The 230,686-nt window shown below is 56.4% G+C and carries 193 protein-coding genes, 8 pseudogenes and 1 riboswitch (1 of these 202 only partly in view); of the genes and pseudogenes, 98 read left to right on the top strand and 103 right to left on the bottom strand.

Annotated elements, in window-relative coordinates; genetic code table 11:
* Together ACP86_RS21065 and ACP86_RS23050 are read right to left on the bottom strand one after the other, a co-directional pair.
* A protein-coding gene (locus tag ACP86_RS21065) for a DMT family transporter (RefSeq protein WP_053115334.1) crosses the window boundary here: on the bottom strand, positions 1-720 show its 5' portion. It extends 159 nt beyond the left edge of the window; only the first 720 of its 879 coding nucleotides appear in the window; the start codon lies at positions 718-720; its stop codon lies beyond the left edge, outside the window.
* 38 nt (positions 721-758) lie between these two features.
* Positions 759-902: a hypothetical protein gene (locus ACP86_RS23050; RefSeq protein ID WP_167450411.1), complete on the bottom strand. Its 144-nt coding sequence runs from the start codon at positions 900-902 to the stop codon at positions 759-761.
* A gap of 188 nt (positions 903-1,090) precedes the next feature.
* Between ACP86_RS23050 and ACP86_RS21060 the strand changes: the two genes are divergently transcribed.
* Positions 1,091-1,882 (top strand): enoyl-CoA hydratase, encoded by a 792-nt coding sequence (locus tag ACP86_RS21060; RefSeq protein WP_053115333.1) that lies wholly within the window; start codon positions 1,091-1,093, stop codon positions 1,880-1,882.
* 25 nt (positions 1,883-1,907) lie between these two features.
* Here the strand turns inward: ACP86_RS21060 and ACP86_RS21055 are convergent, their stop codons facing one another.
* From ACP86_RS21055 to ACP86_RS21045, 3 genes are read right to left on the bottom strand one after another with little or no spacing between them, the layout of a single operon-like run.
* Complete coding sequence (locus tag ACP86_RS21055; protein ID WP_227507779.1) at positions 1,908-2,459, bottom strand: DUF192 domain-containing protein; 552 nt, start codon at positions 2,457-2,459, stop codon at positions 1,908-1,910.
* Positions 2,423-3,184: an ABC transporter permease gene (locus tag ACP86_RS21050; protein ID WP_053115331.1), complete on the bottom strand. Its 762-nt coding sequence runs from the start codon at positions 3,182-3,184 to the stop codon at positions 2,423-2,425. Before ACP86_RS21050 ends, ACP86_RS21055 begins: the two co-directional genes overlap by 37 nt.
* 25 nt (positions 3,185-3,209) lie before the next feature.
* On the bottom strand, positions 3,210-4,130 hold the full coding sequence (locus ACP86_RS21045) for an ABC transporter ATP-binding protein (protein ID WP_053115330.1): 921 nt from the start codon (positions 4,128-4,130) through the stop codon (positions 3,210-3,212).
* Positions 4,131-4,262: 132 nt separating this feature from the next.
* Between ACP86_RS21045 and ACP86_RS21040 the strand changes: the two genes are divergently transcribed.
* Positions 4,263-4,730 (top strand): hypothetical protein, encoded by a 468-nt coding sequence (locus tag ACP86_RS21040; RefSeq protein ID WP_075267822.1) that lies wholly within the window; start codon positions 4,263-4,265, stop codon positions 4,728-4,730.
* Positions 4,731-4,853: 123 nt separating this feature from the next.
* Positions 4,854-5,165, top strand: a complete 312-nt coding sequence (locus ACP86_RS21035) for a hypothetical protein (protein WP_053115586.1) — start codon at positions 4,854-4,856, stop codon at positions 5,163-5,165.
* Here ACP86_RS21035 and ACP86_RS21030 read toward each other — a convergent pair.
* The 4 genes from ACP86_RS21030 to ACP86_RS21015 all read right to left on the bottom strand — a co-directional run bounded on the left by ACP86_RS21030 (position 5,158) and on the right by ACP86_RS21015 (position 9,050).
* Complete coding sequence (locus ACP86_RS21030; RefSeq protein ID WP_053115329.1) at positions 5,158-5,760, bottom strand: hypothetical protein; 603 nt, start codon at positions 5,758-5,760, stop codon at positions 5,158-5,160. The two genes, ACP86_RS21035 and ACP86_RS21030, sit on opposite strands and share 8 nt — an antisense overlap.
* Before the next feature lie 152 nt (positions 5,761-5,912).
* Positions 5,913-7,379, bottom strand: coding sequence for a PhnE/PtxC family ABC transporter permease (locus ACP86_RS21025; RefSeq protein ID WP_053115328.1), 1,467 nt, complete (start codon positions 7,377-7,379; stop codon positions 5,913-5,915).
* A 13-nt stretch (positions 7,380-7,392) separates the two neighbouring features.
* Positions 7,393-8,043, bottom strand: coding sequence for an ATP-binding cassette domain-containing protein (locus tag ACP86_RS21020; protein WP_053115327.1), 651 nt, complete (start codon positions 8,041-8,043; stop codon positions 7,393-7,395).
* Positions 8,043-9,050 carry a putative selenate ABC transporter substrate-binding protein gene (locus ACP86_RS21015; RefSeq protein WP_227507777.1) on the bottom strand — a complete coding sequence of 336 codons (1,008 nt, stop codon included), beginning with the start codon at positions 9,048-9,050 and terminating at the stop codon, positions 8,043-8,045. The genes ACP86_RS21020 and ACP86_RS21015 overlap by 1 nt, the downstream gene beginning before the upstream one ends.
* Positions 9,051-9,080: 30 nt before the next feature.
* On the opposite strand from ACP86_RS21015, the gene senB reads away from it, so the two are divergent.
* Complete coding sequence (senB, locus tag ACP86_RS21010; protein ID WP_053115325.1) at positions 9,081-10,067, top strand: selenoneine biosynthesis selenosugar synthase SenB; 987 nt, start codon at positions 9,081-9,083, stop codon at positions 10,065-10,067.
* Here the strand turns inward: senB and selD are convergent.
* The 4 genes from selD to ACP86_RS20990 all read right to left on the bottom strand — a co-directional run bounded on the left by selD (position 10,064) and on the right by ACP86_RS20990 (position 15,140).
* The gene (gene selD / locus ACP86_RS21005) at positions 10,064-12,340 is read right to left on the bottom strand and encodes a selenide, water dikinase SelD (protein WP_053115324.1); all 2,277 of its coding nucleotides are present in this window, start codon (positions 12,338-12,340) and stop codon (positions 10,064-10,066) included. The genes senB and selD overlap by 4 nt on opposite strands.
* Positions 12,340-13,008 (bottom strand): helix-hairpin-helix domain-containing protein, encoded by a 669-nt coding sequence (locus tag ACP86_RS21000; protein ID WP_053115323.1) that lies wholly within the window; start codon positions 13,006-13,008, stop codon positions 12,340-12,342. Before ACP86_RS21000 ends, selD begins: the two co-directional genes overlap by 1 nt.
* 40 nt (positions 13,009-13,048) lie before the next feature.
* Positions 13,049-13,447, bottom strand: a complete 399-nt coding sequence (locus tag ACP86_RS20995; RefSeq protein WP_008171578.1) for a hypothetical protein — start codon at positions 13,445-13,447, stop codon at positions 13,049-13,051.
* A 172-nt stretch (positions 13,448-13,619) separates the two neighbouring features.
* Positions 13,620-15,140, bottom strand: a complete 1,521-nt coding sequence (locus ACP86_RS20990) for a carbon-nitrogen hydrolase family protein (protein ID WP_053115322.1) — start codon at positions 15,138-15,140, stop codon at positions 13,620-13,622.
* A gap of 148 nt (positions 15,141-15,288) precedes the next feature.
* On the opposite strand from ACP86_RS20990, the gene ACP86_RS20985 reads away from it, so the two are divergent.
* A complete protein-coding gene (locus ACP86_RS20985; protein WP_053115321.1) occupies positions 15,289-17,175 on the top strand; it encodes a methyl-accepting chemotaxis protein in 1,887 nt (628 codons plus the stop codon).
* Positions 17,176-17,189: 14 nt separating this feature from the next.
* Here ACP86_RS20985 and ACP86_RS20980 read toward each other — a convergent pair whose 3' ends face one another.
* Positions 17,190-18,143 carry a hypothetical protein gene (locus ACP86_RS20980; protein ID WP_053115320.1) on the bottom strand — a complete coding sequence of 318 codons (954 nt, stop codon included), beginning with the start codon at positions 18,141-18,143 and terminating at the stop codon, positions 17,190-17,192.
* Here ACP86_RS20980 and ACP86_RS22920 point away from each other — a divergent pair.
* Complete coding sequence (locus ACP86_RS22920) at positions 18,074-18,346, top strand: hypothetical protein (protein WP_162490509.1); 273 nt, start codon at positions 18,074-18,076, stop codon at positions 18,344-18,346. The genes ACP86_RS20980 and ACP86_RS22920 overlap by 70 nt on opposite strands.
* Positions 18,330-18,884 (top strand): YiiD C-terminal domain-containing protein, encoded by a 555-nt coding sequence (locus ACP86_RS20975; protein ID WP_041645218.1) that lies wholly within the window; start codon positions 18,330-18,332, stop codon positions 18,882-18,884. The genes ACP86_RS22920 and ACP86_RS20975 overlap by 17 nt, the downstream gene beginning before the upstream one ends.
* A gap of 5 nt (positions 18,885-18,889) precedes the next feature.
* On the opposite strand, the gene recQ is transcribed toward ACP86_RS20975, so the two are convergent.
* Positions 18,890-20,758 carry a DNA helicase RecQ gene (gene recQ / locus ACP86_RS20970; RefSeq protein ID WP_014577099.1) on the bottom strand — a complete coding sequence of 623 codons (1,869 nt, stop codon included), beginning with the start codon at positions 20,756-20,758 and terminating at the stop codon, positions 18,890-18,892.
* A 217-nt stretch (positions 20,759-20,975) separates the two neighbouring features.
* Between recQ and ACP86_RS20965 the strand changes: the two genes are divergently transcribed.
* Both ACP86_RS20965 and ACP86_RS20960 read left to right on the top strand, forming a co-directional pair.
* Complete coding sequence (locus ACP86_RS20965) at positions 20,976-22,172, top strand: lysophospholipid acyltransferase family protein (RefSeq protein ID WP_008169692.1); 1,197 nt, start codon at positions 20,976-20,978, stop codon at positions 22,170-22,172.
* A 33-nt stretch (positions 22,173-22,205) separates the two neighbouring features.
* Entirely contained in the window at positions 22,206-22,865 is a 660-nt protein-coding gene (locus ACP86_RS20960) for an alpha/beta hydrolase (RefSeq protein ID WP_053115319.1), read from the top strand.
* Positions 22,866-22,884: 19 nt separating this feature from the next.
* Here ACP86_RS20960 and glgP (ACP86_RS20955) read toward each other — a convergent pair whose 3' ends face one another.
* Genes glgP (ACP86_RS20955) through glgB form a run of 3 tightly spaced genes read right to left on the bottom strand, consistent with a single transcriptional unit; the run spans position 22,885 to position 28,816 of the window.
* Positions 22,885-25,437, bottom strand: coding sequence for an alpha-glucan family phosphorylase (glgP, locus tag ACP86_RS20955; protein WP_176443018.1), 2,553 nt, complete (start codon positions 25,435-25,437; stop codon positions 22,885-22,887).
* Positions 25,438-25,469: 32 nt separating this feature from the next.
* The gene (gene glgA / locus ACP86_RS20950; RefSeq protein WP_053115317.1) at positions 25,470-26,933 is read right to left on the bottom strand and encodes a glycogen synthase GlgA; all 1,464 of its coding nucleotides are present in this window, start codon (positions 26,931-26,933) and stop codon (positions 25,470-25,472) included.
* The gene (glgB, locus tag ACP86_RS20945; RefSeq protein ID WP_053115315.1) at positions 26,930-28,816 is read right to left on the bottom strand and encodes a 1,4-alpha-glucan branching protein GlgB; all 1,887 of its coding nucleotides are present in this window, start codon (positions 28,814-28,816) and stop codon (positions 26,930-26,932) included. Before glgB ends, glgA begins: the two co-directional genes overlap by 4 nt.
* Before the next feature lie 203 nt (positions 28,817-29,019).
* Between glgB and glgC the strand changes: the two genes are divergently transcribed.
* From glgC to glgP (ACP86_RS20915), 6 genes are all read left to right on the top strand, one after another.
* Entirely contained in the window at positions 29,020-30,285 is a 1,266-nt protein-coding gene (glgC, locus tag ACP86_RS20940) for a glucose-1-phosphate adenylyltransferase (RefSeq protein ID WP_008169701.1), read from the top strand.
* Positions 30,275-32,002 (top strand): glycoside hydrolase family 57 protein, encoded by a 1,728-nt coding sequence (locus ACP86_RS20935; RefSeq protein ID WP_053115314.1) that lies wholly within the window; start codon positions 30,275-30,277, stop codon positions 32,000-32,002. The genes glgC and ACP86_RS20935 overlap by 11 nt, the downstream gene beginning before the upstream one ends.
* Complete coding sequence (gene malQ / locus ACP86_RS20930) at positions 31,999-33,492, top strand: 4-alpha-glucanotransferase (protein WP_053115313.1); 1,494 nt, start codon at positions 31,999-32,001, stop codon at positions 33,490-33,492. Before ACP86_RS20935 ends, malQ begins: the two co-directional genes overlap by 4 nt.
* 100 nt (positions 33,493-33,592) lie before the next feature.
* On the top strand, positions 33,593-33,952 hold the full coding sequence (locus ACP86_RS20925; RefSeq protein ID WP_049784470.1) for a PilZ domain-containing protein: 360 nt from the start codon (positions 33,593-33,595) through the stop codon (positions 33,950-33,952).
* A 27-nt stretch (positions 33,953-33,979) separates the two neighbouring features.
* A complete protein-coding gene (locus tag ACP86_RS20920) occupies positions 33,980-34,750 on the top strand; it encodes an SDR family NAD(P)-dependent oxidoreductase (RefSeq protein ID WP_053115312.1) in 771 nt (256 codons plus the stop codon).
* 30 nt (positions 34,751-34,780) lie between these two features.
* On the top strand, positions 34,781-37,315 hold the full coding sequence (glgP, locus tag ACP86_RS20915; RefSeq protein WP_053115311.1) for an alpha-glucan family phosphorylase: 2,535 nt from the start codon (positions 34,781-34,783) through the stop codon (positions 37,313-37,315).
* A gap of 3 nt (positions 37,316-37,318) precedes the next feature.
* Here the strand turns inward: glgP (ACP86_RS20915) and ACP86_RS20910 are convergent, their stop codons facing one another.
* A complete protein-coding gene (locus ACP86_RS20910; RefSeq protein WP_169702211.1) occupies positions 37,319-38,731 on the bottom strand; it encodes a TrkH family potassium uptake protein in 1,413 nt (470 codons plus the stop codon).
* Positions 38,732-38,981: 250 nt separating this feature from the next.
* Here ACP86_RS20910 and ACP86_RS20905 point away from each other — a divergent pair, with 250 nt between their 5' ends.
* The 3 genes from ACP86_RS20905 to ACP86_RS20895 are packed head-to-tail and all read left to right on the top strand — an operon-like array spanning position 38,982 to position 40,749.
* Entirely contained in the window at positions 38,982-39,524 is a 543-nt protein-coding gene (locus tag ACP86_RS20905) for a porin family protein (RefSeq protein WP_053115310.1), read from the top strand.
* A gap of 23 nt (positions 39,525-39,547) precedes the next feature.
* Positions 39,548-40,123, top strand: coding sequence for an ACP phosphodiesterase (locus ACP86_RS20900; RefSeq protein ID WP_053115309.1), 576 nt, complete (start codon positions 39,548-39,550; stop codon positions 40,121-40,123).
* A complete protein-coding gene (locus ACP86_RS20895; protein ID WP_053115308.1) occupies positions 40,120-40,749 on the top strand; it encodes an ATP-dependent zinc protease in 630 nt (209 codons plus the stop codon). The genes ACP86_RS20900 and ACP86_RS20895 overlap by 4 nt, the downstream gene beginning before the upstream one ends.
* 625 nt (positions 40,750-41,374) lie before the next feature.
* Here the strand turns inward: ACP86_RS20895 and ACP86_RS20890 are convergent.
* The 13 genes and pseudogenes from ACP86_RS20890 to ACP86_RS22830 form a co-directional block, all read right to left on the bottom strand.
* Positions 41,375-41,833 carry a hypothetical protein gene (locus ACP86_RS20890; protein WP_008172243.1) on the bottom strand — a complete coding sequence of 153 codons (459 nt, stop codon included), beginning with the start codon at positions 41,831-41,833 and terminating at the stop codon, positions 41,375-41,377.
* A gap of 207 nt (positions 41,834-42,040) precedes the next feature.
* Positions 42,041-44,563: a heavy metal translocating P-type ATPase gene (locus ACP86_RS20885; RefSeq protein WP_053115307.1), complete on the bottom strand. Its 2,523-nt coding sequence runs from the start codon at positions 44,561-44,563 to the stop codon at positions 42,041-42,043.
* The gene (locus ACP86_RS20880; protein ID WP_008172241.1) at positions 44,547-44,774 is read right to left on the bottom strand and encodes a hypothetical protein; all 228 of its coding nucleotides are present in this window, start codon (positions 44,772-44,774) and stop codon (positions 44,547-44,549) included. The genes ACP86_RS20885 and ACP86_RS20880 overlap by 17 nt, the downstream gene beginning before the upstream one ends.
* A gap of 27 nt (positions 44,775-44,801) precedes the next feature.
* Positions 44,802-46,156 (bottom strand): annotated as a pseudogene (locus tag ACP86_RS20875) (APC family permease).
* Between the two features lie 23 nt (positions 46,157-46,179).
* A pseudogene (locus ACP86_RS23770) lies at positions 46,180-46,464 on the bottom strand (hypothetical protein); the annotation flags it as partial.
* Between the two features lie 165 nt (positions 46,465-46,629).
* On the bottom strand, positions 46,630-47,733 hold the full coding sequence (locus ACP86_RS20870; protein WP_008172526.1) for an ABC transporter permease: 1,104 nt from the start codon (positions 47,731-47,733) through the stop codon (positions 46,630-46,632).
* Entirely contained in the window at positions 47,733-48,827 is a 1,095-nt protein-coding gene (locus ACP86_RS20865) for an ABC transporter permease (RefSeq protein WP_008172528.1), read from the bottom strand. Before ACP86_RS20865 ends, ACP86_RS20870 begins: the two co-directional genes overlap by 1 nt.
* Positions 48,824-50,554, bottom strand: a complete 1,731-nt coding sequence (locus ACP86_RS20860; protein ID WP_008172530.1) for an ATP-binding cassette domain-containing protein — start codon at positions 50,552-50,554, stop codon at positions 48,824-48,826. Before ACP86_RS20860 ends, ACP86_RS20865 begins: the two co-directional genes overlap by 4 nt.
* A gap of 6 nt (positions 50,555-50,560) precedes the next feature.
* Positions 50,561-51,523, bottom strand: coding sequence for an HlyD family secretion protein (locus ACP86_RS20855; RefSeq protein WP_008172531.1), 963 nt, complete (start codon positions 51,521-51,523; stop codon positions 50,561-50,563).
* Positions 51,524-51,698: 175 nt separating this feature from the next.
* Positions 51,699-53,054: an MBL fold metallo-hydrolase RNA specificity domain-containing protein gene (locus ACP86_RS20850; protein ID WP_008171124.1), complete on the bottom strand. Its 1,356-nt coding sequence runs from the start codon at positions 53,052-53,054 to the stop codon at positions 51,699-51,701.
* A 188-nt stretch (positions 53,055-53,242) separates the two neighbouring features.
* Positions 53,243-53,483, bottom strand: a pseudogene (locus ACP86_RS23630) (MarR family transcriptional regulator); the annotation flags it as partial.
* Positions 53,484-53,889: 406 nt separating this feature from the next.
* On the bottom strand, positions 53,890-54,522 hold the full coding sequence (locus ACP86_RS20840) for a protein tyrosine phosphatase-like domain-containing protein (RefSeq protein ID WP_008171127.1): 633 nt from the start codon (positions 54,520-54,522) through the stop codon (positions 53,890-53,892).
* A gap of 47 nt (positions 54,523-54,569) precedes the next feature.
* Entirely contained in the window at positions 54,570-54,725 is a 156-nt protein-coding gene (locus tag ACP86_RS22830; RefSeq protein WP_008171128.1) for a hypothetical protein, read from the bottom strand.
* A 197-nt stretch (positions 54,726-54,922) separates the two neighbouring features.
* Between ACP86_RS22830 and ACP86_RS22825 the strand changes: the two genes are divergently transcribed.
* On the top strand, positions 54,923-55,516 hold the full coding sequence (locus ACP86_RS22825; protein WP_139043662.1) for a Spy/CpxP family protein refolding chaperone: 594 nt from the start codon (positions 54,923-54,925) through the stop codon (positions 55,514-55,516).
* Positions 55,517-55,921: 405 nt separating this feature from the next.
* On the opposite strand, the gene ACP86_RS20830 is transcribed toward ACP86_RS22825, so the two are convergent.
* The 3 genes from ACP86_RS20830 to ACP86_RS20820 form a co-directional block, all read right to left on the bottom strand.
* Positions 55,922-56,332, bottom strand: a complete 411-nt coding sequence (locus ACP86_RS20830; protein WP_008171134.1) for an ACT domain-containing protein — start codon at positions 56,330-56,332, stop codon at positions 55,922-55,924.
* Between the two features lie 196 nt (positions 56,333-56,528).
* On the bottom strand, positions 56,529-58,265 hold the full coding sequence (locus tag ACP86_RS20825) for an isocitrate/isopropylmalate family dehydrogenase (protein ID WP_008171135.1): 1,737 nt from the start codon (positions 58,263-58,265) through the stop codon (positions 56,529-56,531).
* A 29-nt stretch (positions 58,266-58,294) separates the two neighbouring features.
* Entirely contained in the window at positions 58,295-59,764 is a 1,470-nt protein-coding gene (locus tag ACP86_RS20820) for a malate:quinone oxidoreductase (RefSeq protein WP_008171136.1), read from the bottom strand.
* A 277-nt stretch (positions 59,765-60,041) separates the two neighbouring features.
* On the opposite strand from ACP86_RS20820, the gene ACP86_RS20815 reads away from it, so the two are divergent.
* The 7 genes from ACP86_RS20815 (at position 60,042) to ACP86_RS20785 (ending at position 70,037) form a co-directional block, all read left to right on the top strand.
* Positions 60,042-61,226 carry a thiamine pyrophosphate-dependent dehydrogenase E1 component subunit alpha gene (locus ACP86_RS20815; RefSeq protein ID WP_008171137.1) on the top strand — a complete coding sequence of 395 codons (1,185 nt, stop codon included), beginning with the start codon at positions 60,042-60,044 and terminating at the stop codon, positions 61,224-61,226.
* Between the two features lies 1 nt (position 61,227).
* Complete coding sequence (locus ACP86_RS20810) at positions 61,228-62,205, top strand: alpha-ketoacid dehydrogenase subunit beta (protein WP_008171138.1); 978 nt, start codon at positions 61,228-61,230, stop codon at positions 62,203-62,205.
* A gap of 26 nt (positions 62,206-62,231) precedes the next feature.
* Positions 62,232-63,818: a dihydrolipoyllysine-residue acetyltransferase gene (locus tag ACP86_RS20805; protein ID WP_053115306.1), complete on the top strand. Its 1,587-nt coding sequence runs from the start codon at positions 62,232-62,234 to the stop codon at positions 63,816-63,818.
* Between the two features lie 9 nt (positions 63,819-63,827).
* Positions 63,828-65,666: a protein kinase domain-containing protein gene (locus ACP86_RS20800; RefSeq protein WP_053115305.1), complete on the top strand. Its 1,839-nt coding sequence runs from the start codon at positions 63,828-63,830 to the stop codon at positions 65,664-65,666.
* Between the two features lie 288 nt (positions 65,667-65,954).
* Entirely contained in the window at positions 65,955-66,920 is a 966-nt protein-coding gene (locus ACP86_RS20795; protein WP_008171143.1) for an ABC transporter substrate-binding protein, read from the top strand.
* A 256-nt stretch (positions 66,921-67,176) separates the two neighbouring features.
* Positions 67,177-69,042: a methyl-accepting chemotaxis protein gene (locus ACP86_RS20790; protein WP_227507773.1), complete on the top strand. Its 1,866-nt coding sequence runs from the start codon at positions 67,177-67,179 to the stop codon at positions 69,040-69,042.
* A 116-nt stretch (positions 69,043-69,158) separates the two neighbouring features.
* On the top strand, positions 69,159-70,037 hold the full coding sequence (locus ACP86_RS20785) for a peptidoglycan-binding protein (RefSeq protein WP_227507772.1): 879 nt from the start codon (positions 69,159-69,161) through the stop codon (positions 70,035-70,037).
* A 3-nt stretch (positions 70,038-70,040) separates the two neighbouring features.
* Here ACP86_RS20785 and ACP86_RS20780 read toward each other — a convergent pair whose 3' ends face one another.
* The 3 genes from ACP86_RS20780 to ACP86_RS20775 all read right to left on the bottom strand — a co-directional run bounded on the left by ACP86_RS20780 (position 70,041) and on the right by ACP86_RS20775 (position 71,102).
* The gene (locus tag ACP86_RS20780) at positions 70,041-70,292 is read right to left on the bottom strand and encodes a hypothetical protein (RefSeq protein ID WP_008171147.1); all 252 of its coding nucleotides are present in this window, start codon (positions 70,290-70,292) and stop codon (positions 70,041-70,043) included.
* Positions 70,293-70,526: 234 nt separating this feature from the next.
* Positions 70,527-70,679: a hypothetical protein gene (locus tag ACP86_RS23040; protein ID WP_008171150.1), complete on the bottom strand. Its 153-nt coding sequence runs from the start codon at positions 70,677-70,679 to the stop codon at positions 70,527-70,529.
* 171 nt (positions 70,680-70,850) lie between these two features.
* Positions 70,851-71,102, bottom strand: coding sequence for a YdcH family protein (locus ACP86_RS20775; RefSeq protein WP_008171152.1), 252 nt, complete (start codon positions 71,100-71,102; stop codon positions 70,851-70,853).
* 167 nt (positions 71,103-71,269) lie between these two features.
* Between ACP86_RS20775 and ACP86_RS20770 the strand changes: the two genes are divergently transcribed.
* A complete protein-coding gene (locus ACP86_RS20770; protein WP_053115302.1) occupies positions 71,270-72,238 on the top strand; it encodes a beta-ketoacyl-ACP synthase III in 969 nt (322 codons plus the stop codon).
* 147 nt (positions 72,239-72,385) lie between these two features.
* Positions 72,386-72,658, top strand: coding sequence for a YebG family protein (locus tag ACP86_RS20765; protein WP_008171158.1), 273 nt, complete (start codon positions 72,386-72,388; stop codon positions 72,656-72,658).
* Between the two features lie 30 nt (positions 72,659-72,688).
* Here ACP86_RS20765 and ACP86_RS20760 read toward each other — a convergent pair whose 3' ends face one another.
* Both ACP86_RS20760 and ACP86_RS20755 read right to left on the bottom strand, forming a co-directional pair.
* Positions 72,689-75,145 (bottom strand): YbcC family protein, encoded by a 2,457-nt coding sequence (locus ACP86_RS20760; protein WP_008171160.1) that lies wholly within the window; start codon positions 75,143-75,145, stop codon positions 72,689-72,691.
* Positions 75,142-76,761 carry an NADH-quinone oxidoreductase subunit L gene (locus ACP86_RS20755; RefSeq protein ID WP_008171162.1) on the bottom strand — a complete coding sequence of 540 codons (1,620 nt, stop codon included), beginning with the start codon at positions 76,759-76,761 and terminating at the stop codon, positions 75,142-75,144. Before ACP86_RS20755 ends, ACP86_RS20760 begins: the two co-directional genes overlap by 4 nt.
* A gap of 100 nt (positions 76,762-76,861) precedes the next feature.
* On the opposite strand from ACP86_RS20755, the gene ACP86_RS20750 reads away from it, so the two are divergent.
* From ACP86_RS20750 to ACP86_RS20735, 4 genes are all read left to right on the top strand, one after another.
* On the top strand, positions 76,862-77,773 hold the full coding sequence (locus ACP86_RS20750; protein WP_014577006.1) for a LysR family transcriptional regulator: 912 nt from the start codon (positions 76,862-76,864) through the stop codon (positions 77,771-77,773).
* Between the two features lie 84 nt (positions 77,774-77,857).
* Positions 77,858-79,354 carry a flavin-containing monooxygenase gene (locus ACP86_RS20745; protein WP_008171165.1) on the top strand — a complete coding sequence of 499 codons (1,497 nt, stop codon included), beginning with the start codon at positions 77,858-77,860 and terminating at the stop codon, positions 79,352-79,354.
* Positions 79,355-79,433: 79 nt separating this feature from the next.
* On the top strand, positions 79,434-80,111 hold the full coding sequence (locus ACP86_RS20740; protein WP_008171167.1) for a FadR/GntR family transcriptional regulator: 678 nt from the start codon (positions 79,434-79,436) through the stop codon (positions 80,109-80,111).
* 3 nt (positions 80,112-80,114) lie between these two features.
* Positions 80,115-81,110 carry a bile acid:sodium symporter family protein gene (locus tag ACP86_RS20735; RefSeq protein WP_053115301.1) on the top strand — a complete coding sequence of 332 codons (996 nt, stop codon included), beginning with the start codon at positions 80,115-80,117 and terminating at the stop codon, positions 81,108-81,110.
* 14 nt (positions 81,111-81,124) lie between these two features.
* On the opposite strand, the gene ACP86_RS20730 is transcribed toward ACP86_RS20735, so the two are convergent.
* Together ACP86_RS20730 and ACP86_RS20725 are read right to left on the bottom strand one after the other, a co-directional pair.
* The gene (locus ACP86_RS20730) at positions 81,125-81,769 is read right to left on the bottom strand and encodes a hypothetical protein (RefSeq protein ID WP_008171171.1); all 645 of its coding nucleotides are present in this window, start codon (positions 81,767-81,769) and stop codon (positions 81,125-81,127) included.
* A 179-nt stretch (positions 81,770-81,948) separates the two neighbouring features.
* Entirely contained in the window at positions 81,949-83,307 is a 1,359-nt protein-coding gene (locus ACP86_RS20725) for an IS1182 family transposase (protein WP_053113251.1), read from the bottom strand.
* 187 nt (positions 83,308-83,494) lie between these two features.
* Between ACP86_RS20725 and ACP86_RS20720 the strand changes: the two genes are divergently transcribed.
* The 3 genes from ACP86_RS20720 (at position 83,495) to ACP86_RS20710 (ending at position 88,591) form a co-directional block, all read left to right on the top strand.
* Positions 83,495-85,645: a TonB-dependent receptor plug domain-containing protein gene (locus tag ACP86_RS20720; protein WP_039881866.1), complete on the top strand. Its 2,151-nt coding sequence runs from the start codon at positions 83,495-83,497 to the stop codon at positions 85,643-85,645.
* Between the two features lie 104 nt (positions 85,646-85,749).
* Positions 85,750-86,655: a hypothetical protein gene (locus ACP86_RS20715; RefSeq protein WP_227507771.1), complete on the top strand. Its 906-nt coding sequence runs from the start codon at positions 85,750-85,752 to the stop codon at positions 86,653-86,655.
* Complete coding sequence (locus ACP86_RS20710; RefSeq protein ID WP_008171178.1) at positions 86,648-88,591, top strand: ATP-binding protein; 1,944 nt, start codon at positions 86,648-86,650, stop codon at positions 88,589-88,591. Before ACP86_RS20715 ends, ACP86_RS20710 begins: the two co-directional genes overlap by 8 nt.
* A 38-nt stretch (positions 88,592-88,629) precedes the next feature.
* On the opposite strand, the gene gorA is transcribed toward ACP86_RS20710, so the two are convergent.
* From gorA to gspE, 11 genes are all read right to left on the bottom strand, one after another.
* Positions 88,630-89,991, bottom strand: a complete 1,362-nt coding sequence (gorA, locus tag ACP86_RS20705) for a glutathione-disulfide reductase (RefSeq protein WP_008171181.1) — start codon at positions 89,989-89,991, stop codon at positions 88,630-88,632.
* Between the two features lie 26 nt (positions 89,992-90,017).
* Entirely contained in the window at positions 90,018-90,689 is a 672-nt protein-coding gene (locus ACP86_RS20700; protein WP_008171182.1) for a GNAT family N-acetyltransferase, read from the bottom strand.
* A 56-nt stretch (positions 90,690-90,745) separates the two neighbouring features.
* Positions 90,746-91,276, bottom strand: a complete 531-nt coding sequence (gene gspM / locus ACP86_RS20695) for a type II secretion system protein GspM (RefSeq protein ID WP_008171183.1) — start codon at positions 91,274-91,276, stop codon at positions 90,746-90,748.
* A 3-nt stretch (positions 91,277-91,279) separates the two neighbouring features.
* Positions 91,280-92,584 carry a type II secretion system protein GspL gene (gene gspL, locus ACP86_RS20690; RefSeq protein ID WP_008171184.1) on the bottom strand — a complete coding sequence of 435 codons (1,305 nt, stop codon included), beginning with the start codon at positions 92,582-92,584 and terminating at the stop codon, positions 91,280-91,282.
* 2 nt (positions 92,585-92,586) lie between these two features.
* Positions 92,587-93,591, bottom strand: a complete 1,005-nt coding sequence (gene gspK / locus ACP86_RS20685; RefSeq protein WP_008171185.1) for a type II secretion system minor pseudopilin GspK — start codon at positions 93,589-93,591, stop codon at positions 92,587-92,589.
* 6 nt (positions 93,592-93,597) lie between these two features.
* Complete coding sequence (gspJ, locus tag ACP86_RS20680; protein ID WP_008171186.1) at positions 93,598-94,377, bottom strand: type II secretion system minor pseudopilin GspJ; 780 nt, start codon at positions 94,375-94,377, stop codon at positions 93,598-93,600.
* Positions 94,374-94,748 carry a type II secretion system minor pseudopilin GspI gene (gene gspI, locus ACP86_RS20675; RefSeq protein WP_008171187.1) on the bottom strand — a complete coding sequence of 125 codons (375 nt, stop codon included), beginning with the start codon at positions 94,746-94,748 and terminating at the stop codon, positions 94,374-94,376. The genes gspJ and gspI overlap by 4 nt, the downstream gene beginning before the upstream one ends.
* Positions 94,745-95,275 (bottom strand): type II secretion system minor pseudopilin GspH, encoded by a 531-nt coding sequence (gspH, locus tag ACP86_RS20670; protein ID WP_053115299.1) that lies wholly within the window; start codon positions 95,273-95,275, stop codon positions 94,745-94,747. The genes gspI and gspH overlap by 4 nt, the downstream gene beginning before the upstream one ends.
* A gap of 6 nt (positions 95,276-95,281) precedes the next feature.
* A complete protein-coding gene (gene gspG / locus ACP86_RS20665; RefSeq protein WP_008171190.1) occupies positions 95,282-95,734 on the bottom strand; it encodes a type II secretion system major pseudopilin GspG in 453 nt (150 codons plus the stop codon).
* Between the two features lie 67 nt (positions 95,735-95,801).
* Entirely contained in the window at positions 95,802-97,013 is a 1,212-nt protein-coding gene (gspF, locus tag ACP86_RS20660) for a type II secretion system inner membrane protein GspF (RefSeq protein WP_014576990.1), read from the bottom strand.
* Between the two features lie 3 nt (positions 97,014-97,016).
* On the bottom strand, positions 97,017-98,525 hold the full coding sequence (gene gspE, locus ACP86_RS20655; protein WP_053115298.1) for a type II secretion system ATPase GspE: 1,509 nt from the start codon (positions 98,523-98,525) through the stop codon (positions 97,017-97,019).
* A gap of 166 nt (positions 98,526-98,691) precedes the next feature.
* Here gspE and ACP86_RS20650 point away from each other — a divergent pair, with 166 nt between their 5' ends.
* The 5 genes from ACP86_RS20650 to ACP86_RS20630 all read left to right on the top strand — a co-directional run bounded on the left by ACP86_RS20650 (position 98,692) and on the right by ACP86_RS20630 (position 104,915).
* Positions 98,692-99,342, top strand: coding sequence for a type II secretion system protein N (locus tag ACP86_RS20650; protein WP_053115297.1), 651 nt, complete (start codon positions 98,692-98,694; stop codon positions 99,340-99,342).
* Between the two features lie 8 nt (positions 99,343-99,350).
* Positions 99,351-100,013 carry a transglutaminase-like cysteine peptidase gene (locus ACP86_RS20645; RefSeq protein WP_008171198.1) on the top strand — a complete coding sequence of 221 codons (663 nt, stop codon included), beginning with the start codon at positions 99,351-99,353 and terminating at the stop codon, positions 100,011-100,013.
* Positions 100,014-100,136: 123 nt separating this feature from the next.
* A complete protein-coding gene (locus tag ACP86_RS20640; RefSeq protein ID WP_053115296.1) occupies positions 100,137-101,741 on the top strand; it encodes an FAD-binding oxidoreductase in 1,605 nt (534 codons plus the stop codon).
* 26 nt (positions 101,742-101,767) lie between these two features.
* Positions 101,768-103,366: a glycerol-3-phosphate dehydrogenase/oxidase gene (locus ACP86_RS20635; protein ID WP_053115295.1), complete on the top strand. Its 1,599-nt coding sequence runs from the start codon at positions 101,768-101,770 to the stop codon at positions 103,364-103,366.
* The gene (locus tag ACP86_RS20630) at positions 103,356-104,915 is read left to right on the top strand and encodes an FGGY-family carbohydrate kinase (protein ID WP_053115294.1); all 1,560 of its coding nucleotides are present in this window, start codon (positions 103,356-103,358) and stop codon (positions 104,913-104,915) included. The genes ACP86_RS20635 and ACP86_RS20630 overlap by 11 nt, the downstream gene beginning before the upstream one ends.
* Here ACP86_RS20630 and ACP86_RS20625 read toward each other — a convergent pair.
* Complete coding sequence (locus tag ACP86_RS20625) at positions 104,896-106,116, bottom strand: D-amino acid dehydrogenase (protein ID WP_008171203.1); 1,221 nt, start codon at positions 106,114-106,116, stop codon at positions 104,896-104,898. The two genes, ACP86_RS20630 and ACP86_RS20625, sit on opposite strands and share 20 nt — an antisense overlap.
* A gap of 163 nt (positions 106,117-106,279) precedes the next feature.
* Positions 106,280-106,372, bottom strand: a riboswitch (glycine riboswitch).
* 105 nt (positions 106,373-106,477) lie between these two features.
* Here ACP86_RS20625 and ACP86_RS20620 point away from each other — a divergent pair.
* Positions 106,478-107,569, top strand: a complete 1,092-nt coding sequence (locus ACP86_RS20620) for a DUF3336 domain-containing protein (protein ID WP_053115293.1) — start codon at positions 106,478-106,480, stop codon at positions 107,567-107,569.
* Between the two features lie 124 nt (positions 107,570-107,693).
* Positions 107,694-109,400, top strand: a complete 1,707-nt coding sequence (locus tag ACP86_RS20615) for a putative bifunctional diguanylate cyclase/phosphodiesterase (protein ID WP_053115292.1) — start codon at positions 107,694-107,696, stop codon at positions 109,398-109,400.
* An 11-nt stretch (positions 109,401-109,411) separates the two neighbouring features.
* Here the strand turns inward: ACP86_RS20615 and ACP86_RS20610 are convergent, their stop codons facing one another.
* From ACP86_RS20610 to ACP86_RS20595, 4 genes are read right to left on the bottom strand one after another with little or no spacing between them, the layout of a single operon-like run.
* Positions 109,412-109,981 carry a condensin complex protein MksE gene (locus tag ACP86_RS20610; RefSeq protein ID WP_053115291.1) on the bottom strand — a complete coding sequence of 190 codons (570 nt, stop codon included), beginning with the start codon at positions 109,979-109,981 and terminating at the stop codon, positions 109,412-109,414.
* Entirely contained in the window at positions 109,974-111,374 is a 1,401-nt protein-coding gene (locus tag ACP86_RS20605; RefSeq protein ID WP_053115290.1) for a hypothetical protein, read from the bottom strand. The genes ACP86_RS20610 and ACP86_RS20605 overlap by 8 nt, the downstream gene beginning before the upstream one ends.
* Positions 111,367-114,306, bottom strand: a complete 2,940-nt coding sequence (locus tag ACP86_RS20600) for a hypothetical protein (protein WP_053115289.1) — start codon at positions 114,304-114,306, stop codon at positions 111,367-111,369. The genes ACP86_RS20605 and ACP86_RS20600 overlap by 8 nt, the downstream gene beginning before the upstream one ends.
* Positions 114,299-115,081: a hypothetical protein gene (locus tag ACP86_RS20595; RefSeq protein ID WP_053115585.1), complete on the bottom strand. Its 783-nt coding sequence runs from the start codon at positions 115,079-115,081 to the stop codon at positions 114,299-114,301. Before ACP86_RS20595 ends, ACP86_RS20600 begins: the two co-directional genes overlap by 8 nt.
* A 112-nt stretch (positions 115,082-115,193) precedes the next feature.
* Here ACP86_RS20595 and ACP86_RS20590 point away from each other — a divergent pair, with 112 nt between their 5' ends.
* From ACP86_RS20590 to ACP86_RS20565, 6 genes are all read left to right on the top strand, one after another.
* Positions 115,194-115,418, top strand: a complete 225-nt coding sequence (locus ACP86_RS20590) for an addiction module protein (RefSeq protein ID WP_008171217.1) — start codon at positions 115,194-115,196, stop codon at positions 115,416-115,418.
* The gene (locus tag ACP86_RS20585; RefSeq protein WP_008171220.1) at positions 115,418-115,708 is read left to right on the top strand and encodes a type II toxin-antitoxin system RelE/ParE family toxin; all 291 of its coding nucleotides are present in this window, start codon (positions 115,418-115,420) and stop codon (positions 115,706-115,708) included. The genes ACP86_RS20590 and ACP86_RS20585 overlap by 1 nt, the downstream gene beginning before the upstream one ends.
* A gap of 85 nt (positions 115,709-115,793) precedes the next feature.
* Complete coding sequence (locus ACP86_RS22820) at positions 115,794-116,054, top strand: hypothetical protein (RefSeq protein ID WP_199185513.1); 261 nt, start codon at positions 115,794-115,796, stop codon at positions 116,052-116,054.
* A gap of 79 nt (positions 116,055-116,133) precedes the next feature.
* Positions 116,134-116,670 carry a CIA30 family protein gene (locus ACP86_RS20575; protein WP_008171223.1) on the top strand — a complete coding sequence of 179 codons (537 nt, stop codon included), beginning with the start codon at positions 116,134-116,136 and terminating at the stop codon, positions 116,668-116,670.
* Positions 116,667-117,485 (top strand): SDR family NAD(P)-dependent oxidoreductase, encoded by an 819-nt coding sequence (locus ACP86_RS20570; RefSeq protein WP_053115288.1) that lies wholly within the window; start codon positions 116,667-116,669, stop codon positions 117,483-117,485. Before ACP86_RS20575 ends, ACP86_RS20570 begins: the two co-directional genes overlap by 4 nt.
* A gap of 44 nt (positions 117,486-117,529) precedes the next feature.
* Positions 117,530-118,576 (top strand): Gfo/Idh/MocA family protein, encoded by a 1,047-nt coding sequence (locus ACP86_RS20565; protein ID WP_053115287.1) that lies wholly within the window; start codon positions 117,530-117,532, stop codon positions 118,574-118,576.
* Positions 118,577-118,582: 6 nt separating this feature from the next.
* Here ACP86_RS20565 and ACP86_RS22905 read toward each other — a convergent pair whose 3' ends face one another.
* Positions 118,583-118,723: a hypothetical protein gene (locus ACP86_RS22905; RefSeq protein ID WP_158499475.1), complete on the bottom strand. Its 141-nt coding sequence runs from the start codon at positions 118,721-118,723 to the stop codon at positions 118,583-118,585.
* Between the two features lie 171 nt (positions 118,724-118,894).
* Here ACP86_RS22905 and ACP86_RS20560 point away from each other — a divergent pair, with 171 nt between their 5' ends.
* On the top strand, positions 118,895-119,152 hold the full coding sequence (locus tag ACP86_RS20560) for a YdcH family protein (protein ID WP_053115286.1): 258 nt from the start codon (positions 118,895-118,897) through the stop codon (positions 119,150-119,152).
* A gap of 79 nt (positions 119,153-119,231) precedes the next feature.
* On the opposite strand, the gene ACP86_RS20555 is transcribed toward ACP86_RS20560, so the two are convergent.
* Complete coding sequence (locus ACP86_RS20555) at positions 119,232-120,329, bottom strand: flavin monoamine oxidase family protein (RefSeq protein WP_053115285.1); 1,098 nt, start codon at positions 120,327-120,329, stop codon at positions 119,232-119,234.
* A 55-nt stretch (positions 120,330-120,384) separates the two neighbouring features.
* Positions 120,385-121,011, bottom strand: a complete 627-nt coding sequence (locus ACP86_RS20550) for an SOUL family heme-binding protein (RefSeq protein WP_053115284.1) — start codon at positions 121,009-121,011, stop codon at positions 120,385-120,387.
* Between the two features lie 472 nt (positions 121,012-121,483).
* Here ACP86_RS20550 and ACP86_RS20545 point away from each other — a divergent pair, with 472 nt between their 5' ends.
* Positions 121,484-122,131, top strand: a complete 648-nt coding sequence (locus ACP86_RS20545; protein WP_053115283.1) for a DUF642 domain-containing protein — start codon at positions 121,484-121,486, stop codon at positions 122,129-122,131.
* Positions 122,132-122,421: 290 nt separating this feature from the next.
* Here ACP86_RS20545 and ACP86_RS20535 read toward each other — a convergent pair whose 3' ends face one another.
* The 6 genes from ACP86_RS20535 to ACP86_RS20510 form a co-directional block, all read right to left on the bottom strand.
* Entirely contained in the window at positions 122,422-124,104 is a 1,683-nt protein-coding gene (locus tag ACP86_RS20535; RefSeq protein WP_053115584.1) for a class I SAM-dependent methyltransferase, read from the bottom strand.
* Entirely contained in the window at positions 124,101-127,229 is a 3,129-nt protein-coding gene (locus ACP86_RS20530; RefSeq protein WP_053115281.1) for a DEAD/DEAH box helicase, read from the bottom strand. Before ACP86_RS20530 ends, ACP86_RS20535 begins: the two co-directional genes overlap by 4 nt.
* Positions 127,230-127,546: 317 nt before the next feature.
* Positions 127,547-130,189, bottom strand: a complete 2,643-nt coding sequence (locus ACP86_RS20525) for an AAA family ATPase (protein ID WP_053115280.1) — start codon at positions 130,187-130,189, stop codon at positions 127,547-127,549.
* Positions 130,186-131,307 carry a metallophosphoesterase family protein gene (locus tag ACP86_RS20520; RefSeq protein WP_053115279.1) on the bottom strand — a complete coding sequence of 374 codons (1,122 nt, stop codon included), beginning with the start codon at positions 131,305-131,307 and terminating at the stop codon, positions 130,186-130,188. The genes ACP86_RS20525 and ACP86_RS20520 overlap by 4 nt, the downstream gene beginning before the upstream one ends.
* Positions 131,308-131,422: 115 nt before the next feature.
* Positions 131,423-134,293 (bottom strand): formate dehydrogenase subunit alpha, encoded by a 2,871-nt coding sequence (gene fdhF, locus ACP86_RS20515; protein WP_053115278.1) that lies wholly within the window; start codon positions 134,291-134,293, stop codon positions 131,423-131,425.
* 10 nt (positions 134,294-134,303) lie between these two features.
* Positions 134,304-136,019 carry an NADH-ubiquinone oxidoreductase-F iron-sulfur binding region domain-containing protein gene (locus ACP86_RS20510; protein ID WP_053115277.1) on the bottom strand — a complete coding sequence of 572 codons (1,716 nt, stop codon included), beginning with the start codon at positions 136,017-136,019 and terminating at the stop codon, positions 134,304-134,306.
* A gap of 212 nt (positions 136,020-136,231) precedes the next feature.
* On the opposite strand from ACP86_RS20510, the gene ACP86_RS20505 reads away from it, so the two are divergent.
* On the top strand, positions 136,232-137,215 hold the full coding sequence (locus ACP86_RS20505; RefSeq protein ID WP_053115276.1) for a ribose-phosphate diphosphokinase: 984 nt from the start codon (positions 136,232-136,234) through the stop codon (positions 137,213-137,215).
* Between the two features lie 64 nt (positions 137,216-137,279).
* Here the strand turns inward: ACP86_RS20505 and ACP86_RS20500 are convergent, their stop codons facing one another.
* A complete protein-coding gene (locus ACP86_RS20500) occupies positions 137,280-137,816 on the bottom strand; it encodes a hypothetical protein (RefSeq protein WP_141201898.1) in 537 nt (178 codons plus the stop codon).
* Between the two features lie 54 nt (positions 137,817-137,870).
* Here ACP86_RS20500 and ACP86_RS20495 point away from each other — a divergent pair, with 54 nt between their 5' ends.
* The 7 genes from ACP86_RS20495 to ACP86_RS20465 all read left to right on the top strand — a co-directional run bounded on the left by ACP86_RS20495 (position 137,871) and on the right by ACP86_RS20465 (position 147,140).
* Positions 137,871-139,229, top strand: coding sequence for an IS1182 family transposase (locus ACP86_RS20495; protein ID WP_053113251.1), 1,359 nt, complete (start codon positions 137,871-137,873; stop codon positions 139,227-139,229).
* 396 nt (positions 139,230-139,625) lie between these two features.
* A complete protein-coding gene (locus ACP86_RS20490; RefSeq protein WP_053115275.1) occupies positions 139,626-141,122 on the top strand; it encodes a DUF3375 domain-containing protein in 1,497 nt (498 codons plus the stop codon).
* 6 nt (positions 141,123-141,128) lie between these two features.
* The gene (locus ACP86_RS20485) at positions 141,129-141,872 is read left to right on the top strand and encodes a DUF4194 domain-containing protein (RefSeq protein ID WP_008174489.1); all 744 of its coding nucleotides are present in this window, start codon (positions 141,129-141,131) and stop codon (positions 141,870-141,872) included.
* Positions 141,869-145,192: an ATP-binding protein gene (locus tag ACP86_RS20480; protein ID WP_053115274.1), complete on the top strand. Its 3,324-nt coding sequence runs from the start codon at positions 141,869-141,871 to the stop codon at positions 145,190-145,192. The genes ACP86_RS20485 and ACP86_RS20480 overlap by 4 nt, the downstream gene beginning before the upstream one ends.
* Entirely contained in the window at positions 145,176-146,330 is a 1,155-nt protein-coding gene (locus ACP86_RS20475) for a Wadjet anti-phage system protein JetD domain-containing protein (protein WP_053115273.1), read from the top strand. Before ACP86_RS20480 ends, ACP86_RS20475 begins: the two co-directional genes overlap by 17 nt.
* Before the next feature lie 139 nt (positions 146,331-146,469).
* The gene (locus ACP86_RS20470) at positions 146,470-146,706 is read left to right on the top strand and encodes a type II toxin-antitoxin system Phd/YefM family antitoxin (RefSeq protein ID WP_053115272.1); all 237 of its coding nucleotides are present in this window, start codon (positions 146,470-146,472) and stop codon (positions 146,704-146,706) included.
* The gene (locus ACP86_RS20465; protein WP_053115271.1) at positions 146,706-147,140 is read left to right on the top strand and encodes a type II toxin-antitoxin system VapC family toxin; all 435 of its coding nucleotides are present in this window, start codon (positions 146,706-146,708) and stop codon (positions 147,138-147,140) included. The genes ACP86_RS20470 and ACP86_RS20465 overlap by 1 nt, the downstream gene beginning before the upstream one ends.
* Before the next feature lie 301 nt (positions 147,141-147,441).
* On the opposite strand, the pseudogene ACP86_RS20460 reads toward ACP86_RS20465, so the two are convergent.
* Both ACP86_RS20460 and ACP86_RS20455 read right to left on the bottom strand, forming a co-directional pair.
* Positions 147,442-147,738: pseudogene (locus ACP86_RS20460) on the bottom strand (integrase core domain-containing protein); the annotation flags it as partial.
* 16 nt (positions 147,739-147,754) lie between these two features.
* Positions 147,755-148,273, bottom strand: a pseudogene (locus tag ACP86_RS20455) (transposase); the annotation flags it as partial.
* 105 nt (positions 148,274-148,378) lie between these two features.
* On the opposite strand from ACP86_RS20455, the gene ACP86_RS20450 reads away from it, so the two are divergent.
* Positions 148,379-149,680 (top strand): IS1380 family transposase, encoded by a 1,302-nt coding sequence (locus ACP86_RS20450; protein WP_041336316.1) that lies wholly within the window; start codon positions 148,379-148,381, stop codon positions 149,678-149,680.
* A 166-nt stretch (positions 149,681-149,846) separates the two neighbouring features.
* On the opposite strand, the pseudogene ACP86_RS20445 reads toward ACP86_RS20450, so the two are convergent.
* Positions 149,847-150,407 (bottom strand): annotated as a pseudogene (locus ACP86_RS20445) (IS110 family transposase); the annotation flags it as partial.
* 266 nt (positions 150,408-150,673) lie between these two features.
* Positions 150,674-151,548: pseudogene (locus ACP86_RS20440) on the bottom strand (IS3 family transposase); the annotation flags it as partial.
* A 145-nt stretch (positions 151,549-151,693) separates the two neighbouring features.
* Here ACP86_RS20440 and ACP86_RS20430 point away from each other — a divergent pair.
* Entirely contained in the window at positions 151,694-152,164 is a 471-nt protein-coding gene (locus tag ACP86_RS20430; RefSeq protein ID WP_141201860.1) for an Rrf2 family transcriptional regulator, read from the top strand.
* Between the two features lie 425 nt (positions 152,165-152,589).
* Here the strand turns inward: ACP86_RS20430 and ACP86_RS20425 are convergent, their stop codons facing one another.
* The 6 genes from ACP86_RS20425 to ACP86_RS20400 form a co-directional block, all read right to left on the bottom strand.
* The gene (locus ACP86_RS20425) at positions 152,590-152,985 is read right to left on the bottom strand and encodes an ectoine synthase (protein WP_041336241.1); all 396 of its coding nucleotides are present in this window, start codon (positions 152,983-152,985) and stop codon (positions 152,590-152,592) included.
* A gap of 393 nt (positions 152,986-153,378) precedes the next feature.
* Positions 153,379-154,500, bottom strand: a complete 1,122-nt coding sequence (locus ACP86_RS20420) for an ABC transporter permease (protein ID WP_053115267.1) — start codon at positions 154,498-154,500, stop codon at positions 153,379-153,381.
* Positions 154,501-154,503: 3 nt separating this feature from the next.
* Positions 154,504-157,281: a ribosome-associated ATPase/putative transporter RbbA gene (gene rbbA / locus ACP86_RS20415; RefSeq protein ID WP_053115266.1), complete on the bottom strand. Its 2,778-nt coding sequence runs from the start codon at positions 157,279-157,281 to the stop codon at positions 154,504-154,506.
* Positions 157,278-158,348, bottom strand: coding sequence for an HlyD family secretion protein (locus tag ACP86_RS20410; RefSeq protein WP_374815209.1), 1,071 nt, complete (start codon positions 158,346-158,348; stop codon positions 157,278-157,280). Before ACP86_RS20410 ends, rbbA begins: the two co-directional genes overlap by 4 nt.
* Before the next feature lie 461 nt (positions 158,349-158,809).
* Positions 158,810-159,970, bottom strand: coding sequence for an NAD(P)/FAD-dependent oxidoreductase (locus ACP86_RS20405; RefSeq protein WP_053115264.1), 1,161 nt, complete (start codon positions 159,968-159,970; stop codon positions 158,810-158,812).
* Positions 159,971-160,002: 32 nt separating this feature from the next.
* The gene (locus ACP86_RS20400; protein ID WP_053115263.1) at positions 160,003-162,621 is read right to left on the bottom strand and encodes a helix-turn-helix transcriptional regulator; all 2,619 of its coding nucleotides are present in this window, start codon (positions 162,619-162,621) and stop codon (positions 160,003-160,005) included.
* Positions 162,622-162,843: 222 nt separating this feature from the next.
* Between ACP86_RS20400 and ACP86_RS20395 the strand changes: the two genes are divergently transcribed.
* From ACP86_RS20395 to istB, 7 genes are all read left to right on the top strand, one after another.
* On the top strand, positions 162,844-164,067 hold the full coding sequence (locus tag ACP86_RS20395; protein WP_199185490.1) for an alkane 1-monooxygenase: 1,224 nt from the start codon (positions 162,844-162,846) through the stop codon (positions 164,065-164,067).
* A gap of 137 nt (positions 164,068-164,204) precedes the next feature.
* Complete coding sequence (locus tag ACP86_RS23765; RefSeq protein ID WP_011783984.1) at positions 164,205-164,723, top strand: rubredoxin; 519 nt, start codon at positions 164,205-164,207, stop codon at positions 164,721-164,723.
* A 51-nt stretch (positions 164,724-164,774) separates the two neighbouring features.
* Complete coding sequence (locus ACP86_RS20385) at positions 164,775-166,229, top strand: aldehyde dehydrogenase family protein (protein WP_053115262.1); 1,455 nt, start codon at positions 164,775-164,777, stop codon at positions 166,227-166,229.
* A gap of 27 nt (positions 166,230-166,256) precedes the next feature.
* Positions 166,257-167,855, top strand: coding sequence for a GMC family oxidoreductase (locus ACP86_RS20380; protein ID WP_053115261.1), 1,599 nt, complete (start codon positions 166,257-166,259; stop codon positions 167,853-167,855).
* An 88-nt stretch (positions 167,856-167,943) separates the two neighbouring features.
* Entirely contained in the window at positions 167,944-168,087 is a 144-nt protein-coding gene (locus tag ACP86_RS22900) for a hypothetical protein (RefSeq protein ID WP_158499474.1), read from the top strand.
* Between the two features lie 70 nt (positions 168,088-168,157).
* Positions 168,158-169,699 carry an IS21-like element ISSpu5 family transposase gene (gene istA, locus ACP86_RS20375; protein WP_053114397.1) on the top strand — a complete coding sequence of 514 codons (1,542 nt, stop codon included), beginning with the start codon at positions 168,158-168,160 and terminating at the stop codon, positions 169,697-169,699.
* 11 nt (positions 169,700-169,710) lie between these two features.
* Positions 169,711-170,466: an IS21-like element ISSpu5 family helper ATPase IstB gene (gene istB / locus ACP86_RS20370; protein ID WP_008170042.1), complete on the top strand. Its 756-nt coding sequence runs from the start codon at positions 169,711-169,713 to the stop codon at positions 170,464-170,466.
* Positions 170,467-170,845: 379 nt separating this feature from the next.
* On the opposite strand, the gene ACP86_RS20365 is transcribed toward istB, so the two are convergent.
* Positions 170,846-171,933 (bottom strand): IS3 family transposase gene (locus ACP86_RS20365; RefSeq protein WP_094182521.1). Its coding sequence is split into 2 segments (ribosomal slippage): positions 170,846-171,681 and positions 171,681-171,933, totalling 1,089 coding nucleotides; the frame shifts between segments, so codons are not numbered across the junction.
* Here ACP86_RS20365 and ACP86_RS20355 point away from each other — a divergent pair.
* From ACP86_RS20355 to ACP86_RS20340, 4 genes are all read left to right on the top strand, one after another.
* Positions 171,932-173,050 carry an AMP-binding protein gene (locus ACP86_RS20355; protein WP_318256816.1) on the top strand — a complete coding sequence of 373 codons (1,119 nt, stop codon included), beginning with the start codon at positions 171,932-171,934 and terminating at the stop codon, positions 173,048-173,050. The genes ACP86_RS20365 and ACP86_RS20355 overlap by 2 nt on opposite strands.
* 66 nt (positions 173,051-173,116) lie before the next feature.
* A complete protein-coding gene (locus tag ACP86_RS20350; RefSeq protein WP_075267727.1) occupies positions 173,117-174,079 on the top strand; it encodes an IS30 family transposase in 963 nt (320 codons plus the stop codon).
* Between the two features lie 19 nt (positions 174,080-174,098).
* Complete coding sequence (locus ACP86_RS20345; RefSeq protein WP_318256776.1) at positions 174,099-174,485, top strand: AMP-binding enzyme; 387 nt, start codon at positions 174,099-174,101, stop codon at positions 174,483-174,485.
* 85 nt (positions 174,486-174,570) lie between these two features.
* The gene (locus ACP86_RS20340; protein ID WP_041336253.1) at positions 174,571-175,242 is read left to right on the top strand and encodes an OmpW/AlkL family protein; all 672 of its coding nucleotides are present in this window, start codon (positions 174,571-174,573) and stop codon (positions 175,240-175,242) included.
* Between the two features lie 51 nt (positions 175,243-175,293).
* On the opposite strand, the gene ACP86_RS20335 is transcribed toward ACP86_RS20340, so the two are convergent.
* Positions 175,294-175,908 (bottom strand): TetR/AcrR family transcriptional regulator, encoded by a 615-nt coding sequence (locus ACP86_RS20335; RefSeq protein WP_041336251.1) that lies wholly within the window; start codon positions 175,906-175,908, stop codon positions 175,294-175,296.
* Between the two features lie 258 nt (positions 175,909-176,166).
* Here ACP86_RS20335 and ACP86_RS20330 point away from each other — a divergent pair, with 258 nt between their 5' ends.
* Genes ACP86_RS20330 through ACP86_RS20310 form a run of 5 tightly spaced genes read left to right on the top strand, consistent with a single transcriptional unit; the run spans position 176,167 to position 182,157 of the window.
* Positions 176,167-176,652: a PaaI family thioesterase gene (locus tag ACP86_RS20330; RefSeq protein WP_053115259.1), complete on the top strand. Its 486-nt coding sequence runs from the start codon at positions 176,167-176,169 to the stop codon at positions 176,650-176,652.
* Positions 176,649-177,140 (top strand): PaaI family thioesterase, encoded by a 492-nt coding sequence (locus ACP86_RS20325; RefSeq protein WP_008170315.1) that lies wholly within the window; start codon positions 176,649-176,651, stop codon positions 177,138-177,140. Before ACP86_RS20330 ends, ACP86_RS20325 begins: the two co-directional genes overlap by 4 nt.
* Complete coding sequence (locus tag ACP86_RS20320) at positions 177,130-178,032, top strand: alpha/beta fold hydrolase (RefSeq protein WP_053115258.1); 903 nt, start codon at positions 177,130-177,132, stop codon at positions 178,030-178,032. Before ACP86_RS20325 ends, ACP86_RS20320 begins: the two co-directional genes overlap by 11 nt.
* Positions 178,033-178,069: 37 nt before the next feature.
* Complete coding sequence (locus ACP86_RS20315; protein ID WP_053115257.1) at positions 178,070-179,122, top strand: efflux RND transporter periplasmic adaptor subunit; 1,053 nt, start codon at positions 178,070-178,072, stop codon at positions 179,120-179,122.
* On the top strand, positions 179,119-182,157 hold the full coding sequence (locus ACP86_RS20310; protein ID WP_053115256.1) for an efflux RND transporter permease subunit: 3,039 nt from the start codon (positions 179,119-179,121) through the stop codon (positions 182,155-182,157). The genes ACP86_RS20315 and ACP86_RS20310 overlap by 4 nt, the downstream gene beginning before the upstream one ends.
* Before the next feature lie 246 nt (positions 182,158-182,403).
* Here ACP86_RS20310 and ACP86_RS20305 read toward each other — a convergent pair whose 3' ends face one another.
* Positions 182,404-183,180: an enoyl-CoA hydratase gene (locus tag ACP86_RS20305; protein ID WP_053115255.1), complete on the bottom strand. Its 777-nt coding sequence runs from the start codon at positions 183,178-183,180 to the stop codon at positions 182,404-182,406.
* A gap of 210 nt (positions 183,181-183,390) precedes the next feature.
* Here ACP86_RS20305 and ACP86_RS20300 point away from each other — a divergent pair, with 210 nt between their 5' ends.
* The 5 genes from ACP86_RS20300 (at position 183,391) to ACP86_RS20280 (ending at position 188,451) form a co-directional block, all read left to right on the top strand.
* The gene (locus tag ACP86_RS20300; protein ID WP_053115254.1) at positions 183,391-185,055 is read left to right on the top strand and encodes an AMP-binding protein; all 1,665 of its coding nucleotides are present in this window, start codon (positions 183,391-183,393) and stop codon (positions 185,053-185,055) included.
* A gap of 36 nt (positions 185,056-185,091) precedes the next feature.
* Positions 185,092-185,859, top strand: a complete 768-nt coding sequence (locus ACP86_RS20295) for an SDR family NAD(P)-dependent oxidoreductase (protein WP_053115253.1) — start codon at positions 185,092-185,094, stop codon at positions 185,857-185,859.
* Between the two features lie 32 nt (positions 185,860-185,891).
* Positions 185,892-186,674, top strand: coding sequence for an enoyl-CoA hydratase-related protein (locus ACP86_RS20290; protein WP_053115252.1), 783 nt, complete (start codon positions 185,892-185,894; stop codon positions 186,672-186,674).
* Positions 186,675-186,730: 56 nt separating this feature from the next.
* The gene (gene aliB, locus ACP86_RS20285; protein ID WP_053115251.1) at positions 186,731-187,870 is read left to right on the top strand and encodes a cyclohexanecarboxyl-CoA dehydrogenase; all 1,140 of its coding nucleotides are present in this window, start codon (positions 186,731-186,733) and stop codon (positions 187,868-187,870) included.
* An 83-nt stretch (positions 187,871-187,953) separates the two neighbouring features.
* Entirely contained in the window at positions 187,954-188,451 is a 498-nt protein-coding gene (locus ACP86_RS20280; RefSeq protein ID WP_053115250.1) for a MarR family winged helix-turn-helix transcriptional regulator, read from the top strand.
* A gap of 262 nt (positions 188,452-188,713) precedes the next feature.
* On the opposite strand, the gene ACP86_RS23760 is transcribed toward ACP86_RS20280, so the two are convergent.
* Positions 188,714-189,025, bottom strand: coding sequence for a GGDEF domain-containing protein (locus ACP86_RS23760; protein WP_158499473.1), 312 nt, complete (start codon positions 189,023-189,025; stop codon positions 188,714-188,716).
* Positions 189,026-189,187: 162 nt separating this feature from the next.
* Between ACP86_RS23760 and ACP86_RS22890 the strand changes: the two genes are divergently transcribed.
* The 4 genes from ACP86_RS22890 to ACP86_RS20265 all read left to right on the top strand — a co-directional run bounded on the left by ACP86_RS22890 (position 189,188) and on the right by ACP86_RS20265 (position 192,069).
* The gene (locus ACP86_RS22890) at positions 189,188-189,469 is read left to right on the top strand and encodes a carboxypeptidase-like regulatory domain-containing protein (protein WP_041336255.1); all 282 of its coding nucleotides are present in this window, start codon (positions 189,188-189,190) and stop codon (positions 189,467-189,469) included.
* 9 nt (positions 189,470-189,478) lie between these two features.
* Positions 189,479-189,826, top strand: a complete 348-nt coding sequence (locus ACP86_RS22810; protein WP_075195142.1) for a carboxypeptidase-like regulatory domain-containing protein — start codon at positions 189,479-189,481, stop codon at positions 189,824-189,826.
* A gap of 324 nt (positions 189,827-190,150) precedes the next feature.
* Complete coding sequence (locus ACP86_RS22350) at positions 190,151-190,384, top strand: acetyl-CoA hydrolase/transferase C-terminal domain-containing protein (RefSeq protein WP_225316959.1); 234 nt, start codon at positions 190,151-190,153, stop codon at positions 190,382-190,384.
* Positions 190,385-190,491: 107 nt separating this feature from the next.
* Positions 190,492-192,069, top strand: a complete 1,578-nt coding sequence (locus ACP86_RS20265) for a hypothetical protein (RefSeq protein WP_053115248.1) — start codon at positions 190,492-190,494, stop codon at positions 192,067-192,069.
* Positions 192,070-192,119: 50 nt separating this feature from the next.
* On the opposite strand, the gene ACP86_RS20260 is transcribed toward ACP86_RS20265, so the two are convergent.
* Together ACP86_RS20260 and ACP86_RS20255 are read right to left on the bottom strand one after the other, a co-directional pair.
* Positions 192,120-192,590 carry a hypothetical protein gene (locus ACP86_RS20260; RefSeq protein ID WP_141201864.1) on the bottom strand — a complete coding sequence of 157 codons (471 nt, stop codon included), beginning with the start codon at positions 192,588-192,590 and terminating at the stop codon, positions 192,120-192,122.
* Between the two features lie 245 nt (positions 192,591-192,835).
* Entirely contained in the window at positions 192,836-193,075 is a 240-nt protein-coding gene (locus tag ACP86_RS20255) for a hypothetical protein (protein ID WP_041336913.1), read from the bottom strand.
* Positions 193,076-193,417: 342 nt separating this feature from the next.
* Here ACP86_RS20255 and gmtY point away from each other — a divergent pair, with 342 nt between their 5' ends.
* From gmtY to ACP86_RS20230, 5 genes are read left to right on the top strand one after another with little or no spacing between them, the layout of a single operon-like run.
* On the top strand, positions 193,418-194,797 hold the full coding sequence (gmtY, locus tag ACP86_RS20250) for a gamma-mobile-trio recombinase GmtY (RefSeq protein ID WP_053115247.1): 1,380 nt from the start codon (positions 193,418-193,420) through the stop codon (positions 194,795-194,797).
* Complete coding sequence (locus ACP86_RS20245; RefSeq protein WP_053115246.1) at positions 194,787-198,431, top strand: VPA1269 family protein; 3,645 nt, start codon at positions 194,787-194,789, stop codon at positions 198,429-198,431. Before gmtY ends, ACP86_RS20245 begins: the two co-directional genes overlap by 11 nt.
* Complete coding sequence (gmtX, locus tag ACP86_RS20240) at positions 198,424-199,059, top strand: gamma-mobile-trio protein GmtX (RefSeq protein WP_053115245.1); 636 nt, start codon at positions 198,424-198,426, stop codon at positions 199,057-199,059. The genes ACP86_RS20245 and gmtX overlap by 8 nt, the downstream gene beginning before the upstream one ends.
* On the top strand, positions 199,052-199,396 hold the full coding sequence (locus tag ACP86_RS23350) for a hypothetical protein (RefSeq protein WP_227507931.1): 345 nt from the start codon (positions 199,052-199,054) through the stop codon (positions 199,394-199,396). Before gmtX ends, ACP86_RS23350 begins: the two co-directional genes overlap by 8 nt.
* On the top strand, positions 199,336-199,959 hold the full coding sequence (locus ACP86_RS20230; RefSeq protein ID WP_082220601.1) for an AraC family transcriptional regulator: 624 nt from the start codon (positions 199,336-199,338) through the stop codon (positions 199,957-199,959). Before ACP86_RS23350 ends, ACP86_RS20230 begins: the two co-directional genes overlap by 61 nt.
* An 89-nt stretch (positions 199,960-200,048) precedes the next feature.
* On the opposite strand, the gene ACP86_RS20225 is transcribed toward ACP86_RS20230, so the two are convergent.
* Positions 200,049-201,089 carry a zinc-binding alcohol dehydrogenase family protein gene (locus ACP86_RS20225; protein ID WP_008172298.1) on the bottom strand — a complete coding sequence of 347 codons (1,041 nt, stop codon included), beginning with the start codon at positions 201,087-201,089 and terminating at the stop codon, positions 200,049-200,051.
* Positions 201,090-201,191: 102 nt separating this feature from the next.
* Here ACP86_RS20225 and ACP86_RS20220 point away from each other — a divergent pair, with 102 nt between their 5' ends.
* Positions 201,192-202,145 (top strand): LysR family transcriptional regulator, encoded by a 954-nt coding sequence (locus ACP86_RS20220; protein WP_053115244.1) that lies wholly within the window; start codon positions 201,192-201,194, stop codon positions 202,143-202,145.
* Positions 202,146-202,160: 15 nt separating this feature from the next.
* On the opposite strand, the gene ACP86_RS20215 is transcribed toward ACP86_RS20220, so the two are convergent.
* The 4 genes from ACP86_RS20215 to ACP86_RS20200 form a co-directional block, all read right to left on the bottom strand.
* Positions 202,161-205,211 carry an efflux RND transporter permease subunit gene (locus ACP86_RS20215; RefSeq protein WP_053115243.1) on the bottom strand — a complete coding sequence of 1,017 codons (3,051 nt, stop codon included), beginning with the start codon at positions 205,209-205,211 and terminating at the stop codon, positions 202,161-202,163.
* Position 205,212: 1 nt separating this feature from the next.
* Complete coding sequence (locus ACP86_RS20210) at positions 205,213-206,367, bottom strand: efflux RND transporter periplasmic adaptor subunit (RefSeq protein ID WP_008172291.1); 1,155 nt, start codon at positions 206,365-206,367, stop codon at positions 205,213-205,215.
* 82 nt (positions 206,368-206,449) lie between these two features.
* The gene (locus ACP86_RS20205) at positions 206,450-207,727 is read right to left on the bottom strand and encodes an ISL3 family transposase (RefSeq protein ID WP_022960607.1); all 1,278 of its coding nucleotides are present in this window, start codon (positions 207,725-207,727) and stop codon (positions 206,450-206,452) included.
* 12 nt (positions 207,728-207,739) lie between these two features.
* Entirely contained in the window at positions 207,740-208,774 is a 1,035-nt protein-coding gene (locus tag ACP86_RS20200; protein ID WP_000098298.1) for a permease, read from the bottom strand.
* Between the two features lie 111 nt (positions 208,775-208,885).
* Between ACP86_RS20200 and ACP86_RS20195 the strand changes: the two genes are divergently transcribed.
* Positions 208,886-209,200: an ArsR/SmtB family transcription factor gene (locus tag ACP86_RS20195; RefSeq protein ID WP_000349485.1), complete on the top strand. Its 315-nt coding sequence runs from the start codon at positions 208,886-208,888 to the stop codon at positions 209,198-209,200.
* 183 nt (positions 209,201-209,383) lie between these two features.
* On the opposite strand, the gene ACP86_RS23345 is transcribed toward ACP86_RS20195, so the two are convergent.
* Positions 209,384-209,758, bottom strand: coding sequence for a hypothetical protein (locus ACP86_RS23345; protein WP_227507912.1), 375 nt, complete (start codon positions 209,756-209,758; stop codon positions 209,384-209,386).
* Between the two features lie 15 nt (positions 209,759-209,773).
* On the bottom strand, positions 209,774-209,920 hold the full coding sequence (locus tag ACP86_RS23340) for a TetR/AcrR family transcriptional regulator (RefSeq protein ID WP_264752498.1): 147 nt from the start codon (positions 209,918-209,920) through the stop codon (positions 209,774-209,776).
* 454 nt (positions 209,921-210,374) lie between these two features.
* Here ACP86_RS23340 and ACP86_RS20185 point away from each other — a divergent pair, with 454 nt between their 5' ends.
* Positions 210,375-211,457 (top strand): alkene reductase, encoded by a 1,083-nt coding sequence (locus ACP86_RS20185; protein ID WP_053115242.1) that lies wholly within the window; start codon positions 210,375-210,377, stop codon positions 211,455-211,457.
* A gap of 144 nt (positions 211,458-211,601) precedes the next feature.
* Here ACP86_RS20185 and ACP86_RS20180 read toward each other — a convergent pair whose 3' ends face one another.
* From ACP86_RS20180 to ACP86_RS20150, 7 genes are all read right to left on the bottom strand, one after another.
* A complete protein-coding gene (locus tag ACP86_RS20180; RefSeq protein ID WP_053115241.1) occupies positions 211,602-213,005 on the bottom strand; it encodes a TolC family protein in 1,404 nt (467 codons plus the stop codon).
* Complete coding sequence (locus tag ACP86_RS20175; protein ID WP_053115240.1) at positions 212,998-216,189, bottom strand: efflux RND transporter permease subunit; 3,192 nt, start codon at positions 216,187-216,189, stop codon at positions 212,998-213,000. The genes ACP86_RS20180 and ACP86_RS20175 overlap by 8 nt, the downstream gene beginning before the upstream one ends.
* A gap of 10 nt (positions 216,190-216,199) precedes the next feature.
* The gene (locus ACP86_RS20170) at positions 216,200-217,375 is read right to left on the bottom strand and encodes an efflux RND transporter periplasmic adaptor subunit (RefSeq protein WP_053115239.1); all 1,176 of its coding nucleotides are present in this window, start codon (positions 217,373-217,375) and stop codon (positions 216,200-216,202) included.
* A 276-nt stretch (positions 217,376-217,651) separates the two neighbouring features.
* Entirely contained in the window at positions 217,652-217,984 is a 333-nt protein-coding gene (locus ACP86_RS20165; RefSeq protein WP_008172270.1) for a tRNA-binding protein, read from the bottom strand.
* Positions 217,985-218,000: 16 nt separating this feature from the next.
* On the bottom strand, positions 218,001-218,900 hold the full coding sequence (locus ACP86_RS20160) for a DMT family transporter (protein ID WP_008172268.1): 900 nt from the start codon (positions 218,898-218,900) through the stop codon (positions 218,001-218,003).
* 88 nt (positions 218,901-218,988) lie between these two features.
* Positions 218,989-219,627 carry a helix-turn-helix domain-containing protein gene (locus tag ACP86_RS20155; protein ID WP_227507768.1) on the bottom strand — a complete coding sequence of 213 codons (639 nt, stop codon included), beginning with the start codon at positions 219,625-219,627 and terminating at the stop codon, positions 218,989-218,991.
* A 157-nt stretch (positions 219,628-219,784) separates the two neighbouring features.
* Positions 219,785-220,948, bottom strand: a complete 1,164-nt coding sequence (locus tag ACP86_RS20150; RefSeq protein ID WP_053115237.1) for an iron-containing alcohol dehydrogenase — start codon at positions 220,946-220,948, stop codon at positions 219,785-219,787.
* 166 nt (positions 220,949-221,114) lie between these two features.
* Between ACP86_RS20150 and ACP86_RS20145 the strand changes: the two genes are divergently transcribed.
* Positions 221,115-222,002 carry an AraC family transcriptional regulator gene (locus tag ACP86_RS20145; protein ID WP_053115236.1) on the top strand — a complete coding sequence of 296 codons (888 nt, stop codon included), beginning with the start codon at positions 221,115-221,117 and terminating at the stop codon, positions 222,000-222,002.
* 14 nt (positions 222,003-222,016) lie between these two features.
* Here the strand turns inward: ACP86_RS20145 and ACP86_RS20140 are convergent, their stop codons facing one another.
* The 3 genes from ACP86_RS20140 to ACP86_RS20130 form a co-directional block, all read right to left on the bottom strand.
* Positions 222,017-222,967, bottom strand: a complete 951-nt coding sequence (locus ACP86_RS20140) for a LysR family transcriptional regulator (protein WP_053115235.1) — start codon at positions 222,965-222,967, stop codon at positions 222,017-222,019.
* Positions 222,968-223,101: 134 nt separating this feature from the next.
* A complete protein-coding gene (gene trxA, locus ACP86_RS20135) occupies positions 223,102-223,425 on the bottom strand; it encodes a thioredoxin (RefSeq protein ID WP_008172259.1) in 324 nt (107 codons plus the stop codon).
* A 118-nt stretch (positions 223,426-223,543) separates the two neighbouring features.
* Positions 223,544-224,569 (bottom strand): lipid A deacylase LpxR family protein, encoded by a 1,026-nt coding sequence (locus ACP86_RS20130; RefSeq protein WP_053115234.1) that lies wholly within the window; start codon positions 224,567-224,569, stop codon positions 223,544-223,546.
* Between the two features lie 292 nt (positions 224,570-224,861).
* Here ACP86_RS20130 and ACP86_RS20125 point away from each other — a divergent pair, with 292 nt between their 5' ends.
* Positions 224,862-225,113 carry a hypothetical protein gene (locus ACP86_RS20125; RefSeq protein ID WP_008172254.1) on the top strand — a complete coding sequence of 84 codons (252 nt, stop codon included), beginning with the start codon at positions 224,862-224,864 and terminating at the stop codon, positions 225,111-225,113.
* 88 nt (positions 225,114-225,201) lie between these two features.
* Here the strand turns inward: ACP86_RS20125 and ACP86_RS20120 are convergent, their stop codons facing one another.
* Positions 225,202-226,311 (bottom strand): alcohol dehydrogenase family protein, encoded by a 1,110-nt coding sequence (locus ACP86_RS20120; protein ID WP_008172251.1) that lies wholly within the window; start codon positions 226,309-226,311, stop codon positions 225,202-225,204.
* A 160-nt stretch (positions 226,312-226,471) separates the two neighbouring features.
* Here ACP86_RS20120 and ACP86_RS20115 point away from each other — a divergent pair, with 160 nt between their 5' ends.
* The gene (locus ACP86_RS20115) at positions 226,472-227,338 is read left to right on the top strand and encodes a LysR family transcriptional regulator (protein WP_008172249.1); all 867 of its coding nucleotides are present in this window, start codon (positions 226,472-226,474) and stop codon (positions 227,336-227,338) included.
* 665 nt (positions 227,339-228,003) lie between these two features.
* On the opposite strand, the gene ACP86_RS20105 is transcribed toward ACP86_RS20115, so the two are convergent.
* Positions 228,004-228,492, bottom strand: coding sequence for a DUF6560 family protein (locus tag ACP86_RS20105; protein ID WP_008172247.1), 489 nt, complete (start codon positions 228,490-228,492; stop codon positions 228,004-228,006).
* Between the two features lie 164 nt (positions 228,493-228,656).
* On the opposite strand from ACP86_RS20105, the gene ACP86_RS20095 reads away from it, so the two are divergent.
* Positions 228,657-229,819 (top strand): IS3 family transposase gene (locus tag ACP86_RS20095; RefSeq protein ID WP_085986438.1). Its coding sequence is split into 2 segments (ribosomal slippage): positions 228,657-228,912 and positions 228,912-229,819, totalling 1,164 coding nucleotides; the frame shifts between segments, so codons are not numbered across the junction.
* 16 nt (positions 229,820-229,835) lie between these two features.
* Positions 229,836-230,045: pseudogene (locus tag ACP86_RS22340) on the top strand (IS110 family transposase); the annotation flags it as partial.
* Positions 230,046-230,686: the final 641 nt, after the last annotated feature.

Below are 230,686 nucleotides of genomic sequence, written 5' to 3'. Positions count from 1 at the left end.
AAGCAACATCAGGCTGACTTCCGCCGCCGGAATATAGCGGGGGCCAATCTGGATCAGGATGCACGCAGTGGGCAGGAACACCAGACAGAGCAGGGCGATAAAGAAGAAATCACGGGCCGAGGGCATCTGCGCACCACCAAGCAATGCCGCCACACCTGCCAGCACCAGAGCGCCGAACATGAGCATCACGCTCATATCGCTGTCGGGTTTGGAGCGCGCGACGTTGAGGTTGGAGGCCAGGGCAGTGGCGGCAACCACGGCCATCAGCAGGCCCAGAGGGTCGCCCTTGCCAAATTCGCCCACGGCCATGAAGGTGGCGCCGGTGACGCACACCAAAATGACTACCCAGGTGCGAAGAGGCAGCGTTTCTTTCCAGACCGCCCAGGCAATCACGGCCGCGATGACCGGCGCGGTGTTCAGGATGACCAGCACATTGCCGGCGGCTGTGTTCTTCATGCCAACCACGAACCCGAGGGTACTGATGGCAAAGGCACCGGCACAGAACAGGCCTTTACGGCCGCATTTTCGAATTTCAGGCACCAGTCGGGAACGGTATCGCGCCCAGCTGATCACAAAAAAACTGATCGCCAGTAACAGGCCGCGCCAGAACAGAAAGACCACAGGATCCACGGAGGTGATTTTCACCAGCAATGCATCGGGCACGATAAACAGCACGCCCAGAGCTGCGATGGTCAGTCCTTTGATTCTGGTCGTCTGCAACGTGGCTTCGCCTGTTCCGGTGTGGTGGTTCGGTTAATTTATGGGTTGTCCTGTTCCGGCAGCGGCTGGATGCTGTTGATGTCGCCGGTTGGTGTTGCTGGCTCGTCTTTTACGATTATGAAGACTGCTCCGCCGATAACCGCGATGGCGAAGATCGCTTTGAGGATCATCGATTTTGACATGTGTTATTCCTCTCTGCAGTTTTGGCTTCTTACAACACCCTATGGGCAGCAGAGGTCTATAACAACCGCAACGCATTGAAAACTGAGCATCCTACAAAAGTCGCTTCGACAGTATAGACGCAGTCAGCAATACTCTGGGTAAGATTCCAGAATGCCCGGTGCAGCAACGATTCAAATGGAGTGTCCACATGACTGAACAAACACAAGAGCTGGTGCACAAGTACAGCGAAAATGGCATTACCACGCTTACACTGAGCCAGCCGGAGAAGAAAAACAGCCTTTCCATGGCTATGCTCGAGGCCTTGTCTAAAGAGCTGGAGATCATCGCCTCCGATTCGGAAACGCGGGTTGTCGTGCTTGCGGCTCATGGCAACGTGTTTTGTGCCGGTCATGACCTCCGGGAAGTGCGTGAGCAGTTTGATAGCCATGAATTCCAGCTGGCCCTGTTTAACCAGTGCAGCAAGGTGATGCAGCAGATCGTGAACCTGCCCCGGCCAGTCATTGCGCGGGTGGCGGGTGTTGCGACCGCCGCCGGCTGCCAGCTGGTGGCCAGCTGCGACCTGGCCGTGGCGGCCGATACCGCCCGGTTTGCGACGCCTGGCGTCAATATAGGGCTGTTCTGTTCCACGCCGATGGTGGCGCTGTCCCGGAATGTGTCACGCAAGCACGCCATGGAAATGCTGCTGACCGGTGAGATGATTGGTGCCGTAAAAGCTGAACGCATCGGACTGGTCAATCAGATTGTTGATGAGCAGCACCTGGACGAAATGGTTTACAAGCTGGCGCGTACCATCGCAGACAAGTCCGGCCATACCCTGAAGATTGGTAAGGAAGCCTTCTACCGGCAACTGGAAATGCCGCTGGAGGACGCTTATGAGTACACCTCAAAGGTGATGGCAGACAACATGATGGCGAACGATGCCCAGGAAGGTATCTGCGCATTTCTGGAGAAGCGCAAGCCAGAGTGGCAGGACAGCTGAACCGGTTGCTGAGACATTGCCCGGCCTAATTTGCCGGGCAATTGTCCTTTCCGATGGCAAGCCGGTCGCCCGTTCCGATTCCATGTTCCAGGAAAAAGCCGGCGTTCATCTCCACGGCCTCGATGAATGGCACACCGGCCGGGTAGGTGGGGCAACCGGAGCCGCTGGCCGAGGGGCAGGGCACCATCTTGCGAATGCTGCCAATCTTGCCATCCTCGTTCAGGTAGGCGATGTCGAGGGGAATCAGGGTCTTGTACATCCAGAATCCGTGGCTGGCTGATCTCGGCTCGCGGTATTTAAACAGCATCCCGGCATCGGGAGCCATGGACGTACGGCCCATCAGTCCTTTCTGGCGTTGCTCGGAAGTGCTGGCAATCTCGAGTTGCACTGGCACCACGCCCGACGCAGACACAAAGCAGGCCTCGACAACCGGCAGGCCGTCCTGAGGCGCTGCAATGCCCGAGGAGCAGCCGTAGAGCAATAAGCTGGCTGCAAGGAGGGCCCAGACTTCCGCCCCCCGAACCGGGCTTGATGCGCAGGTCACGAGCGCAACCGGTAGCCGGTCTTGAAAATCCACCAGATGCCGACCATGCAGGCCGTGAGGAATACGAGGGTCATTCCCACACTGATGGCAATATGAACGTCAGACACGCCGTAAAACGCCCAACGGAAACCGCTGATCAGGTAAACCACCGGATTGAACAGGCTCACGGTCTGCCAGATCTCCGGCAGCATGTCGATTGAATAGAAGGTGCCGCCAAGGAATACCAGCGGCGTGACGATCATCATGGGTACAATCTGGAGCTTTTCGAAACCGTCCGCCCAGATACCGATGATGAAACCGAACAGGCTGAAGGTCACCGACGTTAGCACCAGGAAGGACAACATCCAGAAGGGATGCAGCACGTCGTAATCCACAAAGAATTTCGCCGTGGCAAGGATGATCAGCCCCAGGATGACGGACTTGGTGGCCGCCGCGCCGACGTAACCGAGCACCACTTCCACGTAGGACACCGGCGCTGAGAGCACTTCATAGATAGTGCCGGAGAACTTAGGCATATAGATGCCGAAAGAGGCGTTGGAAATGCTCTGCATCAGCAGGGAGAGCATCACCAGCCCCGGGATGATGTAGGCGCCGTAGGCGATGTTGTCGATATCGCCCATGCGGGAGCCGATGGCGGAGCCGAAGACCACGAAATACAGGCAGGTGGAAATCACCGGCGACAGTACGCTCTGCATCACCGTGCGTCGCATGCGGGCCATTTCAAAATTGTAGATTGCGCGGATACCGTATAGGTTCATGCCTTTCTCCAATGAGCCGGCTGGCTTATTCGTGTACCAGGCCGACAAAAATCTCTTCGAGGGAACTCTCCCGGGTTTGCAGGTCCCGGTACTCGATACCCAGATCGCCAAGAGTGCGCAGCAGGCGGGCGACGCCGGCCTGCTCCTGCTGGGCGTCGAAGGTGTATATCAGCTCGTAGCCATCATCGGACAGTTCCAGGGGTTCCAGGGTGAGCTCACCCGGTATCCGGTCCAGCTTTTGCTGCAGGTGGAGCCGCAACTCTTTCCGGCCCAGCTTGGTCATTAACTGGACCTTGTCCTCGACCAGGATAATCTCGCCGTTCCGGATTACCCCGATCCGGTCCGCCATTTCCTCGGCTTCTTCGATGTAGTGGGTCGTCAGGATGATGGTCACTCCGCTTTCACGGAGCTTGCGCACCATTTCCCACATGTCCCGGCGAAGTTCCACGTCAACGCCGGCCGTGGGCTCATCAAGGAACAGGATCTGCGGCTCATGGGAGAGTGCCTTGGCAATCATCAGGCGACGCTTCATCCCGCCGGAGAGCGACATGATTCGGTTGTTGCGCTTGTCCCAGAGCGACAGGTCCTTCAGCACTTTTTCGATGTGCGCGGGCTTGGGTGGCTTGCCGAACAATCCGCGACTGAAGGAGACCGCATTCCACACGGTCTCGAAGGAATCGGTGTTCAGTTCCTGGGGCACCAGGCCGATGGTCTCGCGGGCCTTGCGGTAGTCTTTGACAATGTCGTAGCCATCGGCCTTTACCTCGCCGGAGGAGAGGTTAACGATGCCGCAGATGATACTGATCAGCGTGGTCTTGCCGGCACCATTGGGGCCGAGCAGGGCGAAGATTTCGCCACGCTGGATCTCCAGGTTGATGTCTTTCAGGGCCTGAAAACCGTCGCCATATACCTTGCTCAGGTGCTTTACGGAAATATCCGGCTGCACGGGCGTGTCCTGTGGTCAGAATGGGTCTAATTGAAGGCGCAGTATTTTCTCATGACTGGCGCCAGTTTAGAAACCTTTGCCTGGGAGGAAGAAAACTCCATAATGCCGGCCAGGTTTGTTCGGGGTGCCGTTATGTTACGCGCTATTGCAGCGACAGGATTGATTGTGGGGCTTGTTGCCCTGGTTGTTTTCGGCTGGTTCATGCCTGGGGACGCCGGCAACGACCAGAATACCCAGGATGCCGCGGCCCGGTGTGATCTGCTGGCAGAGGGGCCATGCAGCTGGTCGAACAGTTCCGGGGAGTGGGAAGCCACCCTCAGCAAACTGGGCGAGGGCGAACAGGGCATGGAGTATCAACTCACGGTTGTAACCCCCGAACGCCCGGAGCGGTTCCTCGCTGTGCTGCGGGGCGAATCCATGTATATGGGCGAATACCCTGTACCCTTGGGCAACCGAACGGGAAATGAATACTCCGCACGCTTCACGGCACCCTTCTGCACTGTGGACGCCACCATGACCTGGCGGATAGATCTGCAGCAGGGCCAGCAGCCCATCGGGAATATCCCGGTAAAGCTGGTTTTTCAGGCCGAACCACACTGAGCCCGGTGAACCATCTGGTAAACCGGAAGCCAGTCGGCTGACAACCGTCCGGGATTGTGTAAAATCAATGAACGTTCGGGTTCCCACCTCGAAAACACCAACGCCATTAGCAGGGACAACGTGATGGATTACGGAGATAGCGTTCAAAAGGTACTGTTGAGAAAGATCCGCAAAGCCGAGCAGGATCTTATCCAGCTGAAGCTGGACTACTGCCGGTTTGTTTTCGGGTTGACTCACCGTGCGAAAGTGCTGGCCGGCGGGGTTACCTACGTGGTGCGTTCGGTGGATGTGGACACCATGGCCAATACCGACGATGGCGGTTTTACCCAGCCCGAAATTACCGGTACCCGGGCAGACGAGCAGGATCACGCCGAGCCGGTGGCTCTGGGTACCGACTGGGTGCTCGAAACCGCGGCGAAGCAGGCCGCTAAATGAACGCGTTGTCGGTTATTGCCTCGTAGAGGCTTGATGTCGGCGGTACGTAATGGTTGTACTGCCAGAATTCCGCACCTTCCAGTCCCGCCCTGAAGCAGGCCAGGTGAGTCTTGTCGGCCGTCAATGTGCTTATCGTCTGAAGGGCTTCCGGCTGCCGGATTCCGGTTTTACGGCTGGTAATCTGGGCAACGATAACGGCCAGCGTCTCGGAATGCCGCAAGGTTTTATCGCTCAGGGCACACCCGGCACCATAGAGCCAGGCGGCAGTATATGCCTTCACGGCCTCGGGCGCGGTGGTAAGGTCCAGGCCGTTTACCCGGCAATCCCGTTCCTGGAGCCCAATAAGGATATGCAGCCGGGTAATGATCTGGGCGCGGTCCGATGGGGTCTCGACAACGGGTTTGCGCACCGCAACGGGCCATTCCGAGGTGCCGGAAGAAAGATCATGGCCGGTGGCCTGACCCTTTCCTGACCAGAATTCCTGATGCCCTGCGGCCATTGGCTCTGAACGCACCAGCGTAACCATCCGCAAGGCCAGCAGAACAAGCAGCGCCAGCAGCCCCACCTGAATAAGAAGTACCAAACCGTTAACCATCGTCACCAAAACTCTGAATGTTGCAGTAGGTTATCCGAGTGTAACCAAATGTATCCCATCGATACCGCCAACCCGTCGCCAATAACGAGCGGAGGGTTGACCGAAATGACGGAACTGTGACGGGGATCGCAACGGGCCCGGAGCGTTACTGCTTAACAGGTGGGCATGGTTTGAAGGGCGAGCTTGCGGCGGATGTAGCGGCCAAGAATGTCCACGCCGATATTGAGCATGGCCGTTATCAGGATCAGAACCATGGCCTGGTCGAAGCGGATACTCTGGATGGCACTATCGACATAAAAGCCCAGGGTATAGATGCCGAGAATGCCCAGAATGGCGGTTTCCCGCATGATGATTTCCCAGCGGTAAAACAGAAACGCGAGAAACGACCGGTAGACCCGGGGCACGAGTTCCCAGCCATAGCGATTAAGCCCCTTGGGCGCATCGGATCTCAAACGGATGGTATTGGTTTGCCGGCCGATCAGGTGGCCGATGATGCCGCCATTATGAAGGGCCAGTGCAACCACAGCCGGGAGCATGGAAGGCCCCCAGAGTTGCAGGAGTATGTAGGCCAGGATGTATTCAGGCGTTGATCGGGCAATCACCAGAAAAACATGACCGGAGGTCCGACGTATCGGGCCACCAAAGTGATTTGAAATCAGCGGGAACAGGAGCAGCGTGAGGATACCCGTGGCCACCAGTGCAATCTGGGTGAGAATGACGGTGTTCCAGATGCCAGGCAATGCCTGTTCGACCATCAGTTCATTCAGCCACGGCAACAGGCCGGCCAGGCCCTCACCATCCCTCAGTGGGCTGGGGACAATATCCTCGGTGAAGAACCGCTCAACATTACCCCAGACGATGGGCAGGCCATCGCCGAGGAAAAAGGGAGCACCCACGATGTACACCGGCAACAACTTGGGTCTTACCCAAAGGGGAATGGTGGCGATGAGCACGTAAAAGAGTATCAACATCGCGCCGGCGTCGGAATACATGCCCTGGGAAAAAGACGTTTCCAGATAGAACCCCAGAGTCGGCAGGCCAACAAATCCGAGTATGGCGCTTGAACGCAGACCGCATTCCAGGCGATAGGCGGTGTAGGTTCTCAGCTGGACCCAGCAATCAGGAATCTTGGTATACAGGAACGCCGCGATGGTTCCTGTCCCCGGCGGCAGGAGCCTGCCTGGTTCCGGGTCGGCTTCCTCGAGAATCTCGGAGTAAACCTTGGCGAAAATGCCGGAGTAGGGTATCGCGATTGCCAGCACGCCCGTCAGGGGGTGGAAACCGAAAAACTGCAGAAAAATCAGAGCCCAGAATAGCTCGTGAATTGCCCTGATGAAGGCGCAAAAAATCCGCACCGGGAGGAACCGGTACACCAGAGCCAGAAAAAATCCGCAAACACCGCCAACGGTCACCCCAACAAACGCAAAGGCCACCGTTCGCAATAAGGCGGTAAGAAGGCCTTCGCTGCTGAAAAAGTTCGGAGTGAGTACACCCAGGAAAAAGTTGCCCAGGTCCCGCCAGGGATTGTTTGCGGTGATCGCAATATCGGCAAACAAGAGCCCCACAAGCGCAATAGCAAGAAAGATCAGGCTGGTGCGAACAGTTGGGTAGGAGAGCATCGCTCGACAGATCCTAATACAGCGACATGATGTCTGCGGCCGCCAATTGGTCAGTAGGCTCATCAAGGGCAACCTGCCCATTCTGTATGCCAACAATCCGGTTACAGTACTTCATCGCCATTTCCACATCGTGAAGAGCGATAACACTGGTTTTGAAGCGATCTCGCAGCAATTGCATAACGTGATGCGCCATGGGGCCGTCCAGTGCGGAGATGGGTTCATCTGCCAATAAGACCGGGGCGTTGCGATAAAGGGCTCTGGCAATGGCCACCCTTTGACGCTGCCCGCCCGAGAGCGAAGCTGTGGGAATCCAGAGTTTTTCAGACATTCTCAATGCGTCCAGAAGCTCCAGGACCTGTTTTCTGTCCTGTTTGAATGGCCGCACAAGGGTAACGGTGTTGTACCAGGTGGCATGCTTGTCGAGCTGGCCCATGAAAACGTTGTGAAACACCGGAAGGGCGTTTACCAGACCAAGCTCCTGAGGGACAAGGGATGACTGGCCATCCACTCGCTGGTGAATAAGCCGGATAAGAGTGGATTTACCTGCACCACTCTTACCGACCAGGGCAACCTGATCTCCTTCTTTTACCTTGAGGGCGAGAGGCCCGATTACCCGCTCACCCCCAAAAGAGGCCGTCAGGCCTGAGAGATCAAAGCCTGCCATCAATCAATGATTCCGATTTCTTTCGCTACTTTGCGAATCGGCTCATAATCGTCGTTTGAAGCTGGAATAAAATCAGAACGCGGGAAGCTCTCAAGCAACTCGGGATCATCAAGCGATAGCAGGGCTTCGCGAACCCGATCGGTAAAGCCTTCGCCGTAGTTTTCATCCACGTCGCCACGGATGCTCCATTGGTAATTCGGGAACCCGGGTGTTTTCCAGATGACCTTCACGGCGTCGGTATCAATGTTTCCGTTTTCCAGTTCTTTTTCCCAGACCGCGAAGTTCATCGCGCCCACTTCGTAGGTGCCGGACTCGACCAGACGGAGGGTGCGAGTGTGGTTGCCGCTGTAGCCGACCCGAGAAAAGACATCTTCAGGTGCTTCGCCAAACGTTTCGCGGATGTGGTACTCCGGAATCAATCGTCCCGACGTTGAGCCCTTTGATCCGAAGGTAAAGGTCTTACCACGTACGTCTTCTGGCAGGCTATCCTGCCGATTCAGGCCGGTGCTCTCATGAGCAATAAAATAGACGTAGAAGGCCTGGTCTTCAGTGCCCTGTGCGATTGCCTGCGAACCGGGTACAAGTGATCTCGCCTGAACACCCGACAGACCGCCAAACCACGCCAGCTGCACCTGGTTATTCCGGAAGGCGGAAACGGCAGCCGCATAGGATTTCACGGGGATGTACTTCACATCGGCATCCAGTTCCTCGGAAAGGTAGTCCGCAATGCCGCGAAAACGCTCGACGAGCTTGGTTTCATCTTCGTCCGGTATTGCCGTAAAAATGAATGTCTGCGCGGTCACGGCGGCTGAAAAAAGAGAACAGAGACCAATAATCAGCAATTTCCGTATAAGATTGTGGGTCATGGTTTTTCCTTTTTGGAATGGATATTTACAGTGCAGAGATGAAGCGAACGACTCCTGCTTCAGAAGGATACCTTGATTTGGGTTAACTCTGAACAGCTGTACGGTTTGCGGGTTTAATTGGCTCAGGGCCGAACACTCCATTTTTCAGTAAGCTGGGTTCAATCAAAGACAATGCATCTGATAATGATCACGCCGGCGCAGCCGGGTTCGAAAGCAGGAAACCGGGCAACGGCGGAACGGTGGGAGACCTTGCTGCAAAGTGCCGGGCACTCGGTCGACGTGGTTACTGAATACCACGGGGAACCCTGCGATGCGTTTATAGCCCTGCATGCCTGGCGTAGTGTCGATGCCATACGGCATTTCCGCGAAATCTGGCCTGAAAAGCCGCTCATCGTGGCTCTCACCGGCACGGATATCTATTACCACCAGCACGAATACCCGGAAGACACCCGGTATTCCATGGGCGCGGCCGATGCGCTTATTGGTCTGCACGACTTGGTAGCGCACGACATACCCGCCGGCCTTGCCAGCAAATTGGTCACGCTATACCAATCGGCTGAGGGGCCGGAGGCCTTTCCGGCGCGGCAAGCGGATCTCACGAAGGAGAGTTTTGGCGCTTGTGTGATTGGTCATCTTCGGGACGAAAAGGATTCTCTGCGGGCGGCCTATGCCGCGCGATTGCTTCCGAAGGATTCGAAGGTACAGGTTTTTTGCGCCGGCAAGGCCCACAACGACGCATGGCACAACAAAGCAGAGCGGGAAATGGCTGAAAACCCACGCTTCCAATGGCTCGGCGAGCTGGATAAAACCCGCACCCGGCAGTTGATGGCGAACAGCCAGTTAATGGTGATCAGCTCGGTAATGGAGGGTGGCGCAAACGTGGTCTCCGAAGCCTGCCGGGCTGGCTTGCCGGTGTTGGCATCCGACATTCCGGGCAATGTTGGTTTGCTGGGGCGTGACTATGCCGGATATTTCCCCGTTGGCGACGAACAGGCGCTGGCCGGATTGCTGCAACACGCAGAGACCGAACCTGCGTTTCTCGAAAGCCTCAAAGCGCAGGTTGGTAATCTGGCCAAGCGTTTCCTGCCCGAAAAAGAACAGGCATCCCTGGAGCAGGCGCTACGCCTTGCAATGCATCGCTGCTCACAGGGACGTTAATCCCGCAGGGAAATAGGCTCGATGGGCCCCGATTCATCTTGGGCGGTAATCCGGCCGATGATCGCGGTATGCGGGTAACCCAACGACTTCAGCTCCCGGACGCATTCTTCGGCTTTGTCTGCCGCAACGCTTGCCAGCAGACCACCCGCCGTTTGAGGGTCAAAAATCAGGGGATATCGGGCATGATTTACCCATTTTTCCTGATCCCGGATACCCCGGCGCAAGCGGATGTTTGCAGGTTGCAGGGAACTAAGGATCCCTGCTGCCGCTGTTTCCTCCGCGCCCGGAAGGATCGGGATGGCAGAAAGATCCAGTTCGGCATCCACACCCGAGGGCTTGGTCATTTCAACCAGATGCCCGAGGAGGCCGAAGCCAGTAACGTCGGTACAGGCTTTTGATCCAAATTTCCTGAGACAGTCTGCTGCCGCCTTATTGGACTGGATCATGGAGGCGAGGGCGGAATCGATCCACCGACCTTTGGCCGCCAGCTTTGCGTGAGCGGCAAACAGGGTGCCTGTACCGATGGGCTTGGTGAGAATCAGGGCATCGCCCGCTTTCAGGCCACCTTTGCTCATGACTTCTTCCGGGTCGATCAGGCCGTTGACTGCAAAGCCCAGGGCCAGTTCCTTGCCCTCGCCGGTGTGGCCGCCAACCAGCGCGCATCCTGCCTCGTTCAGCACTTCAACAGCACCAGACATCATCTGATAGACGACATCCTCAACCTTGGATTCAATACCGTAAGGCACCGTGGCAACGGCCGTGGCACTCTGGGCTTCGGCGCCCATGGCAAAGACGTCACCGAGGCTATGATTGGCCGCCACCTTGCCAAAGATGTAGGGGTCGTCAATGAACGCACGGAAGAAATCCACGGTGTGAACCACGGCTTTGCCGGGCGGTACTGTCAACACGGCGGCGTCGTCCGGGGCGTGAAGCCCGATCAGGATATCGTCCCGCTCAATGGGTTTCAGCTCTCCCAGGGCACGCGAAAGAACGGTGCTGCCCACCTTGGCGCCACAACCACCACAACGCATGGCAACCGCCGAAATGGCCTGGGAGGCTTCCTCGGCATTCTGTGCGGCAGCCGTATCCGGCAGTTTGGATTCTTCCTCCATTGGAGGCAGATCGTTGAACTTCTTCATAAAGCGGCGATCGATCCAGTCTTTCCAGCGCCAGACCCAGGCGCCGTCGAACTGCAAATCTCCCCGGGAGGCCACAGCGTACTTGTCCCCGGTGCTGATTAGCGCTAACCACTTCTTCTGCGGATGAAAATCCTTCGGATCCTTGCCGGTTGCAAGCCGCTTGAGGTTGTCGGCGAGGGGAGGGCCCTGTCTTACCGCAAATACCCCCGCTTTTTCTCGGGGGTGATTCAAGACGTTGGCAATATCGCCAGCAGCAAAAATGCTGTCGTCATTCTCCACTTGCAGGGTATCGCGTACTCTCAGGAACAGACCATCGTCCAGCGCCAGGCCTGTGTCCTTGAGCCATTCCGGGCCACCAGCCCGGGTTACCCAGAGCACTTCGTCCGTTTGCAGGGTTTCGCCGGATTCGGTAATCAATAACCCTTCCTGAACCTTGCTGACTGGCGATCCCAGATGGACCTTCACACCACGATTCGACAAGGTTTTTCGGAAAACCTCACGCACCTTGGGGTTGTGGGTCGGTAGAATTTGGTCGGCGGCGTCGAAGAGGTGGAAATGCAGCTGACCGGGATCTTTACCACGCTGTTTCAGTTCATTCTTCAGTCGAAACTGCATGGCGAGGGTCAGCTCAACGCCACCGGCACCAGCGCCAACCACGGCAACCGCCAGCGGCCCGTCGTGATTCTCGATACGGGAAAGCAGTGCAAGCCAGCGGTTGTTGAAGCCGGTGATCGGCTTCACCGGAACGGCGTGGTCGGAAGCGCCTTCCACTTCATTGACCCGCGGAGACGAGCCAATATTGATTGACAGTATGTCGTAGGGCACATCCGGGCGACCGCGGCAGATAACCCGCTTCTGATCCCGGTCGATGCCCATGGCTTCGGCCCGGTAAAAGCGCGCGCCAGCGTATTCCGCCAGGCGGCTCAGATCGATGTGGACATCGTCGTAGCTATAGTGGCCTGCCACGTAGCCCGGCAGCATGCCGGAATAGGGGGTGTGGGTGTCGCGGCAGATCAGGGTCAGGCGCACGCCGGGAACAGGGTTCATCGCGAACCGCTTGAGTACCCCGACGTGGCTGTGCCCGCCGCCAATCAGGACAATGTCCCGTAAAACAGGCTGGTCAGGCGTTCGCATCAGCTGATTTTCTTGGCTTCAGCGCTGAATTGGCTGTATCCCTTGACGTTTGAGAAGGCCTTCAGCTTTTCCTGATCTTCGGCAGACGGATTGGCGATCTGGTCGATGGAGGTAATGCCAGCATCCTTCATCTTCTTCGCGGTGGCCGGGCCGATACCTTTAACCAGTGTCAGGTCACTCTTGTCGACCGGCTTTGCAGCCTTGGCAGCTGGTGCTTTCTTGGCTGAAGGCTTCTTCGCAGCCGGCTTTTTCGCCGCAGGCTTGCTGGTCGCGCCTTTGGCTTTGGAAGCTGTTTTGGCGGTTTTCTTAGGCGCTGATTTCTTGGCTGCCGTGCTGGCCTCTTTACTCACTTCATCTGTGAGCTTCTTGACCTCTTCACCCGCTTCCTTGGAAGCCACGCCAAGCCGCTCGAGAATGCTGCTCTGCAGTTCATGGAACTCTTCCAGGCGACGCTCAAACTCTTCGTGGAAACGCTTCATCTCGCGGTCGCGAAGCTCGTCGATTTCCTTGAGCAGCTTGCGAACAGGCTCCTGAACCTGGTTCTGCAGGCTGTCGAACTGCTTCAGCGCATCGTTCACCAGGCCTTCGATCTGGGATGAAGTCTTTTCGAACTCCTTGTTGACCTTTTTCACGATTTTATCAACGTTCTGTTTGGCTTTCTTCGCCATGGAATGTCTCCTTACGGGCAGGTTTCAACGAAAATCAATATCAGGCCATCTGCCGGAAACCGGACATGGAGCCTGGGGAACGACGTGATTTGAGCGACTGTTTCTTGGATAGCACTTCCCGGATTCTGCGGAGCTTTTCCGCCAGCGACGAGCTGCCGTTGGAGTCGAGCTCTACAAAATCGATTGAATAGAAGAAATTGCTGCAGTGTTTTCTGCGTTCGGTCACCAGGCCGGCGAGTCCTTCTGCGCGGATCTTGTCGAACGGCATGTCCATCACGAGATCGAGCACCACGGTATCACCGGGGTTGAACACTTTGTCGGTTTTCATAACACAACCGTAGCCGTCCAGCTCATAAAGGGCGGCTTCGACAAGTTCCTTCCGAAAAAGGCCCTGTCTGACTCGGAATCGTGCGACAAGGTCCGGCAATGCTTCGTTCATGAATCGGGTTCTCTGGTGATTTCCGTATCCACAGCAACCTGTCTCATTGGGAGACAGGCTGGATATTGGTTAAACAATAGACACTGAATTCTAGTTTTGCAACGCCATCAGTGCCATACGATCGACCGCTAACGCAGTTATTTAACAATTTCACCTGGCTGATCGGGCCAGTTTACCTGGTCTTCAATTCATACATATCAACGCGACGATCTTTCAGGTTAGTGACAGACCCCTCGTTACGCACCAGTTTCAGCTTTTCCAGGTCCATATCGGAGAACATGATCATCTCCGTATTCGGCGTGGTTTCCGCCATAACTGCATCGTGCGGGAAGGCAAAATCCGAAGGTGAGAATACGGCAGACTGGGCGTACTGGACGTCCAGGTTCTCGACTTTCGGCAGGTTGCCAACGCTACCAGTGACGACCACATAGCATTCGTTTTCGATGGCGCGGGCCTGGGCGCACTGACGAACCCTGAGGTAGCCGTTTTTGGTGTCGGTCCAGAACGGCACCATGATGATATCAACCTCCTGGCTGGCAGCAATACGGCCCAGTTCAGGGAATTCGATGTCATAGCAGATCATGATGGCGACACGGCCGGCATCGGTCTCGAAGACCTCAAACTGGTTGCCGCCCTCGATAACCCAGTCGCGGCGTTCGTGGGGCGTGATGTGAATCTTGCGTTGCTCATCAACACGCCCGTCCCGGTGGCAGAGATAGGACACGTTATACACCCGATCGTTTTCGATCAGTGGCATGGAGCCGGTGATAATGTTGATGTTGTAGCTCACCGCCATTTCAGACATCTCTTCCCGGAACTGCTGGGTAAATCCGGCGAGGAAACGGATGGCCCGGGTCTGGTCCATCTGATCGGTCAGTCCCATCAGCGGCGCGTTGAAAAACTCCGGGAAGATGGCGAAATCACTTTTGTAGTCAGACAAGGCATCCACGAAGTACTCGACCTGCTCGAGCACCTCTTCAACCGAGGTGAACTCACGCATCTGCCACTGCACAGCGCCCAGCCTTATCTGAGTTTTCTTGACGCTCAGAACCGGGGAAGGTGGGGTGTAGAGAATGTTCCGCCATTCCAGCAACGTGGCGTAGCCCTGGGATTTCTCATCCTCGGGCAGGTATTTGTGCATCAACCGCGTAACCTGGAAATCGTTTGAGAGCTGGAAACTCAGAATCGGATCGTAGATTTCCTTCCGATCGACCCGTTGAATGTACTCCTCGGGTGAATACTGTTCGGCGTATTTGAAGTAGCTCGGTATGCGCCCGCCCGCCAGGATGGCACGCAGGTTCATGGAGCGGCAGAGTTCTTTTCGCGCTTCGTAGAGTCGACGACCCAGTCGGTAGCCCCGGTAGTCGGGGTGGATAAAGACATCCAGCCCATAGAGGGAGTCACCATTGGCGTTGTGCCAGATCTTCTCGTTACGGAGGATCAGATCGTCGTAGGTATGCGGGTTGCTGAAACGCTCGTACTTAACGCAAACCGTCAGCGCAACCGCAATAAGCTGCCCACTTTCCTCAATGCAGATCTGGCCGTCGGGGAACTGCTCCACCAATGCCTTGATGGTGTCCTTCGGCCAGGAGCCTCCGATGTCGTCGTATACCCGATCCATAAGCTTCTGAAGCTGATCGTAGTCATCAAGCCTCAGGTTCCGGAGGTTGAGGTGCAGTTCTTCATGGGCCATTCAGTTCGGCTCCCGTTCGTTATGGAATGAGGACAATCTCAGCGTCTGCGTCAATAATTGGAAAGTTTAACAGAAGCCGCTAAAGACTTCGCATCATGGGCCGAAACACACATTAACGAATATCAATTTTATTGCTGAGGATTCGACGGTGCAGCTGACATTCGGGCAAAAGCTCCTGACTGCTTTCGGCATTCTGTTGCTGTTGGTTATGGGGGCTTTTACGCTCTCTGGCGATTTACGATTACAAAGCACCACAGAAACCTATGTGAACGCGCTGATCGACGACACCGTGCAGCAGAGCACGTCGAGCATCGCAGAGTGGCTCAATACCAGGCTGGTGATGACTGAAGCCACCGCCAAAGCCCTGGAAAATGCCGAGAACGACGAAGAGGCGCGGGTTATTCTTCAGGCCATTACCACCGGCGGCGGGTTCCGGGATGTCTATGTCGGGCGTACCGACGGCTACATGCTGATGAAATCGCCGGAGGCGAATGCCACGCTGCCAGCGGATTACGATCCCCGCCAGCGCCCCTGGTACAAGAAGGCCATGAGCCTTGGAAGCGCCTCGTTCACCGAGCCGTATCAGGATGCCAGCACCAACGACATGATCATCTCCACACTTGCGCCCGTGAAGCGCGGTGAATACGCGGGCGTGGCCGGTGCTGATATCGGCCTGGGCGCGATAGCAAAAACCCTGAGCACAGTCACCCTTGCGGACACCGGTTACGCCACTTTGATCAATGAGCGGGGTACCATACTGTTCCACCCACGGCAAAACCTTGTCGGCAAGAACATCAGTGAGCTCATTGGCGGCAAGCCGGATCTTGGCGGGGACGCTCACGAATACAGTAATGATGACGGCAACTGGGAGGCCAGCTTCTATCCGATCAGTGAAGCGCGTGGCGTGCAATGGTATCTGGGGACCTTTGTCAACGCGGACAAGATCAACGCACCGGTCCAGAGCGCCAGAATGACTGGATTGATCATGGCCGTGATCGGCCTGATCGTTTCTCTGGTGATCCTGCATCTGGGCATCAAGGTTCTGATGGCGCCGGTTCGCCGCTTGAACAAGGCCATGGCGGACATTGGCAGTGGTGATGCTGACCTGACCCAGCGTCTGGACGACAGTGCAAAAGATGAATTCGGTGAGTTGGCCCGGAGCTTTAACCAGTTTGTCGAGAATATCCAGACGGTTGTTCGGGATGTCCAGAAGGGTAGCGCCGAACTCGGGGATAATGTCAGCTCGCTGAGAGATACCGCCAGTACCAGTCGTTCAAGCGTTGAGAGCCAGCAGGCCGAGATCGATATGGTGGCGACCGCGATCAACGAGATGTCGGCCGCTGCCGGCGAGATCGCCCAGAACGCACAGCAAACCGCAGATGCCGCCAACACCGCGGATGCGGACAGCCGGGCTTCGCTGGAGACCGTCGCTGCCTCCCGGGACGCCGTGCAGAAGCTCTCGAAGGAGATTAATGCGGCTGCAGAGGTCATCCACACCCTTGGCAAGGACGTTACGTCCATCACGACGGTGCTTGAAGTGATTCAGGGTATTGCAGAGCAAACCAACCTGCTGGCATTGAATGCCGCGATTGAAGCGGCTCGGGCCGGTGAAGCAGGGCGGGGCTTCGCAGTTGTGGCAGACGAGGTACGTAACCTTGCCCAGCGCACCCAGTCCAGCACGGAGGAAATCAACGACATGATTGAGCGTCTGCAGAAGGGCGCAAATGATGCGGTCGATGTCATGAATGCCTCAACGGCGGTATCCAATGTCAGCATGGAAAAAGCGCAGGACGCCATGGATGCCCTCAACCGGATTGCCGAGGCAATCACGTCCATCAGCCAGATGACGTCGCAGATTGCCACGGCATCCGAAGAACAGACGTCGGTTACCGAGGAGTTGAACTCGTCGATTACCCGGATTGCGGATCAGGGCCAGGAAGCGGCGGCCGCGGCCACAGAAAACGATGTTTACAGCGGGCAGATTGAACGCATCGGCACCGCACTGAACCAGAACGTGTCGAGGTTCCGGGTGTAAGCGCAGGGCGCCCGCTAGCGGCTTAGGACTTCTAGCCGACGGCGCAGGTTCTCGAAGGTTTTGCGACCAACGTAACGGGATTCTTCGCTCAGGTAAGGGTTTTCGAGGGTAATGACCGTACGCTCGTCGAGATCAAGCTCTTTCACAGCGCGGGCGTAGTAGTCCCTGAGGAAATCATTGAAGCTGCCATCGTGGATGGCGCGTTCGATTCCCAGCTGAAGCCGATGGGCGGTTTCCTGGTCTTCGGGACCGACAAAGAGATAGGACGGCATCGGGTAGGCGATCAACAGATCAGGCTCAATTACCAGATTAGGATCGTGCTCCAATTCCAGGTCGTAAAGCACTTCGCTTACGCCCCTGGCAAAACACTCGAAGCGTTCATTACGCAACATTCCGAACAGTATTTCGTATCGGGAGTGAGCGACCACCGGAATACCGTTGGCTTCAAGTACCGGTGTGTCTGGCCAGTGGGCGCCCTGGCCAATCCGAATCTGACTGTCTCTCAAGTCATCCAGAGTCTTGATTCCCGCAAACCGGGGCAAGAATTCCGGCATGACCACGCAAACCCGAAAACCGAGCAACCCGCCATCGACCGGAAACGGTATGGCGGTCAGGGACTTCTCCCGTTCTGCGGAGGTAGCGACATTGGCGATGTCGACTAATCGTGACTGGCCGTCTGTCAGTTCCCTCAGTACGCGGCCCTGGCTCAGCTCTTCACTTCTGATTATCTGAAATTCTCCGTACTCTGGCGTCTTCTTCAGAGCAAGCTCCACCAGGGCCCGGATGGCAGGGCTGTCGTAATTCCGGTACCAGAGTACGTAACCGCGCACGGCTGCCTGCGACGCAGTGGTCGATGACGTTGTGGCTGAGAGTGGTCCTGCCGCAAGGCAGAAAGCCAATGGCATCAGGCAAAGAACCAGTTTTCGGAACCGGTGGGAGACCAGGGAAGCGGGCAGAGAATATTCCAAATCAGAGATCCTTTCTTACTACTGGAAAAACCGGCTATCAAGCAGTCATGATTCAGGCACGCATCCTCACTTTAGAACAGAAACTCAAAAATAAATCAGACAACATCCAAAAAAATTGTAAAACCTTCTTGCGAGCACTGAAGTCCGTTGTAATCATCAGTTCCCCATCAATTTCGGAGCTTGGCAATGGCAATTATCGATAATCTCATCGGAGCGACCGGTCAATGGGTGGCCAGTACCGACCCCAAGGCTACACTGGCCAGCCCTCTGGCCTGGCTGAAGAAAACGGGCGGGTACGCAGCGGTGAACAAGATCATCGGTCTGTCGATTCCTTTTGCACCACGGAACAACTTCAGCGTTGAGGAGGTCAGGCCAGGATATGTAAGAGCGAAAATCCGCTTGAAAGGCAACAAAAACCACTTCGGCAGCCTTTATGCGGGCGCGTACTTCCTGGTAGCCGAAATTCCCGGTGGCGTGCTGACCCTATTTGATCTGGGGCCTTCGTACACGCCGATTCTCAAGGAAATGACGTTGCAGTTTCTCCAGCCAGCCAACAGCGATGTCACTGTAGAATTCACCCTGGATCCCGAAACCGTGGCAGCCATTCTTGCTGACGCTGATGAGACCGGGCGGGCGAAATTCTCCCTGGAAGGCAAACTGGTGGACGAAGAGGGCAACCATGTAGCAACCTCCATCGCCCATTACCGCGTGCGGAAAAAAGGGTTTAAAGCAGAGGCCTGAATAATTCAGGCCTGTTCGAGGCCAGCGATGGTTTGCAGGAAAATCTCGCCGTATTTCTCTAGCTTGGCGGCGCCCACGCCGCTGACTTCCGCCAGCTCATCCAGGGTGCGCGGTTTGCGTTCCAGCATTCCAAACAGGGTAGTGTCATGGAAAATGACGTAAGGCGGCACGCCCTGTTTGTCGGCCAGCTCCTTGCGGCAGGCTCGAAGCGCCTCCCAGCCGGCCTTGTCGGTAATCTGTTCTGAGACCGGCGAACCCGACCGGCCGCCGTTTGCCCGGCCGGTTGTCTTCTTGATTTCCGGATCCTTGCGCAGCTCAATGGTCTGACGTCCTTTCAGCAGTGGCCGACACTGTTCGGTCAACTGGAGCGCACCATAGCCCTCCGGATCTGCACGGAGGTAACCATTGGCCACCAGTTGCCGGTATACCGATTTCCACTCGTTGGCACTCAGTTCCGTTCCAATGCCGTAGGTTGACACCTGGTGGTGCCCGGATTGGAGAATCCGCTCGTTTTCCGAGCCTCGCAGAACATCAATCAGATAGGTAACGCCGAAACGCTGGCCCGTTCGGAAAACGCAGGAAAGGGCTTTCTGGACGGCGACGGTTCCATCCCAGGTGTCCGGTGGATTCAGGCAGGTGTCGCAATTGCCACAGGGTTGCTCAAGCTCGTCCCCGAAATAGCGCAACAGCACCTGACGGCGGCAACTGGTGACCTCACAAAGGCCCAGCATCGCATCCAGCTTCTGCCGTTCCACGCGCTTGAAATGATCGTTACCCTGTGAGCTTTCCAGCATCTGGCGCAGTTTGATGACATCCTGCAGGCCATAAACCATCCAGGCCGTAGACGGCTTGCCGTCACGCCCGGCCCGACCGGTTTCCTGATAGTAGGCTTCAAGGCTCTTCGGCAGATCTAGGTGTGCGACAAAGCGCACGTCCGGTTTATCGATACCCATGCCGAAGGCGATGGTGGCAACAATAATCACCCCGTCTTCACGCAGGAACCGCTCCTGGTGATGGGCACGCTGTTCCGAGGACAGGCCTGCATGATAGGGCAGAGCGGTATAGCCTTTCTGGGCCAGGGTTTTCGCGGTGGCGTCGACCTTGTTCCGGGACAGGCAGTAAACGATGCCGCAGTCGCCCTCATGTTCGGCTTTAATAAAATCCAGTAACTGTTTGTTCGCGTTTATTTTTGGCGCTATACGGTACTGAATGTTGGGGCGATCGAAGCCACTGACGAAGTGTCTTGCCTCTGTCAGTGACAGTCGTTCTGCAATTTCCTTTCGGGTTCGCTCATCCGCGGTTGCGGTCAACGCGATGCGGGGTACGCCGGGAAACTGTTCTGCCAGCATGCTGAGCTGAAGGTAATCGGATCGGAAATCGTGACCCCATTGGGACACACAATGGGCCTCGTCGATAGCGAACAGCGAGATGGAGGCGTCATGAAGCAATTCGATGGTGCGCGGCTGTATCAGTCTTTCAGGGGCGCAGTACAGAAGGTCAAGCTCACCGGTCATGAGCGCGTATTCGGTCGCCCGGGCCTGCTCGAAATCCATGGTTGAATTCAGGAACGCAGCCCGGACCCCTAGCTCTTTCAATGCCGCTACCTGGTCCTGCATCAGGGCAATCAGAGGTGAAATTACGATCGCAGTGCCCGAGCGAACCAGCGCCGGCACCTGATAGCAAAGAGATTTACCGCCGCCCGTCGGCATGAGCACAAGTGCATCGCGGCCTTCCGATACTTCCCGGATGATGTCACCCTGAAGCGGACGGAAGGATTCATAACCAAAGACTTCGTGCAGCACCTGTTCCGGATCACGGCCCGAGGTGGTTGGGCGCTCGGTGGAAAGCTGTTCGAAATCCTGATCAAGATACATAGAATAACCGGTTGCTCGGCTTGGAGCCGCTGTATTGATTCGGGTGGAGTGCCGGGTTCGGCGCAGTGGCGAATGATACCAGATTAACCCTGAGGATTGGCCAGCAAACCCGCGTGCCGGGTGGAGGCAAACTAATCTAAGAAACGCTACAATACCGCGTTTTTGAACCACCGTTTCACGCCATACTGTGACAGACACTGATAACAACAGGGCTTCCATGCAGGAATTTGATGCCATCCGTCCCTATTCGGACGAAGAAACCGGCGCTGCTATCAACCGCCTGGTCAACGATCAGGAATTTCTGGATATGGTCGGTCGCTTCAAGTCACCGACTCTCGCCCGCTGGGCGCCGGCCATGTTGCGTGTGTTTACCCGTCGCTGGTTAAACAGCCATTTTGGTCACTACACACGAGTCGATGATCTCCAGGCCGGGCTTTCCAGCTACGTGGGTGAGCTGGTTGAGAGCACAACCACGCGAGTAACGACCAGCGGGCTGGAGAACCTCGACAAGCGCGGCGCCTATCTGTTTATTTCAAACCATCGGGACATTGTTTTCGACCCCATGGTGGTGAACTACCAGCTGTTCCAGAATGGTTTCCATACCACCCGAATTGCCATTGGCGACAACCTGCTTGCCAACCGCGTGTTCGCTGAAATGATGCGACTGAACAAGAGCTTTGTAGTGCGACGCAGCATGACAAGCCCCCGCGAGATGCGTGATGCCTACATCACACTCTCCGGCTTTATCAACCACAGCATCGATACCAATCACAGCATATGGATTGCCCAACGTGAGGGCCGGGCGAAGGACGGGCTGGATTTTACCGACCCCGCCATCATCAAGATGTTCTATATGAGCCGCAAGAAAAGCGGGCTCGGTTTTGACGAAGCCATGAATCGGCTGCATGTGGTGCCAGTTTCCATTGCCTACGAGTACGATCCGTGCGATGCCGACAAAGCCCAGGAGCTGGAAACCCGGGCCCGGACCGGCCAGTACATCAAGCGAGAGGGTGAAGATACCGAACAGATCATGAAGGGACTGACCGGTTTCAAAGGGCACGTGCATGTGCACTTTGGTGCGCCCATCCATGATTCACCGGATAACCCGAAAGATTTGGCCGCCCGTATAGATCGGGAGATGCATGCGAACTATCACCTGCATGCCTCAAACCTGGTGGCTTATCAGCAGCGTGGTCTTCATCCCCAGGCCCACGATACGCCGGATACCGTCAGCGATTCAGTGGTCACTGCCGAAACCTGGTCACCGGCGGAAATGGAAGCTGCTGAAGCCGAGATGGAGCGGAGACTGGAAGCCTGCGATCCGGCCATCCGGCCTTATCTGCTGGATATGTATGCCAACCCAGTGGTCACCGCGCTTGAGGCCAATGCCGAGAAATCCGGCCATTCCGAATAAACCGGTACATAATTTTCAGACATGAGGTAAACCGTGCAGGATCTTCAGTACATTCAGATTGAAACCGGGGAAAGCCCGACCGCAGCCGTCATCTGGCTTCATGGCCTTGGTGCGAGCGGCCACGACTTCGAGCCCGTAGTGCCGGAACTGGGCCTGCCGGAAGATACAGCGGTACGCTTCATCTTTCCCCATGCGCCCAATCTGCCTGTCACCATCAACGGTGGCATGTCCATGCCCGCCTGGTACGACATCAAGGCCATGGATATCGACCGTGTGGTGGATACGGAACAGTTGCGGGCGTCTGCCGATGCGGTCGCCAAACTGGTCGAGCAGCAAAAACACAAAGGCATCCCGCCGGAGCGTATTATCATCGCCGGATTCTCCCAGGGAGGCGCCGTTGCCTATGAACTGGGGCTCAGCTACCCGGAACGTTTTGGCGGTGTTCTGGCGCTTTCAACTTACTTCGCCACCGCGGACACGGTTGAGCGCTCTGAGGCCAATGCTGATGTGCCGATCAGCGTGTATCACGGAACCTTCGATCCGATGGTGCCGGAATCACTGGGTGTGCGCAGTGTCGAAACCCTGAAGGAGATGGGCTACGACCCTTCGTATCAGACGTTCCCCATGGAACACAGTGTGTGCCTTGAGGAAATACAGGACATTGGCCGATTCATTCGCCGGCACCTGCTTTGAGGCACCGCCATGCCCTGGGTCAGACCCAGAGCATGGCGCCCATCTCCAACGGATGCGTCAGTGATTCGTGATAGGGGTACATCCTGAGCCTGAGAGTCTGCAAGCCGGGATAGGGGGGTTGCACGCGTGTAGAGAACACGGTTCGCCCCTCCGCTTCGCTTTCCTTATCCAGCAAGAAACTGTCGGGCCCCGGGCTGTTATGGGTGCCGGTGCATTCTGGGCTGACCAGGCACTCCACCCGCACATCCTCCGCTGACAGGCCATTGAGCCTTGCCTCGACTCTGAGTTCTACGCCGCCATCATGGGGGCAGGCAGCTTCGACGCAGCCAACCACGTTTAATTGCACTCCCGGCCAGGCATGCCTGACCCGTGCCTTCCAGTCTGCAAGTTCTTTGGCAACCTCGCCGTTGTCGGCCATCAGCAAAGCACCCTGGGTTGACGCCGGCTGGTAATAGTTATTGACGTAATCCATCACCATACGCCGGGCGTTAAACCTTGGTGTGATCGACTTCATCGAAGCCTTGGATCGCTGGACCCAGCCTTTCGAAAAGCCCTGGGAGGCGCGCTCGTAGTAGAGGGGAACCACTTCGAATTCGAGCAGATCGATCAGGTCCCGGGCCTCTTCCTCATTCCGGAATTCAGGGTCCAGTTCGGTATCCCTGGGAGGGATGCCCCAGCCATTTTTGCCGTTATAGCCTTCGCCCCACCAGCCGTCGAGCACGCTGAGATTAAGAGCGCCATTGAGGGCTGCTTTCTCTCCGGAGGTGCCACTGGCCTCTTTCGGGTATTCCGGTGTGTTCAGCCACACATCGACGCCACTGAGCAGCCTGCGGGCCATGGCCTGGTCATAGTCCTCCAGGAGAATCAGGTGCCCCATCAACGAAGGGTGCATGGAAAGGTCGTGGATTACCTTGATCAGTTGCTGACCGGGTTTGTCCTTGGGATGGGCCTTGCCGGCAAATACCAGCACCACCGGGCGGTCCGGATCGGTAAGGATGCTTTCGAGGCGTTCCAGGTCCGAGAAGATCAGCGTCGCGCGTTTGTAGGTGGCGAACCGCCTTGCAAACCCGATAACCAGCGTGTCTTTTTCCGAGGAAACAAGCTGCCGGGTCATCCTGTCAGTGACGGAATGGCCGGTGCCGTTGCGTTTATGCTGGCGCTTGAGCCGCTGGACAATGTATTCGCCCATTTGCTGTTTCAGGGCCTTGTGAACGCTCCAGTAGTGATAGTCCGGGATCTGGTCGATAAACTTCCAGAATTCCGGGTTCCGGAGTTCACTTTTCCACGTGGGCGCCTGTATATCGAACAGGCTGGACCATTCCGGCGCCAGAAACGTCGGTACGTGCACACCGTTGGTAATGTACCCGATAGGGTTTTCTGCCGACGGCACCTGGGGCCAGATATCGCCCTCCATCAACGAGGCGACACAACCGTGAATCCGGCTCACCCCGTTGTGGAAACGAGAGCCGCGCAGGCCCAGACTGGTCATGTTGAAACTGTCCCCACCGTCCTTCGAGCCCAGGGCAAACACCTGATCAAAATCCAGGGCAGATTCCTCGATATATCGCCCCAGGGCATGATGAACGAGGGAGCGGGGGAAGATGTCGTGGCCAGCCGGTACCGGCGTATGCGTTGTGAACAGCGTTGCGCCGGCAACGGCTTCAAGCGCGGCCTCGAAACTCAACCCGGAAACCATGGTGTGCCTGCAGCGTTCCAGAATCTGGAATGCGGCATGGCCCTCGTTGATATGCCAGACGGTCGGCTTTAGGTTCAGCGCCTCCACAACCCGGGTTCCACCAATGCCAAGCAGCATTTCCTGGCTGATCCGCGTGGACTCGTCGCCACCGTAAAGCTGGAGCGTCAGATCCCGGTCTTCCGGGCCGTTTTCTTCGGTATTGCTGTCCAGCAGGTATAAGCGGATATGGCCTACGCGGGCTTCCCACACACGCGCCACAACATCACGCCCGGGGAAGGGGACGGAGACCTTGAGCCACTTGCCGTCTATCTCCACCGGTGAAATAGGCAATTCATCGCTGGAATGGGACTGATAGCGCGCAATCTGCTGACCGTGGGCGTCGATACTCTGGATAAAGTAACCCTGCCGATACAACAGACCCACAGCGACAAAGGGCAGGGCCAGGTCACTGGCGGCCTTGCAATGGTCGCCGGCAAGGATGCCCAAGCCGCCGGAATAGATCGGAAAACTTTCGTGGAAGCCGAATTCGGCACAGAAGTAAGCCACCAGGGCCTGTTCCGGATCGAGCTTCTCCGTCACTTCCGGGCCGGGGCCAGCCTCAAGATAGGCATCGTAGCTACTCAGAACCCGACGATACTCGGCCAGAAACGCCCGGTCTTCAGACGCTTCATCGAGTCGATCCTGGGCAACCCGCCGCAGGAAAAGCTTTGGGTTGTGCTCGACTTTCTGCCATAGCGGTAGGTCAATACGGACAAACAGGCTTCGAACCCCGTGGTCCCAGCTGTAGAACAGGTCATTGGCAAGCTCTTCCAATCGCTCCAGGGGTTCGGGAAGCAGGGGATGAGCTTCAAGTCGGAATTCCGTTGCTTTATGCATGTTGGTTGCCTCCAGGCGGGCAAACGCTCGCACTAATCCAGCTGTTGTTGGTCACGTTCTTTGAGAATACGTTGATACAGATCGCCATAGGTGCGAGCCCGCTGCTTCCAGGAATAATCGATCGCCATGCCGTTATCCTGCAACCGCCGCCATTGCTTACGTTTTTCAAAAACCTGTAGCGCGCGGTTTACGGCAGCCAGTAACGAATCGGCATTGGCGCCGGTAAAAACGAATCCGGTGGCCTTGTCGATGCCAACCTCCTGAGGGTCCTGGACCGTGTCTGCCAGCCCGCCAACACCGTGCACCACCGGAATCGTGCCGTACCTGAGGCTGTACATCTGGTTGAGCCCACAGGGCTCGAATCTCGATGGCATCAGGAACAGGTCACATCCGGCTGTGATGCGATGGGAAAGCCCCTCGTTGTAGCCCAACGTGAGAGACATTTGCCCCGGCCATTGCCGGGCAAGGCGTTTCAGGGGCTCCTCGTAACTGGCTTCACCGGAGCCAAGAACGACAAACTGGCAACCCTGTTCCAGCAAGTGCGGCATCACCGAAACCAGCCAGTCCACGCCTTTCTGTTCAACCAGTCGCCCGATGAAGCCCAGTAGTGGACCGCCGTTTACCTCCAGCCCGAGCTCTTGCTGCAGGCCGGCCTGGCACTGTGTCTTGTTCTTCAAGTGATCCCGGCCATAGTGAAAGGACAGTTCAGGGTCCTCCTCGGGATTCCAGACCCGGTTATCGATGCCGTTGAGAATGCCGGTGAGCGCGTCCTGGCGGTGTCGAAGCAAACCATCAAGTCCATTACCGAATTCCGGGGTCTGGATCTCGAGCGCATAGGTCGGGCTGACGGTGGTGATTCGGTCACTGAAAACGAGGCCGCCCTTGATGAACGAAAGCTGCCCGTAGAATTCAAGCTGCTCGAGGTTCCAGAGCGAATCAGGCAGACCCAGGGCACGGAAAGTCTCATGGGAGAAGAGTCCCTGGTAGGCGAGGTTATGGATGGTAAACACAGTGCCGGGCCTGTCGTGGTAGGCCTCGAGAAATACCGGTATCAGCCCGGTTTGCCAGTCGTTGCAGTGCACCAGATCCGGTCTCCAGGACAGGCCTGCCTCTCCCATGGCGATCATGGCGCCGACCTTTCCGAACAGCTCAAAGCGATGGGCATTGTCCCACCAGTCTTTGCCTTCCTCGTTCTTATAGGGGTTGCCAGGGCGATCAAACAATGGCGGACAGTCCACTAGCCATAGCGTGACAGCGGTGCCGGGCAGTCGGGTCCGCCAGAGGCTCACATTGTATTGCCCCAGCTGAAACCGCGCCTTTCTTCGAGAGCCTGCCTTTCTTGCCGCTTTCAAAGCATCGGGATAGCCCGGTAGAAGTATCTGTACGTCGTATTCCAGGCGGCAGAGCGCTTCCGGCAAACTTGCTGAAACGTCGGCAAGACCGCCGGTTTTCATCAAGGGATAAACCTCACTGGTTGCAAACAGCACCCGGATCATAAAGCCGGCCTCAGAATGATCGCGCCCAGTGGTGGCAGGGTTAGTTCCACGGACCACTCACGGTTCATCCAGGGCTGGGCATCCGCAGGCATGGGGTAGGGATTTCCCAGATTACTCCCACCGTAATACTCTGAATCGGAATTAAAAATTTCCCGCCAGTTGCCACCTTCAGGCAGGCCGATCCGATAGTGGTGTCTGGGCATCGGTGTGAAATTAACGACAATCACCGAGGTTTCGCCCTTGGCGGTGCGCAGGAAACTGATCACTGACTGGGGGGAATCATGGCAGTCGATCCATTCGAAACCATCCGGCTTGAAGCAGGCGCCGTGTAACGAGACCTCCCGTCGGTAGATACCGTTCAGGTCCTGGACCAGCTTTTTAATACCCTGATGCTCCGGGTAGGCCAGTAGAGACCAGTCCAGTTCCCGGGATTCACTCCATTCGCGTCGCTGCCCGAGTTCACAGCCCATAAAAAGAAGTTTGGCGCCCGGGTAACTGAACATGTAGGTAAAAAGCACCCTCAAGGTAGCCCTCTGTTGCCATTCGTCGCCGGTCATTTTGTTGATCAGGCTGCCTTTGCCATGAACCACTTCGTCGTGGGAAAGCGGGAGCAGGAAATTCTCCGAGAAGGCGTAGAGCAGCCCAAAGGTCAGCTTGTCGTGATGATACTGACGATACACCGGATCCTGTGCCAGATAGTCCAGGGTGTCGTGCATCCAGCCCATGTTCCATTTCAGGTTGAACCCGAGTCCGCCAATTTCCGGTGGCCGGGTTACACGTGGCCAGGAGGTCGATTCTTCCGCACAGACCAGCGTTCCGGGGAAGCGGCTCTGGCAGACCTGGTTCAATTCCCGCAGGAACTCAATGGCTTCGAGGTTTTCATGGCCTCCATGCACGTTGGGCTCCCATTCGCCTTCCTTGCGGGAGTAGTTGAGGTACAGCATGGAAGCCACCGCATCCACCCTGAGCCCGTCGATATGAAAGGCGTCCAGCCAGAACAAGGCACTGCCGATCAGGAAGTTCCGCACCTCATGCCGGCCATAGTTGTAGATGAGTGTGCCCCAGTCCTGATGGCGCCCTTTGCGGGGATCTTCATGTTCGTAAAGCGCGCTGCCATCAAAGCGGGCAAGGGCGTGTTCATCGGTCGGGAAATGTCCCGGTACCCAGTCCAGAATCACGCCGATTTTGTGCCGGTGGCATTGGTCCACCAGATAACGAAGATCGTCCGGCGTGCCGAACCGACTGGTGGGCGCGTAGTATCCGGTCGTCTGGTATCCCCAGGATTCATCCAGGGGGTGTTCCGTGACCGGCAACAGTTCAATGTGGGTGAAGCCCAGTTCGAGCACATAGGGAATGAGTTGGTCGGCCAGTTCCCGATAGGTCAGCCATCGACCCGAACCGTGGTGGCGCCAGGAGGCGGCATGAACCTCGTAGATGGAGATGGGCGAATCCTGCCAGTTCCAGCGACCCCGCCGGGCCAGCCAGTCGCCATCGCCCCAGCCAAAGTGGCCGCGCTCGGTGACTACAGCAGCGGTGGAGGGCCTGAGCTCGAAAGCCTGTCCATAGGGATCGGTTTTCAGGATCTGCCGGCCTTTGTCCGTTGTGATGGCGAATTTATAGAGAGCGCCGTTACCGATGCCCGGGATAAAGCAGGACCAAACCCCCGTGCCTTCATGCAACGACATGGGATGGATGCCCGCGTTCCATTCGTTAAAGTCACCGGCAACACTGACGGCGCTGGCGTGCGGCGCCCAGACTGCAAACCGGACACCTTCCACACTTCGGTTCCTGCAGACATGGGCACCGAGCACGTTGTAAATGTGCCAGTGGCGACCCTCGGCAAAAAGGTGGAGGTCGAATTCGCTGAGCGTTGGACTGTCCATAGACCGTGCTGTTCCTGACCAGATGAGGCGCTTTGAGCGTCCCTTCATTGGACGCGAAAGGGCCTGTTTAAAAAATGACCCAAAACAAGTTTACGTCATAATTCCGTGCTAGTGTTCTACTATAGTTTAGGGCGTCAAAAACGTGGCAAACCCTTGCGGTTAAACGACCGGTTACAGGGAAGGTTTTCTTCAGGGAAGCAGCTATGCAAACGGCCAAGCGTTTCGTCAGTCGTCTCACTCGTCAGACTCTTGCTCTGGTACTTGCCGGAGGGCGGGGATCCCGCCTCCACGATCTCACCAAATGGCGGGCCAAACCGGCGGTGCCCTTTGGCGGCAAGTTCCGGATTATCGATTTTCCACTCTCGAACTGCATCAACTCCGGCATCGGGCAGGTTGGTGTGATCACCCAGTACAAATCCCATTCCCTAATCCGCCATATCCAGCGGGGTTGGGGGTTTCTCCGGGGAGAACTGGATGAGTTCGTAGAGCTCTTACCTGCGCAACAACGGATCGAGACTTCCTGGTATGAGGGAACGGCAGACGCTGTGCTTCAAAACCTCGACATCATTCGCAGCCACCAGCCAGAGTATGTGCTGATTCTTGCGGGTGATCACGTGTACAAGATGGACTACGGCACTATGCTGGCCCATCACGTGGAGAATGATGCCGATATTACCGTGGGCTGTATTGAAGTACCTATCGATGAAGCCTCGGCATTCGGGGTGATGTCGGTAGATGACGAGTTGAGGGTCACCGAGTTCGTCGAGAAGCCCGAACAGCCAAAGCCAATGCCGGGCCAGCCCGGAAAGGCGCTGGCATCCATGGGCATCTATGTGTTCAGTACCCAGGTGCTCTTCGACGAACTCATGCGCGACCAGCAGATGGATGGCGAATCGTCTCACGATTTCGGCAAGGACATTATTCCCTCCGTCATCAAGCGTCTGCGGGTGGTCGCATTCCCGTTCCGTAATCCGGTTGAGAACAAGCCGGCCTATTGGCGCGATGTGGGCACCGTTGACGCACTCTGGCAGGCAAACCTGGAGCTGATCGGAATCAGCCCGGAGCTCAATCTCTATGATTCCCACTGGCCGATATGGACCTATCAGGAACAGCTGCCACCGGCAAAGTTTGTTTTTGATGATGACAATCGACGAGGCATGGCTGTGGACTCCATGGTGGCCGGCGGCTGTATTGTCTCTGGCGCTCTGGTGAAGCATTCCTTGTTGTTTTCGCAAGTTAAGATTCATTCTTATAGTGAAATCTCGGATTCGGTCATCTACCCGGATGTCGAGATTGGCCGTCACTGCCACATCCGCAATGCCTTGATTGATCGTGGCTGCCGCATCCCCGAAGGGACGAGGATAGGTTTCGACGAGGCCGATGACCGGAAGCGGTTTCATGTATCGCCCAAAGGTATTGTGCTGATCACGCCCGAGATGCTCGGGCAGGATTATCCCCATGGCCTCTGACACCAAAACACCGGTTGTACTCTGCTGGCACATGCACCAGCCGTCTTATCAGGATATGCGCACTGATCAGTTCCTGTTTCCCTGGGTGTACCTTCATACCATCAAGGATTACAGCGACATGGCGGCGCATCTGGAAGCAAATCCGGACGCCAGGGCGGTAGTCAATTTTGCCCCGGTTCTGCTTGAGCAGATCGAGACCTACCTTATCCAGATTGAAAAATGGCGCCATGGCGCTGGCGAGATCGGCGATCCTTTGCTCGCAGCTCTGGTTGCGGAACAGTTGCCGGAAACCGGAACGCCTGCGTTTCTGGGATTGATCGAAAAGTCTCTGCGGGCCAACCGGGAACGGATCATCAATCGGTATCCGGCCTACGCGCAGTTGGCGGAGCTTGCAGAGGTTTACCGCAAAAAGCCCGAGCTGCAGAGATACATTTCAAGTCGGTTTCTTTCCGACTTGCTGGTTTGGTACCACCTTGGCTGGATGGGAGAAACCATCCGCAGAAGCAGCCATTGCATCCAGAGCCTTCAGGAGAAGGGCCACAATTTTTCGATGGATGACCGGAAGGCTCTTCTCGACGTGATTTTTGATGTGTTATCCGGCATCGGCCCAAGGTACCGGCATCTTGCGCAAAAAGGGCAGGTGGAGCTGTCTGTCAGCCCCTACACCCATGCAATGCTCCCTCTGTTGATCGACCTGGGTGCTGCCCGCGAGGCCATGCCGGATATCGCTTTGCCAGCACACAGCCATTATCCGGAGGGTGAAGCGCGCGCCGCTTGGCAGCTCCAACAGGCAAGGACCGTTTTTCAGCGTTTCTTCGGTGTTGATCCCTCCGGCTGCTGGGCTTCCGAGGGTGGCCTCAGCCAGGCCACACTGGGCCTGCTGGATCAACATCAATTCCGATGGACTGCCAGCGGAGATTCTGTGGCGCACAACAGCCTCAATCTGGCCCGGCAGGACAACCCGGATTTGCCCGATGCCGGGATTCACCAGCCCTATACGTTTGGCGAATCGGATACCGCCGTCTTCTTCCGTGACGACGGTCTGTCGGATCTGATCGGTTTTACTTACGCAGACTGGCACGCCAGGGATGCCGTTGGCGACCTGGTGCATCACATGGAAAACATTGCGGGGCAGGCCAAGGGCAAGACGAAGCCGGTGATTTCCGTGATCATGGATGGCGAAAATGCCTGGGAGTATTACCCCGAGAACGGTTTTCACTTCCTCGACGAACTTTATCGGGTACTGGCAAACCACCCCCGGCTCAGATTGACCACTTATGCCGATCTGGTGGCGAACCCCGTAGCCGCGCCGGTTCATTTGCCGCGTCTTGTGGCCGGCAGCTGGATTTACGGTACGTTCTCCACCTGGATCGGTGACCCGGACAAGAACCGGGCCTGGGATCTGCTCTGTGAAGCCAAAACCCACTTCGACCGGGTGATGGACAATGGCAGTCTCAATTCGGAGCAGAAAGCAGCCGCCATGCAGCAACTGGCTATCTGCGAAGGGTCCGACTGGTTCTGGTGGTTTGGTGACTATAACCCGGCCCAGATCGTCAGCGACTTTGAGCATCTGTATCGCCGCCACCTCGTCAATCTCTATGAAATGATCGGCTACCCGGCGCCGCCATCCGTGTTCCAGAAGCTCAGCCAAGGCAGTGGAGAACCGGCTCGCGGCGGTACCATGCGGCCGGGCCATGAGGCGGATCATCCTGCATGACTTCAGCAAACGACAAGGATCTGTTCAGTGCCCGAAGGGCAGGTGTGCTGCTTCACCCGACCTGCCTGCCCGGAAGCCTCGGTGTTCTGGGCGCCGGCGCCCGCCGGTTCGTCGATTTTCTGGCCGACAGTGGCATTACCGTCTGGCAGACACTGCCTATTGGACCAACCCACCAGGATCTTTCACCGTACCAATCCCTGAGTGCCCACGCGGGCAACCAGGATTTTATTGACCTCGCTGAACTGCTGCAGACCGGACTGCTGGCCGATGCTGAACTGGCCCAGCCCATCGCCGAATCCCGCCAGCAGCTGCTGGCTATCGCCGCCCAACGGTTTTACGAGGGCCATGCCACAGGCCGGAAGGGCTTTGATCTGGCCGGATTTGAAGCTTTCCGGGCAAGAAATGATTACTGGCTGGATGATTTCTGTCTGTTCTGCGCAATCCGGGAGGTTCAGGAGTCGCCAGGCTGGCTCCAGTGGCCAGAGCACTTGAGGGATCGGGAGCCGGCTGCCTTGCAGGCCTTTGTCGACCAAAACCAGGCCAGGCTGGCTCGCATCAGGTTTGAGCAGTTCCTGTTCAACCACCAGTGGCAGGCACTCAGGGACTATGCACGAAGCCGCAATGTTTTGCTGTTTGGTGATATCCCCATTTTTGTCGCTCAAGACAGCGCCGATGTTTGGGCCAACCGACAGTTCTTCAAACTGGACGCCCGGGGCGAACCCACTGTGGTTGCCGGTGTGCCGCCGGACTATTTTTCCGAGGAGGGCCAGCACTGGGGTAATCCACTCTACAACTGGCAGGTCATGGCGGAAGATGGCTACCAGTGGTGGCTTCAACGGCTCGAAAGCCAGCGCCATCTGTTCGATCTGATCCGGATAGACCATTTTCGGGGGCTTCAGGCCTATTGGGAGATCCCGGCTGAGGCCCCTCAGCCACGAAACGGCTATTGGGTTCCCGGCCCCTCTGACCATTTTCTACAGGCCTGCTTCGACCGGTTCCCGGATTTACCCCTGGTAGCCGAAAACCTCGGCATCATCAGCGACGATGTGGAAGAACTTCGTCATCGCTTCCGGCTGCCGGGGATGACTGTGATGCAGTTTGGCTTCGACGGCAGCCCAAACAATCCGCATCTGCTTCACAACCACCAGCCCCGGGATCTTGTCTACACCGGCACCCACGATAACGACACAACACTGGGGTGGTACCGGAGCCTGGATGACCGTACCCGGCACTATGTAAATGATTATCTGGCCACCAGTGGTGATGGGATGCCATGGCCGGTAATTGAAGCGGCGTTCCGTTCGGTCTGCTCACTGGCCGTGGTGCCGATGCAGGATTTCCTCGGTCTTGGAACCGAGGCAAGGTTCAATACGCCGGGCACCATTACAAATAACTGGACATGGCAACTGGACTGGAATTTTCCCGAGAAAGACTTGTCGAAAATAATCGCTGAATCGGTAAAACGACATGGGCGCCTCCCTCCGGTCTGAGCATTTTTTGATCAGCATCAACGAGGCGGGCCCCAACCTTCGATATAACACACAAGCAGTATCAACAATTGGCGTTCAAGATGAGTCACGAGGGGGGAACATGGAACACAGACTCAGTAAACGCGTACAGGGAAAGCTTGGGCTGTTGGTATACAAGCGCGGGATGCCGGTTGCGACCGGTCAGATTCGCGATGCCTCCAAACGTGGTCTGTTCATTGCCACGGACTACACTGACGTTCAGTTAAACCAGACGGTGGAACTGGAGTTCCGTTTTCCGGATACCCAGGAAAAGCGGTTCCGTCGGCTGAAGGCCCATGTTGTGCGGAAGTCAGACCGCGGCCTTGGTGTCGATTTTGAAGGCGTCGAGAACGACAGTTTTACAATTTCTTCACTGATCAACTGGCTTAAAAACCACCACATGCCAGTCAACTATTTTCCTGCCCGCAGGAAACAAGCCTGAAGAACACCCAAGGGAGAGGATCTGTTCATGGAACGACTTAAAGGTAAAGTGGCCGTGATCACCGGTGGCTCCGTTGGCATCGGAGCCGCAACAGCGCTCCGAATGGCAGAGGAGGGCGCTGCTGTCGCCATTCTTGACTGCCAGGATTCCGAGGGAGAGGCCCTGGCTAAACAACTTGAAGGCCGCGGTCTGAAGGCGGGTTACTGGCACTGTGACGTAAGCAAGGAACAAGAGGTCAAACAGGTTCTGGACGCCGTTGCCAATACCTTCGGTAGCCCGACTGTACTGGTGAACAACGCCGGCATTGCCGGGGCGAACAAGCCGACCCATGAACTCACGGAAGAAGAGTGGGACCATGTTCAGGATGTGAACGTCAAGGGCGTGTTTTTCTGCACCAAGCACGCCATTCCCCACATGAAAAAAGCGGGCGTTGGCAGCATTATCAACCTGTCATCCATTTATGGGCTGGTGAGTGCGCCGGATATTCCGCCTTATCATGCCTCCAAGGGCGCCGTGCGTTTGATGTCCAAAACCGACGCCCTGTTGTATGCCACTGAAAACATTCGCTGCAATTCCATTCACCCCGGGTTTATATGGACCCCGCTGGTTGAGGCCCACCTCAAAACGACCGGACAGGACCCGGAGGAAGCTAAAAAGGCCACGGCGGCAATGCATCCTGTCGGTCACATGGGCGAGCCGGATGATATTGCCTGGGGCGCTGTCTATCTAGCCTCCGACGAATCGAAGTTTGTGACCGGGAGTGAACTGGTGATTGATGGCGGTTATACCGCTCGATGATGTCCCGACCAACCTGAGCGGAGTTCAAATTTGACCCTGGCAGCCTATACCCCGCGGTCCTTGCCGGAATCCCTGAGCGGATTGTTCCAGTTGGCGCTGGACCTTCGGTGGACCTGGCATCACGGTACCGATGAGCTCTGGCGCGCTCTTGATTCGGACATCTGGGACACCACCCGGAACGCGTGGCTGGTTTTGAACAGCGTGTCCGGGGAGCGGCTGGAAGAACTGGCCGCAGACCCCGACTTTCAGCAGCGCTACCGTGAGCAGATTCATGCTCACCAGGCTTTTACAGAGGCTGACACCTGGTATTCGACCGATTGTCGGGGCGATCTGGGCGAGGGCGTTGCCTATTTCTGCATGGAATATGGTCTGAGCGAATCGCTGCCGCTGTACAGCGGTGGTCTGGGCGTACTGGCCGGCGATTTTCTGAAGGCGTCCAGCGATCTGGGTGCACCAGTCATGGCGGTGGGTCTGCTGTACCAGCAGGGCTACTTTCGCCAGGCCATCAGCACCGATGGCGAACAGCTGGAGTTCTATCCTTACAACGACCCCACCATGCTGCCCGTCTCGCCCCTGCGGGACGCTGACGACCAGTGGGTGAGGGTGATTGTGCCTTTCCCGGGAAGACACGTGCGCCTTCGGGCCTGGAAGGCCCAGGTGGGCCGCTGCGAGCTGTTGCTGCTCGATAGCAACGACCCCCGAAACGAACCGGGCGACCGGGGTATCACCAGCGAACTCTATACCGGTGACCCGGAAAAGCGCCTGCAACAGGAAATGGTATTGGGCATCGGTGGCTGGCGTCTGCTGGAACAACTGGGGAGATCGCCGTCACTCTGCCATCTGAATGAGGGCCACTGTGCCCTGGCGCTCATAGAGAGGGCCTTCAGCTGGCAGGACGACCATGAAAGTGATTTCCAGACAGCTCGAACCGCAACCAGGGCGACCAATCTGTTTACCACGCACACCTCGGTGGCGTCCGGCTTTGATCATTTCTCCCGATCGCTATTGCGACTGTATCTGACACCCTGGCTCGAAGGCCGCGACCTGAATGTCGATCAATTGCTGGCATTGGGAAGCCAGCCCTCCAGCCCAGACAATCAGTCGACTGACCTTAAACTCAATATGGCCTTGCTGGCCCTCAATATGAGTGGTCGGTTCAACGGTGTCAGCCGCATCCACCAGAAGGTCACCCAGACCATTTTCCAGCCTTTCTTCCCGCGCTGGCCGGCCGAAGACATTCCGGCGGACTATGTGACCAATGGCATCCACACGCCGAGCTGGGATTCTCCGGAATCCGACGCCATCTGGACCCGGGCCTGTGGCAAGGATCGCTGGCGCAGGCCTCTCCAGAGCACCTGCCCGATGACTGACATCGCCGACGAAGAATTATGGGAAATGAGGCGCCTGGAGCGCGCAAGGCTGATTACCTACCTCCGGCGAAGGCTTGCGAGCCAGCATTGCGAACAAAACCCCGGAAACAACCATGAAGCCGCGTGTGGCCTTTTGTTGGACCATGAAACCCTCACGTTGGGCTTTGCCCGCCGGTTTACGGAATACAAGCGACCAGATCTCCTGCTCAAGGATCAGGAGCGCCTGCTCAAACTGCTTGCCAGCCGTGATCGCCCGATTCAGATTGTGCTTGCAGGCAAGGCCCACCCCTACGATCTCCCGGGGAAAGACATCATCCGGCGATGGAAAGCCTTCTCCCGGCGACCGGATGTCGAGGGCAAGGTGGTGTTTATTGAAGACTACGATCTTGGCGTGGCCAACCAGCTTATCCAGGGCGTGGATGTGTGGCTCAATTGTCCGAGACACCCTTGGGAAGCCTGCGGCACCAGTGGCATGAAGGTACTCGTGAACGGGGGACTGAACCTGTCACAGTACGATGGCTGGTGGGCTGAGGCCTGGAACCCGGATGTGGGCTGGGCTATTCGACCTGGCGCTACCTTTGACGAGCTAAGCGGGTCAAACAATCACGACCACGATCTCTCAGACATGGAACAGCTGTTTGATCTGTTGGAGAACGAGGTAATTCCCGGGTTCTATGACGTCGACAGCGAAGGTATTCCCCGGAACTGGGTTGGACGTATGCGCGCAAGCATGGATCAACTGACGGCGGCCTATTCCGCCAACCGGATGGTGAGGGAATACGTCGAACAGTTCTATCTACCCATGGCAGAAATGGGAAGCCGGCGCAGCTCCGAGACTGCATGGGAGCTACTTGGTGAATACCGAGAAATCTCCAGGCACTGGTCCCGGTTGCGTTTCAACAGCTTCAATACAGGCGAAGATTCGGGTAGCCAGACTTTCACCGTGGAAGTCTACCTGGATGGAATTGACGAGCAGCGGATTGCAGTAGAGCTTGTTGCAGAGGATTCCGAGCATGGCCCAAGAACCATTACGGCCATGCAGATGAAGCATCCGCTGGGTGGTTCCCCTCATACCTATCTTTATGAATGCACAGTGCCTTCACGCCCCGAAGGACACTACACGCCGCGCCTGCGAGTGCGGGATGAACGCCTGAACCTTCCCCTGGAAAACCCCGCCATACTCTGGCTCAGGTAGGCCTCAGCTGCGCCAGAACGCCGGCGATAGAACGATCACCACGCTCAGTATCTCCAGACGCCCCATCAGCATACCCACAGACAGTACCCATTTTGCGGCATCGGGAAGCGGCCCGAAATTACCCGCAGGGCCAATGATGTCCCCAAGGCCGGGGCCGACATTGGTCAGCGAGGTGAGGGCGCCAGACAGTGCCGTCACAAAGTCCAGCTGCATGGCGGCCAGGGCAACCGTGATCAGCAAAAGACAGAGCAGGAAGATAAACGTGTAGGCGATCATCGACGAGATAATCTCATCGCTCACGGCCCGGCCGTTGTAGTTACGGGTAAGAACCGCACGAGGGTGCAGCAGGCGCATCAACTGCTCACGCAGGATGATCAGGGAAAGCTGGAACCGGAAGATTTTCATGCCGCCGGCCGTGGAACCAGAGCAGCCGCCCACGAACATCAGGAAAAAGAACAGCACGAACGCCAGAGGGCCCCAGGCGGAATAATCTTCAGAAGCATAGCCCGTGGTGGTTACCACAGAAGTGACATTAAACAGGGTAGAGGCGTAGTTATGGATGGGATCGAAGGGGACCGGTGACACCATCCAGCGGTAAAGAGTTAGAAGCAGCGGTACGAAAAACAGGATCGCGAGAAACAATCGCACCTGCTGATCCCGGAACAGAACGCCATGTTGGCCATGCATTTCACGCACGAAAAGGAAGAAGGGCAAGCTGCCGATAATCATGAAAAATGTGGCTTCCATGAGGATCAGATCATTGAACTTGCCCATGGAAAGATCCGAGGTGGAAAAGCCACCGGTGGCGATGCTGGTAAGACCATGGTTGAAGGCATCGAAGAGCGTCATGCCAGAAAACCAGTAGGTAACCACCGCAATGATCGAAAACGCCAGATAAACCACCAGCAAGCCACGGCTGAGTGTTTTCATTCTTGGCAGAGCCTTGTCGGTCCATTCCGAAGACTCGGTGGCGAACAGCCGCATGCCGCCGACCCGCAGAAACGGGAGTACGGCAACGAACATACCGATAATCCCGATACCACCGATCCATTGCAGGATGGACCGCCAGATCAAGAGATCCCTGTCCATATCATCGAGGCCGCTGAGCACGGTTGCTCCGGTGGTGGTAATCCCCGAGGTGCCCTCGAAAAAGGCGTCTGCGGCAGAAATGCCCAGGTCACTCAGATAGAAAGGAAGGGATGAAAACAGGGCAATAATGAACCAAGAAGATACCGTGAGTACGAACATGTACCTGGGCTTCAGATCTCTCGGTTTGCGGTAGGTGGCGGCCATTCCCAGTATACCGAGGCCCCAGACAATGGCGGCCGATTCTGCAAACGCCATGGCGTTCGGCGCTTCAGAGCCCGCAAGCAGGATGACAGGCAATGTCATGAAAATGCTCAAAAGCACGAACATGACGCTGACAATGAAAATGACGGGGTAGAGATTTCTCAATGGATGCTCGAGCCAGCTGATACCGGGAGACGGCGTCAGAATACCTGTGGGGTCGGCCTTCCGCAAGGTAACACCGCGCGGATGCTGAAATTACCGGCGAATTAAATCGGTGTAAATAACGCGTAAATGCGGATCTTTCTGATGGCAAAACGCGTCAGTCTGGTGCAAGTTCAGCGATGTACACCGAACAATTCGGTTAAGGAGATAAAAAATGAAACACGTACGTTCAATTGCCGTTATCTTTGCCACCGGTATGGCTGCTGCAGGAGCCGCATCCGCCCAGGATATGTACAAGTCTGGCGTTGGCGGGCTCTACACAGGCCTGAACTACACTTTCATGAACCTTGAGAGCGGTAACGCGGATGCCGACGTAGGCACGCTGTCTGCCAAAGTTGGCGTGATGGCGACGCCGTATCTGGGCATCGAAGCGCGGGGCGGTTTTGGCGTAGATGACGACCGCATCGGCGGAGTCGATTATTCACTGGATAACTTCTTCGGCGGCTACGCCACGTTCAATCTGGCCAACGAATCACCCATTACGCCGTACGCTATCCTCGGTTTCACCCGGGTCGAAATCGAAGCCTCTTCGTTTCTGGGCACAGCCACCGAGGATGAAACGGACGTGTCCTACGGCATCGGCATGAATATGGACTTTGCGCCGAACCTGTCCGGCAACCTTGAATACATGCGTTATTATGAAGACAGTAATGCCGAAGTCGATGGTCTGGGCGTCGGTATTCAATTCAACTTCTGAATCCAGGCCACCGGGGAGACTGTTTGAACCATCTGGCTCATGTATTTCTCGCGCCGGACTCACCTGAAGCTCGTGTGGGGAGCATCCTCGGTGACTTTACCCGGGGCGTCGATCTCTCGACGCTGCCGGACCCGGTGAAGCAGGGCGTCCGCCATCATCGGGCGGTCGACAGCTTCACCGACCAGCACCCCGACGTACTTGCCAGCAAACAGGTGTTCTCCCGCCAACGTCGTCGATTTGCCGGCGTTGCGCTCGATATTCTCTATGACCATTTTCTTCTCAAACACTGGGACCGGTTCAGTGAAATTGAGCAAGAGGCGTTTATTCGCCGTATATACAACGAGTTGCAGCAGAAAGAACATCTAATGCCGGACAAAATGGCCAGAGTTACCCGAATGATGGTGTGGAACGACTGGTTCGGAGCCTATCAGGATCTTGAAAACATCGGGAAGGCACTGGACCGCGTTGCAGGGCGCATACGGTTCAGAAATGATTTCGCCGGCATGATCACCGAAATCCGCGCAAACCAGGAAGAACTGGAGCAAAAGTTTTTATCATTTTTCCCGGATTTACAGGTATTTGCAGGAGGTATTGAATGAGGTTTGTTATTAGGGCGTTGTTGGCTGTGACATTGGTTTTTCCATCAGCGATGGCGGTTTCTGCGGAGGCCGATGCCAACAATAGCCAGCAGCGACCGCCGGAAACCCTTGGCTATGTTGAATGGGTAGTCATGAAAGATACCAACCTGAGGCTGAAGGCGCGACTCGATACAGGCGCCAAAACGTCGTCTCTGCACGCGGTAAACATCGAGGGCTTTGAGCGCGACGGCGAGGAGTGGGTCAGTTTCCAGATTCCACTGGGTGACCACGAGGACCAGCCGACCGAGGGCGAACTGGACCATGACGACGTCATTCTGGAGTTCGAACGGCCGGTTGAGCGAACTGTCCTGATCAAACGAAAAGGCGCGCCATCCCAGAAGCGCTATGTTGTCATGATGGACTTCTGCATTGCCGGAACCACCCATACCACGCAGTTTTCACTGACAGACCGCGGCAAGTTTTCCTATCCGGCTCTGCTGGGTCGCCGATTCATGCGCGACGACAATATTCTTATCGATTCCGCAGACTCGTTTATGGCCGAAAAAGAGTGTGAATATATAACGCTCGAAGAGCTGGCAAAGAGGCATGCCGAGAATGTGGTAGAGGAAACCGATAGCGATTCCTGAACGCGGGGGCTGGGATTCCTCATCCCAGCCCAGTTTTATTGAAGACCCGAGAGCCGGACAGGCGAGTTGCGTATTGGAGGTCGAGCATTTTTATAAGTTTCTCACTCCGTACTTCTACACTATATTTAACATAATATACATTATGCGCAGTGCGGTATGGAATCACAGTTCGGTTCCCGGCTGTTGGTGGCCGACCACACAAAGCACTAAACTTCTCCACACAAAAGGCTAAATTTGGCGTATTCGTGCTATTGGTGTTGTTTGCTCATAAATCCGTTAAAATAACATTATTACGGATTTTATCTTTACTCTCCTCTAACATCCGAGCGGCTTACCAAGAGCTTATCCGATGAGCAAAACCGGCCAGGCACGCGTGCTCACCTCACACGCCCGAACAGTTCGCCTACCTCTTGAGCGTTATTAAGGAGCATCGCTTACCGGGAAAATCCCCGGTCCAATACAGTGGGACTTTCATTGCCCCATGTACTGGTATGATTAATGAAACCTACCATAATTCAAGGGTTCGGTTCCTGAGGTCGGGGTGCTCGTCTCCGAACCTTGCTCCTGCAGATTCAGTGTTAACAAGTGGTACTGAGCTGCGCACTGTCGCAGATATCAAACACAGTCAGAAATCATCCATACGGCCAATCTGGCGGGCCAGGCGCTTGGTTTCATTCTCTCCCAAGGTCAGGAGCGACTGGAGCAGCTCCCGTGCTTCGGGAATTTCGGCTTTTTCGACAAGGGTCTGATAGAGATCAAGAATTTGCTCGTGGACGTCGAACACTTCACGGCAGATGCCAGCAATATCAAGCCTCACGTATGGCTCGTCGCAGGTCCGATGGGTTTTTATGGGATCATGAGATAGATAATCGTAAACGCGACTCTCCAATGCCTTCGCATCTCCCTGGCGCTCAAACTCCCTCACAATGCGCTCGATTTCAGATTCATGGGTGGCCAGATAGTCCAACAGGGCCCTTGCCTGCTTGTCTTCGTGCTTTGTTTCACAATGGGACAGACACCGCGCCAAGTGCGAGTGGAGCTTGCTCGTCCAGTCAATTAGCTCTCCGAGTGTTTTGATATCCATACGGGCTCATCCCTCGCGGAAGGTATACTTTAAAAAATACACTTAAACGCTGTTTCCGAACAGGGGCCTTTACTCGACTCCAATGCACTCCACCGGGCATAGCGAACGCAATGACCCCCGCACCCAGGCCGATGCAGCCAATGGCAAATTGTTCGCTCATCACCGCGCTTTGCACTGCGTCCGGCCCAGCAGCAGAGCTCATCCGGCCTACCGGTGATCCTTCTCGTAACGCCGACGCAGTAACATTGAGTTACCAATGACCGAGAGCGAGCTGACAGTCATCGCCACTACACCAATCATCGGATGCAGCAGCCCCGCCGCAGCTATAGGAATAGCCGCAGCGTTGTATCCACTGGCCCATAGGAGGTTCTCAACGATCTTTTTGAAGGTCGCACGTGACAGCACCATGGCGTCAACAACACCAGATAATTCGCCACGGACCAGGGTAACGTCAGCAGCTTCGATAGCCACATCCGCACCAGCGCCTATGGCAATGCCTACGTTAGCCTGTTTGAGTGCCGGGGCGTCGTTAATGCCATCACCCACCATGGCAACATGATTGCCGTACTTTTCCTGCAGTTCCCGAATGGCATCCACCTTACCTTCCGGCAACACCCCGGCGCGAACCTCGTCGATGCCTACTTCGCGGGCAACCGCGTTGGCTGCACGCTCGTTGTCACCGGTAATCATCACAACATACAGTCCTTGCTCGTGCATGGCCCGAATGGCGGCCACCGATTCGTCCTTGAGCGTGTCGGCTACCGCGACAATGCCGTAGGCCTTGCCGTCACGGGCAACAATAACGGCAGTTCTGCCCTGATCCTCAAGGTCGGAAAGACTCTTGTCCAGGGCCTCCAGTCCATTAACGCCCTGCTCTTCCAGCAAGAGGCGGTTACCAATCAGCACGGTGCTCTCACCGACCCTTCCCGAAACACCTCTGGCGCCGGTGGAGCGGAAATCAACAACGTTCCCGGGTTTGATTCCACGTTCCCGGGCACCGTCCACAATGGCACGGGCGATGGGATGCTCAGAAGCATTTTCTACCGCGGTGGCAAGCTCCAGCAGTTCGGTCTCCGAAACGCCGTCGGCGGGTACTACATCGGTAAGCTTCGGCTCACCCCTGGTAATGGTGCCCGTTTTATCGAGGACCATTACCTTGACGTCCTTGAAGGTCTGAATGGCCTCTCCAGAACGAATCAGGATGCCCCGCTCGGCGCCGACGCCCGAACCCACCATCAGCGCAGTCGGCGTTGCCAACCCCAATGCACAGGGGCAGGCAATTACCAGCACAGCAATAGCCGCCAGGATAGCCAGCACCGGCGTGGCCGCCGTCGGGTCTACCCACGGCAGGAAAGCGGCGCCCCATTCAAGGATTGGTCGGAGTGTATCGCCTGCAAACAGCCAGACCACAAGACTGCCCAGGGCAATAACAAGAACCAGCGGCACGAAGCGACCGGTCATGCGGTCAGCAAACTCCTGGATTGGCACCCTGGAGCCCTGAGCCTCGTCGATCAGTTTCACCACCTGGGCCAGAAAGGTATCACCACCAACACGGGTAGCCTTGACTCTCAGGCGACCTTCCTTGTTGATGGTGGCACCAATAACCGTGTCTCCCGTGCTTTTGTATACCGGGACAGACTCGCCAGTGGCAATGGATTCATCCAGATGACTCTCACCATCCACCACTTCACCATCAGTGGGCACCTTGTCACCGGGCCGGACAATCATGATGTCGCCTGGAGCCAAATCCTTCACGGGAATTTCGACCTCTTCCCCTTCCCGTTCCACGCGGGCGGTCTTAGCGCCGAGGGTGAGCAATTTCCGGATGGCCTCCGAGGCCTTGCCCTTGGCTTTTGCTTCCAGGTACCGACCAAGCATATGGAAGGTCATGATGGTAACGGCCATTTCGATGAAAGAGGTCATCGGATAGACAAAGCCCACCAGACCAATCAGGTAGGGGGGAAGGCTGCCCATGGAAATGAGCACATCCATGTTGAAGGTGCCATTCTTCAGTGAACGCCAGGAAGCCTTGTGGGTAGCGGCACCGCCATAAAAAAACACTACCGGGAAGCCGAGCACTGCAATAATAGCCAGATACCCCGGAATGGGCTGCCAGAACATATGAAACATCATCAACACCATGATCAGTGTTGTCGGTACCGCAGCGATCCAGAACCTGCGTAATGCAAGCTTCAGATAGGCCTCTTCAACGGCCGAGTCCTCCTCCTGACTGGCATCTCCCTCAAGAGCGACAGCAGCAACATCATATCCGGCGCCCTCTATCAGCTCTTTCAGCTCATTTTCTGTCGGCCCATCCGAGCCGACTACCACGCTCACTGTGTGATTGGCTATGTTGGTTGACGTCGTCTGCACGCCGTCGTGTCGCGCAAGCGTACTCTTGATAATACCCGCACAATGGTCGGACCCCATTCCGGGTACCGTGACCCTGAAAGTCCTGCCACCCACTTCCCTCACGGAGGCCACATCGTAACCGGCACCCTCCACAGCGTGTTTTAAGGCTTCCCCGTCAGGCCCCGACGCAAGGGAGCGAACACTCACCTTATGTTTGGCAATGTTAGTCTCTATCTGGTCGATTCCGTCCAAGCGGCCAATCGTTTTGTTGATAATGCCGGCGCAGTGGTCTGACCCCATTCCCGGCACAATCAGCTCAAGTCCCTTTGCCTTTGCGGTGCCTGTGTTTTCGTACTGTTCATCAAGATCTCCCGTCATTGTTTCTGTTGCTTGGCCAGTCACTGAACGCTATGAAATAAAGTAATACGAGATTGACGATGGGAATCAGTATCAGGAAGCCCATCCAGCCCGGATACCCGGTACGCTGGCAAATACGCCAGGCCGGAATCACAACTACAATGGCAATCACCAGCATCCACAGCCAGTGCCCTGCCCACATGGTGTTGCCAAACATATTATCTTCCATCATAGCACTGCCCTCCACGTCGAATGCCGGTTAATGGTGATCATGAGCATGAGATTCCTCATCTCCCGATTGCCGGGAATTCTCGGACTTTTTCAAAAAAATCTGCTCTGCCACTGCAATAACGATCATGGTGGCCACCGCAACACCGATGACAAACGGGTCCGTATTCAGCTTGACCCACACAAAGCCCCCAAGAACGAGCAAATCCAGCAAAATGGCCATGACTGGCACCCAGGCGCTGGCCTTCACGTCTTCGCGTAGATAACGAAGAACACCCCAGTGAATCGCAACATCCATTACCAGGTAGAACACGATACCCAGCGCAGCAATCCGGGAGAGGTCAAAAAAGGCCGTCAGGACCAGCCCCAGGACCACTGTATAAACCAGGGTGTGCTTCTGAATACTGCCTGGCATGCCGAAATGCCGGTGGGGGACCAGTTTCATTTCCGTCAGCATCGCCAGCATCCGGGACACCGCAAAATGCTGGCCAGAATGCCTCCGGCAGTAGCCATCATGGCAATGGCAACGGTGAACCACACGGCGTACTCCCCCAGTGCCGGGCGGGCGGCGGCGGCAAGGGAGTAGTCCTGTGTCTCGATAATCTCGGCCAGGGACAAGTTGCTGGCAACAGCAAAACCAACCAACGTATAGATCACCACGCAGGCTGCAATGGAAATAATGATCGCCCGTCCTACGTTCCGCTTGGGGTCTATTACTTCGGAGCCGCTGTTGGTAATGGTGGTGAAGCCCTTGAAAGCTAGAATTCCGAGCGCGGTTGCTCCAAGGAAGTTGCCCACAGTTCCGGCCTCTCCGGGATTCGAGAAGTCAACCGATATGGAGTCGGCGACCCATACCCCCACCAACCCGAAAATCAGTATGCCGCCGATTTTCAGGACGCCGATAAAGGAAGCCACACCCTGAATCATCCGGTTACCCAGCAGATTTATGAGAAACGCTGCCAGGATCAGTGACACCCCGAGAATGGGCACCATTCGCCCGCTTTCGTCGCCACCGAAGAGCTGCATGGTGTAGGAGCCGAACGTGCGGGCCAGAAAACTCTGGGCGATCACCATGGAAAAGTACATCAGCAAGGCGTTAAATGCGGTCGGCAGCCGGTTTCCGTAGGCCTTGTGTAAGTACATGCCGATACCGCCCGCAGACGGGTACGCATCGGAAATTTTGATGTAGGAATAAGCACTGAAGCTGACGATCACGGCGGCCGTCAGAAACGCCAGGGGGAACAGAACGCCCGTCATCTGTGCCATCTGTCCGGTCAACGCAAAAATACCAGCGCCTATCATGACGCCGGTACCCAGCATGACGGTTCCTGGCAGGGTGAGACTGCCTTCCTGATAGCGAGTGGTTCTGTCTTGCTCCCTGCTCATTCAACCTCCGGTTATTGTCGTTTCTATTTACGCTTCATAGGTGGGATTTTGGAACAGCAAAACGGATCATGTTTTGCGTTGGCCCGAACATTGTCGTCTGTAAACCGATACCACGCCAGTTTCCGCTGGGTCCACCACCCGGCCTGCAACCCGCCTCCGTGGGTCTTGATCAGTTCCATTAACTCGTCAAGAGACCAATGGGTTCCATCGTAGACGACATGCAGCTGGTTGTTCGGTTTGCGCTCGGCAAAATCAACACAGGGATGATGGTTGAGTTCATGGATGAAATCGCCCCACTGACTCTCGCCAAATCACTCACCATTTTGGCACGTAGATGCCGGTGAGGTGAGGAGGAGTCCATCCCATTGATTCAGGTTACTGATGAAAATGAATAATCACGGTAATCCTGATGCCTATGCGCCGTATCCTCTTGGCCGTGTAGCGACAAACGTCAGGCACTCACCCAACCGATCTCATTGTACCCGGCGTCGAAAGACCCAAAGGGAGAAAATAAACAGCGTGACACCGATTACCAGCAAGGCGAGAGCCTCATCCCAGAGAACCGCCAGGCCGGCGCCTTTGAGGAAAATACCGACGATGATATCCATGTAATAACGCAGTGGACTCAGCAGGGAGAGGCTTTGCAGGAAAGGCGGCATGGCTTCTACCGGCGTCAAACTGCCCGACAGGAACATCAGCGGGAAAAGTCCGAAAAAGGAGAGCAGCAACGCCTGCTGAAGGGTCCGGCTGTAGGCGGCAATCAGTACGCCCAGCGCAATCGCACTGAGCAAAAAGATGGCGGTCAGCACCAGAAATAAAAGCAGACTGCCCTGAAGGGGCACATCAAAGACTCTGACAATCACCAAACTCGGAAAGATGGACAGTACGCCCATGATCAGCGTGGGTGTGACCTTGGCCAGGAACAGTTCCAGGGTGGAAATGGGCGTCACCAGCAGCTGCTCGATAGTGCCTCGCTCCTTTTCCCGGACAATAGAGGCGGCCGGGTGAATAACGCCCACCATCATACCGGCCAGAGCAATCATCGATAACACGATAAAACCCGATGTTGTCAGATCGGGGTTATACCAGATACGGATCAGGGGTACCGCGACCCCCTTCTTCCCGGCAGCAGGGAGCGCTTCGCGCTCCTGGCGCTGGACGATCTGCAGAGCATCATTGACGGCATTGGCGGCAATGTTGGAATTGGTGCCGTCCTGGAGCAACTGGAGCTGAGCACTCTTGCCAGCGAGAAGAGCACCTTCGAACCCGGCGGGAACGACCAACACCATGGTGGCATCGCCTTTCTCCAGGAGGTCAGTGGCGGTTGCCACACGGGTTTCCTGAAATTTCAGGTCGAAGGTTTCGCTCACCGCAAATTTCTGGATCAACGAGCGACTCAAGGCGCTGCGATCCTCGTCCACCACCGCCAGGGGCAGGTGGCTTACATCAAAACTGAGCGCAACGGCACAAATGACGACTTCAATGGTGTAAAGCCAAAGTATCAGGGTCAGTATCAACCGGTCACGAAAGAACTGCACGAGCTCCTTGCGCAACAAACCAAATAAGGCAATTCCCATCAGGCCACCTTCTGCTTCATTCGCCAGGCCGCGAAGACAAATACCAGGACCGTATAGACGATCAACATCATCAGATTTGGCAGAACGGCTTCAAGGCCGGCTGATTTCAGTACGATGCCCCGGGAGATTTCCATAAAATAACCGGCAGGGAAAAGCCAGCTATACAGTTGCAGGGCAAGAGGCATGGTGAACAGAGGGAACAGAAAACCGGAAAACAAAAACGACGGCATCAAGGTGACAATCAGCGTTATCAACATGGCCGCCAACTGGGTACGGACCAGGGATGAGACCAACAGGCCGATACCCACCGTGGTCAGCACATAAACGAAAGCGGACGTCAGCAGCAGTATCGGGCTGCCGGCAATGGGGACCTGAAACCAGGCAAACCCCACCACCATGACCATAAGAATCTCCAGGAAAGCCACCAGACCGTAGGGCACCAGCTTGCCGACAACAAACTCGGTTGAGGTGACCGGCGATGCATAGATCTGCTCAATCGTACCGGTCTCTTTCTCACGCACGATCGCCAGGGCGGTCAGCAGGGGTGGGAACGCCATCAGGATCACGGCAAATAACCCGGGGATGACGAAATTGACGCTGCGCAGGGAGGGATTGAACCAGACCCTGGCCTGGACCCGGACGGCGCTCTGACGCGGGGCGGGGAAATTTGCGATTACCGCCTCGGCATAGGCCGATGCCAATCGACCCAGAACAGGATAGCCGCCGTCCACGATCACCTGGACAGGCGCCTCGTCGCCTCTGAGCAGTTGCCGGGCCAAGCCGGCTGGAATCACCACGCCCATGCTGATGGTCGAGCTTTGCAGTGCCGACTCCAGATCGCGGAGATCGGTCGTTTTCTGCTCTAATTGAAAATACCGCGAGCTGTCGAAACGGGCTGACAGGTCGCGGCTTGCCGGCGTGTTGTCCAGATCGTAAATGCCCACGGCAACCTGTTCCACATCCAGATTGACCGCATAGCCGAACAGAAAAAGCATGATCAGCGGCATGATCACGGCCAACGCAATGGTAACCGGGTCGCGAATCAGCTCGCGACTTTCCTTGACGATGAGGGCTCCAAGCCGATGAGCCTTCATGGTCCCAACGCCCGGGAATTGGCCGTTCCCGCCTGTTCTATGGCCGCCGTGAAGAGCATCTCCACCGTGGCGTCGGCTTCGAGGCCGAGCGAATGATTCAGCGATGATCGGCTACCGTGTGCAAGCAGCCGCCCGTCCAGCATTAACGCCAAACGATCACAATAGGCCGCTTCCTCCAGGTAGTGGGTAGTGACCAGCACGGTCATACCGCTGGCGGCCAGCTCACGGATAACCCGCCAGAAACGGTACCGGGCGACGGGATCGACACCCGAGGTGGGCTCATCAAGGAACAAGACCCGGGGCCGGTGAAGCAGGCTGCAGGCCAGCGCCAGACGCTGGCGCAAGGCACTTGAAAGATCACCGGTGAGCTTGTCGGGAATATCTGTCAGCCCCGTTACTTCCCTGGCCCAGTCGATCGCAGCCCGCGCCGCGCCTCCGGCCAGGCCGTAGGCATTGGCAAAGAAGCGGAGATTCTCCCAGGGGGTCAGTTCCAGATAGAGTGAAAACCGTTGTGACATATAACCAATTTGCCGGCGCAATGCGGTGCTACCCCCGCCGGAGCTCACCCCGGCCACCCGGGCGTTGCCCTCATCGATGGCCACCAGCCCGCACAAGGCCCTGATCAGGGTTGTCTTGCCCGCCCCGTTGGGCCCCAGCAACGCAAGCAGTTCGCCAGATGGCGCCTCGAAACTCACCCGGTCAACGGCCTTGAAATGTCCGAAGCGGACGCTCAGGCCGGTGGCCACCAGCCCTTCCTCTTTTCCCCTGTCTTGCCGGGCCAATTCCGGAAACTGCTGCTCGCCGGCCCTCCTGTCCGTCCGCAGCACAAACAGATCCTCGAGCCGGGGCTCGGCCGCCGCCAGGTGGGTTCCCTCGGGCAATAACTCGGCGAGCTGGTTTTCAGCGATGTCCGCGTTCATCACCAGTCGCAGGTGATCCGGCAACCACTGCACTGAATGGACGCTGTCAATTTGAGCCAGGATGCCGGACAACTCCCGCAAGCCTCGTCCGGTATCTCCAGCATTTACAGTGAACACCCTTCCGGCGGCGGGCCTCAGCAGCTCTTCCAGCGACCCATCCGCAAGAACGCGGCCCTGTTCCAGCAGCAGTATCCTGTCGCAGCGCTCCGCCTCGTCCATGTAGGAGGTAGCCACAACCATGGTCAGGCCCTGCGACCGGAAGCGGTCGAGCATGGTCCAGAGATGGCGCCGGGACAGGGGGTCGACGCCGAGCCCCGGTTCGTCAAGGATCAGCAGCTCCGGTTCATGGACCAGATTGGTACATAGCGACAACTTTTTCCGCATGCCACCGGACAGTTTGGCGGCGGGCCTGTCAGTAAAGCGGCCAAGCCCCGACATGGATAGCAACCTTTCTGAACGCTCCCGATAGAGTTCGTCGGGCACATCCCGGATGCGAGCGGCAAAGCTCAGGTTTTCCTTGACGCTGAGTCGATCGTAAAGCGTAAATCCCTGGGACATATAGCCAATCCGGGCAGCAACCTGCTTGGCCTCACGACGGGTATCGAAGCCCAGGACCCGGCATTCCCCCACAGTGGGGTCCAGGATGCCAGCCAACATCTGTAACAGCGTCGTCTTGCCAGCGCCATCAGCACCGACAATGCCCACTCGTTGGCCGCGATCAACGGAAACATCCAGTGGCTCGATGACAACATTGTCTCCGAATTGGCGGCCAAGGCCTTTGGCGACGATGGGTTCCGGGGAAGACATGACGGCTCAGCGCGCCGGAACCGAGAGGGTCGCTGGCCACTCGGCGTCCGGATCCCAGCGAATCCAGGCATCTGCCGGCATACCCGGTTTCAGAGCATCGGCCGGATTATCCAGCACCAGGGTAACGCCATAGACCATCCGAACTCTCTCGTCGGGCATGTGGACATCGCGGGGGGTGAACTGGGCGAAATCGTCAATCCTGCCGACTTTGGCGGAAAAGTCCCCGGGCAAACCGTCCACGCGGATTCTGGCGGGATCCCCCAAGCTGATCCGGTTGAGGATATCACCGGGGACATAGACCTTGAGTTCGAGCTGCTGCAGATTCACCATCGTGGCCAGCGGCTGGCCGGTATCGACAACCTCTCCCGTCTCCACCGCCCGGATCAGGATGGTTCCGGAGAGCGGCGCGGCAACCTCCGCTTTGTCCAGTTGCGATTCAGCCAGTGCCACCTGCGCCGCCCTTGCAGCCACCTGTTCTTCGGCGGCATCCTTCTGCCGCTGGAGAGACTCAAGTCGGCCCCGGGCCTCACTGACGGCATTTTCCGCCTGATCCAGATCACTCGAGCTGGCCAGATTGCGGGACCGCAAGTCCCGGATCCGCTGCCGTTGTTTCTCGGCATTCTTGAGATGATGACGCCAGGTGGTGATTTGGCTGTCGAAGCCGTCACGGACTTCCCGCGCCGAGGCCAGCTCGGCCTGTGCCGAGCGCAGGCGGTCTCTGGCATCGGCGGGGTCGATCACGGCTACCGTGTCGCCAGCCGAAACCTTGCTGCCTTCCGCGAGATGGTGCTCGATGACCCGACCGGCCACTTCGGCCGCGATCCGCACTTCCCGCCCCTCGATATGGCCATTGCCATAGACGATTCCCTGCGGCAAGGGCTCTTCCCCAAACAGAACAAAAACCCCATAAGAACCGCCGGCGAGCACCAACACCGCTATCAGAGACCAGAGCCAGGATTGGGATTTCACCAAACACTCCTTATGACATTACTGTTCAGGTTGGAGCCGGGATCAGGGCCACTGCCTCTCACTCCAGCCAATGAGATCGCCCACTCTAGCACTCGGCAGCCGCCGCGACCAAGGTCGTTGCCGGATCTTAAGCGGCTCATTCAGGTCGCCCTCGAAGATGGCCGTCAGGGCATCGTCAAAGACGCAAAATGGATTGGTAGCCTGCCACATCCACCTCAAACCGGGTGTTCTGACGCAAGTGATCCCTCAGCGCCTCCAGCGCCTCCGGATCACCGTGGATCAGGTTGATCGGCGTTTCGGGGGCCAGGTCACTCTGAGCAAGCCACTGTTCAATCTCTGCGAAATCCCCGTGCCCGGAAAGCCCACTCAACACTTCCAATCTGGCTTTGACAGGAAACCAGTCACCGTGGATCTTGATCCTTTCCGCTCCGCCAATCATCTTGGCCCCTCGTGTTCCCCCGGCCTGATAGCCGGCGAAAATAACAGTTGTGCGGTGCTGGCCCAGGAGGCGCTTGAAATGATGAAGTATGCGTCCACCTGTTGCCATGCCACTGCCGGCAATAATTACGTGGGGGTATGCCTGGCCAGCCAGCGCCTTGGAGTCCTGAACACTGCGACTGTAATGAACGGTGCTACACATTTCGTGGCACTCGGAACTGCTCAATCGGTGCTGATCCTCGTAGCGGCAGTAAATCTCGGAAACATCGATTGCCATGGGACTATCGAGGTAAATTGGAAGCACTGGAATTCGCCCCGCCTTCATCAGGGTAGTGAACATATGCTGTAAAACCTGCGCCCTGCCCACAGCAAAGGCCGGAATCAATATATTGCCCCCTTTGTCGACGGTTTCATTAACGATGTCTGCCAACTGCGACAACGGGTCCGCATCGTCGTGGCGACGATTGCCATACGTTGACTCCAGCATCAGCATGTCCAGAGCTGGCAGAGGCGCAGGTGGCCTCATGAAAATATCGTTGAGGCGCCCAACATCGCCGGAAAAACCGATGCGTTTACCTTCCGTCTCAATAATGATGCAGGCAGCACCGAGAATGTGCCCAACCGGCCGAAGATGGAAGCGTATATCACCGAGCTGGACTTCTTCGTAAAAGTCTACCGGCTGAAACAACTCCATACAGGCGTCCGCATCATCCTGGTCATACAGAGGCTCCGGAGTTTCATGTTTACTCAGTTTATGGCGGCCGAGGTAATGCGCCTCCTCTTCCTGGAGATGGCCGCTATCAGCCAGCAGTATTTCACTCAAATCACGGGTAGCGTGGTGGGTATAAACCGCCCCTCGAAACCCCTGCTTGTACAACACAGGTATATAGCCCGAGTGATCCAGGTGGGCGTGGGTCAGAAGCACTGCGTCCAGTGATTCTATATCCAGCGGCAATGGCTGCCGGTTGCGCTTTCTCAGCCACTTGTAACCCTGGAACAAACCACAATCAACCAGAACCCGCGTCTCCCCCGCTTCAATCAGGAACTTGGATCCGGTAACCGTCTCTGCGCCACCAAGGAATGTAATATTCATCGACTCTTACTCCTGTCCTGATTGAGAAAATGCCTGATCGGTGGCGCCAGCAACTCACTGACATCAATACCGTTGGTACTGTGTGGAATGGTGTTGGTGGTCACCAGAGACTGTAAACCCGCAGCCAAAAGATACTGATCCGAAGCCTCGGCAAAGATGCCGTGCACCGCAGCACAGAGAATAGCCTCCATACCCTGCTCCTCGAGGCTGTCAAGCAGGCGGACCAATGTCGGATTCTCGATGGTCATCAAATGGGCTAACTCCCGCTGGGTCAATCCTCCACCACCACGCTGCAGGCAGACCATGGTGAACCATCGAGCCTGGGTAACCCCAAGGTCTTTCAAGCGCTCATCCAGTAAACTTGCGCCAGCGCCTTGCCACCCGAGCACTGGTGAAAGGAAACTGATCTCGAGGGATTTGTGGGTCCATATCGCTGTCCTGCTATTGCTGACTCAGTAACAGTAAATCGTAAGCTAATCATTGAGGCCAACATAAGTCACACATTGATCTGGGATCAGGCTTGCGCCAGATCAATATGCAACATCACGCGGATTCCGAGGCCAGCTAAGGAACTTCTCCTTCCAGTGAGACAGGTAACTCCTCACTTTTTCAGAGACAGGAGGCCTTCAGCGTATTGTCGCCCTGGTAGACACCCTTGCACCGTGACCGGCAACCGGCTTAAAAAAGCTGGCGCCGAGCGCTCCACAACGCTGTAGCATCTTCACTCGAAACCAGCCCGGTCTTCGGCACGACGTCTTCCAGGCAATCCGCATCCGCTAAGGTCAGTCCCCAGTCGGGTAGAGTATGCGGGGTCGACAACAAGGCCAAGTTCCGCTTATCGGCCAGAATGGCATGTACTCGGGAGGTTGGGTGACCAAAAAATCAGTAGTTCAATAGGTTGAGAGTGTTTTTGCGCTATTTTTCGCGTTTGTCTGCCAGCCCTCATATAGAGATACATCTGTACGGCAAAGACGAGGTAGATGGATAAGAACGGCAGAAAAAACCACAACGGCTCGTTGAGATAGTGCTGCATCAAGCGCCAGACTATCATGTTTTCCAGCGCCATACCCATGGGATAAAGCACGATGAAGCCGCTGTAGCGTGCCCAGGCCAGCAAAGGGTTCGCTTTCTCAAGGTAATACAGATACCTCAAGGTATCCGCGCCGACCCAGGCCACGCCCAAAATCACAATCATCCACTGTGGGCCGAGAGGCAGGAATAAAAATAAGAGAACAGATACTGCGATCCGCGCACCGACCTGGATGAGGCTTGGGACAAACGTTGACCCGGTGTTGCCTCTGGCAGCCGACCACACCTCAATCACAGCCAACCCTTGCGACAGGCCGATCGCGGTCACCAAAGCGGAAACGTTAACCGTGCCGGTGACTGATAAGATCAAAACCAGCGAGATCAGTCCCTGCAAACAGAGCTGAACGATGTTGTAGCAATTCATTGCGCTTGGCTGCATGAGATAACCCAGGAACCCTTCCCTCTAATCCAACATAAGATATTCGGCTACCGCCTGGTGTATACATCACCTGTCGGACAGTTGCTGATCCAAATGCACTTGTCCGCAAACTCTGGAACGATGGAGGAGACCAGCGCATTGTCGTCCAGCTTTCCTTCAGCCACGAGTATATCGGTAAGCAGGCCCGTCATCGACTTGGTCATAGACATAGCTCCGTGATTGCCGGCCTCGTCGAGGTATTGACGGGTGCAGACTCGCAGTAAACGATACTGCGCCCAATACGTTTTTACAAAACGACGGCGCGAGACACATCAGCCAATCCTGGAATCAACTCGTATGAACTAGACTCGGGATATGGAATGGGTCCCTCAGTTCATTCACAAAACAGCGAGAACAAAAAATGAAATTCCAGAAAACTTCGCGCAATTGGCTTGCCCTGGCTCTCTCTCTGGGTCTTTCTGCCACCGCTTTTACGGCGCACGCCCACGAAGGCCCGGCTCCGTCTTCATCGGGCCCTGACACTAGCCAACCGAATGGAGGCACCGCGCAGGGAATGCAGCACCACTACTCTCATAAAAATGGTTATCAAGGACACCATGGCAACAGCGCTCACTCGCGCCATCATGGCATGCACAATCAAGGTGGGATGCATCATGGTATGAACGGCTATCAGGGCACGCCTCGTGGCCCTTCGATGGAGCTTGATCTTGACGATGGCCAACTTGAAGAGATTGCTGGGATTGAAAAGGAGCTGCGATCAGATCTTCAGGAACTGAAGGTCCAAAGGTACGAGGAATCGCTCAAGTTACAGGAGCTTTACGCCGAAGATGAGCTCGATGCGGGCGATATCAATGATCAACAGCAAAAGGTTTTCGACGTCATCAAGGAAATAACGGAATTACAGGTTGAAGCCCAACAGGACATTCGCGACCTGTTGACCTCCGAGCAGAGAACTCAGCTTCAGCGTTCAGGTGGCTGGCTCATGTTGAATTGATCTCACTTTTTCAAGCAGAACACTCAGATAATCAACCCGGGGCAGCGTCGCGGGTTGAGAAGTTTCTAACGTCGTCTACGGGTATTTGCATACGTGCAGTAATGGTTTCTGCATACGTCCGTGAAAGCCTCTTTCAAGTACACTAATCATTAGCTTGAACACAATGCATCGACAAACGATGTTTGCCCGCTGCAACTGATCGATGGGAGAAGCCTCTGCAAAACGGAAGCAGGATCCATCGAAAAACCATTGGAGGTTTTCAAACTTATGAACGTCATCCCTGTGATCACCCTATTTGGCGGCTTGGCTGCATTTTTCGCTCTGGCCGTAACACTGAGATACGCCGCCTGCAAAACTCAGGTGGTTGATAAGCAGAACGACAACCAACTCGCTGGCTCATAAAAGCTAGCCACCCGGATTACTGGCAAGCTCTTTAAGCGCTCTCATCGCCTCATCAATGCGATCGCTAGGCACAAACATGTGATCGTGATAGAACCCTGCTATCACGTTAGTGGTAATGCCCCGTTCAGCCAATAGGCTTGTGACGACAGATGTGAGCCCGAGAGCTTCAAGGCTGGAGTGGCCCTCCAGAGTGATGCGACGGAATACTCTGTAGTAGTCCAGGCCTTCGGTCTTGGCCTCATCTAGAGGAATGACCAGGGTAAGGCCTTCCAGTTCGGCAATGCTGACAATGGGCTTGAGGTGTTCCAGTTCACCGTACTTTGCCTTTGGCACCGTGCAGTAGACATAAGTTGTCGAATCCAGTGTTGGCGAGAGCTGCTTGATCAATTCCTGAAGAAATTCGCTTCGCATCATGTTTACTATCCTTTATCGAAAGGTCATGGTCATGGTCATAACAAAAACTTAGCACTTTCTGCAGGCTACCAAAGCAGAATACTCGTTTTTCCTCCCCATTAACTTTTTCAGGGCACCGTTAAGCTTGGCGGCATGCTGATTCAGGGCAATATCGTCAAATACGGTTGGAAAGCCGGCGCTCCGATGATTCAGACGCTCACTGGAGCGCTTTTTCCACCGCCTCCAGAAAGCCAATCATATCCACCACTTGTTCAGACTCCGGATCAACGGTTTTTCCTTTCAGATCGGCAGTAACGATGCCGCTGTCCACCGTGTCGGTTAATGCCGCTTTCAATTGAACGGCGTATTGGCTCAAAGGCTCGTTGCCTTCCCGCTCACCCAGGGTTTCCAGAGCGTTGCCCAGCGCAAAAATCAGGGCCGACGGGTTGAAATGAGCTACCTTACCGTCGCTCTCGAGATACTTCAGGTAAAGATCATGGGCGGTGCCATGGGGTGCCTCGAACAGCATGGTTCCGTCTTTGCTCTCGATGATTGAACTGGCCGTCGCCAGGCTTCCCCCGAGAGCGGCGGAAATGTCCGAGAAGATATCGCCGTCGAGGTTCTGGGAGGGATAAAGCGCATTTCTCGGTGGATCCGTGATCATCTTTTTAAGCTGGCTGGACGGCCGCATGATCATGAACGAGGGCGGCGGTGTATGCTCGCTGGCCAGTTCCCTGCGCACTTCGGTAATGACCTCGCTGTAGACTTCGTCGTACTCCATGTACTCGCGCTTGAGACCAAAATACACCTCTTTGTCCTTGCGGGAGGCATCCCGGAAGACTTGCAGAACCCAGTCCTTGATGGCTTCCCGGTCATTGGACATGAGCAGCATCGGGTCGCCTTTCCTGACCCGGCGGGCATGCTTCTCGTCACCGTCGACGATCACCTTGAGAATGCCATCCTCCTTGGCCGCCATGTTGAAGCTACCATACTGGTCGCCGCCCCCAGCGCTCATCCGTGAGATGGACACATGAGCCCCGCGGCCTGGAATGCCGAATTCCTTGAGTTGGTTCACCAGCTTGAGCAGCTTTCGCCCGGTGGTATTATCCGGCACACCCCAGAGCGCACGCTCCGGCGGATTGGAAACAATGCGGGCTGCCTGGGCATCAATCAGTTCGTAGTAGTAATTCAGCCCCAGGTCTTCAATCTGCTTCTTGTAGTCACTGTGATAGATGTCCTCGATCACCGAGCGCATGGCCCCATCGTAGCCGGGGATCACCGTATCCTTGAGGCCGAGGTATACGTCTCGTTTTTCTGCGATTGCACGCTGGAAAAAGCGATGCGCCCAGGCTTTCACATCCTCGATGTCATTCGTCGCAAGCAGCCACGGATCGCCTTTGCGAATCTCTCGCCGATGAAGCTCTACCGGGTCGCCGCTGCTGCCCACAAACATCAGCTTGACCACGCCGGTTGCCAGGGAAAGCTGGTTAAAGCTGTCCTTGATGCCGCCGAATTCCATGGTATCCACCTCAATGTCACGCCCGACCCACTGGGGGCGGCGGATGTTGAGGTTGCGGAACTGGATATCCTCGCGGGTAATATTGCCACTGATGCCCTTGCGGATCGCACCATTGGGGGACTTGGTCGCCAGCGGGTGCAGATTTTCGCCATCCACATCCGGGTGTTTCCTGAGCAAGTCCTCCAACTGCTGGCGGTTTACCGTCATGCCAGCGTTCTTTACACCCACTCCGTGGCGTTGGAGCGAATCGATGGCATCAATAACCACCTGGCCATTGGTCAGCAGCCGGTTTTCCGCAGACAGATCGATTTCCTCAAGCTGAATATCAAGCCGTGAGCTCACAAACTTCTTGAGAATGTGTTCAAACGCAACCTGAGCCATCTCGTCGCCGTGAAGGATTACAAGGGGCGAGGTCACACTGATTCTACTGTCCATGAAAATCTCCCTGCTGTTTGTTGGCCTGGTCAGTCCTGCTGCGATGCCGACTGCTTGATCCCTAGCCGTTCATTGACGGCATCCCGGATCTCCCGGTAACGCTCGGGATTTTTCGCCAGGAAATCCAGATTGTCCTCGGGGAATATCTCTTTTTTCTTTTTGCCGGCTTCCTCACTGGTAAAAATAGACGGCAAAAGCTGTTCAAGGCAACGTAGCATGACTTCCGGCGATACCGACGCACCAGGCGATGCACCCAGGAGCGTGCCGTAGGTCTTGTCTTTCGAGACGAGGATCTCTGTACCCATTTGCAGATCTCCATCGCGGATGATCTGAACCCGCTGCCCGGCCTCAACCGCTTTCCAGTTGAACTTCTTGCTCATGCCCGGTGCGAAACTGTCCAGCTCCTCGAACATGCTCTTTTCACCCTTGAAGGTCTCTGAAACCAGATATTTGACCAACGGGAAGTGCTCAATGGCGACATTCAGCAAGCTCGGGATATCGTGGAGGCGCATGGATCGGAGGTAGTCCAGGAACCCCCGGCCCCTCTCCAGCACCGGTTTAAACGAGGCAAAAGGACCAAACAGAAGATAATACCTATCATCCGAAACCCGCAGGTCCAGATGGGGAACGGACATCGGAGGCGCACCCACTTTCGCCTTTCCGTAAGTTTTCGCTCTGTACTGCTCGGCCTGTTCGGCGGTGATCTCGGCCTGCAGGAACCGTCCGCCGACGGGAAAACCGGTGAAGCGGCGCGCGAAAGGCAAGTGACTCTTTTTCAGGATCGGGAAGGCACCGCCGCCGGCACCGACGAAAAGAACGTCGGCCTTGTAGCGGCGATCAACGCCCCTGCTCTGGGTTTCCACAAGCCAGCTTCCGGCGGGGCTGCGATGCACTCGCTTGACGTGCGTCCCGTATTCAATTTTCACCCCAAGATCGTCAACAGCATGCTTGGCCATTTGCTCTGTGAGGGCGCCAAAGTTGACGTCCGTGCCCGTCTCGATAACGGTCGCCGCCATTTTCTCGTGTCTGGGCCGCTCCTCCATGGTGTATGGAATCCAGCTCTTGATCTCGTCGAAATCCTCGGAGTAACGCATCTGTTCGAAGAAATGGTGGGACGACATCTCATTGAACCGGAGCTTCAGTTCCTGAATAGACGGCTCGGAGACGATGGTGCAGTGCTTGGTCTGGTTGATAAACGATTTGGGGTCTTTGATGGCCCCTTTCTGGATCAGGTACGCCCAGAACTGCTTGGCCACATTGAACTGAGCGTGAATCTTCACCGCCTTTTCGACTGAAATAACCTCTTCGTCCACCGGCGTATAGTTCAGCTCACAATTCGCCTCGTGCCCGGTTCCGGCGTTATTGAACACCCAGGAGTTGCCTGCCCCGGGGCCGTCCAGTCTTTCGAGAATGGTGATATCCAGTTCCGGTGCCAGTTCTTTCGCGAGGGTCGCGAAAGTTGTGCCCATGATCCCTGCGCCAATGATGATTACGTTCATTAAAACCTACCCACGTGAGTCGAATGTCTGAACAAGGTTGGAAAAGTGTGTGTATTGACGGTAGCACGCTTCGGCAGACACGGAAAACGCGTGCCGAGCGTTCATTAACAAAGGAAATTTCTGAACAGAAGGGTCTACCCCTGTTTCGCAGTTTACGTTAAGGTAAACATGAACTGGCGGGAATCACACCAGATTTCGCCAGGCTGTCTACAATGACATTAACTACACTCCCACAAGGAGTGTTTGTTCCTCAGGCCACTACCCCAGGAAGAGGATTATGACAACAACAAAGTCCAAAGTTGTGTATTCCCCAGTGTTTACCGACGGTGCGGAGTTCCGGATTCCCACCTTCAAGCTCCTGAAACAGGACGGCAAGCTCTACAAGAGCGCCAAAGCTCCTGATCTCGACAAAGACAAGGCCCTCCGTATATACCGGGCCATGGTCACTACCCGAATTCTTGACGAGCGAATGCTTGCTGCCCAACGGCAGGGCCGCTTGAGCTTTTACATGCAGTGCACGGGCGAAGAAGCTGCCGTGATCGGCAGTGCCGCAGCACTGGATGATGGCGACATGATCATGGCGCAGTACCGGGAGCAAGGTGCCCTGGCCTACCGCGGCTTTACCATTGATGAATTCATGAACCAGTTGTTCGGCAACGAGATGGACTATGGCAAGGGCCGCCAGATGCCGGTCCACTATGGCTCGAAGAAGCTGAACTACATGACCATTTCCTCGCCGCTGGCCACCCAGATTCCCCAGGCCGCAGGCTATGCCTATGGTCAGAAACTGCGAGGCGAAGGCCTCTGCACGGTTACCTATTTTGGTGAAGGCGCCGCCTCCGAAGGCGACTTTCATGCTGCCCTGAACATGGCTGCGGTTCATCGGGTACCGGTGATCTTCCTGTGCCGCAACAACGGGTATGCCATTTCTACGCCGGCCGCCGAACAGTTTGCTGCCGACGGCGTTGCACCCCGGGCCTACGGCTACAAGATGGACGTGATCCGGGTGGATGGGAACGACATTCTTGCGATGTATCAGGCCACGCAGGAGGCCCGAAAGCTCGCCGTGGAACACAACCGCCCCGTATTGATTGAGGCCATGAGTTATCGCCTGGCTGCCCACTCCTCCTCCGACGATCCATCCGGCTACCGGAGCAAGGATGAAGAAGCCGTGTGGCGCGAGAAAGATCCGATTCTGCGTATGCGCCTCTGGCTGGAAAGCAAGAAATGGTGGAGCGAGGACGACGAAAAGCAGCTCCAGGAAAACATGCGCCGGGAAGTGCTCGAAACCATGAAGCGAGCCCAGAAACGGCCACCACCGCCGCTTGAATCATTGGTGAGCGATGTCTACGACGAGGTGCCACCTGCCCTGGCTGAGCAGTTCGACAAACTAAAGGCGCATATCCGCCGGTACCCGGACGAATACCCGAAGAGTGCCGAACACGCCAAGGGAGGGGCCTGAGATGACCAAGATGAATATGCTCCAGGCCATCAACAATGCCCTCGACACCGCAATGGCGGAAAACGAGCGAGTGCTGTGTTTCGGTGAGGATGTCGGCGTCTTTGGCGGTGTTTTCCGTGCCACCAGCAACCTGCAACAGAAATACGGCAAGGCCCGCTGCTTCAACACGCCTCTAGTAGAGCAAGGCATCATCGGGTTTGCCAACGGCCTTGCGGCCCAAGGGTCGGTGCCGGTGGCCGAGATCCAGTTTGCCGACTATATCTTCCCGGCATTCGATCAGATCGTGAACGAATCCGCCAAGTTCCGCTATCGTTCAGGCAACCTGTTCGACGTGGGTGGGCTGACCATTCGCGCGCCTTACGGCGGCGGCATTGCCGGCGGCCTGTATCACTCACAATCACCGGAAGCCTACTTTGCCCACACCCCGGGTTTGAAAATCGTGGTGCCGCGCAACCCGCATCAGGCCAAAGGGCTGTTGCTCGCAGCTATCCACGATCCCAACCCTACCCTGTTCTTCGAGCCCAAGCGCCTGTACCGGGCCTCGGTGGGTGAGGTGCCAGATGAAGACTACCGCCTGCCTCTGGGCGAGGCCGAAGTCACCAAGGAAGGCACGGATGTAACGATTCTGGGCTGGGGCGCCCAGATGGAAGTGATTGATCAGGCCGTGGAACGGGCCGAGAAAGATGGCATTTCCTGCGAAGTCATCGACCTCAGGACGATTCTGCCCTGGGATGTGGAAACCGTGGCCAACTCCGTGTTCAAGACCGGACGGCTGGTGGTCACCCACGAAGCTCCCCTGACCGGCGGATTCGCCGGTGAAATCGCCGCCACCATTCAGGAGCGCTGCTTCCTGTATCTGGAGTCTCCGATCGCACGGGTAACCGGGATGGACACCCCCTTCCCGCTGGTGCTGGAAAAAGAGCACCTGCCCAACCACCTGAAGGTCTATGAGGCCATCAGGGCGAGCGTTGAATTCTAGGCTGATATCAGGACAGGAGAGTGACTATGAGTGATTTTATACTGCCCGATATCGGCGAAGGTATCGTGGAATGTGAACTGGTCAAATGGCTGGTTAGCGAAGGCGATGTGATTGAAGAAGATCAACCGGTCGCCGAGGTAATGACGGACAAGGCCCTGGTGGAGATTCCGGCACCCTACAAAGGCCGCGTGACACGCCTCTACTACAAGGAAGGCGACATCGCCAAAGTCCATGCCCCGCTGTTCGAGCTGGTGGATGAAAGCGAAAGCAGTGGCCAGGCGCCGGCGGCCAGTCCTCCGGAACCTGGCGAAGCAAAGCCGGCCTCCGGCGCCGAATCGGACGATAACGCCACCGAAGACTTTATCCTGCCGGATATCGGCGAAGGTATCGTTGAGTGCGAGGTGGTGGAGTGGCGCGTTGCCGAAGGTGACGAAATCGAGGAAGACCAGCCTGTTGTGGACGTTATGACCGACAAGGCGATGGTCGAAATTACCGCACCCAAAGCCGGGCGCGTGACCAAGCTTTACCATCAACAGCAGGCTATGGCCAAAGTTCATGCCCCGCTGTTTGCGTTCATTCCCCGGGATCGTGAAGAGCCGGAGGAAGCTAAAGCCAAACCGGAGCCCGCGGCTCAACTCTCAACCGCGACAGCCTCGCCTGTCGCTACGGCCAGCCGACAGCGTATTCCGGCCAGCCCTGCCGTTCGCCGCCTGGTTCGGGAGCATGAACTTAACCTCGTGGATATCCAGGGATCGGGCAAGGACGGCCGCGTACTGAAAGCCGATGTACTGGCGCATATCGAGGAAGGCCCGAAACAGGCCCACGTCCAGGCCCAGAACCAGGCTCCCGCCGACGATGCGCAAACGGCCACCGCTGGCAGTGCCCGCAGGGCGCCTGCCGCCGATCAGGAAGCGCGAGTCGAACCCATCCGCGGAATAAAAGCTGCGATGGCGAAAAGCATGGTCAAATCGGCCACCACCATTCCTCACTTTATCTACAGCGAGGATATTGATGTCACCGATCTGCTCAAGCTGCGGGAACAACTGAAACCGGAGGCAGAAGCGCGGGGCTCAAGACTGACGCTCATGCCCTTCTTCATGAAGGCCATGGCCCTGGCGGTTCAGGAATTCCCGGTACTCAACAGCCAGCTCAACGATGACGTCACGGAGATTCACTACCTGCCCCAGTGCAATATCGGTATGGCGGTGGATGGCAAAGCCGGCCTGACGGTGCCGAACATCAAAGGCGTGGAAAGCCTCTCGTTGTTGGGCATTGCCGACGAGGTTGCGCGCCTGACCGAGGCAGCCCGATCTGGCCGCGTCAGCCAGGAAGACCTCAAGGGCGGCACCATTACGATCTCCAACATTGGCGCATTGGGCGGAACTTACACCGCGCCAATTATCAACGCGCCGGAAGTGGCCATCGTTGCCCTTGGGCGCACCCAGAAACTGCCCCGGTTTGACGCCAACGGCCAGGTGGTGGAGCGCGCCATCATGACCGTGAGCTGGGCCGGCGACCATCGCATTATCGACGGCGGCACCATCGCCCGGTTCTGCAACCGCTGGAAGGGCTACCTCGAATCGCCCCAAACCATGCTCCTGCATATGGGCTGACGTTTCATCATGGCGCAGAAGACGCAACTGCAGCAGTTCTACATACCCGAAGAGCAGTCGATCTACCTGCTCAGCCATGATGATGCCAAAAAGCTCAAAGACTGGGTGGCGCTCTGCGCCGCCCAGCTCCGCCAACTCGGCTACCAGAACATAGAGCTGATTGGCAAGGGTGCTTACGGCTTTGTATTCTCAGGCCGTCTGCCCGGCACCGCAGCCGGGGGCCCGGAACATGTTTTCAAATTCACCCGCATCAACCTGCCTCGGCATCTTCAGGACCGGCTTGAAGATGAAGCCTACATTCTGGAGCAGGTCCGCCATCCCAGGGTGCCACGGCTGATTTCCTACCAAAGAGCCAATAACCAGCCGATTCTGGTGATGGAGCGTGCTGCCGGATTAAATCTGGAAGAGGTTTCCCTGCGTGATGGTCGTCTGAAACCACGGCTCATCATGCGCATCGCGGACCAGCTGGCCGACACCCTGCGAAACCTTCGCCGTGAAAATGGACCGGCCGGCAGGCCAATCGTTCATGGCGATATCAAACCTTCCAATCTGGTCTTCGACGCCAGCACCGAAAACATTGCCCTGATTGACTGGGGCTCCTCCGTGTTTGCCCAGCTGGACGCCAACCAGCAGTTCATCACCGCCAACGTGATGGAGCTGATGTCTGACAACCTCCAGCAAACAAACGCACGGCTCGGGGATGTCTATTTTATTGGCGAGGAACAGCTCAACGGCGGGCTGTCGTCTCCCCGTTTCGATGAACAGGGGGCAGCCGGCACGCTCTATGCCCTGGCGTCAGCCCAATCCTGCCGCTTTGGCCATCGGGCCATCCCGGCCACCTCACTGGGCCTGCCCATGGAATTCGCGCGCATGCTGGATGGCATGCTGTCACCGGATCCGGACACTCGCCGCAAGGCCGGCGATTACTATCTGACAGAGATGCCGCGTATGGCCCGCACGGTGATGATTGATCTGCCGGAAACCCCGGTCGCGGCCCAGGTACCCGTGTGGGTGCGTGCCTCTGACCAGGAAATTGACACCGTGGTTTACAGCTCGCGTAAATCCTTTCTCAGGGAGGAAGGCGCACCGGAAACCCTCAACGACGTCAATGACGTACAGCTGGACCGCTACTACAAGAATTTCATGCAGGGCATGGGCGAAACCGAAAAGGCGTTTCTGGCAGCCGTGAGCCGGCTCGGGCGCTACCCGGTGGAAGGTGGACTGGCCGTGCGCTGGGAAACCGATGGCATCTACATCGACACTTCCCTGAATCTGCACGATCCTGCCTTGAAGTCGGCGTTTGTGCAGGCCGTCAACAATATGGTTTTCCTGGCCCAGGCCATTTACCGCAAGGGGATTTTCAAAAGCTGTCTGTTCAACGCCCGCAATACCTTGCACGTTGATCGCGATGAACCAACCCACCCCTTTGTTGTATCACCCGATATGAAATTGCACTACGAGGTAAGCCCCGCGCCTGAGGTTGAAGACGAAAGCCGGGTCCACTCTTACTTCGAGGACGGCCCGGACCCGGAGGAATTCCTGGTGTTACCCGACACCATTATTCACGCCCTCGAAGAACTCAACGCTATTCACCACACTGGCATGATCATCTTCGAAGCCCTGCCCCGCCATCTTAAAATCCACAGCCACTATCGGCTACTTGATCCGGACCGGGAACAGGAGTTCCGCCGATTGTTGGACGTAATCCTGTCATCGGTGGAGCAGATTACCGGCCTGGGCGTTTCCGGGTTCATGAAGATGCCCTACAAGGACACCCGCTTCTTCCCTCACATCGAACGCCTCCCTGAGCGGTATTACCCACGCAATCCAAGGACCGAGATCGCGTAAACCTCGGCCCAGACTCGCTTTTCCATGTCCGATTTTTCGGACGCAATTGTCCGGCAAATCAAACACATTCAGCCCAGCACGCCGCCAACTGTCCAGTACACCGGACACTTCACGCTAAAAACGGGAAAGCAAACCCTCCATATCATTAAAAAACTCTTATTTTCAGTGAGTTGGCTAACTGGCACGGTTTCTGTATTCAAGCCGGTCACAATTATAAAAACTGCCTGAAGAACAAATCGTTAAGTATTCGGTTTTTCAACCTTGCTCGGACAATAATAAGGAACAACTATGCGTTTACTCTTCCTGGCTCTTTTGCTGGTCAGTCCCCTGTGTTTTGGCAAAACCGTCGTCGTCATCCAGAGTTACCACCTCGAGTACAAATGGGACGCGGACTATATCGACGCGGTCCGGTCCGTGCTCGGGCAGGATCACGACCTTCACGTGTTCGAACTCGACACCAAGCGCCTGTCGAAACCGGAATGGCCACAGAAAGTGGCTGAAATCCAGAGCAAAATTGCAAACGTTAATCCCGACGTTGCCATTCTGGGTGATGACAACGCCTTTACGTTGATGGCTGACCACCTGGTCGCCCAAAAGATTCCCGTGGTCTTTCTTGGTGTGAATGGTGGCCCCGTTCAGCACCCTACCCTTGAACACCCGCTGGTCACTGGCATCCTCGAACGCCCGTTCTTCTCCGAGAGTATCCGTCACCTGAGAAAGATACTCCGGCAGAAAGAGCGTTTCCTGGTTCTGATGGATGACTCACCTACCATGCGTAATGCGGTGAACGAATACTTTGGTGACAAGCGCCAGGCCACGATCTACGGTTCCGAACTGGACATCGTTCTGACCAACGACAGGGACACCTGGTTGGACACGGTCGTAAATGCCCACGAACGTTATGATGCTGTTGTGTTGGGCACCCACCACACCATCCGTGACAAAGATGGCGAGTACGTCATACCCTACGATCTGCTGAAGGAAGCATTTTATCGGGCTCAGCTCCCACTGTTTTCATTCTGGGATATCTTTGTTGGCGAAGAACAAAGCATCGGCGGATTCACTATCTCGGCCAAACAAGAGGGGCTCACCGCAGCCAGGCTGGCCTCGTTGATCCTCAATGGCATGAGACCCGATCAGATACCGCAGCTTAAATCCCTAAGTGGGCATTACGTGTACAGTGCGAGCGGCCTTGAACACTGGAATCTTGATCTCTCCCCCATGATTGCGAGCCAGGCCAACTTTGTCGAGTAACCGGGGCGCCGCTCAACCAGAGACGGCTGCGCCCAAATGAAACACCGGCCTTAAGGCTTCAGGTTTCAGTAGCGCTGCCGATAATCACTAAAACAACTTACTGAAGGATGACGTTTTGGCTTCCTCTGTCCTCTCATCTATAGAGCGTAAATTGGGTGTCCCAGGGAAACTGTTGATTGCGCCGGTATTCATTCTTTTGCTCTTTGCCTCGGTAACTTTTTTCAGTGTTTATGAATTCCAGGAACTAGACCGTCGAATGAACACCGTCGCCAGGGACTTGGCACCGGACACCTCTATTGGGACCGAATCGGTCATCAGCGTCTATCGGATGCGCCTGCGTGTTTTCGACTATTTCACCACTGGCGATGAAGAAACCCTTGCCCACTTCGGCGAGCTAGAAGCCGAGTTCAATGAGGTGATGGCGAGAGCGCAGGAGAACATCCAGGACCCTGGTGCGGCCAAACTGGTGGATCGGATCAAGACCACCACCGATGAATACATCAAGGCATTCCGGAACGAGCTGGTTCCGGCCAAACGCCAGGTCCTGAAAATTATCAAGGATGAGCTGGACGTATACGGTCCAAATGCCACCAAGGCATTGCGGATGGCCCTTAACGGGGTTGCCAACAGGGAACCCGAAAGCGATTTGAGGGCCGGCCTCGAGCAACTGCTGAACGATGCCATGGTCATGCAATTGACCGCCCAACGCTACCTGACCAACGGCGATGAGGATTCCCGCAAGGCTCTCGGTTGGGCCATCGAAGACCTGACCGATGCACTGGAGCTGCTGCAACCTGAAAATGGCCCGGACTTTGTGCAGGTGTACATGCAAACCGTTGTCGAAGAGCTGGCAAACTATCAGGCTGCAGTTCAGAGAATGGTGGAACAGCAGAATATCGTCGTCAGCGTCAAGGCAGACCGACTCGATGTACTCGGGCCCGAAATCGCCCGCATGGCGCGCGAGTTGGAGGCCAGTATTTTCGCGTCTCTCGAGATGGAAGCGGATGAGGCAACGGCTGCCACTGATCTTGCACTCAAATTCACGCTCATCGCATTTGTGGCTTCTGCGGTTCTCGGATTGATCGTTGCGGTATTGATGAGTCGCTTGATGGGCTCAAGCGTGAAGCGTGCGAAAACAGAAATTCTGGGCTACCTCGACGACATCGCCAACAATAACGGCGACTTGTCCACCAGGCTGACCCCGGGTCGCCCAGACGAAATCGGTGACTTCATCGACGCAGTCAACACCTTCCTGCAAACGCTCGAGGAAACGATTTCCCGAATTGTGACGGCGTCTCGCCAACTGACAGGCGAGTCCGAATCACTCTCCGGCATCACAGAGCGTACAACTGCCAATTCGGAGCAACAGCGCGACCAGATCACGCAGGTGTCTGCCGCCATGCAGGAAATGGTCTCCACCTCCGAAGAGATCGCCTCGAACACCAGCGAAACTGACGAATCGGCCCGCAAGGCCTCATCGCTTGCGGATTCGGGACAAGAAACCGTTGGCTCTGCCATTCGGGCGGTTACCAACCTGGCCAATCAGGTTGAAAAGGGGTCTAACCGGATCCAACAACTGGAGAACGAATCGGCCGAAATCGGCAATGTGCTGGCTGTTATCCAGAGCATTGCTGAGCAAACGAACCTTCTGGCGCTCAATGCCGCCATTGAGGCGGCTCGAGCCGGTGACGCCGGGCGGGGATTTGCCGTGGTTGCCGATGAAGTTCGAGGACTGGCCAAGCGCGTTCAGGAATCAACCGTCGATATCGAGCGGATTGTGTCCCAGCTCCAGAGTGGCGCGGCCGGCGCAGTAGTGGACATGAGCAAGGCCAAGCAGATGGCCGAAGAGGCCAGCGAGGAGGCAAGCAAGTCGGGCGAGGCTTTGACGGACATTCTCGCGGCGGTTAACAGCATTGTTGAAATGACCACCCAGATTGCAAGCGCGACCGAGCAGCAGAGAGCGACCGCCGCGGAGATGACCCAGAACGTGGAAATAAGCAGTGGCGCAATTGAGGAACTGGCCGGAGACATTTCCCAGGTGAATCACTCAAGCCGCTCTCTGGCGAACATGGCTGATGAATTGAATACGCTCGTGCGACGCTTCAGGGCCAGTGAATCCTGAACAGACAATGGTTGCAGATGTTAACCAATTCACGAGAGCGCAGATGATTACCTGATACCTTTGGGTTTCAAGTTACACAATGTAACCGGAAACGGACTGCCCGGAGGTATCCCGCCATGACGCGCTCTCAATCACCCAAGAGGCAAGGCGTTCGCGGCCCTGTCATTGCCATGCTGACAGCGGCTGCCTGCCTCGGCACTGCCCAAGCCGCCGAACCCGAAAAAGTCATTTTCGCCGCCGAAAATGCTCTTTACGGTGCCGGTCATGACATCGGACGCGCGGATGGCTGGATTGATGAGCAACTCCGAGCTGCCATACGCGCCTATCAAGCTCAAAATGGGCTCCAAACCAACGGCAACCTGGATACGGCAACACTGAAAGCGCTCGGCGTGACCAAAACATCCAGCGCAACCATCACTGCAAATTCAGTCGGCAGTCGAAAGGCGTCATTGGCACAGCTCGGTTTGTCCCTCCCCGAGCCCGCGCCCAATACCCCGACCATTGCCAGGGCTGAACCAAAGCCTTCGCCAGAACCTACCCCGGCCCCCATTCAAAAATCTTCCGAACAGGGCGAGCCAACAACTTCGCTCGATGCCGAACCTGATGAAAACCAGATAGATACTGAGGGAACTTCGAAAAAACCTGAAGTGAAGGCACAAGAAAAAGTGGCGGAAGCAGCCCCGACAACACCCGAACCGGTAGCTTCAGAGCCCCCTGCTCCCATTTCAGCTCCAGCTCCCGTGCCGGAACCTGCGGTCGCCGAGGAAACTTCACCAGAAGCCACCAAAGAACCAGCCCCGGTGCTGGCCCAGCTCCCTTCAGAGCCCACCAGTGCGGGCCCTACCGAACCGAAAGCAACGGAAATGAAGAAAGCCCAGCCAGTCGAAGGAGAAAACACTGCATCGAAAAATTCCGCGGTTGCCGATAATTCTCAGAGCACCGGCGGCGGGTTTTTCAGCGTCTTGTTCGATTTCTTTTTTGGCTGGCTGGTCTGAGCGTCAACTCTGCAACCGGTCTTTAAAGACTTTCCAGTCAATCACGTTGCCGTCGGAATCGAAGTGGACGTATCCGCGGAAACTCGGGTCATCTTCCCAGGCCTTCACAAAGCCTACGGTTTCACCGGAGTCTGAGACGATCTCAAAGGCTTCGCTGCGGGCATTGGCAATGTCTTTATCAGGCTCTGTATCTGAACGCTTGAGGCTTACGGAGGAGTCTAGGGGCAAGTTGCTTTGAAGGAATTCCTGGATCATCGTCGAGCTCTCCTTTCAGGGTGAACCGGTCTGGTTCTGGAGGTAGCGTAACTATAGGACGATCCGGTAGAAGAGAATACAGATTCAGATCAATTTTCTTAGATTTTTTCGAGATAAAAGGGCTTTAAGAACAATAGGATATTTCATTATTGTGACAGTCTGTAACCTTCTGGACTGATTATTTTTCAACCAGTTCAGAAGGTTACCGAGAGCAGAGTCGATCAGTCACGAGGATCAGAATTTCCAGAACGGAGTGCTCAGTTTCTGTTCAACCAGTTCAGGGGAAAATCCCACATCGTTCAGCAACCGACGATCCATAGTCATCACCAGATGGATAAAGTTGCGCTTCATCCGCCAGCCTTTGTAAAGCGAAGCAGCTCTTTTCATTTCATTACTCCTTGGTCAACCCCAGAATATTGGTCTCCGAAAACCGGGACCTTGTTTAATTAGGGTCCTATTCTAAGCTTGACGAGGAGCTTTCTGAATACTTGGAAACCCCTATAAACAGGGGCTCCAAGCATTATTGGGTGTCAGAATTGTGTACTTTTGATGGCAGTCTTATGACGCCTTGGCGTTTGAAAGTAACACTTGGTAAAGGTCATCTTTCAGCTGTGCGCGTTTCTGCTTCATGCGGTGGAGTTTGTCATCACCGATGGGAGAATCCCTCTTTTCCAGCCCTTCAATTTCGTGGTCGAGATGCGTGTACTCCTGAAGCTTTTCGTTGAACTTGAGATCATTGTTCTTGAGTTCCTGAATCAGTTCTCGGTACTGCGGGAATTCTACGTGAAGCTCATGGCTGGAAATGCCCATCGTATTCCTCTCCTCTTCTTTGCAGAGTGTTGATCAAAGCTGATCACCTTCAGCATAGACGAGCGTGCCAGTTTCTGGGCGTCTTTGACAAATCGCTAATTACGCACGACGTTGCATGGGTATAGCATGGTAGTACGTTATCCAGTTACGCCTCGGGACACTTGCGAATGACCTTTGCACGAATTACCGGCACCGGTTCCTACCTGCCTGAAAACATCGTTACCAACAAAGACCTCGAGAAAATGGTCGACACCACCGACCAGTGGATTCGCGAGCGCACGGGAATCGAAAGACGTCACATTGCCGTTGAAGGCCAGACCACAGTGGATCTTGCGGAGCAGGCTGCCAGGAATGCCATTGATGCCGCGGGCACCAATGCACAGGACATCGATCTGATCGTGTTTGCCACCTCCACCCCGGACAAGATTTTTCCGAGTTCCGCATGCATCCTGCAGGCGCGTCTTGGCATCCATGGCTGCCCCGCGTTCGACATACAGGCGGTATGCAGCGGATTTGTATACGCCCTCGCAACAGCAGAAAAATTCATCAAAACCGGAAGCAGCAAGAAGGCCCTGGTTATCGGCGCCGAGGTGTTCTCCCGCATCATTAACTGGGAAGACCGTGGTACGTGTGTCTTGTTCGGCGATGGCGCCGGCGCGGTGATCCTGGAGGCCGACGAAGAAACCGGCATCCTTTCCACCCATATCCATGCCGATGGCCAGTATGCCGATTTGCTGCACGTTCCCTGCGGTATTGCCGATGGCTACGACCAGGTCAAGGCCGGGCGAGCGTTTGTGGAAATGAAAGGCAACGAAGTGTTCAAGGTGGCGGTCAACACCTTGGGCAAGATCGTTGACGAAACCCTGGCAGCCAACCAGATGCAGAAATCCGAGATCGACTGGCTGGTTCCGCACCAGGCCAACCTGAGAATCATCTCGGCCACGGCAAAGAAACTGAACATGTCCATGGATCAGGTTGTCGTGACGGTGAATGAGCACGGCAACACGTCCGCTGCATCTATCCCCCTCGCCCTTGATGTGGCTGTGCGAGATGGGCGGATTAAGCGCAACGAGGTGCTTCTCCTTGAGGCTTTTGGCGGCGGATTTACCTGGGGCTCTGCACTGCTCCGTTACTGATCGGCCAGCTTTCTGATCGCCACTCGTTTTGAACCAGAGGCGGGCTTCAGCTTTTGTTGAAGCCCGTTTTTCATTGTGTTTACCGCACCCTGTCAGATAGACTGTATTTTTATACAGTACCAATAACGCTCACTGCGAGGAATAACCATGGCAGTACAAGCAGTCTACTTTTCTGATAGGGACGGCCTGGATATGGCACTGAAAAATCCTGAGACGATGCTGTTCACTTCAAAAGCCGAAGCCGACGCCCGGGACAAAGTGCTCGAACTGGCGGAGGAAATTCAGGTATTCCTTGGCCGCAAGGTTGAAGGCCTGGGCGACGATCTGGCCGAACGCTGTGCCATGGCCATAGCGGAGGACAAAGACCTGTTCCAGAAAGCTCTCAAAAAGCCAGAGCTGCTGAACGCAGAACAGGAATAGCAGGACAGGGGCGGCGCCGCCGCCCTTCTCTCATGCCACGGCTACCCAGTTGCCATTGTCGTAACGCGCTACGCCCCGGCCAGACATCCGGTGCAGACTGACCCACTGGTTTTCCACCAGAGCCGCCACATCTGGCTGGCGACGCAACACAGATTCGATCCGATCTTCCGGCGCATCAATCAGAACAGTAAGACGAACCGGTTCATGGCGCCAATGAGTACCATCGTGAACCGACTGCAGCGGCAGGCCAATTCTCAACCGTGCGTTATTACCTTCGACAACGCCGACATTCCCGCCAACCACGGAGTGCAGGAGCTTGTTACCCGAGCCATACACTTCGGGAACCGTTACCGAAGCAAAGTACTGAAGGTTGATCCAGTTGGCGACGATCATTGGTGCCGCCAGCAAAGCCTCCAGAAGACCGCCATCTTCGTCCAGAGTCGGATCGTAATCGTGCAGGAATACGCGGCCGGACAGGTTGCAGCCCCGGGTCCTGCTGCGCTTCGCGAAGATGATTGCCGCGTTATTGGCCAGCCCCCACTCCGGACGAACCTCTGACCAGTCCCGGGTCCGGGTTTCCATGGCCTGCTTGAGGTTATCGTCGTCCAACCCGTTCAATTTCAGCGGCGTTGCCCGCTCTTTTCGAGCCCGGATGCCGGCTGTTTCGAATCCGGCTTCCAGATCTGCCAGGTGCTGCATGTGCGAATCCGGGATAAGATGGCGATCAGCAATCGTTACCTTGTCCGTCGCGGTGCAGTGCTCGGCAGCGACCGCCCAGGTGAAGTCCGGAATTCTGATACCTTCGTCGGCAAGCCCCGCCCTGACCTGTGGATCATTGACCAGGCTTGCTGCAAGCCGGGCGTTCACGCCGCCGCTCTGGCCGCCACATGCACCACAGTCGAGACCAGCCTGGTTCGGGTTGTTATCGGTATGACAGCCATGGCCAACAAGTACCAGCAAAGGCGCGAAACCACTGGTCAGAGACATCCCGCGGAGCATATTGGCCGCCAGCGCAACCCTCTCGGCATCAGAGAGCGGGTCGCCTCCGTGGCTATGGACCAGACGCCCCTCTACACTTTGGTCAGGGCGGGTTTTGTGGCCCTTTTTCAGAGTGTCTTTCACCAGTTTCCAGGCCCAGGCCAAACCGGTGGTCTCAACCAGCGTGAACGTCGACAAGCTGGTGTATTTCGCCTTTCTGACTGATTCACGGGCGATCTCTCTCTGATCGAGAGAGCGATTCACTGCCAGATCCTCTCGCAGGCTGCCCTTGGTATCAATCAACCGGAAAGACGCGGGCAACAGGCCCGGCAGTCGGCGGGCCGGGGCAAGCGGTCCGTGTTGCTGATGATCGATTGGCATTCCGAAAAAACCGGCGAATCCGAGCGTCTGCACGTCGGGGCACACTGCTTCAAGGTGGCGTCGCATCACTTCGGAGCGAACATCGATACAGAAAACCGCCTGGACTGCAGGAATGCCACGCCCGGAGTCTGGCAACGCCTGCTTGAGCGGCGCAGATTCAAGTGCCTGCCACAAGGTGCGCTGGTAACCAATCTCGAAGGCACGCTGCCACACCCACAGCCTGCTGCGGTCATCGTAGGCGCCCCTGCGACTCGCGCGGGCTCTCTGCCTCTGCCACTCTGCTTTCTGTGCCGTCGAGGCGAAGGCTACCCCTGCGGACTCCCAGACCAGCATGATCGCCAGAATGTCCTCACACCGATCGGATGAACGCCCCTCAAGGCCTGCCCGCCAGTCTTCTCCGCGACACCAGGAGGCCCAGCCGTTCACTCTCAACAACAGGCTATGGCACAGCGCTTCCAACTCATCTCCACGAGCGCCGATCCGATTCAGCGCCTCCTGTACTGCCTGATCCCTGCCGTCCGGAACCGTCTTGAAGAACGCACGGCCCCCTTTCAACCCGGTCGTAAAATCAAGCGCCAGATCCTGCCTGACTGATTCAAGCCAAAAACCGAACAACCCCCCATTGGCCTGGTTGCCCGAAACGGACCATCGGCTCTGGCGCTGATCGAAAAAGGCGCCGCAAACGCGAGAAACCTGGTCGCAAACGATGTCAGTCAGAACACCGGCCTCCTCGTGGGCATTCGCAACCGCAACGGTATCCAGAATGGAACCGCGCATTGGCGCAGTTATCGCCCCCTTTCGACCCAGCCAATCAAGGTACCAGGCGGTATTCCGCTCATCGCCGCGCTCCGCAATACTTGCCCTCAGATCGTCTTCCCGAATCCGGCCACCTTCCCAGGCTTCTCGATAAAACTCGGTTGGCATAAGCATACTGAAACCCGCGCGCTCGTTGAGCACCTGATCAACCCGCGGGGCCGGAAAATGTCTCAGCCCCCAGAACGGATTCACCGCTATCCACTGATCGAGAGGCCAAACAGGGGCGATCAGGTCGCAGGCCTGTTTAACCGGTTTACGCCAGTCATCGCTCAGCCACTGCAGTTCCGGTAACGGGGCGCTTACATCGCTCATGATCTCTCCTCCAGTCTGAACGGATGATGCGGAACCCTGCGGAACATGGCCGGCACCTTCAAAGCCTCCGCCGCCAGGAAGCGGGTCAACCGATCAAAGGGCAATTCCAGGTAAAGCCCCTGAAGAAAATGAACGCCCAGAGCGCGGGTGGCCGGGAAGCGAGCACCGAATACAATCATCAAAGAGCACACGGCGAGCAGCGTTACCAGAGTGGCGCCCGTTCCCAGAGCAATGCCGGGGATAGCAAACCCTTCCTGCTCGGGAACGGCCGGGCCGATGAGAAAGTGCAACAATGAGTACAGCGGAACCAGGAGCACTGCCAGTCCCGCAAGCTTCAGCTTCACCGCTTTGGTTGCTCCGGCCGGGATGCCCATGGCGGCCGCCGATACCGCCAGCACCAGCAATGCTCCGAAAACCGGATTGTTTTCCACGATCCACGGGAACTGAACCAGGATCGCCGCCGCCAACAGGCCGGTAAGCCCGGCCCAGGAGAGCCGGTTAGCAGAGGGAGATTCGGGAAAACGCGTTGCTGCCGATACCGCCACCGTGCGACCAGAAGCCAGGAACGAATGCGCCTTGTACAGCGAATGGGCCAGTAGATGCAGCAGTGCCAGTGTGTAGGCCCCCATGCCGATTTCGAACAGCATAAAGCCCATCTGCGCACAGGTTGACCAGGCAAGAGCATGTTTGACCGAGTACTGGGTCATCATGGTGAGAACCGCAACGACCGCCGTCATGCCGCCGATCACGAGCAGAATCATGTGGCCGGCCGTAAAGCCATCGAACACCGGGAATAAACGGAGCCAGAGGAAACCGCCAAGATTGATAACCCCGGCATGGAGCAGCGCAGACACGGGCGTGGGAGCCTCCATAACGCGGATGAGCCAGCCATGAAAGGGAATCTGGGCGCACTTGAGAACCGCCGCCAGAGCCAGAACCACCGAGGCAACTGTCAGCGCTGTTGAGCCACCGGCTCGGGCGCCCTCATTCTGGATGATGTCTGGCAGGTAAAAGGTGCCGTAATGCAGGTAGAGCGCCACCACACCAAAGACCACCAGCGCATCCCCCACCCGGCTGACGATGAACTTCTGAACCGCCGCCATTCGCGCCTGGGGCCGGTCCTGATAGAGGGTGAGCAAATGATGCAGGGCCAGACTGACACCAATCCAGGCGCCTGCCAGAATCAGCAGATGGTTGGTAAACACCAATACCAGAACAGAGGCAACCGTCACCAGAAACCATGGAAGAAAACGGTCACGGCCAGGGTCCTGGCTGAGGTAGTTGTCTGCAAACCGAAGAATAACCCAGCCAATAAACGCCACCATCGTGGCCATCCAGACCGCTATCCCGTCTGGATACAGGCCGAAGCGCCCACCCAGGGTGGCTAAACGATTGCTGTCGCCTCCTGTATAGGGCTGAATCAGGAGGAGGATTCCCATCACGACCGAAACAGCCATGGAAGCCAACAATGCCCACCCGGCAAGTCGCCAACAGTGGTTCACTTTCAGTGGATTCTTCAGCCAGCCAGTCAAACCGGCAAGCAGGAAGAGACCGACCGGCAGCAGCAGCCAGAGTGCGAGGATCGAGAGCAATGAAAATTCGGCGATTGGATTCATACTTGCAAACCTCCTGATTGCAAGTACTTTGCCGATCCTCGTCACATATAAAAAATGGTTTATACTTATCAGATCATTCGTTTTTAGAGAACGAAATCACATGAAGCTGAATTACCATCACCTTTACTACTTCTGGAAGGTCGCGCGAACCGGTCACCTGACGCGGGCAGCTGACTCGCTGCATATTTCCCAGTCGGCGCTGTCGGGTCAGATACGCAAGCTGGAAGACAGCCTGGGACACGACCTCTTCATTCGCGAGGGGCGGCGCCTCAAGCTGTCTGAAGCCGGGAGAATGGCATTCTCCTACGCCGAGGAGATCTTCCGCCAGGGTGAGGAACTGACGGCATTGTTCGCCTCCGGCGCTCAACCAAACCGCGAGATACTCCGGATCGGGGCGGTGGCCACCCTCTCCCGTAACTTCCAGGAAGGCTTTCTTCAGCCGCTGCTGAACCGCGAAGACCTTGAGTTGAGCCTGCAAAGTAGCCACATGGATGAGCTGCTAAGACGGCTCTCGGCGCATCGACTGGACTTGATCCTCGCAAACCAGGCGGTACAGGGAGATGAACAGAATCCCTGGCGGTCACGGCTGATTGCCAAGCAGCCGGTCAGCATCATCGGGCCGCGGGGAATAGACGTTCAGGGCGATTTTGTCGACGTACTGCGTGGCCGGAGCCTGATTGTGCCGGGCCCGGACAACAACATACGCCAGGCCTTCGACCAGTTGTGCGAGTATCACAGGCTGCGTCCCAACATCGCCGCCGAGGTGGATGATATGGCGATGATGCGACTTCTCACCCGGGATACCGGTCATTTCGCCATCATGCCTCCGGTGGTCGTGCGCGACGAAATGAAGAGCGGAACCCTTGCAGACTACGGCGCCCTGCCAGGCGTCTTCGAGGAGTTCTACGCCATCAGTATCCGGCGCCAGTTCGAGACGCCGGCACTCAGGGAACTGCTATCCCAGACTCAGGACAATTACCTGACCCGGACGCCGATTGGTCATTCTGACTAGCCCGAGTGGCGAAAAATGTCATCCATAAGGCTGACTTACATCCGTATACTGAAGCGGAAAGACCACAATAATAACGCCGGACATATGATCATGAGCCAAGCCAGCCTGCGAGAACACCCGTCCATTCTGATTATCGGTAGCGGTTTTGGTGGTCTGGGCATGGCCATCAAACTGAAACTGGCCGGATTCAATAACCTGACCCTGCTGGAAAAAGCCGACCGGGTTGGAGGTACCTGGCGTGATAATACCTACCCCGGTGCCGCCTGCGATGTGCAATCCCACTTTTATTCATACTCCTTCGAACCCAAGCACAACTGGTCGCGGAAATTCGGATTGCAGCCCGAAATACTCGGGTATATGGAGCACTGCGTTCAGAAATATCGCCTGGGCAGTCACATCCGGTTTAACTCCGAGGTGCAGGAAGCCGCGTTTGACGACGAAACAAATCAATGGTCGGTGACTCTCGCAAACGGTGAGCAGCTGACCGCCAACGTACTCATCACCGCCACCGGACAGCTCAATCAACCTGCCTGGCCAAACCTGAAGGGCCTGGACCTTTTCCAGGGCAAGATGTTCCATTCAGCCCGCTGGGATCATGATTACGACCTCTCCGATAAACGAGTGGCGGTCATTGGAACTGGCGCGAGTGCCATTCAGTTTGTTCCGGAGATTGCATCGAAGGTAAAGCAGTTGGACCTGTTTCAGCGCTCGGCGGCCTGGGTCCTGCCCAAGCCGGATCGGCCTTTCAAGCGCTGGGAGCAGACGCTGTTCCAGAAAGTGCCGGCCTGGGATCGCCTTTATCGATACCTCATTTATTGGAAAAACGAGAGTCGCGCCCTCGCTTTCACCAAATTCAGTGGCCTTCTCGAGTATTACGCGAACATGGCAAAGCGGGAGGCCAGAAAACAGGTCACAGATCCCGCCAAGCTGAAAAAGATCATTCCAGACTACAAGATCGGCTGCAAACGGATTCTGATTTCCAACGACTGGTATCCGGCCATCAACCGGCCGAACGTGAATCTTATTACCGACCCTATTGACCACATTGACGAGTCCGGCGTCATTACGCACGAAGGACACCACCATGAAGTGGACGCAATTATCTGCGGCACTGGTTTTCGGGCCTCGGAGTTCCTGTCACCCATCCGGATAACAGGCCGGGGCGGAAAGACCCTGAACGAGGCCTGGCAGAACGGCGCTGTGGCGTTCAAAGGCATCACCGTCAGTGGCTTTCCCAACATGTTCATGCTCTATGGGCCCAACACCAACCTGGCCCACAACTCGATTCTGTACATGCTTGAGTCCCAGTTTCGCTACGTTCTGGAATGTCTGGAGGCGCTCGAAAAGTACCCTCACTCCGCCATGGACGTCCGGCAAGACCGGCAGGACCGTTTCACCCATGTGGTTCAACAGGGCCTGGAAGACACGGTCTGGAGCTCCGGCTGCACCTCCTGGTACCTCGATGAGCATGGGCGCAATACCATCAACTGGCCGGGATTCACCTTCACCTACCGGTTCGCGACCCGCCGGGTAGACACCGCTGATTACCAATTTCTTTACCCCGGCCAGACCGCGGGGTAATCGGGTGAAAGCCTTTGCCCTTGAACCTCGGCCATATTCATAGGATGATTGGGTTATAGGTTAGAAGGATGACATACACATGCTGGAACGTATTCGCAAAGGCTCGCTGGTCGAGACTGCTATCGAAAGTCTCAGAAACGCCATCGAAAAAGGTGACTGGTCGGTTGGCGATCGCCTGCCCGTCGAATCAGAACTTTCCGAATCCCTCGGAGTAAGCCGCAACACGGTTCGTGAGGCGGTTCGGGTGCTGGTACACGTGGGGATGCTGGAAACCCGCCAGGGGGATGGCACATACGTACGAGCGACACGGGACGCCGGGGAGACACTGCGGAGAATTGCCCGCACCCAGCTGGCGGAGCAGCTGGAGGTCAGGATCATGCTGGAAACGGAGGCCGCCAAGCTGGCAGGGCACCGGCGGACAGAACAGGATCTCCGGCACATGACCACAGCCCTCGATGCTCGCGCCAAAGCGGGAGATGACCTGCAGGCTCGCATCCGGCACGACGAAGCCTTCCATCATGCCCTGGTTGCCGCTTCTCATAACTCAGCGCTGATCGAGCTCTACGACTACTTTTCCCACGCTGTCAGCCAGACCATCGAGCAGACCGAAACCGACGCAGACCTGCCGGAACCCTCCCAGGAAGACCATGAACTCCTGCTCGCGGCGGTCCGGCGTCAGGATGAGGGCAAGGCAGAATCCCTGGCAAGGGCGCTTTTGAAACCCAGCCTCCAGGCCTTGAAGCGTCGGGAGTCCTGATTCATGAAGTTCCGGATCGACACCTTTACCCTGCTGCTCCTGGGCGCCATCGTATTAGCCACCTTTCTGCCTGCAACTGGCCAGGCAGGCGAGGCACTGGCCACCGCCGGAACGGTCGCCGTCGCCCTGCTCTTCTTTTTCCATGGCGCAGCGCTGTCCCGGGACCAGATTATTGCCGGTGCCACCCACTGGCGGCTGCACATTCTGATCACTTCGCTCACCTTCGTATTTTTTCCACTTGCGGTGCTGCCGATTAACGGCCTCAGCAATATCGCACCATCCTGGATGCCGAAAGATCTTGGTTTGGGGTTTCTTTACCTGGGCGTCCTGCCGTCGGCGGTGTCCTCTTCCATCGCCTATACCGCGATGGCGCGGGGCAATGTTCCGGCGGCAATCTGCAGCGCAGCCGCCTCCAATGTCTTTGGCATGATGCTGACGCCATTCCTGCTGTTGCTGTTGGTAAGCACGTCCGGCGGTGGGGATTTCTCCGTAGCGGAAGCCCTGAAAGACATCGTTCTGCAACTGCTGCTGCCTTTTGCGGTTGGGCATGCGCTCCGACCATGGCTCGGCGGATTTCTTGGCAGAAACGAAACACTGATGGCCCGATACGATCAGTGCGTGATCTGGCTGATCGTCTACTCCGCTTTTTCACATTCGGTAGAGAGCGGACTCTGGGAGAATCTGCCCCTGCAGGCCATCCTTTTCGCCATTGCGCTGTGCCTGGGCTTGCTGCTGCTATTCATGGTGTTTGCCAGGTTCCTGGTACGGCGATTCGGGTTCAGCCTGGAGGATGAAGCCGCGGTGGTGTTCTGCGGCTCCAAAAAGAGCCTGGCGTCTGGTCTGCCCATGGCCAAGGTCCTGTTCTCAGGGCACCCGGGCTTCGGCATGATCGTGTTACCGATCATGTGCTACAACCAGATACAGGTTATCGTCGGAGCCTTCCTGGCCCAGAAGTACCGGGATAAAATTGAAAGGGCGAATGCAGAGAAAACGGGTTGATCCGGGCGGCGAAATCAACCGCCACCCATTCCGCCAAAGAGTGTGGCAAGAATCGCCAGCCCTACAATCCAGCCAATCACCGCCGGCCAGAAATTGACCATTTGCGGTGGCTGTTCGCCCTGCTCTTCAGCCATATCGGGTTCCGGGTAATTCCGATCGTCGGCCGCCTCAGGCGCCTGCTCCACAGTGAACCAGTCGAACCACTCACCGAGAAACTGGGCCACCGGCGCCGGAAAGGTACCGTTTTCCGCCATCGGCCGTATCTGGGGCTCCAACTGGCGACCAATCTCGCGTCGCAACCGCGGCTGATCGGCGGGCGGCTCGTCCAGAATGGCTTTCCAGATGCCCGGGTCCTTGCTTCTTGAGGAGTCATTGAGCAAGGCCTTGATCTGGATAACCACCTCACGAACCACCTGGCCCTCGTTGGCATCCAGCGGACGATCAGGCTCCTCGTCCTGCACCTCGCGATGCGGTTCAGTCTGAACCGTGTCAGAAGCCTGCTTTACCGGGCCCGGATCGTCCCCGACTGCCTCCCGGAAAGCCGCTTCCAGGCTCTTTGCCTCGTCTTCCGAAGCAAACTTGAGCTGTTGCTCATACGCATCCTGGATCTTCCGGCGATCGCCGGTCGGCTCAATTCCAAGGATTTCCCAACAATTCATAAAGCTGCAACTCCCGGGCCTAGCAGCCTGTCGGACTTGCACCTGACAGACAGCGTTTAAAGTGATCTTGTTCGCTTGGCTCCCGACTTTCACCGCAAGTGGCCATCGGGGTGCACAGATTGGCCTCAATGGCACCTAAAGTACACCATGAAAGGCCTTAAAATGGCGGCAAAAGGCCCTCACACCGCCATTTTCAACACGCTCATACGCTTTACGTTCCATGCCAGCGTGGCTAACGTCCATTCGCCTGCAACCTTCTTCAGCCCCCTCATCGAGAACTGCCTCAGGCCCATCACCTGCTTGATAATTCCGAACACGGGCTCCACTGTTTGTTTTCGCAAGGCGTACAGCGCTCGCCCAGATTGGGTAGTGAGCCGGTGTTTCATCTGCACCACCGGGTCGTTCGTGACAGGCGCTGGTTCATCGGCTGCGAATCGATCAAATACGGACAGATGGTGTTGATCGCGGGCCACCGCCAGTGACGGCTGGATGTTATTTTCCCGGCACGCCTGAACATTGGTTTTACTGAAGTAGCCCGTGTCGGCCAGCAGATCAGTGACGGTGCCCAGGGCCTGCGGCAACGCACCTATCTGGGTCAGGGCTGGAGTAATCTGCTGTTTGTCGTTTGTCGCCTGGGTCATGTGGGTACTGACAACCAGCATCGTCTCGGTATCCACTCCGGCCTGAGCGTTATAACACTGCTCAAAGCCCCCGCCGGAGACGGGCATGATGCGCGATTCGTCATCGCTCAGGTTCACTTGATCGGTATCCCGAGGGCCGGGCTGCGGTGGTTTAGGTGCCCGGCCCCGGGGCTTTTTTCCGGCGTCCCTCTGGGCCTGCCGTTTGGCCTGTTTTTGCTGGTAGTCGGCCTGCTCCTGATCAAAGCGTTCTTGTGCTCGCGCCTCTATGGCCCGCTTGGCGTCTGCCAGCGCTTCCAATCGGGCTTCACGCCGGGCGATTTCGGCGGGGATATCCATACCCTCAAGTACTGGTGCCTGATCTGCGGCCTCCGCCTGAGCGGCGAGTGCGTTCACTTCCGCCTTGAGCTGCGCCTCAATCTTATTTGCGTGGGCATAGGACAGCGCTTTGTGCTTACTGGCGTTCGCTTTTACCTTGGTACCATCCAGGGCGATCCGCCCCAGCTTCACCAGATTCATTTCCCGCGCCAGCAGCAGGACCTGCACGAACAGAGCCTCAACCTGAGGAAGAAAGCGACGGCGGAAGGTGGCGATCGTGTCGTGATCCGGATGCGTGTTGGCCGCCAGGTAACGGAACGCAATCGAGTCGTGGGTAGCGCGCTCAATCTTGCGGCTGGAGAAAACGCCGGTCGCGTATCCATAAATCAACAAGCTGAGCAATACGGCAGGATGATGGGCCCGTGAGCCGCGCCCGGCATACTGCCGCGTTAGCTCAGACAGATCGAGCTGATCAACGACCTCGACGACAAAACGGGCCAGATGGTCTTCAGGCAACCAGTCTTGAACAGACGGTGGAAGCAGGAAGTCGGTGTCCCGGTCAGCTATTACGAAATGTCCCATCAGTGAATTCCGGTTGTGGCCCGTGTTGCCCCGATTATCTCATGTCGATACTGCTTGGTTAAGTCCGACAGGCTGCTAGATTTATTACATTTCAGAGAGACAAACTGTCTGTAGTCCCTTACGATAGGACCTAATCATAATAAAACCGCTTTATCCTTTTTTCTCGGCAGATTATAGAACGTCAACCATGCATCAATCGACAAAAACGGCAGGAATGGGTGACCGCCGCCCTCTGGCAACCTGCTTCGGCATCAGCCTTGCCCTGTCCGCCCTGCTTCCGGCTACCGCGCTCGGCCAAACTGACACACCTGATTTCATGCCCGGCTTGCTTGCCCTCGAAGGCGAACAAAGCGAAATCCCCGAAGTACTGACTACGACACGATTGCGCCAGTCAAAACTCAGGGTTCCCGGCACCACCACGATCATCACCGGCGACATGATCCGTGACCTCGGCATCATGAACCTCGTAGAGGCATTCCGGCTGGTTCCGGGCATGGTGGTTGGCCACTGGGGAAGTACCAACCCGGTGGCAACCTATCGCGGTACTTCCCAATACGAGCAACGCCGCCTGCAGGTTCAGATTGACGGGCGAACCGCCTACAGAATCAGCCTCGCAGACGTAGATTGGCTGGGCATGCCGGTGGCACTGGAAAATATCGAACGTATTGAAGTGAGCCGGGGCCCAAATTCCGCCGCCTATGGCATCAACGCGTTTCTTGGAAGCATCAATATCATTACCCGCTCACCGCAAGACACGGCGGGGGTGGAAGCCTACACCTCGGTTGGGTCCCGTGGTCACCTTCGCACGTTTACCTCCGTGGGCGATACCGATGCCGACAAAAGTTGGCGGTTGTCGTACGAGAAGCGCAAATCCAACGGCTTTGATAGTCAGATTGATGGCGGCCAGGAGATCCCCTTTCACGATGGCCACGACATCAACAACTTCAATTTCGACAGCGTATTCCGAATTGACCGCCAGCATTCGGTTGACGTGCGAGCAGGCGTTCTGGATGGCGTAAATGAAGAAGATCTCGAGAAGTCCGGAAAGCTGGGCGCCACCACAAACCCGGACATTATCATGGATGACTACTACCTCCATGTCCGGTTCGACGGAGCGACCTCGCCCGACCACTTCTACCATATCCAGGCGAGCTATCAGAATCAGCGACAGAGGCAGCGGTGGACCGTTTCCGCGCCTGCAGCGGAGATCAATGCCCTGCTGCCGACAGGGTTCCCACCCTTCCCCGAGGATCAGGGTCCGTTCATCGCTGACCTGAACGAAGACCTGGAAGAAACCCGGCAGGAAATTGAATTCCAGGACACCATTATTTTCAGTGACCAGTTCAAGCTGGTCTCCGGTGTGGGCTATCGCAAGGACTCGTTCAATTCCGAAACCTTCTTTAACGGTAAAGGGGACAATTACCAATCCCGGGTATTCGCCAACGCTGAGTACTCGCCCTTTCGGTGGCTGACCTTCAACGCAGGCGGCAACTGGGAGCGGACCACGACCACCGATGAAGACTATTTTTCCCCCAGAGCCGCGGCAAATTTTATCCTGAACAACAACCACGCGCTGCGGTTTGTCTTTTCCCGGGCGGTCCGCACACCGGATGCCTTCGAGCAGAATCCGGACTGGTCCTATACACCGACCAACGTTCAGCCACCCTTTGAAGCACTGGATGGCCAGAGAATCAAAGTGGAAGACATCCTGGACCCGACTACGTCCACTTACGGGCAGGAGTTGGAAGAGGAGTGGATCACCTCCCGGGAGATCAGCTACTTTGGCCAGTTCCATCTGGAAAGTGCCCTGCTCTCGGTGGAAGTGCGCTACTTCAACGACGATTTCCATGACATGATCAGTGGCGTTATAAACGAGGAAGAATGGTATATCGCAAACAACGTTGATCTTGAGCAGGAAGGCGTCGAGCTGGAAACCTCGCTGGAGTTTTCCGGAACCAAGCTCCGGGCTACCTACGCGTATCTTGAGCAGGAAGGCAGATACACTGGCGACCCGGCCGCGCTTCCGGTCGACAAGCAGGAACGTGCCGTAGATCTTATGGGCCGTCTCTCCGCCCGTGACTCCGGTAGTTTTGCCTGGATCCAGGATCTGCCAATGGGCTTCATGACCTCAGCGGCCATGTACTGGACCAATGAAGTGCGCAATACCCGGTTCGAGCGGGCCGATTTCAGGCTCGCACGTCGGGTGGACAGAACCAACTACAGTTATATGCTGGCACTGACGATCCAGCATTACCTTAACCCCAAGCCATGGATCAGCCCTGACAACCGGATTGAGGATCAGAACCAGTTTTTTGTTGAAGCTGGGATTCGTTTCTGAATTTAACAAGGAAAGCGTGAGCCCTGGACGGTATGGAGCGAAGGACAGACACGATTCACCGAAAACGGCATAGAAACGGAACTCCGGGCCTTTTGATCAAGGTCATGTGGATTCTATATCTCTCTGTTTCCGCCATGGTTGCCAATGCCCAGGAGGCACCGGCACGGGTCGTTTATTTTGTCGGCTCAGGCAACGCACCTTTAGATCAACATCTGACTGCTCTCCTGAAACGGCAGCTGGGGCCAGCGACCTCCTTGAACGAGGTCTCCGACGACCAACTAGCCACACTGGAGAACAGCCCGATCATTACGGTCGGCCCTGCCGCTTTCTCCCGGGCACGCCAAGCCAACCGCTCCGCAGCGATCCTGGCCATGCTGGTCGACCGGTCCTTTATCTCCGCCTTTGCCGAGCGGTCGCCGGGCCAGATCTCGGCGGTTTTATACGACGTGCCGCTGATCCGCCAAGCTCTGACGGGAAAGGCCATCCTGCCACAAGCGACCAAGATAGCCCTGCTGGCAACCGCAGACTCGGTGGAACTTTACGAACCGCTGATTGATGAGCTACCGGCCTATGGCATGTCGGCCAGAATATTTCTGGTAGAAAGCAACGACAACCTGATCTCAACACTTGTCCGGGCCCTGGGTTATGGAGATTTTCTGTTGGCCGCCCCAGACAGTGCCATATACAACCCCAGAACCATCAAACATATTCTGCTGACCGCCTACCGCCGTAACCAGATCGTCATCGGCCCCACTCAGGCTTATGTCAAGGCAGGCTCCCTGGCCTCCAGTTACGCTCCGTTCCCTGAAATGGTTGAGATGGCTGGCAGCTTTTTATCGACCTTTTTCGAAACTGGTGCATATCCGGAACCCTCGTATCCGGAAGAGTTTCGGGTCGAGGTCAATGCCCAGGTTGCACGTTCTCTGAACATTCCCTTGCCGAGCCGTGAGGATATTGCCACACGGGTGGATCGACAATTAGCGATTAATGGGGAGGCGTCTGATGAATAACAGCCACAGACAACAGCGCCCCATGTCCCGAAAGCTGCTGCTCCTCGGAGCTCTGCCAGCCATAGTCATGTTTATCGTGCTGATGGTGTTCTTCACGTCTGTGCGCCTTGAGGATGCGCGCCGGGATCTCTCCGACAGCAGCCAGATGCTTGCCGACAGCCTCGCCCCTGCCCTGGAATACGCCGTTGTCTCTGGCAACACTCTGGCACTGGACCAGATCCTTTCCCAGTCGCTGCGTCGCAGCAAAGCCGACTGGATCCGGGTTTCTGACGTTATGGGAGACCAACTCGGCTTCGTTTCCCACGAACCGATCAACCCGGGTGAAACACCCGAGCGCTACCAGATCTACGAAGCCGAGATTCTCCAGCAGCCCCTGGAATTTGGTTCGGAGCGCACTGCGGAGTGGTTTGAGCCAGACTATGGCTTTGGTTCCGGTTCTCTGAGGGTTGGCACTGTTCAGGTTGGCGTAAGTCAGGATGTTCTTGCCGAAAGGCGGCAGGATATTCTCTGGACATCGATCGCCGTTGGCGTGGCCCTGCTGCTGTTCAGCATTCTGATCATCAATCATTTCCTTGGAGCAATTCTGGCACCGATACGGGACCTCGCCGGGCGAATCGGTCAACTCACCGATGGTGACTACCAGGAACGTCCCCTGAATACTCACCAGAGTTCGAAGGAGATCGTTGCCATTGAAGAGCAACTCAACCAGCTGGCTCATCACCTGGCCGGCCTGAAAACAGCACGGGACCAGACCCTCGCCGCCTCCGAAGGTGCCCGGGAAAAGGCCGAGATGGCAAATCAGGCAAAATCCGAATTTCTGGCAACCATGAGCCATGAGTTGCGTACGCCCCTGAACGGGGTGCTTGGGATGGTCGATCTGATCCAGGAAGAACCGCTTACCCAACGCCAGCGCGAATACCTCAACACTGCCCGCCAGTCCACCGAGGATCTGTTGACCGTCATCGGGGACATCCTCGATTACTCGAAGATGGACAGCGGCACCCTGAAGCTCGACAGCCAGGAGTTTAACCTTCGGGAACTGATTTCCAACTGCACCGCCACCTACCGACACCTCGCCGAGCAACAGGGCCTAGCCCTCAACCTCAAGTTCTTTGGCGACTGGCCGGACAACCCCGTTGTCATCGGTGACCCCGCACGTCTGCGGCAAATTCTGGCGGGGCTGGCTGACAACGCCATCAAGTTTACCGGCGATGGCTTTATCAATATCCAGGCGGGCTTTTTCGCCCTGGAAGACAACTGCATCATTCTGAATTGCTCGGTCAGCGACTCCGGGTCCGGCATTCCGACCGAGCGCCTTCACGACATTTTCAACTCCTTCGAACAGGTCGACGGCGGAAACAGCCGGCTATACGGGGGCACCGGGCTTGGCCTGTCCCTGGTCCAGCGGCTGGTTGAACTCATGGGCGGGCACATTCAGGTGGAAACGGATCTGGGTAAGGGTTCCTCGTTCCGGTTTGAGCTGCCCTTCGAGTTGGCGGATCGACCCATCGATCCCGAGCCGACCGGGACACCGCCAAGGGAAACGATTAATGGCACCAGCCACGCCCTGGTGGTGGAAGATAACCCGGTAAACCAGCGCGTTGCCACGGCTATGCTCAAGCGATTGGGTTTCCATACCGATTCCGCCAACAACGGCAAGGAAGCACTGGACAGGGTGACCACTAACCACACAGGCTACGACATCATATTGATGGACTGTCAGATGCCCGTGATGGACGGATACGAGGCCACCCGCTATATCCGGGAATGGGAGCAGAGCAACGCGCAGATTGGGACACCGATCATTGCACTAACGGCAGACGTTCTGCCCGGCACGGAAAAGAGTTGTCTCGATTGTGGCATGAACGACTATCTGGCCAAGCCTGTTCGCAAGGAAATGCTCCGCGAAGTGCTCAGCCGCTGGATCAAGCTCTAGAAAGGTTCCGGCGCCCAGAACCGGACGCCGGCACTAAATCACGCCACCGGTTCGCGCATGGTGACAAACTCTTCGGCAGATGTCGGATGAATGCCCAGGGTAGAATCAAACTGGGCCTTGGTCGCACCAGCCTTGATGGCAACCGCCAGCCCCTGGGTAATCTCACCAGCGTCCGGACCCACCATGTGGGCACCCAATACTCGATCAGTCTCGTCGTCTACCACCAGCTTCATCAAGCTCCGTTCGTCACGACCACTGAGGGTGTATTTCATCGGGCGGAACTCCGAACGGTAGATCCGCAGTCGATGCCCCGCTTCCCGGGCCTCTTCCTCGGTCAGCCCAACCGTTCCGATGTTTGGCTGGCAGAATACGGCCGTTGGAATCGCCGAATAGTCCATTTCGCCTTTGCCATCGCCGAATAAACGTCTGGATAGCACCATGCCCTGTGCCAGGGCAACCGGCGTAAGCTGAGGAGTTCCAATCACATCACCCAGCGCAGTAATTGAGGGCACGGCAGTCTGGAAGTGATCATCCACGACAACATGCCCCGAGGCGCTGAGCTGAACGCCAAGATCAGTCAGACCAAGACCGTCAACCAGGGCACGACGGCCGGTTGCCGCCATCACCAGGCCAGTCTCCAGGGTTTCGCCATTGTTAAGTTGAACCCGGTAATGGGCATTTTCGGCCTCAACCGATTCGATGGTCACCCCGAACTGCAGGTTTACGCCTTTTTTCCGCATTTCCTGTTCGGTAAACCGTCGGATGTCGCCATCAAACCCGCGCAGGAACAGATCACCGCGATACAGCAAGGTTGTATCAACACCCAACCCGGCCAGGATGCCGGCAAACTCTACAGCGATGTAGCCACCGCCCCAGACCACGGCCTGCTTCGGCAGCTGCGGCAGGTAGAACATCTCGTTGGACGTAAGAATGCATTCCTTGCCGGGCACATCCGGAATCACCGGCCAGCTGCCGGTGGCTATCGTGATGTGTTTGGCCCGATAGGAGGTATCCCCGACCACCACGGTATTGGCGTCTGACAAGGACGCCGTTCCTTCGATGATGGTCACACCGGCGTTTTCCAGCAACCGACCATAAATGCCATTCAGACGCTCGATCTCGGCATTCTTGTTGGCAACCAGCTTCGGCCAGTCGAAACTGACATCGTCGAGTGGAACCTGCCAACCGTAGCCGGCTGCATCTTCCAGCTCATCGTGAACGTGAGCGCCGTACACAAACAGTTTCTTGGGCACGCAGCCAACGTTTACGCAGGTTCCGCCAAGATACCTGGATTCAACCACGGCCACCCTGGCGCCCCGCTGGGCAGACATCCGCGCGAGGCGAACGCCGCCGGAGCCGGCTCCGATAACGATCAGATCAAAATCCTGCTGGTCAGACACAGCTTCTCCCGTTACACATTTTAAAATCAGGTTTGGCCGGAGGTGGCCGTTTTGGTTTCCGGATGCACTTCCCTGAACAACACGTGATCTTCGAAGTCGCCGAGCTGAATCTTGCCAAGGCTCCGGAAACCCTCGGATTCGTAAAACGGCAGATAACGGTTGTTTCCTGTATCGAGCACCAGCCCGCTGCCACGCGGGTTCTCGGCACAGAGTTTTTCAACGGTTTTCAGCAGCAAACGGCCGTAGCCGCGATTCTGGTATTTGGGATTAACCCCCATCATGGGCAACTGATGCGCCAATGGTTGTGGCAACATGTCGCGAATTTTCTCGTGGTAGTCCAGATACCGACGTGTAGAGGCAAACCCCGTCGTCAGCACCATACGAATCCGCCAGCTGATCTGATCAGCCAGGTTCATCCTTAATTCGGGATCCCCGATGAACGCAACGGCCACAAGCGTGTCGTCAACCATCACGCCAATGGCATCCTGTTCGAGCTCAAAATAAAGGTCTATCAGCTCCCTTATGGTCGCCCTCACCCTCTGATCGTAGCCGGGGCGCCGGTGATCAAACAGGTACTGGAACGTCGGTTCGTTCCGGTAGGCGTGAAACAGAATGGATCTGGCTTCATTCCGCGCCGTTTCGTCCAGGCGAACAATGGCTGGCTCGGATTTGTTCTTGTTGTCGCTGCCGTTACTCATCGCTTCCCTCTCCTGCGTCAGTTCCGGACAAAAGGCCCGGAATCTGGTTTTCAGAATCAGATGGCCAGTGTGAGACGAACGGAAACCCGCCCTGGCTCACTGGCCCTGTCCATGGCCGCCTGGTCAATGACGACACCATGGTTGCCATTCAATCGCTCTAACCAAGCGGCAACCTCTGCAAAAGGCACATTCTCAAGCCAGACTCGGATGGCGTCTTCACCGCTGGGCTCAAAGCGCTGAAGTGACAGACCCGCCTCCCCGGCGGAACGGGTCACCAGCGCCATCAGGGCACGGCCATCCGCAGGTTTGTCTGCCGACGCCGTGGTGCTGGCACCGCCTGTATTGCCAAGACGCTGAATTGTCCGCTGGTTTGCCTGCATCCAGGCCAGCAATTCGCCGGCATTGTCTCTGGCAGCTTCCGCCTGGTCGTAGAACCCGGCCGCCGGTCGCCAAACGGCAAAATACAGAAGGCCAAGAAACACAGCGATGGCCAGCACCACCAAAGCCTGCTGGTCGCGACGGGGCAACTGGTCGTATTGCGCAATGAGTTTGCCGACCGCCGGCTGATCCTTGATTCGGGAAAACATACCTTAACCTCCTGAGACCGTCAGGCGGCCGCGGGCGCCGCTCGCTTCGTTCACCACCGAACCAATCTGCGCCTCCAGCCCCTGGTTCGCGAGGCCGTTGCGCAGAGCGCTCAAACGGTCATAACTATCGGCTCTCACGTCTACGACCAGCTCACCCCGTGAGCGGCTGTAATTCACTGAATTGAAATTCACTCCCTGGCTGCCCGGCAAACGGGAATACTGTTGTCCGGTGTATTTCATCAGGGTAATAAAGTCCACTTCCGGCCCACTTGCGCCGGCAACCCGCAACTGGCCTTCGATCACGCGCCGGACGTTGCCGGCATGGGTACGCCGGTCATTCGGAAACGCATCGCGATAGATTGCCATGGCCTCGTTTCGCAGTTTTTCTGCCTGATTCTGATAGTAGAATCCCATTCCGGCATTCAACGCCACCTGAACCACGAACCAGACGGCGGCAACTGCGATGAGGGGTTTCCATGGTTTGAGCGGACTCGCCTTGCCCGATTTGGACGAGAACATGCCCTGGCACAGGTTTACCGGTTCGCACAGATGATGGTGATGGGCGTAGGCCAGCAGTTCCAGAGGCATGAGTTCAAGAACTTCCTTGCGAACCGCAAGCCGACCAGAACCGTTCAACTCCGAGATGGCCGATTGCTGGAGATCAAATTCTTCAGCGGTGCCGTAAAGCGTGACCGGAATTTCAGCCACCACTTCCTCCGCAGACGGTGCAGCCAGCGTGTGAGCAAACATTCCCAGGTTCGCAGACTGCATACTCAGCCACTCGCCGCGTTCGCTCACCATCATTGCCGTTTCGCCATCCAGGCAGACCGACCAGCCGCCTTCGGTGCGCGGCAACAATGAGGCATCCGGAAAAATCGCTTCCAGGCGAACATGCTCCCAGCCGCTGAACAGATTCACCCACTGCCCCATCCGTTCGCGATCAATGGCCGCTACGCGGTAGCCGTGATCGGTATGGGCGCCCAGCGCCAGATGAACAGAATCAATGTCCTGGGCAATCTGCTCCTCGACAGCGTAGGGCAACGCCTGATTGATAAAGCGGCTTTGCTTCGCGGGAATATCAGCCAGACAATAAATCGCTTCTTCGCCGGGGATAAGGCCGATCAACAGAACATTATCCAGTGCATTCTGGCCGAGGGTATGCTCGATGGTTTCCCGACTGTCGCCTGCGCCGCGAGCCTGCGCATCGCCACTGGCATCGTGCAGGACCCAGTTGAACATCTGGGCACCGGGGTCCTGGTCAGCGTCCGCAAACGGCGGTATTGGGCGGACGTAAAGGCGATAAGACATGATTATCCTTCTGAAATTGTGAAAGGCTCTTTGGTGATTCGGTTTTTCTGCCCGATATCCCTGTTAACCGTCTGGACTTCGCCTTCCGGAGTCCGGAACACGGTACTGACCATATTCACGACACGGTTATCGTAGGTAATCCGCGAGGCAACTTCAAAAAACCGGGTCTGCAACCCCAGTCCAACCGACTTGAGCCCGAGCCCGGCGAACTCTGGTAACGCCAGAAAGTCCTGGAGGTTCTCGAACCGTTCCTCTTCCCGCTTCTCAAGAATAGACGCAGCCTGGGCGTCCGTCAGCTCTTCATGGAGAGAGCGGATCACCATGGCCGTCGCGGTGTTCACGTTGATCCCCGCACCATTTACAGGAAGTGCCGCCACGTGGGGCCGCAGGGCCCGATAAATCTCTTCGGTCATGCCTTCGATCAGGCGCAATTCGGTCACCGTGGTAAACGGCTGGTTGGCAGCCCGGTAACCCTGCTCAGCCATCAGATACTGGCCATCCTCTGCGCCGTACGCCGTGACGGTCTGGTCGTTGGGGTCGATCCAGTCCACCAGCGAATCCACGGAAACTGCAGTAATCCCCAGTGCGGCAAACAGCTGAACGAAACGATCTCTGACGATGGGATCCACCTGGCCATTGGCGCCGACCAGGTCGTTCAGATTAAGCCGGCCTCCAAGGTCGTCAATCTGGACCTCAGCCACACCATTGTCATCCAGCGGCAGAACGGCTGCATTGGCGGCCCAGAACTCGTCAAGGCTATCGACCATCAGGTTTTCTTCCTTGTCCTCGTCATAATCCCTGCGCAGGATCTGGCGGGCGAACGCCTCGGCGCCAAGTGCGATACTCTGGCCCTGCTGTTGAGCCAGATAATGTCCCGCCTTGAACACTCGCAAGCTCTGCTGCTGGGTCATCCCCGAAGCAAGCATGACCACCAGAGCCATGGCCAGCAGCACCATGATCAGAGCAACGCCGCGCTGACGATTCGATAACCTCGGGGTCTGGCCCATCGCTACCTAGCCTCCCTGCCCCGTTGCACCGGTATTCTCTCCGGTTTGTTCTCCGGTAGCCTCTTCTTCTGTGCTTTCTTCTTCCGCTTCGCTGGCAGCCTGGTTGGCCTGGTTTACTGCACCCTGGGCAACGGCCGGATCAAAATCCGGTAATGCAAACGTCCGCACCAGCGTTCCAAAACGCTCATGTTCCAGAGTCACTTCCATGCCCAGCGGCAGTGGAATATCAGGGCGGCTACCCGGGGTCAGTCCGGCCATCACCTCATCGGTTGGCCATTGCGGTTGCCAGCTCCGGTTGGCATCCAGAAACCTTATTTCCAGGCGCTTTACGCCTTCCAGCAGCAGCACGTCGCGGCTGTCATCTTCCTGGCCCTGATCCACCATGGGCCAGTACCGGCGCCGCAGTTCGCTGCCAGTATATTCCCAACCGACACGCTGCAGGCCACTGCGGCGAATGCCCAGGGGGTTACGCCAGCCCTGCCGGGTCAGCAACAGGGAAAAGTCGTCCGCACGGCTGGAGAGCGCTGGCTGGAAATCCCCGTAAATGTCCCTGGCCGGCCGGTTGACCACCTGCATGATATCCCTCTCAAGCAGGAGCATGGACCGCTGCAAACCGTCGAACTGTTCCGCCAGTTCGTTCACCCGATCGCGGGAATTGACCACTCCGTTGATAACCTGCCAAACGCCAAGCCCGATAACGGCGGTGATGGTAACCGCGATCAAAACCTCCAGCAGGGTAAAACCACGTTGTTGCGGATGGCAGCTGTGTGCGGACGGGAACCTCATTGTGCCCCCACGAAAGCCGACAGGGTATGGATCGGCTCCGGCGTCGCGCCTTCCTCGCGATAACGGGCAACCGTAACCTCCACACGACGCATCTTCGCCTCGGCGGTTGCAAGAATCGCGGTGGTCACCCGCCAACGATACGGCCCGAAGTCGGTATCCTTGGAGTTCTCGGAGATGCCCGGAATGTTTTCCTGCAGTCGAATTTCGTTTATTCGGTTATCTGCCAACCAGCTCGCCAGGGTTTTGTCCCGAACCCGTTCGTAACTGGAAATGTACTGGCTTCCAACTTCGGCCGCAGCCGTTGCAATCAGGCCGAACACAAGCAGGGCAATGAGTACTTCGATCAGGGTAAACCCTTTCTGCGTCCTCACCCGCTGCTCCCCTCATCGCCCGGTTTGCGCCAGTCCATGGGCGACACCCCATCCGAGGCCAGAACGTGCATCGTGTCTGACCCGTTTCCGATAGTGAACTCAAGCTCGAACGGCGTTGTCTCGCCACTGGAGAAAAAAACGACGTCCGGCAACAGGGTAGCTTCGGATGATGCCAGCCTGGGCGCGTCGCTTTCGATGAACTCGGTGACAGTGAGCCATTCCGGCAGGCTCCGGGCCCGGAACATACGCTCACCGGAGGCCTTCCAGTCGCCAGTCTGATCCTGGTAAGCCACGAACTGGTAGCCGTCTTCCTCCAGCTTCAGGCCCAGCTCCAGGTTATTCAGAACCGCCTGCTCCGAGGCCGTCTGCATAAGCAGGTACAGCTCCCGGACCTCATTTTCCAGTTCGCGCTGCTGGGAGCTTCCCCCCATGGTAAACACGGCAAGAGAAGCCAGCAGACCCACAACCACCAGGACCACCAGTATTTCAATCAGGGTGAAACCGGTCTGTCGGGATCTGACCTGCACAGTGATTTAGCCCTCGGTGTCCCAGACGCTGATATCCGCAGCGTCGCCGTCGCCACCTTCCTGGCCGTCAGAGCCATAGGAATACAGATCGTAGGGACCTTCGGTACCCGGGCTTACGTACTGGTATTCAGAACCCCAGGGATCCTCCGGCACGCTCTTCAGGTAACCGTCGGAATTCCAGTTCTTGGGCTCCGGGCTGCCACTTGGCTTGGAAACCAGCGCCTCAAGACCCTGCTGGGTGGAGGGATAATGGCTGTTATCCAGGCGATAAAGGTCCAGCGCATTGGCAATGTTGCTCAACTGGGTTTCCGCCACGGTGACCTTGGCCTGGTCACTCCGACCCATGATGTTTGGAGCCACGATGGCCACCAGCAGGCCCAGGATCACCATCACCACCATGATTTCAATCAGGGTAAAGCCGCGGTTACGGTTGCGTGAATTGAGGTTCTTGGTCGTCATTGTCTCACTCGTTATTGGCATGGATTGCTTTGGTCCGGGCTCGTCAACTGACGCTCCGGCGCGGGTTTCATCCCACGAGATTACTCATATTCAGAATCGGCAGCATGATGGCCAGCACGATGATCAGCACCACCACGCCCATCACCAACAGCATCATCGGCTCGAACAGCCCCACAATCGCAGCGATCTTTGATTGGAGGGTGTTTTCCTGCATGCGCGCGGTTCGTTCCAGCATGCTGTCCAGCTCACCACTGGCCTCCCCGCTGGCGATCATGTGCAGCATCATCGGCGGAAAATACCCGGTCTGATCGAGGGAACGGTGCAATGAGCCGCCTTCGCTGACCTTTCTGGCTGCGTCCCGCAGTTCCTGCCGCAGAAAATCGTTGGATAACACCTCACCGGCAATGCGCATTGCCTCTACCAGCGGCACGCCACTGGTCGTCAGTATGCTGAGGGTGCTGGCATAGCGGGCAGTGTTAACGCCACGAACCATCCCTGAAAACAAGGGGAGATGTAACAGACGTTTGTGAAACCGCAGTCTAAACCCGGGCTTGGTCAGGAAAAAGCGGAACACCATCAATGCGGCGACCAGCAGTATAAATAGATAGACACCGTAATCCGCCAGAAATTCCGACACCGCAAGCATGGCCATGGTCAGCGTTGGCAGCTCCTGCCCCTGCTTCAGAAACACATCAATGATATCCGGCACCACGTAGGTCAGCAGGAACACGACGATGGCGATGGCGACGATACTGAGAATGATGGGGTAGATGGCCGCCAGCTGAATTTTCTGGCGAGCCTCCTGACGATTTTCCGTGTAATCCGCCAGCCGGTTCAGAACCAGATCGAGATGGCCGGCGTGCTCACCGGCAGCAACGGTAGACCGGTACAGCCTCGGGAACGCCCGGGGGAACTCACCCAGGCTGTCCGCCAGGGTGTAGCCTTCCATGACTTTCGCGCGTATGGCGATCAGCATGCTGCGTATTCTGGGTTTCGGTGACTGCTGAGCGGCAGCCGAGAGCGCCTGCTCGATGGGAATACCGGACTGGATCAGGGTTGCCAGTTGGCGTGTAACCAGTGCCAGATCAGCCGCGGCCAGCGAACCCCGGCTGCTCAGGGGATTGCTCCTGGTCTGTTTCTCTGCGGCTGGCTCTACGGCCAGCGGCGTGAGGCCTCGCTCCCGAAGTTGCTGGCGAACGGCTCTCGGCGCATCGGCTTCCACCACACCTTGTTTTTGCTTGCCTCGGGAATCGAGCGCCTTGTATTCGTATGCTGGCATGGTTTACTGGCCCCGGTGCGTAACGCGGAGTACTTCTTCCACCGTGGTCACACCATCCAGGATTTTCTGCACGCCGTCTGCGTGAATACTGGGCCCATGCTGGCGAGCCACCTTTTCCAGGTCCAGCTCCCCGGCGCGTTTGTGGATCAGAGAACTGATTTCCTCTGAGATCTCCACCACCTCATAGATACCAATACGCCCGCGATAACCGAGCTGGTTGCAGTGGCTACAGCCGGTTGCCCGGTAAATGGTCGGTGGGTTGGCAGGATCCTGCTGTAGAAACTCGCAGTGCTCTTCCGTGGGTGTATAAGGCTCCCGGCATTCCTTGCACAGAACACGAACCAGCCGCTGGGCAACAATGCCCACCAGGCTTGATGAAATCAGGAAGGGCTCAATACCCATGTCCATAAGCCGGGTAATCGCGCCAACGGCGGTGTTGGTGTGCAACGTGGAGAGGACCAGGTGGCCAGTCAGACTCGCCTGTACGGCAATTTCTGCCGTTTCCAGATCCCGGATCTCACCGATCATGACCACATCGGGGTCCTGACGCAGAATAGCTCGAAGACCCCGGGCAAAGGTCATGTCCACCTTGGTATTCACCTGGGTCTGGCCGATGCCCGGCAGGTTATACTCGATGGGGTCCTCAACAGTCAGGATGTTGCGGCTACGGTCGTTGATTTCCTGGAGCGAGGCATAGAGCGTGGTGGACTTACCGGAACCCGTCGGGCCAGTGACCAGCAAAATGCCATAAGGCCGGTAAATCAGCTTGCGCAGAACCTTCAGGTCCTGCCCTGCCATGCCCAGGGATTCAAGCCGGATGGCACCTGCCTGTTTGTCGAGCAAACGCAGAACCACGCGTTCACCGCTTGAAGACGGCATGGTCGACACACGAATATCCACTTCCCGACCAGCTACCCTCAGCGCAATACGGCCATCCTGGGGCACCCGTTTCTCAGCGATATCCAGCTTCGCCATAACCTTGATCCGGGACACCAGCAGCGGGGCCAGTGCGCGCTTGGGCTCTACCACTTCACGCAACACACCATCCACCCGGAAGCGAACCACAAGGCGCTTTTCGTAGGTTTCAATGTGAACGTCCGAAGCGCTGGTTTTCACTGCTTCAGTGAGAATGGCATTGATCAGACGGATGATTGGAGCATCGTCTTCCTGCTCCAGCAGATCCTCGGTTTCCGGCACGGAGTCAGCGAGTGAGGCCAGGTCCATGTCATCGCCGATGCCTTCCACCATCTGCATCGCTTCCGCAGAATCGTTCTGATAGGCGGAATTCAGGGCCTGGTCGAAACGGTCCGGATCGATGGTGGCAAAACGGGCACGACCGCCACTGATACGGTTCGCTTCCGCCAGCGCAGAATGGGACGCACCGGGCCGAACCAGAATAACCGGCTCACCGGCGTCCGAACGGGTCAGGATTACTCCGTTGCGCTTGGCAAAAGTAAACGGAAGACGGCCCAGCGGAGCATCCTGCGGCTGAAGTTCAGTGTCTGTGGTCAAGGTCGTCCTCGTTCGTGAAACCCTTTTCGATTCAACTAATTCAGAAAGGCTACCACAGGATATGGACCCGCTGAATAACTCTATACACTATACTCCCAATAAAACGTTGCAGTCTGATAACCTGTGAGCTTTTTCCCGGCCCACAAACTTGCATTCAGGATGATCAATGCTCCTAAACAATGAACGGTTTCCCCTGATTCTCGCGCTCGTGGCAGGGGCGGCCATGGTCGCCCTGACAGCCTGGCAGGGTTACCGTTTCTGGCAAATGGAAGGCCAGCAGGGACAGTACGATAACGTGCAGCCACTGGTCTCCGACCCGGCCGCCGGTCGTGAGCCACCCAGTGTGGACCTTTCCTCCCTGGATCTGTTCGGAGCTGCATCCGGCGAAAGCGAGCCGGTAGAAATGGATACCGAGAATCTCCCTGAAACCAACCTCCGACTGTTCCTTCGGGGCGTACTGGCCGCGGATGGTGATTTCCCGGGCAGCGCGCTGATCGAAGATGACAAAAGTAAAACCGAAGCCTACCTGGTGGGTGACGAACTGCCCGGTAATGCCACACTGCGCTCGGTACATCCGAACCGGGTGATCATTGAACGTTCCGGCAAACTCGAAAACCTCTACTTCCCGGAATCCGAAGACCGCAGCGGCATATCCTTTACGGCCGACCAGCAGGCAGAGCCTTCGCCCGCCGTCCAGCAGGCTGCATCCCCCTCACCCTCGAGAGCGCCCGCTTCCGCCACCAGCGATGAGCAGCGCCGGGAGGAAATCCGCCGGCGCCTTGAGCAGCTCAGGGAACGCCTACGGAACAATAACTGAGGCGCGCTATGGAAACGGCCGCCCTTCAGATTCGCCGCCGTTCCACTCTTCTGCCTGCGTTATTGCTCGTGGTCTCTCTTGTGAGTGCCTTCGAGCTGGGCTCCCGTCTGATGAACTATGTTCAGGAAGAATTCGGAACCGAAGCCCACCAGCGTCTGGAAAACTGGCAGCGCCTGCATGCTCTTGCCGCAAACGCCCCCATCGACCGGCAGCTCCGGCTTGTGAACTCCTTCTTCAATCGAGTCACGTTTGTCAGCGATATCCGCCACTGGGGCGAGGAAGACTACTGGGCAACCCCGGTAGAACTGCTGACCACCAACGGTGGTGACTGTGAGGATTTCTCAATTGCCAAATACCTGACCCTCAAGTCCATGGGCGTGCCCGATGATCAGCTCCGGATCGTGTATGTCAAAGCGCTGGAACTGAACCAGGCCCACATGGTGCTGGCGTGGTACCCGGAGCCAGACGCCGATCCGTTGATTCTGGACAATCTCATAAATGACATTAAACCTGCCTCTCAACGCACTGATCTTGAACCCGTTTACAGCTTCAACGGCGAAGGCCTCTGGCTGAACCAGTCCGGCGGAGCGCGCACCCGGATCGGCGAAGCGGGCAAACTCTCACGGTGGCAGGACCTCAACAGCCGGCTGACGGAATCGCTCCGACCCTGAGAGGGTTGCAAAAGCCAGCCACTGGCGGCAAATGACAGGAACCATGGCGCCAAGCGACAGCGGCGAACGAAGCAGAGCCTATAGAATGCGCCACATTCGTTTTTAATCTGGAGAATAAAGCACATGCGACGCTGGAACGGCTGGGGCGACGAGGGATTCAATCTGGCAATGCCGGAACAGGGCCAGGACTTTCTGGCATCACGCATCGGTAGTGGCCGGCCTCTGGCGGACGCGACCCTGGATTCTGTTTGCGCCAAAGTGCCAGAAACCCGCCTTACCCGGCCGGCAGAGCTGGAATCACTGATCGATACAGGCCCGGAAGCACGAGTGCGGCATGCCCGCGGCCAGAGTCTTGCGGACTGGCTGGCCATGCGCAGCGGCGAGTTTGGTGTGTTCCCGGATGGCGTGGCCTACCCCACCACGAGCGAAGAGGTTCAAACCCTGCTCTCCTGGGCCGCGGAGCAACACATTCACCTGATTCCCTACGGTGGCGGCACCAGTGTGGCCGGGCACATAAATCCGGTGGATAAAGGCCAGCCAGTACTGACTGTGGACATGAGCCGGATGAATCGCCTGATCGACCTGGACACGGACAGCCAGATCGCGACGTTTGGTGCGGGAACACCCGGGCCACTCGTTGAGTCCCAACTCCGGGCCCATGGCTACACACTGGGGCATTTCCCTCAGTCTTTCGAGCTTTCCACCGTCGGCGGCTGGGTGGCATCCCGATCCAGTGGCCAGCAATCCCTGCGCTATGGCCGCATTGAACAACTCTTTGCCGGGGGCCGGGTCGAAACCCTGAAAGGCACCCTTAACCTGCCCACCATACCGGCCTCCAGCGCCGGTCCGGATATCCGGGAAATGATTCTGGGTTCGGAAGGCCGTATCGGGCTGATTACCGAGGTGAAGGTGCGGGTTACTCCGCTGCCCGAACACGAGAGCTTTCATGTGGTCTTTTTTCCGGATTGGGAGAGTGCCCGCACGGCCTGCCGCCTGCTGGTGCAGAACCGAACCCAGTTATCCATGCTCAGGCTCAGCAATGCCGTAGAGACCGAGACCCAGCTCGCGCTGGCCGGCCACCCCGGGCTTATCGGCATGCTCGAGCGTTTCCTTTCGCTGAGGGGCGCTGGTGAGGGCAAATGCATGATGACCTTCGGGATCACCGGCTCCCGACTGCAGACCCGAAACTCCCTGAAAGAGGCCCGAAGCATCTGCAAGGCCCAAAACGGCGTCTATACCGGCACGCGGCTCGGCGACAAATGGGCGGCCAAGCGTTTTACCATGCCCTATCTGAGAGAGGCCCTCTGGCAGATGGGCTATGCCGTCGACACTCTGGAAACGGCCACTGACTGGGACAACGTCGACAATCTGCTGGGTCTGATCGAGACCAGCCTGCGTGACGGGCTGAAAGACCAGAACGAGAACACCCATGTGTTCACCCACCTCTCCCACTTCTACAGCCAGGGCTGCAGCATTTACACCACCTACGTGTTCCGGGTGGGCGACAGCTACGAGGAAACAATCGCGCGCTGGCAAACGCTCAAAACCAGCACCTCTGAACTGATCGTGAACAACCGCGGCACCATCAGCCATCAACACGGTGTCGGTAAGGATCACGCCCCTTATCTGCCGGTGGAAAAAGGCGAACTGGGCATGTTGGCTATACGCTCCCTGTGCAGCACCTTTGACCCGGACGCGATCCTGAACCCGGAAACACTGGTGAAATGAGCGCAACGCCGAAAGGGAGCCCCAATATGAACCGGACTGACATTCTCAATGCGCTGCGTTCAGGGACCAACGAATTTGATGTGGTGGTAGTCGGCGGCGGAATTACCGGCGCTGGCGTGGCGCGGGAAGCCGCAGGCAGCGGGCTGCGCACGCTTCTGGTCGAACAGAAGGACTTTTCCTGGGGTACCTCCAGCCGCTCCTCGAAGATGGTGCATGGTGGCCTCCGGTATCTGGGCAGCGGGCATTACGGTCTCACCCGGGACGCCGTGCGCGAGCGGGAACGGTTAGTGGCGGAAGCGCCGGGGTTAATTGAGCCCCTGCGCTTCATCATGCCGCACTTCAAAGGGCAGTTCCCCGGACCGCGCCTGTTCCAGACACTGCTTCGGGTTTACGACTTTATTGCTCGCAACCGGAGCCGTCACTTCCTGACCCCGGCCGAATCCATGCTCTGGGTGCCGGGCCTGACGGGCGAAAAACTCGCCGGCGCCAGCGGTTTTACCGATGCAGTCACCGACGACTCGCGCCTGGTCCTGCGCCTGATTGCCGAAGCCCGGCGGGACGGAGCCATGTGCCTGAATTACACAAGAGCCGGTGAAATAAAGCGCAGCAACGGCGATGTATCCGGCTTGCTGATTCAAGCAGAGGAAAACGATACGCCCATTGAGGTCTTCGCGCCCCTGGTCATCAACGCCACCGGTGCCTGGGCAGATCGGCTGCAGTCCAGCGAGACCTCTGAAGACACCATGCACATCCGGCCCCTGCGTGGCAGCCACCTGGTGCTGCCCTGGTCCAGTCTGCCGGTGTCCTGTTCGGTTTCCCTGTTTCATCCGGAAGATGGCCGCCCGGTGTTTGCCTTCCCATGGCTGGGCACTACAGTTCTCGGCACCACCGATATCGACCATGAGGGAAACCTGGATCAGGAGCCGGTGATTTCTGAATCCGAGACCGCCTACCTGCTTGAAATCGCCTCACGATTGTTTCCGGGCAGCCCCATTACCCGAAGCGACATCCTTTCAACCTGGGCCGGTGTAAGGCCGGTGGTAACCGATGGTACGGGTAAGGCGCCGTCCAAGGAAAACCGGGAACACGCACTTCGGGTGAATCGGGGGCTGGTCAGCATTGCCGGCGGCAAGCTCACCACCTTCCGGGTCATCGCCCGCGAGGCACTCGTCCAGGGGCTTGGAGAAGACGCCAGCAAGGTTCTGCGGCCCGCATCCAAACCGGTGTTTCAGGGCACAGATCACCCCTCAAGGCCAGCCACCATTAGCCACCAGTGCTGGCAGCGACTGCAGGGGTTCTATGGCCCCGAGCTTGATCAACTGCTTGCTTCGGGCCCACTGGAGCCTGTCACTCCAAATCGGGCTTCCAACCTGCTCTGGGCGGAGCTTTGCTGGGCGTGCCGGAGAGAAGATGTGCAGCATCTGGATGACCTGCTTCTGCGACGAACGCGGTTAGGCATGGTACTACCGAATGCCGGCGAAGCCCTTCTCCCGCAGATTCGTAACCACTGCCAGCCGCTGCTTGGTTGGGCTGACCAGCGTTGGGAGGAGGAACAGGCCCGCTATCTGTCGATCTATCACAACGCCTATTCGCTGCCACCGCAGGAGGCCTCCGATGCCAGCTGAGCCGCTCATCCTGGCCATCGACAATGGCACCCAGAGCGTTCGGGCGCTGCTCTTCGATACCAGTGGCAATCTGGTGGGCAAAGGCAAGCAGGAAATAGAGCCCTATTTTTCGAGAGAGCCCGGCTGGGCCGAGCAGCACCCGGACTACTTCTGGGAGCAGCTCGCGGAAGCCTGCCAATTGCTCTGGAGCTCCACAGACGCGACACCGGATCAGGTTGCCGGCGTTACCGTGACCACCCAGCGCGGCACCGTCATAAATCTGGATGAAAATGGACAGCCTCTACGTCCGGCAATCATCTGGCTCGACCAGCGCCATGCAAGGGTAGAAGGCCCCGTCAAAGGGCCCTGGGGATGGCTGTTCAAAGTTGCCCGTCTGGCAGACACTATCAACCGGTTCCGGGAAAAAACCCAGGCCAACTGGATCGCTCAGAATGAACCCGAGATCTGGGCCAAAACCCGGCATTTCCTGTTGCTGTCCGGCTATCTCAACTACCGACTCACTGGAGAATTCCGGGACTCGACCGGCAGCCAGGTGGGATACCTGCCATTCGACTATAAAAAGCATCGCTGGGCCGGCCGGCGGGATTTCAAATGGCAGACGATGCCAGTCGAGCCTTCCATGCTGCCTGAGCTGGTTGCACCCGGCGAAACACTGGGCCATTTGACCGACGAAGCCTGCAAGCACCTGGGCCTGGCAAGAAGCCTCCCAGTAATCGCCGCAGCTTCCGACAAGGCCTGTGAAATTCTCGGCTCCGGCGGGCTGACACCCGATATTGGCTGTATGAGCTATGGCACCACTGCCACCATCAACACCACCAGCCAGCGTTACGTCGAGCCGATCCGGCTGATGCCGCCCTATCCCTCTGCATTGCCCGGTCACTATTCCACGGAGGTCATGATCTACCGGGGTTTCTGGATGGTGAGCTGGTTCAAGCGGGAGTTCGGGCTAAGAGAGCAGAAACTGGCCGAGGAAAGAGGTATCGAGCCGGAAGCGTTGTTCGATGAACTGGTCAAGGCAGTGCCGCCCGGATCCATGGGCCTGATGCTGCAGCCCTACTGGTCACCCGGCGTGCGCCAGCCGGGGCCGGAAGCGAAAGGCTCGATCATCGGGTTCGGGGACGTTCACACCCGCTCCCACATTTATCGCGCAATCCTCGAAGGTCTTGCCTACGCGCTCCGGGAAGGAAAGGAAAAAATCGAGAAGCGAAGCGGCGTGAAGATCAGGAAGTTGCGAGTGGCCGGCGGTGGCTCACAGAGCGATGCAGCGATGCAGCTTACCGCCGATGTGTTCGGGTTACCGGCCGAGAGGCCTCACACCTATGAGACCTCCGGGCTCGGCGCCGCCATTGATGCGGCTGTAGGGCTGGGGCTACATCCGGATTTCGACACCGCCGTGGCGAAGATGACCCGGGTTGGCGACGTTTTTCATCCCAACGAAGAAACCCGGGCTCTTTACCAGCGGCTGTATTCCGAGGTTTATCTGAAGATGTACCCTCAGCTTCAACCCCTGTACCGGAAAATCCGCGAGATTACCGGCTATCCCCGGTAACACTCTCAGCAACCAACTCAGCGGTAATCGCAGAGAGCGTCCAGCCCAGGTGACCGTGACCGGTGTTGTAGAACACGGTCGGCAGGCGGCCTGGCCCAACCCTTGGCATCATGTTCGGCAGCATTGGCCGCAAGCCTGCCCAGGGCACTACCTTGCGAGTACAGACACCTGGGAAGCACTGCTCAACCCAACGGGTGAGCGGGCGGATGCGGTCGTCCTTGATATCGCGGTTGTAACCGCTGAACTCGGCGGTACCGGCAACCCGGAAACGACCATCGCCCAGGCGACTGGTGACGATCTTGGTAGCATCGTCCAGCAAGCTGACGGTTGGTGCCGCCTTTTGCGAGGCTTCGTCGTCCAGCTCCACGGTAATTGAGTACCCCTTAACCGGATAGATATTCACCCGGTCACCCAGCTTTTTCGCGAGCCCGCGGCTGCCGACGCCGGCACAGATCACCACGCCGTCAAATGTGTCCCGGGACTGTTCGGTGCCATCGTGGGCGGTCACCCAGGCATTACGCTCATCGGCGCTCAGCTCGGTCACCGTGTGGCCATAACAGGTTTTAACGCCCAGCCGCTTGATGGCATCCGCCAGTCCATTGGTGAACTTGTGAATATCACCGGTGGAGTCACTCTCTGTGAAAAACCCGCCGTAATAGTTGCCGGCCAGGGTCGGCTCGATGGATTTCATTTCCTCCGGGGTCACCGACCGGCGCTCAAGGCCACCAGCCGCCAGCAGGCGCGATACTTTTTCAGCGTGATCAAACCCGGCCTTGTCCCGGTAGATGTGCAGGATACCCTGCTTCTTCAGATCGAAATCGATGCCTTCTTCCTGCGCCCAGGCAAACAGGTGGTCACGGGCAGCAATGGCCAGGCGGGCAGTTTCCGTGGTGTTCTTTTCATACTGGGGAATGGCGGCAATGAACTCGGCGAACCAGCTCAGCTTGTGCCAGGAAGGCTTGGGATTGACCAGCAGTGGCGCATCCCGGCGGGACATCCACTTGATGCCCTTCATCACGGTCTGCCAGTTGTTCCAGACCTCTGCGTTGGAAGCGGAGAGCTGTCCACCGTTGGCGAAGGAGGTTTCCATCGCCGCATAGCGATGCTTCTCGTAAACCGTAACGTCAAGCCCGCGCTTGGCAAGGGTGTAGGCCGTGGTAATACCAGTGATACCACCGCCAATTACTGCGATTCGCTTCATTCCAATCTCCGTGAGCGCCAAGGGTTTCCTCCCTGCTCGAAATGGCAGAAAGCACCCCTTCCGTCACGGGACCTGAGAGATTCACGAGCCGTTTTAACGAAAACGGTCGTTTGCTCCTTCGGTGTGCCGACTGACGCGATTGTCGACAGCTCTTCGGAAAGTATTCATGTCAGCGGTCCTTTTGCCTGAGAGTTTCCGGGGCAGTTGCTCCTTCGGCGCTGATCGCAAGGGATTCAGTCTCTCCCGCAGACATGTCTGATTGGTAATAAAACCCAACCCACGGGCCTAAACATAGCAAATAACCCGGAGCCAGGAAACCGGCCTCTGCACAGCTTGGGCCGTATGGGTTAAGGTAAAAGCCATGAAACACGCCTCGAAGACCCGCAAACAGCTCCAGCAGCAACTGGAACAGGCCCACGACTACGAGCAGTGGTGCGAGGCCGCTACCGCGCTCGATGACATGGACGGGCTGCTGGCCTGGCGCGAGCAGGAAGAAACCGGGATGCTGCATGAAAGCCTGATGCGCAAGCACATGGGCCTCATGGACCATTGCCGGCAGAATGGCGACACACGGCGACTGATCCGGATCCTTCAGGAGAGCCTCTACCGTCACCTGGGCGAATTATCCAATCCCGATCTTTACACCGTGGCGCGCAGCGGCACCAACCGGTTAGTGGGTGAATTCCTGGATGCCGTCGAGACGTCCATGGAATTCATTTGCGATCACCCTATTCCGGAAGTGACAACCGCCCGAAAACTGAAAATGTTTCAGGACGCCGAGCGGGTCTATGGCCGGCCAGCCCTGATGCTCAGCGGGGGTGCGGCCTTTGGTATTTACCATATCGGTGTTACCCGGGCGCTCTGGCGACAGGATCTGCTGCCGGATGTCATGGCAGGCTCCAGCATGGGTGCCATCGTGGCGGGTGCCATCTGCAAACGGGACGACAAGGAACTGGCAGAGTTTTTTAACCATCCGGAACGGATTCACCTGAATGCCTTCCACTGGCTCGGCGTCACGGAAGGCTTGAGGGCTGGCCATGCCATGGATCCGCGCCAACTTCAGGAGCATCTCCAGCACAATCTTGGCAGCGTCAGTTTCAAGGAAGCCTATGAGCACAGTGGCCGAACACTGAATATCTCCGTCTCCCCCACCCGCACCCAGCAGAAGCCACGGCCACTCATCGAGCAGGCCTACGCCATGACCAGTCAGCAATACCTCGGGGACATCAACATCCATTTCCCGCCCAAGGCGTCCCTTTACCGAAAGGTCCTCTCCAACCCGACCCCTGAAGATCTCGAGATGTATATCAATCTCGGTGAACAGGCCACATGGCCACGGCTGGCCATGATCAAGGACCAGACCAGGATCAGCCGGGCATTCGATCGCTGTATCGCCAGGCTGGAGCAAGAGCTGGAGCAGGAAACCGCAGAGCAGACTGCAACGCCGCTCTAAAGACAGCACCGCCCTACCGATCAGTAAACCAACTAGATAACCCTGGGATCCCGAACTATTCTCATTCTATTGCATCATCGCTTCGCGAAACGTTTATCGCTAATCATGAGGATGCTGACAAGCAATGGATATTGGACAAGGAAGTCGATCGGCTACCGAGGACAGTGAAAACAGGTTTTACGAGCTGATCGAAAGTCTGCCCATGGTGGCTGTGCAGGGATACGACAGACACCGTAGGGTAATTTATTGGAATGAAGCAAGCGCCCGCCTATACGGCTATTCCCGCGACGAAGCACTTGGGCAGCTTTTGGAAGACCTCATCATTCCCGATCACATGCGTAACGGTGTGATCGAAGCGCACCGCAATTGGCTTGAAAAAAACATCAGCATTCCCTCCGACGAACTTGAACTGAAACACAAAGAAGGACATCTGGTTCCCGTTTACTCAAGCCATGTGATGATCAAACAGGACAGCGGGGCCTGTGAAATGTTCTGCATCGACATAAGCCTCGAAGAGCAGAAACAAGCCAGAGACGAGCTTTATCGGCGCGCGAGTTTTGACGACCTGACCGGATTACCCAACCGGCACTTTATGGAAGCCGAGTTGTCGAGTCGACTGGATGAGGCTGATCGCCTGCAGCAGGAATTGGCAGTCGTCTTTATCGATCTGGACAATTTCAAGATTATCAACGATACGCTTGGCCATCATCATGGTGACAGCCTTCTGAAAGCGGTGGCCGAAACCTTGAGGGCCGAACTTCGAGGCGGAGACCTGTTGAGCCGCTTTGGCGGGGACGAGTTTGTCTTGCTGATCTTCGATTTCGAAGGCCCTGAAGGTATTCACGAACTTGTTTGTCGGTTGATAGACGCTCTGGAACACAGAGTGCATCTGGAGGGCGATTGTTACCAGGTTACCGCCAGCTTCGGCGTGAGTCTTTTCCCGCATAATGGCACCACCGTGGCCGAGCTGATGGGCAATGCAGACGCGGCCATGTACCAGGCCAAAGAAACCGGCAAGAACGGCGTGTGTTTCTATACCCCCGACATCAACGACAGGCTGGTCCATTATCAAGAAATCACCAACCTGCTCAGAGACGCCTTGAATAACGATGGGCTGGAATTGTTTTTCCAGCCCCAGATCAGCCTGGCTGATCGAAAAAGCGACTCCTGCGAGGCACTTCTCCGCTGTTTTCACGGTCAATCCCGAGCAGTGTCGCCAGCTACTTTCATTCCAGTGGCTGAGAAGTCCGGTCTCATCAACCGGATTGGCGAATGGGTTATCGAAGCAGCCTGCAAGCAACTCGACGCATGGCAGGAAACCCCTCTGAAAAACCTGCGGGTTGATATCAACCTATCGGGACGACAGCTCACCAATCCACACCTTGCGAGCCATATTCTCGAAACGGTGGAACGTTACAATCTTCAGCCTCACCAGCTTGGGGTGGAGCTGACTGAAAACGAGGTTTTCGGCAGCGATGAAAACCAAACCAAACAGTTAGAAAAACTGAAACAGGCAGGCGTGCACATTTCGATCGATGACTTCGGTACCGGGCACTCCTCTCTCGTCTATCTCAGAAAACTCCCGGTTTGTGGAATCAAAATCGACAGGAGCTTTCTGCAACATGCGATGCAGGATAGCGCCGACATGGCCATCATGGAGGCAATGGTTACCGTTGGCCACAGCCTGGGCCTAAGCGTGCTGGTCGAAGGTGTTGAGACGGATGAACAGGCCCAATTGGTCACCGAACTGGGTTGTGATCTCGCTCAGGGTTTTCTCTATGCCAAGCCCATGCCGGCAAACAAAGTTGAAGAATTCCTGACCAGCTTCTGATCAGGAAAACACTACCCTTGTTCAAACTCCCGAACCAGCTCCTGCAGAAAATACAGCCCGGCCGAACTCAGGAAACAGCGCCCCGCACCCGCGCGAAACAGCAGATGGCGTTTTTCCAGGTAATCCAGCGCTTCCGGCACGCCCTTTTCAAAACGGGCTGCACGCAGAATTTCCTGATATTCCTCATCGCTAGCCAGGGAAGAGAGGTCTTGCTCATTCAACCCGGCATCGGGCCGGCCAAGGTATTCAAGATCCCGACCGCTGCGTGCGAAATAACGCCCGATCAGCAGCAGGATTACCTGCACCCGGAAGGCGTTCTCATCGTGCTCTTCGTTCTCCTCTTCGCTGCTTTCCTTGAGAAAGAAAAACGCGCCGGTTTCGTTGAACACCAGCTCGCTGCCCAGGTGCTCGTATAAGGTCCGGAAGTGGGACAGATGGTTATACAGCAGATTGTAGAGCGGATTGGCACGCAACTCCGAGCGGTTGCTGTCCCACACATCACGCACAATCACCCGGCCGGCCTGGAATTCCCGGTAGATCGCGGCGCTGTGGGCCGGGAGGATTTCTTCAAATTCAGACATTCTGTTGCTCCAGGCGACGCTTTCGGTAGACAAACTGTTCACTGTCGGATGACTGATCGAGGATTCGGAAGCGATTGGTAGTCACCACCTGCAAGCCCTCGGGGGGCGAGTTTACCAGCCGGTTCAACGCCGCCAGCAGGTCCGGGAAGCGATAGCCGGGGATAAACCCGTCCAGGCGCCCGTGAAGCTCACGTACCAGATCGGTTGTTGGCCGCAGCTCCAGAGTCTCCAGCCATTGATACAGCTGGTTGATGCGCTGGACATCAATCCGGGTGTGCCGGCCGCTGCCATCCACTTGCTGCAGAACCGGCACTTCAGCCTTGCGTCGGAGGTCGTTCAGGCGCAGCTCCAGTTCGCTGAACAACAGCTGGTAGTAGCTGGACGATTCACCGAAGGCGTAGTGTTTCGGGCGTTGCTGGGCCCGCAGGCCGATCAGGAAGCCGGTGCTGCGGGCAAAGTCACCGCCTTCGAGCCACTTGCGTTTCAAGCTGAGGGTCTCGGTTTCGCCTTTGAGTTCCTGCAACTTACCGTAGAAATGCTCCATGGCGTTGTACTGGACCATGCCCTGGCGCGTCTTGCGCAGGAAGTGTTCCACCTCCTGGGCCACCGCCTGAATGGGTTTGTACAGGGCGTTCAGGCTGATGGACGAACGGAACAACTGGTCCGCCAGACTGTGATCGCCGTGATTTTCCAGCAACCGCACCATGGCTTCCAGGGTCTCGAACAGGTTGCTGCCATCCGGCAGCCGTGTATCCGGGTTCAGGAACACCAGGGTCGGCTTGATGTGGCGCTCGTAAAGGGTAACGATCTGCTCAAACAGATTCTGGCGGAACTCCAGGAATTTTTCCGGCGCCCGGCTGGCGTCGCCGGAGAGATCCGCAAGCTGCGCACTGATGGTCTGCATGCGCAGCACATTCTGGCGCAGCAAACCGATGAGCTGGCTCACCCGCTCGTTCAGGTCATCCCTCAGTTCGGTGTAGTCCGGATCGGCGTCGCTGAAAGAGCTGGTCTCGAGCCGATTGCGCACGTCCCGAAGGGTTACAAGATGGCCACGAAGGCGAGCATCCGTCAGTTCCTGGTACAGCGAGGCGTTGCAGGCGCGCATCAGGTTGATCAGGGCATCCTGGAACACCAGCCGCCGCTCACCTTCGGCCTTTATGATGTCGATCACCAGGCCGCTGCGGAACATGTTGTCGGTATTCAAAGCCAGCCGCACCCGATCCCGGTCGGCATTGCCAAGGCTGCGGGTATAGTCCATCACCTCGGCCACCAGATCGCTTTCGCGGATATACCGGGCTTCGTTACGGTCCATCCGCTCAATCATCCGGAACAGGATCTTCGGGTGCTCGAACAGCAGCCGGGTGGTATCCAGGGTGCTGAAGCGTTTACTCATCCGCCGGCTCCAGCAGGCTGTTCTGGGTCTGATCGGCCCATTGGCTCAGGGATTCGCCGTTGGTAAAGCCCTCGGCCCCGCCCCAGAACACCAGGGTGCGCTGCGGGCTGTAGGGGCGTGCGGTGCGCATCTGCCCCACTTCCAGGTGCCGGCCGATCAGGTAGATCACTTCAGCACTGGCACTGTGAGTCGCGGCGGAGAACAGATTGAAGCCCTGCTTGCGCAATCGTTCCAGCAGCGAAGGCATCTGGCTGATGTCCACGCTGGCCAGCTCGTCCAATACCATGGGGAACGACAGCTGCACACCCGGATACAACACCCGCTTCAGCAGCCGGTACACCAGTTCCAGGTTGATCAGTGCCGTGGTGGAGGTGGACTGGCCCTTCTTGTCGAGACTCGTGGCATTCTCCTTCCGGGTTCTGTAGGAAATGCCGGTGATCACCTTGTCCATGGTCAGGCGCTTGCTGCCGCCCTCCCCGAAAAAGTCCGCCACGAACACCCGTAAACGATCGTAGAACGCGTCCGACTGCAACTGGTTGCCATAAGGATCGATGTTGTTGGCTTCTTCCACCAGATTGCGGAATTTCGGATCGGTGTGGATATCCACGCGGATTTCCACTAGATCGTTGATGCGCACGCCGTCCAGTTCGCGGTTCAGCTGTGCTTCGAAACGGGCAATGTGCTCGTGGTTCGATTTCAGGGCCTGCCGGTAGCTCGCCACGGTTTCATTGTGGATGCCGACTTGCTGCTCCAGCACATTCCAGCGCTCGGCCATGCCGGCAAACAGGTCTGAGAGGCTTTTGAACGTTTCGCGGATAACGGATGATGTCGGACTATCTTTTTGTAGCTCACCGTCACTGTCTGAATGGATGCCCAAGAACACAAACTGGTTCAGACAGTCGAGGATGGCACGGCGACGTTTCTCCAGGTCGTTCAACTGAGTTTCCAGGTCATCAAACGAGGCGGTAGAAACTGTCTCGATGTCTATCGGCTTCTCAGCCGCCAACTCTCTGAGGTGCGGGAACCGATGTTCCACCGTGCCGACGCTTTTGCTGAGGCCCGCCAATTCCCGTTCCCGCTCTTCGATACGCTCTTTTTCGGCCCTGGCTTTGGCGGCCTTCTGCTGAACCGCATCCTGCTTTTCCTGCTCCAGCCGGGCCTGTTCTTCCAGCCTGGCCAGCTGTTCCTCCGCCGCCTGCTTCTCCTCAGTAGCGTCCCTAAGTGTGGTTGCCGCTGCCGGGTAACGGCTCAGGGTATCCAGATCCTTTTCGATGGCGCGGATCTCTTTTTCCGTGCGCTCGATCAACCGTGGCCGGTCATGTTCCTGGTTGGCGGTGTCTGCCAGCTCCGCCCGCTCCTTTTCCAGGCCATGAAGCTCACCTTCAATATGCCGGCGCTGCTCTGCGAAGTCAGTCTGCCGGGCCGGCTGGGCCGAATATTCGGCGTCGAACCAGTCGAAGCCTTTGTCATTGGGCACGAACAGCCGGGCAAACGCTTCGATGGCCGCCTTGCTGTCGGCGTCCAGATCCTGACCGGGGCTGGCCATCACCAATCGGGGGTCCACGGCCCGCAGCGGTGCCGCGGTGGCCTCATCCAACTGGTTCTGCAACTGCCAATGTTGCTTGCTCTCTCTTTCCCTCAGGGATTCCAGCTTGCGTTCAAGTTCCTGTTTCTTTTTCTGGATCTGCTCCAGCCGGATTTCCGCCTGGGCGGCACTCTTGAGAGCAGCCAGGTGCCCTTTCTTGCTATCGAGTTCCTCTTTCTGGATGTCCTCGATTTCCTGAAGGGTCATCTCCCCGTACTGGGATACCAGCAGATCGCCATCTTTCTGGTTCTGCTCGGCCTGCTTGATGCGACGGTCGGCGGAACGGATCTCGCCCTTCAGGCCACTGGCGTCCTGCTCCAGTTTTTTCAGAGCCTGGAGCACATGGCGCAGGGTCTCGTTCTGTTCATTGAACGCCTCTACTGCGGCTTTACGCCTGGCGCCAATATCCTGCAAGGCATGGGTGACGCCATCCCGGAAAGCCGCAAAATCGTGCTGGCTGCGAAGCAGGGTTTGGTAGGCCTGATAATCCCTTTGCAGCTTCTCGAACCGTGAACGCTCTTTTTCAATCTGATTAAGCTGGATTTGCTGTTGCTTCAGTTGATCGTGCCGGTTGAGAAACTCATCGATATTGAAATCGAAGGCATCGTCGGCAAACTTCTTGTCCGCCTCGATAATGCTGGCCACCGCGTTGGACATGGCCTGATCGTCTGCCTTCATTTCAAACAGCAACAGGATCAGCGTGCGCAGCGACTGCACCCGGCGCTCGTCGGACTCACCCAGGGGCAGCACCGAATAGCGTACGGCATCGGCGTTCATTAGCTCGCTGCTGTACAACATCTGTTTAAGCTTGGCCGGTTCATTGACCAGTCGGGTATCTTTGGAGAACTTTTTCAGCGCCTCGGACAAACGGCTGAACGACAGCTCCGGCACCGCCTGGCCGATTCCGTCCTCACCATCGCCATTCCAGAACAGCGGCCGCAGCTGGTCGTAACCAACCGGCACGAAAGCGCGGGCATAACTGAGCTGGCTGGCGCTGTCCCGGTACAAAATCTGGCAATGCACCCCCGCCGGGTTCTCCGCTTCCATGATCAGGAAGCTGAACTGACTGGGGAAATAATGCTGGTAGCTTTCCTCATTAGAGTAGAAGCTGCCGGCACTGGCATTGCGGAACGCGAATTTCTTGCGACTGTTCTTGAAGTTGTTTTCCGGCAGCAGAAACAGACGCAGGGAATTCAGCAGACTGGACTTGCCCAGATTGCCCGGGCCCAGGATCAGGCCGTGGTTATCCACCGGAATTTCCACGTAACAGAAGCCGGCGGAATCCACCAACACCAGACGGCGAATACCAAAATTGAAATTGCCTGGGCTCCCCTGGGAGTCACTCATCCAGAATCATCTCCTGTTCCATAAATTTGCCGGTAACTCGAAACGCCTCTGCCAGGGGTACAAAACCAAGCCCCTCTGCCAACGAAATCGCCCTTGTGAATCGTTCGGTGGTGTCCGGTAGTTTGCGGAACCGGCCCAGCCATGGCTGCCAGTCGGGCGGCTGAACAAAGGTGGCTTTGTCACCGAGCGAGGCTGCGATCGTCGAGAACATTTGCAGACCACCCGCATCATAATCGAATGCGCAGAATACTTCTTCATAGCCCTGCAACCAGTCGAGAATCGCGCCCCGGGTCACCCGGTTACCACTGCCCAGAACCACATCGCAGTCCGCCAGATGCAAGGCCCAGCCAAGAGCCTCACCGGTAAACTTCAGCATCTGCTGATATTGGTAGAAGTTACGCTCGTTTTCTATTACCAGCACGGAGCCGGCGCGCTGAAAACCGATGTCAACAGAATCGCTCTTGATAACAACCACATCCGGACGGCTGGATGCCAATACCCCATGGTAAACCAGAAGAAAACTTACCTCAGTACCATGGCGATGAGAGTCACCTTTTCTAGCGGCGTCTACTCTGTTTAAGGGAGCCTCCGCGACGTTCTGCAGCTCCGCGAAAGCGGTTTCATCCCGGACCGTGACCAGCCATCGGTTGGACTGGACCTTTTCTGTGGCAAACATGTCCCGATGGCGCCGGCGAAACTGCTCCGGAAGCTTTTTCAGGAAGGCTTCATAATTAATCGGTTGGCCACGCAGGATTTTGTCGAGATAGTCGTTCAAGGGCGTACCACGGTTATTCTTGGATTTGCGTATGGGCTGGGAAGCAAAATAACTCATAAAGCGTTAATATGGATACCGTACTTGGCCCCTCACCACTCTTGGAGCAAAAAATATGCGCCTTCAGGATTTAATTGACGAGGCTAGCGCTCTTCCCGTCGACGAACGAGCGCTGGTTATAGAGTCATTATTGAAAAGCCTAAACCCAAACGAAGCCAGTATTGACGAAAAATGGGTAGAAGTTGCCAAGTGCCGCCTGGACGACCTGGATTCCGGCAGGGTGAATCCTGTGCCCGGCGATGAGGTTTTCAGAAAGATTCGGAGCAGGCTGCAGAAATAATGGATTATTCCTTTCACCCCGCAGCGGAAGCGGAATTGAATGATGCAATCGATTACTACGAATCAATTCAAACTGGCCTCGGAGTAGATCTCGCCGAGCAAGTCGAGCAAGCAGTAGCCAGAGCTGTCAAATTCCCCCAGGCCTGGAGCTTCATTCGAAAGCCTGTTCGTCGCTCACTCGTCAAACGATTTCCCTATGGCGTTCTTTACGTTGAAAAGAAGAACAGCATTTTCATTCTTGCTGTTATGAATCTTCATCGCGAGCCAGATTATTGGGAAAACAGGCAATAACCGAGGATTCCTCGGTAGTTACCGATAATTCCCGGAACACAGAAACAGCTGCACACCCATTGCACTTATCCTGGTGCCAAGAGGCATGTCCGTCACCAAGGCCGCCGGCTGGAGTATTTTCAGCAGCTTGCCGCAACCATTGATGGCCATTCCCGCTTACCTGTTCGTAAGTACCTTCAAACCCATGCTTCCCTTCGGCCTTGGTTTGGCTGCGGGTGCTATGATCTGGATGGTGTTTGCCGAGCTTCTGCCGGATGCTAATAAAAAGCTGGAGCCGGCTTCAGTTGGTGTTGTGATTGTACTGGCCTTTCTGGGCATGATGGTTTTCCAGCTCGCCATCCACTGACCGCGGAAGTACTGGATAGCCAGTAAGCTATTGCGGCGAACGACACTTAATACGTTTTTGAACTATCGAAGGTAACTCTATGCAGAACCGGGATATTTCCGGGAACGCCACGCAAAACCCGATACTTGTCTCGTTCCATTCAGAGGCAAGCCAGTTAACCTGGCAGCCCCTCGGTGACCGCGTGATGGGCGGGCAGTCTAACGGCACCGTTGATCTTGCAGAGGGCGGCGTTGGCGTCTTTCACGGCACTGTGCGACTGGACAACGGCGGCGGATTTTCGTCTGTGAAAGCTGACCTGCCGGAACCTTTCGATGCAGCTGACTACACCGGTATCGAGCTTCTTGCTCGGGGCGACGGAAAAACCTACAAGATCGGCCTTCGCAACAGCACCAACCGGCGCAGCATTGTGTACCAGCATGCATTCACACCAGGTACAGAAGAATGGAGCCGCATCCGACTCCCCTTCAGTGATTTCATCCCTACCTGGCGCGGCAAAACATTGACCGATGAGGCAGCACTGAATCTTTCGCACCTGGCTTCGGTCAGCCTTTTTGTTTCCGGACGACAGGCTGGTGAATTTCAGCTGCGGATGCAGGATTGGAGGTTGATCCGATGACCAAACTCGCTCTGATAACCGGTGCCAGCGCCGGCATTGGCCGTGAAGCCTGCGCCCTCTTTGCCCGGAAAGGCTACAGGGTGATCGCCCTGTCCCGACAGCCAGCTGGTGTCGAGTCTGCCGATCTGGAGCTGGCGCTGGATCTAGAGTCCTTTGACCAGATCGAAGGGCTTGCGGGCGCTCTGGACACGGAAATTGCAGCAGCCGAGCGGGTGATTCTGGTCAACAACTCCGGTTACGGGCAATTCGGCGCGCTTCGCGATCTCTCCGAACCCATGTGGCAAAAGCAGTTCAGTACCCACGTATTCGGCCCCATCAAGCTGGCTGCTGTCTGCCTGGGGCTCTGCGAACAGCACGGTAAACCCTTGCGGGTCATCGCGGTTAGCTCCGTTCTCTCCATCGCGCCCCAGAAAATGAAAGGCGCCTACTGTGCCGCCAAATCCGCGATGAACACGGCCCATGAGAGTTTCTGGTTTGATGAACAGGGCAGCAACAGCCTGGAAAGTATCTCGCTGGTGCTCCCGGGCCCCGTGGTGACCCGGTTCAGAGAGCATGCCCTGGCCGCGTTGCAGCCCGTGCTTGGCCAGGCCAGCGCCGTGCACCGGGAAAAGTACAAGGCAATGGAAGCAGCGCTCGCGCCAGGCGCCAGAATCAAGCCCTTTACAGCCAGTGCGTCGGACGTCGCGAAAAAGATTGTCAGGGCAGCAGAGGCGACACGACCCAAGCCTCGATACCTGGTTACACCCCAGACCTACGCTGCCGAATTTATCACCCGGTTTATTCCCCGGTCGATCCAGCGCATGCTCTTCAGCTAGTGTTACCACATACTCAAAGCCAATCCTGTTCAAGGAGACCCACCATGGAAGATCGCAAAGTACGCTGGGGTATCATTGGTACCGCCGAAATTGCCACCAAGGTGGTGGCGGGAATGCACGACGCGAAAAATGCTGACGTTGTCGCCGTCGCGAGCCGCGCTCTCGACCGGGCCCAAGCCTGGGCAGACAAGCACGATGTACCGCAGGCTTTCGGCTCCTACGATGAGCTTCTGGCGGATGACAGTATCGACGCCGTTTACATCCCGGTCCCCACTGCCCTTCGCAACGAATGGATCAAGAAGGCCGCCCGCGCCGGCAAGCACGTATACGCCGAGAAACCGTTGGCCGACGGCATTGAAGAGGCCATCGACGTCTGCAAAGAAAACGGCGTCCAGTTCATGGACGGAACCATGTGGCTGCACAGTACGCGCACCCAAGACATTGAGAAGCGAATTGCCAACGGTGATATTGGCGATGTGCGGCGAGTGACCAGTGCCTTCACCTTCAAAGCCCCTTCCACGGAATGGTACGAAGGCGGCAATGGCCGAACCGACAAGTCTCGGGAACCCATGGGCTGCTTTGGTGACCAGGGTTGGTATCCGATCAGCGCCACCATGTGGAGCTTCGGTTACGAACTGCCCGAAAGAGTCCAGATGAACTTCGTCTCAAAAAACTCGATCGATACCATCGTCGCCTGTGGCGGCACCCTGTGGTTCACCAACGGTCGGATGGCAACCTTTGATGCGGGGTGCGAACTGGCGCACCGATCGCAGTTAGAAACAGTTGGCGACGCCGGCCTCATCCGGATTGACGACCTGGTCGGCGGACAAGGCAGAAGCGGCAATTTCGCCGCCTATGGAGAGCGATTCACGGGCAGCTCGAGGTACATCCTGGGCGATGTCGATGGCAAAGACACCGAGCAAGAGGTGGAGCCGTGTGACCACGTGGTGAAGCTCGTCGAGAAATTCTCGGACATTATTCTGACAGGTGAGCTAGAGGACGAATGGCCGAAGCGTAGCCTGGCCTGTTACCGAGTGATGGCGGCACTTTTTGAGTCGGCGGAGTCAAACGGCGCCGTTGTCTCACTGTAAAATTCCTCAGGCCCCGCCGTGCTGACGGCGGGTGGCGTGGAGCTGATCGTCGGCAAGCCCCTCGGTCATGGCAGCTTTGGCAAGTCCGTTGGGCAGGACGGCTCCGCAGGGGAGTTTCAGAGGTTCGGCGAGGGGCGATTGGGGCATAGCTTCATCCTGATGGTTTTGAATGTGGGAATTTCCGGGTTAAAAACTCAAGCCAATCATGAGTGAAATTGCCTACGGCTGCGCGGCTTGTCACTGGTCATCACCTTGCCGTACGGTTTGCCACTGACAGCGCAAATTTGAACACACTCCGCAATCAAAGGGATTGTCTTTATGTCACTGGAAAAACACGACCTGATTCATGAATTCCCCGAATCAAAAGAAGCTATTCACCACCTGAAAACGAGCAACAATCATTTCGCGAAACTGTTTGAAGAGTACCATGAGGTAGATCATGCAGTTCACCATTTCGAGGGTGGTGCAGAGAACACCTCTGACGAACACTTGGAGGACCTCAAGAAACAGCGCCTCAATCTGAAAGACCAGCTTTCTGGCATGATTCGCGAGTACGAATCCTCGCCTGAAAAATAGAAGTAACCCGGCAACGTTTCCCCGGGCTCGGGCGGAAGCTCAGCTCGCGCCGGGGCTCTGCCCCTTTCCGCGAACCTTCCTAAAAAGAATCTAAACCGCGATTTACCGCATCAATGGCGCCGGCCAGATACCCCGTAAACTCACGTGACCACTCACTGCCAATTCCGGTTACCCGGTTAGCCCATGCCCCTGAGCTGGGCGACAACGCTGGCATAGGGTGATCGCCAGAGGATCTTTGATCCGTGTCGGTGGCGGTGTAAATCTCTTTAGCCCAGTCCTTGATAAATTCTGCCTCGGGATTCTCCGCTCGCGAACCAAACAGCCGCACGAACTGTGTGCGGCAAGCAGCAATAAGCTCTTCCTCAGCAACACGACTGCGCACGTCAGCAGGCACACCCAGGAAACCAAACAAGGCCGCCTTCCCGCCCGGAGTAGAGGCATCATGGATCTCAACCATTGGCCCAACGGCACTTCGAGCCTCCCCGGATAACCCTTGATCTCGCCAGAAAGGCCGATCGAACACGGCAATATATTTTGCATGCGGGGCCATCCAGGTATCTGTCTCTCGCCACTGTCTTGCAAGCTCATTCGGCAAGGCGGGCGAAAACGTAAGCTGAGACTCAACTAATCGGGGCGGCATGGCCAACAGCACATGTTCTGCAAAGTGGCTAAAGGTTTCTCCTCTCGCATTTTCGCTCACTAACTCGACGTGTGGCTCTGACATGCGCAAATGACGGACCGCCTGGCCTCTCACTACACGCGCTGAATCAATCCGCCGGTATAACGCATCAATGAGGGCATACATGCCACCGGCGATTCGCATAGAGGGCGGAGAATTGACGTACCCACGTGTTCTCTCAGGCGGCTGATTCGATGAACGCTCCAAAAGCATGTCGCCGGTTTCAAATTGTTGGAAGGTCTCCAGTTCAAGTTCATCTACCAGTCGCGCCATATCGGTCTGGAACGCGGGCCAGAACCAGGAGGGCCCGAGATCGAAGCCGACAACGCCTGACACATCCGGTTTACCATCAGAGTGGATCGTAGAAGCAATCCGCCCACCAAGAATCTCCCGGGCCTCGAGAATGACATAGTCTTTGATGCCCTTTTTCTCAAGAGAATAAGCGGCGTATAAACCCGCCAGGCCGGCGCCAACAATGGCGGTGCGAGCGTTTTGCATGAATGAACTTCCTATGATGATCGTGATGCCTGGGTGAGTAGACTGATACGCGCCATCACTGCAAATTGTTTATTGGGATCAAAATTTCGTTTCGCCTCAAAAACCAGGGCATGAACGGTGCGTTATATCGCGCCCAGACTGGCTTGCCCTGAATAATGAATCCCTTTTTGTTGATCCATTCTTCCAACTTAGACTTGTTCTTTTGATAGCTCGATTTGCTCCAAAACCCAGAGTACTCGATGGCCGCCATCGTCCGCTCGGGCACCTGGCGTATGGTGATCCTCTCGTCCCTGGGTTTCGGAGTGGTCTGCATCGTAAATGATCCCGGCATCATGAAACTGACCACCCATTTCCCGTCGACCTGCGTCTGGCCTACCGGTGCTGTCATGTCGATTTCCTGACCCTCAGCCACCTGGCCAACGGGCGCAGTCATGGCGATTTCCTGCTGGGCTTGGTTATGGCCGGAAATGTATTTAAACAAGCGACCAAAGGCTTCACTGCCCGCGTCTTCGAATTCCGTGTCGACGACCGTCTCTGCAACAATCTGCGGCTCGTACTGACGTACCTCCAGATTCTCCTCCTTCAGGAGTACCGTGTATTCCGCTTCTTCTGTCGCCATGGTGGTTGCCGATAAGAGCATTGAGCAAAGGGAGAGAACGAGCGCTGCCTGCGATTTATGCATAATGTTTCCTCTAGTATTTACCTTCGAGCCCCAAACGCTTGGTTTCGGCCACCTATGCCAATTCGATTCACACACCTAACCATTCGGCTAGTTGGGGATTGGTTTTAAGCCTCAACCGCTTATTGAAGCGCCTATTGAAAACGCCTTCTACAACTCGCTCTCGCCCCAATAATCGAAAAGAAGCCAAGACCTCTGAGAAATACTGCTCCCCACGAGACCTTCCCACTATGACCTGATCGGTACCAATTCGATTCACAGCATTTTCTATACGCAAAACGAACGCAGAACCACCTGTAAGCGAAGGTAGAACCCGCGACCTGTCAGATAACTTTACATAAAAGCAAATTTCGTCGATTTTTATAAGATTTTAAGTCACTTACTCACACGACATATTTGGACTTTCCAATTCATGGCGTGAATTATGCTTAAGCCGGTCAGATCAGTTAATTTCAATTTTTCAGGAGTAAACTACATGAAGGCTTGGGGAGCGATATTGGCAGCAGGACTGCTTTCGACCGGGGCAGCGCAAGCTAACCTGATCCAGAATGGAGATTTCGAGGCACCGCAACTGAGCGGCACTCAGTGGGCAGTCTACGGCAGTATTCCCGGATGGAACACCACCGACGGCTCCGGCATTGAAATCCAGCGCAATACAGTCGTTACCGCGCAATCCGGAAACCAGTATGTGGAGCTGGACTCGCACAACGCAACCGATACCAACAGCACTATGTCCCAGGCTATTACTACGCTGACTGGGCAAATTTACACCCTGTCTTTTTGGTACCAGCCCCGCACCAACAATGGCGGCAACGACAACGGCATCAATGTGTTGTGGGATACGTTTGGCGGTGACATGCTGAGCTTTAACGCAAGTAACGAGGTGCTAAACTTGGAGAACTACATCAGCGGCCAGTCCAATGGCTGGACTAATTTCACAATGGACATGATGGCCACCGCAAACTCCATGGCGCTCTCTTTCCAGGCAGACGGCAACGACAACACCCTGGGCGGTTTTGTTGACAATGTCTCGCTGATAGCGAAGGTGCCGGAGCCAGGTTCACTGGCACTTCTCGGACTGGGGCTCGCCGCGCTGGGCTTTAGGGCGCGGAAGGCTAGCTGATCCGAATATTTTAATCGGGGGGCTCCTCGGTGCGAGGAGGCTCCCGTTTGCAAAAAGTAGGCCTGTCCACGTATTTGCCGTATTGTTGCCCCCCTACCGCCGAGTAGATCAGTCTTGAGTTCGACAACGTATTTAAACGAACGATTAAAACCTTCACTGCCTGCGTCTTCAAATCTGTGTCAATAACCGTCTTTATAACAATCTGCGGCACATAAAGACGTACTTCCAGATTCTCCTCCTTGAGTAGCACCTTGTATTCCGCTTCTAAAGCTTGATATCGCAAACCTAATTTACACGCCCAGCCATTCCGCCAACTGCAGATTCGTCTTCAATCTCAATCGCTGTTGAAGCATCCCCTCAAACACGCCCTCCAGAGTTCGTTCCTGCCCCAACAATGGCAGCGAGGCCTCAGCTTCTGAGAAGAACTGCTCCTCACGAGACGTGCCCACAATCGCTTGCTCCCACCAGTTCACTACTCGAGGGTGCGCCTCTTTGAGCAGCAAGTCCCCGGGAAGCTTTTCGGACTTCGAAGCATTAGCCGTGTGGCTTGATGGCATCAGATTCCAGAGGTCGTTGTTGTTCCATCGGGACCACGGAAAACAGTGGTCGACGTCAAATCGCTTCGCTTTGAGATTTTGGGCTGTCCATACACACTCGACCCGACCAGTCTCGAGCTGCTGGTTAATGAGCTGACGGACAGCTGACGTATCGCGCCGACCTTCCACCCACTGTAAACCACGATGATAGTCATCCATGCGGTAACGCAGATCCCAGCTACCCATCAAATCAATCCATTCATTAACAATCGCAGGCTCAATCCAGCACGCATAGCGACTGAACGCATCCCAGAGAAATGAAGGAACACGGAAGGTACCGAACCGGGAAAGCGTTGCTTTGTCCAAACGCACGGGTGCCTTCTTGATGGTCATCCTGGCCGTACCGCCCTCGAAGATCGGACGGTTACTGCCGGGCCAGGTCGTAAAATGTGCGGGGTTCTTGAGAATGGTCGAGCAAGCATCCCGGATAGCGCGCAGGACCACCGGAGCAACATCCGCCGACAGCGACATACCCACTCTGAAATCCAGAGGCGTGAAATTCTCCAGTTTGAAGAAATCGTCCGTGGCAAAGCCGTAGCCACGACTACCTGGTGCTTGCCTCAGTTGATGCCGGAGAACCAGAGGGTGATAAAGCATAATCCAGAACAGCCCGACCGCACCAAGCGGAATATCCACCCAGTCATCGCTACGTTTAAGCGCCAGGCCGGGCGCACCGTCGGCAATCCGGACAAGGGTTCTCAGCAAACCCAATTTGTAAGTCGAAGACTTATTGTCATTAACGATGATGTGGCGGACTGTCGGCAACGCGCCTGTGCCATCGTCCGCCAAACGAAAAGCCAGAGTCTCCCAGGAAACTTCGTCTCTCTGAAGCTCATCCCTATTACGCCCGACCCGCAACGGAAGCGGGATCAGTGCCCGGCGTTTGGCAAAAACCTCCAGCTCTTCCCTACTGACGTCGTAAAAAAGCCGTTCGCCATCACCGGGCCCATGACGAAGCGTAATCACCAGTATTCCACCGGGTGCCAAAAGCTCAGTCAGGATTCGAAAAGCACGCTCACGATCAGATGGCGGGATATGCATCCAGACAGCGGAAACAAGAATCAGATCGAAGCGATAGCTCAGCTTCCTGATCTTACCTAGATCGGGCAATTGATCGTCTACCCAGTGAATGCTCTGATTGCGAGTAGCGCCCTGCCCCAACTCTCTTAAGCCATCTGCGGGCTCTACCGCGACAACATCCCAGCCTCGTTCTGCAAGGGCACTGGAATCGCGACCACTGCCTGCGCCGACATCAAGAGCAAGGCCTGCTTTATCGCCCAGGAAGGAGAGCCAGTCTTGGTGAACCTGTTCGAAGGTCAGGGACTGGTATTGGGTGAAGAAGTTTTGGGCGTTTTTGTTGTAGGGACCGTAACTCATGCCGCCGCCAGCTTCGCTGCCTGCTGCCACATAAAGTTTGGCATCGGCGTTCGGAGTTTCCAGGTAATACTCATCGGCTGGGAACCGGTGTGAGACAGGTAATCCACCTCACCATAATTCACAAACCCCATCGTGCGACCATATTCGTCTTTCGCCTGCTCTCTTACAAACAAGAACAACCGCTTGTTGATGGCTTGGTGTTGAATATAGTCCTTCCCTTTACCACGGTCAGGCCGGGAACTGTTTTGCGACTGCCAGTGGAATAACTGCTCATTGATGGCGTAGTCGTGGTACATGGTGGTTGGGGAGAACTGCTTTTCGTTTTTGTCCAAGGTGACAAACATCAGCTCAATATTTTGATCCTGAATGACATATACACCTTCCCTCGATGGTGGGTTATGCTCGAACGTCATCGCACCAAAGCCAACCAGAATCTGCTCTCGGGAATAGCGGGCGTGCAATCGTAGCGGGACTTCCCGCAACTCCGGCATCGCCGGCTGCTCGTGTTTGGTTTTCGCCAATTTCCAGTCGAGCACGTCCACCAGCTCCTGTTCCAGCCCCAGCTTGCTGAGTCCTGCCAAGCTTTGTGTCAGCGAATCAAATTCCAGCTCTGGCCCTGCTTTCTGCCAGAAGTCGTAATGGCACATGAGTGCCTGGCGACCTTTCGGGTCGTCACAGCTAAACCCTGCTTGGCATAGCTTCTTAAGAAACAGCAGGTACTGGTGATCGTCGCAGATCAAAATCCGATTGTGGATGGCCTTCTTCGCCAGTTTAAACGAGTCATCGGCTCTGTCTTCGTCTTTTGCCTTGCTCACCAACTCGGCCCAACTGCCCCGTTTGTAGAGTTCGTTCAGGTCGATGTGGGGATGATGGGTTATGAAGTTCTTCAGCGTGAGTGGCTGAGTGGAATGCTGTGGGAACTGCCGAACAAGAGACACCAGCCGCTTCATGGTCAGCGTGGCTTGCCGGATGTTGCTCAGCACCATTTCCTGGGTTTTCTTGGTGAGCTCAATTCGGCAACCCAGTGGTGCATGGGGAAAGCCCTGCTTCAGTTCTTCCGAAATTGAGCGTTCTGACTTTCCCACCAGTGCCCGGAATTTATTGGCGAAATCATATTCAGGCCGAGAATTACCAACAAAGTCCAAGACTGTGCAGCAATCTTTGTCGTCAGCAAGGCGCAAACCCCGACCCAGTTGCTGAAGGAAGATGGTCAGGCTTTCGGTTGGGCGCAGGAATAACAGGGTGTCGACTTCCGGAATATCGACGCCCTCGTTGAATATGTCGACCACACACAGCACGTTGATTTGCCCGGAGCGAATGGCTTGCTGCTTTTGTTGGCGTTCGTGGCTGTTGTCACTAGTGAGCACATCGGCCTTGATGCCGTGCAACAGGAGCTGCTCCACCATGAAGGTCGCGTGTTCACGGCTCACACAGAAAGCGAGAGCTTTCATGCTGGCTATATCGGTGACGATTTCCCGCAAGCTTCGCAGAATCTTTTTTACGCGATTCTGGTTGTGCGTATACAAGTTCGTCAACTGAGCAATATCGTAACGCCCACGACTCCAAGGAATAGTGCGCAGGTCGGTGTCATCATCTATTCCAAAGTATTGAAAGGGGCAAAGGTGGCGGCGGTTGATGGCCTCCGGTAACCGGAGTTCGGCGGCAATCACGCCACCAAAGTCGCTGAGAATATCGCCGCCATCGTGTCGCTCCGGAGTCGCTGTCAGTCCCAGCAGTATTTCGGGCGAGAAGTGTTCCAATACCGCCCGATAACTCGATGCGGCGATGTGGTGCACTTCGTCGATTACGATGTAGTCGTAATAGCCTTCAGTGAGCTTTAGCTGATCCAGCTGGTTATTCAGAGTCTGAATCGAAACGAACAATTGCCGGTAGTGTTCCGGCAACTGGCCGCCTACCCAGAGTTCACCGAAAGCATTATTACGCAGCACGCCACGGTAAGCTTCCCGGGCTTGGCGCAGAATTTCTTCCCGGTGCGCCACAAACAGAAAGTGGGCGTTTGGTTTTGCTTTCAGGAAGCGCCGAAAATCAAACGCCGAGATCAGGGTCTTGCCGGTGCCAGTGGCGGCCACCACGAGGTTTCGCAAACGCTGGTGCACGTCCCGCTCAACAGAGAGTTGCTCTAGAATGTCTTTCTGATGCGGAAACGGCGTAATTTCGAAATAGTGGGAGGAGCCGGGAGCGTCCAACCCTTTTTGTTGTTTTAGTGCGCGGTTGAGCTTTTCGGTACTCTCAGCCCGGCCATCGAACCATTCAAAGTCTTCCGAAGCCCAATAGGTTTCAAAGGTGCTGAGCGATTTGTTGATGATGTGAGGGATTTCCTGAGCGGTGATCTTAAGATTCCACTCAAGGCCATTGGTCAGCGCCGATCGAGATAGGTTTGATGAACCGATGTAACCGGTGTGAAAACCCGTGTTCCGCAGGAACAAATAGCTCTTGGCGTGCAGCCTTTCACGCTCGGTGTTGTAGCTCAGCTTCACTTCGGTGTTCGGCAGGCTAGCCAGATACTCAACGGCTTTGGCATCCGTTGCCCCCATGTAGGAGGTGGTGATGATTTTCAGCTCTCGGCCACTCGCGGTGAAGGCTTCCAGTTCTTTCCGGAATATCCGAATTCCGGCCCATTTGATGAACGAGACCAACCAGTAAATCCGGTCCGCTGACAAAATCTCGCGCTTTAGCTCTGACTCCAGTGACAAGCCAGCATTACTGCCTGAAAATAACTCACTCTGTGTGAGTCCTGTGAGCGGGAAAACGTCTTCAACATACTGCTTCAGGTTCGCAGCAACCGGGTTTTCCAGCTCATAAAGCGCGGTGAGGATCTTTCCTTGGCTATCGAGGAGGTTCTCATCCAGGAACCCATCATCCTGCACCTTCCCCTTGAGCCACATCAGCAACTGATTCGATAACTCGATTTGCTCCTGAAGTCGGTTATCGCCCGAAGGCACCGACCCAATAGCAAACTCCAGAATGTTAGTAAGGAATCGTGACAACCAAACAGATGCTTCCACACTGCTAAGCTGGCGCTCACCTACGTAAAATTGTTTCCTGTCCAATCTGTTTTCTACGAGCCGGGTAATAAGCTGCTCGTAGATTCCGGTCTGCTGCATCGTGTACGTCCCACATTGATGACTTCCAGAAGAACGGCGCTGTGGCCACCGGCATTCCTTATATCTCGCAATCTAACTAAATCCGGTGGAATGACGTTAACCCCTAAAATGTCGGATTTCCATGAAATCCGCGATCCTCCCGACAGGCTTTTTTGGCAATCGAGCGATTGCTATCGATTACAGTGTAGCCTCACATGACACCAGTTAGATCCAGCGCTTCCACATCGTGGACGCACCGGACAGCCACAACCGAATATCCAGCTTGCCGGTCAGCCGGCCGTAACTTGCAAAGCACTGCTTGGCGTCGCTAGTTATGCCTATGCAACTGCATGAACCTTCAAGCTCTGGAGGTCAATAGGTGGTACACCAAGGTCGCTCCAGTTCCCTGGATGGCAGGTAAACAACAATATCTGATGCCGGCTGGCCGCATCGAACAGGATGCGTTTCATATCTTCCAGGCGGTCGCTGTCACTGTGCACCAGGGTGTCATCCAGTATGACCAGTGTTGGCCTTCCGGCTTCCCGCAGCAAGTCGGCATAGGCCAGGCGGCTGATCAGGCCCATTTGTTCCCGGGCGCCAAAGCTCAGTTCAGTGATCTGCCCAAGCTCGGTGCCCCGGCTGAAGGTGCCCGGGCGTAGCTGTTCGTCCACTTCCAGGGAGGCTTCCGGGAAAAGCACCGATAGGTAATGGTTGAGGTGTTTTTGCAGCGGCGCCTGCAGTCGACGCGTCAGGGCCTGGCGCTTTTCGGTGAGCAGGTTCAGCAGCAGATCCAACGCCTGGGCGCGGCGGTGCAGTTCCTGATAGCGGCGGTTGCACTGGTCGTACTCCGCCTCTTTCTCGTTGAGCTGTTCTTCCAGCCCTTCCGCTCCCCAGGCTTCCAGCCGGACTTTGATATCGCGAAGTTCGCGGCCCCGGTTCTCCTGGGTCTGGCGCAGCTGATTGACCGCATTCTGGTAGCGTTCGATATCCTGCCGGAGAAACTCCGGGCGGGCTTCGCGGATTTCCCGTTCGCGGCGTTCGAGGCTGGCTTGCAGTTCGGCCTGCTGTTTTTCGATGTTCGCCAGGTCGGTGGTTATCTGGCGGAGTTGCTGCTGGCGTTCCGGGCTCTTTTCTTCATCCGCCAGCCGCTGCCATTCGGTTTTGGCGTTGTCACGGGCCTGCTTCAGGGCAGACAGACTGGACTGGTGCGTGCGATCATCGGTTTCGGCTTTGTCCAGGGCGGTGCCAGCCCGGGTGAAGGCCGCCTCCGCTTCTTCCAGGGCCGGCACATTCTCTTTCGGATCCGGTTTGGGAGTGGCTTCCAGTTGTGTTTTGGCTTTCTCCAGCTCGACTTCCGCCTCTTTCTGGTCGGAGATAAGTTGCTCAAGGCCTGCCGGCGCCAGAGATTTGAACAGCTCATCGGCATGCTTCACGGCTCGTGCAGCACTTTCAAAGGCGGAAAGACGATCCTCCGCCTGTTGCACAGATTCCACGCCAAGGGTCTTTAGCTGTTCTTCCAGGTTTTCCTCTAGGGTCTTGAGCTTCCTCCGGGTGCTGGCCAGCTCTTCCCCGCCCGGCGTTATGCCCAGGGTGCCCACACCCGGAATCACCAGCGTCGATTCTTCCAGAAGCTGCTGCTCGCCTTGTCCGGTGAGCGATTCGTCGTTCAGCGTCAGTGATGCGCCAGCATCCAGCTGCCAGCTCAATCGGGTGGCGATGGTACGTGATCGAATGGTCTCTTCGTTCAGCTGGTTCCCCGTTGCTCGCAGTTTCTTGACTAACTCGGAATCAATGCGGTTTTCCCGGGCCTGCTGCCTGGCCTGCTCTAACTGCTGGTGGTATTCCTTTGCTTTGGCAAGGTTCTGGGTCTGCACCTGTCTTTGTTGTTCAAGCCGGCGGACATCCTGCTCCAGCCGCTCCCGGGTTTGCAGCAAACCCGCAAGTTTGCGTTGCTTTTCCGCTTGCTCATAGGCACTTCTGGCTTCGCTCAAACGGCCTGCAATCATCGGAGTTTGGGCTTCTGCGGTAGCGAGGTCTCGCTCCGCTCGGTCCAGTTCGGCTTTTCGGCCTTCAAGCTGGCGACTGAGCCCTTCCAGGTGTTCCTTGTTCTGCTGCAACAGGCGGTGGTTTTGCTGTAGCTGGCTGAGCGTGGCTTTCTCCTGGTTCTGTTGCTGCTCCAGGCGCTCAACCTGCTGATAGCGTACCCGGGCCTCCTCCAGCTGGCGCTGGGCGTCTTCCCAGGGGCGCTCGGCCTCGGCCTGCTCATAGTCCTGGGTCAGTTTGCCAAGCCGGTCGACCTGCTCCTGGTATTTATGCACCCGCTCCTTCAGCTCTTCAATTTCAAGTTCATATTGAGCGCGGTCTTTTTCCAGTTTCAGGTAATCGCCCCGGGGCTTGCCGGTGCCGGTAAGCAGGGTGTCCCGCTGGCTGCGAACCGTCTCGATCAGGTCGTCGCCTCCGGAACTGGCCACTTCTCCGACCATGGAATTCAGGGCGGACTTCAGATGGTCCCCGGCATGCTCTATGGCCTGTTCGATGTCCTGCCCGGTGCCCTGCTCCACCCACAGCAGTCCCGGTATGCCCCAGTGTTCGGCTTTGCTGGCGCCGCGTTTCGGGTACTGGTAGCCCAGCAATTCAGCCAGTTTTTCTTCGGCGTCGTCTTCACTGTAGGTCTCGGTGCCGACAACCAGGTCGCACCGTTTGCGTTGGAGAAAGCTTTTGGTAAGGCGCCACGTGCGGTTGTCGTGCTCGAAATCCAGCTCAATGGTGGGCGCCGCGGCCGAGTCGCCCCAGGGGCGCAGGTCGTCTACGGCGGTTGAACGGTAGCGTTCGAAGAACGCGGCACGGATGGCTCGTACCAGCGTGCTTTTGCCAGACTCGTTGGGGCCGTGAATCAGATTGAGGCCGGTTTGCAGGTTGTCCAGAACAAAGGGTTTGCGGAACTGGCGCAGCTGTTCAATGCGCATTCGCTGCAGCTTCATTGCCCCACCTCCTGTTCCCGCTCCCTGAGCATTCCGGCCAGAATCGCCAGCGCATCCCGGGCGACATCGTCCTGGGCCCCTTCTTGCCGCTCTCGCAGGCTCTCAACCACCTCGCCCACGTAGCCGTCGGCTTTCAGGGCCGCGATGTCTTGATCCGTGGGTGTAAGCTGAAGCCCGCTCCGCTCACAGCGAAGGCTGCGGAATCGCGCTTCGGCAACCGACAAGGCCTTCAACAGGGTTTCTTCGCCGGCCAGGGTCACAGAGCCTTCAAGGCGCAGATCGACAACAGCGGATTCGGGCAAGGTGTTCAAACGCTCCAGCAACTGCTCAAGATCGGAGTGGACCGCCAGGGTTTCCCGCCACTGGTGCCACTGATACCGCCCCGTTGGGAGTGAGGTTACTGTCGGGGTTGCCCCGGGCTCGGACACTTCAACGATCAGGGCATTGCCCGCTTCGTTGTTCCGGAACCGTTCCGGCTCGGGCGTTCCGCTGTACCAGGTGCGTTCATCGATCTGCTTGGTGCCGTGCCAGTCGCCCAGGGCGAGGTAATCGAGCCTGCTGGCTTTTGCTCGGTCTGGCGCGATGGGGTTGGTAGAATCAATCTCGTCCGGCAACAGGCCCTGTACACTGCCGTGAGCCAGACCGACTCTGAGAAAATCTTCCGGTGTTTCATAGCCGCTGAACGGCTCGGTCAGATCGCCGTAGGTATGGCGCTGAGTCAGCGGCGCGCAGAGGATGCTGAGGCCCTGGGCTTCCAGATCAATCACCCCGGGCTGTAGCGCGAGATGTACATTTTCCGGTACCGCACCCAGGCGCTGGGCTCGCGTCCATACGCTCTCTGCCAGGGCGGCGTCGTGGTTGCCTGGCAGCATGACCCAGGGGCCAACGAACGCCTTTGTGGCATTGAATACCCGGCGGATGGTGCGATCGGAGACTGTTTGCGCATCAAAGACATCGCCGGCCACCAGGACCGCATCGCACTCATGTTCGTTGGCCAGTTGAGCAAGCGTTTCAATGGCCTCGAACCGGGCCTCGACCAGGGCTGCACCGTCTTCGGTCTCGAAGCGGGTAAAGGTCCGGCCCATCTGCCAGTCTGCCGTATGCAAAAACTTTGGCATTTTATCTACCTGAAAGATCTGGAAATTTTGGCGTTATTCTAGACTACCCGCGACAACTTTACAGAGGCGGTACGACAAAGAACGTCGTTCTGGACGAGTTTGTTTGCCTGGGAAGCTACGCCGGGCTCAACTTGCAGGCTGCGTACTTGAACTCCGGGATCTTTCCGAACGGGTCCAGGGCCGGGTTGGTGAGCACGTTCGCTGCCGCCTCGACAAAGGCGAAGGGAACAAACACCATGCCCTCCGGCATGGTCTGGTCGGCCCGCGCCGTCAGGGTGATGGTGCCGCGCCGGGTGGCGATTTGAATCTCATTACCCGGTGCTACGCCTATGCGATCCAGCTCCGCTGGTGCCAGGTAGGCTGCCGCTTCCGGCTCCCGCTCATCCAGCACCCGGCTGCGACGGGTCATGGCGCCGGTGTGCCAGTGCTCGAGTAATCGCCCGGTGGTCAGCACGATGGGATAGGCCTCATCCACCGGCTCATCCGGTGGCAACGGGCTGGCCGGTGAGAACCTGGCACGGCCTCCTGCGCGCGGGAAGGCATCGGAGAAGACAACGTCCTGGCCCGGGGCGTCATCCGCAGGGCATGGATAGGTGACGGACCCTTCGCGCTCCAGACGAGACCAGGAGATATGATCCAGTGAATGCATGCCCTGCTTCATTTCTTCAAACACTTGCTCGGGGCCGGCGTAGTTCCAACCCAGCCCGAAACGCCGGGCGATTTCCTGGATAACCCACCAGTCGGGCTTTGCCTCCCCCGGCGGCGCCAGTGCGGCACGGCCCATTTGCACCTGGCGGTTGGTGTTGGTGACGGTGCCGGACTTTTCCGACCAGGCGGCGGCAGGCAGGATAACGTCGGCAAACTGGGCGGTCTCGGTGACGAACAGGTCCTGTACCACCAGGTGTTCCAGGGCAGCGAGCGCGGCCCGGGCGTGGGTCAGGTCCGGGTCGGACATTGCGGGGTTTTCGCCGAGGATGTACATGCCCTTGATGGTGCCTGCCTTGATGGCGTCCATAATTTCCACCACGGTGAGCCCCGGCTCCGGGTCCAGTTCAGTGTTCCAGAGCTCTTCGAAAGCGGCGCGCAACTGGGCATCCCCCACCGGCTGGTAATCCGGCAGTACCATGGGGATCAGGCCAGCATCGGAGGCACCCTGCACGTTGTTCTGCCCCCGCAATGGGTGCAGGCCGGTACCGGGCCGGCCGGTGTGGCCGCAGGTGAGCGCCAGGGAAATCAGGCAGCGGGCGTTGTCTGTGCCGTGCACGTGTTGGGAGATGCCCATGCCCCAGAAAATCATCGCTCTGTCAGCACCCGCGTAGGCTCGGGCCACTTCACGAATGGTGTCTGGCTCCACGCCGCAAACCGGGCTCATCACCTCCGGGGTCATGCCCTCAACGCTGGCCGCCAGCGCCTCGAAGCCCTCGGTGTGGGCATCAATGTAGGCCTGGTCGAAGAGTCCTTCGCTGATAATCACATTGAGCATGGCGTTGAACAGTGACACGTCGCCACCCGGCGAGAAACGCAGGCTGCGCCAGGCATAGGCGTCCAGCGCCTGGCCCCGGGGGTCGATGATGATCAGCTTGGTCCCATTGCGGGCCGCCTGCTTGAAGTAGGTAGCGGCCACCGGGTGGTTTACCGCCGGGTTGCAGCCGGTGAGGATGACCACATCCGCCTCAAGGGCCTGCATGAAGGAAGCGGTGACGGCGCCAGAGCCCAGGCATTCCATCAGCGCGGCCACGGAGCTGGCGTGGCAAAGCCGGGTGCAGTGATCAACGTGGTTTGAACCGAAACCGGTGCGCACCAGCTTCTGAAACAGCCAGGCTTCTTCGTTGGAGCACTTGGCACTGCCGAAACCGGCGAGCGCATCCGGTCCGTGTTGCTCTTTTAGTTGGGTCAGTCCGCCTGCCGCCAGATCCAGCGCCTCTTCCCAGCTTGCCTCTCGAAAGTGCGTTAACGGATGGGCCGGATCAAACTCCGGGTCGAGCCCCTTGGGGACGCCCTCACGGCGAATAAGCGGCCGGGTGAGCCGCGCCGGGTGTGAGGGGTAATCGAAGCCAAAACGGCCTTTCACGCAGAGCCGGCCCTGGTTTGAGGGGCCGTCTTTGCCTTCCACAAACAGGATGCGTCCTCGCTGCTCGCCTGTTTCTGATTCGGCAGGCGCAGGCTCGTCTTTCACGTGATAGGTCAACTGGCAGCCCACCCCGCAATAGGGGCAAACGGAGTCTACAGTGCGGTCGGCGGTGGCGGAGTCTCCGCGGCCCTGGGCATCGATCAGGGTGGCGGGCATGAGCGCGCCCGTCGGGCAGGCCTGCACGCATTCGCCACAGGCAACGCAGGTGCTGTCGCCCATGGGATCATCGAAATCAAACACCACCTTGGAAGCGGCACCGCGATGGGCCAGGCCGATCACGTCGTTGCCCTGCACTTCGCGGCAGGCGCGCTCGCACAATCCGCAGGTGATGCAGGCGTCCAGATTCACGTTCATGGCAGAGTGAGTGGCGTCATGGCCCCGGGCGTGGGCCAGCGAATCCGATCGCGGCGCAACATGGTGAACCGTTGGCTCGTCACGCTCTGAACGAGCCGGCAGACGTTGGCGCACCGCGCCGGCATCAATGGCCAGTTGATCCGCCGTTTCCCACAGATGGCTTGAACGATCGGGGCTGCTCTCTCGCGCAGGTTGATCGGCCAGCAGCAATTCCAGCACAGCTTTCCTGGCTTCCTGGGCTCTGGTGGAACCGGCACTTCGCACCACCATGCCGGGCGCGGCCTCGCGGATACAGCTTGGGGCGAGCACCCGTTCACCCTCCACTTCCACCATGCAGGCGCGGCAATTGCCATCGGCGCGGTAACCCGGGGCGTCTTTGAAGCAGAGGTGCGGGATGGTCTCGCCGGCGCGCTTGGCCACCTGCCAAAGGGTTTCGCCGGGGTGGGCCTGAACTTCCACGTCGTCGAGGGTCAGGGTAAAGCTTGTGCTGGAATCGCTCATGGCGGCCTCCCTACCCTTTGGCAATCAGTTTTTGGCTGGCGAGTTCGCTGCGGAAGTCCCGCAGCAGGCTCAGTACCGGATTGGGTGCGGCCTGGCCGAGACCGCAGATGGACGCATCCGCCATTACTCCGGCCAGTTGCTGCAGCGTCTGCTCATCCCAGGTATCCCGCTCCAGCAAGGTGAGCATTTTCTCGGTGCCCACACGGCAGGGCGTGCATTGGCCGCAGGACTCATCCGCAAAGAAGCCCAACAGGTTGGCAGCCGCTGCCTGTAAATCGTCCTGATCAGACAGAACGATCACCGCGGCAGAGCCGATGAAGCAGCCGTGTTCCTGCAGGGTGTCGAAATCCAGTGGAATGTCGGCTTTGCTGGCCGGCAGTATGCCGCCGGAGGCCCCGCCGGGCAGGTAGGCCAGCAGGCGATGCCCTTCGGCCATGCCGCCACAGTATTCCTCGATCAATTCATGGAGGGTGATGCCAGCGGGTGCGACATGCACACCGGGCCGCGCGACCCGGCCGGATACCGAAAAGCTGCGAAGCCCCTTGCGACCATGCCGCCCCTGGCTGGCAAACCAGTCTGCGCCCTGGGCATGGATGCGCGGAATCCAGTAAACGGTCTCGACGTTGTTAACGAGTGTGGGCTGGTTAAACAATCCCTTCTGGGCTACGAACGGCGGGCGATGCCGTGGCTTGCCGGGCTTACCTTCCAGGGACTCGATCAGGGCGGATTCCTCGCCGCAGATGTACGCGCCCGCGCCCCGGCGCAGGATCACAAAACCGGCTTCTATGATGCCGGCAGATTCCAGTTCGGCGACGGCGTCTTTCAGCACTCCGAGGAGGCCGGGATATTCATCGCGCAGGTAGATGTAGAGGGCCTTCGCCTCAACCGCCCAGGCGCTGACCAGTGCACCTTCCAGGAACACGTGGGGTTCTCGTTCCAGGTGATAGCGATCTTTGAAGGTACCCGGCTCACCCTCGTCGGCATTGATCACCGCGTAGCGCGGCCCGGGTTCGGCCCGCACGGCCTGCCACTTGCGGTACGTGGGGAACCCGGCGCCGCCCAGGCCGCGCAGGCCAGCCTGCTGAAGTTCTTCCGCAAGCGACTCGACGGTAATCCGACCGTCGCGGCATTCCTTCAGCAACTGGTAACCACCTACCGAGCGATAATCCGCCAGCTTCTGCCAATGGATCTCGTCGGGTTGAACCTGCTTTTGTTCGACTGCCGCGCCAACCGTCTGGACAGTGGCGTTGCCTACATGATGTTGTCCCACGGCCACCACAGGTGCTGTATCGCAGCGCCCCATGCAGGGTGCGTGGACCACACGCACCTGGCTCGGGTCCGTCCCGTCGGCCAGTGCCTCGTGCAGTGCGCCTGCGCCCGCCAGTTGGCAGGAAACCGAGTTACACACCCGAAGAGTTATCTCAGGCGGCGGGGCTTCTTCATCGTGAATGACGTCGAAATGGGCGTAGAACGTGGCCGTTTCATAGACGGCGGCCATGGGCAGGTTCATGAAAGCGGCAAGGGCCCGAAGGCGGGGCATGGAGAGGTAACCGTCTGCGTCCTGCAGTACATGCAGGTGTTCGATAAGGCGATCGCGGTCCCGCAATGACGAATCAACACGTTCGTCACCGATCAGGTCCCGCAGCTCCGACAGTACCGCCGGTTCCAGTTGACGGCCACGTAGAGCAGAGCGCCGGCGTTTGACCATCTTATCGTCTGTGCTCATTGTTGTTGACCAGGCGCCGAGGTATCAAAGACAGCCTTGTTAGCTGACTTGACTAGTTACTGATCATTGAAGCATATGAGACTGGGATTACGCCAGACGATGGAAAGCGGGATGAAGAGATCGAAAACTCGGCCTCGTATATCTTTATCCGCATTTTGACTAGAGTTAAAAGAGCAGTTGATACCCTCAGCCAAAGCGAACGGACTTGCCCCATGAAACCGGATGACCGAATAGCACTCTTCAGTCTTGATTGCGGCAGCGACTTTGCCTCGCAAGTGGCCGCCCACCTGGGCGTACCCCTGGGCAAACATGAGGAACGGGATTTCGAAGACGGCGAGCACAAGATCCGCACGCTGGAGACGGTTCGCAACCGGGATGTATTCGTGGTCCAGTCCCTCAACAGCAGCGATGGCCTCAGCACCAACGACAAGCTCGTGCGTCTGCTGTTTTTACTGGCCAGTCTTCGGGACGCTGGCGCCGGCCGAATCAATGTCGTGGCGCCCTACCTTTCTTACTCCCGCAAGGACAGGAGAACCAAGCCCCATGATCCTGTCACCACCCGCTATGTCGCCCAGCTCTTCGAGGCTGTGACGATCGACACCATGGTGACCGTGGACGTTCACAACCGCGCCGCTTTCGAAAATGCCTTTCGCTGCCCGACAGTGCATTTGAGCGCCAGGGAAGCGTTCATCGACTACCTCCTGCCGGAACTCGGGGACAGGGAAATCACCGTAGCGTCCCCGGATATAGGGGGCGTAAAGCGTGCGGAACTGTTCCGCGAGTCATTGGCGAATCGGCTGGAGCGCCCCGTCGGCAGCGCATTTATGGAGAAGCATCGCAGCCAGGGCGAAATGAGCGGTTCTGCCGTGGTTGGCGATATCCGCAACCGCACCGTCCTGATCCTGGACGACCTGATCGCAGGAGGAGGCACTATGCAGCGGGCTGCGGAAGCGTTCAGAGACCAGGGCGCGGAGGACGTGATCGCCATCGCCACGCACGCTGTGTTCACTGACGATACCGGGGAAAAACTGGCTTCGCCGGCATTGTCCCGGGTGATTCTCGGCAATACGGTCACTCCGTCACTGCCGTCCAAATCACTGAAGACCAAGGTTGAGCTGGTGGATATTACTGCCGGCATAGCCGATACCATCACTGCATTGCATGAAGGCAGGGATGTGACAGATCTGGAGTCCTGAATCCGGGTTTCTTGGGCGCCATCGCTTCAGCCGCCAGCACCTTTGCCGAAATCGGAGGCTATGTTCAGGTAATCCAGCGCTTTTTGCCGCCATGGCCCGCGCCTCTCGCGGAAATCGTCGTCCAGGTGCCAGATCGCCAGCTTGGCCCGTTCTGTGGCTCGGTCAGGCAGACATGCTCCGGCCGCAAATCACCATGGGCCTCAACGAGGATGCCGGCCTTTGCGCGATCCGCAAAGACCGCCGAGTGTTTTTCAATCAGTGTCATTTGCTGGTCACGGACCCGTTTGACCCTGTCCTCCGGAAGGGAGTAATCAATCAACTGTTGGTAGTGATCGTCGATGCCCTCCCGCAAGCGCTCCAGGTACTGGTTCCCCGAGAGCCGGACGCTTGCGGCATCCAGATAAAAACGGGCAAGCAAGTCGGCCGCCGCCGTGACGCGCTGGTATTCCACGGCTGAGGACTTGATCTGTTTTTCCAGCATCGCAGTCTCTGGCAGGCGATGCATGACCACCAGCCAGTCGACGGGAATGCCCTCCGTGCCCAACCTCAGCTCACCACCTGCCTCAATCACAGACTCTAGCAGCCTGTCGGACTTAACCAAGCAGTATCGACATGAGATAATCGGGGCAACACGGGCCACAACCGGAATTCACTGATGGGACATTTCGTAATAGCTGACCGGGACACCGACTTCCTGCTTCCACCGTCTGTTCAAGACTGGTTGCCTGAAGACCATCTGGCCCGTTTTGTCGTCGAGGTCGTTGATCAGCTCGATCTGTCTGAGCTAACGCGGCAGTATGCCGGGCGCGGCTCACGGGCCCATCATCCTGCCGTATTGCTCAGCTTGTTGATTTATGGATACGCGACCGGCGTTTTCTCCAGCCGCAAGATTGAGCGCGCTACCCACGACTCGATTGCGTTCCGTTACCTGGCGGCCAACACGCATCCGGATCACGACACGATCGCCACCTTCCGCCGTCGCTTTCTTCCTCAGGTTGAGGCTCTGTTCGTGCAGGTCCTGCTGCTGGCGCGGGAAATGAATCTGGTGAAGCTGGGGCGGATCGCCCTGGATGGTACCAAGGTAAAAGCGAACGCCAGTAAGCACAAAGCGCTGTCCTATGCCCACGCAAATAAGATTGAGGCGCAGCTCAAGGCGGAAGTGAACGCACTCGCCGCTCAGGCGGAGGCCGCAGATCAGGCACCAGTACTTGAGGGTATGGATATCCCCGCCGAAATCGCCCGGCGTGAAGCCCGATTGGAAGCGCTGGCAGACGCCAAGCGGGCCATAGAGGCGCGAGCACAAGAACGCTTTGATCAGGAGCAGGCCGACTACCAGCAAAAACAGGCCAAACGGCAGGCCCAGAGGGACGCCGGAAAAAAGCCCCGGGGCCGGGCACCTAAACCACCGCAGCCCGGCCCTCGGGATACCGATCAAGTGAACCTGAGCGATGACGAATCGCGCATCATGCCCGTCTCCGGCGGGGGCTTTGAGCAGTGTTATAACGCTCAGGCCGGAGTGGATACCGAGACGATGCTGGTTGTCAGTACCCACATGACCCAGGCGACAAACGACAAACAGCAGATTACTCCAGCCCTGACCCAGATAGGTGCGTTGCCGCAGGCCCTGGGCACCGTCACTGATCTGCTGGCCGACACGGGCTACTTCAGTAAAACCAATGTTCAGGCGTGCCGGGAAAATAACATCCAGCCGTCACTGGCGGTGGCCCGCGATCAACACCATCTGTCCGTATTTGATCGATTCGCAGCCGATGAACCAGCGCCTGTCACGAACGACCCGGTGGTGCAGATGAAACACCGGCTCACTACCCAATCTGGGCGAGCGCTGTACGCCTTGCGAAAACAAACAGTGGAGCCCGTGTTCGGAATTATCAAGCAGGTGATGGGCCTGAGGCAGTTCTCGATGAGGGGGCTGAAGAAGGTTGCAGGCGAATGGACGTTAGCCACGCTGGCATGGAACGTAAAGCGTATGAGCGTGTTGAAAATGGCGGTGTGAGGGCCTTTTGCCGCCATTTTAAGGCCTTTCATGGTGTACTTTAGGTGCCATTGAGGCCAATCTGTGCACCCCGATGGCCACTTGCGGTGAAAGTCGGGAGCCAAGCGAACAAGATCACTTTAAACGCTGTCTGTCAGGTGCAAGTCCGACAGGCTGCTAGCAGAGTATGTGACCCGGGTGGATAATGACAAGGGCGGCCTGGTGTCGGCCTGGAGAATAAAGGTGGCACCGGATAACAAAGCGCTCTGGTGAAACCGCCCCTGTGGTGGTCTGATGGGTATTAAGTTGTTACGGTCGCTATCACACCGGTACTATTATGAACGCCATATAAATGCCATTATCAGACCCTGTTTGCTGCCACCCGTTATCCAGATACCAGATAAAAGCACACTGCCGATGGACGAACAAACCCACCTGAGAACCCGCTCCTACCTGGTGGCCCGTCACCAGCATCCGGCCTGGAAGCTTCTGTCTGCCACCCGCGGGCCCCTGGTACTTAGTTGCCTGCAGGCACTGATGGAAACAAACCGGGAAGAAATCCTGTTCGAGGATGCCCAGCAAATGCTGACGGATATCCTGCGTGAACACGCCAACAGCGACGACCTGAAGCTGTCCCCCGACGACCCGGCAGCCGATGCCAGGAAAGAACTACGCTCCTGGATTCGCAAAGGGCTGATAGTGGAACGGGACGGCCGGCTGATGGCCACCGATGCCCTGCAAAAAGCCCTGGCCTTTGTTGAGGGCCTCGATGAAAAGATCATGACGTCCACCGCCTCTCGCCTCGCCACGGTACAGCGGGAAATTGAAAACCTGGAAACCCGTCTGAACCCGAATGCCCAAAGCCGTGCGGACCATATACGCCGCAAAATAAGAGACCTGGAGCACGAACTGGCCGACGTGGAAGCCGGTCGATTCAAGGTGCTGGAGGGGGCCGAAGCCGCAGAAGGCATCCGCGAAGTCTACAATCTTGCCACCAGTCTGCGAGCGGACTTTCGCCAGGTGGAGGACTCCTATCGGGACGCAGACCGTCAGTTACGCCAATCCATCGTCAGCGAACAGCATCACCGTGGCGAAATCGTTGACCGCTTGCTGGACGGCCACGACACCCTGCTGGAAACCGCCGAGGGCAAGGTATTCCACAACTTCAGTGAGCAACTTAGCCGTTCCATCGAGCTGGACAACATGAAACACCGGTTGCGTACCATCCTGAAGAATCCGGCAACCCGCCACGCCCTGTCCCGACAGCAACAGGATGAATTGCGCTGGCTCGTGATCCGGCTGATACAGGAGTCCGCTGCTGTCATCCGCGCCCGGGCCCGCAGCGAAAAAGACGTCAAAGGGTTCCTGAAAACCGGGCTGGCCGCCGAGAACCACAGAGTCGGCGAACTGCTCAATGGTATACTGAACACCGCACTTAACATCGACTGGTCCAGCCACAAGGTCCGCAAAGGCGACACGCCTCTGCCGCCAATTGCCGTGGCGGTTTCCAGCCTGCCGCTGGTTGAGCGGCTCAGATTCAAGTCCGCCACTGAAGAGCAGGCACAAGGCCTCGAGTTGACCGATCAGGGCGTCAACCTCGACGACGTCGACGAAGAGTTCTGGCGGGCATTTGACGGTCTTGACCGGGAAGCCCTGTACCAGGAAACCGTGGAACTGCTGAAAGTCACCGACCGCCCCATGAGCATCGGCGACCTGGCGGCTCACCTGCCGCCCACTCACGACCTGGAAACCATTGCCCTGTGGCTGGCCATGTCCCGTGAGGCGGAGGTGGAAATCACCGACGACCGGGAAGCCGTGGATATTACCGACAGCAACGGACACCGGCTGCGCTTCCACGTGCCGCAACTGGCGCTAACCCGACAAGACGCAGAAGCCATCGACTGGGAGCTGTAAACCCGCATGTCTGACTATTTTGACCGCCTGACAAGCCAGGCAGACGACCAACAAGGCCGGGACGAGCCGCAACAGACATCAGAGGCACTGGCCCATGTCGATCAGCAAACGCCTCTGACGGAGGCCAGCCACTACACGCCCGGCAATGTGAAAGCCACCGCCCAGGAGCTGCTGAAATACGGGTTGCTGGAAGCAGACCGTAAGCCCAACCTCTACCAGGTTGCCACCACCCAGACCGCTGCGATCAACCAGATCCTGGAACCGTTCGACCTGCGCCTGAAAGTGGACGACGTACGTGGACTGGCTTTCCTTGTCGTGTCAGACCGGCTCTTCAGCGAAGGCCAAGAAAACGACGACGAGTGGTCCCACCCCCTGGTGCGCCGCCAGCGTCTGACCATGGAACAGTCCCTGCTGGTGGCCATACTACGCCAGCACTTTATCGCCCACGAACAGGAAACCGGTCTCGGTGCCGGCGAAGCCACTGTGGAACTGGATGAGCTACTGCCCCAACTGCAGCTGTACCTGGGCGACACCGGCAGCGACACCCGCGACCAGAAACGCCTGCGCAGCCTGCTGGACAACCTCAAGAGCCACGGCATTGTCTCGGACATCGACGCCAACGACCAGGTGGTCGTTCGCCCTATCATCACCCACCTGGCGAACCCGGAAAATCTGCAGAACCTGCTCCACCATTTCCGACAAATGGCCGGCCAGTCCGCCCCGCAAGACGCTGACGGAGAGGATGTATGAGCCTGCCCCAGACCGACCTCTTTGCCGCTGACATCCTGCCGCCCACGGCCTATATCCTGACCCACCTGGACCTGTATAACTGGGGGCCCTTCGGTGGACGGCACTGCGCGGAGATCGACCCGAAAGGCACCGCCATTATCGGCCCCACCGGCAGCGGCAAGACCACGCTGGTGGACGCGTTGATGACCCTGTTGACTCACCAGCCCCGGTACAACCTGGCCTCCACTGGCGGCCATGAAAGCGACCGTGACCTGATTTCCTATATTCGGGGCGTATCCGGTGCCGGTAACAATACCGGCGACAACAGCCATATCGCACGCGCTGGTAAAACCGTAACAGCCGTGAGCGCCCGCTTCTCCAACGGTAACAACGCTATTCGCATCGGGGCGCTGTTCTGGATCGACGGCAGCAGCTCTGCCGCCAGCGACCTGAAACGCCTATGGCTGTTTTCAGAAAGGGATGACCAGAGTCTGGACAACTGGCTGGCCATTCACCACGAGGGTGGCGCCCGGGAGCTCAAGCAACACGCCGGGGATAACCCAGGCTTACAGGCCAACGACAGTAAGAAAGCCTACCTGGCCCAAGTACGGCGATTTTTTGAAGTGGGGGAAAATGCCTTCACTCTGCTCAACCGCGCCGCGGGCCTGAAGCAGCTCAACAGCATCGACGAAATCTTCCGGGAACTGGTGCTGGATGACCACTCGGCGTTCGACCGGGCGGCAGAGGTGGCCAGTGAGTTTGACGACCTGGCCGCGATCCACAGCGAACTGGAAACCGCCCGAAAACAACACCAGTCGCTGCTACCCATAGCGGAAACCTACGAAAAGCACCAGAGTGCCACCAGAGAGCTTGACCAGCAGCTGTTATTGAAAGACATCCTGCCGATCTGGTTCGCACAAACCGGCTACGAGCTGTGGAGCACCCGCAAACAGGACCTGGAACGTCAGCTTGATAAGGGCAGAGAAACCCTCGAGTCATTGAGCAGCAATGTTAAGCAACTCAACAGCAAAGCCGATACCCTGAAAGACATATACCTGCAGGCCGGTGGTGCCAGCATAGAGCAGCTAAAGGAGCAGATCTCCCAACAGAAGCGCTGGGTAGGAGAACGGGGCCGACACGCCAGGGACTACCAGACCCTGACCGGCAAGCTTGACCTGGACAGCACACTGAGCTCCGAAGCACTGGCCCGGAACCGCCAGCTCGGTGAGTCAAAGCTGGCCGAACTGTCCGAACTTGCGGACACTCAGGACGAATTCCTGCTCGACCTGCGTTTTCGTCACGGTAAGCTCAATGAAACCCTGACGGAAATCACCGAAGAAATCGACCGCATCAAGGCCCGGCCCGGGTCCAACATCGACGGACGTTACCAGGAATTCCGCAGCGAACTGGCCCAGGACCTGAACCTGGACGAAAGCATTCTGCCGTTCGTGGCAGAACTGGTGGAAGTCAAAGCCGAAGAACGTGACTGGCGTGGCGCCATTGAACGGGCTATCGGCGGGCACCGCCTGCGCCTGCTCGTGCCACCGGCCGCCATGCAATCGGCCCTGGACAGGGTCAACAGCCGTGACAACCGCCTTCATGTGCGACTGCTGGAAGCCCAGGCACCCCAGGCCACGGCACAGTTCATGAAGGATGGCTTCACCCGCAAGCTGAACTTCAAGGACCATCCTCACCGGGAAGCCCTGAAACAATTGTTGGCCGAAATCGACCGACACTGCGTGGACTCTCCCGAAACCCTGCGCCAGACACCCCATGGCATGACCCAACAGGGCCTGATGTCCGGCAAGAAGGGCTATTTTGAAAAACGGGACAACCAGCGGCTCGACAAGGGCTGGATGACCGGCTTCAACAACCGTGACCGTCTCTCCGCGCTCAACAACGAACTGAGCGAAACCCGTAAGAAAGCGGACGCTCTGGGGCGGCAACTCGAATCAGCCCGCCGTAATCTCAGGGACACAAATGATCAGATAAGGCTTTACGAACTCCTGGGCGAAACCGAGTTCCGCACCATCAACCTGCCCAGCGCACAACGTGAACTCGATGCCCTGCAAAGCCGGCTGGAAGCACTGACCGCTCCGGACTCGGATGTGGAAAAAGCACGGGGGGAATTTGAAGCGGTTCGCCAGCAACTAGAAGAAGGCCGACAACAGCTGTCGAACCAGGAAACCGCCCTCGCCCTGCTGAAAGAAAAGCGCAACCAGGCCACGGACCGCTGCACAGAACTGCTGGACCGGCTTGGCGATGGCCTCACAGACGACCAGCAAAGCCTGGCAACCAGACACTTCCGCACCCCGAAAGCGGACCAGTACGAACGACTGGAAGCCCTGGAGCGGGACCAGCGAGAGCAACTGGACAAAGTCATTGGGAAGCTGGGCAAACAGATCCAGAGTTTTGAACTCAGCCTGACCCAACTGATGGAAAAGGCGCTCACCATTGATACCGGGGCGCTGATTGAAACCGGCAGTAATATCCAGGACATTCCGGAATACCTGGAACGCCTGCGGGTACTGGAGGAAGAAGCCCTTCCCCAGAAGCTGGAGCGATTCCTCAGCTATCTGAACCAGTCGTCGGATCAGGGCGTGACCCAACTGCTGGCTCAAATACAGAACCAGGTGGCCATCATTGAAGAACGTATCGCCGATCTGAACGCCACACTGCGGCGGGTCGACTTCCACCCTGGCCGCTACCTGCGCCTGGAGCCCCGCCGGGTTACCCATGAATCCCTCCGCAGGTTGGAACGCGCACAACGGCAGCTGCGGGCGGATGCCCTGAAAGGCGACCAGGGCGAAAGCCATTTCAAGGCTCTGCAAAACATGGTGGCCTTGCTGCGGGACGCGGCAGACAACAAGCGCACCGTGGGTGCCCGGGCTCTGCTGGACCCGCGCTACCGGCTGCAGTTCGAAGTTTCGGTGCTGGAACGCGAGTCCGGCTCGGTGATCGAGACTCGCACCGGCTCCCAGGGGGGCAGCGGCGGCGAAAAGGAAATCATCGCCAGCTACATTCTTACCGCCTCCCTGAGCTATGCGCTTTGTCCGGACGGCGCCACCCAGCCACTGTTCGGAACCATCTTGCTGGACGAGGCCTTCTCCAAGAGCTCCCACGCCGTAGCCGGCCGCATCATCTCGGCTCTCAACGAGTTTGGCCTGCACCCACTGTTCGTCACGCCCAACAAAGAGATGCGACTGCTACGGGCCCACACCCGCTCTGCCATCCTGGTTCACCGCAAGGACCTGCGGGCCACCCTTACCTCACTGAGCTGGGAAGAACTGGAGGCCCACGCGGAGAAAATGACCCGGAAAGCCCATGAAATCCCCGGCTGAACTGGCAAGCCGCCTGGCCCGCCAATGGCAGAACGCGGACCTGCGCGAACAGCGCCTGCTCCGGCCTCAGAGCTGGCCATTAACCCTCCCCATCGGCAAGCCCACGGGCGCGACGGTACGGGAGAAGGTCACACAGGTACGAGAACACCTGCGGCAATGGCGGGAGGTCACCACCGGGCAGGTCCAGTGGCAGCTGGTCCGCTTCAAGAGCACCAGCGAAGCCATCGACATTCCCACCCACTGGACACTGGACACTCCCAGCCAGTGGGTGCAGGCCGCGGGCAGCAGTGAAGTCAGGCGGGAATACGACACACTCAGCCGTCTCGCCTCTGTTCTGGACCCGCGATTTCACTCACTGGTCATACGCCGGCGCAGCCTGGTCATGGATAAGCCGGAAAGCGACGTTATTCGCAGCGGCAAGGTTGCCCTTCAGCTCCAGCCAGGCTGCGCCGAAGGAAAACCCCTCAGGGCACTGTCTATTGCCGGCACCGACAGCAAGTTCTTCGAGCGCAACCGCCAGCTTGTAACGCTGATGCTGGACATTCTGTTCGACGGCCAGGCCAGCGAAACCGGGCTGGAAGCCTTTCTGGGCGCTGAAGACGACGGCCACCACTGGTTACTGGTCGCCGACCTTGATGGCTCGTTGTTGCCCTTCACGCAAATGCGGGTCCGGGCCCACGAACTCCAAAGCACGCCTTTACCTGGCGAACGGTTGATACTGGTTGAAAACGAACGCTGCCTTCACCAGTTGCCCAGGGTCTCCGGTACGGTCTCGGTACTTGGGTCGGGCCTGAACCTGTCCTGGCTCAACGCAACATGGCTGAAAGATCGGGCGACCGCCTATTGGGGCGACATCGATACCTGGGGACTGACCATGCTGGCCAGCGCCCGGAAACACCTCCCGCTTCTCACACCACTGCTGATGGACAGGATTACCTTCGACACGTTCGCCGACGCAAGTGGTGTTGAAGAACCACAGCCTGCCCCCTCGATCACTCCGCCAGGATTGACCGGAAGCGAGGCTAAGCTTTACCAACGTCTGAGACAGGCAGACCGGGGCCGGCTGGAGCAAGAGTTTCTGCCGGTCTGTGTTGTTCATAGGGCCATTGGCGACTGGGTCGATCGCTCCGCAGAATAACATCAACAAAATAGTCCAACGCGCTCAAGATCTTGCGCAGTGCTCACATGTATCAGGTTTTAACGATTCTTCGGCGTTGAATTGCAAGCCAGAAACCTATCGGTGTACACTAAACGTGTACACAAAAGAAGGAGAAAGCATGCAGACCATTAATGTCCGGGAAACGCGGGAAAAGCTTTCTAATCTATTAGACGCGGTAGCCGCTGGAGAAGAGATTGTTATTCTTCGCCATGGTAAACCAGCAGCGCGGCTGACGGCAGCCTATCCGGAAACTATTCAGTTTCTGGATCGTTCAGGGCTAAGAGCTTCGCTACCGCCTTCTCGAGAAAGTTCTGCACAGACGGTGCGAGAGCTCAGAGACGAAGAGCGCTATTGATGTACTACTTCGACACCAGTGCCGTTCTACCCTACTACCGCCAAGAGCATGCTAGCGATAGCATTCAAGCCTTGCTTGAATTGCAGACCAAGCCAGTTCTGATCAGTCATTTAACAGAAGTGGAAGTTGCAAGTGCCTTGGCCCGTTGGGTTCGCATGGGGGAGCTTAGTGAGCCCCAGGCAAATCGCATCGAAAGTGCCTTCCATGATGATGTCAGCCACGGCCGCTTCACCCTCTGCTCTATTGAATCAGACCATTACCGTCGAGCCGGGCATTGGATCGGGACACGAAAGACAAGTCTGAGGACATTGGATGCACTCCACCTGGCCTGCGCGGAGTCTAATCAGGCTTGTTTGATCAGTGAGGACGAAGCGTTGCTGAACGCGGCCGTTTTTTTTGGCATAGACGCGCGCCTTGCCTCAAATGGCAGCTGAGCACTATGGGCAGGAAGCTGAGTCTACTTAAGCTGCTGTAACAACACGGAAATAAATTGGAGGCGCGGGTCGGAATCGAACCGGCGTACACGGAGTTGCAGGACGAACTTTCTGAATCAATTTTCCGCAATAAATACAGAAGCTTACCGACTCCTTCTCACGAACGCTGCACGCTCAGTTACGCATCATAAAGTCATTTACAATCAATCAGTTATATTTTCATTTTTTGGGTGATTTTCAGCTCACCGCCTCCTTCGGCTCGATAAGACCTTCTATCCATCAGGTAGTCCCCGTGTAGTGGTCAACTCATCCCGGACAGTATTTTAAGGTTTTCCTCAGCCGCAACCGGCGAAATGCCGTCGTTGAATGTGTGCGGTCGCTGTCGGTTGTAGTAGTCCATCAGATAGCCACCCACATCTTTTTTCGCCTCGGGGAGGTTCCGATATCCTAGAGCCGGTATCCATTCAGATTTCAGGCTCCGGAACAGTCTCTCCATCGGTGCGTTGTCCCAGCAGTTGCCACGTCGGCTCATGCTTTGTGTCATTCGATAGCGCCAGAGCCTCTGACGGAACTTACGGCTGGCATACTGACTTCCCTGGACGCCCTTCTAAGAGTCAAGCAGCAATTCTCGACTGGCCAATCTCACGTTGCCGGTGGCGTAAAAGATAGAACAGCTCTCGCGCTATGTAACGTTTTAGACAACGGATAGCTTCCAACTTTGAATGCCCTTCTGTTAGTCGTCTTGCAACGTACTCCTGGGTTTTAACATCAAGCCGAAGCCTGCCGATCGCAATTATGTGCAGTGCACTGTTGGCTGCGCGATCGCCTCCTCGGTTAAGCCTGTGGCGCTGCGTCTTTCCGGAAGATGCCGGTATGGGATTGACCCCGCAAAGCGCAGCAAAACTGGCTTCGGAGCCAAGTCGATCAGGGTTGTCACCTGCGGTAATCAACAGCTGCGCCGCCGACTCATAACCGACAGCTGTTCTTGCAACCAAGTCGGGCGCAAGTTCGTCCACGATGGCCTTGATCATGGTATCCAAGTCCGCGATCTCGTCATGTAGCTCTACATATCGGCGAGCGAGGGACTTCAGGGCTATCCGATAGGCCGTCATGACGTCTCGGTATCCGCCTAGCCCGGATTTCTCATGAAGAAGGTAGCATGAGGAAGGAAGAAGCGGCTTAAAGTGTTAGAATTCAAGTTCCTACACAAAAACCCACACTAAAAGCCGCTATCCAAAATGGTACCTCAAAAACTGACCTTCTCGCCACTCTCCCGCCGCCAGATTGAAGCCGATTTCTCCGGAGGCCATATCACCTCGGATGCCGGTGTGTTGTTACTGCGCGAAGTCGATAAACAACACCGGCTAACCCAGCGACTGGCCGAGACGCTGACCGACCAGCGGGATGCCCGCATGATTCGTCATGGGCTCAACACCATGATCCGGCAGCGCGTCTACGGCGTGGCCAGCGGCTACGAAGATCTGAATGATCATGAAGCGCTTCGCTTTGATCAGGCACTACAAACCGCCACGGGGAATGCCTCGACTCTGGCCGGCAAGTCCACGCTTTGTCGAATGGAGCAGGCGATGGATCGGCAAACCATTGTCAAAGCGCATGAGTTGCTCTGGCACCACTTTATCGAGCAGCATGAGAAGCCGCCCAAGGAAATCGTGCTGGATTTTGACGGCACCGATATTCCGGTGCACGGCGACCAGCCGGGTAAGTTCTTTAACCGGTATTACGACCATCACTGCTACTTCCCGCTTTACGTCTTCTGCGGTAGGCACTTGCTGGTGAGCTATCTGCGCACCAGCAATCGAGGTGATGCCCGGCACAGCTGGGCCATTCTGGCGCTGCTGGTGCGATTTATTCGCGAGTATTGGCCACAGACCCGGATCGTGTTCCGGGGCGACTCCCACTTCAGCAAGCCCCGACTGCTGGCCTGGTGCGATCGCAACCAGGTGGATTACATCGTAGGCATGGCCCGCAACCAGCGGCTGGAGGCGCTTGCCGCCCCAGCCATGGACAAAGTCCGGACCTACTACGAGGCTCATGGCCATAAGCTCGCCAGCACCTTCCGCTTCCGCTACAAAGCCCGAAGCTGGCATAAGCCACGCTGGGTGGTTGCGCGCCTGGAATATGGCCCTCAAGGCCCGAACCCCCGGTTCGTTATCAGCTCCCGCTACGATGACGGATTCAAGCTCTACTACGAACAGTATTGCGCACGGGGTGATATGGAGAACCGGATCAAGGATCAACAACTGGATCTGTTTGCCGGTCGCACCTCCAGCACACACTGGTGGACCAACCAGTGGCGGCTGATCTTATCCGGCTTCGCCTACACCCTGTTCGAGCGTTTGCGGGTGCATCTGAAAAACACGCCCTTCGAACGTATGAGTGCCGGCACCTTGCGCTTGAAGCTGATCAAGGTTGGCGCAGTCATCATCCGCAACACCCGCCGAATACGGGTGTTGATGAGTGATAGCTATCCACACAAGAACGATCTCTCAGCACTGGTTCAGCGCTTGGTGCCCCAGTAGATAATCGGGCTCCCCCGGCCCGATACCAATGGGGGAAAGGGGGAGTTGTGCCTGAATGCCGGAAACTGGCTAAATAATCGCCAACTTCGACCATGACCACTCGGATCTGGCACTACCAGGCTTGGTCTGCGAAGGTTGTTGGAGCACTATGAGAAATCCGGGCTAGATCGGGACGCGATGATGCCAACGTCCGGATAAGTTGCATGCGCGTCATGCTCCTAAGCTGGTCCCGTAACTCCTCCGGTGCGGAGACAATCTGGGTTTGAATCATCTGAAGCGCTACCCTGCGGGCTGCGATCGCTGTCTTTCGACAGACTTTCAGAACACGCAAGGATTCAACCATGCCGTCACGTGTCTTCGGTGTTACCGTACGAATGCCCGCAAAGGCCGCGTGCGCAGCATTCTCAGCATCAATGCTGTCGTCTTTGCCCCGCTTGCGGCGGACGGATTTATCGGGACTTGTAACCTCCAGAGTCGTGATGCTGGCCTGCTGTAAATAGCGCAACAGACCCGCGCCATAGGTTCCTGAGCATTCAATCCCTATTCTGGTGACGTCGCCAAAGCTGCGCATCCACGCCAACATGGTTTTATAACCATGGCGCGTCGCTGGAAAGGTGTTTGTTCCGAGAACCTGGTCATGACCATCAACCGCGGCAGCAACATGCAGATCTTTATGGGTATCAACACCACCGACAATCACCGGGCGAACATCCTGCTGTAAAGACATGACGAAGCTCCTGGCTATCTATTTGAAGATGGCTTCACCATGCACGATAGCCTGGACACGACAGTAACGAGACAGGCTGTCAGGCCCTTCTTGAGTCACATGCATCGGCGGGGTGAAACCCCTGCCGCTAGGTGTTCTCGGAATTCCGACAGGTCCAGGGAAAGACACATATCTGGGTCGATCGGAGTGCGGGTCAGGAAACCCGAGAACACTTGCGACACCCAGTATTTCAAGTTGAGCCAAAATCAGAAATACCCGGCACTGACAGTATTACTATCTGAGTGGAACATGACCTTTTCTGGTTGACCACGCTGTTCCCAGGCGTGATCCAGAGCCTTGACCACCAAATCGGCATCGGGGCTGGATGACATCGCCCAACCAACAACTCGTCGGGCATACAAATCCAGAACGACAGCCAGATAACTCCACCGCTGGCCGCTCCAGACATAGGTGATGTCACCACACCACGCCTGATTGGGCCGGCCTAACGTAAACTCACGAGCCAGATGGTTCGGGATATCCGGTCGCTCAACGGTCGCCTGCTTGTAGGCGTGAGGACCCGGCTGCTTACAGATCAGCCCCAGTTCACTCATCAATCGTCGAACCTTGAAGCGCCCAATAACAACGCCGTCGTCATTGAGCATGCCCTTGATCGTTCTACTGCCGGCAGAGCTGCGGCTCTTGGTAAAGAGGCGGTTTACCTGAGCCTTCAGGGCCAGACGCTCAACATTCACGTGCTTCCGCCGTTGGCGGTACTCGTAATAGCTGGAACGGCTGATATCAAACGCATTGCAGACCATTTCAACAGGCATTTGCTCACTCAACTGGTCTATCAGCGCGTACGATTCATGTCGTCCGACATCAAGAGAGCGGTAGCCTTTTTTAGTATGTCTTTCTCCTGTTGAAGGCGCTTGCAGCGGGCTTCCAGCTCCTGAATACGGCGCTGCTCCGGGGTTAACGCCTTGCCCTTCGGGGTGACACCGTCACGCTCCTCGGTCAGTTGGTTAACCCAGCGCCGGATAGCGCTTTCGCCAATTCCCAGGGACACGCTCGCCTGGGGAATCGTGTAACCTTGATCAAGCACCAGGCTGGCTGCTTCCTGTTTGAACTCAGGAGAAAAAGAACGTCGCTTTCTGGTCATCAGACACCTCGTTTATGGTGGCGATCTTACCACCTACGCTGGTGTCCGGAATCATTGAACCACTACACCGCCCTTTAACACATCACAAACATTTTGCGTGCAGAACGCTGCTAGTTTTGTACAGGCGTGTTGTCAGTGCCCCAAGTTGCAAACCGTTATCTTAGTCCCTGCACGGTTGGGACGTTTATTCCACCTTCCTAGCGAAAACGGCTCAATTGCTTTCGAAGCAGTTGGACTATTACCTGAAACTTTTGGAGCTACACCACTGATGGCTATTAAAAAAGACGAACTGACCTCACACTACGCATGCATTCCCAACGCGACATTGCAGGATCCTCGACTAAAGCCAGAAGCACTGGGAGTCCTCGTATTTCTTTTATCCTTGCCCGAAGACTGGATTATCCGAGCCGCCCAAATTAGGCGGAAATTTAATATCGGGAAATTCGTTCAACAAAGAATTTTTCGGGAGTTGGAGCGGGCCGGATATCTGGTAAAAGAGAAGGAAAAAGACAAGGCTCGGACTAAAGACGGTCGCTGGACCTGCCGGATTACAATTTTTCAAACCTCTCAAAAACCACTGACGGACGAAGATGGACAAGCTTGGAATAGCAAGTAAGGACTGGTAACAGAAAAGGCTTGGATGTCATCCGCGTATTGGTAAATTAAATCGCGCTAGGTACCTTTGGCCTGCGCCCACTACAAATGGAAGAAAAAGGGATGTACGGAAAGGTCGCAAAGCGAACGTTCAGTCGCAGTGCAAAACCATAGTCACTTGTATCCAGTTGGGGCTAGGGAAACTCTGTTTAACTCACTTGTGTGCTTCCAATAGCGCCTTCACATGCTTGCCGCAGCCATGTTGTGGTCATAGCTCATCTCATTATGTACCAGTGCCCAGGCAGAGGCCGGATAAACGTGCCAGTGGTGGCGCCACCAAGCTCGGGACTCGCCGGTAAGGGCATTCCAGCCAAAGCAACACCGCCACCGGCAGCAGGCGCGCTGGCCATGTGCCAGCGGTCAGATCAGCCGCTATATCAGGGCGGATCAGTTATCGCTGGTGTCCGACAGGTAGGCGCCGTCCTCGTCATGGACTTCCTGGCCGGTCACCGGCGGGTTGAAGGCGCAGATCAGGCGCATGTCCTCGGTGCCACCGTACAGGGTGTGCCTGTCGTGGTTGTCCAGGGCGTAGAGGGTACCGTCGGTAATCTCGTGAACTTCACCCGTGGCGAGGTCCTTGATGCGCCCGTTACCGGCAACGCAGTAAACGGCTTCCAGGTGGTGCTTATACCAGAAAGTGTGCTCGGAGCCTGCCTTGATGATGGTTTCGTGGAAGGAAAATCCCATTCCGTCCTTCTTGAGCAGCAGGCGGCGGCTGGTCCACTGCTTGTCGCTGACTTCACGCTCGGTACCAATAATGTCCTGAACTTTAACGATTTTCATGGGCGTATCTCATGATTGGTTGGCCAGAATCGGGTTAGACACCGTTATAGTATAAACATTAGGCATCTATATATTTCAAGCGGCCCTTTCCTCCCGCCACTGGTCATACCCCACCAGGGCGCTTTGGATGGGGCCTCCAGCTTCTGCAGCTCCCCTTTGGTGAAGGTTGTGGTCGTGAGGGCAACTCAGGGCTGCTTACTGGTGGGCAACACTGACCTGACCATCGAAATTGCACCGAATGAACTTCACATGAGGTATGTGGCGCCTTACATGCAAAACTGATTCATCCGTTATAGGGTCAGCCTACGGGCTGGCCTTGTTTACTTTTGAAGGCGAAACCACCTCAGCCGGAGTGTGCCCGACGCTACTCCACGCTGCCATGTATCAAGTCCGTCAGGCCATGGCGCTGAGTGTTCGCCGGAAGCGGGTCAGGGCCAAACCAAAAAGGGTACCCCCGATAACGGCGATGGCCAGGAATTGCGGCCACACGGTGGCGAGGCCCGCGCCACGATAGAGGATGGCCTGGGCCAGCATTACAAAGTGGGTGTTGGGCGCGGCGAGCATGATGTACTGGACGGCCTCCGGCATGCTCTCGCGCGGCGTTGAGCCCCCGGAGAGCATTTGCAGCGGCAGCAGCACCAGCATGAGCAGCAGGGCGAACTGCGGCATGGAGCGGGCGACGGTGCCGAGGAAGATGCCCATCGAGGTGGTCGCGAACAGATGCAGCGCCGTCCCGACCAGGAACAACGCGAGCGAGCCTTCGATCGGCACGGACAGCCAGCCCTGCACGACGGCGGTGAGCGCGAAGGCGGTGGCGGCAAGGACGACCAGCGCCATCGCCCATACCTTGCTCGTCATGATCTCGAAAGGCGTCACCGGCATGACCAGCAGATGCTCGACGGTGCCGTGCTCGCGCTCGCGGATCAGCGCCGCGCCGGTGAGGACGATGGAGAGCATGGTTACGTTGTTGATGACCTGCATGATCGCGCCGAACCACGACTTGTTGAGCTGGGGATTGAAGCGCGCCCGGAGCGCCAGATCGACCGGCAGCTCCGGAATCTCGCGATAACGCTGCGCAAAGGCCCGCACCTCGTCGCTCACGATAGTCTGGATATAGCCGGTGCCAGTAAATGCCTGGCTCATGCGCGTGGCATCGACGTTCAGCTGGACCGTGGGCCGCCGCCCCGCCAGCAGGTCACGCTGGAAGTTCGGCGGGATGTCAAGGGCAAAGGTGTCTAGGCCGGCATCCATGCGGGCGTCCATCTCGGCCTGGTCGATCACCTCGGGGAGAACAAAGTACGGCGGGTAAAAGGCGCTGACGATGCGCCATGACAATGGCGAGCGATCCTCGTTCACCACCGCGATCGGCGCCTTGTTGAGGGTCTCCGGCATGGCCGTGGCCGCCGTGTAGACCGAAACGGTGAAGGCGTAGACAATCAGCACAAGCATGATCCGGTCGCGGATGAGGCTGCGCAACTCCTTGACACCGAGATGGAAAATATTGGCAAGGCGCATGGACTATCGCTCCTGCTTTTTGAGCAGCGCTGCGGACAGACCGATCAGAACCGGCACGGCCAGCGCCAGTGGGAGAAAGGCGGCATGCAGGTCGGAGAAGTTGAGGGCCTTCGAGAAGGTGCCGCGCGCGATCGTCAGGAAATGCGTGGTCGGATAGACCTCGCCGATCAGCCGGCCCATCCCTTCCAGGGACGAGACCGGGTCGATCATGCCCGAGAAATTCGCCGCCGGCAGGATGGTGAGTACCGCCGTGCCGAAGATCGCCGCGATCTGGCTGCGCATGAAGGTGGAGATCAGCAGCCCCACGGCCGTGGCGGCACCAACATAGAGCAGCGCACCCACCGCCAACGTCAGGAAGCTACCCTTCAGCGGCACGCCGAACACGGTCACCGCGAGTAGCGTAAGCAGCAGGAAGCTCAGGAAGGACAGGACCACGTAAGGAAACTGCTTGCCGAGCAGGAACTCGAGCCGCGTGGTGGGTGTGACATAGAAGTTGGTGATCGAGCCGAGCTCCTTCTCGCGTACCACGCTGAGCGCCGCGAGCATGGCCGGGATCAGCATGAGCAGCAGCGGGATCACCGCCGGCACCATCGCCACCAGGCTCTTGACGTCCGGGTTATAGCGGAACCGGGTCTCGATATTGACGAGCCCCGCCAAAGCCTCGCCGTAGCCGGCTTCGCGCGCCTTAGTCGCCAGCCAGTGGGCATGAATCCCCTGCACATAGCCGCGGACGGTCTCACCCCGTGTTGGCATGGCGCCGTCGATCCAGGCGCCGATCTCGACCCGCCGGCCCCGGGCGATGTCGCGCGCGAAGCCCGGCGGGATCTCGATCGCCAGACTGATGTCGCCTTCGCGCATTCGCCGGTCGAGATCGGCATAACCGGTAATCGGCGGCCGCTCGACGAAGTACCGTGAGCCGGTGAGGTTGAGCGTATAGTCGCGGCTGACGGTGGTCTGGTCGCGATCCAGCACCGCGAAGGTGAGATCCTCGACATCGAGGCTGATCCCATAGCCCATCACAAACATCAGGATGACGCTGCCGAGCAGCGCCAGCGTCAGCCGGATAGGATCGCGGCGCAGCTCCAATCCTTCGCGCCGGGCATGGCTGATCATGCGCCGGGGATCAAACATGCGCCGCCAGCCCTGGGGTTCGACATGGCCTGACGACGCGTCAACCGTATCGAGCGAAGCTGTTTGCCCCTCGTCGGCTTCGCCCGACGCCTCCTCCAGATGCGCCACGAATGCTTCTTCCAGGGTCTCCGCGCTCCGCTGCTGCACGATATTTGCCGGCGTGTCGGTGACCAGCACCCGGCCCGCATGCATCAGCGAGATACGGTCGCAGCGCTCGGCCTCATTCATGAAGTGCGTGGAGATGAAGATGGTCACCCCGTCACGGCGCGACAGCTCGACCAGCATCCGCCAGAAGGCATCGCGCGCCACCGGGTCGACACCTGAGGTGGGCTCGTCGAGGATCAGCATCTCGGGCTTGTGGATCATGGCCACTGCCAGCGACAGGCGCTGCCGGTGGCCGAGGGGCAGCCGGCCCGGCAGACTGTCGATCACAGCCGCCAGATCAAAGCGTTCAACCATTTCATCCACCCGCCCTGAAATCTCGGCAGCGGGCACCTGGAACAACCGGGCATGCAGCTCCAGGTTCTGCCGCACTGTCAGCTCGGTATAGAGTGAGAAGAACTGCGACATGTAGCCGACTCGGCACCGGGTCGCGAGGTCGTGCGGGTCCACCTCGTGTCCGAACAGCCAGGCCCGGCCTTCGCTCGGCGGCAGGAGGCCGGTCAGCATCTTCATGGTCGTGGTCTTGCCGCAGCCGTTGGAGCCGAGAAAACCGAAGATCTCACCCCGTGGGACACGCAGGTTCACATGATCGACCGCGGTGAACTCGCCGAAGCGCATGGTCAGATCCCGGGCCTCGATCGCGGTATCGCCATCCTCTGCCTGCCGTGGCGGAATCTCAACCGCCCGATAATCCCGGCGTTTTTCTTCCGGCAGCAGCCGGATGAAGGCTGCCTCCAGCGAATCCGCCCCCGTGCTGTGCAGCAGGTCTTCGGGCGTGTCGCTGGCCAGCACCCGCCCACCGTTCATTGCCGCCAGCCAGTCGAAGCGTGCCGCCTCCTCCATATAGGCCGTGGCCACCAGCACGCTCATGCCGGGACGGGAACGACGAATGCCGGCGATCAACCCCCAGAACTGGCGTCGTGAGAGGGGGTCGACACCGGTGGTCGGCTCGTCGAGGATGAGCAGGTCCGGATCGTGGATCAGCGCGCAGCAGAGGCCGAGCTTCTGCTTCATCCCCCCGGATAGCTTGCCCGCCGCCCGATCGAGAAACGGCTTGAGCCCGGTGGCCCATGTCAGCGCCTCAATGCGGCGCGCCCGTTCGCCGCCGTCATGCCCGAACAGGCGCCCGAAGAAGTCGAGGTTCTCGAACACCGAGAGCGTCGGGTAGAGGTTCCGCCCCAGGCCCTGCGGCATGTAGGCGATGCGCGGGCCGACTCCGCGGCGATGGCGCGCATCAGCCATGTCGCCGCCGAGCACCGCGACCTGTCCCGTCTGGACCGCGCGGGCGCCGGCGACCAGCGCCAGCAGGCTCGACTTGCCGACCCCGTCCGGGCCGATCAGCCCGGCCATGCAGCCCGCCGGGATATCGATGGTGACCTCGTCGAGCGCACACGCCTTGCCGTAGCGCAGGGACACATCCCGCAGGCGGGCAACCGGCACGTCAGCCCCCCCGTCATCCTCGATCTGTGCATGTGCCTCCCGGCTCATTGCGGCAGTCTCGTCTGCAGTTCAGGCGGCCAATCCACCCGCGGGTCGAGCCGCACATAGGCCATGCCCGGCAGGCCGGTCTTGACCTGGAGGAGGTGCTCTCTGAGCAGATCCGGGGCGATCCGCGCCTTGATGCGGAACATCAGCTTCTGGCGCTCTTCTTGCGTCTCCACCGCCTTGGGCGTGAACTGCGCGACGTCCGCCACGAAGGAGATTTCGGTCGGGACCACGTATTGTGGGGCGGCGTCGAGCACGAGCCGCGCCTCGGCCCCGAACGCGACCCGCCCGGCCTGTTCCGTCGGCAGGAAGAAGGTCATGTACACATCGGTGAGATCGACCATGTTCAGCACCACGCCGCCCGGGGAGAGGACTTCGCCGGGCTGAGCGACGCGGTACTGGACGCGCCCATCACGCGGCGATTTCAGCACGCTGTCGTCGATATCCGCCTGAATGCGCTGGAGGGTAGCCCGCGCCGCTTCCACCGAGGCCTCCGCGGCAATGACATCCGACTTGGCCCGCCCTATGGCGGCTTGCGCGGCCGCCGCCTGCGCCTCCGCGGCGCCGACCGCAGCCTTCGCCGCCGCGGCTGCGGCACGGTCGTCGTCGAGCTGCGCCTCGGAGGTGGCGTTTTTTGAGGCGAGCTCCCGGGTGCGGGCAAGCCGTTTTTGCGCGGCGTCGAGCTCGGCCTTCCTCTGGGCTATGAGCGCCTCGGCGGCCTGCTTCTCGGCCTCACGCTGGGTCACCAGGCTTTGCGCGGTCTCGATGCCGATGAGCGCCCGTTGCAACTGCGCCTCGGCCTCCCGGAGCTGCGCCTCCAGGACGGCCGTGTCCATTTTCGCCAAGACCTGGCCGGCGCGGACGAAGTCGCCCTCGTTGACCAGGATCTCCCGGATCCGACCTGCGGTCCTGGCTGCGATATCGATCTCGACCGCCTCGATCCGGCCGTTTCCAGCGGCGAATCCGTCGGGCAAGTCCTGCGGTTGAAAATGCCACCAAGCCCAAACGCCCAGTCCAATAACAATCGCAGCGGCGACGCCTCGAATACCTGCTTTAATGAACTTTTTCACGTCTTGGATTGCTCCCCGCCAGTTGGCTCACTCATTTTTGACCATTGAATTCAGGCTGAGCGAGATCTTTGTAGACCGACATTTGAGTCTGTACCTTACGCACAAACACAGCAATTAGGCTGACCCACATCATTTTTGTCGACAAATCTGCGGGCGAGATCTCTAGGATGATCCCCTGAGGGATATACAGTGGTTTGCATAGTGGTGCCCTGGCAGGCAAGCAAGAATTGGACGGTAATAATCAACCAATTGTACCCGGAGAGATACCGGAAGACTTTCTGGTCAGCAATGTAGGTGTTCTGTGGCCATCACAGCTGGGCTGGGCGATTCTGTATCTCCTGCTCTACAGCAGAGCTTGTGGGAGGGCCAGAATCCCCCTGCAGCTGGATATGCTCAGTCACGAGGCTCGGCACATAGAAATCTCAGAGATGAGAATGAGCTGCATCCCATCTCGCTTACACTTACCCGGAGAGAGCTTTAGATAGCTTGGCTTGCCGGGTGGGAAGATTGACTGTTTCAGCTGCGATCATCCGGTCTCCGGAAAAGAGCCAGAATTCACAGGCATTGTCACTCTCTGTGGGACGCCGCTGAATTCGGTCGTATCCAGTGGCGATTCCAATACACTGGACTTTCATGCCGTTGAGATCTGACCAAAAACGAGGAGGAGAGGCAGGCGGAGACGGTTTACCACAAATATGAGCCGCCGCAATTTGTGCTTGAAGCATGGCATTGTGAATAGTTTCTATTCGGATGGGTGTATTGGTGGAAACGTTGACGGCTTTAGCGCAATCTCCGATCGCAAATATGTCAGGGTCGGAGCTACGCATGCCGCTGTCTACTATAATACCACCGTCGCAATCCAGGTTTGCGTCTTGCGCAAGTTCGGCATTGGGGATGGCTCCTATACCGATAACAACGACGTCTGCGGGTTTGGTGGTGCCGTCGGACAAACGGATACCGGAAACTCGGTCTCCCTCAGTGAGAATCTGGTTGACGCTAGCATTGAAGTAGAACATTACGCCGGCGGAGGCCATGCGGTTTCTGACAAAATTACTTGTTAATGGTGACGCTACTCGACACATCGCTCGGCTGTTGGCCTCAAACACAGAGACTTGTTTTCCTTGTAGATTGGCAGCGGAGGCGACTTCAAGCCCGATAACACCCGCGCCGAGAATGGCCACCTTCTCGCATTCCGGCGCTAACAGGGCATTACGTAATGCGGTGGAGTGGTCAAGATTCCTGAGATAGAAAACATTTTTTGCGCTCTCACCAGGTAAATCAATAGGACGTGGCCTCGCTCCTGTTGCCAAAATCAGCGTGTCGTATTTAATTTTCCTGCCGCCTTGAATCACTACTTGCTTTGCCGATCGTTCAAGCGCTATTACTTTACCGCCTTGTTCAAATTCAACTTTGTTGTCCCGAAAGAAATTAGGAGAACGGATCGGAGTTGGCGAGGGCAACTCATCTGAGGTCAAATAGGCTTTGGACAACGGGGGACGCTGGTAAGGCAGCGTGTTTTCCTCGCCCAAAATGGTAATCGTTCCGTCGAATCCATTCTGGCGGAGAGCCTCTGCGGCGGTCAGGCTGGCTATTCCAGCGCCAATGATAACTATTTTTTGCATATTCGCTCGATTCCTCTTTTGTTTTTGTAGCACTATAAAAGTCCGCGCAGTCGAGCTTCAGTGACTGCCTGAACCCGGTTGGTTACTTTAAGTTCGCTGAAAATCTTCTTCATATGCCATTTGACGGTATCCTCCGTCACGAGAAGCCGTTCAGCGATCTCTCTGTTGGTCATTCCGTTGCTTACGCATTTCAACAGAGAAATCTGCTTTATCGTGATGGTTGAGTGGGCATTGCCGGGCACAGGTGGCACGCTGGAGTCTTCTATTCTGACATCGGGATCCTTCGTAGCTTTAGCTTCAGAGTCGTCTGGCAGATCGTTAAAAAGATCCTGAGCAAGGGGGCTAAGAGAAAGTAGCGCTTCTTTGATCCAGAGCCGTGTGAAGTGACAGTTCAAATGTTCCGAAAGTAGGTTTGCATCAAGAATCGTGCGCTTCGCCGATTTTGATGAACCGAGGGCAAACGCTGCCAGGGCCTGACAATAGTGGGCCGCGATCTTGGTTCTAGCGTCTGAAATTGCGCTGGCGCTTTGTAGTGCTTGTTTGGCATATTTTTCGGCGACACCAAACTGTTTCCCAAGCCGTAGTCTATACATTGAGTTTACCAGGGCCATACGGGCTTGAATGGCCTGGTTTTGATTTGGCAGGAACGTCAGCTCACATTCATCGGGGAGTATAGGTGGACCCAATTCCTCGTTGTTCAGGAGAGTAAACTCAGCTAACTGAACTTTAGTCAGGATATTTAGACGAGACAGCTCTCGCTCGCAGGCGGCTAAGCGGGATTGTTCCAACAAGGCCATGGCTCTATCTTGGAACCCTTGGTGGTACAGAAAACGGCTGTAGGCCTGTGTACACCCCCACAGAATATCTGTAACGCCATAATTCAAAGCGAAATCGAACGAAGCCTGTGCGGATTCCTGGGTAACCAGGTGATGGTTCTGTTCGTGTAGGATTTGTAACTCAAGGGTGTCAAACATTTTATTTAAAAAAGTTTTTGGCACCTGAATCTTTTCTGCTGTTTTATTCGCTTGAAGCAGCACACTCCTTGCTCGGGCGATGTCCCCCTTGAACAGTTCACCCTGAATTTCTGCAGTTTTAAGCCAAATAAAAGCGTAATGTTGATTGGATGACTGGATGGCCACAGCCGCTCGATGGGACAATCGCTCCAACTCTTCAAAATGGCGTCCACTGGAGGCAATGAATGCCTGGCAAGTAAGTGCTGCGCCTTTGCCAACCATGTTACGGTCGCCAAAGGCGTCTATCCATTTTTGACAGAGAACCTGACTCTCCAGTAATTCATCCTGTGTAGCTTTGCCTATCGCATTAACCAATTCCCTCCATCCTTCCTCATCAAGATTGCCCGCCCCCCTGGAGCTCGGATGAAGCGAACTAGCCAGTATTTCGTCTGCTTGACGAGCTTGTTGGCTGAAATACAAAATCCACGCGTAACCTATGCTCAAGGCGGCAATTTTTTTTATCGTGCGAGCCGGTACTTTTCCAAACCAGGTGCGAAGTACTTCGATTTCACCCTGTCTGAGTGCCACGTCCAGGATAATGCTGTCACTTACGACGCGAGCCCATCGATGGTCACTGGCTTCCAGAGCTGCATTGATTGAATGGAGGTACTCTCCCCTACGCCAATGCCAGAACGCGACCCGTTTCAGTACATACGAGCGACGTTCTCGTTGGGTGGTGTTAAATAAACTACGCAAATACTCTCGCAGCACAGGGTGCATATCCATACGATCAGCAGAAGTCCCGGTGGGAGCTAAAAGAGCATAATGTTCGTTAAGAAACGTAATTTCCCGGTCGGCCTCTTCTGTCTTATAGACATAGCCATAGCATTCAGCGCTGATTACTTCGAGCATCGCTGCATTGCAAAGAAAGGTCCTCGTACTATTGGGTAACGCAGTTAAGAGGTTGTCCCTGAAATACGAGCGAGTTTCCGGCCAAGTCGCTGCGGGGAGATTTGGGTTTGGGGTTCGGCACATAAGCCTGACAAGTGCTGGCCATCCACCGGTCGCTTTTATGATGTTGCTGGCTTCGGGGCCACCCATACCCGATAATTCACTAACCTCCTCTTCTGTAAATACAAGTTCATCAGCACCATACGTTACAACACCCGCCATCATAGACAAACGTGGCAACGCCCCGACGCGACTCGGTGCAATGAAAAATTTCACATTGCTCGGTGTTTCACAGATTAAATCCTCAATCAAATCCGCGGTATGTTTAGCCTCGCCAACCCCATCAAGGCAAATTCTTATCGTCTTTTTTGCATTACACAGTGCGTTTCGAAGAACTTCGATGGTGTCGATGTCACTTTTTATCGTGCGCCAGGATTCAACTCCTTCGAGTTGATATAAAACTAACGCTGCAAACAAACTGCCATTAACGTCACATGAGTCAGGGCACGACCGGGTATTGATATAAACGGCGCTCTCACGTTCCAGTTCGCGAGTGTTTGCTGCCAAGGCCACTTGTACAGATTTTCCATAGCCTGGCGGGGCCCGATACAGAACTACCTTTGATTCAGGCGTAGCAGAAGGCCTCAGGCAATAGCGGTCTAAACACCCTTGAGTAATGAAATACTGACGAGCCCACATCCTTTCAGACATCCTCCGACACCAGTCTTCCAAGCTATGGCGGGTCATGACAATCCGATCTCCTGCTTCGTCTCCCCGAAACGCGAGGGCGCTATGGGGTGAAAGCATATTGATAGATGTCTAGTGCGAAAACTACCCCTTAGAGTAGTTGTTTGATCTCCGGTTCTGGCCAAACCTGTTCATGCCTACAACTTGTCCGTTCACCTGAGGGACTCGGTGTTCGCACAATGTAGAAAAATGATCAAGCTGAAAAACAATAAGGTGATCCTAATGTCAATGTCAGAAAATGTCTTAACAACAGAGTCTCTTCAGAGAGACCCTGATGCCGAAGGTTATGTGGACAGAAAACGCCACCTGTGGGTCCTTTCTGTGCTGTGGCCAGCGACGCCTCTTATTGGCCTTTATTTGGTATCCCAAACTGGATGGAGCATTTGGTACGGATTGGTGTTGATCCTTTGGTATGGCGCAGTTCCCTTGATTGATGCCATGTTTGGAGAGGATTTTTCCAACCCCCCCGAGTCGGCCGTGCCTCGGCTTGAACAGGATCGTTACTACCGGGTACTGACCTACTTAACTGTTCCTATTCATTATGCGGCCTTGATTGTCAGTGCCTGGTGGGTATCCACGCAACCAATGAATGTTTTCGAGTTTCTGGCATTGGCCCTTTCCCTGGGAATCGTGAATGGTCTGGCTCTGAACACAGGCCACGAACTTGGCCATAAAAAAGAAACGTTTGACCGTTGGATGGCGAAGCTTGTCCTCGCCGTGGTCGGATATGGTCATTTCTTCATTGAGCACAATAAGGGGCATCACCGTGATGTGGCTACGCCGATGGACCCGGCGACATCCCGCATGGGTGAGTCCATTTACTCATTCTCACTGCGTGAAATTCCCGGTGCTTTCAAGCGGGCATGGGATTTAGAGGAACAGCGCCTCAGTCGTTGTGGAAAAAGTGTCTGGAGCCTGGAGAACGAAGTTCTTCAGCCTATGATTTTGACCGCTGTGCTTTATGCGGGATTGCTGGCGTTTTTTGGTCCCTTAATGCTGATCTTTTTGCCCATTCAAATGGCCTTTGGCTGGTGGCAGCTGACCAGCGCCAACTACATTGAGCATTACGGATTGCTGCGCGAGAAGATGTCGGATGGACGTTATGAGCGTCAACAACCGCACCACTCATGGAACTCAAACCATATTATGTCGAACCTGATTCTGTTTCATTTGCAACGACATTCCGACCATCACGCCCATCCTACAAGGTCCTATCAATCGCTTCGCGACTTCAAAGACCTGCCTTCCTTACCATCGGGATATCCCGGGATGTTCCTGGCCGCAATGTTTCCCTCATGGTTTCGTTCGATAATGGACCACCGGGTGCTGGATTGGGCTAAAGGAGATCTCGATAAGATTCAGATTCAACCCGGCAAGCGTGAATTCTATGAGCGTAAATTTGGTGGGACTGATTCTGAATCAGTCGATACCGCCGCGGCTAAATGATCGGCTAATCGGAACTTATATACCTCGTTTACTTTATTTACGTTGCAGAAAAAGAGCCTCTGACGTGCACCTGAAAGAGGGTGCGCGTCGGGCGCTACCAAAACAAAGACAATAATATCGTTTGAAAGGTGCTCTAAATGGCTAAATATCAATGCCCTGATTGTGGTTATGTATACGACGAAGTGGTTGGTGATCCGCACGAAGGCTTTCCTGCAGGAACGACATGGGAAAAAATTCCTGAAGACTGGTCCTGTCCAGACTGTGCCGTCAGGGATAAGGTTGACTTCGTTGCGCTTCAAGAAGCGAACCCGGAACTTTCGGTGTCCGCAACCAATACAGCGGTCCGCCCTGCCAGCCAAGCTAAGACCGAGGGAGCATCGCAGAAAGCAACGGGCGCATCTACTCCTTCAGCTAAAAATAAAACAAAGCCCAAAGCGAAACCCAAGCCTAACTCTTCAAAATCGCCGAAAGACTCGACTCAAAAAGATACCTATCGGAAGTGGGTCTGCATCACTTGCGGCCATATCTACGATGAAGCTCTCGGAGATGAAGCCGAAGGCTTCCCTGCCGGCACTCGTTTTGAAGATATTCCAGACGATTGGTGCTGTCCGGACTGTGGTGCCACAAAAGAGGACTATGTCCTCTATGAAGACTAGTAATCCGATGGAAAATAACAACAGTCTCGTTCGGCAAGAGGTGATTTTATAATGCAGATTGCTAGTCTGGCGAAGGTTGGGCTGCCCAATGTGTCAACCAGCGATACGATTGATTCAACGTTCGCGGCCCTACAGCGGGCACAACTTGCGCGTCGCGGAAGCTTTACCTTGGAGGCTCGAATAGCGCAGCTCGACCAGCTGCGGGATTCAATTAAACGCCACGAATCAAACATCATTGCGGCTTGCGCGGCGGACTTTCGAAAACCCGCTCCAGAAGTCAAATTAACTGAACTCCTGCCGGTGCTTCAGGAAATTCGACACACTAAAAAACACTTGCGTAAATGGATGCGTCCGAAGCGAGTGGCTGCATCCGTTGGTGTTCTGGGCACGAAATCTTATGTTCGGCCAGAACCAAAGGGAGTGTGCCTGATTATTGCACCGTGGAATTATCCGCTCAATCTTGCGCTCGGGCCTCTCGTCTCAGCGTTGGCTGCAGGGAACGGAGCCATCATTAAACCCTCGGAAATGACACCACATACCTCAAAGGTGATTGCCAACATTGTCGCCGAAACCTTCCCTCCCGATCTGGTTTCCGTGATTGAGGGTGATGCCGCGGTAGCGCAGAAACTGTTGGCCTTACCCTTCGACCACATATTCTTCACGGGCAGTCCTGCGGTAGGCAAGGTGGTCATGGAGGCTGCCGCCAAGAACCTTTCCTCAGTGACGCTGGAATTGGGGGGTAAGTCCCCGACCATTGTTGGCCCAGATGCCAACATAAAGAGGGCTGCAAGAAACATTGTCTGGGGTAAGTTTGCCAATAATGGACAGACCTGTATCGCCCCAGATCATGTTTTTGTGCACGTTAATATCGCAGATCAATTCAATGAAGCACTTAAAACGGAAATTGGGCGAGTCTATGGAAAAACACCAGAAGCCCAGAAATCGACCGCCGACTATTGCCGGATTGTAAATCGACGTCATTTCCAGCGAGTTTCAAACCTGATAGATGATGCCAAAAACAAAGGTGCAAGAGTCTTTGAAGGCGGTGTTACAGATGCTGAAGAGAATTTTATTGCTCCGACGTTGATTTCAAATGTATCCAGCGACATGGATATTTCACGTGAGGAGTTATTCGGCCCGATCTTACCCGTTATTGAATTCGACGATATTGATCTGGTTATCAAGAAAATCAACGATAACCCTAAACCGCTTGCGCTTTACATATTCGACAAAAACGAGTCTTTTGCCACGGATATTATCGAGCGAACGAGCTCCGGCGCTGTAGGAGTCAACCTTACAGTTGTGCATTTTCTACATCCGGGTCTGCCGTTTGGTGGAGTTAATAATTCCGGGATAGGGGCGGCACACGGTGAATACGGTTTCCGCGCTTTTTCGCATGAAAAGGCGTTGATGGAGGATAAACATTCTCTTATGCATCTTCTTTTTCCACCCTATACAGCCTGGGTCCGGCGTCTTATAGAGGCTGCTGTTCGTATTCTGGGCTGAGCATAATCAAATAATAAGAGAGTTATTATGTACGATTACATTATTGTCGGTGCGGGATCGGCGGGCTGTGTATTGGCCAATCGGCTTACGGCGGACTCTTCAAAGCGAGTAGCGTTGCTAGAAGCGGGCCCAAAGGATAAAAATCCACTCATACATATGCCTATAGGTATAGCACTCCTTTCCAATAGTAAAAAGCTGAATTGGGCTCTTGAAACCGAACCTCAAGAACATCTAAAGGAGCGCCGCCTGTTTTGGCCTCGTGGGAAAACACTTGGCGGGTCCTCTTCTATCAACGCCATGGTCTATATCAGAGGTCACAAAGCCGATTATGACCACTGGGGTCAAGTTGCCGGGACAGACCTCTGGGGATGGGATCGCGCTTTAAAATTGTTTCGTCGACTGGAAGATAATAAACGTTTTGGCGCAGATTCTTACCATGGGGAGGGCGGTGAGCTCACCGTAAGTGAACTCAAATCAGTCAATCCGTTGAGTCGAGATTTTGTTCGAGCGGCACCTCATGTAGAGCTCCCGATAAACACGGACTTTAATGGAGAGACGCAAGAGGGATTGGGACTCTACCAGGTGACACAAAAAAATGGTCGCCGTTGGAGTTCAGCGCAGGCATTTCTGCGTGTCGCGGAGAACCGGCCTAATCTTGATGTGCTAACGGACGCGCGGGTAACCCGGGTGGTAATGGACGGTAAGCGGGCAGTCGGCGTGACACTGAACCAGGGGGGCGAATATCGCCAGCTTAGACTCAATAACGGCGGTGAAGTCATATTGTCTGGTGGTGCGGTTAATTCACCACAACTACTTATGCTTTCGGGAATCGGTGATAGCGAAGAGCTTGGAAAACACGGGATCCCCCTTGTGCATCATCTTCCTGAGGTCGGCCAGAATCTGGTTGATCATTTGGATATTACGATCATGCACGCGGCGAACTCACGTTTGCCCATTGGCGTTGCTCCCAGTTTCCTGTTTCGGGGCGTGAGCGCATTATTCTCATATATCTTTGCGCGACGTGGATTTCTTACCAGTAATGTTGCCGAGTCCGGAGGCTTTGTTAAATCCGAGCGCTCGTGCGAACGGCCAAATGTGCAATTCCACTTTTTGCCAACTTACCTGAAGGATCATGGACGAAAAGTGATGGCCGGGTATGGGTACACCTTGCATATTTGCGATCTAATGCCCAGAAGCCGCGGTTTTATAGGTCTCAAAAGCCCTGACCCATTGGCCGACCCGTTGATTCAACCCAATTATCTCAGTAACCCCGAAGACATCAAAACAATGATCTCGGCCGTTAAATTTGGACGACGGATACTCGGGGCACCAACAATGACTTTACATAGTAAACGAGAAATTAAGCCCGGAAACTCGGTGTCTTCGGACGGTCAGATTGCGGACTTTATCCGGGAAAATGCAGAGACTATTTACCACCCCGTTGGCACTTGTCGTATGGGCGCGGATCCGGATTCAGTCGTTGATCCGGAATTAAAAGTCAGAGGGATTGAAGGGCTAAGAGTTGTCGATGCCTCGATAATGCCCAGTTTGGTTGCCGGTAACACCAACGCACCCACCATGATGATTGCCGAAAATGCAGCCGACATCCTCTTGGGAAATGTTTAGGTTCAAACCCGGATTATGCCTTCTACATTGGACCTTAATGACGCCAGATACTCGCGTCAACCAACTACAAAAACGACAGGAGATAAACGTGCTTGGCCAAATGATGAACATGGAGCTCACTGCGTATTCCAGACCAAGGTTGCCACTGATTCCAGACGAAGCCTGCCACCCATTCCACGCGAAAGCTGCCACTGATTCCACGGCAAAGCTGCCACCCTGGCAGGCTGCCTGATTTCCCCATCAAAACGTCCGGCGCGGGATAACTAACGGTACTCTGCTCCTTTTCATCCGGAGAGGGCCAGATGCCAGCGATGAGGTTATCCATGCGTAAAATCAAAGAAGTCCTTCGCCTCAAGTGGGAGCGAGGGCTGAGTAACCGGCAGGTTGCCGCAGCCTGCGGCATCAGTCGCCCCACTGTGAGCGAGTATCTGCGGCGTGCTGCTGAGGCGGAGCTTGGCTGGCCGCTGCCAGAGGATCTGAGTGAAGCCCAGCTGGAGCAACGGCTGTTCCCGCCACCACCGGATCTGCCGGCACAGGCCCGAGGCATTCCGGATTGGAAGCGAATCCACGATGAACTCCGGGGCAAGAACGTCACCCTGTTCCTGCTCTGGCAGGAGTACCGGGAAGCCAATCCGGATGGCTACCAGTACAGCTGGTTCTGCGAGCACTACCGGGCCTGGCAGGGCAAGCTGGATCTGGTGATGCGTCAGGACCACCGAGCCGGTGAAAAGCTGTTCGTGGACTATGCTGGGCACACGGTGCCCGTCATTGATCGCACCACCGGTGAGATCCATGAGGCGCAAGTCTTTGTGGCGGTGATGGGTGCGTCCAATTACACCTACGCCGAGGCCACCTGGAGCCAGACCCTGCCGGACTGGATCGGCTCTCACATCCGAGCCTTCGAGTTCCTGGGCGGCGTGCCGGAACTGGTGGTTCCGGATAACCTCCGTTCCGGCGTCAGCAAGGCCCATCGCTACGAGCCGGATCTCAATCCGACCTATCAGGATATGGCTAGCCATTATGGCGTGGCCGTTGTCCCCACACGGGTTCGCAAGCCCCGTGACAAGGCCAAGGTGGAAGGTGGCGTATTGATCGTTGAGCGCTGGATCCTGGCGGCCCTGCGCCATCGTCAGCACTTCTCCCTGGGGCAGCTCAACGCCACCATCCGTGAGCTGTTGGAGAAGCTCAATAGCCGCCCCTTCCGCAAGTTGCCCGGGTGCCGGCTTGATCACTTCAAACAGCTGGACCAGCCGGTTCTACAACCGCTACCCGCCGAGCCGTATGTCTACGCCGAGTGGAAAAAAGCCCGGGTACACATCGACTACCACGTGGCCATCGATGGGCACTACTACTCGGTGCCCTACACCCTGATCAAGAAAGAGGTGGAGGTCCGGATCACCCACAACACCATCGAATGCTTCCACCGGGGCAACCGGATCGCCAGCCACCGGCGTTCGGATCAGAAGGGTCGGCATAGCACCATCGCCGCTCACATGCCGGAGTCCCATCGCCAAGCCGGCGAGTGGACCCCAGAGCGACTGACCGCCTGGGCAGCCAAGACTGGACCGGCAACTGAAAAGCTTATCCGTACCGCGCTGGGGGCAAGAAAGCATCCGCAACAGGCCTATCGGTCCTGTCTGGGCATTCTCCGGCTGGGCCAGAGCTACGGCGAGGCACGATTAGAACGTGCCTGCCAACGCGCCCTGATGCTGGGCAGTTGCCGATACAAGAGCATCGAATCCATCCTCAAGCACCGCCTGGATGAGCAGCCCCTGGAAGAGCAACAAGAACTGGCCTTACCCGACACACACGACAACATCCGTGGCCCCGCCTACTACCACTGAAGGAACCTGACATGCTGAAACATCCCACGCTGGATAAGCTCCACGCCCTCAAACTGACCGGCATGGCCGCCGCCCTGGCGGATCAATCGGCCACCCCCGACATTACCGACCTGAGCTTCGAGGAGCGCCTTGGCCTGCTGGTCGACCGGGAAATGACGGAACGGGACAACCGACGCATGAGCAGCCGCCTGCGCCGGGCCAAGCTGCGACACGCCGCCATCCTCGAAGACATTGATTACCGGAACTCACGGGGCCTGGATAAAGGGCTTGTCCAGAGTCTGGCCAGCTGCCAGTGGGTGAAGGAACACCTGAACGTGCTCATCACCGGCCCGACTGGCGTCGGGAAAACCTGGTTGGCCTGTGCTCTGGCACACAAGGCCTGCCGGGAGGGTTACACCGCCCAGTACGTCCGCCTGACCCGGCTGCTACGAGAGCTGACCATCGCCAAGGGCGATGGCCAATACTCAAAGCTCCTGACCAGCCTGGCCAAGGTCGACGTGCTGATCCTGGATGACTGGGGGCTGATGAAGCTGAGCGCGGAGAACCGGCGGGACTTGCTGGAGGTGCTGGAAGACCGACATGGCCGGCGCTCCACCATCGCCACTAGCCAATTACCCATCGAGGAATGGCACGGCATCATCGGTGACGCCACTCTGGCAGATGCCATCCTGGACCGGCTCGTACACAACGCCTACAAGATCAATCTGCGGGGCGAATCCATGCGAAAACAGCAGGCAAAGTTGACGGGCACTGAGACTTCGGAGTAAGAAGAGAAACCCCGCGTCGCTACGCTCCGATGGGTGGCAGCCTTGCTCCGGTCCGGGTGGCAGGCTTCACGTGGAATGGGTGGCAACCTTCAGCGGTTTACGCAGAGCTCACCGTGAATTCCTTGATCGACCATGCTGCTCGCTACCATGGAGACGCTGAGATCGTGTCGATAGGAACGGATGGAAATCCCAGTCGATCTGACTGGGCAACTGTTTCGGAGCGGTCGCGACAACTTGCGTCAGCGCTTCGAACGGCAGGCTATGTCCAGGGGGATCGGTGCGCGACCATTTGTTGGAATAACGTGGGGCACCTGGAATGTTATCTTGGCATCTCTGGTGGGGTAATCCCCCCATTTTTAGCGGGGTTCAAAAGTAGACCTCAGGCCATCATAGCCAACTTCTGTTGAGGGGTAATCCCTCCGAGTCCCATATTGGGTCGTTCGTGATTGTAGTGCCAGAGCCAACGAGTGGCATAATCCTGGACTTCTTCGGTGCTGTCGAATAGATATTGTGCCAGCCAATCGTAACGCACCGTTCGGTTGTAGCGTTCGATATAGGCATTTTGCTGGGGTTTGCCGGGCTGGATAAACGCCAAAGCAATGCCTTGGTTCTCCGCCCAGGTCGCCAGCTTGCCACTGATGTACTCTGGGCCGTTGTCACAGCGAATAGAACGAGGCTTGCCCCGCCATTCGATGATCTGCTCCAGTGATCGGATAACGCGCTCTGCCGGAAGCGAGAAGTCCACTTCAATGCCAAGGCCTTCGCGGTTAAAGTCATCGATCACATTCAGCAGCCGGTAACTGCGTCCGTCGTTGAGCTGGTCGTGCATGAAGTCCATCGACCAACTGTCGTTGATCCTGTCCGGCACAGCCAAAGGCTCCGGCTTTTCACGAACCAGGCGCTTCTTGGGCTTGATGCGCAGATTCAGTTCCAGCTCCCGGTAAATCCGGTACACCCGCTTGTGATTCCAGGCAAAGCCTTTCACATTGCGCAAATGCAGGAAACACAGACCAAAGCCCCAGTTCCGCTGATTATGGGTCAATCGAATCAGCCAGTCGGCAATCTCGGCATTCTCGCTGCTGAGCTTGGCCTGGTAGCGATAGCAGGTCTCGCTGATGCTGAACATCCAACACGCCAGGCGAACGCTGACACGCTTCTCAGTGACGGCCTTCTGCGCCATCTCACGGCGACGAGACGGCTTCACCACTTTTTTTCGATGGCTTCCTTGAGGATGTCAGCCTTCAGCCGTTCTTCGGCATACATCTTCTTGAGCCGGCGGTTTTCATCCTCCAGCTCTTTCAAACGGGCCATCATCGATGCGTCCATTCCGCCGAACTTCGCGCGCCATTTGTAAAAGCTAGCGCTGCTCATGCCGTGCTCACGGCACAGCTCTGGAACCGGGACGCCGTTCTCGGCTTGCTTCAGGATCGACAGAATCTGGCTGTCGGAAAAACGTGACTTCTTCATGCAGAATCTCCCTGCGTGTAGCTTACGGAAAATTCTACTTTCGATCACCGCTGTTTTTCGGGGGGATTACCGTGGCGGGATGGTGTGTCACACCATTAACCCGCGACTGTTTCCAGAACAACTCGTTTACGTTATCAACAATGCTCAAGACAAAGTCATATTCTTTGACAAAACGTTCCTTCCCATTGTTTCAAATATCCGAGACCGACTGGAGACGGTTGAGAAATTTGTATTGATGTCCGAACCGGACGAAGAAATTGCAGCGCAATTTCCAGGATTGTTGTTTTATGAAGAGTTTCTCCAGCGAGGAACGCCTAACGCGAATTGGCCTGAAATCGCCGAAAACCAGGCTTCAAGCCTCTGCTATACATCGGGCACCACTGGAAATCCCAAAGGGGTGCTCTATTCACACCGCTCCACCGTTCTGCACGCGCTGGTAGCTGCTCAACCCGACGCACTGAATTTATCGGCACGGGACGTGGTGATGCCGGTTGTTCCTATGTTTCACGTAAATGCGTGGGGGGTACCCTACATTACGGCGATGGTTGGAGCCAAACTGGTGTTGCCTGGTCCTGGCCTGGATGGACAAAGTTTGGTCAAGCTGATCGATTCAGAAAGCGTAACGATTGCGCTGGGTGTGCCTACGATTTGGCAGGGACTTCTCTCGGCTTTGGACGAGCTTGGCTCCTCGGCACAGTCGCTTAAACGGACGGTGATAGGGGGTAGCGCTTGTCCGCCCTCAATGATGTCGGAGTTTCGTGGTAAGTATGGCGTAGAAGTTGTCCATGCATGGGGAATGACAGAAACATCACCGATCGGGACCGTCAACGCACTGCTGTCGAAACACAATACGCTTTCGGAGGAAGGAAGAAACAAAATCCGTGAAAGCCAGGGACGGCCTCCCTACGGGGTGCAGCTCAAAATTGTAGGAGAAGACGGTCATCAACTGCCCGAAGATGGCATTGCTCAGGGAAATCTCCGCATCCGTGGTCATTGGGTGGTAGCCGATTACTTCGGTGTTGAACCAAATCAGACTCTTGAGGAAGACGGTTGGTTCGAGACAGGTGATGTTGCTTCGATCGTGAATTCAGATAATAACTGCAGCACTTTGGTGTAACCAGGTAGAGATGGGAGGGCCGTTGCCGGTACCCTCACGGACTTTACCGACCAAAGTGAAGCAGTGATGAAGTACCGACAACTGACCCAGACACAACGATATCAGATTTCGGCCTTGCGTGTGACCGGCAAAAGCCAACGACAGATCGCCGGAATAATCGGTTGCCACAGCAGCACCGTTAGCCGTGAGTTAAGGCGAAACAGCACCTCGGGCTATGACCCCGAGCACGCGCAGCAACAGTCGAACGCCAGGCGCAGCCGAGCCTTTAAATGGCACAAAAGATTGCAGTGGCTGACAGAGTGGGTCAGCACACGATTAAAGCAACACTGGAGCCCTGAACAGATCGCCGGCTTCATGAATCGCATGAAGACGCCGGTTCGTGTCAGTCACCAGTGGATCTATGATCTGATCCATCGTGACCGGCTCAGCGGCGGCAATCTCTGGCGCTATTGCCGGCACAGAAACAGCCGCGGTCGTAGGCGCAATGCCAAGGATGCAGGCTTAGGCAAAATACCCAATCGCACGGGCATTGAACATCGCCCGGAAGAAGTTGAAAGCCGCGGCGCGCTGGGGCACTGGGAAGGCGACACAGTTCTTCAGGGCCACAAGCAATCTGGTGTAGTAACTCTGGTTGAGCGTCGGAGCGGCTACTTGCTTGCAGGTCGTCTACGCGAGTTCACGGCCAAACAGACAGCGCGAACCGTGATTCGTCTTCTGCAGCCGATTCGGGGCGCGGCTCAAACTTTGACCTTGGATAACGGCAGTGAGTTTTCAGAGCATGAACACATGGCCAAAGCGCTGAACTTGGACGCCTATTTTTGTGATCCGTATTGCTCGGGTCAGCGAGGCACCAATGAGAACACGAATGGTTTGCTACGCCAGTACTACCCGAAAGGGACGAACTTCGCCAAGCTGTCCCAAACTCATATCAATCGAGTGGTTGAGCAGCTGAATAACCGACCCAGGAAACGGCTGGGTTACCGGACACCGGCAGAGGTGTTCTGGGGTGAATATTCCGGGGCACTATAAATGAGCGGTGCTGCGGTTATTGGTTGAATCCACGGTCAATGATGATGGATTTATGACAATACGTGACCGCTCAAAAGATATTATTAAATCTGGTGGTGAATGGATATCTACAGTCGAATTGGAGGGAATCGCAATGGGCCATTCTGCCATCAATGAAGCTGCCGTAGTGGCGGCCTCCCATGATAAATGGGACGAACGACCGATCCTGTTGGCAGTAAAAATACCCGACGCAAATATTACTGAGGAGGAACTTCTTGCTCATTATCAGGGGAAAGTCGCCAAGTGGCAGATCCCGGATCGCGCGATCTTTGTGGAAGGATTGCCACGCAATGCCACTGGGAAAGTATTAAAAAACAAGCTGCGTTCTGAGTATGGGGAAGTATTAGTCAATAAACCGGCAAGCTAGCATCAATGAGTGGCATTTGTGTTACGAAAAATTGCAGTTTTACCTAAAGCCAATTTGTTTTAATACCAAAAAGGATAATAAAAAAATGAAACCTAAAATAATTAGTAAAGTCTCGTTAGTGGCGTTCCTTTTACTTTCACTTGCTGCGAGCCTGGCCAACGCTCAATCTGAGCCGGTTTACAGTAGAGGCGACTGGGTGGTTGGGCTGAATGCCACTAGAGTTCTAACCGATGAAGATTTGCGATCAGCCTCTGCGGGGGGTGCCCCCGTTCCAAATTCCAACCTGTCTATTAACAACGATACGACCGTATCATTCGACGTGTCGTATTTTCTGAGTAATCAGCTGGCATTCAACATTTTTGGCGGCATTCCCGCTAGTGCGGACCTCCAGGGCGAAGAGTCTCTCTCCGGTCTTTTTCTTGGTCAAACAGATTATGGTCCGGTAATTCTTTCGCTTCAGTATCATGTCTTGACGGGTAGCAACTTCTCTCCGTACTTTGGAGCGGGTGTAGGACGGATTCTCTTTTTAGATGAAAAGGATCGCGCACTAACCGACTTCGACGTCGAAGATACATGGGCCCCTGCGGTTCAGGCTGGTTTTCGCTGGAGGATACACAATAACTGGTCGGCAAATTTTGACGTTAGATATGCACCCTTCAAGGCGGATATCACTGGTAACCTAGGCCCGGCCCCTGTTCAGGCAGAAGTGGAAGTGGACCCCACTATCGTGAGCATCGGAGTCGCATATCGCTTTTAAGGTAATCCCTCCCCTCTTTTAACCGCGGCGCTGTTTTTTTGGGGGGAGGGGCTATGCCTGAACCCCTTTATTGATCACACCGTCCATCGCGATCTGCCAGATCAAATCACCAATGGCGTCGAGGGAATGAGCCCCGCTCGGATCGAACCAGGTTGCAACCCAGTTGAGCGCCCCAAGGCCGATCAGGCGGAGCAAACGGCCGTCAACATTCTTCCGGACCACGCCCTGCGCAATCATTGTTTCGAGGATACCGGCCCACAGGGACTCGTACTGGTCACGCAGTTCGATGATTTCCTCGCGAGCCTCCGGGCCCAGCGCCCGCCATTCAAACAGCAGCACGTAAACCGCGTCCGAATCCACCAACAGGGTGCGCAGATGCGCGTTGATACAAAGACGCAAACGCTCAACCGGGTCGTCCGAGCTTGCGTAAGCCGACTCGACCTCTGCGGTCACCAGGTCCACTCCCCGGCGCATCAGCTCGACAAGCAGCGCTTCCTTGCTGTTGTAACGATAATACAGACTTCCGGGCAGCATATTGCAGGCCTCGGCAATCTCCTTGAGCGACGTCCTTTCGAACCCTTTCTCACGAAAAAGCCGGGCTGCGTTAGACAATACATCGCCCTGATCGCCCAGTTTGCTTGCAGGAGTCATCTGTCTGTTAACCATCGCTTAAGTATCTCCTCAGCAAGCCAGTTCGTTATTCATCAGAGCGGCCACCACCTGACTCGTTACACTGACAGTAGGCCATTGCACGGGTGGCGTGCCATTTGCCTCAACAGATTCTTGACTTTTGGTTGGTTAACCAACCAAAATCCAGCAACAATGTTATTCGGAAGAAACTGACATGGCAATGACCTATGACAATCAGCTGTTTCCCGCCACTTCCGCCCCTGTGCGAAATGCAAACCGGGGTGGGCAGATCTGATGACGGAGTCGAACAGAGCTCAGCACAGTGACGCTGTGACGACGGCGTGGCAGTTCACCGAACAGGTTCCCCACGGCAGGGATCTGGGTATGCAGGTTGTCTCTGTCGATAAGGGCCAGGTCTGTATGCGTCTGACCCCGCAGCCATGGATGTTCGCCGAAGAGGATACACAAGAAATCTGCACCAGCGTGCTCTACTCGCTGGCCGACTCCGCCGGAGGCTTGGCGGTATTCGCGGGGGCCCTGGAGTTGATGCCCATTGCCACGCTGGATCTGCGCATGGATTATCTGCGGCCCGCCATCGGCGACCGTGCCCTCTTGGCGGTGGCCACCTGTCGTCATTTAACGGACGAGGTCGCGTTCATCCATTGCGACATCCTCAGCGAGAGCGATAGTGCACTGTTAGCGACGGCAAACGCCACCTTCATGCGCAACACCCAGGGCCAGCGATTCCAGGCCGGTGGACGAAAAAAGGAGGGCGCATGAGCACGACCGGCGATTCGGCACAACCCATCTCAGGCCCTACCGAAAGCGGGAAAGAATGTTCCGACTGGCAGGCTCTGCTGGAGCGCATTCCCTACGCACGGCACCTTGGGCTTGAGGTTCAACGCGACGATGTAGGTCTAGTGGTTCATATGCCGTGTCGTGAAGCGCTCATTGGCAACTTTATGCTACCCGCCCTCCATGGCGGCGTGCTTGGCGCCCTGATCGAACTCACCGCGCGGGTCGCTGCGCAAAGCCAGGATACCGACAAACGTTGCCCACGCATTCTCGACAGCCACATTAACTACCTCCGCTCCGCGCAGGCCCGATCGACGTTCGCCAGCGCCGAAATTGTCCGGCAAGGCAGGCGGAGCAGCCTGGTCCGGGTGACCTGCTGGCAGGGCGATAAGCGCAAACCGATCGCCAGCGGTCAGGTTCAGTTGTTGCTCCCGACAATGGCGGCCAAAGAAGCAGATCTTCATGAACAATAAGCACAACAACCCTGAACGCGACCAATTCCAGGCGCCGGATGGCGCGGAGATCGCACTGTGGCGCTGGCCGCAATCCAAAGCGCGCCCCACGGTGCACTGGGCGCATGCCACGGGTTTCCATGGCCGCCTGTACCGCCCCCTCCTTGATGAGCTTGCCACGGACGTCAATGTCCTGGCCTGGGACATGCGGGGGCACGGGGCCAGCGCCGGTGCGGCGAACTTTTCGACATTCCGGGGCTGGGAAACCTACTATCGCGACATGATCGCTCTGCTGGATAGCCTGGACGAGCCGGTCTGGCTCGCCGGCCATTCCATCGGTGCCACCACCAGCATCATGGCCGCTGCCCGACGGCCAGACAAAGTGCTGGGCCTGATTCTGGCGGAACCCGTAATCATGGATCCGGGGCAGGGCCTGAAGCTGTGGCTGGCCAAGCTGCTACGCCAGTCACATCGGTTGTCACTGGCCGCCGGAGCCGCACGTCGGCGCAGGGTATTCGACTCGCACGCTGCTGCACTGGACAACTATCGGGGCCGCGGTGGCTTCAAGACCTGGCCCGAAGCATGGCTGGAAGCCTACATCCAACACGCCTTCGAACCGCAGGAAGATCAAGTTCAATTGGCGTGTGCGCCGGAGTGGGAGAGCACCACTTTTGCCCATACCGAACACAACCCCTGGCCCGGTATTCGTCAGTTGCGGTGCCCGGTTATCGCGCTGGCGGCGGAACGCGGGTCAACCTTCTCGCCGGCGGCGCGAAAACGCCTGCAGACCCTGCTGCCCCGGGCTGACGTCATGGTTCTTGAAGGTACGACCCACTTCCTGCCCATGGAGCAGAACGAAACCGTTCGCGATGCCATCCTGCAACTTGCTTTGTCCGGACACCGCGAGAACTGATACCCACACCTTGATTTTGCTAATCGGGACACCTGCCATGCGCTGTATGCTGACACTGTTTATCTCGCTGCTCATTCTGTCTGGTTGTCAGCAGTCTTCGGAACCGCCCCCAGAGGCCCGCGCCCCTATCCCCTGGGTAAAAACAGTTGAACTAAAGGACGCCGGCCCAACAGCGCACAGATTTTCAGGAACCCTGCGAGGCCGCCACGAAGTTCCTCAGGCCTTTCAGATCGCCGGTCGGATTCAACATCGTTACATTGATGCCGGTCAACGCGTGGAAAAAGGCGACTTACTGTTCAAACTCGATACACGAGACCTTGTAGCAACGGCGGAGGGAGCCGCGGCGGATCTGAAGCGTGCAGAAGCGGCCCTGGCAATTACCACCAATGAGCTCCAGCGCCAGCAGCAACTTGTGGGGCGTCAGTTTGTCAGCGAACAAACCCTGCAACGCCTTGAATTGGCAGAGCGTGAGGCGCGCAGCCAGGTGCAAACGGCTTCTGCACGCAATCAGCAGGCTCAGAATGCCCTGGGGTATGCGGAACTAAAAGCCGCTAATGCGGGCGTGGTCACTGAGGTCATCGTTGAACCCGGCCAGGTTGTGAGTGTCGGTCAAACCCTTGCCGTTCTGGCCGAAGATCAATCGCTGGAAGTCGAGGTTTTTTTACCAGAGGGCAGTAACCCGCCCAGGCGCGGTTATGTTCCTTTGCCCACTGGCGAACAGCTTGCTGTGAGCCTGAGAGAGATTGCCGGGGCTGCCGACCCCGCAAGCCGGAGCTGGCGTGCCCGATACAGCCTGGAGGGGCCCTACCCCTCATCTTTAACCCTGGGTTCGGTGGTGAGTGTCCGGTTAGCACAGAAGCAAACCGCGCCCAGCCATCGCGTACCGCTGGGTGCCCTCGATGAGAGAGGGCAAACGCCGCAGGTCTGGTTGGTCTCCGATGGCACGGTGAAGCCCCTTGCGGTCGAGGTGATCGATCTGGGTGAAGAGTATGCGCAGATCAAGGCCGATATCAACGCGGGAACGCCCATCGTCGCGTTGGGGACACACCTGCTCACGCCTGGCATGGCGGTGCGGGAGCTGGCTCAATGAGCTTACCGAATCTTTCCGCGCTGGCAGTGCGCGAGCGTTCGGTCACCCTCTTTTTTCTTTTGCTGTCCGTTGTTGCCGGTTTCTACGCGTTCTCCTCCCTGGGTCGGGCGGAAGACCCTGCGTTCACCGTCCGGGCGATGGTGGTTTCTGTCGTCTGGCCAGGAGCAACCCCCGAGGTGCTGCAGAATCAGGTCGTGGATCGTCTGGAAAAGCGAGTTCAGGAGGTGGCGTATACCGATACCATTGAAACAACCATCCGGCCCGGGCAGGCCGCCATGCTTATCCGATTCCAGGATTCTACGCCCAGCGAAAAAGTGCCGGACCTCTTCTATCAAGTCCGCAAACGCATGCTCGATGAGAGGCCCAATCTGCCCCGGGGTGTGATCGGCCCCATCGTCAACGATGATTTCGCGGATGTGTATTTCTCCCTGCTGGCGCTGACGGCACCCGGGATGCCAATGCGTGAACTGACCCGAGAGGCAGAATCGATACGGGATCGCTTGCAACGGCTGCCCGGCTTGCAAAAAGCACAGCTCCTGGCGGAGCGTCCTGAGCGGGTGTATCTCGAATTTGATCAGGACCGGCTCAACAACCTCGGTTTGTCGGCAGAAGAGGTGTTGCAGGCGATAGAGGCCAACAACCGTCTTCAGCCTCTTGGCTTTGTTGATCTTGCCGGCCCGCGGGTTTATGTCCGCAGCAACATCGACCTGTCTGACCTTGAGCGCCTCACCTCAGTACCTCTGCGTATCGGAGACCAGCTTATCACCGTGTCTGATCTGGCCGAGGTGCGTTTAGGTTATGAAGATCCTTTGAGCTACATCGTCCGCTCCAACGGTGAGGATGCGATCCTGTTAGGTGTCGTCATGCGCGCGGGTGAAAATGGCCTGGAGTTTGGTGAGCGGCTGCGCGAGTTTGTCAGTGCCGAACAGGGCAGGCTGCCGCTGGGAATGTCAATACAGACCCTGACCGATCAGGCGGAAGCCATCACTCAGGCGGTTGATCTTTTTCAGGTCAAGTTTCTGGTTGCGTTGGTCGTCGTGATGGGGGTCAGCATACTGGCGATCGGTCTGCGCGCGGGTTTGGTGGTGGGCATTGCGATTCCTGTGACCCTCGGCCTGACCTTTTTGTTGATGAAAATGGCGGGCATAAACCTGGACCGCATCACCCTGGGTGCGTTGATTATCGCACTGGGCCTGTTAGTGGACGATGCGATCATCGCCATTGAAATGATGATTGTGAAGATGGAGAGTGGCTGGGACCGGGTACGGGCAGCCAGTCATGCCTGGAGCGTAACCGCCGCGCCCATGCTGTTTGGAACGCTGGTGACGGTGGCCGGATTTGTCCCCATCGGATTTGCCCAGTCCGGGGTGGGGGAATACACCGGCAACATCTTCTGGGTGCTGGCTTTTTCGTTGTTGATTTCCTGGGTGGTGGCGGTAACCTTTACGCCTTATCTGGGCGTCAAACTCTTGCCCGATTACACCGGGCATACGGGCCAGGACCTCTACCAAAGCGCGTTTTATCAGCGGTTGCGCGGGGTGATCACAGCGTGTGTACAGTACCGGAAAACCGTCGTTTTTATCACAGTGGGTTTGCTGGCGATCAGTGCTTTCGGGATGGCAACCCAGGTGCAGAAGCAATTTTTTCCCAGTTCTGATCGCCCCGAAGTTCTGATCAGTGTCTATGCTCCGCAGGGGAGCGCTATTGCCACCACGGATCAAAGTGTCAGACGCCTGGAAGCGATTCTGATGGACATACCGGAGGTGAAAAGCCTTTCCGCTTACATCGGTGCCGGTGCACCCCGATTCTTCGTATCGGCAAACCCCGAGCAGCCGGACCCGGCATTTGCCAAGTTGATTGCCATTGGGCAGGACGTTGAAGGGCGCGATCGCATCATCTCGGCGCTGGAAGCCAGAATCGCGGCGGGTGAATTTCCGGAGGCGCGGGTACGGGTAACGCGTTTGCTGTACGGCCCCCCGGTGGTCTGGCCGGTCAGTTTTCGTGTGCTGGGTCCGGAAGCCGATCAGCTCAGAGAGATCGCGCACCAGATCCGGACTCTCATGACCGGGCATGCGAATATCGTCATGCCGCATCTCGAATGGGATGAGCGCGTGCCCACTCTCTATCTTGATATGGACCCGGAAAACCTGGGTTGGATGGGCCTGACCCCGGCGGAAGTTGCCCGGCAACTGCAGTTCCAACTCCGCGGAGTGGCCGTCACCGAACTGCGCCAGGGCATAAGGAGCGTTCAACTGGTGGCGCGTAATGCACGTGGCGAAGTGATCATGCCGGAAGATCTTGAGATCAAAACCCGCGACGGCCGCAAACTTTCCGTACAGCAACTGGGCAAGTGGCAGGTTCGTTACGAGGACCCCGTCATAAAGCGTTACAACCGTGACCCCTTCCTGGCCGTTCAGGCCGATGTAGAAGGTGCCCAGCCACCGGATGTCACCAAGGAAATCTGGAGTGCGATGACAGCCCTGCGTGAACAGTTGCCGGAGGGTTACCGTATTGAAATCGGCGGTACGGTGGAACAATCAGCCAAAGCCAATGCTTCAATCCAGACATTACAACCGGTGATGTTGGCGTTGATGCTGATCTTCATCATGCTTCAGATGCGTTCATTTATCGGCACATTGACTGTTCTGGCCACCGCGCCACTGGGGCTGATTGGGGCTGTGCTGGCTTTGCTGCTGTTTAATCAACCCTTTGGCTTTACCGCGCTGCTGGGGCTGATTGGCCTGGGCGGCATCCTGATGCGAAATACCATGATTCTGACGCAGCAGGTGCAGGACAACTTCAAAGCAGGAATGGCTGCCCGGGAAGCGGTTATCGAGGCGGCAGTCCAGCGTGCCCGGCCCGTGGTGCTCACCGCCCTGGCGGCCGTTCTGGCGTTTGTACCTCTGACCTTTGACCTGTTCTGGGGGCCGTTGGCTTATGTCCTTATCGGTGGCGTGGCGGTCGGCACTCTGATCACGCTATTGTTTGTCCCGGCGCTTTATGCCCTCTGGTTTCGCCTAAAGAACGAATACTGAGGAAAGCCGGCTACGTGAGTGCGGACAAGTGCCCTGTCACGCAGTCACCGATCTGCAGATCGAGGGTGTTTTTTGCCTGCATTGCTTGTTGGTGCAGATCCTTTAACCAATCTGCGCCTACTGGGCACCCTGGAGCCTGGCGTAAATCTGCGTCTGGAGCAGGAGCGGATTTCGTTTACGGCCTTGCGGGAGAGGTGAAATAAATAGCCATAGCCGCGCCTGGGCATGTGTGGGTTAACGGTTCTGTTACCGGTGCTGCCACCGGGGCTGACGTTTCTCGAGAAAGGCGGTCATGCCCTCGTTGCGGTCTTCGGAGGCAAAGCTGGACCACAGCAGACGGCGCTCGTACTCGATGCCCGCTCTCAGGGGAGTCTCGAACGCCTGGTTAACCGCATCCTTGTTGATCATGGTCGCCATCTGCGAGTAGCCGGCGATCTCGGCCGCGACCGCGAGGGCCGTCTCGAGCAGATCGTCAGCCGGCACCACCCGGCTGACCAGACCACTGCGTTCGGCTTCCTGCGCATCCATCACCCGACCCGTCAGGCACAGGTCCATGGTCTTAGCCTTACCGATGGCCCGGGCCAGTCGCTGGGTTCCTCCAGCTCCAGGCAGGGTGCCGATCTTCACTTCCGGCTGGCCGAAACGGGCGTTATCGGCGGCGATCAAGAGGTCGCACATCATCGCCAGCTCACAGCCACCGCCGAGTGCCAGGCCGGCCACCGCGGCAATCACCGGTTTGCGGCATCGGGTCACGGTTTCCCAGTTAGCGGAGATGAAGCGCTCCCGGTAAGCCCGGGAAAAGTCCAGGGCGTGGACTTCGGAAATGTCTGCGCCGGCGGCAAAGGCTTTCTCGTTGCCGGTAATGACAATCGCGCGAATGGCGTTATCTGCTTCCAGGGCTTCCAGAGCGGACGTCAATTCGTTCATCAAAGCGTTGTTCAAAGCGTTGTACACTGCTGGCCGGTTGAGCCGGACGAGAGCCACCGCCTTGTGCCTTTCAAGCAATATGTTGCTGTACTCCATAACCACCTCTACTAATATCTGCTTTCTTATTACTTTTTATAGAAATCTATATCGTTGATTACGTCGATTTTAAAGGCTACACCCGAGCATTTTTTAACGCAACATGTTGACATATTAATTTGCGAAGGCGTATGTTGAAGCGGACAAGGTAATGACCTGCTTTTGTGGTCAGGTCACCCAACAACAAACCAGACACAACAGGTGACTCAGATGGATACAGGCATCACTCTCAATCCGCAACGCCGTGCCGCCATGATCGAAAGCGGCGCCTGGACCGACAAGCTTATTACCGACTATCTGGATCAGGCAATAGCCAGCACCCCGGACCGGGAAGCCATCGTCGGCTACCAGGTCACCAGCGACACGCGCGGCGCCCTCACCTATCGCGAACTCAATGACAGGGTCACCCGCATGGCCACAGGCCTGGCGGCCATGGGTATTGACAAAGGCGACCTGGTGGCCTGCCAGTTGCCAAACTGGTGGCAGACCACCGCCCTGCATCTGGCCTGCATCCGAATCGGTGCCATTCTCAACCCGCTGATGCCCATCTTCCGGGAGCGGGAACTGCGCTTCATGCTCAAACATGGCGAGGCCAAACTTCTGGTGATTCCAAAGATCTTCCGTGGCTTTGACTACGAGGCCATGATTGACGGTATTCGCGGAGAGCTGCCGAACCTCGAAACACTGCTGGTCATCGAGGGCGAGGGGGAACGCAGTTTTGAGCAACGCCTGATGGAGACGCCCTGGGAAGAAAAGCAGGACACCAAAGCCCTGTTTGCCGAGCGCCAGCTCAGCGCCGATGATGCGGTCCAGATCCTCTACACCTCCGGCACCACTGGCGAGCCCAAGGGGGTTGTACATACCTCAAATACGTTGCTCTCGAACGTCAGGGCCTTCTCCGACCGGTTGCACCTGACCTCAAATGACAAAATACTGATGGCCTCCCCGGTGGCCCACCAGACCGGCTTCACATACGGCATACTCGTGCCCATCTATCTGGGCACCACCTCCATACTTCAGGACATCTGGGACGCAGAATACGTCTGCAACGTAATTGCCGCCGAGAAACCGGCTTTCACTATGGCGGCGACACCGTTCCTGGCCGACCTGGTGAAAACAGCTCCCAAGCACGAGGGTGAACTGGATTCCCTGAGGATCTTCGTCTCCGCCGGCGCACCGATCCCCAGCGCCGTTGTGGAACAGGCCGGGAAGGTATTGAATGCAAAAATTGTTTCAGCCTGGGGCATGACCGAAAACGGCGCGGTCACCACGACCTGCCCGGAGGATCCCGACGAGCGAGCCAGCCAATCCGACGGTAAGGCCCTGACCTACACGGAAGTGAAAGTCACCGACTTCCAGGGCAACGAACTGCCTGCCGGAGAAGAAGGCAGCCTGCTCGTCCGCGGCTCCAGCCTGTTTGTCGGCTACCTCAAGCGACCCGAACTCTATGGCGTGGACGAAGGCGGCTGGTTCAACACCGGCGACCTCGCGCGCGTGGACAAGGACGGCTACATCCGCATCACCGGCCGCACCAAGGATGTGGTGATCCGTGGCGGCGAGAACATCCCCGTGGTTGAGGTGGAGAACCTGCTCTACAAGTTCCCCGGCATTGCCGATGTGGCTTTGGTGGGTTGCCCGGACGAGCGCCTGGGTGAGCGCCTGTGTGCCTACGTCACCCTCGACGAGAACGCCACCGACCTGACCCTCGACGAGCTCAAGAGCTACCTGACCAAACAGCAGCTTTCCAAGAGCTATCTGCCGGAATACCTGGAAGTGATCGAGGCCATGCCCCGCACCGCCTCCGGCAAGATCCAGAAATTCAAACTGCGGGAACAGGCGAAAGAAGTGCGCCTGGAACCGGCCAAACGCGCCTGACCCGACCCATTACTCTGAGCAACAGGAGAACAACCCATGAAAGGCCTTAACGGAAAAACAGTCATTGTTACCGGTGGTGGTGGCGGCATCGGCCGCGCCGTATCGCTGCGCTTTGCCGAAGAAGGCAGCCTGGTTGCAGTTCTGGACCGTGACGAAGCCACAGCCCAGGCCACCGTGGACCTGATCACCGAAGCCGGTGGCAAGGCCCGCGCCTACGCCGCCGATATCACCGATTATGCGGCCATTACCGAGACGGTGGCGGCCATCGAAAACGATCTGGGCGTACCCACGGTGCTGGTGAACAACGCCGGTTTCGACCGCTTCATGCCATTCCTGAAAACCGAGCCCAAGCTCTGGGACCAGCTGATTGCGGTGAATCTCACCGGTGCCCTGAACATGCATCACGTGGTGCTGCCAAAGATGATCGCCGCCGGTGGTGGCAAGGTTATTAACGTGGCCTCCGACGCGGCCCGGGTGGGCTCCTCCGGCGAATCCGTCTACGCCGCCTGCAAGGCCGGCCTGGTGGGCTTCAGCAAGACCGTGGCACGGGAACTGGCCACCAAGAACGTGTGCCTGAACGTGGTCTGTCCCGGCCCCACCGACACCGCACTGCTCAAGGGCGTGGCGGAAACCGCCCCGAACCCGGAGAAGCTGCTGGAAGCCTTCCGTAACGCCGTGCCCATGAAGCGCCTGGCCCAGCCGGAAGACTACCCCGGCATCATCGCCCTGCTCGCCAGTGACGACGCCAACTTCATTACCGGCCAGGTGATCAGCGTGTCCGGTGGCCTGACCATGGCCGGCTAAGCCACCCATTACATGATTTAGGAGAATCCATCATGAATTACGAAGACATCCTGTACGACGAAACCAACGGTGTCGCCACCATCACCATCAATCGCCCGGACCGTTACAACGCCTTCCGCGGCCAGACCTGCATGGAGCTGCTGGACGCCTTCAACCGCGCCGGCTGGAACAAGGACATCGGCGTCATCGTATTCACCGGCGCTGGTGAAAAAGCCTTCTGCACCGGCGGCGACCAGGGCGCCCACGAAGGCCAGTACGACGGCCGCGGTCTGATTGGCCTGCCCGTGGAAGAGCTGCAACGCACCATCCGGGAAGTACCCAAGCCGGTGATCGCCCGGGTCAACGGTTTCGCCATCGGCGGCGGCCACGTGCTGCACGTGATTTGTGATCTGAGCATTGCCTCGGAAACCGCCGTCTTTGGCCAGGTCGGCCCGAAAGTCGGCTCGGTGGATCCCGGCTTCGGCACCGCTTACCTGGCGCGGGTTGTCGGTGAAAAGCGCGCCCGGGAAATCTGGTACCTGTGCCGCAAGTACAGTGCGCAGCAGGCACTGGATTGGGGCCTGGTTAACGCCGTGGTTCCGCCGGAGCAGCTGGATGAGGAAGTGCAGAAGTGGTGTGAGGAAATCCTTGAGAAGAGCCCCACCGCTCTCACCATCGCCAAGCGCTCGTTCAACGCCGACAGCGACAACATTGCCGGCATCGGTGCCCTTGGGATGCAGGCATTGAGCCTGTATTACGACACCGACGAGTCCAAAGAAGGCGTGAACGCCTTCAAGGAAAAGCGCAAGCCGGACTTCCGGAAATTCTACAAGTAAGCGGACCGACCCGGTGGCCACCCGTCACCGGGTCACAGACGCTCCCGGAGAACACCATGAATTTCGCATTTAATGAAGAACAGAACGCGATCCGCGACGTTGTGGCCCGCTTCAGCGCCGAGGTGCTGGCTCCGGGCTACCGCAAACGGGATCAGGAAGGCGTCATCGAAAAGGATGTCATCCGCCAGCTCGGCGAGATGGGACTGCTTGGTGGCGAACTGCCCGAAAAGTTCGGCGGCAGCGGCATGGACTGTGTTACCAGTGGCCTGATCATCGAGGAAATCTCCAAAGGGGATTTCAACGTCGGCTACATCCCCCTGCTGACTTCCCTGAACGGCCAGATCATTGCCAGCCACGCGGCCCCAGACCTGGCGAAGGAGTGGCTGCACGGCATGACCACCGGCCAGAAAGTTGCCTGCATCGCCCTCACCGAGCCCCACGGCGGTTCCGACGCGGCCAACCTGCGCCTGAAGGCGGAGAAGAAGGGCGCCGTGTACGTGCTTAACGGCGAGAAGACCTCCATCTCCATGGCCGACCAGGCCGACGTGGCGGTGGTCTTCGCCCGCACCGGCACCGTGGAGCAGCGGGCCTCCGGCATCAGCGCCTTCCTGGTGCCCATGAACAGTCCGGGCATCACCACCACCCGGTTTGAAGACAACGGCCAGCGCGCCATTGGCCGTGGCTCCATCTTCTTCGACAACGTGGAAGTACCTGCCCACAACATGATGGGCGACGAAGGCAAGGGCTTCAAACAGGTGATGCAGGGCTTCGACTACAGCCGCGCGCTGATCGGCCTGCAGTGCCTGGCGGTGGCCCAGCAATCCCTGGATGAAACCTGGCAGTGGCTGACCGAGCGCAAAGCCTTCGGCCAGAACCTGTCAGCCTTCCAGGGCCTGACCCATCCGCTGGCCGAATACCAGACCTTCGTTCATGCCGCGCGCATGCAGTGTTACCATGCGCTCTGGCTCAAGGACAACAACCTGCCCCACAACGCCGAAGCCGCCATGAACAAATGGTGGGGGCCCAAGCTTTCCTTCGATGTGGTAAAACAGTGCCTGCTGGCCCACGGCCACACCGGCTGGGGTGAAGACCTGCCCTTTGCCCAGCGGTTGCGGGATGTCCTTGGCCTGCAGATAGGTGACGGTACCGCGCAGATCATGAAGAACATCATCGCCCGCGAATACCTGCCGAAGTGATGCACCCCATATCCTCTGCGATTCGGGGTGCCGAAGACAGTCTGCCTTGGCCGGAAAACCATGGCAGAACCAAAGGAGCACAAATGATCGTCAACGAATCCGGAGGCATTCCCAACCGCCTGTTCTTTCGTCTGTTCCAGACTGGAAACATTCTGCAGCGTCAGGTTCAGAATGAGATGGGCATTAGCGCTGTACAGTGGGCAGTGCTTGGAGCTCTATCGCGGGAGGGGTTTGAGGACGGAACTTCGTTCAACCAGCTCAAAGAATATCTATACGTCAGTCGCCAAAACCTGGATGGTGTTCTGAAGCGAATGGAGAGAGATGGCCACGTTGTCCGGATACCGGATCCCCAAGACCGCCGAGCTCGACTGGTGGTACTTACCGAATCTGGTCGGACTTTCTGGAATCGACTGCAGGACACTATTGCCGAGTTTTACAAACAGGCCATGCAGGGGATGAGTTTTGATGACGGCGTCAGCTTGCTTCACCTTCTGAAGAAGCTTCAGCATGGACTTAGTGACGTTTCGCTGAAATCGACCATCCCGGAGCACAATGATACTGAGAATCTCGACGCCGAATGACGCCTAACTCAGCAGCTTGGTCATGGAAGTAGCTGGCGGCTTTACAGAAACGTACGCATTGCAGCCCTGTTCTTGCCAGACCGCTTCACGAGGTACATGGTTTCATCAGCTACCATGAGGGGCTTTATCGACTCGACCGGGTGTTTCATTGAAGGTGACCACGCCAAGTGAAAACGTCAACGGCCAGTCATTCTTCTTCATCTTGTTCTCCAAGGTCTCGACCAGGCGCGGGATAAACTTCCTGGCCGCGTCGAAATCCGTATCAGGAAGCAACACCGCAAATTCGTCGCACCGATGCGTGCTGGGAAATTGCCGCTACGAAGGCCAGACCTGAGGGTATCCCCCACGTCTTTGAGCACTTTGCCCCCCCCTCTGCGTGGCCGTAGTCATGGTTAATCGGCTTGAAATTATCCAGATCAATACTGATTAGCGTGAAATGTCGACCGTATTGAGAAAGTCGCTCGATGGAGCGTTCAAGCTCTGCTCGAAAGCTCCGAATGTTAGCAATCGACGTAAGGGGATCTGTCCGGGCAAGCGGTCGCTCCTGATCCAGTTCGTTCCGTAGCCTGGTCACAAGGTATCGCTGCTCGGACACATCCTGACAAATCGCCGGAGTGTAACTACCGCAGGCCAACGTAATCTGCCTCAGAATAATAACGATGGCGAAGCGTGTCCCGTCCCCTCGCACAGCCTCCAACGCAGAATTTGTAATCCGTGACTCCTTCTCTGGAGTTTCGTGGAAATTGCCAGCGTCAGCAAGAGAAACGGAAAGTTTGTTGAAGAAGGTTATGCAGCCGTATTCATCTCCGAAGCTGAACGAGTTATCTCCATCATTTCTGGCGAATTCGAACCAGAAACAATGATGATAAATGGTGGCGTGTTTGGCCTTAACGATAAGGCACCTGTGAGTGGCGCAACCGTTGACGTCGGTTTCATTGAATCGGGATCGACTTTTACAACATCCACCGATAACGATGGTCTTTTTTCGATTGGGGATCTGACGGAAGCTGGGCTTTAGGTTGTTGATGTGACAACGGTTGATGGTGAAACAGGCACCGCGCAAGGCAGCTTGCTTGAAACTGAAAATACATCTTCTGTGCTCGTTACTGTAAACCTCGCTGGTAGTGGTGCAATCTATGGCACAGTTTATGACGAAGCCGGACTCCCTGTTCCCTCCGCTCTCGTAACAGCAATCTTTCCTGATACAGACAGGAAGTACTCGGCAATATCGACAAGCGACGGATCATTTGCACTGACAAATGTGCATGGTGATGGAACCCTGATTCTCGTTGGTATCAACAACGACACTGGTGAAAGCGGTTCTGCCACTGGAGTTCTATCGAGCTTCGCCTCCCAGATCACGCGCAACGTGTGACAATAGCTGCTCCTCAAACAGTCAATGCCGAGTTCCTGAACACAGGGTTCGAAAATGGCTTAGAAGGCTGGTCTACAGAAGGCTCAGTGACCATCGTCGATCGAAACCTCATGTTCACAACCCCCGACTCTGGCAACTAAGGGAGAATTACGATATGGATATTATGAGCAAAGCAACGCCAAAGTTGGGCGTCGTTATCTCTTGCACTGCAATTATACTTCTCAGCGGTGCACAAAATGCAGCTGCAAATGGCTGCCTGACCCTGACCCCCGTAATAGGTCCACCCAGAGTTGGAAAAATCCGGCCAGAAACGTTTGGTCGTTCGTGGCCCTTCGCTCGACGGCGCAAGGCGGAAGCGTCAGCCGTGTCGTGCCAAAGCTACGGGGCGGCACGGTGACGGACCCCAGGAACGACGTTCATATGGTCGTAACGGAACATGGTTGCGTGAATCTTAAAGGCCTTTCGATTCCGCAAAGAGCCAGAGAACTTATTAATATCGCAGATCCGGAATTTCGAGAAAGCCTGGAACACGACGCCAAGACGATAGGATTGCTATAAAACCTGGCGGTCAGAAACACAGGCATATAGATGAGCTACAGGTTTAACCAGATCTTAATGGTTGCAGGCTAGAGTCTGAGGTTCAATTCAACGAAGAGTAGTTCCCTATGTCTGGCGATTCTTCCCTGTTAGTCGAAAAATTATGGCGATTAAAACGTCGCATTGATAAGGGCGCCTGCCCCGGCGTCGAATTCGTTCATCTGAATACGCTTCTCAGAGAACCCGCTTATCGTGCGGATGTACTCAGGCGGGTTGAGCTGTCAGGTAAGCCGGAACTTCAGGCCCTGGCCAAAGAGATACAGCTTAGCGACAACGGCCAGCCGCTCATGGCGAAAGAAACTACTGCCCGCTTTGAAGCAACAGAAGAACCTCGTACTGCGCAAAAGAGCTGGTTGCGACGCAACTCTCTCATCGTTTTCCCGGTCTTGGCCATTGGTTCGGCGGCAGTCGGGTTCACTGCATTTGAAGACCGTTCTGTACGCGTTGATTCTGACATTCTGGTTGATACCACCTGGGAATCCGGCAAACGGTACATCCTTGAGAAAACCATCTATGTTGAGAACTCCAACCTCAACATAGAACCCGGTGTTACCGTCGAAGGCGAACATGGATCAGCGCTTGTCGTGACCGCAAATTCGAAGCTTTTTTCCCGAGGTTCAGCAGACAAGCCAATAGTGTTTACCAGTGCCCAGACTGAGGGCAACCGATCGCGTGGCGATTGGGGCGGCGTTGTTCTGCTTGGCAACGCACCGGCGAATCAGCCCGAAGCCTCCATCGAGGGGCTTCCCGAGGGTGAAACCCGAGGTGCATTTGGCGGCACTGACGCCGAAGATTCCTGTGGGGTTGTGGAATTTACCCGAATCGAATTTGCTGGTTTCGAGGTTTTCAAGGATAACGAGCTCAACGGCCTGACGCTGGGCGGGTGTGGCAACAGCACGATTGTCAGAAATGTTCAGGTCCACCGGTCTCTCGACGATGGCATTGAAATGTTTGGCGGCAATGTCGATCTCAAGAACATCGTCATCACTGGTGCAGGAGACGACAGCATCGACTGGGATTGGGGCTGGACCGGAAATGTCCAATTCGCAGTAATCCAGCAGCATCCAGATGCCGGCGACAACGCCTTCGAGGGTGATAACAACGGTAACGACCACGAAGCCCTTCCCCGCTCAGAACCCACCTTCTACAACGTCACACTCGTGGGTGGCGGCAACAGCCAGAAGAAACACCGCGGCATGGTGCTTCGGGAAGGTTCAGGTGGCCATTTTCACAATATGTTGATCGACAGCTACGCAATTGAGGCTATTGATACTCGGGATAACGTGCTCTCGGTTATCAATCGCGGCCGACTGACGTTTGGTAACAACCTCTTGGCCAACCTAGGGCATTTAGGAAGGGTCACCCAAGAGTCCGGCAAGGATGACGACGACTTCGGCTTCAGCGAGCAAGCCTGGATGGAAGAACCACAGAATAACAATGTATTCCGTGTCGAAACTGCGTTGTTCCCTAACGCCAAAGACCTCACCAATCCGGTTTTCATGCCTAGGGTGCAACTGCGGCAAATGAACGCAACACGCCCACCACAAAGCGAATTCTTTGATGAGTCGGCTAACTTTGTAGGTGCTGTGAGCCCGGTATCTGCCCAAAGCTGGCTCGACGGCTGGACGGACTTTCCCGCAAATTAACCATCAGACCAGCTTCACGGGCCACGGAAGGCCCTTCTGACATCTTTAAGTCAGTTCCAGTCCTGGCTCGATTTGAGCATTTGGTTTTTGTAGGGCGCGATCGTCTCAAGCAAAACATTGGAGCGGGAAAACCAGCTGCGAGCCCAGGCGATTTCATTCTCCGCTTCATCATAAATGGTCGACTCAATGGTCCATTGGTGAAGGTCGGAGTGAATGACTCGGGCAACAGCTGCAACGCGGCTTTCCCAAAGGGCCTGGAAAGGCTGCAATTCAAACTTGTAACATTTGGCCAGCCGTGAGGTTTCCTGAGTATTGGCAGCTAAAAGAGAGGCATCATGCAATAGTTGAAAGATCACAGATTCTTTGACCACCCCCCATGGAAAATTGGAGAACGGAGTGAGCCTTACAGAAATCGAGCAATAACCAATTTCCAGCTCAATGTTGGGACGGATCCAAGCATCGGATGTTGATGACAGGTACAATGACGTTAATGCTTTGAAATGGCTATTTTTTTGAGACATCGCCTCCCATCCTCCAATCCGCTCTGCCCGATTGACATGGCATTTAAACGATGGAATCAGGCCTCTTTACCCACTCCAAGAAAAAAGGCTTGGCAGCTCGGGCGAAAGGTGGGCCATGATTTCGAGCAAGAGTAGCTTCATGCCACTGCTTTCAGCTCCTAGAATCCTCTCATAGTATGTCATTGTGGAGACAGCCTCTTTTTAGGAATGTCCGCAGTAACGGGGTAGCACCCGACATGGAGGTATCAGCCTTTGCCCAACGGCTGATCCCGTTCCACCATGAAATCCTCTGAAACTCGCTCACTGGAGTCAAAGAATTCATCCCAAACGGGATCGGTAGGTCGCTCATAGCGTTTAACTGAACCTCTCAGTCGCTCCAGTGGTGAGTGCCCTTTCATATTGGGCTGAGCGAACTCTTCGGTATGCGCCGAATCCGCATCCAAATCTTCCAGCAACTCCTGCTCAGTAAACTGTTTCTTTTTCACCTCGTTTATTCCCTCAGTGAGAATCATTGCCTCGAAGGGTAGTTTAGCAGGGAGTCAGCTGCGGCAGCGCTCCAGGAACGCTTTCAACCATCGAGCTTCCGGCTTTGTCGGCTTAAGATCGTACTGTTTCACGATACGAACGAACCTTGCCACATAACCGCACTGGCCTGACGGTGGCACCCATTCATCCGGACCCTGGGCACCCTTACTTCTTAGTGGAATAGAAAAAATATCCTAAAAAGCATCAAAAACCTATGCCAGAAATCGAAATCTGGTTTTTTTTGAGCATACATGCATATATAGAGGAATTACGAACATACTATTTTACCAATTGGAAATTGCGTGCTGAACAGCGTCTGCATAGAGGCAAATATCAAAGTAGACAACACGGGGACGAAGATAAGTCTTCCGGTGATCGTCACCCAAGATGGTTTGCTGAAAAGTTATTTGGATTATTTGATCGTTCATCGATACAAATCTCGGAGCTGGAAAGACAGGAGCGCGTTTGCGGTTCGACTCCTCATCGATTACACGAATCAGAATAAAGACTGCTTTGAAACTCCTCACCAACTGTTTCAGGAGTTTTCAAACAGCCTCTACACCGGAACGATTGGCGAGGACGGTAGCGATCCGAGTTGGCTGCGGTGGAAACCACGCGAGGATAAGGACGCGAACTTTCTAATCAGCCTGATAACACAATACACAGACTGGCTCTCTGAGCAGTATGAAGAGAAAAAGCTTCAGATAAACCCAACGGTGAAACCTACTCGTTACGAGGAGTGGATGGGCCTCGCAGCCTTCTACCAAAAGAAACGGCGGGCTTTTCTTTCCCACCTTTGGGCTAACAAACCAGCCCCTGCTTATTTCCGGAAGGTTATGCCCAGGAGGGTGTCGCGTTCTAACGGCAATGAGGGTAAGAAAAGCTTTCCTCCTGGACGAATTGACGACCTCTTGTGGAATGGCCTTACGCGATATGGCTTTGAAATGAGCGACGTAGTTCATGAGCGCCTGGACCTGAAGAATGTGCTCATTACCATGCTGATGCATTACGGCGGACTCAGGCTCAGCGAGTGCTTTCACCTTTGGGTAGAAGATGTCGTGCCGTGGGAGGACGGAACCGCACTGGTCAAAATTTTTCATCCCGATAAAGGGCGGCCCCGTCCAAACGGCCCCAGCAGGCGCGAAGAGTTGCTCAACAAGTATGGGATGCAACCGCGATTTGAATATTCGAAATCCCATACGCTGCATGCAGGTTGGAAAGCGCCCAAAGAGGACAATGAAAGTCGCCACTTTCTTCAGGTTTGGTGGTTTCCAAGAAGTGCTGGTGAAACCTTTAACGACCTTTGGCGGCTTTACCTGACCTACCAGCGATACCCCGATGGCGGTAAACATCCGTTTGCATTCACGACGCAATCAGGCGCTCCGCACTCAATCAAAGGCTATAACCAATCGCTTAAAAGAGCCGTTGAAAGAATTGGTTTACCGTTTTCAAAAGAAGCGGGAACGACAGCACACGCCCACCGACACTCGTATGGGCAAGCTCTGGCTGATGCAAACGCTGATTCTCTGATCATTAAAAACGCCCTACACCATAAATCGATAGAAAGTCAGCAGGTCTACACCGAACTCACTGATAAGCAGATGCGTGCGCATTTGAGCAGATTGTCGCCCGAGCACGGCTTAATTTCTCCAATCAAGAAAGGACTCACTCATGGCAACTAAGTACGCCACGCTCGCCGAAGCCTCAGAAGCCGCTCAGCGCTTGGGATTCGAAATAAGAGATGAATACAACAAGGGCTACAAAAAAGACCCGAAGCTGCCAGCAGCTCCCGACAAACACTATGCCGACGATTGGGCTGATTGGCCCAACTTCCTTCGCAATGAGCGCCCTAGAGAAAAATACGTGACGCTCGCCGAGGCGTCCGAAGCCGCTCAGCGATTGGGCTTCAAAACACGCACCGAATACCATGAGGGCTACCAAAAAGACCCGAAGTTGCCATCGAATCCCCAACGAAGTTATGCCGGAGAGTGGGATGATTGGTATAGCTTTCTTGGCGTTGAGCGCCCCGAGAGGTACGCGGCGCTTGCCGAGGCGTCCGAAGCCGCTCAGCACCTGGGGTTCAAAACGCAGCAGGAATACTATGAGGACTACCAAAAAGACCCGAAGCTGCCATCACAACCCTCTGTTTTCTATGCCGAAGATTGGGATGATTGGTATAGCTTCCTTGGCACTGAACGCCCCAGTGAGAAGCACGCCACTATCGCCGAGGCGTCCGAAGCCGCTCAACGCTTGGGGTTAAAAACACAGGCGGAATACTATGAGGACTACCAAAAAGATCCGAAGCTGCCAGGTTCTCCCAACGACTTTTATGCCGAAGATTGGAGTAGTTGGTACAACTTCCTTGGCACTGGACGCCCCGATGGGAAGTACGCAACGCTCGCCGAGGCGTCCGAAGCCGCTCAGCGCTTGGGATTCAAAACGTCCACAGAATACTTTGAGGGCTACAAACAAGACCCGAAGCTGCCACGCCATCCCGACGGAATGTATCGCAGAAATTGGGCTGATTGGTACAGTTTTCTTGGCAATGAGCGTCCCAAAGAAAAGTACGCGACGCTCGCCGAGGCGTCCGAAGCAGCCCAGCGCTTGGGATTCAAAACACAGAAGGAATTCTACGAGGGCTACAAACAAGACCCGAAGCTGACAGTAAGTCCCTTCGACTTCTATGCCGAAGATTGGGATGATTGGTACAGCTACCTTGGCATTGAGCGCCCCGTTAAGAGGTACGCGACGCTCGCCGAGGCGTCCGAAGCCGCTCAATGCTTGGGGTTAAAAACAGGTGCGGAATACTTCAGGGGCTACGAAAAAGACCCGAAGTTGCCATCGCAGCCGAATAAAACTTATTCCGAACATTGGATATCTTGGCCTCACTTCCTGGGCAACGAAAACGCCATTAATCGAGAGCTGACCAGCAAATACCCCGAGTTTTGGAAAGCCATTCAGTGTTATGTAGAGGCTGGTACAGGCCAATCCAATAAATACTCACATTTGAGAGCATTCCTTAGATTTTACGTGGACAAGTTGGGCTTGGTTGACGACCCGGGAGCCATGCTGTCAAGGGATATCCCGTTTGATGAGCGAGCGTACGAAAACTTCATAAATGTCACCGCAGATACTGTAAAAAAACCACGGCATAACGCCTGTTCCGCTTTTTTCGAGTGGATTTTGGAGACTTATTGCTCTGACGAGGACGATAACGGTGAGTTGATAGTTCTGCCCGGCTACCGCAATCCTCTTAGAACCGTTCTCAAGGGTTTGTTAGATCAGTTACCCAGTTACAAGCGCAGTGAATCAGACAAGCCTCCATTGCCCATGGATGCCATTGTACGAGCCAAGCAGCATCTGATTCCGCTAGAGGCGACGTCGTTTCGCGATCTCTATCAATTGCATCCCTTCCTCGAAGACTGCTGGTTCGGGGTTGATCCACAGTTAATTGATGACAATGGCCCAAACTGCATTTATCGAGTGGTCAAAAAAGAGCGGAAGCGAGGTCGCAAGCGCTATTTTGAAGAGGTGCACGAGTTATGGTCGCCCGTAAAAATTGTCGCAAACTACACATTGCTATCCATTCCGTTGCGAGGACAGCAAATCTGTTGGCTCGACAGCGGAGAGGGAGATGAATTCGTTCCGTTATGGCGTGATGGGAAGGTTCACTGGATCGAAAATCCAAGTCCGCTTGCGACCCGAAAGCGGAATAAGGGCTTTATTCAGAAAGGGAACAATGACGGTGAGTTGAGCGCCTACATCACGACGAACAAAACCGGAAAGAAGTTGGGCGGCTACGATATTCCATTCATGCCGGAAGATCTGGCGTATTGGATTATCCAGCTTCGGGATTGGCAATCCAAATACAACCCAATCGAAGAACTGACACTGTGGACGCAAATCAATCCGCAGCAAAGGATACACAAAGACATCCTCAAAAGGCGCGGTAAACAATCGTTCCTGTTCCGCGACCCGGCCTCACACGCCTGTGATGAGAAGGCGTCGCCCATGCGTACGACAACCGCGTTTACACGAACCCTGCCTGCTCTGTTGTTCCATAGTCAGAGGCCAGGCGCGGACCTCGCCGAGAAAATCGAAAAAAAGAGCAGCGTGGATTACAAGAGCCAATTTACACCTCATGCTCTCCGCGTCAGCCTTATCACTGCCTACATTGTCGACGGCAGAGCGCCCATAGCCGTGATTTCAAAGCTGGTTGGTCATTCCTCTCTGGTGATGACGATTTACTACACAAAGGTAGGAGCCAGCAAAATGCGGCTGGAGATGGCGGCGGCTGAAAAACGGGCACTTGAGCAGAGTCACTATCGTTACGAAGACCTCATCCTCCAGAAGAAAATCGAAGAGGCGCGGCCGGAATTAATCGCCACAGACCGAAGCATCATGGATCAGTGTCTGACACCTAATTGGCCCTCTGGAGCCTTCCAACTTATGAGTTTCGGAATCTGCCCCATGAGCGGCAACAAGTGTGACGAAGGTGGCATGGCACTGGTTGAGCGGAAGGTTGAAGCACAGTACGCGCCGGTGCCCAATGGCTACCTTGGGACTCGAAATTGTCCCCAGTGCCGCTTCTTCATTACCGGCCCGGCGTTTCTGGGCGGTTTGTCGGCCATTGCCAACGAAATCATTCTGGAAATCAATGTCACCCGTAATGAATACCACGAACTCGAAGAAAAAAGGCAGACACTCGATGACGAGCGGTACGATGCCGAGTCTTCGGGACAGTTTTTTGGAAAAGAGCGAACGCTGAAAAAGATCACCTCGGCGTATGAGGAAAAAGCCAAAAAGCTCGACATGCTTCTCACGGATCTCCAGCACTTATACCGCCTGATTTCCCAATCTACCGAACTGCTGAAGACCTCCGAGACAGGCCAGCACCAGCTGATCGTCAGCGGCAATTACGTGGAAATGGAGATGCATTTGGAGGAGCAAAGCAGCGAATTTCGGTTGCTCGCTGAGGTCTGTGCCAACGCTGAAATATACGAGAGCGCCAGTGCCTCCAGAGCACGCCCCCTGCTCAGTCAGATGCTCGACAAATTGGCGGACACCAATGGGATTGCACCCGCGATATTTCGGTTGACCGAGGATCAGCAGCTCAAAGCTGCCAATCAGGTCGTCCGGCTGATTATGCAAGTGACACAGAATAACTGGCACGTCGCTGACCAGTTGATCAATGGGCAAATCACCTTGGAAGATCTCGCCGAACCACTACAGCTAGGTGATGTGCGCCAAGAGATCGAGTCAGCCATGAACGGGTCTTTGAAATTCCCGCTAGAAATCGAGAGCTGCAATGAGTGAACCGAACGAAGTCTACGAGGCCATACTGGGCCAACTGAAAAATTCTCGTTCCAGGAAGTCCCTGGAGGCCCTTCACGCCGTTTGCAAGGAGCATCATGAGTCAGGCTCGGTCGATTTCAGAATCTCAACGATTGCGAAGCTAGGAGCCAGTCGTGGCGCTCCTAGCGAGCAGACCATCCGAAACAAAACCGGAGAACATTATAGAGCGGTCATTGAGGCTTGGCAGGCGCTTGGAGACCAAAAAAAGAAAGCGATCAAAGCACAGACCACGCCCTCGGGCGAGTACGATTGGGTTGATGAGGTAAGCAATAAAACGCACCGCTTCCTCATACTCGACCTGATTTCGAAGGTCCGTAAATTGAGGGCCGAAAATAAAAGGTTTGCATCGATCAAGAAATTGGAAATTGACTACCGAGCGGGTGCTGAAGACAAATCTGAATCGAGGTTACCGAGCCTGTTGAGTCACGAGATTGATGCATTGAGAGACGCCATCTCTGAGGAGTCCCTTAAATTAAAGGGCTGGACTAAAACAGAACGCGGCAGCATCAAGGACCAAAACGGCAAGGTTGTCTTAAGAAACGGTTTTGTGGATGCCCTTGAAAAAGCGTTGAGTATCGGGAATGGCTAACGGACAAGAAAAAGCTCGCGAAAACCTTGTTGCCTTTCAGCGTTGGGCCGCTACGAAAACCGATGACTATTTAAAGCAAATCGTCTTTCGGGGCCAGCTAAACTGTGGCGAAGTCGCCAACGCTATCGGTATCGGAAAGAGCGCCGTGCGCCAGAATCCGGCGATAAAATCGCTGGTCCTTAAATACCTCGGGCGAATCGCCGCTTGCGGCGAGAGGGCAGAGCCCTCAATTGAAATCGAGGCTACGTCCATTTTTTTGATAGAAGCGGACCTTTTTTGTCGCCGAGATTCCGGCAGCTTAAGCACGCTGAGGTCGCAAAGCGAACATTCAGGTTAGGCAATAACGCCTGGGCTAAGCCGCCTTCCGGCCCCCTGCGCCCCGCCAGAAACAGCTCCCGGCCACAGGGGTTATCCACAGCCCGCTGGAACCAGGGGTTTGCGGATGCCCTCTATCGCCTTCTGCAGCTCGATGAAAACCCGGTCGATCTATCAATTCTCGGGAAGAGCCGTTTGCATGAGTTCTACTACGAATTACTGAAAGGTGAAGCCGGCCATTCATTCAGAAACGCATTTGGTGTTGGGAACGAAATCGCCCGCTCGATTGAGTTCCTGTCATCCAACCTGGACAAAACTGTCACAATTGAAGACCTGGCTGATCAGGCTGGCATGAGCCGGGCGGTGTTCCATCGCAAATTCAAACAGGCGACAAACATGTCGCCCATTCAGTTTCTGAAATCCATGCGGCTCAACAAGGCCGCGATGAAAATTGCTGAAGGCCAAAACGTCAGCGTTGCCGCCATGGACGTGGGTTACCTGAGCTCGTCTCAGTTCAGCCGGGAGTTCAAACGCCTGTATGGCCTGTCACCCAAGCAGTGGAGCCAAACTGAAAAAGCAAGCTGACGGCCGGCTCTGGTATGCCATGTCTATCGGGGTAGTTCCGTGATCGGAACGCATGGTTTGTTATACGAGCCGGTGAGTTGGAATTTACGTCAGGCAAAACCCTCCAGCACAATCTTGCCAACGGCGGTTCCTGATTCCAGTTCGGCGTGTGCGGCACGTAGATTCTCGGCGTTGATCGCTCCGAGGTGCTTCCCTGCAGTTGTGCGGATGAAGCCTTGATCTACAAGCCGTGAGACCTCATTCAACAAGTCGTGCTGAACCTGCATATCATCCGCCTGGTGCATTGAGCGGGCGAACATGAATTCAATGTGTAATGACAGACTCTTCGGCTTGATTTTCATTACGTCCAGACTTGCGGGATCGTCGATCATGGCAATCTTTCCAAACGGCCTAAGCACCGCCACATAATCGTCGAAGTATTGATCTGTGGCGTTAAGACTGGCCACATGGGTTACAGAACCAATTTTGCCAGCAGACACCAGTGTTTCGATCTGGGGCTGCAAGGGTTCACGGTGATTCAGAACAAAATCCGCACCCAATGATTCAACCCAGGCCTTCGATTCCGGGCGAGATGCCGTAGCGAGTACTTTCGCGCCTGTTAGCTGTTTGATCAATTGAACTAGAATTGAACCCACGCCTCCTGCGGCGCCAATCACAAGGACCACGTCGTCGCTTGGAGTGATGGACCCAGCCAACTGTCGCTCAAGTTGCAGGTGGTCAAACAGCATTTCCCATGCTGTTATCGTGGTCAGGGGCAACGCTGCAGCATCGGCGTCGGACAGGCTGGCAGGCTTCCGACCAACCAGACGCTCATCGACAACCTGGTATTCGGCGTTGCTGCCCTGACGGGTAACGTCACCGGCATAAAATACGGTGTCACCTTCTTTGAAGAGTGAAGCGCCCTCGCCTGTTGCCACTACCTCTCCAACGGCATCCCATCCAAGTACTTTGATCTGGCCTGGTTCCGGCTCCGCCCGCTGGCGTACCTTGAAGTCAACAGGGTTCATGCCGATGGCTTTGACTCTGACCAGCAGGTCCCGGCCTTTTGCGACGGGACGTTCCATCTCAACATTTTGCAGCGCATCAGGGTTTTCGATAGGAAGAGATTCCCGATATCCAACAGCTTTCATTATCTGTCTCCGCAATGACTTTCGAGTAGCGCACAGTATGGTCGCCGTTTACACTCGGATAAACGGGAAAATTTGTTAAACATATTCAAAGAATTTTTGAAAATGAGTCTTGATGATCTGATCGTGGTTTTGAGGGTCGCTGAATTCCGCAACATTACCGCTGCCGCCACCAGCCTTGATATGCGAGCTGCCACAGCCAGCGCCGCAGTAAAGCGCGTAGAACAGGAGCTGGGTGTAGAGTTATTCGTACGCTCCACGCGAAGGTTGCGGTTATCTGCCGCCGGCGAGAAATACTTGCCTCACTGCAAACAAGCGATTGACTTGTTGAGCCAGGCGCAACAGAACCTTCGATCTGAAGTTGACTCTGTAACAGGCGAAATCCGGCTTTCGGTTTCATCCGATCTTGGTCGTAACCGCGTTGTGCCCTGGATCGACGAATTGATGGCAACGCATCCAGGTTTGAATCTCAGAGTTCAGATTACTGACACCAACGTGGACTTTTACCGGGATTCGGTCGACATGGCGCTTCGCTACGGCGCGCCCAGTGACACCAACCTGTATGGCTTCAAAATTTGCGATGTGCCGCGCCTGCTTTGCGCATCTCCTGATTACCTTTCGCGTCATGGTCGCCCCATTCATCCTGATGACCTTGAGAACCACAACGGACTGTTCTATCAGTTGCAGGACATCCCATTTGACCTCTGGACGTTCAAACGGGGAGACGAGGAATATCGAGTCAAAATGACGGGCGATCGCGCCTCAAACGATGGCGATCTGGTTCGCCGGTGGTGCGTCGCTGGTCGCGGTCTTGCGATAAAATCGTGTCTTGATATGTCGGATGATCTGCTTGCAGGCCGTGTCACCACAATCATGCCGGACTATGCGCCGCCGGTATCCGAGCTGTGGCTGATTTGTCCTACCCGACAGTCAATAACGCCGGCAATGAGGTTGTTGAGGGATGACCTGCGTGCAAAAGTAGGCGAACTGATGAATGCAATGATTGCCGGCGGCTTTTTTCCTCCGGATCGTCTGTCCGGAGGAAAAAAAGACGACTGACACACAGCGGGTGCATTATTGGTGATAAGAAATTCTCATTAACGCGCAGTACACCACTGGCAGCACCACTAACGTCAATATGGTTGCAACACCCAAACCGAACACGATAACCACCGCCATGCTCGCGAAGAAGGCATCGCTGAACAGAGGAATCATTCCTAACATGGTGGTTATGGCCGCCATAAGCACAGGTCGTACCCGGCTTACCGCGGCCTCAACCACCGCAGTGAATGCATCATCCTGCTGTTCTAACTGAATATTGATCTCCTCAACCAGCACAATGGCATTCTTCAGTACCATACCGATCAGACTCAGAGTCCCGAGCAGCGCCATGAATGTAAAAGGCGCGCCGAGCAATACCAGTCCACCAATGATTCCAATCATCATGAGAGGAACAATCATCCAGATAGACAGAGCCTGTCGGAAGCTACCGAACAACAGCATCGAAATAATGAACATCCCCAGCAGTCCAAGAGGCAGCGAGGAGAAAAGCGAAGTCTGAGCTTCGGATGAGGTCTCGTACTCTCCACCCCACTCAATCGAATAGCCGTGGGGAAGCTCCAGCGCGTCGACCTGCGGGCGGATCCTCTCCAGCACACTCGCCGCCGTCTCCCCCGACAAAGGCATGGGTTCGGCATAAACCGCCAACATCCGCTCCCTGTTTCTGCGTTTTATCAACGGATCCCGCAGTTCCGTATTGATGGCATTGATGACGTTGCCCGCGCTGACATAGCGGCCCTGCTCTTCACTCCAGACATTGATCGAGGTAAGGTTTTCGATGTCAAAACGCTGCTCCTCTCTTGACCGCATAATGATCGGAATGAGGTCGCTCCCCTCACGGTACACTCCAACCTGCTGCCCCTGATTATTCAGCAACAACGCCTGGTGCAGTGATTCGCGAGATACGCCAAGGCGCCGGGCCTGTTCTTCGAGGAACTCCGGTACGATCACGGCTTCCCGATTACCCCAGGACAAGCGCACGCTGTCGGCCAGAGGTTCATTTTCAAAAATTGCCTGCACGCGCACACCGATTTTCCGGAGTTCTTCGGGATCTTCTCCAAAGATACGAGCTTCAAGACTGGCTTTGGCTGAGGGCCCCACCTGCAAAGCCTGCACTTTGTAATGCACGTTCGGGAAGTCTGTACGCAGTTGCTCAATGACTTCCTCCATACGGGCCTCTCTCGACGCCTTATCCCGGGTCTCTACGATCAATTGGCCAAAACTGGCGTATCGCTGCTCCGGTGAATACGTCAACGTAAAACGCTGGGCTCCGCCACCGGTGACACTGGTCACCTGAACGACCTGGTCCATGTCATTCACGCGCGATTCCAGCCGCTTTACGGTCTCTTCGGTTTGCAAGATGTCGGCGCCCTCGGGCAACCAAAGGTCAACAAAGAAGAGTGGCGTTGTGGCATTCGGGAAGAAAGCATTCTTAACCTGTCCCGAGAACGATAGAACCCCAGCCAGAAGCGCGATCGCAAGTGTTAATGTCACGAAGCGATAATGAATCGCGTAGGTCAGCAGGCGGCGGAAGACGACGAAAACAATTCCCTTATAGGGGTCGTTATCGGATGACTGCCCGACACTCTCGAGCTTGTCGGGATAGAACATATCAAAGAAAAACGGGGTCAGAGTGAGTGCCGTCAGCCAGCTCAGGAAAAGCGAGTAGCACAGAACCCAGAACAGGGAGCCAATGAATTCTCCGGTGGTGTCTGGTGAAAGGCCGATAGGAGCAAAGGCCGTAATGGCAATCACGGTAGCGCCGAGCAGCGGGTACCGGTTCTGCGAGACCACTTCTTTGGCTGCCTGCCTTTTGGACTTGCCCTTGGAAAGGCCAATCATCATGCCCTCGGTGACGACGATGGCATTATCGACCAGCATCCCCAGCGCAATGATCAGCGCACCCAATGAAATCTTCTGGAGCTGAATACCGTGTATTGCCATAAGCACGAATGTACCCATGATGGTAATCAGCAGGATCAGCCCCATGAGCAGGCCACTTCGCAGCCCCATGAACAGCAAAAGCACAATAATGACAATGCCCACCGCCTGAGCAAGGTTCATGAGAAAAGCAGATACTGCCTCCTCGACTACTTCAGGCTGGTTATACACTGTGTTCAGTGTCATGCCGATGGGTTGCTGTTTTTCCAGGCGTTTCAAAGCCTCATTGAGACTCTCACCTACATCAACAACGTTGGTGCCCTCTGCAAATGACACGCCGATGGTCAAAGCAGGCAATCCGTCAGAGTGGTAAAGCAAGGCGGGTGAGTCATTGGTCACCCTGCGAACTTCGGCCAGATCGCTGAGCCGGATAATACCCGAATCAGCGCTTCCAACTGCCAGTTGCTCAAGTGCCTGAACGGAATCAAGCTGACCGGTTGGCTGAACGGATAACGACAGCCCTTCACTGCGCAGGTGGCCAGCGTTGCCCACCGTATTCTGCGCATTCAGAAGGCTTGCCAGGTATTCTGGCGAGATGCCAAGAGCACGCATACGGTCACGGTCCAGTGACACGATCATCTGCTCGTCGACACGACCACCGATACTGACTTTTGCGACGCCCTCCAACAATCGCAGTTCTCGCTGAATGAGATCCGCATGGTCACCAAGATCTTTCAGCGAGTAGCCGTCACCACGCAACGTGAGCAGCAGGCCGAAGACATCGCCAAAGTCATCGTTCACGATGGACGTGTTCACGCCTGGTGGCAGACCAGGCTGGGCATCATTAATCTTTCGCCGAAGGATATCCCAATACTGGTCTAACTCCCCTTCTCTGACCGTCTTCTTGAGTTGGACAGTAATCTGCGACAAGCCGTCCGAGTTCACCGAAGTAATGTCATCGATGCCCGGCATCTGCTGGATCGCTTTTTCCAGAGGCAGCGTAACCTCCTCCTCGACTTCAAGAGGCGTTGCTCCGGGATATTGGGTGGTCACCAAGGCGGAACGTAACGTGAACTCCGGGAATTCAAGCTGGCCAAGACCCAGAAACGCGAACATGCCCCCAACCCCAAGCAACAGCGTGACCATCCAGCTGATGGACTTCCGATCAAGAAAATAATCGACCATCTCAGAGCCCGCCCTCTTTTTCCCAGGGACGGACCGAACGATCCCTGTTCATCCGGTGAGCGCCGGCAACCACGATTCTGTCGCCCGGGCTGAGCTCTCCCCGAACAAGCACGCCATCGTTCATTTTCTTACCCGGCTCGACATCCACCGGCTCGACGCTGCCCGTGTTATCGCCATTCTCACCATCGGCAGCAGCCACGTATCGCCAAACCACGCTAGTGCCGGGTTCTGCGTCAGGTGTTACAAGCGCCGCGGTTGGTATCAGCCACGACGGGGCGCTCTCTCCAGCCAATGTGCCGTAATCAAGCAGAACGGTCGCGCTCATCCCCGAAAGCACTGTGATGTCCTCGGGTTCAGGGAGCGTTACGGTAACCTCATAACTGAGCGACCCCTGAGAGGCATTGCTGTCATGCTCTTTGTAGCTCGCGGCGTAGCGTTTATCGGGAAGCTCGGGAAACTGTACCCACGCGATAGTGTTGCCATTGGCGCGAACGTTCCTGGATCTCTGTGGTTGAAGGCGGCGGACCTGTTGTTCAGGCATCTGGAACGAGACGTCGATAGAGCCGGGCCGTTGCAGTTCGGCAATGGCCTGCTGCGCTGATACAACCTGAAAGACATCCACCGGCACCCGTGAAATGACGCCATCAAATGGCGCTTTGAGAACGGTATAGGAAAGTTGGTCCTCCGCGCTGGCCAGTTGCGCTCTGGCAGAGAGGTACTCGGCCTCGGCCTCATCGAAACGGGCCTGACTGATGGCCTGGCGCTCCAACGATATTCGCATTCGCTCGAAGGTGGCCTGTGCCAGATTGAAATTTGACCGGGCGTTTTCCAGGCGGGTTCTTGCGTCCCGATCGTCCAGGCGGGCAACGACCTCCCCTTTTTCCACAGTGTCGCCTGCTTTAACGGCCAGCTCCGTCAGCTCTCCTCCCACTCTGAAAGAGAGTTCTGAATGGTCAGACGCCGAGACTCTGCCCGGATACTGATTGAGCGTGCCTGACTGCGCCTGCTCCAGCGTCATGAGCTTTACCGGGTAGACAGTTTGCTGTGTCAGAGGGGGCGCCTCCGCCGAACATCCCATCACCAGGAGGCTCGAAAGCATTGCAAGCGCTTGTAGGCCTCTCAAGGGCATGGCGGTACTGACCATCTTGAATTTCATAACGCGTCACTCTCCAGAAAAAATGGGTATACGGATTTAATGGTTGATGGGGCACCTTCACCCCATCAATCTGATACCACCCTCAGATGGTTGATAGATCGACTCCGTAGTTGAGTTCCTCTGCGAAGTCCGGCAGTCCGTAACCGATGGTTTTCTTGTAGAAAGGAGAGACCTTCGCAGTCGGTGCCTTCTTCTTGTGCTTCGTGGTGTAGAGCATTCGTGCCCGCATCACCTCGAAGGAGTAACCGCGCCCTTCACGGTTCTTGTCCTTGGCCAGTCGGTTGATGGACTCCGTGTAAGCGTTGGTGACGGGCATGTCCGTCTCGAAGTAGGTCATGGTCTCTTCGCGCCAGTTTCCCACTGCCCTGACCAGATCGCTCCAGACTTCCTTTTGGCCCTTCGGGATGGTGGCTATCCACTCGTCCAGGGCGGCTTCTGCCTGGAGCCGTGTGGTGGCGTCCCAGATGCCGTAGAAGCGCTCCTTGTGCTCGTAGGCGGCCAGCAGTTGCGGGAACGCGCCTGTCCAGGTCTCCATGATGAGGCGCTCCCGGTCTGAGACTTCGTGAGCGCGTTTCAGCAGGATTTTCCGGTCTCCCTTGAGAGTCCGGCTCTGGGACGGTTTCGGCTCCTTTCTGAGGCCCTTGCGCACTCTCTCTAGGGCATCGTTGGCCATGCGCACCACATGGAACTTATCGACCACGATACGGGCCTGGGGCAGCACAGCCTTGACCGCTGCCCGGTAGGGGTTCCACATGTCCATGCTGACGATCTCGACCTTCTGCCGGTCTTTCAGCTTCATCAGGTAGTTGGTCACCACGTCCTGGCGGCGGGTGGCCAGCAGGTCGAGCAGGGTTCGCTCCTCAATGTTGGTCAGAATGCAGCGGTAGCGCTTGTTCAGGTATAGCTCGTCAATGCCCAGGATGCGGGGCGTCTCGAAGCGGTGCCAGCGCCCCAGGAACTCGGCGCGGGCGTTGAAGATGTCGCGCACCGTCTTCTCGTCCAGGCCGGTCTGTGCCGCCACAAAGGTGTAGGGGTGGTTGAAGGATTCCTTCTCCACGTACTCATGCAGCCGCAGTGTCATACGGAATCCGTCCACCATCTCCGGTAGCTGGGGCCTGAATGTTGTCTTGCAGGCCCGGCAGGTGTATCGGCGGCGGACCACCCAGAGAGTGACCCGCTTGCCGTGGATGGGCAGATCACGATAGGGAACGTCACGCTTGCCGAACCGCACGAACTCACCCTGCACGCCGCACCCCTCGCAGGCTACTGGTGTAGGTGCTTCAAGCCGAAAATGTATGTCTTCATTCTGCTCATCAGAATCCACCAACTGGTACCCAGGAAGGCTTAACGAATTAATCATCTCCCGCCTTGATCAGAAAAACAGGTAGGTGGCGTAACCGGCAATCATCGCCATAGCAAAAATGACTGCTAAAAACGCCGCTAAAAGCTTCAGCGTGAACAAAGAGCGCAACAGAATGAGCTCAGTCAGGCTGGCTCCGGCACTGCCGATGATCAACGCTAGCACCGTCCCGGCACCCACGCCTTTGGCCATCAGAGCCGCTGCCAGAGGTATGACGGCTTCAGCGCGAATATACAACGGCACGCCGATGACAGCGGCAACTGGAATGGCAAAGGGATTATCTGGGCCTGCATACTGCTCCAATAAGTCAGTGGGCATGAAACCATAGATCACGCTGCCAATCGCAATACCGATGAGCAGGTAAGGCAACACATCGATAAAGTCCGACCAAGCTTCCCGCCACACACCACTGTACTTCCCTTCTTTCTTAACCGTGACAGTGGGTTGACTGTCACAGCATTCGCTAGACGTAGAGACTGTTGTCTTCCTATCAGCCCCGCAAGAAGCCGTCTTCGGAGTGGTGTCGCAGCTGTTGGTGCCGCAACTCGATGCGGTCGATGTAGCACTGCACGGGCTTGCTGATGAACTACATCCACTGCTCTCTTGTGTCGCCGTCCGGCGCACATAACGCTCGAAGCCAAGCGTGTGAAGCAGCCATCCGGCACCTACCGCGACCACCAAAGCGGCGAGCACATAGATAGCAGTAAGTGTCCATCCAAACGTGGCAACCAGCAGGCCGACGACGATAGGATTCAGCAACGGAGATGAGAAAAGAAACACCATCATCGGCCCAAAACCGGCCCGTGCCCGAATCAACCCTTTCAACATGGGGATAGTCGAGCAACTACAGAAGGGCGTTATAGCTCCTAAACCAGCAGCAAGAAAATAGCCTCGCTTCCCACTGGAAGTCAGTAACGCTTCCACCTTGGATGGTGGGATGTGACGTTGAAGAACTCCGACCAGCAAGCTAATGCCAATGAATAAAACCGATAGCTCGATAGCGAGAAAGGCGAACATGCCTAGAGCGTCTTGGAGTTGAGATGACATTCAATATTACTCCTATATTTCTAGTATTGTCGAAATGATGTACGCAGCCTACTTTCGTTTATCCGACCTGTCAACTATAATTCTAGAAACATCGAATTATTGGGGCGTGCTATGGATCACGAAAAGGTTGCAGCCAGCTTAGCTGAGCTAGGGAATAGTCACCGACTGTCCGTGTTCCGCTTTCTGGTCAAAGCTGGCCATGATGGGGCTTCGGTCGGAGATATCCAGAAGGGGCTGGGTATTCCTGCTTCGACGCTATCACATCACCTTGCGCGCATGGCCAAGGTAGGGCTGATCCGGCAGGAGAAACATAGCCGCACGATTGTCTGTATACCCGAGTATGGGCACCTAGAGAATTTGATCGGTTTCTTACAAGAGGAATGTTGTGCAGGTGTTCGGATTGCGCATGAACCAGAACCGCTTTGACGCTTGCCCAGCTCTCGCTGTCCTCCCTAGTCAGCATCGCTATGAAGACTCAGGCGAAGGTGGAAACAGAAAATTGGCAGTAGAGTAGGCTGAAGAGGATCAATCAGATAATCCGCTGAGAAAGATTTTCTTCTTTACATCTTTGGCATTTTATCAACCAGAAATTCCGGATACCCGAAAAAATTAGGTATTCCGACGATCGGCAACCGCATCCCAAGCCATATTAAACGCTAATTCGATATGCTCATCGGTACCTTCGAACGACCCTTGCAGGCATCGTTGAACGAGGTGGTAAATCGGGCGGAACATAAACGTTTCGAGAAGTGGAAAAGGTACCGGTTTGATCAGCCCGGATTGCTTTCCCTGATCAACTGCATTCAAAAGATTTGCGGCTCGGCTTTCGTTTCGTGCCTGGATCTCGGGAGTCATCCAAGCAGAATGCGTGAACGTCTCGTGGTAGCGGAATAGTTCCGGACGCTCAAGGCCGATCCGGAACAGTGTGTGCCACTGGCGTCGCAGTCCTTCACGCAGATCTTTCCCGCGAGAAAAACTGTCCAGCGCCGCATCAATGACCTAATCGCTGACGTAATAAAATGTCGCCAATAAAAGCTGTTCTTTATCTTCGTAATAGATGTACAGCGTGGCTGGTGACAAACCCGCAGCCTTGGCTATCTTGCCAACCGAGGTTGCTGAAAAACCGTGATCTGCTACTTCCCTCACGGTAGCTTCCAGGAAGGCTATTCGTTTCGAGTCGTCTCTTTGCCGCATTTGTCTGCTCAACGCTTCAAATTGGTCGGCCTAAAATAAATGAACGTTCACTTATTTTCAAACCGAAAATATAGGCGTATACCGAAGTAGGTGCCCTACTGAAGTGCGCGGGGTTCAGGCAAAAATCAGGTTGGTCTGCAGGCTCTTTGCAACCAGCCGACCACGAAAACCCATCACAGGCTCTAGCCAGGTCCCGAACGCAATAGACGCAGATCGAGCAGGATTTCGAGACGATGATGCGCGATGGCTACGTCATCATCGAACCTGTCCCCAAGGGAAACTTGCGAAGGCGGATTCCAGCCTGTCGCATCAGCCAGGATGATGATTGATATATCTCATCCGAATTAGTCCGCCCGGCCCACGGGCGGATAGTTTATGGTTTTGCACAATATTTCCCGAGGATGCTATGAACACACTTTTTACTCCCCTGAAAATGGGCGCCAGTGAATTGGCCAATCGGGTCTTCATGGCCCCCCTCACCCGCGTCCGTGCCGACGCTGATCACGTTCCCACGGACATGATGGTTGAGTATTACGCTCAGCGTGCGTCTGCCGGCCTGATCATCGCCGAGGCGACCATGGCCATCGAAGGCAATTCAGCCTTCTGGCGCGAGCCTGGCATCTATTCCGAGGCGCAAGTTGAAGGCTGGAAGAAAGTCAGTGATGCGGTACACGCTAAAGGTGGCAAGATTTATCTGCAGATCTGGCACGGCGGCCGCGCCTGTCACCCGGTGTTAAACAACGGGAAGGATCCGGTAGCGCCCAGCGCCATTGCCATCACCAGCGATGAAGTGCACACACCGGAAGGCAAGAAGTCCTACACGGTTCCCCGCGCACTGGCTGACAACGAAATCCCGGCCATCATCGACGGTTTCCGCACCGCCGCCGAGAATGCCAAGCGCGCCGGCTTTGACGGTGTTGAGGTTCATGGCGCCAACGGCTACCTGCTGGACCAGTTCCTCCGTGATGGTTCCAACCATCGAGAAGGCCCTTACGGTGGCCCGATCGAAAATCGCGCCCGACTGCTGCTGGAGGTGATTGAAGCCGTATCCGGAGTGTTCGGTTCCGAGAACGTCGGTGTTCGACTGAGCCCGCTCAACAGTTTCCAGAGCATGAAGGACAGTGATCCGGTCGGCCTGGTCACCTGGCTCGCCAAGCGTCTGAACGACTACGGCCTGGCCTTTGTTCATTTAATGCGCAGCGACTTTTTTGGGGAGCAGCAAGCAGACGTGATTACCCCGGTCCGCGAGCACTTCAAGGGCAAGTTGATCCTCAACATGAGCTACACCGGTGAAGAAGCAGAACAGGCCATCGAATCCGGATTGGCCGACGCTGTCGCCTTTGGTGTGCCCTTCATTGCCAACCCGGACCTTCCGGAGCGCCTGAAGCTTGGGGCCGAGCTTAATGAAGCAGATCCCTCGACTTTTTACACCCAGGGAGCGGAGGGGTATATTGACTACCCTTACCTCGAAGAATTAGCCGAAGCATAGTATTGAGTCGGAGCATAGTATAGAAAGGGGGCTTTTAGCCCCCTTTTTCGTTGCGGAGAAAACATGACCTTTGAAAGCGCCATTTCCTTTCTTGCCGCTAAAGCCCGGAACTTCCCCTTTTTCAGCTAAACCATACCCTCTTCCTCAAGACTCGCCACCCGTTGCCTTCAGCATTCGCCGGTGCGCCTCCGACGACCAAACCCCACTGAATTCCTCAATCACCCCAAGCTGGGCCGCCGCATAGGACAATCTGGCGGAAAGCCGGTCCTGCTGAGCGGAAATGAAGGTTCGGTTGGCGTCCAGTAAATCCAGATAGCCGATGGCACCCTCACGATGCATAGTTCTGGCGATGGTGAACGATTCGTTGGCTGCCTCAAACGCCCTGCCCGTTGCCTGATCAGCCTCCAAGGCCCGCCCGTAAGCAAAGATCGCAACCCGAGCACTGGCGACCGCATCAATGATGGTTTGGCGATAACGGATGTAACTTTCTTCCGAGACTGCATTCTGGCTTTCGACCCGTTGCAGTATCACCGGATAACTCAACAGAGACCAGGAGATGCGAGGAGCGATGCTGCCGGTACCCTCAAAGCCATCGGACACTTCCGCCACGTTGGTCAAGCCCAGAAATCCCTCGACCGAAAACTGGGGATAGAGTTCTGCCCGAAGGGCGTTGCCAACCGCCACATCCCGGGCCAGTGCTGCGAGCGCACCGCCGATATCCGCACGCAACTGCATGGCTTCGTTCGCCCGCCCGGCCGCCGGCACGCCAAAGGAGGCGGCCAGTGCACCTGAGGCAGGCTTCAGGACCAGCGATTCGGAATCTTCATTGACGAGCACGGACAGCACCGCTTTGGCCCGATAGAGCTGGGCTCGCGCGTCAGGAAGCTTGGCACGCTGCTGTTCCAGCAGCGTGTCTGCGCGGGCGAGATCAAGATTCGGCGAAATGCCTTCCTCCACGCGCAGGGCCATGACTTCCCGAGTGTCTTCCAATGCCCGGATGTCCGCCTTGATCAACTGGACCCGCTGGCGAGCGGCTTCCCACTCCAGATAGGCTCGGACAACGCCAACGGTGACTTCTTTCAACACCGCTCGTTGGTTGTTCAGAGCAACCTCAAGATTGGCTTCACCGGCATCGATCAGCGCTCTCAGCCGGCCAAACAAGTCCACTTCCCAGGTGCCCGCCAAACCGACGGCAGAGGATTCCTGAACACTGTTTCGATCGATCGCCTCGTATTCGCCGGTTACTCCGCCCTGAGGGAGCAACCGTTTCTCGTCCGCACCCAGGTCCGCAAGCGCCTGACGGACCCGTTGCCGGGTTGCCAACAGATCGAGGTTAGCGGCCTGCGCAACCTCGACCAGTTGATTGAGTTGGTCATCCTCGTAGCTCTTCCACCACTCCGCTGTGGTGGCGTCTGTGCTCTGAACACCGAAACTGAGGCTGTCGAGGTAACGTTCGTTCGCCTCCTGTTGGGGCTCATAATCCGGGGTTGCAGCGCAGCCAACCAGCAGCGCAGACCCCAGCAAGACACTAACCGCCCGTTTATGCATGGTCATTCTCCGTGATCTGTTCAGGTATTTCCTTGGTGTTGGCGGGCGTCCTGGTATCGGCCTTGGCACGCTGAATCACCGCGTAAAACACCGGGGTGAACAGCAAGCCGAACACGGTGACACCAATCATTCCCGAGAACACCGCTATCCCCATGGCGTGACGCATCTCCGCACCCGCTCCGGTCGCAAGCACCAGCGGTACCACACCTGCAGTGAAGGCAATCGAGGTCATCAGGATCGGCCGTAAACGCAAACGGCAGGCCTCGACAATGGCCTGATAATGACTGTGTCCCTGGAGATTGAGGTCACGGGCGAACTCCACCATCAGGATGGCGTTTTTACTCGCCAATGCCACCAGAACAATCAGACCAATCTGGGTGAACATGTTGTTATCACCATCGGTCACCCATACCCCGGCCAGAGCCGACAGCAAGGTCATCGGCACAATCAGAATAATTGCAAACGGCAGTCGCAGACTCTCGTACTGAGCGGCCAGCACGATGAATACCAGCAAGATAACCAGTGGGAACACATAGACCATGGTGTTGCCGGCGAGTTTTTGCTGATAAGTCACCTCGGTCCACTCAAACGCCATGCCCTCGGGCAGAGTCTGTGCTAGAACCTCTTCGATAGCAGCCTGAGCCTGGTCCGAACTGAAGCCCGGGGCCGGAGACCCGTTGAGCTCGGCCGTTGGATAGCCGTTGTACCGCATCACACGATCCGGGCCGATGGTCGATTCGACACTCATCACCGCGGACAGCGGGATCATCTGGCCCTGCTGGTTGCGAACCTTCAGATTCAGAATGTGCTCCGGATCAAGGCGCTTGTCGGACTCGGCCTGGGCAATCACCTGATAGGTGCTGCCGAACATGTTCACGTCATTGACGTACACCGACCCCAGATACACCTGCAGTGTGTCGAACACGGACTCCAGCGGAATGCCAAGCAGCATTGCTCGCTCCCGATCTATATCCAGGTCAAACTGGGGTACCTGAACCCGGAAGCTGGAGTAAAGACCCGTCAATGCCGGATGCTTGCGAGCTTCGTTGATGGTGGTTTGCAGGGTATCGAACAAGGCTTCAAACCCTTTGCTGCTTCGATCTTCGATCTGCAGTTTGAAGCCACCCGTGGTGCCCAGGCCCAGGATCGGTGGTGGTGGGAACACCGCCACAAACCCTTCGTCAATGCCTGAAAACGCGCCGTTCAACTTGCCTGCAATCGCCCCCGCACTGAGCTCCGGAGACGTGCGTTCGGTAAAGTCGGTCAACGGCAGGACCACGATGCCGCTGTTCGGGCTGTTGGTGAAACCGTTCACGGACAGGCCCGGGTACGCAATGGTGTTTGCCACACCCTCGGTCTCCAGCGCGATTTGCTGCATTTCGTTGACCACGTCCACGGTCCGGTCAAGGCTCGCGGCGTCCGGCAGCTGCGCAACTGCGACCAGGTATTGTTTGTCCTGCTGCGGAATGAAACCACCCGGTACCGCGTTGAACAGGCCACCGGCGAAAACGGTCAATCCGACATACACCACGCCAACGATGGCGCTGTAGCGGATCAGCTTCTTGACCAGAACTTCATAGGCATTACCTGTTCGGTCAAAGAACCGGTTGAACGGGCGGAACACAAAGCGACCAAACACCTTTTCCAGAACCCGGGAAAGCCGGTCGGGCTTCTCGTCGTGGCCCTTGAGAAGCAGCGCCGACAACGCCGGCGACAGGGTCAGCGAGTTCAAAGCGGAGATCACCGTTGAAATCGTGATGGTCAATGCGAACTGCTTGTAAAACTGACCGGAAAGACCAGAAATGAAGGCCGTCGGAATGAAGACCGCACACAACACCAGTGCAATGGCAATGATCGGGCCGGTTACCTCGTTCATGGCCACTTTGGTGGCTTCACGAGGCGAGAGCCCCCGGTGAATGTTCCGCTCCACGTTCTCGACCACCACGATGGCGTCATCAACCACGATACCGATCGCCAGCACCATTCCGAACAGCGACAGCGTGTTGATGGAAACGCCCAACCACTGCATCACGGCGAAGGTGCCCACCAGTGATACAGGCACCGCAACGAGCGGAATAATGGACGCCCTCCAGGTTTGCAGGAACAACACCACGACCAGCACAACCAGTAGAATCGCTTCCAACAAGGTGGTGATGACCGCGTCGATGGAGCCGCGAACAAACACAGTCGGGTCGTAAGCGATTTCATACTCAACGCCCTGCGGGAAATCCTGCGACAACCGCGCCATGGTTGACCGAACATCGTCGGAAAGCTGAATGGCGTTAGCCCCCGGGCGCTGGAAAATCCCCATGGCAACCGCCGGCTTCCCATCGAGACCCGCTTCAAGGGCGTAGGTGTTCTGGCCCAGCTCGACTCTCGCAACGTCAGAGAGCCGCGTGATAGCTCCGTTGTCACCGATTTTCAGAACAATGTCCCGAAACTCATCCAACGAGGTCAGGCGTCCGCGGACGTTCAGCATCAACTGGAACTGATTGTCGTTCGGTGCAGGCTGTGCACCAAGCGTACCGGCTGCAATCTGGCGATTCTGGGCACGGACAGCGTTCACCACATCCGAGGCGTTGAGATTCCGGGCGGCCAGTTCATCCGGCTGCAGCCAGAGACGGACCGCAAATTCACCGCCACCGAACAACTGAACGTCGCCAACGCCGCCCAGGCGGGAGAGTTCATCTTTCAGATTCAGCTCGGCGTAGTTGGCCAGATAGGTAATGTCCCGGCTCTCATCCGGAGAGTGAACGTGAACAACCATGCTCAGGTTCGGGGATGATTTCTCAGTCACCACACCCAGGCGCTGCACCTCTTCCGGCAAACGGGGCAAAGCAATATCAACCCGGTTCTGGACCTGAACCTGCGCTTTGTCGAGATCAGTACCCAGCGCAAACGTTACCGTCAGGGTCATACGGCCATCGGCCGTTGCCTGGGACGACATATACAGCATGTTCTCCACGCCGTTGATCTCATCCTCAATCGGTGACGCGACCGTTTCTGCAATCACCTTCGGGTTTGCGCCCGGGTAGTTGGCTGTGACCACCACCGTGGGCGGCACCACTTCCGGATACTCACTGATCGGCAACTGGAACAGAGAGATGCCACCCCCGATCAGAATGATCAGGGATAGCATGGAGGCGAATATTGGCCGGTCAATAAAAAAATGGGGAAATTTCATCGTTCGGGCCTCAGAACTTTACGCCAGCGGTCTGCTGAACTTCCGGTGCGTGTTCTTCAAGTGTGAAGGCCACGTCGGACGGTGCTTCTGACAGCATGACCGGAGCGATGGTCATGCCAGGACCTACCTTGGCCGTCCCGTTCGCCACCACCACATCGCCTTCGGCAATGCCCTGCTCAACCACACGGAAGGTACCGAAACGCTCACCGACGGTGACCGGGGTGTAGCTCGTTTCCCCCTGCTCGTTGACGGTCAGTACGAAACGGCTGTCGAGATCGGTTGCGATGGCACGATCAGGAACCATGATCTTCTGCTCGGTTGCGGCCACGGCAACCTTCACACGGGCAAAGGCACCCGGTACCAGAGCCTCTCCGGAATCGGCCAATACCGCGCGCAGACGCAGGGTGCCCGTGTTGGTGTCGATAGTGTTATCAACGAAGTCGATCTCGCCCTCGTGGGGGAAGTCCTGCTCACCGGTCAGCTGAATACGCACCGGCGCGCCCAGGGCGCGATCACGGGCGCGGAAGAATCGATACCAGGTGCCCTCATCCATATCGAAATAGGCGTATCGGTCCTGATTCGACGCGATGGTGGTCAATCGGCTCTGGTTGGCGGTCACGGTATTTCCGGCGGTAATGTTGGCCCGGGAAATAACCCCGTCGATTGGCGAACGGATCGTGGCATAGCTCAGTTGCAGTTCCGCCTCCTTGAGCTGCGCGTTGAGGGAGGACACCTCGGCCTCAGCCTGCTGGCGCGCGGAATCCCGCAGTTCAGCCTGTTCTTCAGAAATGGCGTTGCTCCGCAGCAGCCGCCCTGCCCGTTCGGCTTCCGCCGTGGCCTGATAGAGCGCCGCTTTTGCCCGGGCCAGTTCGGCATTAAGCTGTTCTACTCGGGCTGTCAGGTGACGGTCATCCAGTTGGAACAGGATGTCGCCCTTACTCACCTTCTGGCCTTCTACAAAGTGCACCTCATCAACCACACCAGACAGTCGGGGCCGCAGCTCGACGTTTTCTGGGGCTTCAATACGGGTGGTGTAAGTTTTCTGGGGCTGAACCCGGGCACTGGCAGCGGCAACCACCTCTACCGAAGGCGGCTCCGGCTGGCTCGCGGTGCCCTGAGCTGCGCTTTCGCAGCCGGCAAGAACAAACACAGCCGCGCTGAGCACGGCAAGAATTCGATAAGTCATGGACTCGATCCTTAATCGTTCATGATGGGGACTTCGGCGCCGGCGCGGACAGGTTTGTCCTCGAACCCGCGCCGGAGTCGTTCGTGACGGGAATTATCTTTGCTCGAGCAGGGTAAATATAATCACCATGCGGTATTGCACTCATCATCACTGGTGATAATGCTCAGGATTCATGCAGGAGGGGGATTTGGAGAGCCAGAACGTCCTCAGAGTCAGGGCGCTGATCGACTCTCTAGGAGAGAAAGCCCGGGAACGCAGCGAACCGCACTCTTTAGATTAAAACAGCCGTTCCCCATTCTCGACCTCAGAATCAGGGCTTACCAGCGTTACCACGCCTGTTTCGGTTTTGAACCCGGTTACGAGACACTCAGAGACGAACGGACCGATCTGCTTCGGAGGGAAGTTCGTGACAGCCAATACCTGCTTGCCCAGCAGGTCCTCCTTCGAATACAGCTCCGTAATCTGGGCACTGGACTTTCGCACGCCCACTTCCGGGCCAAAGTCCACTTTCAGTTTGTAGGCCGGTTTTCTAGCTTCAGGGAACGGCTGCACTTCAATAATGGTGCCAACCCGTAATTCCACTTTTTCAAAATCTTCCCAGGAAATCATTCTTCATCCTCCGTTGTTACACAGCTTCATGATTTACAGTTTTGGCAGTCTCTGTGTTTCGGGTTTTTCCAGCTACCAGTGATCCGGACACAATCAGCGTGCTGGCACCTGCGACGGCCATGGTTGCCTCGCCGAAGCCAAAAACGATGAGCAAGATGACCGAAATGAGGGGTGCGCTGTATGCCAGGGTTCCCAGCAGCTGGATGTTCCCGTGTTTTACCCCGTAATCCCAGGTGAAAAAGGCTATGCCCACGGGACCAAGGCCCAGCCCGACCACTCCGACCCATTGGCTTGCGCCATCCGGCCACACCGTTTGCTCCCACATCAGGTGGCACATCCAAGCCAGGACCGCGGTAACACCACAAAACCAGCCAACAGCATCGGTAGGCACAGATTTTACCAGACGGCTGAGCACCGAATAGGACGACCAGATCAAGGCGCAGGCGAACGCCACTAAGTAGCCATCCAGATTCTGGGCACTGAAGCCGCTGCTATTCCGACCGATCAGCAACCAGCAGCCAACCAGTGCCATCACCGCCCCGGCGATGTGCTGTGCCCGCAAGGACTCGCCCGGCAAGAGCGCCGAAAACAGGACAATGAACAGCGGCCAGAGATAGGCCAGCAGGCTGACCTCGACCGCCGGTGCCAGGGTCATGGCCTTGAAGTAGGCAAAGTGATAGCCGAACAGGCCCACCACACCGATGGTCCAGGCAAATGCGGATTGCTTCGCGAAGCGGATGCCCGAGTGCCCGCCCTTGAACCAACGGACACACATCAGTGCAAAAGCCAGTGTAAAGGTCATGGCCATGAGCTGAAATTCCGGAATCTGCCCGCCGGTAAGTTTGGTCAGCAGAGCCAGGGTGCCCCATAAAAGCACCGATATTGAGCCAATCCAGGTGGCGGATGCCGCGGTCATAGTTGCGTCCTCTCAGTCAGAGATCAATCAGTTCAGACGCAACAGCTTATTGAGCCGGTGATGGGCAGGCTTTCAGAATTCGGAACGGTTATTTCGAAAGTCGGCGAAAATGACTGGGAGAGTGCCCGAAATGTTGGGCGAATCGATCACTGAAGGCTGACAGTGAGCTATAGCCCACGGCGTCGGCGATGTGCTGGATCGACAGGTCACCCCGCTCGAGCAGTTGCCACGCCGTCTGCATCCGCAACTCGGTCAGATAATGATGGGGCGTCAAGCCCACCTGCTCCCGGAACAGCTGGTTCAGTTGCCGCACACTCAGGTGCGCGATGGTGGCCAGTTGATTGACGGTGATCTTCTGATGGTAATGTTCGTCGATGAAGCGTTTCGCCACGTCCACTCGACGATCCAGCCGTAAACGGTCTCCGAAGCGCTCATGCAGCAGCTGGATCAGCAACAGCAACATCTGGTGTTGAGTCTGAGAGCCTTCCGCGCCCTGTTGCAACTGGGCATGGAGAAACTGCACGTAATGCTCCAGTCCGGCATCGAGCTGCACGAAACAGGGCAGACGGTCCAGCATCGGAGCCAAGCCATCTGGAACGTCTGCGACCACAAACCGGTTGTCATCCCGGGCTTCGAAATCGTGATCCTGACCGGCGGCGATGATCGCCGCTCTGCCCTCGGCCACTTCCCCGGCCCGACTATTTACCGACAGAGAAAGTTTTCCCACCAAGGGCAGCACCAACTGATGATGATCATGGGCGTGTGTTTGCCCATGATCGCTGTAACTCTTCAGTTGGATTTTTGATCGCGCGTTCTTCATGGCTTCGCATCATACAGAACAGCGTTCACTTCGGGCAGGTTATCGATCGATGCTCCGGGATTTCTCACTCACTGAAGGCATCGATCAAAACCTGGTGGCTGATCTCTGGTGTCATGTCGCCCCGCTCCGAGAGCTCGGTCATACCATGGGCTTTCAACGCCTCGACGATGTCGGCCACCTGATTTTCTTTGACCCCGTATTGATCCAGGCGAGTGTGTACGCCCAGGCTCTCGAAGAATGCACGGGTTCGGGCGATGGCCTGGTCGATGCGCTCTTCCTCAGAGCCGTCGACAATGCCCCATACTCGCTCGGCGTACTGCAGGAGTTTTTCCCGCTTCTGCTCTTTACGGAGTTTCCAGACCGACGGCAGGATGATAGCGAGACTCTGCCCGTGATCGATGCCGAACATGGCGGTCAGTTCGTGCCCGATCATATGGGTACTCCAATCCTGGGGAACGCCCACGCCAATGTAGCCATTCAGCGCCGAGGTAGCCGCCCAGACCAGATTTGCACGGGCATCGTAGTCCTCCGGGTTGGCCAGCGTGACCGGGCCCACCTCGATCAGGGTCTTGAGAATACCTTCAGCGGTGCGGTCCTGAATCTGTGCGTTGACCGGATAAGTTACATACTGTTCAACCACGTGCACGAAGGCGTCGACCACGCCGTTGGCGACCTGCCTGGTGGGCAGGGAGAAGGTCAGCGACGGGTCCAGGAACGAGAACGTCGGATACAACAGCGGGCTCATTACCGGCCATTTCCCGCCCTTATGGGAGACGACGGCGCCCATGTTCATTTCAGAGCCTGTCGCCGGCAGGGTGGCGACGGTGCCGAGTGGCAGTGCCTGTTCCACTGGAAGGCCGGCAAAGCCATGCTCCAGCAGACTTTCCTCGTCGCCCTCAAACGGCGCAGCCGCGGCCACGAACTTGGTGCCGTCCATCACCGAGCCACCGCCAACGGCCAGCAGGAAATCGACGCTTTCCCGGCGGACAAGATCCACCGCTTCCATCAGGGTTTCGTAGCGCGGGTTGGGCTCAATGCCGGCAAACTCGAACACCGTCCGATTACCCAGGCCGGCCAGAACTTTATCGAGGGTACCGAACCGCTTGACGCTGCCGCCACCGTACAGAACCAGCACCCGAGAATTCTTGGGAATGAGCTGATCCAGCTCCTGCAGACGGTCTTTGCCGAACACAATCCGGGTTGGATTGTAGAAATCAAAATTTTGCATAATCCTCTCTCCTCATCAAAGCGTGGAGAGATTGTATCGCCGCAAGACCAAATCAGAATGGGCATTTCGATCAATGGCATGCCTTTTCCTATCATTAACGATACGACTAGGCATTTTAATGCATCGCAGGTAAGATGGCGTCTTCACCCATTCAGGAGACCGACCGATGCCCACACTCGCCCAACTGCTGGCCCCACTTGCAGCGACCGAGGGCTACAACCCAACACCGATTGAGGGCGTCGGGGTCTACCGAAGCAACGAAACCACGGGCAGAGAGCCGCTCTGTTACAGCCAGGGCATCATTATCATGGCCCAAGGCACCAAACGGGTGTTTCTCGACAACCAGGTGTACGAGTACAACCCCGACAATTACCTGGTGCTTACCCTGCCCACGCCCGCTGACTGCGAGGCGATCACACTACCCGATGGTCCCCTGCTCTCCCTGGTCATGGACCTGGATCTGTCGGCATTGCATGAGCTGGTGCGGATTTTTGATGAGTGCCGTCAGACCGGCGGTGCCAACGCTCCTTCGTTGAATGCGCACACCTTGTACGTGGCTCCGGCCACGCGCGCCTTCAACGCCAGCGTGGTTCGGCTGGCCGAGGCGCTGAATGACCCGCTGGCGGCCAAGGCCCTCGGACCGGGCCTGAAAAAGGAACTGTTGCTGCACGCGCTCCGGGGCCCGAACGGCGCCTCGCTGGTGGATCTGGTGCGGCATAACACCCAACTTTCCCGACTGGAGCCGGTGCTCAAACACGTCCATACGCACTTTTCGGAACCGCTGGATGTCGAACAGCTGGCCGCTCTTGCCAACATGAGTCCGGCGAGCTTCCACCGCAACTTCCGGCAAGTGGCTGCCCAGTCCCCCATTCAGTACATCAAGCGGATTCGGCTGACCCGGGCCCGGGAGCTGCTGGTGGATCAGGGTGTGAAGGTCAGCCAGGCCGCATCTCTGGTTGGCTACGAAAGCGCCAGCCAGTTCAGCCGGGAGTTCAAGCGGTTTTACGGGCAACCACCACAAACGGTCGCCATAGCGCTACCCTCCACCGCCTGAATCGTTGCACCGACTCAGACTGCCTTGAGCTGGTGCCGTCCACAGGGAGAATTGGCCATGATGTCATGCCACCGGTCCTGGAGCAGATTCTCCATTTTTTCCCGGAGCCAAACGACGCCGGGGTCCCGGTCATGACGGGCGTGCCAGATCAGGTATAGACTCGTCGGATCGACGTCGAAGGGAAGCTCACCCATCCAAAGGCCATTCACGAAACCGCAATCCTGGCTGATCAATTCAGGGACAGCAGCAATGAGGTTGGTTTCTCTGAGTACTGCCGGAACGGTTGAGAAATGATTAACAGTCGCCGCTATCCGGCGGCTCATACCCTTCTGATCGAGATAGCTGTCCACGAAGCCATGGGCATCGCCTGACATACTTACCAGAAGATGTCGCGCCTCAAGGAATTCTTCCATGGTAATCTGTCGACCGGCCAGCGGATGATCGGCGCGCATGGCGAGCACGTAGCCCCCCTCGAAAAGCCAGGTGCTTCGCAGGCTGTAATCGTGTTGAGATAAAACGCCCACCGCCACATCAACATGGGCTTCTCTCAGATCGGCGTGGGTGCCTTCGGGTGTGTAAGGCACCGCGTGTACATCAACACCGGGCGCTTCGCTTTCAAGCATTTGCACCAATTGACGCCAGATCATTTCAACAATGGCATCCGTGACCGCAACACGAAAGGTGCGGTTTGACGTGCTCGGATCAAACTGGGTTGCGCTGACCGCGTTGGTCAGTGCAAACATGTGATCGCTGACCTGGTCCCAGAGGCTTAATGCATAGGACGTGGGTTCAATCTGACGCCCTTTTCGCACAAAAAGAGGATCGTTCCAGATCTGACGCATTCGCGATATAGCATTGGAAACCGCCGGCTGCGTCATGGCGAGCCGGTCTGCTGCGCGTGTCACCGACCGCTCGGTCATGATGGCGTCAAAAATATACAACAACTGTAGTTCTTGTGTTTTCATTCCATATACCTGGGGCGATTGAACCGGCATAAGTCTGGCCCGGATTACACACAACCGCAATTGCAGTATTCCTGTAGACCTTTTGCCGCCCACAGAACGCAGAAAGCCTCCGCTAGGGAAGCTTTGGTTCCGGTTTACAGATGTCCTTTTACAAAGGTTCTCAGTTCACCCAGGCTTCCGGCTCCGGTTTTCTGGGCGATCATTCCGCCGTCATCAAAGAGAGCCAGCGTCGGAATGCTCCGGATACGCATTCTTGCAGTAATCTCGGGGCTGTCGTCCACGTTGACCTTGGCGATGGTTAGCGCCTCGCCGAACTCATCGGCGATCTCCTCAAGCATTGGTGCAACAGTTTTGCATGGCCCACACCACGGTGCCCAGAAATCCACCAGCACCGGCTGCTCGCTTTGCTCGACCGCTTCTTTAAAGTTTGTATCGGTTACTTCGATGATCTTGCTCATTTCACAGTCTCCTTTGCCCTGTGGGTTAGTGAAAGAATGAGGCCTTCACGGGGTTAAAACTAATTCCGGTGCGGTATATGTTCCATTCAGTGATCTGATGAATGGTCACCGGCGGCCTTCACAGCCGCTTGCTAAACACAATGCCACCCCAGGCGAGGGTGCGGTTTCCCGTACCAGATTTAATTTCGGAGCTTTGAACTCGCAGCACGTAACTGATTTCGCTGCCGCCGAGAAAACTGTGGGTGTAGCCTCCCCAGACTTCAGCCAGCAGAATGTTCAGATCATTGGCGGTCAGCTCGTGGTCTGAATCGCGAAACTGCCCCTGAAGAAATGCGTTGTACGCCCGCGCTTTTACGGACAAACCGCCCCAGAAATAGCTCTCACGGCCACCTGGTGCCGAAACACCCGGCGCTCGTTCGCCATAAGCCATCAGCTCAGGGTTAAAACGGTTGTCTGGCGAGGAAATCAGTCCATCACGGAACACCAGCGCCGCGCCGAATTCCGTCAAATAGCCCACTGATCCAAAATAGGTCACTTTGTATTGCTGATCGGGTTGGCTGGCGTCCAGGTACTGGTGATACGCCGCTGAGTATCGGAACGTCGGCTCACCGCCCTCCGAGATCTGATGATCCCATCCGTTTGCGCGATCGCTACCCACCACCTTGTGCACAGCATTTTGCCCGGCTTTGAACGCGTCGAGCCCGAGAATCCCGACGGTCATCGACGTTGTCCAACCGGAGCCTGCACCGGGGGATTCATAACTCTGGCTAGACGACATATAGACCAGGCTGCTGTATGGCCGATCACTTCGATCAATGTCCGATGCGCTGATCTCCTCAGGGGTAAAACCATAAGCACCGAATTCAAGCGCGGCGCTTTCGGGGATTTCGACGCTGCCCCCCACAATAGGTAGCAACAAACCGTCCAAGCCTTGGCTCACCTGGGACACGGGGTTATCAATGAATTCTTGTGAGTTGGATGAATAGGTAATGGCGAGACCCGCTGTATAGTCTCTGTCTGTTTGTGTCGGCGCAAACAGGTCATTGTCTGTCGAAAGCGCAAGTACCGAGTCGCCAGGCTCTGCGTGCGCAAAAGGAGCGAATACAACTGTTGCGAGGGAAGCAATTAGTAAACGACGAAACATAGCCAACTCCGAATTCAGATCGGTCGAAAAGTTGGCTGCTATTTTTCAAGTAGCGGGCTGGCAGGACTAATTATGGATTGATATTCAAAACATCATTGAGGGTTATGTATAAGCATAAATACGGCCACTAAATGTGCGGTTGCGCGTTAGTTACATCACGGAAAATGATGTTAGCCATACCGTTTAAGAATTATTCCTTCGGCAGCCTTCGCCTCCATAATTCTCCCATCTGATGCCCGAACAGCTTTTGCCGCGGGATCAGCTGAACCCACTCAATGTTTGGAGAATTGAAATGCGTAAAGCTGCACTGATTACCCTGGCTTCACTCATGGCTGCGACTGCCCTTCCCGCTCACGCAACTCTGGCAGACCGAAAGTCAGACCAGCCGAGCACCGAAGAGGCCCATCCCGCGCCCTACAGCGGCCAGGTCGTTATTCGTGGTGAAATTCAGGACCGGAACGCGAACCATGAAAACGCAGAGCCGGCCCCTTACAGCGGTCAGGTTGTTATCCGTGGCGAGGTGCGCTCCGAAAGCCACGGTTGAGGCATTCCTGTTTCAGAAGTTTCATTTGCGTCTTGGCACCAGGGACGGTGCGTTTTTATCAGCTTTCTCTTCCTACCTGCTCTCTTGTTCAGTGATTCTGTTCGGCAACTTCAATCGCGAGTTTGCCGGAGAAGCGCTTGGTCATAAAATCTTGCTGAGCCGTTACCACATCACGCAGAGCGTATCTTTTCGCTACTACGGGCCGGATTACATCCCGCTCAATGTAGCCAATCAGATTCTCGAACACCTTTTTGGGCTGCCAGGTGGAACCCAACAGGCTCAGATCTTTCAGGTACAGAGTACGAACATCCAGCTCCACCATTGGCCCTGCAATGGCCCCCGAGGCGACGTAACGACCGCCTCGGCTAAGCACCTCCAATAACTCCGGCCACTGCGGGCCAGCGACCAGATCCGCCACTACCTGAACGCTGTCCTGCTCCAGTACTTCCAGCAGCGATTCCCCCCTGGGAACGACCTGGTCAGCGCCCAGCAAACGCACCTCGTCGAACTTGGATTCACCGCACACGGCGATGACCTCGGCACCCCGGCGTTTCGCCAGCTGAATTGCTGCTGATCCAACGCCGCCGGAAGCGCCTGTGATTAGAATCCGTTCTCCGGCTTTCAGGTCGGCTCTGTCCAGCATGCCTTCAGCGGTTGAGTATGCACAGGGAAAAGACGCCAGCTCGGTGTCGCTCAGTGTGCTGTTAACCGCAAACACTTCGCTGGATCTCGCCACGGCATACTCGGCGTAGCCGCCATTGCACTCGGAACCAAATGTGATGAGGTTGTAGGAGGACGGGTTATCAGGCGACTGTTGCATGGGGCGAACCAGCACTCGCTCGCCGATCCGTCCCCGGTCCACTGCCTCACCGACCGCAACGATGGTTCCGCACACATCGGCTCCCTGAATACGCGGAAAGCTCAAGGGCTTTCCGGACCAGGTACCGTCTTCCTCGCTGGCCGTCTCAAATCCGGATGCCGCTCCTTGATCCGTTCCCGTTGTCACGCCCTTGGAATACCAGCCTGTGCGGGTATTTATGTCGGTGTTGTTAATGGCACTAGCACCGACCTTGATAAGCACCTCTCCCACCCCGGCCTTGGGCACGTTAAGGTTCTCCCGGAATTCGAGTTTATCCAAACCGCCATGCCCGGTGAGAACAACTCCTGTCATGGTCTCAGGGATATCGATGTGATTCATGGTGTCATCTCCTCGTTCGTGCCAGACCCATTGGCCTGATCACTAAATCGTCAATTGCAATGAATATGGCGACATCATAAAAGTGCAGAGTAGTTCAATCAAACGAATATTGCTGATATGATAATTTAGGTTTTGTGATACATGAACGAAGACGAATCCTATGAAACCCTTACTGGATCTGGACCTATTGAACACCTTCGCCGCCGTGGTAGAGGCAGGCGGTTTTAAAGAGGCATCGAGTCGCTTGTACCGCTCGCAAGCAGCTGTCAGCATGCAGATCAAGCGCCTGGAAGAACAGCTGGGGCAGCGACTTCTTGAACGGAGTAACCAGGGCATCAAGCTTACGGAGCCCGGTAAAACGTTGCTGAGTTACATTGACAGACTGCTGCGTCTGAACAATGAGACGCTGAGTGCGCTTAGCGCGGAGCCCCTGCGAGGGCCGGTGCACTTCGGAATACCCACAGATTATGCCCACCCGTTCCTAAAGCAGTTCATTCCTCGCATTCGGAAGGCCTTTCCCGAGCTGGTGCCCCGGATTACCTGTGGCCGCAGCCGTAAACTCCGGGAACTGGTAACCACCGGGGATCTGGATGTGGCCATTGTTACGGGCGAGCCTCAGTTCTCCCCGGAGAAAAACTTGTGGTCGGAAGCTCTGTACTGGTATGCCCCGGCCGGGCTACCGATCAATACAGAGGAGGCACTCCCGGTTGCCTTGCTGGAAAGCGACTGCGCGTTGCGGGATCTCGCTGCCTCGGATCTGAGGCAGTCCGGCTTGGACTATCATCCGGTACTGACCAGTTCGGACATGGCAAACCTATACTCGGCGGTCGAATCTGGACTGGCAGTGGCCCTTTTGCCAGAGTCGTCGATTACGTCCTCAAGGGTTCGCCCTTTCCAAATCGATCAGCTACCCGGGCAAAGGCTGCTGACCATGAATATAATTGACGCAGGCACCCTGAGCCCCAATTTCATGCAGCCCCTTCAGGAATGCGTCTTGTCGGCTGCCCGGGCCCTTGTCAGAGGTTGATGACCAGGCACACAGACCAAGCCGGTATGACTGAAAAAACCAGGGCACACCCCGATATTCTTTAAATACTTCGCCTCTCCGCGATCAGTAGGAACGGATCATTGGACATCAGGTGCCAATGTTATTAGATGATCGCGAGGAGGAGGCATCGAGAATCCTTTTATTTAGAGTAGTTGGGAAGGCGTAGGCGGTCGCAAAGCGAACATTCGGATAAGGCGACCAATGCCAATGGAGTTGTCTCCGTTTTGGACTTACCGCGATGCATATGACACACCTCAGCCTCAAACGGAGGCCTTTTCAAAGGCCTCGGGACTAACGGGATTGGTTAAGTGACAGCACTGCTGAACATTCCGTACGACGAGAGACCAAATAACGTGAGTGGTAGGACAATATATGCAACTGCATCAGAATACCCCCAACGAGACTCGCGCTTGCGTTTTGAACGCAGCTTGCAAACGGAATATCCGAATAAGGCAAATATGCACGCCCCAGCGTAAGGCATCCAAACTACCTCCTCAGAAGCCAGCAACGACACCGGAATTAGGGGAGACAAGCACCATAGAGTTGCTACGAAATGGGCTCCATCTACCAACTCAACGACTCTGCTCATGTCAATTAACGCCTTGCGCATCAGTTGGAAGTCCATGGCGAGGTTGATGCGTTGGTTAGGTTTGGTCATTTCTTGATATTGAGCGAACATAATTATAAAACTCAATGCTACCCGCCATATGAAGGAAGCATTCAACTTTTTGTCCCTTCGCCCCGACTATTTTAAACGAGGACCCATACCGGCCACGGCTTATGGACACGACTTCCGAAAGCGGTAATCTGACTCTTTTGCCGAAAGCTGATTGGTAGTAAATCATCTTTTCATCGAACCAAATTTTTCGACGAAAGACCTCATTCAAGCTCACTAGCCCTACTCCGACGATAGAGAAAAGAAACCAGTAAACTACTTGAATAACTCTCTCTTCTTGAATTGCAGAATATAAAACAAGGGAGAAAAACAAAGTGAATACGATCACAACTACCTTGAGTACCCAGCCATATTGAACAACCAGCCAACTTCTATCTATCGAAACCTTACCGCTAAGTATAATCCAAAAGAACACAATTTGAGCAAGGAATAGAAGTACATTGTAGAGATACTCCATTAAAACACCTAACGAATGATATAAGCTTCCCCTGCTCCCCAGGCATCGATGTGCCACATTGAAGGTGTCTGACGTCTTCAGCCAGAGCAGGAGGGGTTGTAGTGGTTCAATGATTCCGGACACCAACGTAGGTGGTAATATCGCCACCATAAACGAGGTGTCTGATGACCAGAAAGCGACGTTCTTTTTCTCCTGAGTTCAAACAGGAAGCAGCCAGCTTGGTGCTGGATCAAGGTTACACGATTCCCCAGGCGAGCGTGTCTCTGGGAATTGGTGAAAGTGCTATCCGGCGCTGGGTTAACCAATTGACCGAGGAGCGTGACGGTGTCACCCCGAAGGGCAAGGCGTTAACCCCGGAGCAGCGCCGTATTCAGGAGCTGGAAGCCCGCTGCAAGCGCCTTGAACAGGAGAAAGACATACTAAAAAAGGCTACCGCTCTCTTGATGTCGGACGACATGAATCGTACGCGCTGATAGACCAGTTGAGTGAGCGAATACCTGTTGAAATGGTCTGCAATGCGTTTGATATCAGTCGTTCTAGTTACTACGAATACCGCCAACGGCGGAACCGTGTGGATGTTGAGCGTCTGGCCCTGAAGGCCCAGGTAAACCGGCTGTTCACGAAGAGCCGCAGCTCTGCCGGCAGCCGGACAATAAAGGGCTTACTCAGCGAAGAAGGCATTGTCGTCGGGCGCTTCAAGGTTCGACGTCTGATGAGCGAGTTGGGGCTGATCTGTAAGCAGCCAGGCCCTCACGCTTACAAGCAGGCCACGGTCGAACGACCGGATATCCCGAACCACCTGGCCCGCGAGTTCACGGTAGACCGGCCCAATCAGGCTTGGTGTGGTGACATCACCTACGTCTGGAGCGGCCAGCGGTGGAGTTATCTGGCTGTCGTGCTGGATCTGTATGCTCGCCGCGTTGTTGGTTGGGCGTTGTCATCCAGTCCGGATGCAGATCTGGTCGTCAAAGCTCTGGACCACGCCTGGGAACTGCGCGGTCACCCAGAGAAAGTTATGTTCCATTCGGACCAGGGAAGCCAGTATGCAAGCCGTAAGTTCCGTCAGAGACTATGGCGCTATCGAATGACACAAAGCATGAGCCGACGTGGCAACTGCTGGGACAACGCACCGATGGAGAGGCTGTTCAGGAGCCTGAAATCTGAGTGGATACCGGCCTTGGGATATCGGAACCTGCCTGAGGCCAAAAAAGATGTTGGTGGCTATCTGATGGACTACTACAACCGGCAACGACCTCACACGTTCAACGGTGGTATTTCTCCCGTTGCCGCTGAGGAAAACCTTAAAATACTGTCCGGGATTAGTTGACCACTACAGGGTCATCATGAATGTTACAACCATTGGCATTGATCTGGCGAAAACTGTGTTCAGTATTCACGGCACCAATCAAGACGGCAAGGCCGTGGTTCGTAAACGGCTCAATCGCCCTAAGCTGCTGGCGTTCTTCGCGTAACTGCCACCGTGCCTGATCGGCATGGAGGCCTGTTCCGGTGCCCATTACTGGGCTCGGGAGTTAACCAAACTTAGCCACGATGCTTGGATCACGTACTCACCAATGTTCGCTATTGTTTAAGAGCTTGTGAACGTCCAGAAAGGTCCGCTTTGAAAACAGAGTGGACGCAAAAGTGGGGTGATTTTTTTGCGTGCTACTACATGAACAGAAGTCACGCCGTGGTTTCTTTCAGCTAACCTTTAGGATTTTAGATTAGTATGCTTACTAAACCTAAAAGCGCTTATTCACTCACTCACACGATCATTTGGGATATTTTTTATTGTTATAGTTGCTGCTATTAAGACTAGCTCGACGGGCGAGAGATTGACCATATCGTTTGCAAACCGTTCTCGTTTAGCTCGCGTCCAACCCTTCGCTCCGCGCTTCCAGCGCCCACTTGAGCGGAACTACGTGTTTCAATGTCAATCTCGCTGCTGTTCTGGATGACCTTGCCTGTGAACGGACTGATCCATCGGCCTGAGACCACCCTACAACGACTTTCGTCTGCAAACCGGACGTTGGTTGTGGATTGGGCAACCAATGCCTCAGCACGGCTGTCCTGACAGTCTCCATCAGCATCATCCCAACCGTGACCAAACGCAGACCGTTCATAGCTACGTAGCCTGCTTTGCTGCTCCTGGGCCTGTCGAACCGATGCAAAAGAGACTCCATCTGGTAATTTA

It is taken from the genome of Marinobacter sp. CP1 (assembly GCF_001266795.1).
GTDB classification, from domain to species: Bacteria; Pseudomonadota; Gammaproteobacteria; order Pseudomonadales; family Oleiphilaceae; genus Marinobacter; species Marinobacter flavimaris.
The sequence above is the reverse complement of the archived record's forward strand: the minus strand, read 5'-3'. Positions and strand labels throughout refer to the sequence as shown.

Excerpts from the sequence above, each read along its gene's own strand:
- ACP86_RS23050 (WP_167450411.1), bottom strand. The coding sequence starts at position 902 with ATGTCAAAATCGATGATCCTCAAAGCGATCTTCGCCATCGCGGTTATC.
- ACP86_RS21060 (WP_053115333.1), top strand. The coding sequence starts at position 1,091 with ATGACTGAACAAACACAAGAGCTGGTGCACAAGTACAGCGAAAATGGC.
- ACP86_RS21050 (WP_053115331.1), bottom strand. The coding sequence starts at position 3,184 with ATGAACCTATACGGTATCCGCGCAATCTACAATTTTGAAATGGCCCGC.
- ACP86_RS21040 (WP_075267822.1), top strand. The coding sequence starts at position 4,263 with ATGTTACGCGCTATTGCAGCGACAGGATTGATTGTGGGGCTTGTTGCC.
- ACP86_RS21035 (WP_053115586.1), top strand. The coding sequence starts at position 4,854 with ATGGATTACGGAGATAGCGTTCAAAAGGTACTGTTGAGAAAGATCCGC.
- ACP86_RS21030 (WP_053115329.1), bottom strand. The coding sequence starts at position 5,760 with ATGGTTAACGGTTTGGTACTTCTTATTCAGGTGGGGCTGCTGGCGCTG.
- ACP86_RS21025 (WP_053115328.1), bottom strand. The coding sequence starts at position 7,379 with ATGCTCTCCTACCCAACTGTTCGCACCAGCCTGATCTTTCTTGCTATT.
- ACP86_RS21020 (WP_053115327.1), bottom strand. The coding sequence starts at position 8,043 with ATGGCAGGCTTTGATCTCTCAGGCCTGACGGCCTCTTTTGGGGGTGAG.
- ACP86_RS21015 (WP_227507777.1), bottom strand. The coding sequence starts at position 9,050 with ATGGAGTGTTCGGCCCTGAGCCAATTAAACCCGCAAACCGTACAGCTG.
- senB (WP_053115325.1), top strand. The coding sequence starts at position 9,081 with ATGCATCTGATAATGATCACGCCGGCGCAGCCGGGTTCGAAAGCAGGA.
- selD (WP_053115324.1), bottom strand. The coding sequence starts at position 12,340 with ATGCGAACGCCTGACCAGCCTGTTTTACGGGACATTGTCCTGATTGGC.
- ACP86_RS21000 (WP_053115323.1), bottom strand. The coding sequence starts at position 13,008 with ATGGCGAAGAAAGCCAAACAGAACGTTGATAAAATCGTGAAAAAGGTC.
- ACP86_RS20995 (WP_008171578.1), bottom strand. The coding sequence starts at position 13,447 with ATGAACGAAGCATTGCCGGACCTTGTCGCACGATTCCGAGTCAGACAG.
- ACP86_RS20990 (WP_053115322.1), bottom strand. The coding sequence starts at position 15,140 with ATGGCCCATGAAGAACTGCACCTCAACCTCCGGAACCTGAGGCTTGAT.
- ACP86_RS22920 (WP_162490509.1), top strand. The coding sequence starts at position 18,074 with ATGGCATCAGGCAAAGAACCAGTTTTCGGAACCGGTGGGAGACCAGGG.
- ACP86_RS20975 (WP_041645218.1), top strand. The coding sequence starts at position 18,330 with ATGGCAATTATCGATAATCTCATCGGAGCGACCGGTCAATGGGTGGCC.
- recQ (WP_014577099.1), bottom strand. The coding sequence starts at position 20,758 with ATGTATCTTGATCAGGATTTCGAACAGCTTTCCACCGAGCGCCCAACC.
- ACP86_RS20965 (WP_008169692.1), top strand. The coding sequence starts at position 20,976 with ATGCAGGAATTTGATGCCATCCGTCCCTATTCGGACGAAGAAACCGGC.
- glgP (WP_176443018.1), bottom strand. The coding sequence starts at position 25,437 with ATGCATAAAGCAACGGAATTCCGACTTGAAGCTCATCCCCTGCTTCCC.
- glgA (WP_053115317.1), bottom strand. The coding sequence starts at position 26,933 with ATGATCCGGGTGCTGTTTGCAACCAGTGAGGTTTATCCCTTGATGAAA.
- glgB (WP_053115315.1), bottom strand. The coding sequence starts at position 28,816 with ATGGACAGTCCAACGCTCAGCGAATTCGACCTCCACCTTTTTGCCGAG.
- glgC (WP_008169701.1), top strand. The coding sequence starts at position 29,020 with ATGCAAACGGCCAAGCGTTTCGTCAGTCGTCTCACTCGTCAGACTCTT.
- ACP86_RS20935 (WP_053115314.1), top strand. The coding sequence starts at position 30,275 with ATGGCCTCTGACACCAAAACACCGGTTGTACTCTGCTGGCACATGCAC.
- malQ (WP_053115313.1), top strand. The coding sequence starts at position 31,999 with ATGACTTCAGCAAACGACAAGGATCTGTTCAGTGCCCGAAGGGCAGGT.
- ACP86_RS20925 (WP_049784470.1), top strand. The coding sequence starts at position 33,593 with ATGGAACACAGACTCAGTAAACGCGTACAGGGAAAGCTTGGGCTGTTG.
- ACP86_RS20920 (WP_053115312.1), top strand. The coding sequence starts at position 33,980 with ATGGAACGACTTAAAGGTAAAGTGGCCGTGATCACCGGTGGCTCCGTT.
- ACP86_RS20910 (WP_169702211.1), bottom strand. The coding sequence starts at position 38,731 with ATGTTCGTGCTTTTGAGCATTTTCATGACATTGCCTGTCATCCTGCTT.
- ACP86_RS20905 (WP_053115310.1), top strand. The coding sequence starts at position 38,982 with ATGAAACACGTACGTTCAATTGCCGTTATCTTTGCCACCGGTATGGCT.
- ACP86_RS20895 (WP_053115308.1), top strand. The coding sequence starts at position 40,120 with ATGAGGTTTGTTATTAGGGCGTTGTTGGCTGTGACATTGGTTTTTCCA.
- ACP86_RS20890 (WP_008172243.1), bottom strand. The coding sequence starts at position 41,833 with ATGGATATCAAAACACTCGGAGAGCTAATTGACTGGACGAGCAAGCTC.
- ACP86_RS20885 (WP_053115307.1), bottom strand. The coding sequence starts at position 44,563 with ATGACGGGAGATCTTGATGAACAGTACGAAAACACAGGCACCGCAAAG.
- ACP86_RS20880 (WP_008172241.1), bottom strand. The coding sequence starts at position 44,774 with ATGATGGAAGATAATATGTTTGGCAACACCATGTGGGCAGGGCACTGG.
- ACP86_RS20870 (WP_008172526.1), bottom strand. The coding sequence starts at position 47,733 with ATGGGAATTGCCTTATTTGGTTTGTTGCGCAAGGAGCTCGTGCAGTTC.
- ACP86_RS20865 (WP_008172528.1), bottom strand. The coding sequence starts at position 48,827 with ATGAAGGCTCATCGGCTTGGAGCCCTCATCGTCAAGGAAAGTCGCGAG.
- ACP86_RS20860 (WP_008172530.1), bottom strand. The coding sequence starts at position 50,554 with ATGTCTTCCCCGGAACCCATCGTCGCCAAAGGCCTTGGCCGCCAATTC.
- ACP86_RS20850 (WP_008171124.1), bottom strand. The coding sequence starts at position 53,054 with ATGAATATTACATTCCTTGGTGGCGCAGAGACGGTTACCGGATCCAAG.
- ACP86_RS20840 (WP_008171127.1), bottom strand. The coding sequence starts at position 54,522 with ATGCAGCCAAGCGCAATGAATTGCTACAACATCGTTCAGCTCTGTTTG.
- ACP86_RS22830 (WP_008171128.1), bottom strand. The coding sequence starts at position 54,725 with ATGACCAAGTCGATGACGGGCCTGCTTACCGATATACTCGTGGCTGAA.
- ACP86_RS22825 (WP_139043662.1), top strand. The coding sequence starts at position 54,923 with ATGAAATTCCAGAAAACTTCGCGCAATTGGCTTGCCCTGGCTCTCTCT.
- ACP86_RS20830 (WP_008171134.1), bottom strand. The coding sequence starts at position 56,332 with ATGATGCGAAGCGAATTTCTTCAGGAATTGATCAAGCAGCTCTCGCCA.
- ACP86_RS20825 (WP_008171135.1), bottom strand. The coding sequence starts at position 58,265 with ATGGACAGTAGAATCAGTGTGACCTCGCCCCTTGTAATCCTTCACGGC.
- ACP86_RS20820 (WP_008171136.1), bottom strand. The coding sequence starts at position 59,764 with ATGAACGTAATCATCATTGGCGCAGGGATCATGGGCACAACTTTCGCG.
- ACP86_RS20815 (WP_008171137.1), top strand. The coding sequence starts at position 60,042 with ATGACAACAACAAAGTCCAAAGTTGTGTATTCCCCAGTGTTTACCGAC.
- ACP86_RS20810 (WP_008171138.1), top strand. The coding sequence starts at position 61,228 with ATGACCAAGATGAATATGCTCCAGGCCATCAACAATGCCCTCGACACC.
- ACP86_RS20805 (WP_053115306.1), top strand. The coding sequence starts at position 62,232 with ATGAGTGATTTTATACTGCCCGATATCGGCGAAGGTATCGTGGAATGT.
- ACP86_RS20800 (WP_053115305.1), top strand. The coding sequence starts at position 63,828 with ATGGCGCAGAAGACGCAACTGCAGCAGTTCTACATACCCGAAGAGCAG.
- ACP86_RS20795 (WP_008171143.1), top strand. The coding sequence starts at position 65,955 with ATGCGTTTACTCTTCCTGGCTCTTTTGCTGGTCAGTCCCCTGTGTTTT.
- ACP86_RS20790 (WP_227507773.1), top strand. The coding sequence starts at position 67,177 with ATGAACACCGTCGCCAGGGACTTGGCACCGGACACCTCTATTGGGACC.
- ACP86_RS20785 (WP_227507772.1), top strand. The coding sequence starts at position 69,159 with ATGACGCGCTCTCAATCACCCAAGAGGCAAGGCGTTCGCGGCCCTGTC.
- ACP86_RS20780 (WP_008171147.1), bottom strand. The coding sequence starts at position 70,292 with ATGATCCAGGAATTCCTTCAAAGCAACTTGCCCCTAGACTCCTCCGTA.
- ACP86_RS23040 (WP_008171150.1), bottom strand. The coding sequence starts at position 70,679 with ATGAAAAGAGCTGCTTCGCTTTACAAAGGCTGGCGGATGAAGCGCAAC.
- ACP86_RS20775 (WP_008171152.1), bottom strand. The coding sequence starts at position 71,102 with ATGGGCATTTCCAGCCATGAGCTTCACGTAGAATTCCCGCAGTACCGA.
- ACP86_RS20770 (WP_053115302.1), top strand. The coding sequence starts at position 71,270 with ATGACCTTTGCACGAATTACCGGCACCGGTTCCTACCTGCCTGAAAAC.
- ACP86_RS20765 (WP_008171158.1), top strand. The coding sequence starts at position 72,386 with ATGGCAGTACAAGCAGTCTACTTTTCTGATAGGGACGGCCTGGATATG.
- ACP86_RS20760 (WP_008171160.1), bottom strand. The coding sequence starts at position 75,145 with ATGAGCGATGTAAGCGCCCCGTTACCGGAACTGCAGTGGCTGAGCGAT.
- ACP86_RS20755 (WP_008171162.1), bottom strand. The coding sequence starts at position 76,761 with ATGAATCCAATCGCCGAATTTTCATTGCTCTCGATCCTCGCACTCTGG.
- ACP86_RS20750 (WP_014577006.1), top strand. The coding sequence starts at position 76,862 with ATGAAGCTGAATTACCATCACCTTTACTACTTCTGGAAGGTCGCGCGA.
- ACP86_RS20745 (WP_008171165.1), top strand. The coding sequence starts at position 77,858 with ATGATCATGAGCCAAGCCAGCCTGCGAGAACACCCGTCCATTCTGATT.
- ACP86_RS20740 (WP_008171167.1), top strand. The coding sequence starts at position 79,434 with ATGCTGGAACGTATTCGCAAAGGCTCGCTGGTCGAGACTGCTATCGAA.
- ACP86_RS20735 (WP_053115301.1), top strand. The coding sequence starts at position 80,115 with ATGAAGTTCCGGATCGACACCTTTACCCTGCTGCTCCTGGGCGCCATC.
- ACP86_RS20730 (WP_008171171.1), bottom strand. The coding sequence starts at position 81,769 with ATGAATTGTTGGGAAATCCTTGGAATTGAGCCGACCGGCGATCGCCGG.
- ACP86_RS20725 (WP_053113251.1), bottom strand. The coding sequence starts at position 83,307 with ATGGGACATTTCGTAATAGCTGACCGGGACACCGACTTCCTGCTTCCA.
- ACP86_RS20720 (WP_039881866.1), top strand. The coding sequence starts at position 83,495 with ATGCATCAATCGACAAAAACGGCAGGAATGGGTGACCGCCGCCCTCTG.
- ACP86_RS20715 (WP_227507771.1), top strand. The coding sequence starts at position 85,750 with ATGTGGATTCTATATCTCTCTGTTTCCGCCATGGTTGCCAATGCCCAG.
- ACP86_RS20710 (WP_008171178.1), top strand. The coding sequence starts at position 86,648 with ATGAATAACAGCCACAGACAACAGCGCCCCATGTCCCGAAAGCTGCTG.
- ACP86_RS20700 (WP_008171182.1), bottom strand. The coding sequence starts at position 90,689 with ATGAGTAACGGCAGCGACAACAAGAACAAATCCGAGCCAGCCATTGTT.
- gspM (WP_008171183.1), bottom strand. The coding sequence starts at position 91,276 with ATGTTTTCCCGAATCAAGGATCAGCCGGCGGTCGGCAAACTCATTGCG.
- gspL (WP_008171184.1), bottom strand. The coding sequence starts at position 92,584 with ATGTCTTATCGCCTTTACGTCCGCCCAATACCGCCGTTTGCGGACGCT.
- gspK (WP_008171185.1), bottom strand. The coding sequence starts at position 93,591 with ATGGGCCAGACCCCGAGGTTATCGAATCGTCAGCGCGGCGTTGCTCTG.
- gspJ (WP_008171186.1), bottom strand. The coding sequence starts at position 94,377 with ATGAGGTTCCCGTCCGCACACAGCTGCCATCCGCAACAACGTGGTTTT.
- gspG (WP_008171190.1), bottom strand. The coding sequence starts at position 95,734 with ATGACGACCAAGAACCTCAATTCACGCAACCGTAACCGCGGCTTTACC.
- gspF (WP_014576990.1), bottom strand. The coding sequence starts at position 97,013 with ATGCCAGCATACGAATACAAGGCGCTCGATTCCCGAGGCAAGCAAAAA.
- ACP86_RS20650 (WP_053115297.1), top strand. The coding sequence starts at position 98,692 with ATGCTCCTAAACAATGAACGGTTTCCCCTGATTCTCGCGCTCGTGGCA.
- ACP86_RS20645 (WP_008171198.1), top strand. The coding sequence starts at position 99,351 with ATGGAAACGGCCGCCCTTCAGATTCGCCGCCGTTCCACTCTTCTGCCT.
- ACP86_RS20640 (WP_053115296.1), top strand. The coding sequence starts at position 100,137 with ATGCGACGCTGGAACGGCTGGGGCGACGAGGGATTCAATCTGGCAATG.
- ACP86_RS20635 (WP_053115295.1), top strand. The coding sequence starts at position 101,768 with ATGAACCGGACTGACATTCTCAATGCGCTGCGTTCAGGGACCAACGAA.
- ACP86_RS20630 (WP_053115294.1), top strand. The coding sequence starts at position 103,356 with ATGCCAGCTGAGCCGCTCATCCTGGCCATCGACAATGGCACCCAGAGC.
- ACP86_RS20625 (WP_008171203.1), bottom strand. The coding sequence starts at position 106,116 with ATGAAGCGAATCGCAGTAATTGGCGGTGGTATCACTGGTATTACCACG.
- ACP86_RS20620 (WP_053115293.1), top strand. The coding sequence starts at position 106,478 with ATGAAACACGCCTCGAAGACCCGCAAACAGCTCCAGCAGCAACTGGAA.
- ACP86_RS20615 (WP_053115292.1), top strand. The coding sequence starts at position 107,694 with ATGGATATTGGACAAGGAAGTCGATCGGCTACCGAGGACAGTGAAAAC.
- ACP86_RS20610 (WP_053115291.1), bottom strand. The coding sequence starts at position 109,981 with ATGTCTGAATTTGAAGAAATCCTCCCGGCCCACAGCGCCGCGATCTAC.
- ACP86_RS20605 (WP_053115290.1), bottom strand. The coding sequence starts at position 111,374 with ATGAGTAAACGCTTCAGCACCCTGGATACCACCCGGCTGCTGTTCGAG.
- ACP86_RS20600 (WP_053115289.1), bottom strand. The coding sequence starts at position 114,306 with ATGAGTGACTCCCAGGGGAGCCCAGGCAATTTCAATTTTGGTATTCGC.
- ACP86_RS20590 (WP_008171217.1), top strand. The coding sequence starts at position 115,194 with ATGCGCCTTCAGGATTTAATTGACGAGGCTAGCGCTCTTCCCGTCGAC.
- ACP86_RS20585 (WP_008171220.1), top strand. The coding sequence starts at position 115,418 with ATGGATTATTCCTTTCACCCCGCAGCGGAAGCGGAATTGAATGATGCA.
- ACP86_RS22820 (WP_199185513.1), top strand. The coding sequence starts at position 115,794 with ATGTCCGTCACCAAGGCCGCCGGCTGGAGTATTTTCAGCAGCTTGCCG.
- ACP86_RS20575 (WP_008171223.1), top strand. The coding sequence starts at position 116,134 with ATGCAGAACCGGGATATTTCCGGGAACGCCACGCAAAACCCGATACTT.
- ACP86_RS20570 (WP_053115288.1), top strand. The coding sequence starts at position 116,667 with ATGACCAAACTCGCTCTGATAACCGGTGCCAGCGCCGGCATTGGCCGT.
- ACP86_RS20565 (WP_053115287.1), top strand. The coding sequence starts at position 117,530 with ATGGAAGATCGCAAAGTACGCTGGGGTATCATTGGTACCGCCGAAATT.
- ACP86_RS22905 (WP_158499475.1), bottom strand. The coding sequence starts at position 118,723 with ATGCCCCAATCGCCCCTCGCCGAACCTCTGAAACTCCCCTGCGGAGCC.
- ACP86_RS20560 (WP_053115286.1), top strand. The coding sequence starts at position 118,895 with ATGTCACTGGAAAAACACGACCTGATTCATGAATTCCCCGAATCAAAA.
- ACP86_RS20555 (WP_053115285.1), bottom strand. The coding sequence starts at position 120,329 with ATGCAAAACGCTCGCACCGCCATTGTTGGCGCCGGCCTGGCGGGTTTA.
- ACP86_RS20550 (WP_053115284.1), bottom strand. The coding sequence starts at position 121,011 with ATGCATAAATCGCAGGCAGCGCTCGTTCTCTCCCTTTGCTCAATGCTC.
- ACP86_RS20545 (WP_053115283.1), top strand. The coding sequence starts at position 121,484 with ATGAAGGCTTGGGGAGCGATATTGGCAGCAGGACTGCTTTCGACCGGG.
- ACP86_RS20535 (WP_053115584.1), bottom strand. The coding sequence starts at position 124,104 with ATGAGTTACGGTCCCTACAACAAAAACGCCCAAAACTTCTTCACCCAA.
- ACP86_RS20530 (WP_053115281.1), bottom strand. The coding sequence starts at position 127,229 with ATGCAGCAGACCGGAATCTACGAGCAGCTTATTACCCGGCTCGTAGAA.
- ACP86_RS20525 (WP_053115280.1), bottom strand. The coding sequence starts at position 130,189 with ATGAAGCTGCAGCGAATGCGCATTGAACAGCTGCGCCAGTTCCGCAAA.
- ACP86_RS20520 (WP_053115279.1), bottom strand. The coding sequence starts at position 131,307 with ATGCCAAAGTTTTTGCATACGGCAGACTGGCAGATGGGCCGGACCTTT.
- fdhF (WP_053115278.1), bottom strand. The coding sequence starts at position 134,293 with ATGAGCGATTCCAGCACAAGCTTTACCCTGACCCTCGACGACGTGGAA.
- ACP86_RS20510 (WP_053115277.1), bottom strand. The coding sequence starts at position 136,019 with ATGAGCACAGACGATAAGATGGTCAAACGCCGGCGCTCTGCTCTACGT.
- ACP86_RS20505 (WP_053115276.1), top strand. The coding sequence starts at position 136,232 with ATGAAACCGGATGACCGAATAGCACTCTTCAGTCTTGATTGCGGCAGC.
- ACP86_RS20495 (WP_053113251.1), top strand. The coding sequence starts at position 137,871 with ATGGGACATTTCGTAATAGCTGACCGGGACACCGACTTCCTGCTTCCA.
- ACP86_RS20490 (WP_053115275.1), top strand. The coding sequence starts at position 139,626 with ATGGACGAACAAACCCACCTGAGAACCCGCTCCTACCTGGTGGCCCGT.
- ACP86_RS20485 (WP_008174489.1), top strand. The coding sequence starts at position 141,129 with ATGTCTGACTATTTTGACCGCCTGACAAGCCAGGCAGACGACCAACAA.
- ACP86_RS20480 (WP_053115274.1), top strand. The coding sequence starts at position 141,869 with ATGAGCCTGCCCCAGACCGACCTCTTTGCCGCTGACATCCTGCCGCCC.
- ACP86_RS20475 (WP_053115273.1), top strand. The coding sequence starts at position 145,176 with ATGAAATCCCCGGCTGAACTGGCAAGCCGCCTGGCCCGCCAATGGCAG.
- ACP86_RS20470 (WP_053115272.1), top strand. The coding sequence starts at position 146,470 with ATGCAGACCATTAATGTCCGGGAAACGCGGGAAAAGCTTTCTAATCTA.
- ACP86_RS20465 (WP_053115271.1), top strand. The coding sequence starts at position 146,706 with ATGTACTACTTCGACACCAGTGCCGTTCTACCCTACTACCGCCAAGAG.
- ACP86_RS20450 (WP_041336316.1), top strand. The coding sequence starts at position 148,379 with ATGGTACCTCAAAAACTGACCTTCTCGCCACTCTCCCGCCGCCAGATT.
- ACP86_RS20425 (WP_041336241.1), bottom strand. The coding sequence starts at position 152,985 with ATGAAAATCGTTAAAGTTCAGGACATTATTGGTACCGAGCGTGAAGTC.
- ACP86_RS20420 (WP_053115267.1), bottom strand. The coding sequence starts at position 154,500 with ATGCGCCTTGCCAATATTTTCCATCTCGGTGTCAAGGAGTTGCGCAGC.
- rbbA (WP_053115266.1), bottom strand. The coding sequence starts at position 157,281 with ATGAGCCGGGAGGCACATGCACAGATCGAGGATGACGGGGGGGCTGAC.
- ACP86_RS20405 (WP_053115264.1), bottom strand. The coding sequence starts at position 159,970 with ATGCAAAAAATAGTTATCATTGGCGCTGGAATAGCCAGCCTGACCGCC.
- ACP86_RS20400 (WP_053115263.1), bottom strand. The coding sequence starts at position 162,621 with ATGACCCGCCATAGCTTGGAAGACTGGTGTCGGAGGATGTCTGAAAGG.
- ACP86_RS20395 (WP_199185490.1), top strand. The coding sequence starts at position 162,844 with ATGTCAATGTCAGAAAATGTCTTAACAACAGAGTCTCTTCAGAGAGAC.
- ACP86_RS23765 (WP_011783984.1), top strand. The coding sequence starts at position 164,205 with ATGGCTAAATATCAATGCCCTGATTGTGGTTATGTATACGACGAAGTG.
- ACP86_RS20385 (WP_053115262.1), top strand. The coding sequence starts at position 164,775 with ATGCAGATTGCTAGTCTGGCGAAGGTTGGGCTGCCCAATGTGTCAACC.
- ACP86_RS20380 (WP_053115261.1), top strand. The coding sequence starts at position 166,257 with ATGTACGATTACATTATTGTCGGTGCGGGATCGGCGGGCTGTGTATTG.
- istA (WP_053114397.1), top strand. The coding sequence starts at position 168,158 with ATGCCAGCGATGAGGTTATCCATGCGTAAAATCAAAGAAGTCCTTCGC.
- istB (WP_008170042.1), top strand. The coding sequence starts at position 169,711 with ATGCTGAAACATCCCACGCTGGATAAGCTCCACGCCCTCAAACTGACC.
- ACP86_RS20355 (WP_318256816.1), top strand. The coding sequence starts at position 171,932 with ATGCAGAATCTCCCTGCGTGTAGCTTACGGAAAATTCTACTTTCGATC.
- ACP86_RS20350 (WP_075267727.1), top strand. The coding sequence starts at position 173,117 with ATGAAGTACCGACAACTGACCCAGACACAACGATATCAGATTTCGGCC.
- ACP86_RS20340 (WP_041336253.1), top strand. The coding sequence starts at position 174,571 with ATGAAACCTAAAATAATTAGTAAAGTCTCGTTAGTGGCGTTCCTTTTA.
- ACP86_RS20335 (WP_041336251.1), bottom strand. The coding sequence starts at position 175,908 with ATGGTTAACAGACAGATGACTCCTGCAAGCAAACTGGGCGATCAGGGC.
- ACP86_RS20330 (WP_053115259.1), top strand. The coding sequence starts at position 176,167 with ATGACGGAGTCGAACAGAGCTCAGCACAGTGACGCTGTGACGACGGCG.
- ACP86_RS20325 (WP_008170315.1), top strand. The coding sequence starts at position 176,649 with ATGAGCACGACCGGCGATTCGGCACAACCCATCTCAGGCCCTACCGAA.
- ACP86_RS20320 (WP_053115258.1), top strand. The coding sequence starts at position 177,130 with ATGAACAATAAGCACAACAACCCTGAACGCGACCAATTCCAGGCGCCG.
- ACP86_RS20315 (WP_053115257.1), top strand. The coding sequence starts at position 178,070 with ATGCGCTGTATGCTGACACTGTTTATCTCGCTGCTCATTCTGTCTGGT.
- ACP86_RS20310 (WP_053115256.1), top strand. The coding sequence starts at position 179,119 with ATGAGCTTACCGAATCTTTCCGCGCTGGCAGTGCGCGAGCGTTCGGTC.
- ACP86_RS20305 (WP_053115255.1), bottom strand. The coding sequence starts at position 183,180 with ATGGAGTACAGCAACATATTGCTTGAAAGGCACAAGGCGGTGGCTCTC.
- ACP86_RS20300 (WP_053115254.1), top strand. The coding sequence starts at position 183,391 with ATGGATACAGGCATCACTCTCAATCCGCAACGCCGTGCCGCCATGATC.
- ACP86_RS20295 (WP_053115253.1), top strand. The coding sequence starts at position 185,092 with ATGAAAGGCCTTAACGGAAAAACAGTCATTGTTACCGGTGGTGGTGGC.
- ACP86_RS20290 (WP_053115252.1), top strand. The coding sequence starts at position 185,892 with ATGAATTACGAAGACATCCTGTACGACGAAACCAACGGTGTCGCCACC.
- aliB (WP_053115251.1), top strand. The coding sequence starts at position 186,731 with ATGAATTTCGCATTTAATGAAGAACAGAACGCGATCCGCGACGTTGTG.
- ACP86_RS20280 (WP_053115250.1), top strand. The coding sequence starts at position 187,954 with ATGATCGTCAACGAATCCGGAGGCATTCCCAACCGCCTGTTCTTTCGT.
- ACP86_RS20265 (WP_053115248.1), top strand. The coding sequence starts at position 190,492 with ATGTCTGGCGATTCTTCCCTGTTAGTCGAAAAATTATGGCGATTAAAA.
- ACP86_RS20260 (WP_141201864.1), bottom strand. The coding sequence starts at position 192,590 with ATGTCTCAAAAAAATAGCCATTTCAAAGCATTAACGTCATTGTACCTG.
- ACP86_RS20245 (WP_053115246.1), top strand. The coding sequence starts at position 194,787 with ATGGCAACTAAGTACGCCACGCTCGCCGAAGCCTCAGAAGCCGCTCAG.
- gmtX (WP_053115245.1), top strand. The coding sequence starts at position 198,424 with ATGAGTGAACCGAACGAAGTCTACGAGGCCATACTGGGCCAACTGAAA.
- ACP86_RS23350 (WP_227507931.1), top strand. The coding sequence starts at position 199,052 with ATGGCTAACGGACAAGAAAAAGCTCGCGAAAACCTTGTTGCCTTTCAG.
- ACP86_RS20225 (WP_008172298.1), bottom strand. The coding sequence starts at position 201,089 with ATGAAAGCTGTTGGATATCGGGAATCTCTTCCTATCGAAAACCCTGAT.
- ACP86_RS20220 (WP_053115244.1), top strand. The coding sequence starts at position 201,192 with ATGAGTCTTGATGATCTGATCGTGGTTTTGAGGGTCGCTGAATTCCGC.
- ACP86_RS20215 (WP_053115243.1), bottom strand. The coding sequence starts at position 205,211 with ATGGTCGATTATTTTCTTGATCGGAAGTCCATCAGCTGGATGGTCACG.
- ACP86_RS20210 (WP_008172291.1), bottom strand. The coding sequence starts at position 206,367 with ATGAAATTCAAGATGGTCAGTACCGCCATGCCCTTGAGAGGCCTACAA.
- ACP86_RS20205 (WP_022960607.1), bottom strand. The coding sequence starts at position 207,727 with ATGATTAATTCGTTAAGCCTTCCTGGGTACCAGTTGGTGGATTCTGAT.
- ACP86_RS20200 (WP_000098298.1), bottom strand. The coding sequence starts at position 208,774 with ATGTCATCTCAACTCCAAGACGCTCTAGGCATGTTCGCCTTTCTCGCT.
- ACP86_RS20195 (WP_000349485.1), top strand. The coding sequence starts at position 208,886 with ATGGATCACGAAAAGGTTGCAGCCAGCTTAGCTGAGCTAGGGAATAGT.
- ACP86_RS20185 (WP_053115242.1), top strand. The coding sequence starts at position 210,375 with ATGAACACACTTTTTACTCCCCTGAAAATGGGCGCCAGTGAATTGGCC.
- ACP86_RS20180 (WP_053115241.1), bottom strand. The coding sequence starts at position 213,005 with ATGCATAAACGGGCGGTTAGTGTCTTGCTGGGGTCTGCGCTGCTGGTT.
- ACP86_RS20175 (WP_053115240.1), bottom strand. The coding sequence starts at position 216,189 with ATGAAATTTCCCCATTTTTTTATTGACCGGCCAATATTCGCCTCCATG.
- ACP86_RS20170 (WP_053115239.1), bottom strand. The coding sequence starts at position 217,375 with ATGACTTATCGAATTCTTGCCGTGCTCAGCGCGGCTGTGTTTGTTCTT.
- ACP86_RS20165 (WP_008172270.1), bottom strand. The coding sequence starts at position 217,984 with ATGATTTCCTGGGAAGATTTTGAAAAAGTGGAATTACGGGTTGGCACC.
- ACP86_RS20160 (WP_008172268.1), bottom strand. The coding sequence starts at position 218,900 with ATGACCGCGGCATCCGCCACCTGGATTGGCTCAATATCGGTGCTTTTA.
- ACP86_RS20150 (WP_053115237.1), bottom strand. The coding sequence starts at position 220,948 with ATGCAAAATTTTGATTTCTACAATCCAACCCGGATTGTGTTCGGCAAA.
- ACP86_RS20145 (WP_053115236.1), top strand. The coding sequence starts at position 221,115 with ATGCCCACACTCGCCCAACTGCTGGCCCCACTTGCAGCGACCGAGGGC.
- ACP86_RS20140 (WP_053115235.1), bottom strand. The coding sequence starts at position 222,967 with ATGAAAACACAAGAACTACAGTTGTTGTATATTTTTGACGCCATCATG.
- trxA (WP_008172259.1), bottom strand. The coding sequence starts at position 223,425 with ATGAGCAAGATCATCGAAGTAACCGATACAAACTTTAAAGAAGCGGTC.
- ACP86_RS20130 (WP_053115234.1), bottom strand. The coding sequence starts at position 224,569 with ATGTTTCGTCGTTTACTAATTGCTTCCCTCGCAACAGTTGTATTCGCT.
- ACP86_RS20125 (WP_008172254.1), top strand. The coding sequence starts at position 224,862 with ATGCGTAAAGCTGCACTGATTACCCTGGCTTCACTCATGGCTGCGACT.
- ACP86_RS20120 (WP_008172251.1), bottom strand. The coding sequence starts at position 226,311 with ATGAATCACATCGATATCCCTGAGACCATGACAGGAGTTGTTCTCACC.
- ACP86_RS20115 (WP_008172249.1), top strand. The coding sequence starts at position 226,472 with ATGAAACCCTTACTGGATCTGGACCTATTGAACACCTTCGCCGCCGTG.
- ACP86_RS20105 (WP_008172247.1), bottom strand. The coding sequence starts at position 228,492 with ATGGAGTATCTCTACAATGTACTTCTATTCCTTGCTCAAATTGTGTTC.